This is a genomic window from Streptomyces sp. NPDC051243, assembly GCF_044455405.1.
Classification (GTDB): Bacteria; Actinomycetota; Actinomycetes; order Streptomycetales; family Streptomycetaceae; genus Streptomyces.
In genome coordinates, this window is sequence record NZ_JBITES010000018.1 from 1 (window position 1) to 228,300 (window position 228,300).

Below are 228,300 nucleotides of genomic sequence, written 5' to 3' on the forward strand. Positions count from 1 at the left end.
CGGGGGGGGGGGCACCCCCCCGGGGTGGGCGGGGCGCGCGCCGCGGGGGGGGGGGGGGGCGCCGCCCCGCGGGGGGGGGGGGGGGGCGGGGTGGGGGGGGCCCCCCCCCCCCCCGGCGGCGTTCTGCGGGCCTGACGGGCTTCCCCGGGACGTCGGTGACGCCAGGACGCCGGAGGGCCCGCAGCGGCGATGCTGCGGGCCCTCCGGCGTATGCGAGGACCCAACGCCCTGCGACGCACGCGAAGCCCCTTACGCCCTTCGGCGTATGCGGCCCTTACGCTTCCTCTCGGCGCAGCGAGGGCTTGAGGTCCTTGAGCCGACCGAGGAGGCCGTTGACGAACGAGGGCGACTCGTCCGTGGAGAACTCCTTCGCCAGCTGCACCATCTCGTCGAGCACGACCGCGTCCGGGGTCTCGTCGACCCAGATCAGCTCGTACGCGCCGAGGCGCAGGATGTTGCGGTCCACGACCGGCATCCGGTCGAGCGTCCAGCCGACCGAGTACTGCGCGATCAGCTCGTCGATCCGCTTCGCGTGCGCCGCGTAGCCCTCGACCAGCTGCATCGTGTACTCGCTCACCGGCGGCTGCCGGGTGTCGGTCCGGGAGAGCCGGATCCAGTCCGCGAGGACCGTCAGGACGTCGGCGCCGCGCTGGTCACCCTCGAAGAGGATCTGGAAGGCGCGCTTGCGGGCCGTGTTGCGGGCAGCCAATTTAGCTGTTCACCCGGCCGAGGTAGTCGCTCGTGCGGGTGTCGACCTTGATCTTCTCACCGGTGGTGATGAAGAGCGGGACCTGGATCTGGTGACCGGTCTCCAGGGTGGCGGGCTTGGTGCCGCCGGTGGAGCGGTCGCCCTGGACGCCCGGCTCGGTCTCCTGGATGGTCAGCTCGACGGCGGCCGGCAGCTCGACGAAGAGCACCTCGCCCTCGTGCTGGGCGACGGTGGCCTCGAAGCCCTCGATGAGGAAGTTGGCGGCGTCGCCGACGACCTTGCGCTCGATCATGAGCTGGTCGTACGTCTCCATGTCCATGAAGACGAAGTAGTCGCCGTCCATGTACGAGAACTGCATGTCGCGCTTGTCGACAGTGGCCGTCTCGACCTTGACGCCGGCGTTGAAGGTCTTGTCGACCACCTTGCCGGACAGCACGTTCTTGAGCTTGGTGCGCACGAAGGCCGGGCCCTTGCCGGGCTTGACGTGCTGGAACTCGACGACGGACCAGAGCTGGCCGCCTTCGAGCTTGAGCACCATGCCGTTCTTGAGGTCGTTCGTGGAAGCCACGGTTGCGGAATCTCCTGGACTGACGTGGACGACCCCGGCGCACGCTCCTGTCTAAAGGGCGAGCAGCTCCTTGGTCGTGATGGTGAGTAGCTCGGGTCCGCCGTCCGCCTCGGGGCGAACGACGAGCGTGTCATCGATCCGGACGCCGCCCCGGCCCGGGAGGTGGACCCCCGGTTCGACGGTGACCGGCACGCAAGCGTCCAGTTTACCCATGGCCGCGGGAGCCAACTGCGGGTCCTCGTCGATTTCGAGTCCCACGCCGTGACCGGTGAGGGGCTGCAGCCCCTCGTGGTACCCGGCGGAATCCAGCACCTGGCGTGCGGCGCGGTCCACGTCACGGTAGGCCGCGCCGGGCGCCAGCGTCTCCCGTCCGGCGCGCTGGGCGGCGAAGACGACGTCGTACAACTCGATCTGCCAGTCGGCGGGGGACGTACCGATGACGAAGGTGCGGCCGATCTCGCACCGGTAGCCGCGGTAGGTGGCACCGAGGCAGACGGAGAGGAAGTCGCCCTCCTCGACCCTGCGGTCGGTGGGCCGGTGGGCGCGCCGACCGGCGTTCGGGCCGGTGGCGACGGAGGTGGGGAAGGCCGGGCCGTCGGCGCCGTGATCGACCAGGCGCCGTTCGAGTTCCAGGGCGAGGTGGCGTTCGGTGCGGCCGACGAGGATGGATTCGAGGAGTTCGCCGAGGGCCTGGTCGGCGATCTCGGCCCCGATCCTGAGGCAGGAGATCTCCTCCTCGTCCTTGACCACCCTGAGCTGCTCGGCGGCTCCGCCGAGGTCGGCGAGACGCAGTCGCGGGACGACCGAGCGGATGGCTCTGTGGCGGGCCACGGTGAGGTGGTGTTCCTCCACGGCCAGGGAGTCCGCGCCCTGCGCAGCCGCGAGGTCGGCCGCGGCGACGGCGGGGTCGCCTTCGGCGCCCGGGAGGGTGTGGATCCGCAGTGCCTCGTCGGGGCGCCCCTCGATGGAACGGTCGTCGGGCGGGCCGACGCACACCAGCAGGTCTTCGGTCTTGCCGAGGAGCAGTACGGAGCCCTGCGGGGCGGCGCCCGCGAAGTAGCGGACGTTGGCGGGGCGGGAGACCACCGCTGCCGCGTTGCCGGCCGCGTTGCACTGCTCCCGTAGCCGTGATCGGCGAGCGGCGAATACCTCTGACATGACTCGAGCGTAGGAGCTCCGCCGGGTTGGCGCTGGTTGGGGGCGTCTGAGTGGGGGTGCCTGGATTGCTCTCTTTGTGAGGGTCCCGTTCCGGGGACGGGGTGCCGCGCCGGGTGGTGTGCCGTCTGCGGGTGAGTGGGGGTTGAGCGCGCAGTTCCCCGCGCCCCTCAGATGGGTCCGCTCAGGTCGGCTACCAGGTCGGGGGGCTGGCGATCGAGCGTGTCAGTACGTCGTTCAGGACCTGGGCCGTTTGCGGGACGTCGAGCTGGGAGTTGTCGATGATCGGCAGGCCCGAGCCGTACCAGCCCGCCATGCGGCCGTGGATGCGGGCCACCTCCTCGTCGGTGAGGCGGCGGTTGCCGGTGCGTTCGGCGTTGCGCTCCAGGACGATTTCGAGGCCCGGGAGCAGGACGACGGGCAGGAGGCCGGGGCCGACGTGGCGCTTCCAGCCGCCCAGGCCGACCACCGGGCGGTCCGGGAAGACCGCGTCGTCGAGGATGCACGAGATGCCGTTGGCCAGGAAGTTCCGCGCGGCGAAGCCGCAGGTGCGGCGGGCGAGGCGGTACTGGGCCTCGGAGTTGTCGTTCCAACCGGACTGGGGGTCGGCGAAGCCCGAGCGGACCCATTCGCGAACGTCGTCGAGGCTGATGTGGGCCGTGGGAACCCGCCGGTGGTCCGCCCAGTACTTGGCGACGCTCGTCTTACCGGCCCCCGCGGGCCCGATGAGCAGCACCGCGAGGGTCGTGGTTGTCGGGTCCGGGGACGCCGTGGCGGGCGGAGTGCTCGGCATGGCGACCGGGCCGCCCGGTGGGAGCTGCACATGGCCCGTGGTCTCGGTGGCCGGCGGGCCCGGCTGGGCCGGGGCGTGGAGCGGCGCGGGAGGGACCTGTCCGGGGGGTGCGAAGCCCGGTGCGGAGGGCGGCGGAGGCACGGGCGCGGATCCGAGGTGCGGGGCAGGTCCCTGGTGAGGAGCAGGCCCTTGATGAGGTGCATGCCCCTGAGGCGGTGGGGGTCCCTGGTGTGCGCCCAGGTGGTGCGGACCAGGGTGTTGTGCGGCCGGTGACCAGCCGTGCCCCGACTGGTGGGGCGGCGGCAGCGGAGAACCCACTGCGTGCTGCATCCGGTGCCACTCCGTCTCGTCTTCCATGGCCATTGACGCTGGCAGCGGGCGCTGACCCCGCTCTCCCCCACTGCCCGGAGGGCGTGGGGTACCCCTACCGAACGGTACCGCCCCCGGCCGCCGTTTGGTGAACGGCCGGAGGCGGTCTGAAGTGCCCATCGCCACAAGCTAATCGGACGCAAGGGTGGTTCGCCGGACTTACTGGCCGACTTCGCCGTATGCGGCGAGGAGGACGGCCGGGTCAGGGCCCTCCAGGACGGTCGGCTTGGCCAGGCCGTCCAGCACGATGAAGCGCAGCAGATCGCCGCGGGACTTCTTGTCGACCTTCATCGTCTGGAGCAGCTTGGGCCACTGGTCGTAGCGGTAGTGCAGCGGCAGACCGACCGATTCGAGGATCGTGCGGTGGCGGTCGGCCGTCGCGTCGTCCAACCGCCCGGCGAGTCGGCCGAGTTCGGCGGCGAAGTGCATGCCGACGGCCACGGCGGCACCGTGCCGCCACTTGTAGCGCTCGTTCTTCTCGATGGCGTGGCCGAGGGTGTGGCCGTAGTTGAGGATCTCCCGCAGACCCGATTCCTTCAGGTCCGAGGAGACGACCTCGGCCTTGACCCGGATCGACCGCTCGATCAGTTCGGCGGTGTGCGGGCCGGCCGGGGTACGGGCGGCCTCGGGGTCGGCCTCGATCAGCTCCAGGATCGCGGGGTCGGCGATGAAACCGGCCTTGATGATCTCCGCGAGACCGGACACGTAGTCGTTGACCGGGAGGGACTCCAGCGCGGCCAGGTCGCACAGCACGCCGGCGGGTGGGTGGAAGGCGCCGACGAGGTTCTTGCCCTCGGCGGTGTTGATGCCGGTCTTGCCGCCGACCGCCGCGTCCACCATGGCCAGCACGGTGGTCGGGATCGCGATCCAGCGCACCCCGCGCAGCCAGGTCGCGGCCACGAACCCGGCCAGGTCGGTGGTCGCGCCGCCGCCGACACCGACGATGACGTCGCTGCGAGTGAAGCCGGACTGGCCGAGCGCCTTCCAGCAGTAGGCGGCGACCTCGGCGGTCTTGGCCTCCTCGGCGTTCGGCACCTGGATGGCGACGGCCTCGAAGCCCTGCCCGGCCAGATCGGCACGCAGCGCCTCACCGGTCTCGGCCAGCGCCTCGGGGTGGATGACGGCGACCCGCTTGGCCTTGCCGCCGACCAACCCGCCGAGCTCGCCCAGGAGTTGGCGGCCCACCAGGACCTCGTACGGGTCGCTGCCCGCGGTGCCGCCGACCTGGATCCGCGTCACTGCCTCAGTCATGCGTCCTTCAACTCCAGTGCGTCCAGGGCGGCTTGGGTCACTTCTTCGGGGGTACGGCCGTCGGTGGCCACCACCGCCGTGGCGACCTCCTCGTACAGGTGCCGGCGGGCCTCCATCAGCTCGCGCCACTGCTTGCGCGGGTTGACCGCGAGCAGCGGGCGGGCGGCGTTCAGGCCGGTGCGCCTGACCGCCTCCTCGACGTCCATCGACAGGTACACGACCCGCTGTCCGGCGAGCAACGCGCGCGTGTCGGCGTCGAGGATCGCACCGCCGCCGAGCGCCAGGATCCCGTCGTGGTCGGCGAGCGCCCGGTGCACGGCCTGCTTCTCGATGGCGCGGAAGGCGGGCTCGCCCTCGTCGACGAAGATCTCCGCGATGGTGCGGCCCTGCTCGGCCACGATGTCGTCGTCGGTGTCCCGGTAGCCGACCCCGAGCCGCTCGGCCAGGAGCTGCCCGACCGTGGACTTGCCCACACCCATCGGCCCGACCAGCACAACCGCAGGCGCTGCGCTCATCGGATGGCCAGGTTGTCGAGGTACGACCGCACGTTGCGGCGCGTCTCGGTGACGCTGTCGCCGCCGAACTTCTCCGCCACCGCGTCCGCGAGGACGAGCGCCACCATGGCCTCGGCGACGATCCCGGCCGCCGGGACGGCGGAGACGTCGGAGCGCTGGTGGTGCGCCTGCGCCGCCTCGCCGGTCGTCACGTCGACCGTCTGCAGGGCGCGCGGCACGGTCGCGATCGGCTTCATCGCCGCCCGGACCCGCAGCAGCTCACCCGTGGTCAGCCCGCCCTCCGTGCCGCCGGAGCGGCCGGAGACACGGCGGATGCCTTCGGGGGTGTTGACGATCTCGTCGTGCGCCTTCGAGCCCGGCACCCGGGCCAGCTCGAAGCCGTCACCGATCTCCACGCCCTTGATCGCCTGGATACCCATCAGAGCTCCGGCGAGACGGGCGTCCAGCTTGCGGTCCCAGTGCACGTGCGAGCCCAGGCCGACGGGGACGCCGTAGGCCAGGATCTCCACCACGCCACCGAGGGTGTCACCGTCCTTGTGGGCCTGGTCGACCTCCGCGACCATCGCCTTCGACGCGTCCGCGTCGAGGCAGCGCAGCGGGTCCGCGTCCAGCTTCTCCACGTCGGCCGGCGTCGGGTATACACCGGCCGGCGCCTTTACGGAGCACAGCTCGACGACATGGCTGACGATCTCGATGCCGGCCGTCTCCTTCAGGTACGACCGGGCCACCGCGCCCAGCGCCACCCGGGCCGCGGTCTCACGCGCCGACGCCCGCTCCAGGATCGGCCGGGCCTCGTCGAAGCCGTACTTCTGCATCCCGGCCAGGTCGGCGTGACCGGGACGCGGCCGGGTCAGCGGCGCGTTGCGCGCGAGTCCCGCCAGGATCTCCGGGTCGATGGGGTCGGCCGCCATGACCTGCTCCCACTTCGGCCACTCGGTGTTCCCCACCATGATCGCGACCGGAGAGCCGAGGGTGAGGCCGTGCCGGACGCCGCCGAGGAAGGTGACCTCGTCCTGCTCGAACTTCATGCGCGCACCGCGGCCATAACCGAGCCGGCGCCGGGCCAGGTGGTCCGCCACCATCTGCGTGGTGATCGGCACGCCGGCGGGAAGGCCCTCCAGCGTCGCGACGAGTGCGGGGCCATGGGACTCCCCCGCGGTCAGCCAGCGCAACCTGCTCAACGATGCTCCTCGGTGCTCGCGCCCTGGTACTGCCCTGCGTACGCGCGTCCTCGCGTACGGCGACGGCTCGACCGGGTGCGCGGCCCCGGCCCGCCACCTCCGATCCTCCCACGTCCGGGCGCGGCGCCCGGTCGCCGGTCCACCAGGCGGACGGCGGATGGACAGCGCGGGGCGCCGGAACGGACTAGGCGGGGCCGTTGCCCGACTTCTGTCGCGGGGCGTACGCGCCGAGGTGGTCGGCGCCGCTGCCCTGCGCGCCCGGCTGGGCGGCCTGCGCCGGCTGAGGTGCGTAGGCGCCGAGGAAATCGGCGCCGCTCGGCTGCCGCGCCTGCTGCTGGGGGGCGTACGGCCCCAAATGGTCGGCGCCTGTCCCCTGGACGGTCCGGGCCACCGGGTGAGCGGACCGACCTGCCCGCGCCGCGCTCCGCCGGGCGATCCTGCGCTTCAGTTTGACGCCCCATGACGCGAGGACGGCCAGCACGACCAGGACGAGCACAGTGATCTGTACCCAGTCGGGCATGAACTGCAGGACGACCTCGAATATCTCGCCCTTGCCGGACGCCAGCGGCACACCAGTGGACACAGCTCGTCAAACCCCCCTCTGCCTGCTCCGCCCCCTGCGGAAACCAGCGGATACTAGCGGGCCGCGAGAGCGCGCTCTCCCGCTTTTCGCATGGCCTCCAGGGGCGCCGGAGCACGGCCGGTCATCTGCTCCACCTGCAGCACCGCCTGGTGCACCAGCAGGTCGAGCCCGCTCACCACGGCCCCGCCGTACATGGACCAGCGGGCGGCGAGAGCGGTCGGCCAGGGGTCGTACAGCACATCGAAGAGGGTGGCGGGGCGCTCCGGTACGGCGGCGGCGAGGGCGTCCGTCGTACCGGCCGGGGTGGTCGCGATCACCAGCGGTGCGCGCAGCGCCCGCTCCGCGTCCGCCCAGTCGGCCGTCCGCACCTCCACCTCGAGCCGCTCGCCCCACTGCCGCATCTCGGCGGCGCGCGCCTCGCTGCGTACGTACGCCACGACCTCGCCGGTACAGATCCGGGCGAGCGCGGCCAGCGCGGAGGACGCTGTGGCGCCCGCGCCGAGGACGGCCGCCGAGTCGACCTGTTCGATGCCGCGCTCCCGCAGGGCGGCGACCATCCCGGGGATGTCGGTGTTGTCGCCGACACGGCGGCCGCCCTCGGTGAAGACGACCGTGTTGACCGCCTCGACGGAGGCCGCCGTCTCACTGATCTCGTCGAGCAGCGGGATGACGGCCCGCTTGAGCGGCATGGTCAGCGACAAACCCGCCCACTCGGGCCCGAGTTCCGTGAAGAACCCGGGCAGAGCAGCCTCGTCGATCTCGAACCGGTCGTACGACCAGTCCACGAGCCCCAGTTCCTCATAGGCGGTGCGGTGCAGCACCGGGGAGAGGGAGTGGGCGATGGGCGAACCGAGGACGGCGGCCCGGCGGGCGTCAGCTGCCCCTGCTCTCATTGAACTTGTCCTTGAGGATGAGGAATTCGTCGTGGGTCTTGGCGAATTCGGTCTTGCTCACACCGTCGACCGCCACGAAGTAGTACCAACCCTGGTCAGTCGGGTTGAGTGCCCCCTTCATCGCACCGTCCCCCGGGTTTCCGATCGGGCCGGGCGGCAGACCCTTGTGGTAGTACGTGTTGTACGGGTCCGGGTTGCTCTTGATCTCCGACTCACTGATGTCGATATTGCTCTGACCCTTCAGGTAATTGAAGGTCGAGTCGAACTGCAGGGCACCGTAGGTCTCGGGATTCGCGAGGTCGAGACGGTTGTAGACCACTTCCGCCATCTTGCGGTAGTCGTCGTCGGTCTTGCCCTCGGCCTGGGCGAGGCTGGCGACCGTCACGACCTGCAGCGGGCTGTCCAGCTTGAGCGCCTTGGCCTTGGCCTCCAGGTCGAGCGCCTCGTACTTGTTCGCGGCCTGGGTCACCATTTCCTTCAGGACCGCCTCTGGCTTCATGCCCTTGGCGGCGGCATAGGTGCCCGGGTAGAGGAAGCCCTCCAGCGGGTCCTTGATCTCGCTGTTGTCGTTCGCCCAGCTCGGAAGTCCAAGGCTCTTGTATTTCTCCTTGGCGACCTTCTTGGTGGTGCCGGACGACAATTCGAGCTTTTCGTCGATCGCCTTGTAGACGGCCACATTCCGGTCGCCCGGCCTGACCATGACGTTGTTCTGGCTCTTGGGATCGAGCATCATCTCGACGGCGCTCGCGGCGGACATCTGCTTCTTCAGCAGGTAGGCACCCGCCTGGATGCGCTTCCCCTCGGGATTGTCCGACTGTGCGGCGACGAACGCGTCGACGCTCTTGACGACACCGGCATCCTTCAGGCGTTGGCCGATTTCGTATCCACCCGCACCCCTGGGAATCTCGACGGTCACCGTCGCGCTGGTGCCGTCGCCCGCGTAGTCCGGCGCCGGGCCGAAACGATCCTGGTAGAACTGGTACCCGAAGTATCCGACGCCGGCCACGCCTCCGCCGAAGATCAGCACGACCACCAGACAGGCGAGCCCGCTACGGCGTTTCTTGGGCTTACCGCCCCGGCCCCGTCGATCGCCGCGCCCTCGACCGTCCCCCGACTCGTCGTCGGAGTCGTCGTCATCGTCGCCGCCCCCTGCGAAGAAGGCGTGTTCGCCCTGGTCAGGGCCGGGGTCCCAGTCGGTCTGGGGAGGCTCCGGTTCGGCTTGCCGCCGGCTCGGCGGCTGCGGCGGCGGGTATGCGTCGGGCGTGCCGTAGTAGTCGGCATGCTCACCGCCGTATGCCGCGGCCTGCTGCCCATAGGGGTCCGCCGGGTCTTGGTACTGGGCCTGCGGGGACGTGCCGGTGGCCCATCCGTTGTTGTCGTACGGCTGCTGCCCCTGACCCGGGTACTGCTGCTGGTCGTACTGCTGCTGGTACTGCTGCGCCTGACCCTGCTGCTGGTACTGCTGCTGCGCCTGACCGTATGCGGCCTGCTGGCCGCTGCCCCAGTCGCCGTAGTGCTGTGGCTGCTGCGGCTGCTCCGGATAGTGCTGCGGCTGGCCGCCGTAGGAAGCCTGCTGGCCCGCATGGGCCTGCTGCTGCCCTTCCCATCCGCCGTCCCCGAACAACGGGTCCTCCGGATGCCACGGTTCGGAGCCTGGGCCCCGGCCATACTCAGTCATCGATCCCCTAGAGCCGCGAGGCGGCGGTCACGCGGCTGCTGAAGATCCGGCTTCCGTCCCGCCTCTCTTTGTGTGCCGGCTGTTCGAACACCGGTACATCGCGCGGAACGTTACCGTATCGCGATCAGATAACCACTTCGACGCTCTCTCCGGGAGCTTTACCTGACACCCGTTCGGATTCGAGCGCCTGCTGCAAGATGATCACAGCGGCTGCCTGGTCGATCACCGACCGGCCCTTCTTCGACTTCACGCCCGAGGCGCGCAGTCCCTGACTGGCCGTCACGGTCGTCATCCGCTCATCCACGAGCCTGACCGGTACGGGCGCGATCATGCGGGCCAGTTCCTGGGCGAAGCCGCGGACCTTGACGGCGGCCGGGCCCTCGCCCCCCTTGAGGGAGCGAGGGAGACCGACGACGACCTCGATCGGCTCGTACTCCTCGACGAGTTGCTTGAGGCGGCGGTGAGCTGCCGGGATGTCCCTGCCCGGGACCGTCTCCACCGGGGTGGCGAGGATCCCGTCGGGGTCGCACGAGGCGACGCCGATCCGGGCGTCGCCGACGTCGATCGCCAGGCGGCGGCCGCGGCGCATGCCCCGGCCGTCGCCACTCGCGGGTGTGTCTTCGCTCACTTGGCCGTTTCCGTCACGAGCCGCTCGACCGCGTCGACGGCGTCACCGATGGCGGCCGGGTTCTGACCGCCGCCCTGGGCGACGTCCGGCTTGCCGCCACCGCCGCCGCCGAGCGTCTTGGCGGCCGTACGGACCAGGTCACCGGCCTTGAGGCCGCGCTCACGGGCGGCGTCGTTGGTGGCGATGACCGTCAGCGGCTTGCCGTTGTTGACGGTGAACAGGGCGACCACGGCGGCGCGTCCGCCCTGGATGCGGCCGCGCACGTCGAGGACCAGCTTGCGCAGGTCGTCCGGCGTGGTGCCGTCGGGGACCTGGCCGGTGACGACGGCGATGCCGCGGACGTCCTTGGCGGACTCGGCGAGACCGGCGGCGGCCTGGAGCACCTTCTCGGCGCGGAACTTCTCGATCTCCTTCTCGGCGTCCTTCAGCTTGCCGAGCATGGCGGAGACCTTCTCCGGGAGCTCCTCCGGGCGACCCTTGATCAGCTCCTGGAGCTGGGCGACGACCGTGTGCTCACGGGCGAGGAAGTTGTAGGCGTCGACGCCGACCAGGGCCTCGATGCGGCGCACCCCGGAGCCGATGGACGACTCGCCGAGCAGCTTCACCAGGCCGAGCTGGGCGGTGTTGTGGACGTGCGTGCCGCCGCACAGCTCCTTGGAGAAGTCGCCGATGGTCACGACGCGCACCCGCTCGCCGTACTTCTCGCCGAACTCCGCGATGGCGCCCTGCTTCTTGGCCTCGTCGATGCCCATGATCTCGGCGTGCACGTCGAGGTCGCGGGCGAGCACCTCGTTGATCTTCTGCTCGACGTCGGTCATCACGGCCGTGGGCACGGCGGACGGCGAGCCGAAGTCGAAGCGGAAGCGGCCGGGCTGGTTCTCGGAACCGGCCTGGGCGGCCGTCGGGCCGAGCGCGTCGCGCAGCGCCTGGTGGGTGAGGTGAGTGGCCGAGTGGGCGCGGGCGATGGCCTTGCGGCGGCGGTTGTCGATGGAGGCGTGGGCCTTGGCACCGACCGTCACCTCGCCGACCTGGACGACGCCCTTGTGGACGTAGACGCCAGGGACGGGCTTCTGGCAGTCGCGGATCTCGATGACGGCACCGGAGTCGACCTTGATCTTGCCGGTGTCGCCGATCTGACCGCCGCCCTCGGCGTAGAACGGGGTGCGGTCGAGGACGATCTCGACCTCGTCGCCCTCGGTGGCGGCCGGGGAGGAGGCGCCGTCGACGAGGATGCCGACGACGGTGGACTCGCCCTCGGTGTCGCTGTAGCCGATGAAGTCGGTCTCGCCGACCTTGTCGGCGATCTCCCGGTAGGCGCCGGCGCCGGCGTGGCCGGTCTTCTTGGCCTGGGCGTCGGCCTTGGCGCGCTCCCGCTGCTCCTTCATCAGGCGGCGGAAGCCGTCCTCGTCCACGGAAAGGCCCTGCTCGGCGGCCATCTCCAGGGTGAGGTCGATCGGGAAGCCCCAGGTGTCGTGGAGCAGGAACGCCTTGTCGCCGGGCAGCACGGTCGAACCGGCGGCCTTGGTGTCGGTGACGGCGGTGTCGAGGATGTTGGTGCCGGCCTTCAGCGTCTTGAGGAAGGCGTTCTCCTCGGCGAGGGCGACCTTCTCGATGCGCTCGCGGTCGGTGATGAGCTCGGGGTACTGCTGGCCCATCATGCCGATGACGACGTCGATGAGGTCCTTGACGACCGGGCCGGTGGCGCCGAGCAGGCGCATGTTGCGGATGGCGCGGCGCATGATGCGGCGCAGGACGTAGCCGCGGCCCTCGTTGCCGGGGGTGACGCCGTCGCCGATGAGCATGGTGGCCGTGCGCATGTGGTCGGTGACCACGCGCAGGGAGACGTCGGAGGCGTGGGCGTCGCCGTAGGCGACACCGGTCAGCTCGGTGGCCTTCTTGATGACGGCCATGGAGGTGTCGATCTCGTACATGTTCTGCACGCCCTGCAGAATCATGGCGAGTCGCTCGAGGCCCAGGCCCGTGTCGATGTTCTTGCTGGGCAGTTCGCCGAGGATCTCGAAGTTGTCCTTGCCGGTGCCCTGGCCACGCTCGTACTGCATGAAGACGAGGTTCCAGATCTCCACGTACCGCTCGTCGTTGACGGCGGGGCCGCCCTCGACGCCGAACTCGGGGCCGCGGTCGTAGTTGATCTCGGAACAGGGGCCGCAGGGGCCGGGAACGCCCATGGACCAGTAGTTGTCCTTCATGCCGAGGCGCTGGATGCGCTCCTTCGGCACGCCCACGACCTCGTGCCAGATGCGCTCGGCCTCGTCGTCGTCCTTGTAGACGGTGATCCAGAGCTTCTCGGGCTCCAGGCCGTAACCACCCTTGTCCTGGGGCGTGGTGAGCAGCTCCCAGGCGTACTTGATGGCGCCTTCCTTGAAGTAGTCGCCGAAGGAGAAGTTGCCGCACATCTGGAAGAACGTGCCGTGCCGGGTGGTCTTGCCGACCTCTTCGATGTCCGGAGTACGCACGCACTTCTGGACGCTGGTGGCCCGGTCGAAGGGCGGCTTGACCTCACCCAGGAAGTAGGGCTTGAAGGGCACCATGCCGGCCGGGACGAGGAGCAGAGTCGGGTCGTCCGCGATGAGCGACGCCGAAGGGACGACGGTGTGCCCGCGCTCCTCGAAGAAGCTCAGCCAGCGGCGGCGAATCTCAGCCGACTCCATCAGTGGTCCTCATTCCGGTTGTACGAGTACGTCGGGTTGTCGACGTACGTCGGGTTGCTGCGGTTGTTCTCGATGGCGGAGTACCGCCGGGCCGGGGGGAGTTCGGGACTCTCCTGGATGCCGAGCGCGTCCTCCAGCTCGGCCTCCCGCTGGGCCATGTTGTCGCGGACGTCGAGAGCGAAGTCCACCGCGCGCTCCTTCAGCCGCTGCCCCGTCTCCAGGGCCTTGTTCGCCGCGGTGGCGGCAAGGCTCTCCGGGGTGAGCTGCTTGAGCTTGCGGTTGACCTTGGTGGTGGCCCACACACCGGCGGCGACACCCGTGGTGAACCAGAACGTACGGCGGAACATCGCTCGGTCTCAGTCCTTACTTCCGCTTGCGTCGTGCGGCAGGGACCGTCCGGCCCACGATCACGGTACGCCGGGTCGACTTGGCGGGCGCGTCCTCCTGCTTGCGGCCGCCGAGGGCCCGGCGCACGCCGTAGCCGAAGGCGGCGACCTTGACCAGGGGGCCGCCGAAGGTGGAGGCGACGGTGGTCGACAGGGCGGAGGCGTTCGAGGTGACCTCCTGGACGTCGGAGGCGATCGCATCGACCCGGTCGATCTGGGTCTGCGCGGAGCGCACCGCCGTGGAGGCCTCTGCGAGGAGGGGGACGGCCTGGTCGGTCACGTCCGCGACGAGTTTGGTGGTCGCCTTGAGCGTCTGGGCCAGCCTCGCCAGCGCGACGGCGAGGAAGGAGACCAGGATCGCCCAGAAGACGGCCACCAGGATCCCGGCAACCTCTCCACCGGACACTGCGCACCCGCTCCCTGAAGTGTGAACACGTATCTTCGAGGGCGAGCCTATCGCGCCGGGGGCGGCGTTCCGTACCGGATTGGGGGCGGTGCGCGATACCGGCGCAGGGGCTGTGTCCGATGAGCGTGCCCGTATGCGAAAGCCCGCCGCCCCGCCCGCCCCGAAGGGCAGGAGGAACGGCGGGCTCAGGCGCAGAAGTCCTACGGCCGCTGACGGATCAACGGGCGTAGTACTCGACGACGAGCTGCTCGTCGCAGATCACCGGGATCTCCTTGCGGTTCGGCTCACGGTCCAGGCGGAACGCCAGGGCCTTGAGGTTCACCTGGAGGTAGCGCGGGGTCTCACCCTCGGGGGCGAAGCCGCCCTCGCGGGCGATGGAGAAGAGGGTCTTCTCGCGGCTGCGCTCGCGGACCATCACGACGTCGTCGGGACGGACGCGGAACGAGGGCTTGTCGACCTTCTGGCCGTTGACCTCGATGTGGCCGTGCACGACCATCTGACGGGCCTGGTAGATGGTGCGGGCGATGCCCGAACGCAGGACCAGGGCGTCGAGACGGCGCTCGAGCTCGATGATCAGGGCCTCACCGGTCTTGCCCTGAACCTTGGAGGCACGCTCGTAGGCGCGGACGAGCTGACGCTCGGACACGTCGTACTGCGCACGCAGACGCTGCTTCTCCAGCAGACGGACCTTGTAGTCCGAGTTCTGCTTGCGGCCACGGCCGTGCTCACCCGGCGGGTAGGGACGGGCCTCGAAGTACTTGACGGCCTTCGGGGTCAGCGCGATGCCGAGGGCACGCGACTTCTTGACCTTGGGGCGGGACTGGTTCGCCACTTCTTTTCCTTTTCCTAATCGGCTGCCTCAGGGTTACGGGAGGTCGCAATCCGCAGCCGGGGAATCCCGACAGGTCCACGAGGGACTTGCCAGGCAGCCGCTCCCCTGGTCTGGGCACATACATGCAGCACACGAACGGCCCACCGACCGCTCCCGGGACTTACGGGTGGTGGTGGGCTGCCCGCGACACCTACGACGGTGCGCGACGCTCCTGGATCAAAAGATCCGGCTGGATGTCCCGCCTGAGGCGCCGACCGGGGCCGGACACGGGACGCAGCACTGTGGAGCAGTCTACAGGGGTTCAGGACCGCTTCCGACCCAGGTGCTTTCTCGTCCACTCCACGGCGTCCGCGTACCGCGCCTCGGCGCCGTGCCGGGTCGGGGTGTAGTACTCGCGGTCCTTGAGGGCGTCCGGCGCGTACTGCTGCTCGGCGATGCCCTCGGCCAGGTCGTGCGGATACACATACCCCTGCGCGTGGCCCAGCTTGGCGGCGCCCTTGTAGTGCCCGTCGCGCAGGTGGGGCGGGACAGGGCCCGCCAGTCCCTTGCGTACGTCGTCCAGGGCGGCGCCGATCGCGGTCGTCGCCGAGTTGGACTTGGGGGCGAGGGCGAGGGCGATGGTCGCGTGGCCGAGGGTCAGGGCGGCCTCGGGGAAACCGATCATGGCGACGGCCTGGGCTGCGGCGACGGCTATGGGCAGGGCGTTCGGGTCCGCGAGGCCGATGTCCTCGCTGGCGGAGATCATCAGGCGGCGGGCGATGAAGCGGGGGTCCTCGCCGGCCTCGATCATCCTGGCCAGGTAGTGCAGGGCGGCGTCGACGTCGGAGCCGCGGATGGATTTGATGAGGGCGCTGGCCACGTCGTAGTGCTGGTCGCCGTCGCGGTCGTACTTCACGGCGGCCCGGTCGACCGTCTCCTCCAGCGTGCCGAGGGCGATCTCCGTCTCGTCTTTGTCGAGGGCGGCCCCGGCGGCGGCCTCCAGGGCGGTCAGGGCCCGGCGGGCGTCGCCGCCGGCGATGCGCAGGAGGTGGGCCTCGGTGTCCTCGGGGAGGGTGACGGCTCCCTTGAGGCCGCGCTCGTCGCTGAGCGCCCGCTTCAGGAGCCCGCGGATGTCGTCGTCCGTGAGAGGTTCGAGGGTCAGCAGCAGGGAGCGGGACAGCAGCGGGGAGATGACCGAGAAGTACGGGTTCTCCGTCGTCGCCGCGATCAGGGTCACCCAGCGGTTCTCGACGGCCGGGAGGAGGGAGTCCTGCTGGGCCTTGCTGAAGCGGTGGATCTCGTCGAGGAAGAGGACGGTCTCCTTGCCGTAGCCGCCGGTGGCGCGGCGGGCGCCGTCGATGACCGCGCGGACCTCCTTCACCCCGGCGGTGATGGCGGACAGCTCGACGAAACGCTTGTTGGTGGCCTTGGAGACGACGTACGCCAGGGTGGTCTTGCCGGTGCCGGGCGGGCCCCAGAGGATCACCGACGACGGTCCCGCCGGGCCCTTGGCGCCTTCGCCGACCAGCCGGCGCAGGGGCGAGCCGGGTTTGAGCAGGTGCTGCTGGCCCACGACCTCGTCCAGGGTGCGCGGGCGCATGCGCACCGCCAGGGGACTGCCGGCGGGGTCCTTCTCCTGGCGTTCTTCTGCGGCGGCGGTGAACAGGTCGGGCTCCACGCTGGAAACCCTAAATCACCGCACTGACAATCCGGCCGGGCCCCGGGAGGCAGGGCCTCGGCCGGGCCGGAGGTCCGGGCTCAGCTGGTCCAGAAGTCCCACCAGCGGGTCAGGACCAGCATGCCGATGATGCCGATGTGCAGGACGGGCATGACCCAGGTGAACTCGCCGAAGAAGCTCTTGAGCCAGCTCGGCGCGGGCAGGAAGCCGCTGCGGATGTTGAACGACGTCACGTACCAGAACATGATGATCGTCGCGACCCAGGCCAGCGAGCACCACAGGCACAGCGCGTTGATGCGGTACAGCGACTGGTACATCAGCCAGGCGCAGAACACCACACCGAAGAGGGTGCCGGCGTTGAAGGTGAGCCAGTACCAGCGCGGGAAGCGGGCGCGGCCCAGCAGGCTCATGCCGACGCAGATGACGATGCCGTAGGCGACGAGCCCGAGCACCGGGTTGGGGAACCCGAAGACGGCCGCCTGCTTGCTCTCCATGACGCTGCCGCAGGAGACGACGGGGTTCAGGCTGCAGCCCGGCGTGAACGTCTTGCCCTCGACCTTGGCCTCGAGCAGCTTGAACTTGTCGATCGTGATGACCCACGCGGCAAGCAGGCCCGCCGCGCCGGTGATCACCAGCATCAGGGCGAACGCACGGCTGCCGCCCATCGACCGCGGCGCCGCCTCGGCACGCTCCGGCTCGGGCTCGGTGGAGACGTCTTTGACTGTCGTCTTGCTCATCACGCCGATTCCGTCACTTGAGAGTTGACCTTCTCCGGGCACGGCACATTGTGCCGTACACCGCCGCTCGCCCGCCGTTCACGGGACATAAGCAAAGGCGCGCGACGGGGTGAAGGCGTGGGGTTCAGGACAGCGGCGAAACACGAAGGAGGGCGGAAACCATGCGGTCTCCGCCCTCCGGAACAGCGCTACGGAAATCAGCCCAGTCGGGCTTCCAGTTCCGCCACGATCTCGTTGACGCCGACGGCCGTCTGCTCGCCGGACTCCATGTCCTTGAGCTGGACGACGCCTTCGGCGAGGTCGCGTTCGCCGGCCACGATCGTGTACCGGGCGCCGCTGCGGTTGGCGTTCTTCATGGCGCCCTTGAGGCCCTTGCCGCCGTAGGAGAAGTCCGCCGCGATGCCGACTTTGCGCAGCTCGGTGACCTTGGCGAACAGCACCCGGCGGGCCTCCTCGCCGAGCGGCACCGCGAACACGCTGGTGGACGCGGGGAGTTCGAGCTCCACGCCCTCCGCCTCCAGGGCGAGCACCGTGCGGTCGACGCCGAGGGCCCAGCCGACGGACGGCAGCGCGGGGCCGCCGATCATCTCGGACAGGCCGTCGTAGCGGCCGCCGCCGCCCACCGCGGACTGGGAGCCCAGACCGTCGTGGACGAACTCGAAGGTCGTGCGCGTGTAGTAGTCCAGGCCGCGCACCAGCTTCGGGTCGTCCTCGAAGGAGACGCCCGCCGCCGTGATCAGCTCGCGGACCTCCTCGTGGTACGCCTTGCAGGCGTCGCAGAGGTAGTCGCGCAGGAGCGGGGCGCCGGTGAGCTGCTTCTGGACCGACTCGCGCTTGTCGTCCAGGACGCGGAGCGGGTTGATCTCGGCGCGGCGGCGCGTGTCCTCGTCGATGTCCAGGCCGCGCAGGAAGTCCTGCAGCGCCGCTCGGTAGACGGGGCGGCACTCCTTGTCGCCCAGGCTGTTCAGCAGGATCCGGAAGTTGCTGAGGCCGAGCGAGCGGTAGGCCTGGTCGGCCAGGATGATCAGCTCGGCGTCCAGGGCCGGGTCCTCGGCGCCGATGGCCTCGGCGCCGACTTGGGAGAAGTGCCTGTAGCGGCCCTTCTGCGGGCGCTCGTAACGGTAGTAGGAGCCCGAGTACCAGAGCTTCACCGGGAGGTTGCCGGCCTTGTGCAGGTTGGCCTCCAGCGCCGCGCGCAGGACCGAGGCCGTGCCCTCGGGGCGCAGGGCGAGCTTGTCGCCGCCCTTGGTCTCGAAGGCGTACATCTCCTTGGTCACGATGTCGGTGGACTCGCCGACACCACGCGCGAAGAGTTCGACGCTCTCGAAGCCGGGCGTCTCGATGTAGCCGTAGCCGGAGTTGCGCAGGGGGGCCGCGATCGCCTCACGGACCGCCAGGTACTTGGCGGAGTCCGGCGGGATCAGGTCGTACGTGCCCTTGGGGGCCTGAAAGGTGCTCACGGAGGTCTCTCGTCACATTCCTCGTCGGGGAGCCGGCTGAGCTCCCTGGCCGGCGGCCACCTGCCGCAAGTACGGGTTGGTGGCGCGCTCCTGGCCGATGGTCGTCTGGGGGCCGTGGCCCGACAGAACCACGGTCGAGTCGTCGAGCGGCAGGCACACGCGGGCCAGCGAGTCGAGCATCTCGGCCATGTCACCGCCGGGCAGGTCGGTGCGTCCGATGGAGCCGGCGAACAGCAGGTCGCCCGAGAAGAGGATCGGCGGGATGTCCGCCGCCTCGGGCATGCCGAAGGTCACCGACCCCTTGGTATGGCCCGGCGCGTGCGCGACGGTCAGCTCCAGGCCGGCCAGTTCCAGCTTCGCGCCGTCGGTCAGCTCCTTGACGTCGTCCGGCTCCCCGATGGTCAGCTCGCCCATCAGCTGCATGCCGATCGAGCGGCCGAGCGCCTTCTCGGGGTCGCTCATCATGTACCGGTCCTCGGGGTGGATCCAGGCCGGTACGTCGTGCGCCCCGCACACGGGGACGACCGAGGCCACGTGGTCGAGGTGGCCGTGGGTGAGGACGACGGCGACGGGCTTGAGCCGATGCTTCTTCAGCGTTTCCTCGACTCCGGGGGCCGCTTCGTGGCCCGGGTCGATGATCACGCACTCCTCACCGGCGGCGGGGGCGACGAGATAACAGTTCGTCCCCCAGGCCCCGGCGGGGAACCCGGCAATGAGCACGATCGTCCTTCGTTTGTGTCGACACAGGTGGTTTGTCGGCGGGCGCCGCCTGTCGTCAGAGCCTACCGGCGCTGCCGATTCCTCAGCGAACCCATATACGGTACGGGGCACACGCGGGCGATCGGCTCAATGGACGCACGCGTACCGGTCGACACACACGACGCATGAGGAGAGAACCCGGTGGTCAGCCAGGAACAGCGGCGGCGTCAGCTCGCCCGGGAGAAGTTCTTGCGGCAGCAGCAGCGGCGTACGAACGCCCGGCGCAAGGCGCGCATGCGCAACGCGGTGATCGCGTCGGTGCTCGGCGTCACCGTCATCGGCAGCCTCGCGCTGTACACGACCGGGGTCCTGAAGGGCGACGACGACAGCAAGAGCAACGCCAACGCGGAGGTCACGCCGAGCCCGACCAGCGAGGCCCCGGACCCGTGCGAGAAGCCCGCAGCGGGCAAGGTCAAGACGGCGACCTGGAAGAAGGAGCCGGAGCTGACCATCGACAAGTCGGCGAAGTACACGATGAAGCTGGCGACGACGTGCGGTGACATAGACATCGCGCTCAAGGCGTCGGCCGCGCCGCACACGGTGAACTCGTTCGCCTTCCTCGCTGGCAAGGGCTACTTCGACCACACCAAGTGCCACCGGCTCACCGACGCCAACATCTACGTGCTGCAGTGCGGTGACCCACAGGGCACCGGAATGGGCGGCCCTGGGTACACGATCCCCGACGAGAACCTCAAGGACACGAGCCTCAAGGGCGGCATCTACCCGGCGGGCACGGTCGCGATGGCCAACCAGTACAACCCGCAGACGAAGGAGGGTCGCAATACCGGAGGCAGTCAGTTCTTCCTCGTCTACCAGGACAGTCAGCTCCCGGCCGACTACACACCGTTCGGCACTGTGTCCGAGGCCGGGATGAAGGTCCTGAAGAAGATCGCGGACGCCGGAGCCGAGCCCGCCGATCCCACGACGGGGAACACGGCACCCAACGCGACGGTCGTCATCAACAAGGCGACAGTCACCAAATCCTGACCGCCAACTGCGAAATTTCGGTCGCGCGGGATGCGGACAGGCAACCCGCCGGTCGCCTATGTTGGCCGTGACGAAACTGTGGACGATGCCCGGGGGAGCACAAGCCCCTCGCAGGCATCATGTGGAGGAGGCGCTGTGAGCAGCGACCCGTGGGGCCGCGTCGACGAGACGGGGACCGTGTACGTGCGTACGGCCGACGGCGAGCAGGTCGTCGGTTCCTGGCAGGCCGGCTCCCCTGAGGAGGCGTTGGCCTACTTCGAGCGCAAGTACGAGGGCCTGGTCGTCGAAATCGGCCTCCTCGAGAAGCGAGTGAAGACCACCGACCTGTCGGCGAAGGACGCCCAGACAGCGATCGACCACATCCGTGAGCAGGTCGACGCCCACCACGCGGTCGGTGACCTGGACGCCCTGCGGACCCGCCTGGACAAGCTGGTCGAGACCGTCGACAAGCGTCGCGAGGAGCGCAAGCAGCAGCGCGCGAAGCAGTCCGACGAAGCCCGCCACGCCAAGGAGGCGCTGGTCACCGAGGCGGAGGAGCTGGCCCGGTCCGACCAGTGGCGGGCCGCCGGTGAGCGGCTGCGGGCCCTGGTGGACACCTGGAAGGGTCTGCCGCGGCTGGACCGCAAGTCGGACGACGAGCTGTGGCACCGCTTCTCGCACGCCCGGTCGGCGTTCTCCAAGCGCCGCAAGGCGCACTTCGCGCAGCTGGACGCGCAGCGCGAGGAGGCCCGCAAGACCAAGGAGCGGCTGGTCGCCGAGGCCGAGTCGCTGTCCGGGTCGACGGACTGGGGTCCGACGGCGGCCCGCTACCGCGAGCTGATGTCGGAGTGGAAGGCCGCGGGCCGCGCCCAGCGCGAGCACGAGGACGACCTGTGGAACCGCTTCCGCGGCGCCCAGGACATCTTCTTCGCGGCTCGCAGCTCGGTCTTCGCCGAGCGCGACGCCGAGCAGGCCGAGAACCTGAAGCTGAAGGAGGAGCTGGCCGAGGAGGCCGAGAAGCTCCTGCCGATCGGCGACCTGAAGGGCGCGCGTGCCGCCTTCCGCTCGATCAACGAGCGGTGGGAGGCCATCGGTCATGTGCCGCGCGACGCCCGTCCGAAGGTCGAGGGCCGGATGCACGCCGTGGAGCGGGCCATCCAGGAGGCCGAGGAGTCGGAGTGGCGCCGGACCAACCCGGAGGCACGCGCGCGTGCCGAGGGTCTGACCGGTCAGCTGCAGGCCGCCGTGGACAAGCTGAAGGGCCAGATCGAGCAGGCCCGCGCCCAGGGCAACAACGCGAAGGCCGACAAGCTGGAGCGTGAGCTGGAGGGTCGGCAGGCCCTGCTGGACCAGGCGCTGAAGGGTCTGCAGGAGTTCGGCGGCTGACGGTCCGTCCGACAGCCTCGACGACGGCAAGGGCCCCGTACCTCGGGTACGGGGCCCTTCTCGTCGTATGCCTTGTGCGTTCTGCGACTGCCTTGTGGGTCCTACGACCGGCTGCGCGCCGAGGTCACGCGGTACACGTCGTACACGCCCTCGACGCCGCGTACCGCCTTCAGGACGTGCCCGAGGTGCTTCGGGTCGCCCATCTCGAAGGTGAAGCGGGAGGTGGCGACGCGGTCGCGGGAGGTCTGGACGGCCGCGGAGAGGATGTTGACGTGCTGGTCGGACAGGACGCGGGTGACGTCCGACAGCAGCCGGGAGCGGTCGAGGGCCTCGACCTGGATGGCGACCAGGAAGACCGAGGACTGGGTGGGCGCCCACTCGACTTCGAGGATGCGCTCGGGCTCGCGGGACAGTGACTCCACGTTCACGCAGTCACTGCGGTGAACCGATACGCCGCTACCGCGCGTGACGAAGCCGATGATCGGGTCGCCGGGCACCGGAGTACAGCAGCGGGCCAGTTTGACCCAGACGTCCTCGACACCCTTGACGATGACTCCCGGATCGGCGCTGGAGCGGCGCTTGCGGCCGCGGGTGCGGGTCGGCGGGACCGCCTCGTCGATCTCCTCGGTGGCGGCCTCCTCGCCGCCGAGCGCCTGGACGAGCTTCTGTACGACGCTCTGGGCGGAGACATGGCCCTCGCCGATCGCCGCGTACAGCGCGGAGATGTCCGGGTACCGCATCTCGTGCGCGAGCGTGACCAGTGAGTCGCCGGTCAGGATGCGCTGGATCGGCAGGTTCTGCTTGCGCATCGCGCGGACGATCGCGTCCTTGCCCTGCTCGATCGCCTCGTCGCGACGCTCCTTGGAGAACCACGCGCGAATCTTGTTGCGGGCGCGTGGCGACTTCACGAAGCCGAGCCAGTCGCGGGAGGGGCCCGCGCCGGCCGCCTTGGAGGTGAAGACCTCGACCAGGTCGCCGTTGTCCAGGGTGGATTCGAGCGGGACCAGGCGTCCGTTGACCCTCGCGCCTATCGTGCGGTGGCCGACCTCGGTGTGGACGGCGTAGGCGAAGTCGACCGGGGTGGCGCCCGCCGGGAGCGCTATGACGTCGCCCTTCGGGGTGAAGACGAAGACCTCGTTGCGGGAGAGGTCGAAGCGCAGCGACTCCAGGAACTCGCTGGGGTCCTCGGTCTCCTTCTGCCAGTCGAGGAGCTGCCGCAGCCACGCCATGTCGTTGATGGCGTCCTTGTCCTTGCCAGCCTTGGGCACGTCGGTTCGGACCTTGGAGGCGCCGGCGACGGCTTCCTGCTTGTACTTCCAGTGCGCGGCGATGCCGTACTCGGCACGGCGGTGCATGTCGAACGTGCGGATCTGGAGTTCGACCGGCTTGCCGTTGGGGCCGATGACCGTCGTGTGCAGCGACTGGTACATGTTGAACTTGGGCATCGCGATGTAGTCCTTGAACCGGCCGGGGACCGGGTTCCATCGCGCGTGCACGGTGCCGAGGGCGGCGTAGCAGTCGCGGACGGTGTCGACCAGGACGCGGATGCCGACGAGGTCGTAGATCTCAGCGAAGTCACGACCTCGCACGATCATCTTCTGGTAGACGCTGTAGTAGTGCTTCGGCCGGCCGGTGACGGTCGCCTTGATGCGGGCGGCGCGCAGGTCCTGCTGGACCTCGTCGGTCACTATGGCCAGGTACTCGTCACGCTTCGGTGCCCGCTCGGCCACCAGCCGTACGATCTCGTCGTACATCTTGGGGTAGAGGATCGCGAAGGCGAGGTCCTCCAGCTCCCACTTGATGGTGTTCATGCCGAGACGGTGGGCGAGGGGCGCGTAGATCTCGAGGGTCTCGCGCGCCTTCTTCTCCTGCTTCTCGCGCTTGAGGTAGCGCATGGTGCGCATGTTGTGCAGGCGGTCGGCGAGTTTGATGACCAGGACGCGGGGGTCCTTGGCCATGGCGACGACCATCTTGCGCACGGTCTCGGCCTGCGCGGCCTCGCCGAACTTGACCTTGTCCAGCTTGGTGACGCCGTCGACGAGCAGGGCCACGGAGTCGCCGAAGTCGCGGCGGAGCTGGTCGAGGCCGTACTCGGTGTCCTCGACGGTGTCGTGCAGCAGGCCCGCCATCAGCGTGGCCGGATCCATGCCGAGCTCGGCGAGGATCGTGGTGACGGCGAGGGGGTGCGTGATGTACGGGTCGCCGCTCTTGCGCTTCTGGCCGCGGTGCCAGCGCTCGGCGACCTGGTAGGCCTTCTCGATCTGGCGGAGCGTCGACGTCTCGATCTTCGGGTCGTTGCTGCGGACTATGCGCAGCAACGGCTCGAGGACCGGGTTGTACGGGTTGGAGCGCTGGACGCCGAGGCGGGCGAGGCGGGCGCGGACGCGGTTGGAGGAGCCGGTGCGGGCGGGCTGACCTGCGCTCGGACGGGGCGCGGGCGAGTTGACGGGCCGCTCGGGCGGGGCGGGCTTGGGTCGCGTCTGCTCGGCCGGCTTGTCGACGGGCGCGGACTGGGCATGCTCGACCGTCCCGCGCGGGTCGTTCTTCGCGTGCGACGCGTTCGGCGCGGGCTTCGCCGCGGGCGCCGAGGCGGACTCGGGCTTGGCGGCGGTCAGGTGCTGGGCCTCGTCTGGCAAGAGGGCTCCTCGTGCGCGATCCGGGTCCCCCGGTCAGGCTCCGGAGACCCCATGGTAGCGATCCTGCGCCCCAGGATCGCCTTCAGTCCGATGTGAGGGACGTCTACCGGTGGAACACGAGGGGCTGCCGCCGGATTCCGCGGCGTCTTCGGGGCAGTGGCCTGAGGGTGGCGGGAGTGTTTGCTGTGGCTGTCGTGGAGCCTGCTCACGGCCCTGGTTGACGACTGCGTGATGTGCCGGACGTGCGCGGTGCACCGTCTGTTTCGCGCCATCGGGATGCCGTCGGGTCGAGGGCGAGATCGCGATATGGAGAGGTGCCAGGTGGTGGGGGGTGGTGCCGGGGTCGCTGGGGCACTCCGGGGCGCGCAAGGCATGAGTGCTGGTGCGGGGCGCGCCTGGCGCATATGTACCGGGCGGGGCGCCCGCGTGGGCGCGATGGCGGGAGCTGCGGTGGGATGCCCCTGCGCGTGCGGGCGGCCGGGAGAACAGTGCGCGCCCGTCCTCGTGCTGCCCCTGACGCGCCGATGCCGCGCACCTGACGTACAGGCGCGCGGCATCGGGTGCTGCGGGGCAATGCCCTGCGCGGGAATCTGCGACGGGCGCGGAGCGCACCGGCTCAGACGGTGAGCAGCGACTCCAGCGGGGCTCCGTCCAGGGCCGGGGCCAGGCGGGTCCGGCCGCCGAGGAAGCCCAGTTCCATGAGGACGGCCAGGCCGGCCACCTCGGCGCCGGCCCGGCGGATCAGCTGGATCGAGGCCTCCGCGGTGCCGCCCGTCGCCAGGACGTCGTCGATGACCAGGACACGGTCGCCGCCGGTCAGGTCCTCGGCGTGCACCTCGATCTCGGCGGAGCCGTACTCCAGGTCGTACGCCTGGCTGAGCGTCGCCCCGGGGAGCTTGCCCGCCTTGCGTACGGGGATGAAGCCGATACCCGCGCGGACCGCGACCGGCGCGCCGAGGATGAAGCCCCGGGCCTCCAGGCCGACGATCTTCGTGGCGCCGGTGTTCCCGGCGATCTCGGCCAGCGAGTCGGTGAGCGCCGTGAACGCCGCCGGGTCCGCCAGGAGCGGCGTGATGTCCTTGAACATCACGCCCGGCTCCGGGTAGTCCGCGACGTCCCGGATACGGCTGAGCAGGAGTTCCTTGATGTCGGTCATCGGCGCTTCCCGGAGGGTCGGCCGCGACCGCGGCCCCTGGACGCGGGCTGGTTGCGCGGGCCGACGACCGCGGGAGCGGCGTCCTCCGGCTCGTCGGCGAGCGACTCGTCGGTGACCGGGGCGTCCTGGGACTCGCCCTGGGTGGCGGCCTGGGCGCGCTTGGCGAGCACGCGCTTCTTCAGGGCCTTCATCTGCGGCTCGCGCTCCTTGAGGTCGGCGACGAGCGGCGTGGCGATGAAGATCGAGGAGTACGCACCGGCCGCGAGGCCGACGAACAGCGACAGCGAGATGTCGTTGAGCATGCCGGCGCCGAGGAAGCCGCCACCGATGAACAGCAGGCCCGCCACCGGCAGCAGCGCGACCACCGTGGTGTTGATGGAGCGGACCAGGGTGCTGTTGATCGAGCGGTTGGCGATGTCGCTGTAGGTCCAGCGGGTCTGCTTGGTGATGTCCTTCGTCTGCTCCTTGAGGCTGTCGAAGACGACGACCGTGTCGTAGAGCGAGTAACCGAGGATCGTCAGCAGACCGATCACGGTGCCCGGCGTGACCTCGAAGCCGACGAGGGCGTAGATACCGACCGTGATGGTGATGTCGTGGATCAGGGCGACGAACGCGGCGAGCGCCATGCGCCACTCGAACGCGATCGCCAGATAGATCACCACGAGGACCAGGAAGATCCCGAGACCCTGCCAGGCCTTGTTGGCGATCTGCTCACCCCAGCTGGGGCCGACCAGCTCGCCGGTGACGTCCTTCTCCGCGACGCCCAGCTTCTCGGCCAGCTCCGCCGAGACCTTGTCGGCCTGCTTGGTGTCGATGCCCGCGACCTGAATGCGCAGCTTGGCGTCGTCGCCCTTGCCGAGCTGCTGGACGATCGCGTCGTGGCCGGACGCCTCTTCCGCGTACTCCTGCGCCTGGGACACCGAGACGCTGGTCTTCGGGGTGTTGAAGACCGCTCCGCCCTGGAACTCGATGCCCATGTTCAGGCCGCGTACCGCCAGGCCGACGATGGCCGTGATGGTGATCAGGATGGAGAGGCCGTACCAGATCTTGCGGTTGCCGACGAAGTCGTAGCCGACCTCGCCACGGTGCAGTCGGGCGCCGAGGTTGCCGAGCTTCGACATCTCACGCCTCCTTCGTCTCGATGGGGGCGGAGGGACGGCGGGTGCGGCGCAGCGGCGGCCTGGCACCCAGTCGCTTGGGATCGAGGCCGGACCAGGGGTGACCGTTTCCGAAGAACTTCGTGCGGCCCAGGATGGTCAGCAGCGGCTTGGTGAACAGGAACACGACGACCACGTCGAGCAGGGTGGTCAGGCCGAGCGTGAACGCGAAGCCCTGGACCTTGCCGACGGTGACGACGAACAGCACCGCGGCGGCGAGGAACGACACGAAGTCCGAGACGAGGATGGTGCGCCGGGCGCGCGGCCAGGCCCGCTCGATGGCGGGGCGCAGGGAGCGGCCCTCACGGACCTCGTCGCGGACGCGTTCGAAGTACACGATGAACGAGTCCGCGGTGATGCCGATGGCGACGATGGCCCCGCAGACGGCCGGCAGGTTCAGCGCGAAGCCGATGGTCGGGCCGAGCAGCGACATGATCGTGTAGGTCAGGGCCGCGGAGACCAGCAGCGACAGGATCGCGATGATCGACAGACCGCGGTAGTAGACCAGCAGGTAGATCACGACCAGGCCGAGACCGATGGCGCCGGCGATCAGACCGGCCTTGAGCTGCTCCTCGCCGAGTGCGGCGGTCACCGTGTTGACGCTGTCCTCGCTGAAGGACAGCGGCAGGGCGCCGTACGACAGCATGTTGGCGAGGCTCTGGGCCGACTCCTGGGTGAAGTTGCCGGAGATCTCGGCGCTGCCGCCGGTGAGGGCCTCGCGGACGGACGGGTCGGAGACGACGTCGTTGTCCAGGACGATGGCGAACTGGTTCTGCGGCTGGGTGTTCTGGGCCAGCTTGCCGGTGATGGCGCCGAACTTCTTGCTGCCCGCGTCCGTGAACTTCATGGTCACGACCCAGCCGGCGCCGGTCTGCGTCTGGAAGACGGCCTCGGCCTTGTCGACGTCCGTGCCGTCGACCTCGGCGGGGCCGAGGATGTACTTCTGCCACTGGCCCGACGAGTTCTGACCGCACGCGACGGTGGACTCCTCGGCCTTGGCGCCGTCCCCGGCCTTGGCGCGGGCCTCCTTGTTCGTGCAGTCCAGCGCGGCGTACTGCGCTTCGAGCTTGCCGCTGCCCGCGTCACCGGTGGGGCTGCCGCTCGCCGACGGGGAGGCGCTGGAGGAGGCGCTCGTGGACGGCGTGGGGTCCGCCTTCAGGGCGTCGGTGACGGCGCGGCCCTGCGTGGTGGAGGTGGCCGAGGGGCTGGTCGAGCCGGAGGGCGTCGCCTTGTCGGTCGCCTTCTCGGTGGAGTCGCCCGAGGCGCTGCCGGAGGCGCTCGGTGAGGGGGTGGCCGCGGCGGCGCCGGAGACCTCGGTGGCGATGACCGGGCGGAAGTAGAGCTTGGCGGTGGTGCCGACCTGGTCCCGGGCTTCCTTGGAGTTCGTGCCCTTGGGGATGTTGACGATGATGTTGCGATCGCCTTGGGTCTGTACCTCTGCCTCCGAGACGCCCAGACCGTTGACCCGGCGCTCCATGATCTGGACCGCGGTGTTCATGTTGGTCTGGTTGATCGCGGATTCCTGGCCGGGCTCGGCTTCCGCGCGGAGCGTGATGCTCGTGCCGCCGGCCAGGTCGATGCCAAGACGCGGAGTGGTGTGCCCCGAGGCGAACATCCCTCCGGTGAGCGCCGCGATGGCGATCAGGATGAGGGCCAGCGAGCGCCACGGCTTGCTCTGGGCGCTCGCGTTCCGGCCCTTCTTAGGTGCTGCCACCTTCTCGTACTCCCTCTCGGGCCACCTCGCGCCGGATCAGCGGGCGGGCGGCCATGACATGGTGTAGGGATCCCCGTGCGAGATCGGCATGCCCGGGGGCGCGCAGGCGTGGCCCGCGCGCCCCGGCACATGGCTACTTCGACTCGGAGTCGCCGTCGGTCTTCTTCGGCTCGTCGTCCGCCTTCGCCTCGGCGGCCACGGCGTCGGACGGCTCCTCGGCCTCGTCCTTTTCGTCCTTCTTACCGAAGTCGACGGGCTTCTCGTCGGAGGCGGCGGCAGCGGCGGGCTCGTCGTCCTCGGTGAGGGAGGAGGCGTCGTCCGGGACGACGTCGGACTTCAGGTCGTGCTCGATGCCGTGCACGATGCGGTTGTACTCGTCGTCGGAGAGGACGGCACCGATCGCGTTCTTGGCGAAGAGGAGCTCCACGCCCGGGCCGGCGTCAAGAAGGACGGTGTCCTCGCTGACCTCCTTGACGGTGGCGTACATGCCACCGATGGTGCGCACACCGGATCCGGGCTGCATCTGGTTCCGCATGTCGACGGCCTGCTGCTGCTTCTTCTTGGCCGACCGGGTCATCAGGAACATGGCCCCGATGAGCACGATGAACGGGAGGAGGGTCACGAGACTCACGGGTCGGAACTTCCTTCACACGACCGCGATGGTGAGCGGCCTTGATGGTTGGGGGATTGTGTGCCGCCGACAAAGGCGGCATCGGCGGAGTCTAAGCGAGTCTCCGCGCATGGAACAACGCTCAGCATGGCACCGGCGTTCCCCCCGCGGCCACAGAGCTCGCCGTCACGATGCCATCACGCCCCGAACAGGTCCTGTTGTCCGTTTCCCGCAGCTTGCGAGCGGGGCGGCGTGAGGCCGAGATGCGCCCATGCGGCGGGTGTGGCGACCCGGCCCCGTGGGGTGCGGGCGAGCAGGCCCTCCCGTACGAGGAAGGGTTCGGCGACCTCCTCCACGGTCTCGCGCTCCTCCCCCACCGCGACGGCGAGCGTGGACAGACCGACCGGGCCACCGCCGAACAGCTTCAGCAGGGCCTCGAGGACGGCGCGGTCGAGCCGGTCGAGGCCGCGGGCGTCGACCTCGTAGACGGCGAGGGCGGCCCCGGCGATGTCCCTGGTGATGATCCCGTCGGCCTTGACCTGGGCGTAGTCGCGGACGCGGCGCAGCAGGCGGTTGGCGATACGGGGTGTGCCGCGCGAGCGGCCGGCGATCTCGGCGGCGCCGTCGGCCTCGATCTCGACGTCGAGGAGGTTCGCCGAGCGGTGGATGACGCGTTCCAACTCGGCGGGCTCGTAGAACTCCATGTGCGCGGTGAAGCCGAAGCGGTCGCGCAGCGGGGGCGGAAGCAGGCCCGCGCGTGTGGTGGCGCCGACGAGGGTGAACGGGGGCAGTTCGAGCGGGATGGCGGTGGCGCCCGGGCCCTTGCCGACGATCACGTCGACACGGAAGTCCTCCATCGCCATGTACAGCATCTCCTCGGCGGGCCGGGACATGCGGTGGATCTCGTCCAGGAAGAGGACCTCGCCCTCCTGCAGGGAGGAGAGGATCGCGGCGAGATCGCCGGCGTGCTGGATGGCGGGGCCGGACGTGATGCGGATGGGGGCGCCCATTTCGGCCGCGATGATCATCGAGAGGGTGGTCTTGCCGAGGCCGGGGGCGCCGGAGAGCAGCACGTGGTCGGCGGTGGCGCCACGCGCGCGGGCGGCGCGCAGGACGAGGTCCAGCTGTTCGCGGACCTTCTCCTGGCCGATGAACTCGCCCAGGTCCTTCGGGCGCAGCGCGGCCTCGACGGCCTGGTCCTCACGGTCGGCGACAGAGTCCACCAGCCGCTCGGGGGCGGTGCTGTCGGTGGTGTCGTCCCAGTTCATGGAGTGTGCCTCGGGGGTCGCGGTGGGTGGCGTACGGGGGTGGCGTCAGGGGCCGTCGGTTCAGCGGGCTCTGTTGAGGGTCTGCAGGGCCGCCTTCAGCAACTGGCCCACCTGCGGCGTGCCCTCGGTGGCCTCGGCCTGCGGGGTCACGGCGGCGACCGCCTCGTCGGCCTCGCGGGTGGCGTAGCCGAGGCCGATCAGGGCGGCGTGCAGCTGGTCGCGCCAGCCCTGGGTGACCGGGGCGCCGACGGCGGGCGCGCCGATGGGCTCGCCCAGGCGGTCCTTCAGCTCCAGGAGCAGCTTCTGGGCGCCCTTCTTGCCGATGCCGGGGACGGCGGTGAGCGCCTTCTCGTCACCGGTCGCCACGGCTCTGCGCAGGGCGTCGGGCGAGTGCACCGCCAGCATGGCCTGGGCCAGGCGGGGCCCGACCCCGCTCGCGGTCTGCAGCAGCTCGAACGTCTGCCTCTCGTCGTCGTCCGCGAAGCCGTACAGCGTGAGAGAGTCCTCGCGGACCACCAGCGAGGTGTGCAGTTTGGCGGGCTGGCCCAGGCGCAGCGTCGACAGGGTGTTCGGCGTGCACTGGACGGCCATGCCGACCCCGCCCACCTCGACGACCGCGGCGTCCGGGGCGAGTGCGGCCACTGTGCCGCTGACGAAGGCGATCATGCCGTACGGCCTTTCGGTGCTTGGGCTTTGTGCGGTGCTTGGGCGTTGTGCAGGGCGACGGCCTGCTGGAGTCGGTTCTGCGCGGGGGCGCGCCAGATGTGGCAGATGGCGAGCGCTAGGGCGTCGGCGGCGTCGGCCGGTTTCGGCGGGGCGCTGAGCCGCAGCAGGCGGGTGACCATGGCGCCGACCTGGGCTTTGTCGGCGCGGCCGCTGCCGGTGACGGCGGCTTTGACCTCGCTGGGCGTGTGCAGGGCGACGGGGATGCCGCGGCGGGCGGCGCAGAGCATGGCGACGGCGCTGGCCTGGGCGGTGCCCATCACCGTACGGACGTTGTGCTGGCTGAACACCCGCTCCACGGCGACGAATTCGGGCCGGTGCTCGTCCAGCCACTGCTCGATGCCCTGCTCGATCGCGACGAGGCGCTGCCCCAACTCGGCGTCCACGGGCGTACGGACGACGCCGACGCCGAGCATGGTGAGCGGGCGTCCGGCGACGCCTTCGACCACGCCGACACCGCATCGGGTCAGCCCCGGGTCCACCCCCAGTACGCGCACGCGCCCTCCCTTTCGATCTCCCCCAGCTTCGCTGGGCGGTACCCCCAGTTTGTGCAGGCTATCGGGTGTCACCGACAACGCCGGTCACCAACGCCCGGCAAAGCGACGGGCCGACGGGGATGTCCCGTCGGCCCGCTGAGACCGTGAACTCCGCCGCGCCGCGGCAGCGTTACGCGTCGACCTTCTCCATGATCTCGTCGCTGACGTCGAAGTTGGCGAAGACGTTCTGCACGTCGTCGCTGTCCTCGAGCGCGTCGATCAGCTTGAAGATCTTCTTGGCGCCCTCCTCGTCCAGCTCGACCTGGACGGACGGCACGAAGCTGGAGTCGGCGGAGTCGTAGTCGATGCCGGCCTCCTGGAGGGCGGTGCGGACCGCGACCAGGTCGGTGGCCTCGCTGATGACCTCGAAGGACTCGCCGAGGTCGTTGACCTCCTCGGCACCCGCGTCCAGGACGGCGGTGAGGACGTCGTCCTCGGTCAGCTCGCCCTTGGGGACGATGACGACGCCCTTGCGGCTGAACATGTACGACACCGAGCCCGGGTCCGCCATGGAGCCGCCGTTGCGGGTCATGGCGACGCGGACGTCGGAGGCGGCGCGGTTGCGGTTGTCGGTGAGGCACTCGATGAGCACGGCGACGCCGTTCGGGCCGTAGCCCTCGTACATGATCGTCTCGTAGTCGGCGCCACCGGCCTCGAGACCGCCACCGCGCTTGATCGCGGAGTCGATGTTCTTGTTCGGAACCGACTGCTTCTTGGCCTTCTGGACGGCGTCATAGAGCGTCGGGTTGCCGTCGAGGTCGACGCCGCCCATGCGCGCCGCGACCTCGATGTTCTTGATCAGCTTCGCGAAGAGCTTGCCGCGCTTGGCGTCGATCACGGCCTTCTTGTGCTTCGTCGTGGCCCATTTAGAGTGGCCGGACATCTGCCTGTCTCCTTCGCGTAACCCATCTATGAACGAACGCCAGAGATCCTACAAGGACTCCGCTGTCCGGTTGGCGCGCACCATGTCGACGAACAGGCTGTGCACACGGTGGTCGCCGGTCAGTTCCGGATGGAACGACGTGGCCAGCGCGTTGCCCTGGCGGACCGCGACGATGTGGCCGTCGTGCTCGGCGAGGACCTCGGTCTCGGCGCCGACGGACTCGACCCAGGGGGCGCGGATGAAGACGCCCTCCACAGGATCGCCGTCCACGCCCTTGATGTCGACCGCTGCCTCGAAGGACTCGTTCTGCCGTCCGAAGGCGTTGCGGCGCACGATCATGTCGATGCCGCCGATCGTCTCCTGGCCCGAGCGCGGGTCGAGGATCTTGTCGGCGAGCATGATCATGCCGGCGCAGGTGCCGTAGACCGGCATGCCGGCCCGCACGCGCGCGCGGAGCGGCTCCATCACGCCGAAGAGGACGGCCAGCTTGGAGATGGTCGTGGACTCGCCGCCGGGGATGACCAGTCCGTCGACCTCGGCGAGCTCTTCGGGGCGCCGCACCGGCCTGGCCACGGCGTCGGCCGCGGCCAGGGCGATGAGGTGCTCCCGTACGTCGCCCTGGAGGGCCAGGACGCCTATGACAGGAGTGTTCATGGGTGAATTACCTGGGGATACCTGGGGTTACCGGGAATTACCTGAGTGCTCACCAGCCGCGGTTGGCGTAGCGCTCGGCCTCGGGGAGGGTGTCGCAGTTGATGCCGACCATGGCCTCGCCGAGGTTGCGGGACGCGTCCGCGATGATCTTCGGGTCGTCGTAGAAGGTGGTCGCCTTGACGATGGCGGCGGCGCGCTTGGCCGGGTCGCCCGACTTGAAGATGCCGGAGCCGACGAAGACGCCCTCGGCGCCGAGCTGGCGCATCAGCGCGGCGTCGGCCGGGGTGGCGACACCACCGGCGGAGAACAGCACCACCGGGAGCTTGCCCAGCTCGGAGACTTCCTTGACCAGCTCGTACGGGGCGCGCAGCTCCTTGGCGGCGGCGTACAGCTCGTTGTTGTCGAAGCCGCGCAGCTTGGCGATCTCGTTCTTGATCTGGCGCAGGTGGCGCACCGCCTCGACGACGTTGCCGGTGCCGGCCTCGCCCTTGGAGCGGATCATGGCCGCGCCCTCGGCGATACGGCGCAGGGCCTCGCCCAGGTTGGTGGCGCCACACACGAAGGGGGTCGTGAAGGCCCACTTGTCCGAGTGGTTGACCTCGTCGGCCGGGGTGAGGACCTCGGACTCGTCGATGTAGTCGACACCGAGGGACTGCAGGACCTGGGCCTCGACGAAGTGGCCGATACGGGACTTCGCCATGACCGGGATGGAGACGGCGTCGATGATGCCCTCGATCATGTCCGGGTCGGACATACGGGCCACGCCGCCGTCCTTGCGGATGTCGGCGGGGACCCGCTCCAGGGCCATGACGGCGACGGCGCCCGCGTCCTCGGCGATCTTCGCCTGCTCCGGCGTGACGACGTCCATGATCACGCCGCCCTTGAGCTGCTCGGCCATGCCGCGCTTCACGCGGGCGGTGCCGGTCTCGGGGGCCTGGTTTTCGGAGATGGACACGGGTGACCTCACACGGTGAAGAAGGGTTACTGCAAGCACCGAGGAAACGGGAGTGGACCAGTCCACAGCAAGGGCCAATAGGAAGCCGGTGGATCCTTTTCCGGGCTGCGGGCCCTGACCCGCTGGTCAGGCGGCTCTGTCGGCCAGTGCCGCGGGCGGCTCGTCGTCCATCTCGAACGCCATCGGGAACGGCGCGTGCCCGGCCAGCCGGAACAGGCGGACCTTGCGGTGCCGGCGCAGGGCGCGGGCCGCGCGTACGGCGTCGTTGTGGAAGCGGCGGGCCATCGGCACCCGGCGGACGGCCTCGGTCAGTTCACGGGCCGCCGCCTCTCCCCCGGGTGCCTCCCGTACCGCCTCCACCTGCTGGGCCTCGGCGAACACGGCCCGCAGCGCCTGGCTCAGCTCGCTCTCGGCGACCTCCCGCTGCTCCTCCTCGGCCTGCCGGGCGGCGTGGGCGGCCTCGTACAGGACGATCGACGCGGCCGGATCCAGTACGCCTGAGGTGGCCAGTTCCTGGGCCACGGAGGCGCGGCGCAGCAGTTGCGCGTCGAGCGCTGCGCGCGCCGCGTCGATCCTGGCGTGCAGCCGGTCGAGACGGCCGGCGGTCCAGCTCAGGTAGAGACCGATGGCGACGAGGGCTACGAGGATCCAGATCAGGGTTGCGGTCACGGGCGGAAAGCCTACGGGGGCGCCCGGTGAGGCGGACCACTTGCCCTGCCGGTGCCACGGTCCACCGGGTCAGCGGGGCCCGGGGCCTCCGTGTCACCGATGCCTCCGTGTCACCGATGCAGCCGTGTCACCGGTGCTGCCGTGTCACCGACGCTCCGGTGTCACCAACGCCGCGGTGGCCGTCAGTCCCGCGCCAACCCCAGCCGCGCCCGCAGCCCGCCGGCCCCGCCATCACCGGCCGCCCGCTCGTCCGCCGCCACCGCGGCCGCCCCCGCCGTCACCGTCTCGTACACCGACAGGATGTCCGCGCCGACCGTCGACCAGTCGAAGCGCCGTACATGCGTGCTGCCGCGCTCCCGCAGCTCCGCCCTCCGCGCCGGGTCCTCCAGGAGGCGCACCGCGGTCTCGGCCAGGGCGTCGGCGTCCTCGTTGGTGAAGAGTTCACCGGCCGCCCCCTGGTCGAGGACCTGGGCGAAGGCGTCGAGGTCCGAGGCGAGGACGGGGGCGCCGGCCGACATCGCCTCGACCAGGATGATGCCGAAGCTCTCGCCGCCGGTGTTGGGAGCGACGTACAGGTCGATGCTGCGCAGGAGGCGCGCCTTGTCCTCGTCACTGATCATGCCGAGGAACTCCACGCGGGAGCGCAGCTCGGCGGGCAGGGTCTCGACCGCCTCCTCCTCGTCGCCCCGCCCCGCCACCAGGAGCCGCGTCTGGGGGCGGGCGGCGAGGATCTTCGGCAGAGCCTTCATCAGCACCGGAAGGCCCTTGCGGGGCTCGTCGATGCGGCCGATGAAGCCGATGGTGTCGCCCTGCCACTCGGGGTTGGGCTCGGCCTTGGCGAAGAAGTCGACGTCGACGCCGTTGGGGATGACCACCGCGTCGCCGCCGAGGTGCTCGACCAGCGTGCGGCGGGCGTACTCGCTCACCGCGATCCGCGCGCTGATCTTCTCCAGGGCGGCCTGGAGGATCGAGTACGCGGCGATCATCGCCTTGGACCGGGGGTTGGAGGTGTGGAACGTGGCGACCATCGGGCCCTGCGCCGCCCAGCAGGTCAGCAGGCCGAGCGACGGCGAGGCCGGCTCGTGGATGTGCACCACGTCGAACCGGCCGTCGTGCAGCCAGCGGCGTACCCGGGCCGCCGACAGGAAGCCGAAGTTCAGCCGGGCGACCGAGCCGTTGTACGGGACGGGGACGGCGCGGCCCGCCGAGACCACGTACGGCGGCAGCGGGGTGTCGTCGTCGGCGGGGGCTAGGACGGACACCTCGTGGCCGAGCCGGATGAAGTACTCGGCGAGGTCGCGGATGTGGAACTGGACGCCTCCTGGGACGTCCCAGGAGTAGGGGCAGACGATGCCGATCCTCACGAGGGTCCCTTCGTGGGGTCCAGATCAGCGAGCCACAGGCGCTGAAGCATGTGCCAGTCCTCCGGATGTTCGGCGATTCCCGAGGCGAAGGCATCGGCCAGCGCCTGTGTCATGACAGACGTCTTCTCGGCCCGGGTACCTGTCTCCGGTACCTCGATCGGGGGATGAACTCGGCCTTGCATCACCGGGGAGTCGTCGTACCAGAGCGTGACGGGCAGCAGCAGCGCCCCGGTCTGCTGGGCCAGCAGCGCCGGGCCGGCGGGCATGCGGGCCGTATCACCGAAGAAGTCCACCTCGACGCCGGAGGCGGACAGGTCGCGGTCGGCGACCAGGCAGACCAGGCCGCCGTCGCGCAGCCTGCGGGCCAGCGTGCCGAAGGCGGTGCCGCCGCTGTGCGGCAGGACCTCCATGCCGAGGCCCTCACGGTAGGCGACGAAACGGTCGTACAGCGTCTCGGGCTTGAGGCGCTCGGCGACCGTCGTGAACGGCGTTTCGAGCTTGGTGGTGACCCAGGCGCCCGCGAGGTCCCAGTTGGCCAGGTGCGGCAGGGCGAGTATGACGCCGTTGCCCGCGGCCAGGCCGTCGGTCAGGTAGTGGACGTCCTTCGGGTCGAAGCCGCCCTTGACGCGCTCGGCGCTCCAGGCGGGGAGCCGGAAGGACTCCATCCAGTAGCGCAGGTACGAGCGCATGCCCGCGCGCGAGAGCTCGGCGAGACGCTCCGGGCTCGCGTCGGGCACCACGCGCGCGTAGTTGCTCTCCAGCCGCTGGACGCCCTTGCCGCGCTGCTTCCAGGCGAGGTCGGCGATGGTACGGCCGAGCCGTACGGCGACCGGTTCGGGAAGCTTCTTGACGGTGCCCCAGCCGAGGCCGTACAGCGCGTCCGTGAGGCGCTCCTGGGCACTCACTTCGCTGCCTCGCTCCCATGAGAGGCGTTCTGCTGAGAGGCGTTCTGCGGCTTCTCCTGGGCGGCCGCTGCCTCCGCCTCCGCCGACTCGCGGCGGACCGTGACGACGCGCTGGATCAGCGTCACCAGGCTACCGACCGCGACGATCCACAGGGCGACGGGCAGCAGGTACTGGATACCGGGTACCCCGAACTTGTGCAGGCCCGACAAACCGGCCGCGACCAACGAGATCACCAGGCGCTCTGCGCGCTCGACGAGGCCGTTGACCGCGACCGGCAGGCCGATCGATTCGCCACGGGCCTTGGTGTACGACACCACCTGGCCGCTGGCGAGGCAGAAGATCGAGACGGCGCACAGGACGAGGTCGTCGCCCCCACCGGCGTACCAGAGGATGAACCCGCCGAAGATCGCGCCGTCGGCGACCCGGTCGAGCGTGGAGTCCAGGAAGGCGCCCCAGCGGCTGGAGCGGCCGAGCTGGCGGGCCATGTTGCCGTCGACGAGGTCGGAGAACACGAAGAGCGTGATCACGACCGTGCCCCAGAAGAACTCGCCCATGGGGTAGAAGACCAGCGCGCCCGCGACCACACCGGCAGTGCCGATGAGCGTGACCGTGTCGGGGCTGACCCCCCGCCGGATCAGAAACGCGGCGAACGGCGTGAGAACACGCGTGAAGAAAGCACGCGCGTACTTGTTCAGCATGGCCTTCCCGAGGGTCGGTGTGGCGCCGTGCGGCCCCTGCTGGCCACCGGCTGGCCCATCGTAGCCACGCGCGCGTGAGCGCGACCGCCGGGCACTCGTCCACGGGTGGGGCGGCCCGGTTCACCACGGTCGGACGGCGCGATCACGTCCGCCGTATGGACGCACCGTGACGGGAGTGGAAAGCTCGAAGAACCGCGGGCGTCACCGGAGCCGCCATCGCACGCGGATCGGTATGTCCGCGCCCACAGTGACCTCACCGTGCACGGGAGGCAGGATCATGGGCGACAAGGCGAACGCACACCCCGGAGCCGCCGGCAGGGCTACGGCGGCCGACCACCCCGCGTCCGTACGGAATGTGGTGCTGGTCGGCCACTCCGGATCGGGCAAGACGACTCTGGTGGAAGCTCTCGCGCTCACCGCGGGGGCAGTGAACCGGGCGGGCCGTGTGGAGGACGGCGGCACCGTCTCCGACTACGACGAGATCGAGCACCGGCAGCAGCGCTCGGTGCAGCTCTCCCTCGTGCCGGTCGAATGGGACGGCATCAAGGTCAACCTTCTGGACACCCCCGGCTACGCCGATTTCGTCGGGGAGCTCAGGGCCGGTCTGCGAGCGGCGGACGCGGCCCTTTTCGTCGTCTCCGCCTCGGACGGCGTGGACGGCTCGACCCGCATGGTGTGGGAGGAGTGCGCGGCTGTCGGCATGCCGCGCGCGATCGTCGTCACGCACCTGGAGGCCGCGCGTGCCGACTACGAGGAGATGACGCGGATCTGCGCGGAGGCCTTCGGCGGGGACGATCCCGACGCCGTTCTCCCGCTGTATCTGCCGCTGCACGGCCCGCAGGGCCCGGACGGGCACGCGCCCGTGACCGGTCTGATCGGGCTGCTTTCGCAAAAGCTGTTCGACTACGCGTCCGGGGAGCGCAAGGAGTCCGAACCCGGCGAGGACCAGCTGCCGGAGATCGAGGAGGCCCGCAACCGGCTCATCGAGGGCATCATCGCGGAGAGCGAGGACGAGACCCTCATGGACCGGTATCTGGGCGGCGAGCAGGTCGACGTCAAGACGCTGATCGAGGACCTGGAGCGGGCCGTCGCGCGCGGCACGTTCTTCCCCGTCCTGGCCGCCGCTCCCGCCGCCGACGGTGCCCGGCAGGGCCTCGGCACGGTCGAGGTGCTGGAGCTGATCACGCGCGGCTTCCCGACGCCGCTGGAGCGTGAGGCGCCCCGGGTCACCACCGTGGACGGCAAGCCGCGCGAGCTGAAGCCGTGCGATCCGAACGGGCCGCTGGTCGCGGAGGTCGTGAAGACGGCGTCCGACCCGTACGTGGGCCGGGTGTCGATGGTGCGCGTCTTCTCCGGCACCCTGCGTCCCGACGAGACGGTGCACGTCTCCGGGCACGGGCTGGCCGACCGCGGGCACGAGGACCACGACGTCGACGAGCGGATCGGCGCCCTGTCCGCGCCCTTCGGCAAACAGCAGCGCACGCTCAGCCACGCCATCGCCGGTGACCTGGCGTGCGTGGCGAAGCTGAGCCGCGCGGAGACCGGCGACACGCTGTCGGCCAAGGACGACCCGCTGCTGATGGAGCCCTGGCAGATGCCCGACCCGCTGCTGCCGCTCGCCATCCAGGCGCACAGCAAGGCGGACGAGGACAAGCTGTCGCAGGGCCTGTCCCGGCTGGTCGCCGAGGACCCCACCATGCGACTCGAACAGAACCAGGCCACCCACCAGGTCGTGCTGTGGGCCCTGGGCGAGGCGCACGCGGACGTCGCCCTCGAACGGCTCCGCAGCCGCTACGGCGTGCAGGTCGACGTCGTGCCGCACAAGGTCTCCCTGCGGGAGACGTTCGCGAGCAAGGCGACGGGACGGGGGCGGCATGTGAAGCAGTCCGGTGGGCACGGGCAGTACGCCATCTGCGAGATCGAGGTGGAGCCGCTGCCGGGCGGCTCGGGCATCGAGTTCGTGGACAAGGTCGTCGGCGGTGCGGTGCCGCGGCAGTTCATCCCGTCGGTGGAGAAGGGCGTCCGGGCCCAGGCCGCCAAGGGAGTCGCGGCCGGCTACCCGCTCGTCGACATCCGGGTCACGCTGCTCGACGGCAAGGCGCACTCCGTGGACTCCTCCGACGCCGCGTTCCAGACGGCCGGCGCGCTCGCGCTGCGGGAGGCGGCGGCCGACGTGAAGATCCATCTGCTGGAGCCGGTCGCCGAGGTGTCCGTCCTCGTCGGCGACGAGTACGTCGGCGCCGTGATGAGCGATCTGTCCGGGCGGCGCGGCCGTGTCCTCGGCACCGAGCAGACCAGCGGTGGCCGTACGGTCATCAAGGCCGAGGTGCCCGAGATCGAGATCGGCCGGTACGCCGTCGATCTGCGGTCCCTGTCGCACGGCACCGCCCGGTTCAACCGTTCCTACGCGCGGCACGAACCGATGCCGCCGCAGGTCGCGGAAAGGATTCGTGAAGAGACACGCGACGCCTCATAGGTACGCGTGCGCGACACCTCATCGGTACGGGTGCGCGACACCTCGACAGGTGCAGGCGTACGACGCTCGGAGAAGCAGGCGCACGACGCTTCACGGAACAGGCGCGCGGCGCCCGGTGGTCGGCGCCGGCGCCACCAAGCGGCCCTTGCGGAACGCTCCCCTCCGCGTCGGCGGGCGGCTTCGGCCGTCCGCCGACGATTGTCGGTGGCGGGAGATACCCTGATCATTGATCAACAGGTGTGCGCAGTACGGAAGTCGGGAAAGGCCGCAGAAGCGACAGTGCGGCGATCGGGGGCGGGAATGACCGTTGAGAGCGGTTACGCGGACATCTTCGGTCCGCAGGTGCCTCGCACGGCCGGCGAGGGGCAGACGGCGACCTTCGCGCTGGCCTCGGCGGCCTACCGGGACAATCCGTACGAGGACATCAAGAAGGCCGACAACGAATGGCATCAGACCGATGTCAAGGCGGGCCGCAGCTGGGCGAAGATCTTCCGTCCCAATCTGGGTGAGGCCTTCTCACGGGCCGTGGTCGACCGGATGCTCGGCAGCGGCCGCAAGCCGCTGATCCAGTCCTTCGGCACCGAACCGCAGGTCGTCGTCGAGCACTGTCTGGCCGCCAACAACATCCGCAAGGCCCGCGACCGGATGCTCAGCGCCATCATGGTGATCTGCGGCGTGCTGTTCCTGCCGGGCCTGCTGGTGTGGCTGCTCGTGTTCCAGCTGCGCACCACCATCACCAAGCGGGACGCGAAGCGGGGCGGCGCGCTCGCCTCCGCACTGCTCGTCGCGGCGGGCGCGCTCGCCGTGATCTTCCTGATCCGCATGCCGTTCACCGGTTTCTGGGCCTGGTATGCGCGAGCCTCGGTCCTCATGCCCGTGGTCGGCTGGTTCTGGGCCAAGCAGGTCTGCGAGCGCACCGCGAAGGACCTGCGGGAGCGGTGGGACAGCCTGCTGGCCGGCAGCAGCGTCGGCGCGAAGGTGCCGGAGGCGGTGCCGACCAGCCCGACCGAGACCCAGGCCGAACAACTGCGCCAGTCCCTGGCCAAGTTGAGCGCCGAGCAGCAGTCCAACTCGGTGTTCTACGCCGGGCCCAAGGGAATACTCGGCATGGGCACCCGCTGGGGCAGCTGGCAGCTGGCCGAGGACTTGGTGCCGGCCGACCCGACGCGGGAGATCCACCCCTTCCGCAGCTGGGACGTCATCCGCTCGATCCATGACCAGCTGCGCATGCTGGAGCGCGGCCCGCTCAACACCGGTGGTTTTCCCAAGCCTTCGATACGGCACTGGGTCGTCACGCCGATCGCCGAGGGCGCGAAGGCGGTGTCCCGGCCGGAGGGCACGGACGTCGAGGCGTACCAGGTCAAGTCGCACGCGATACAGGACATCTGCAACAAGCAGCAGTTCGGCAGCGGTGACCGGCACTACCTGGGCGTCCAGTGGACGCTCTGGGACGGGCAGTTGATCATCACCATGCTGATCACGGTGACCGTGCTGCACGAGACGCTGCGCATCGAGGTCACCGGGCATGCCCTCGGCCCGGTGAACGGGCTCTTCCAGGAGAAGCCCGAGGCGCCCACCAAGGAGGTCAGCAAGTCGCTGAAGCCGTGGGAGACCCGCAAGGTGAAGCTTCCGCTGGTGAACAGCGACGAGGTGGTCCGGCTGGCGGTGCGCGCCCCGATCTCCTGGTATCCGCCGCTGCTGAACTGGCTCGGCGGGACGATAGGGCTGCCCGAGCCGTTCGGGCTGCGGCACGCGTGGGCGGATCAGCCGTGGCGGCACCGGTTCATGGCCGACGACGCGCTGCGGGCTGCTACGCCCGTGCTGCGGGTGGTGCATGCCTCGGCGATCAAGGTGCTGGAGGAGAACGGCGTGGACACCGAGAAGTTCGGTACGCGGTCGGCGTTCTTGAGTACGGCTGTGCAGGATCCGTCGCCCAGGAAGGCCGACGTCTACGACGCCTAGCCACAGCCGCGGGCAGTCGTGCCGCTGGGCCGGCTCCCGACCCAAAGAAGGGCCGCCCCCCGTAGCGCCGGGCTGCGCGACCCACCCCCGCCCCAGCCCGGCCGACGTCAGGGCATCAGCCCAGGCCAACTGTGCTTACGCCGGCCAAGCCTCCGCCAGCATCTTCCGCGTATCGGCAAGCAGCTGCGGCAGCACCCGCGTGTGCCCCACCACCGGCATGAAGTTCGTGTCGCCGCCCCAGCGCGGGACGATGTGCTGGTGGAGGTGGGCCGCGATGCCGGCGCCGGCGACCGTGCCCTGGTTCATGCCGATGTTGAAGCCGTGGGCGCCCGACGCGGTGCGCAGGGCGGTCATCGCCTGCTTGGTCAGGGCGGCGAGCTCGATGGTCTCCGGCTCGGTGAGGTCGGTGTAGTCGGCGACGTGGCGATAGGGCACGACCATGAGGTGGCCGCCGTTGTACGGGTACAGGTTGAGGACCGCGTACACCTGCTCCCCGCGCCTGACGATCAGCCCGTCCTCGTCGGACTTGGCCGGGATCGAGCAGAAGGGGCAGCCGTCATCGGCTCCGGGGCCGGTCGGCTTGTTCTCACCCTGGATGTAGGCCATCCGATGGGGCGTCCACAGACGCTGGAACGCGTCCTGGATCCCCACTCCCCACTGCTGCTCCGGCTCACTCGTCATGCGTGCAGCATATGGCTTCGTCCGTTCGCGGCGTGTCGCCGGGGCTCGCCTCCGCTCGGCCCGGGCCAAGCTGGGCCGGTGGACGATGACAGCCGTTTGGCCCGCTGGCAGCGGCACACCGAGGTGGCTCTCCTCGTGGCGTCGATGATCTTTCTCGCCTCGTACGCGGTCCGCGTCCTGGGCCATGGTCAGCTGCCGGAGCCCGTGCTCGACCTCTGCCTGGCGCTGACGTTCGCCGCGTGGGCCGCGTTCGGCGTGGACTACCTGGTGCGCTGGCGGCTCAGCGGGCAGCGGCTGGGCTTCGTGCACAGGCATCCGCTGGACACCGTGGTGCTGGTGCTGCCGCTGCTGCGGCCCCTGCGGATCGTGAAGACGTACGAAGCCGTCCAGCGTCGGCACGGGCGGCCGCGCCTCAGCCTGCACGCGCGCGTGATCTCTTACGCCGGGATGGCCACCGTGCTGCTCGGCTTCACGGGTGCCCTCGCCGTCTACCAGCACGAGCGCGGGGCGCCGGGCGCGACCGTGCGGACCTTCGGGGACGCCGTGTGGTGGACGTGCTCGACCCTCGCCACGGTCGGCTACGGCGACGTCACCCCCGTCACTCCGCGCGGGCGGCTGGTCGGCGTCGGGGTCATGGCCGTGGGGCTGGGCCTGCTCGGCACGGTGACCGGCACCTTCGCCTCGTGGCTGCTGCAGGCCTTCTCCCGCGAGGACGACGAAAGGCCCCCGGGAAGCTGATCTCCCCGGGGGCCCCGTCAGCTGCGATCAGACCTGCGCCCGCTCCTCGACGACCTGCGCGATCTTCGCGATGGCCTCGTCGAACGGGATGCCGTTCTCCTGCGAACCGTCGCGGTAGCGGAAGGAGACGGCGTTGTTGGCCATGTCCTCGTCGCCCGCGATGACCATGAAGGGCACCTTCTGCTTCTGGGCGTTGCGGATCTTCTTCTGCATACGGTCCGAGGACGAGTCGACCTCGACCCGCAGGCCCTTCTTCTTCGCGGCCGCGGCGAACTTCTCCAGGTAGTCCACGTGCCCGTCGCCGATCGGGATGCCGATCGCCTGGACGGGGGCCAGCCATGCCGGGAAGGCGCCCGCGTAGTGCTCCAGGAGCACGGCGAAGAACCGCTCGATCGAGCCGAAGAGGGCCCGGTGGATCATGACCGGACGCTGCTTTGAGCCGTCCGCGGAGGTGTACTCGAGGTCGAAGCGCTCCGGCAGGTTGAAGTCGAGCTGGATGGTCGACATCTGCCAGGTGCGGCCGATGGCGTCCTTGGCCTGGACGGAGATCTTCGGGCCGTAGAAGGCGGCGCCGCCCGGGTCCGGGACCAGCGGCAGGCCCTGCTTCTCGGCGACCTGGCGCAGGGTCTCGGTCGCCTCCTCCCAGACCGCGTCGGAGCCGACGAACTTCTCCGGGTCCTTGGTGGACAGCTCCAGGTAGAAGTCGGTCAGACCGTAGTCGCGCAGCAGGTCGAGGACGAAGGTGAGCAGCTTGTCGAGCTCGTCGGACATCTGCTCGCGGGTGCAGTAGATGTGCGCGTCGTCCTGGGTGAAGCCCCGCGCACGCGTGAGGCCGTGCACGACGCCCGACTTCTCGTACCGGTACACGGTCCCGAACTCGAAGAGACGCAGCGGCAGTTCACGGTACGAACGGCCGCGCGCGTCGAAGATCAGGTTGTGCATCGGGCAGTTCATGGGCTTGAGGTAGTAGTCCACGCCCTCGTCGAGCTGCATGGGCGGGTACATGCCCTCGGCGTACCAGTCCAGGTGGCCCGAGGTCTCGAAGAGCTTCCCCTTGGTGGCGTGCGGGGTGTAGACGAACTCGTAGCCCGCCTCCTCGTGGCGGCGGCGCGAGTAGTCCTCCATCACCCGGCGGATGATGCCGCCCTTGGGGTGGAAGACGGCGAGGCCGGAGCCGATCTGCTCGGGGATCGAGAAGAGGTCGAGTTCGCTGCCCAGCTTGCGGTGGTCGCGCTTCTCGGCCTCGGCGAGGAAGTCGAGGTGCGCCTTCAGCTCGTCCTTGGACGGCCAGGCGGTGCCGTAGATGCGCTGGAGCATCGGGTTCTTCTCGCTGCCCCGCCAGTAGGCGGCCGCGTTGCGCATCAGCTTGAACGCCGGGATCGCGCGGGTCGACGGCAGGTGGGGACCGCGGCAGAGGTCCTTCCAGCACAGGTCGCCGCTCTTGGCGTCCAGGTTGTCGTAGATCGTCAGCTCACCGGCGCCGACCTCGACGTCCGCGCCGTCCTCGGAGGAGGCGGAGCCCTTGAGGCCGATCAGCTCCAGCTTGTACGGCTCGGAAGCCAGCTCCTCACGAGCCGCCTCGTCGGTGACGACACGGCGGGAGAAGCGCTGCCCGCGCTTCTGGATCTCCTGCATCTTCTTCTCGATGGCCTTGAGATCCTCGGGCGTGAACGGCTTCTCGACGTCGAAGTCGTAGTAGAAGCCGTCCTTGACGGGCGGGCCGATGCCCAGCTTGGCCTCGGGGAAGAGCTCCTGCACGGCCTGCGCCATCACGTGCGCGGTGGAGTGGCGCAGGATGTTGAGGCCGTCCTCGGAGGAGATCTCGACGCCCTCGACCTCCTCACCGTCGGAGAGCACGTACGACAGGTCCTTGAGCTCGCCGGCCACGCGCGCGGCGATGATCGAGCGCTCGCCGGCGAAGAGGTCGGCGGCCGTAGTGCCCGTCGTCACCACGCGCTCTTCCCGCTCGGAATCGCGTTGGATGATCACACGGACGTCTGACACCGGTCTCTCCTGACTGAAGGTGGGGTGCGGCGCCATACCAGGAGCGCGCGCATTACGCGATCGTACCGACCCCGGACGGCCGACCGCGAAACGGTCACCTCGAGTCCCGGACGGCACCACGCGGTCCCGCCGGCCTCCCCCGTCCTCGGGAGACCGCCCTCAGTCGTCCCGCTCCTCCCCGCCGCACGCCTCCTCGAAGAAGTCCAGGTCCTCCTGGAGCGACTTCATCAGCCGGTCCCGCTCGGCGTCGTCCACCTGTACCGGTACGACGCCGGCGGCCCCCGTGAGCTTGCGGAAGCCGCCGCGGCTCTCCAGGCGGCCGTGCACCCGCACCGGCAGTCCGACGAGGTGCGCGTGGCCGGCGATGCGGTACGCCTCCTCGTCCAGGGTGAGCCGGACGTGCGGCACTTCGGCGCCCGCGAGCACGCGCATCCGTACGGTGCCCTCGCCGCGCGGCCCCGACCTGCGCATCCGTACGACCGCACCGGTGAGCCTGACCGGCACGGACGGCTCCTCGCGCAGATAGCGGGCCCCGGCCTCGCGCAGCACGGGCAGGTCGCCCGGCGAGAACTCGACGGGCTCGACACCGGCCGCGCAGTCCTCGGGCACCCCGGCCCCGGGCGCCCACTCGACGGCGATGCGCGCGCCCTCGGTGCCGCGCACCAGCGCCACCAGCGCTTCGGTGAGCTCGCGGCTGACGCCCGCCTCGACGGCGCCGTCGAAGGCGTCCATGCCGCCGGCGGCCCGCTGGTAGTCGATGGCCTCGCGGGCGGCGTACAGGGCCTGGTGGAGGCGTACGGCGAGCGGGCGCCCCGTGCTGACGGGCACGAAGGCGGTGAGGCCGTGCCCGTCCGCCGCGGCGCCGACGAGCACGCTCTCCAGCATCGCGGCGGCCGAGCGGCGGTGCCGGGCGCCGTAGTAGCCGGCCCGCGCGCGCGTGGCGAGCGCCGCGGCGAGGAGCATCTGGCGGGCGGCGCCGCGCTGCTCCTCCTCGACGGTCCACGGCGCGGCCCCGGCCGGCCCGCTGGGCGCGTCCCGCGACCAGCGGATCTCGTCGCTGGGCACGGCGAGCCCGACCAGCACCTCGCGCGCAGAGGGTGTGCCGCTGCGGGACAGCGCGACGAGCGCCTCGCCGAGCAGGTCGTCGCTGTCGGGGAAGGCGCGGGACTCGGGGACGAGCAGGCTCGTGCCGTTGCCGCCCGGCCCCGGCGGGGTCCAGCGCCCGTAGCGGCCCGCCGCTCCCCCGCGCCGCTGCCAGCCGTGCCGGTGCAGCAAGGCGCTGAGCACGGCGGGGTCGACCTCGCCGGGCTCGGGGGGACGGTCCCAGGACGCGTCGACCGGGTGCGGCCGTACTGGTCGTACCGGCTCCTCCAGGGGGCGATGCGTCACGGTTTGCCTCCCGTTCCGACCCGCGTCATGATCTCGCAGAGCGCCCGGTCGTCGAAGATGCGTGAGGTCGGTATCCGCACGGTGGTGCGGCGCCGCCCGGTGATCGGCTGTCCGGCCAGGTTGACCCAGTAGCAGCAGTGCCGCAGGTCGAGCCGGTCGTGGCCGGCCCGCAGCCACTGCTCCTGCGACCTCGGCACGATCATCACGACCAGGATCTTGTGCACCGAGACCGGGGTGCGGGCGAGCTTCGCCAGGTGGTCGTTGTCGAGCGTGAACGAGAAGAAGCGGCCGGGAGGGTTGGGCGCGAGCTGGTACGTCGCCTTGAGCTGGACCTTGATGGTGACCTCGTCGTCGACCGTGTGGCCGGGCGCGCTGTGGCTGACGTGCCAGTCGATGCCGTTGTCGGGAAACGGCTGGGACAGCGAGCATCCGGCCGCCGCCGCGACGGCGTGCAGATAGCCCACCTGCAGTGTCTCCATGCAGGCGGTAGTGGCGAGTGAACCGCGATGGGGGCCCGTACGTTCGGGCAGCAGCCCGCCCCGCTCGGGCTGCGCTATCGCCATGACCAACAGCCTTCCACGCCAGGTGAATACCCGTAGCGGGCCGCTGAACTGCAAAGACCCGCACTCCTGTTGTGTCCTCCCGGCGTACGCCGCAAACGGCCCGGGTATCACCAAACGGGCAGAAGACGGTACGTCAGCTGCCGTGGGTGAACGAGGGGTTGTGTAGGTATGGCGTGCTGGTATGAAGGCCCGCTGGCGGCATTCGACACGGAGACGACAGGCGTGGACGTCGAGACCGACCGGATCGTTTCGGCGGCCGTCGTCGTCCAGGACGCCCCGGGCACCCGGCCACGGGTGACCCGGTGGCTGGTGAACCCGGGCGTGCCGGTGCCGGAGGCGGCGACGGCGGTGCACGGACTGACGGAGGAACATCTCCAGCGCAACGGCCGCTGGCCGGCGCCGGTGATGCAGGAGATAGTCGAGGAACTGGCCGGTCAGGCGGCGGTGGGCCGGCCGATAGTGGTGATGAACGCGCCGTTCGATCTCACGCTGCTGGACCGGGAGTTGCGGCGCCATCGCGCGTCGTCCCTGGACCGGTGGTTCGAGACGTCGCCCATGCTGGTGCTCGATCCGCGCGTCCTCGACAAGCATCTGGACCGCTATCGCAAGGGCCGTCGCACCCTGACCGACCTGTGCGCGCACTACGGCGTCACACTGGACGGCGCGCACGACGCGGGGGCCGACGCACTGGCCTCGCTGGAGGTCGTACGGGCGGTGGGCCGCCGTTTCGCAGGCCGCCTGGAGCGCCTGTCCCCCGCCGAGCTGCACACGCTCCAGGCGGTGTGGCACGCGGCACAGGCACGCGGCCTGCAGGCGTGGTTCGCCCGCAGCGGCAGCGAGGAGGCGGTGGATCCGGCGTGGCCACTGCGGCCCGATCTGCCGGCGGCGGCGTAGACCTTCCGGCTCCGGCCGACGACAACGCCGTTTCCGGGGGCGTGGGTGGCGGAGCCCCCACACCGCGCGGCGAAGCCGCGCACAACACGAAGAGAGCGACGTGTGTCCGCGCTGTCTGCGGACACACGTCGCTCTCGCGATCGTGGGCGATACTGGGTTCGAACCAGTGACCTCTTCGGTGTGAACGAAGCGCTCTCCCGCTGAGCTAATCGCCCGGGAACGCACTGAACAATACAGGTCCCGGCGGGTCTCCATCAAACCGCTTGGTGACCACTGGCCAAGTAGGCCGCCAGGCCTCGCCGCCCGGACCGCATCATCAGCCGGTGATTGGCGCGGAAGACCGGCCGCCCGGGTACGGCGAGACGCCGCAGCAGCGGCTTGTGCACATCGACGACCTGCTCGTAGCGGGCCATGGTCCCGGCGCCGCGCGGCGCGAGGGTCCAGCGCGCCCAGCCGTCGATGTCGCCGGACATCGCGATCTCCAGCACTCCGGCCGCCCGGTCCCGCCGCACCTCACGGGCGGTGAAGACCATGTCGTACGGCAGGACGGAGCGGATCGTGATCACGCCGGTGGTGTCACTGAGTTTGTTCACCTGGCGCACCTGGGGCCACCAGCGGGGGTAGTCCTCGGCGCGCTCCAGCACGTCGTAGACGGCGGCCGGCGGCGCGTGCAGGGCCCACAGGCTGCGGAAGCGGTAGTGGCTCCAGTCCATGGGCCGAGTCTGCCCGCGTGCGGCGGGTTCCGCCGCATCTGAGTACGTTCTGAGTACGCGCACTCATGCCGTACGACGTGACGCGGGCCACACTCCAGACATGACGCACTTTCCGCCACCGGCCGAGGAGTTGCGGCTCCTCGACCTCGAGCTGCGCCAACTGGACGCCCGCCGCGCCCAGTTGCTGCACCGCCGGGCCTGGCTGGTCACCGCGCTGCACGCTGCGGCACGACCGAACCCTGCGCCCCTCGCACCGCCCCGCCCGGAGGCCTCGGCACCCCGGGTCCAGAACGTCCTGCTGGTCCTCGGCGGTGTCCTGCTCACCATCGCCGCGATGGCGTTCACGCTGGTCAGCTGGGGGCAGATGGGAATCGCGGGGCGGGCTCTGGTGCTCGGCGGGGTCACGGTGGCGGTCCTCGCCGTGCCGGTGCCGCTGCTGAAGCGCGGGCTGCGGTCGACGGCCGAGTCGGTGGCGGGGATCGGGCTCGCGCTGACCGTGCTCGACGCGTACGCGCTGCACCAGGTCGGGCTCGCCGACGTGGACGCCACGGGCTACGTCGCCGCCGCTTCGGCCGTACTGGCGGCCCTGTGGACGGCGTACGGCCTGCTGCCGCGCACCTCGGAGCTGCGTCTGCCCCTGCCCGCCGCACTGGTCGCGGCGCAACTGCCCCTCGTCCTCTGGGCGGTGGCGGCCGACGCGGGCCCGTACTGGATCACGGCCGCCATGCTCGTGACCGCCGGGCTCGACACGGGTGTGGCGCTCCGGGTGCCCGCCGGGTCGGCACGGATCACCGCCGTGATCGGTGCGTACGGCCTGGGCGCCTGGGGCGTGTGGGCCGCCGGCTGGCTGTCCTGGACCGCCACCGGCCCGAGCGCCGCCGCCCGTGCGGCGGCGCTCCTCCTCTTCGCGGCGGGCGTCGCGCTGACGGCGGCCTGGCAGCGGACGGCCGAGAAGCACGCGGGCGGCCTCGCGGTCACCGCCGGCCTCCTCACGGTCGCCGCGCTCGGCGGCACGGCCCGCCCCGCGCTGCCGGCCGCCTGGACGGTTCCGGCGTATCTGGCGTGCGGGATCGCGCTGCTCGCGGCGGTACGGCTGGACCGGCTGCCGGAGCCGGTACGGCGCGGGCTCGTCCGGGCCTCCGCCGCCGTACAGGGGCTTGCCCTGCTGTGGACGCTGCCTGTGGTGGGGGTCGTGCTGCTGGGTCCGGTCGCGTGGGCGGAGCGGGTGTGGTCCGGGGCGCCGGTAGACGTACGGGAGGCCGTGACGGTCGACGTGCCGTGGCCGCCGGGCACGGAGACGGTGCCCGTCGTCCTGGCGGTCGTCTCCGTCGCACTGTTCCTCACGGCGCGTGACACGGTCTGGCGGCCCCGGGCGCTGACCGGTGTGCTGGTGCTGGCGTGGGCGACGGCGCTGGTTCTTCCGGCGGTGCTCGAAGTCCCGTACGCCGTGGGCCTGGTGGCGCTCGGGATCACGGCGGCCGGAACCCTTGCGGCGGCAGCGTGGATACGGCCGTCCGAGCGCCCGGAGACGAAGACGGCGACGGAGGAGCCCTCAGCGGCCGCCACGGAGAACGGCACAACCGTCGCCTTCCCGACCCCCGGCCCCACCGCCACGGTCCTCGCCCTCCTCACCTCGCTCCCCCTGTCCTTCCTCTCCCTGACCACCGAGCCCGCCACCCTGGCCGTGCTCGCCACACTGACGGCACTGTTCGCGGCGGCCTCCTGGAAGCCGCACCTCGCCCCCATCACGGCCCCGGCCTCACTCACGTACGCCGCCGCGCTCGCCTGCGCGACAGGAGCCGCGGCCGGCTGGCAGCCGCAGTACACCGCCCTGCTGGTGCTGGCGGTCCCGGTGGCGGCGGCCCTGCTCGCGGCGCGGCTCGGTGACCCGAGGGTGAAGGCGCCGGTCGAGGTGGCGGGTGGGATCGCCGCACTGCTCGCCATCGGGCTGGCCGCGGTCCGGGCCGACCTGCCGATGCTCGCCCTGGTCCTGGCGCTCTGCGGTGTGATCACCGCCGGTACGGCGATCCGCCCCGACCGCCGCCCCGTCGGCCACGCCTCGGCCGCGCTCTTCGTCCTGGCCGCCTGGGTGCGCCTGGCGGCCTGGGACATCGCAACGCCCGAGGCGTACACGCTGCCGGTCACCGTGCCGGCCCTGCTCGTCGGCGCCCTGCGCAGGCGCCGCGATCCGCAGACCTCGTCCTGGACGGCGTACGCCCCCGGACTCGCCGCCACCCTCGTCCCGAGCCTCCTCACGGCCTGGGGCGACCCACACTGGACGCGCCCCCTGCTGCTGGGCCTCGCGGCCCTGGCGGTCACCTTGCTGGGCGCCCGCCACCACCTCCAGGCACCACTGCTGCTCGGCGGCTCGGTACTGGCCCTGGACGCCCTGCACGAACTCGCCCCGTACATCGCCCAGGTGACCGACGCCCTCCCCCGCTGGGTACCGCCGGCCCTCGCCGGCCTCCTGCTGCTGGCCGTCGGAGCAACGTACGAGCAGCGTCTGAGGGACGCCCGAAAGATGCGGAACTTCTTGGGGAACATGCACTGAAACGCCGCAAAGGGGCGCGGGGCCGTATCACTATGCGGCCCCGCCGCGTGGGCGCGACCAGCCACAACCGACCCGCAGTTCCCCACAACCCGCTACGGCATCCTGTCCCCCAGCAACGCCAGATTCTCGATAGCAGCCAGCCCGTACAACGCCGTGTCATTGGTGGACACCCAACTCGCCTCACTACCCGCGACCAGTGCCACCGGCCCCCTGACCTCCTCCGTCTTCCACGGCGCCGACTCCTTGTAGCCGTCGGAGTTGTAGAACTTCTCCCAGGCTCGCTTGGCCAGCTTCTCGTCCCCGGTCTGGACGGCGGCGTACGCGTCGAGCCGTGAGTGCCCCTGGAAGAGCAGCAGCGTGCCGAAGTTGGAGCCGTAACGCGCCGCCTGCTCCGCCTTCGTCGCGTTGAAGTAGCGGCAGTAGTCGAAGTACGCCTCGTTGAACTTCGGCATGTCGACGAGGTCGATGAGCTCGGCGCACACTTCGTTGAGGCCGAAGACGGCGGAGAGGTGCGACACCCCGACCACCGGCTTGTCGGCGACCGCGAACTTGCCGGTGTCGAGGTCGTAGAGCCCGCTGCCCTGCACGAAGCCGTTCGGCTGGGCGGCGATCGTCTCCATCGTGGAGAGCACGCGCGCGCGTGCCTTCTCCCACTTGGGTCCCTTGCGCTCCCATTCCGTCAGCCACGCCGAGACGAGCCCGCTCCAGTCCGTGCCGAAGCCGATCGACAGCGCGTGCCGGTCGGGCGTGTACGGCTCCGTGCGGATCTTGCGGATGGGGTCGAGGACCAGGAACGTCTCGTCGGAGTCGACGTTGGCGTGCATGAGATCGCCCACACGCTCGTCGGCGGTGAGGAAGTAGTAGTAGCGGCGGTAGGTCGTGTTGGCGATGCGCTGCTGCTTGGCGCTGTCGGCGTAGTGCTGGACGCCGTGCCGGGTGCCGAGGCCCGCCCACTCCCCGAGGTGGTAGACGTCGACCTCGCCGGTGTGCCGGGTCATCGCCTCGGCGAACCGGAAGATGTCCGCTCGGCCGGAGCGCAGATACGCGAACCACAGCCAGAGGTCCGGCGAGAGCTCGGAGTTGTCCCAGGCGTAGCCGCCGATGTCGTACCGCCACTGGTGTCTGACGGTGTCGTAGGTGTGCATGATGTCGCCGTAGTCCCAGAAGCCGTACCAACGACGCATCTCCACCTGGTCCTTGTAGTAGGTGAAGAGGAAGTCGAGGTGGTCCTCGATCTTCGCCTTGGCGGGCGTGGACCGGTCCGGCTCGGAGTACAGCCCCGGGCCGAAGACCTTGGCCTTGATGAGCTGCTTGGGCGGGGCCGCGAGCTGCGGGAGCACCCGTACGGCTTCGATCTGCTGGGCCAGGGCCTCCGCCGACGGGGTCGACTCGTTGGCCCAGAAGAGGAGTTCGGAGGTGCGGGCGATGCCGTACGGGGTGCCGAACTCCGGCTCGTAGTCCTCGTAGGTGATGTTGAGGCCTTCGAGCTGCTCGGGGTAGGTGTCCTGGCCCATGCCGTCGTGGTAGAAGCGCAGGTCCATGGGCTGTGCCTCGGGCGACCAGAGCCACATGGTCACGTCGGCCTCGTCGGTGTGGGCGTCGCGGATGTCGAGCTGGGCGGGGAACTTCTCCCAGAAGTCCCGTAGTCCGAAGGACAACCCGCCGCTGACTCCGCCGACGTACCCGAACCCGGAGGCCCTCCTGCCGCCGCCGGCACCGATCCAGCCGTGGCCCTTCTTGGTCCTCTTGCGCAGGGTGAAACCGTCGGCGGACAGCTGGGAGAGCGTGTAGTCGCCCCACTCGGGGATGTACTGCAGCCGCGTCGTCACCCGCTGGTCCCAGGTGGCCGGGTCGGGCAGCTTCTGCCCCGCGAACTGCGCCGCCTGCACGGCCGCCCCCGGGTCGCGGCGCAGTCCGGTGATGCCCTTGACCGCCTCGCGGAGCATGCCGGTGCCCTCGCCGCCGATGCGGATGTGGCGGTCGTAGGACTGGTCGCGCATCGGCACGGTGAAGCGCACGCCGATGCCCCGGATGAAGTCGCCGCTCGCCTTGCCCGGCTCCTGGGTGCCGTCGTAGGTGATGGTGTGCACCATGCGGAAGGAGTCGGCGCCCGCGTAGAAGTAGAGGCGGATGGAGAAGGGGAGCCAGCTGCGGCTGCCCTTGCGGTGTTTGCCGTCGATGCGGACGACGGCCCGGACCGGTCCCTCCTGCTCGACGGTGACCTCGGAGATCGCGCCGTCGAAGCGTTCGGTCCTGACCGCGCCCTGGTCCTCGTCCTCGATCTCCGGCTGGCGGATCAGCACGAGCCGACCATTGCGGGCGATCTCGGTGGACCCCCGGGTGACCGACTTGACCAGGGTGGCCCCGGATTTGCCGATCTTCGCGGTGATGACGCCCGTCGATATGTCGACGGTGCCGCCGCTCTTGTCGACGGTGACCTTCTTGTCGGGTACGGCGGCCTCACCGGCGGTGAGCGTGAGCTTGCCGGTGCCCGAACTCACCGCGTGAGCCGTCCACTTCAGCGACCCGTCGGGCCAGTAGGCGATCGGCCACGACTGCACGGGAACGGACTTGCCCTCCGCGTCGGTCAGCGCGAAGGTCTGGTCCTCCTGGTGGACGCCCTTCGGCCAGGGCACGCCGAGGGTGGAGCCGGGGGCGGCGCCGAGCCCGCCGTCCTCCAGCCAGTCCAGGGTCACGGGATCGGCGTCGGCGGCCGCTGCTCCGGGAGCGGCCTGGGCGTCCTTGGCTCCTAGGGCCCAGCTGAACTGCGCGGCGGCTCCGGCGACGGCCGCCGCCTTCAGGATGGACCTGCGGGGGATGGGAGACATGAGAGTTCAGCCTTTCCTTTCCGTGCGGGAAGCTTTTCCGTGCAGCTGGGCAGGGGCATGACAGAGAGAGGTACGGCGCCCGGGGCGCCGACCCTGACGAGGGCACCGCAGGTCAGCGGCGCCGGTACCGCTCCTCCACGGCGACGGCCGCCGCCACCGCGGCCCCCAGGACGGGAACCGCCAGCGGCGTGACGAACACCCCGGACAGGGCCACGACGGCCAGCCCGCAGACGACGAGGAAGGACCCGGCGGGATCGAGCAGGGTCCGCCGCCCGGCGTCCGCGAGCAGCGCCCGCCAGGAGACGCCGGGCGCCCAGCCGGCGGCCGCCCTCAGCAAGGCGACGACCAGCCCGATCAGCGCGAACAGTCCGACGGCCCCGACGAACGGTCCGCCGGGGATCCCGGCCCGCGCGGCCAGGACGTCCACCCACACCGCCCCGGCCACCGCCCAGCCCGCGAGCCCGACGACCCATCCCCCGCGCAGCGCCGCCCGGAAGTCCGCGACGAACTCCCGTGTCCCGCCGCCTTCGTGGGCCGTACGACGCCGCAGATGCCGGGCGCCTGCGGCGAGGGCGGCGGGGTAGGTGACGACTCCGAGGCAGGCCACGGCGATCCACACGCCGGTGAGCAGACACTCGGCGAAGACCGCGAAGCGCTCGCCGAACACCGGCTCCCTACGGGGTTTCACGCGTGCTTGCGCCATGCTGACCGCCTCAGCCCTTTCACTTCAGTCCGGAGGTCGCCATACCGTCGATCAGGTACCGCTGGAAGGCCATGAAGAAGGCGATGACCGGGACCAGAGCCACCAGCGACATCGCGATCATGCTGCCGTAGTTGGAGATGCCCTCCTGGTCGCGGAACATCATCAGGCCGAGCGAGACGGTGTACTTCTCGGGCGTGTTGAGGTAGATCAACGGCCCCATGAAGTCGTTCCACGCGTTGATGAAGGTGAAGATGGCGCTGGTGATGATGGCGGGACGGCTCAGGGGCAGCACGATGGACCAGTAGGTCCTGAAGTGCCCGCAGCCGTCGAGCCGGGCGGCCTCGTCCAGCTCGCGCGGCAGCCCGCGCATGAACTGCACCATCAGGAAGACGAAGAACGCCTCAGCGGCCAGGAACTTGCCCGCGACGAGCGGCACCAGCGTGTCGGTGAGCTCGAGGTTGCGGAAAAGCACGTACTGCGGGATGAGCAGCACGTGGTACGGCAGCAGCAGTGTGCCGATCATCAGCGTGAACAGCAGGTTCCGCCCGGCGAACCGGATCTTGGCGAAGGCGTACGCGGTCAGCGAGCTGGACAGCACGACACCGACCACGGCGAGGACCGCGTACATCAGCGAGTTCCAGAAGAAGCTGCTGATGGAGATGCCGGAGATACCGTCGGCGAGCCCGGAGAAGTTCGCCCAGACCGGCTCGGTGGGCAGCAGGTCGAGGCTGGCGATGATGTCCTTGCTCGGCTTGAACGAGGCACCGATCACCCAGACCACGGGGTACAGCACGACCGCGAGGACGACGAGCGCGCCCACATGCCAGGCTACGGAGCCGATACGCCGTCGCCCGCCCCCGGTGTGCACGGCAGGAGTACTGGTGGCGCTGGTCACTTGGCGGCCTCCTCGTAGTGCACCCACTTCTTCTGCGACCAGAACAGGACCGCCGTGACGAGCGCCACCGCGACCACCAGCGTCCAGGCCATCGCGGAGGCGAAGCCCATCTGGGCCTCCTTGAAGCCCTTCTGGTAGAGGTAACAGGTGTAGACGAGCGTGGCGTCGGCGGGCCCGCACCGGGTGTCGGAGACGACGTAGGCGGAGCCGAACACCTGGAAGGCGTGGATGGACTCCAGCAGCACGTTGAAGAACAGCACGGGGGAGATCATCGGCAGGGTGATGTTCCAGAACCGCCGGAGCGGACCGGCGCCATCCACCTCGGCCGCCTCGTACAGCTCCCGCGGGACCTGCTTGAGGCCGGCCAGGAAGATGACCATCGGCGCGCCGAACTGCCAGATGCTCAGCGCCACCAGGGCGTAGATGACGTAGTCCGGGTTGCCGATCCAGCCGCCGACGTCGAGACCGAAGATCTTCTGCCCACGGTCCACGATCGCGTCGTCCGAGAACAGCGCCCGCCACACGAAGCCGACGGAGACGCTGGCGCCGATGAGCGAGGGCATGTAGAACGCAGCCCGGTACAGGCCCTGTCCGCGCCGCTTCTGCGCGAGCAGCAGCGCGACACCGAGCGCGAGCAGCAGCTTCAGCGGGGTGGCCACGACGACGTACTTCAGCGTGACCTCGACCGACTTCTGCCAGCGCGGGTCCTGGAACATGGTCGTGAAGTTGTCCAGCCCCACCCACCGGGGCGGGGTGAACAGGTTGTAGCTGGTGAACGCGTAGTACAGCGAGGCGATCATCGGCCCCGCCGTGAGCAGCAGGAACCCCACGAGCCACGGCGACATGAAGAGATAGCCGGCGAGGTTCTCGCGGCGCCGCCCGCGCCGCCCGGCGGCGGGAGCGGCGGACCGCTTCCTGGCCGGGCGCGCGGGCGCTTCCTTGACGAGCGTCATGGTGGTACGTCCCCTCAGCCCGCGAACGCGGCCTTGGCCTCGCTGAACAGCGCCTTCGCGGCGTCGGCCGGCTTGGTCTTGCCCTGGGCGACCTCGCCGCCGATGCGCAGGAACGCCGCCTCGATGACGTCGGCGCCGGACGGGTGCGGGGTGATCTTCCCGAGGACGTCGGCCTTGGCGACCTCCTCCTCGTACGCCTTGACGCCCTTGTTGTTGTCGTCGGTGGGTGTGAACGCGTCGTACTGCTCGGTGGTGGCGAGGATGCCGCGGTCGTAGCCCATGATCTTGCCGACCTCCGGGTCGTGGACCATGAAGTCGATGAACTGGGCGACCTCCTTGGGGTGCTTGGTCCCGGAGAAGGCGCTGAGCATCAGCGAACCGAGGTACTGGCCGGTGTCCTTGCCGTCCAGGGTGGGGATCGGCGCGAGCCCGTAGTCCGACTCGCCCTCGCCCTCGTAGCGGATGGAGAAGTTGTCCCAGGTGAACTCGGACGCGGCGAGCCCGGCCGAGAGCGCGGACTTGGGCTTGACCTGCTCGACCTTCTTCGGGTCGGCGACGAGCCCGGACTTCACGCGCTTGTAGCCGTCCTCCCACCACTGCGTCAGATCGTCCTCGGTGAAGCCGAGATCGGAGTCGGTGAAGAAGGCCTTGCCGTTCTGACGCAGGTACAGGTCGTAGAGGTACATGATGCTGAAGTAGCCGGTGTCACCGGCGATCTTCAGCTTGTCCTGGATCGTCTGCAGCGCGTCGAAGTAGTCGTCCCAGGTCCAGCCGAACTTCGCCTCCACACCCGCCTTCTTGAAGGCCTTGAGGTCGATGACGAGCGCCATGGTGTTGGCGCCGACGGGGATGCCGATCTGCTTGCCGTCGACCTGACCGTTCGCCAGGACGCCGTTGCGGAAGTTGTCCAGGCTCAGATTCCCGGCGTCCGCCTGCGTCTTGAGATCCATCAGAACACCGCGCTTGTCGTACTTGCGCAGGAAACCGACCGCATTCTGGAAAACGTCCGGGGGATTACCGCCGGAGGCCTGGGTCTGGAACTTCTCCCAGAACGCCTCATAATCCGTGAATTCAGGCTTGATCTTGATCTTCGGGTACTTCTTCTCGAAGAGCGCGATCGTCTTCTTGATGGCGATGGTGCGCGGCTCGCCACCCCACCACGCGTAACGGATTGTCGCCGTCCCGTCGCTGGAACCGCTGCCCCCTCCGCACCCGGTCGTCGCGGCCAGCCCGAGCGTGGCTGCCGAGGCCCCGGCCACCTTCAGGATCGTACGCCTCTCAACATTCCTGCTGGTTCCCATGGTTGGGCCCCCTCCCCGCAGCGTCATTGCCGCCTGCATGAATCGTTTCAAGTAAGCGCTTGCTGGCACAAGCTACGAGGGGCCTCGGGGTGCGTCAATGATTCGGACAGGAATTTCTTGCGGGCCCGGTGGGCGAGTTGACGGCGCGTAAGGGCGGGCCGGCCGGACGAGCGGTGCGATGTCGCAGGTGAGAGGCGTGCGGTCGGTGGATCGAACGAAGAGTGGACTGCCGCACGAGCGTGCCGGTCGGCCGAAACTTGTCCGGCGACCGAGGAGTTGACGGGGCGTCGTCTACCGGGGATCGGCGCTGCGGGCCGACCTTACGAGGCGTCACCCAAGCGGCGGCGCGGAGCGACGGGACTGTCCGGCCGCGCGCCCCGCCCACCGGCCGGCGGAACTCCCGCGACAACACCTGCCCGCCCCACCGCGCGAGAGCCCGCATCGGCTCCCGACGCGAAAACGACGGCGGCCCGCCTGCACTGTCGCAGGCGGGCCGCCGATCCGGGTGGGCGATACTGGGTTCGAACCAGTGACCTCTTCGGTGTGAACGAAGCGCTCTCCCACTGAGCTAATCGCCCGGACGCAGGAAGAACATTACCCCATGTCAGGGGGTGCGTGTGACCAACGCGGAACCTGCCCGGCCGACACCCGCACCCCTGTCGCGGATCACTGGTTCTTGATGCTCCACGGCATGGCGATGCCGAACTTCCAGACATAGATGCCGACGAGCACGGCCATGATCAGGAGGCCGATCGTCGTCAGGATGATGTTGCGGCGGCGCACCTTCGGGTCGAGGGCCTTCTGGGCCGCCTCGGTGACCTTGCGCTTGGTCCAGCGCAACACCAGCTGGGCCCAGACGAACTCGGTCGCCCAGACCGCCATGCCGCCGAAGATCACGACCCAGCCGGGGCCGGGCAGCGGCAGCATGATGATGCCGGCGACCACTATCGCAAGACCGATGATGAAGACGCCGACCTGCCAGCTCAGGTGCAGCATCCTGCGCGCCTTGACGAACTCCGGCGCTCTCGATCCGAGCCCCTGCTCGCCATCGCCCTTCACATCATCCACTTCGACCCCGCCAGTCGCCACGGCAACCTCGCCAGGCTCGTTACTCCCCGTATTCATACGGCCAAACCCTACCGGACCGAAACCAGTCACCGGAATGGTCGTACCCGGCGAACGGGTTCTCGGCCGGAAGAGTTACGTAAAGACACGCAAAACACTCAGAGGGGTTTACAACGGCACCGTAGGTGGCATGTCGATTTCGCCGACGTGCGAATCCCCGAGCGCACACTGAGCGAAAGGCCCTGGCGCTTATGAACACCACGGTCAGCTGCGAGCTGCACCTGCGCCTCGTTGTGTCGAGCGAGTCCTCCCTGCCTGTCCCCGCAGGCCTGCGGTACGACACGGCCGACCCCTACGCCGTGCACGCCACCTTCCACACCGGAGCCGAGGAGACCGTCGAGTGGGTGTTCGCCCGCGACCTCCTCGCGGAGGGCCTGCACCGGCCCACCGGAACCGGCGACGTCCGTGTCTGGCCGTCGCGCAGCCACGGCCAGGGCGTCGTCTGCATCGCCCTGAGCTCTCCGGAGGGCGAGGCGCTGCTCGAGGCCCCGGCACGAGCTCTGGAGTCCTTCCTGAAGCGGACGGATGCCGCTGTGCCGCCCGGCACGGAGCATCGGCATTTCGATCTCGATCAGGAGCTCTCGCACATCCTGGCGGAAAGCTAGGGCGAGGCCCCCGCAAGCCGCCCGGCGCCGTCGACTCGGGGAGACGGCTCGGGCCAAGACAACCGCATACGGCACGCATCCACGCCGTCTCCGCACCGCCGGAGGCGGCGTTGGTGTGCGCGCGTGGTGGGGGCCGGCGCCCTGGTGGGGGCCGGCGCCCTGGTGGTGTGGCCCTGCGAGCCGGTGCCGCCGCGTGCGGTCGGCCAGGGCTCACACCTCCCGCCACTACCTCCCCGCCGCCAGGTCGCGCCGACGCCGGCCCTCGGCCGCTTGCGGGAACCGCTGGGGCTGTCGCGGCGTTGTAATGGACGTCACAGCAGAGGCAGGGCCGGTGCGGTGCCGGTGGATGCCACTACCATCGGCCAGCATCGGCGGGCGCCCGCCCGACCCCCCAGGCCAGGGAGCGAAACGTGCTGATCACCCATGACACCCGGTGTGCGCTCGATGCCGTGGTGGATCTGGTGAACACCGCCCCGGACGACGAGACACCGGACGGGCTGCCGGACGTCGCGGCTCTCGCGGACTTCGTACGAAAGCACGAAATCAGCGATGTCGGGGTCCTCTCGGAGTTCGATCTGTCGGCGGTGCGCAAGGTGCGTGGGCGGTTCGCCGCGATCTTCGCGGAGCCGGATGCCCGGCGTGCGGCCGCGCTGATCAACGAACTGGTCGCCGCCGCGGGCACCACCCCCCGCCTCACCGACCACGACGGCTACGACTGGCACGTGCACTACTTCGCCCCCGGCGCCTCCGTCGCCGACCACCTGGCGGCCGACTGCGGCATGGCGCTGGCGTTCTTCGTGGTGGCCGGGGAGCAGGAGCGGCTGCGGCGCTGTGAGGCGCCGGACTGCCGGCACGCCTTCGTGGATCTGTCCCGCAATCGTTCGCGGCGGTACTGCGACAGCCGCACCTGCGGAAACCGTCTGCATGTGGCCGCCTACCGGGCCCGCCGCAAGGAAGCGGCCGGCTGAGCGGCCACCGTTCGCGGGCCGGCACGACAGCTGCGTCTACGCGGACCCGGCGGGTGGCGCCGGGGACCGCGGGTACGGCTCAGAGCAGCAGCAGATCGTGCAGCGCAGCCATGAGCAGCAGACACCCGATCACCGCAAGGAAGATCATCAGCGGTGGCTGGGAAAGGGCGAAGAGGCACCCGCGAGGCTCGTCCTGAGGGGGCGCGGCCTCGCTTTGAGTCGTGTCCAGCATCTCGCGCCGATGATGGCGCAGTTCCCACCCTCGGCGCGATCAACACGCCCGGAATGAGCGGGAGTTCGCTGGATTCCGCGATGTCCGGTTCGAGTCGTGATCGCTTACGGACGGGCGGCGACCCACTGTGTCGTTTCAGTCCTGTGTGCGGGGGTCATATGCCGTGCTTCTTCAGGATGGCCTCGATGTCGCTGAAGTCGTCGCCGGCGTCGGCCTTGGGCGCGGTCGCGGGCCGGGTCGACTGACGGGAGCCTGGTCCCAGCGAGGGCGCCGAGGCCGTCGGTGCCACCGCCTCGCTGCGTGCCGAGGCGCGGGCCTCCTTGCGCTCCTTGCGGGTGCCGCCTCGGCGGCGCTCCACCGCGCGCGTGCTCGCGAACAGCAGCCAGGAGGCACCCAGCACTGCGAAGCCGGCCCAGGCGGTCGGGCTGAAGGCGGTGTCCGCCAGCCAGTCGACGACACCGGTCATCACCAGACCGAGGGGCACCAGCGAGTACGCGGCTATCCGCGCGGCCGCGAGGAACCGCTTGCGGTACGCCGTGACCGCAGCGATGCCCAGGCCGGCCGCGGCGACGGCGGAACAGACGGTCTCGGCAATCATCCGGTCCTCCAGGCATGCCTGCTCAGGGTGGGGCACTTCGTCCCTTCCATCCTGCACCGGGGCAACCCAGCCCGGCCATGCCTGGGGCGGACATCAGGGAGATCTCCGGGTCGCCTCCTCCACAGGTGCCGGTCGGAGTCGTACGACCGAGGCGGCGGTCGTCGCACGCCCCACCGTCGTAGGCCCAAGCGTCGTACGACCGGGCGGAGGACGGTGAAGCACAGGCCGACCGCACCGCAGCGGCGGCCGACGGACCCCCGAGCCACGGCCCGCGGACGCCGCTGCCCATGCCTCCGGGACGAAGCACCAGGTCGGATTGGGTCGTGCGCGCCGGGGCTGGGAGACTGGGCCCATGAGCGACTCCTCCCCCGACCGCCCCGCCGCCCCCGTCCTCGACGTCTGGTGCGAGCTGCAGTGCCCCGACTGCCGCAGCGCCCTGGACGACCTCCGTGCCCTGCGCGCCCGTTACGGCGACCGGCTGGAGCTGCGGCTGCGGCACTTCCCGCTGGAGAAGCACAAGCACTCCTTCGCCGCCGCGCAGGCCGCCGAGGAGGCGCTGGAGCAGGGGCAGGGCTGGGCGTACGTCGAGGCGGTGCTGGGCCGGGTCGAGGAACTGGACCGTAAGGGAGAACCCTTCCTGGTCGAGATGGCCCGGGAACTCGGCCTGGACGCCGAGGAGTTCGACACGGCCCTGATCGACGGCCGGCACATCCTGATCGTCGACGCCGACCAGGCCGAAGGCAAGGCGATCGGCGTGACCGGTACGCCGACGTATGTGATCGGCGGCGAGCGCCTCGACGGCGGCAAGAGCCAGGAGGGGCTGCGCGAGCGGATCGAGGAGATCGCCGACCGGCTGCTGGCCGACGGTGCCTGAGCCTCAGATCAGGGGTTTGTGCAGGTTGTAGTGGGTGGTCTCGTAGCCGAGTGACTCATAGAGCCGCTCGGCCGGGGCGTTGCCCGCGAAGACGTGCAGGGATATGCGGTCCCGCCCGCCCGCGACCGCTTGGGCCTCGGCGAGCAGCATGAGCGCCCGGCCGTGACCACGACCCCGATACCGGGCATCCGCCTCGACGTCGAGCACGTAAGCCGTGTCGGGCCACAGTCCCAGCCAGAGCACACCGACCCGCGTCTCCTCGTGCTCCAGCACGCTGATCAGGGTGTTCTCGGTGGCCAGGCCGTCCGGCAGGAACCTGGCGTGCCCCTGGTCCGCCCTGGCGTAGGCCGCGTCGGCCGGCACGCCGACGCCGATCAGACTGCGGGCGACCACCTCGCGCTCGTGCACCAGCCAGGGCCCGTACTCGGCCTCGGTCATCGGGCGGGCCGTGGTTCCGACGGGCAGCTCCGGCGGGGTCGGGCCCAGCGGCTTCGACATGTTCCGGCTGCGCAGGACGTATCCGAGCGCCGTGGCGAGCCTCAGCGCGACCCGGGCGTCGCCGGGTACCCGCGCGTCGATGCTCTTGCAGCCCCAGCTCCGTGCGATCTCCTCGGCGGCGAGCACCGCCACGGTGCCGCGCCCCCGCCCGCGGTCCGGCTCCGCGATGTGCAGGTCCGAGACGCAGGCCACGGACGGGCCGTCGGGGCCGGTGGAGAGGCGGATCCCGCCGACGGGACGGCTGTTCACGCATACCCGGTAGCGGCGCGACTGCGTCCCGTCGGCGTTGCGCTGAAGCGGCTCGGACGGCCGCAGGGTGGTGGTCATCACGGGTGTTCTACCCACCGCGCCGCCCAACGGCAGCCCATTTTCCCGCCCTACGGATCCAGGTCGTCCCCGGACCGCTCGGCGAAGATCCGCATGGCCTTGGCGGTCACCGGGCCCGGGGCGCCCGGCAGTTCGCGGTCGTCGACGCGGTGGACGGCCTGGACGTCCCGCAGGGTAGAGGTGAGGAAGACCTCCTCGGCCCGCTCGAGGACGTCCAGCGGCAGGTCGGTCTCCTTGGCGCCGGTCCACTCGACCGTCAACGCGCGTGTGATGCCCGCGAGACAGCCCGAGGCGACCGGCGGTGTGTGGATCTCGCCGTCCAGGACGACGAACACGTTCGACCCGGTGCCTTCACAGAGGTGCCCGACCGTGTTGCCGAACAGGGCCTCGGTGGCGCCGTGTTGGTGGGCGCGGGCGAGGGCGACGACGTTCTCGGCGTACGAAGTCGTCTTGAGGCCGGCGAGAGCACCGCGTTCGTTACGGGTCCACGGCACGGTGATCACGGCCGTGGAGTCGGCGCGCCGGGCGGTCTCACCGAGGGCGACGACGAGGGTCGGGCCGTGCTCGCCGCGGTCGGAGCCGAGGGGGCCGTGGCCGCCGGTGTAGGTGATGCGCAACCGGCCCAGCGGCATCGGGTTGGCCGCCAGGACGGCGGCGCAGGCCCGGCGGACCTCGTCGTGGTCGGGGTCGGGCAGACCGAGACCCCGCGCCGAACGCGTGAGCCGGTCGAGGTGCCGGGTCAGCGCGAACGGGCGGCCGTCCACCGCCTTCACGGTCTCGAAGACGCCGTCGCCCACGGTCAGCCCGTGATCGAAGACGGACACGCGGGCGGACTCGATGTCCTGCAGCCCGCCGTCGAGCCAAAGCTTCACTGGTCTCCTCGCAAGTCCACACCGGGGGCGTCGGGCCGACCGGAGCCCAGGAGGGTGTCCTCCGGCCCCGCACCGTCCGCTCGCGCTCCCTCTCCACTCACCGCGTACGCCCCCGACGCTACCGCGAGCAGCCGGGCCGCCTTCAGTTCGGTCTCCCGCCACTCCCCCTCGGGATCCGAGCCCCAGGTGATCCCCGCGCCGGTCCCGAAGCGCAGCACCCCCTCGGCCCGGTCGATCCAGAAGGTACGTATCCCCACGGCCAGCTCACCGACGCCCCGGTCGGCGTCGATCCAGCCGATGCCGCCGCAGTACGGCCCGCGGGGCGCCGTCTCCAGCGCGTCGATGATCCGCAGGGCACTCGACTTCGGGGCTCCGGTGACCGAGCCGGGCGGGAAGGCGGCATCGAGCAGTTCGGGCCAGCCGGCGCCGGGACGCAGCTCACCACGCACCGTGGAGACCAGATGGACGAGCCCCGGATGCTTCTCGACGACGCACAGATCGGGCACGGTCACGGTCCCGGTGGCGCACACCCGGCCGATGTCGTTGCGCACCAGGTCCACGATCATCACGTTCTCGGCATAGTCCTTCTCCAGCAGGTCCGCCTCGGTGCGCCCGGTGCCCTTGATCGGCCCGGACTCGACGACACGCCCGTCGCGCCGCAGGAAGAGCTCGGGAGACGCGGTGGCTATCTCGACCCCGTGCCCCGGCAGCCGGATCGTTCCTGCGTACGGCGCCGGATTGCCGCGGGCCAACAGGGCGGTGAGGGAGTCCACATCGGCGTCCGGGCCGATGGGCGCGCTCAGAACGCGGCAGAGATTCGCCTGGTAGACCTCGCCGGCCGCGATGTGCTCCCGGATGCGCCGTACGCCCGCCGTGTACGCGGCGCGATCGAGCGAGGACGACCAGTCACCGGCAGTCGGGCCCCGCCACTCCCCCGGCACCGGGGCGGGCACGGGCGCCTCTCGTACGTCACGGAAGCGAGCGCAGGTCAGACCGCCCTCGAAGTCGGCGCAGACGGCCCAGAAGCCGCGGGAGTCCAGGGCCGCGGGGTCGCTGGTGACGTCGAGGAGACCGGTGGCGACGCGGGCGCCGAAGCGGGCGAGAGGAGCGAGGTCGAGCACGCAGTCGAGTCTATGGCGGGTGTCCCGCGGGTGACCTGGCCATGTCCCTCCGGGGACCTTCATCAGGTCCCTGAGCAGGTGCAGCGCAGCACGCTGCACAAACGCGTTTTTGTACTGGCCCCGGAATCCGCTAGAGTTCAACACGTCGCCGGGCCGCGGGAGCGGAACGAAACGACAAGCGGACGTAGCTCAGTTGGTAGAGCGCAACCTTGCCAAGGTTGAGGTCGCGAGTTCGAGCCTCGTCGTCCGCTCGAAGGAACAAGGGGATCTTCCCGAACCCCTGCACTCCTGGTGGAGTGGCCGAGAGGCGAGGCAACGGCCTGCAAAGCCGTCTACACGGGTTCAAATCCCGTCTCCACCTCCAAGGACGATTAGCTCAGCGGGAGAGCGCTTCCCTGACACGGAAGAGGTCACTGGTTCAATCCCAGTATCGTCCACTGGATCTTCGGATCCCCCGCGCGATTAGCTCAGCGGGAGAGCGCTTCCCTGACACGGAAGAGGTCACTGGTTCAATCCCAGTATCGCGCACGCAGTACTCGTGATCTTCGACTCATGATCGTGATCACGGTCCCGAGGACGATTAGCTCAGCGGGAGAGCGCTTCCCTGACACGGAAGAGGTCACTGGTTCAATCCCAGTATCGTCCACATGTCGAAGCCCCCGGTCTTGTGACCGGGGGCTTCGTTGTGGCTTGCGGTGGCTCAGCTTCAGCTGGAGAACAGCATGTGCCCGAAGCTCTTGTGCCGCTTGTGGCCGTAGTGACCACCGTGGTGGCCGCCGTGCGGGGCGCCCCACGCCGGGGCCTGCGGCGGGGCCGGGTAGGCCTGGGGGGCGGCCGGGGGCGGTGGGGCCGGCTGGGACCACTGGGACTCCAGGCGGGTCAGCGCCTCCAGCTCGCCGTAGTCGAGAAAGATGCCGCGGCAGCCGCTGCACTGCTCGATCTGAACGCCGTTGCGGTTGTAGGTGTGCATCGGCGCATGGCACTTCGGACACTGCATGGTCGGCTCAACTCCTCGCCGGTCGGTCCTGCTTCGACTGTCGCCAGGACAGACTCTGTCCGGCTGCGGTCGGTTGCACCCTACTTTGCGTGCCCGTCGGTCAACTCAGGGGGGACGGACGCCATTCGGTCGCAGGCGGCGACGAAGGACTCCTCGACCTCGTCGAGGGGACGGCCCTCCGAGGCGGCCTTGGTGATCGCCCGGGCGGCGGTCTGCACGGTGAGGGCACGGGCCGGGACGTCCAGGGCGGGCCAGGGGTCTCCCTCGGCGGGGACGGCCGTGCCGCCGGCGGCGCGGTAGGCGGTCAGGAAGCGGTGCCACTCCTCGGGCGCGAGCAAGCCGCACGCGTACCAGGCGGCGGGCCGCCCGAGATCCCAGGCGGGCACGCCTACGCCGAGGTCGTCGATGTCGATGAGCAGCCAAGGGCCGTCCGGGGCCGGGTGACGGACGAGTTGGCCGAGGTGGAGGTCGCCGTGGCAGAGGGTGGTGCCGTCGGGTTGGGGGGCCTCGGCGCGGGCCCAGGCGGGGAGGGAGTTCCAGGCGCGGAGGACGGATGTGGTGCTGGTTGGTGGGGTGGTGACCGTCGGGGATGTGGCGCCGGCCGGTGCGTCGGTGCCGGTCGGCGGTGATGTGGCGCCGGTCCGCTGTGTGGTGTCGGCGGTCATCGGTTCTGGGTCGGTCACCGCACGGAGGCGGGATATCGCGAGGGCGGCTTTGACGGGGCCGCGCATGGGGGGCAGCGGTGCGGGGGCGGGGGTGCGATGGAGACGGGCGAGGAGGGTGGCGGCCGCTTCCCAGGGAGCGGCGTCGGGGTCTGCGCGGTCCACCGGGGTGCCGTACGGCCAGAAGGTGACCAGTCGGCCGTGCAGGTCGGCGGGCTTGGGGGTGAGCGGGGGGAGGAAGAGGTCGGGGAGGTGTGTGGCGGTGGCGAGGCGGGGGGTCAGCTCGGTGGCGGTGATGTCCGGGGCGTGGGCCTTGGCAACCGTGTCGGCGTGGCGGACGACGGTGGCGTCGGGGCGGTCGGCGAGCGTGACGGTTGCTCCGCAGGGACAGGCCGAGGTGCGGGAGTGGGCGGTGGCCTCGGCTTGTGCGGTTAGGTGGGGAAGGAGGGGGTTGGGGGTCACTGGTGTCACTGGGGTCACTGCGGTCCCTTGGCCTGCGGATGCGTTGGGGCGAGGGTACGTGGGAGGCGGCGTCGGTTTGGTCGTACGGCTTGCCGCAGCCCGCAGGCCAGGCAGGTCGCTACCGCCCGCAGGGTAAGGAGGCAGCTGCGGCCCGCAGGCGACGGAAGCGGCGATGCGCGTATGGAGTGCGGGTGCCTCCGCGGGGCCGCCGTCGCGGGCCGCGGGGAAGGGGAGGTGTCGGGGCTGTCGTACGCATGGCACGGCGTGCGGCCGCAAAAAGCAATGCCGGCGCAGCTCCCCAGCTGCGCCGGCATTTGTGCCGTCCGCCGCACCCCCGTCCCCACGGGGTTTCATGGGTGGATGTCCCCGCCCGGACCGCTCTTCCGGGCCTGGGGTCGCCGCTCAGCGCCCCAGCATCACGCCCACGGACGACGCCTGTGTGGCCACTGTCTCCCAGCCGTCGAAGACGAGGAGGAGAAGGGCCGCCAGGGGAAGGGCCATGAGCGTCGCCACCAGGGGGTGGCGACGGCCCTGACGGCGGGAGTGGAGCAGCATCCGCTCCTGTGTGCGGATCACTGTCCGCGGTGCCGTCTGGGCCATGGTCCCTCTCCTGACCTGTGTCAGTTGTCGTTGGCAGCGGCGGGTGTCTGACCTCGGGGGACGAGTGCTGCACCCGCCGCTTGACCTCAAATCTAGGCGGCCGGGCCGCTCCGGGCGTCATGCCCTCGTACCGATTGCCGGGCCTCCCGGAGGATGAGCCGTGACCTGCGAAGTACTCCCCTGGGTGGAGACGAGGTCCTAGGTCTCCGGGTCTTCCCGGAGGGGACGCCCGGTGTGCCCTGCTTTCTCCGGCCCTAGTCCGGGCTTGCCTCCGAGCCGTCCGCACGCGGCACGGGCTGCTCGACCAGCGCCAGGACCCGGTTCGCCATGAACCGGGCCGTACGCACGACAGAGCCGTTCCGGGTGACTTCGCTCACTTCCACTACGCCACGACGCACCGCTGTCTCCACCCGGCGGCCCGCCCTGCTCGCCACCACCTCGTATGTCCGTGTCGTGTCCCCGGCGTCCACGACTATCTCCACGCGATCACCCTTCACGGGCTCAATCCCCCTTCTGCGACGGCTGGTTGGGCGCCGGGCAGGGCGTAAGTCGCCCTGCTCACCCGCCCCCTGACCACCCTTCAAGTCTCCCACCCACCACTGACAATCCATCGCGCCGAGAGGGCGCGGCCTCTGCGCACGGCGGCCCGTGGAAACGTAAGCTGTGGCTCGTCAGACGGACCGGGCAGCGGGGATGAACATGGCGATGATGCGCCTGAGGCGCGAGGACCCGCGCGTCGTCGGCTCGTTCAGGCTTCACAGACGGCTTGGCGCGGGCGGCATGGGCGTCGTCTACCTGGGCTCCGACAAGAAAGGGCAGCGGGTCGCGCTCAAGGTGATCCGGCCCGACCTGGCGGAGGATCAGGAGTTCCGCTCGCGGTTCGCGCGTGAGGTCTCGGCGGCACGGCGGATTCGCGGCGGGTGTACGGCACGGCTCGTGGCCGCCGACCTCGAGGCGGAGCGCCCCTGGTTCGCCACCCAGTACGTACCCGGCCCCTCTCTGCACGACAAGGTCGCCGACGCGGGCCCGCTGGGCGCGGCGGAGGTCGCCGCCATCGGCGCCGCCCTGTCCGAGGGCCTGGTCGCGGTGCACGAGGCCGGGGTCGTGCACCGGGATCTGAAGCCGTCCAACATCCTGCTGTCCCCCAAGGGCCCGCGGATCATCGACTTCGGTATCGCCTGGGCGACAGGAGCCTCCACCCTCACCCACGTCGGCACCGCGGTCGGCTCCCCCGGCTTCCTCGCCCCGGAGCAGGTGCGCGGCGCCGCCGTCACCCCGGCCACGGACGTCTTCTCCCTCGGTGCCACGCTCGCGTACGCGTCCATGGCCGACTCACCCTTCGGCCATGGCAGTTCCGAGGTGATGCTGTACCGCGTCGTCCACGAGGAAGCACAGCTGCACGGCGTACCGGACGCGCTGGCTCCCCTCGTACGGGCGTGTCTGGCGAAGGACCCGGAGGAACGGCCCAGCACTCTCCAGCTGTCGCTGCGCCTGAAGGAGATCGCGGCCCGGGAGGCCCAGGGACTCGGCGACGTACGCCCGCCCGCGCCCCGTTCCCCCGAGACGGACCGCCCGACCGGGCGGCTCGCCGACACCTACCCCGACCAGCAGCGCGCCCAGCGACGCGGGCAGGGCACTCCCCCGCCACGCGGCGCCGGCCTGCCGCGCGGCAACGGCGTCCCGCGAGTGCCCGGCCCCGCTCGTGACGGAGCCGCGTCCAGGGGCGGCGGCGCCCCGCACAGCGGTACGGCGGCGCCCCGGTCCGGGGCTCGGCCGGTGCCCTCCGCACGGAAGTCCCCGCGCTCGGGCAACGGCACCCGGCCCGTCCAGCGCAGTGGCGGCCGTCCGGCGCCGCGGACCACGGGGACGGGGCGGCGGCCCGCCAACCCGCAGCTGCTGCGGCAGCGACTGTTCGTGTTCGTCGTGGTGACGCTGCTCGTGGCTCTCGGCATCGCTGCCGCACAGGGCTGCCAGGGTCCGCAGCGGGGGCTCGGCGACGACGGGGACAACGGACGGCAGCGGCAGGAGCGGGTGGAGCCGGGCTACAAGCCGGTGGACGGGGACGTGATGTCCGAGCGGTACGAGACGACGTTCGACATCTCCGAGTAGCCGCTCCGCCGAGCGGCCGGATCTCGTAGCCGGATCTCCGAGCAGCCGGCCTGAACCGCTGTCCTTGACCGGCCCATCGGTGTCACAGGCCCGGCAGGATCCGTTCGAAGAACTCCCGGTCGCCGTCGAAGACCGGGTCCAGGGACAGGAACTCCTGCGGCGTGACCCAACGGGCCTCGCCGACCTCGTCCGGGTCGGGGATCACCTCGCCGGTGTCGGCCCGTGCCGTCCACCAGTGGAGGCGGAAGCGGCCGTCGTCGGTCTCGGACTCCCAGACCTTCGCCAGGGGTACGACGGTGAGGCCGACCTCCTCGCGGACCTCCCGGACGACGGCCTCCCGCTGGGTCTCCCCCGGCTCGACCTTGCCGCTGAGGGGCTGCCAGTAGCCTGGGCGCGCGACGGCGGGGCCGCGGCGGATGGCGAGGACGCGGTCGCCGCGGAGCAGGACCGCGACGATCGCCTCGCGCCGCGCCATCGCCGCCGGCCCTAGGTCGTGTTCGCGGGGCAGGCGGGACTTTGCGGACACGGCCTAGCCCTGGGGGCGGCCCGTGGCCACCGCGTAGAAGGCGACCGCGGCCGCCGCACCGACGTTGAGGGAGTCGACGCCGTGGGCCATGGGGATACGGACCCATTCGTCGGCGGCGACGAGGGCCTGTGTGGAGAGGCCGTCGCCCTCCGCGCCGAGCATGAGGGCGACCCGTTCCATCCGGTGCGGGGCGGCCTCGTCGAGCGTCTTGGCCTTCTCGTCGGGGGTGAGGGCGAGCAGCGTGAAGCCGGCCTCGCGTACCGACTCCAGGCCCTTGGGCCAGGAGTCCAGGCGGGCGTACGGCACGGAGAAGACCGCGCCCATCGAGACCTTGACGCTGCGGCGGTAGAGGGGGTCGGCGCAGTCCGGGGAGAGCAGGACCGCGTCCATGCCGAGGGCGGCGGCCGAGCGGAAGATGGCGCCGATGTTGGTGTGGTCGTTGACCGACTCCATGACCACCACCCGGCGGGCTCTCTGGAGGAGCTCGGTGGCGGTCGGGAGCGGTTTGCGCTGCATGGAGGCGAGCGCGCCGCGGTGCACGTGATAGCCGGTGACCTGCTCGGCGAGCTCCGGGCTGACCGCGTAGACGGGCGCCGGGAGCTCGTCGATGACGTCGCGCATGACGTCGACCCACTTGGCCGACAGCAGCATCGACCGCATCTCGTAGCCGGCTTCCTTGGCCCGTCTGATGACCTTCTCGCCCTCGGCGATGAACAGGCCCTCGGCCGGTTCGCGCTTGCGGCGCAGTTCGACGTCGGTCAGGCCCGTGTAGTCACGCAGGCGCGGGTCGGTGGGGTCATCGACGGTGATGAGATCGGCCACAGGGTGATACTGCCTTGTCCTGGGTGTGGTGCCAACGGCTTGGCACGATTGGGTTACCGGCGGTTACGCGAGGGGGTCACGCGGAAGGGTTCGGTCCGACCTTCACTACCTCGCCGATGACGATGACCGCCGGTGGCTTCACCTCATGGGTGAGCACGGTCTCGCCGGCCGTGGCGAGGGTGGCGTCGACCCTGCGCTGGGCGGCGGTCGTGCCCTCCTGGACCAGGGCGACGGGCGTGTCCGGGGACTTGCCGTGCGCGATGAGCGTCTCGGCGACCTTCCCGATCGTGCCGACGCCCATGAGGATCACCAGCGTGCCGGTCAGCTTGGCGAGGGACGGCCAGTCGACCAGGGAGCGCTCGTCGTCAGGCGCGATGTGGCCGCTGACCACGGTGAACTCGTGGGCGACGCCCCGGTGGGTGACCGGGATGCCGGCGGCGCCGGGCACCGAGATCGAGCTGGAGATGCCGGGCACGACCGTGCACGGGATGCCGGCCTCGGCCAGCGCCTGGACCTCCTCCATGCCACGGCCGTAGACGAAGGGGTCGCCGCCCTTGAGCCGTACGACCGACTTGCCCTGCTTGGCGTGCTCGATCAGCGCGTTGTTGATGGCCTCCTGGGCCATGAAGCGGCCGTACGGCAGCTTCGCCGCGTCGATCACCTCGACGCTCGGCGGGAGCTCGGCGAGCAGGTCGCGCGGGCCCAGGTGGTCGGTGATGACGACGTCGGCCTCGGCGAGCAGGCGGCGGCCGCGCACGGTGATCAGATCGGGGTCGCCGGGGCCGCCGCCGACCAGGGCGACGCCGGGGGTGCGGGTGCGGTGGTGCGGGGCGACGAGCGTGCCGTCGCGGAGGCCCTCGACGACCGCGTCGCGGACGGCGGCGGTGTGGCGGGGGTCGCGGCCGCGCGCGTCGGTGGTGAGGACGGCGATGGTGACGCCCTCGCTGTGGCCCGTCGCGGGGGTCCAGGCGGTGGCGGCGTCGGCGTCGTCGGAGCGGACGCACCAGACGCGGTTGCGCTCCGCTTCGGCCGAGGCCCGCGTGTTCGCCTCCTTGTCGCCGGTCGCGATCAGGGCGTACCAGGCGTCCGCGAGGTCGCCTTCCTGGTACGGGCGCCTCTGCCAGGTGAGCTCGCCCGCGTCCGCCATTGCCTCCACGGAGGGGGTTGCCTCGGGGGACACGAGGAGGATGTCGGCGCCCGCTGCGATGAGGGCCGGGAGGCGGCGCTGGGCCACCTGGCCGCCGCCGAGGACGACGACCCGACGGCCGGTGAGGCGGAGGCCTACGGGGTAGGCGGGGTTTTCGGCCATGAGGGTGCGGCTCCTCTGTACGGCGGTGCAGTGGCCCTGACGTGCGGATTTTACGGGGCGGGTAGGTGTGGCGGCTCAGGTGTCCGGAGGCTGAGCGTCGTTGCCGGGTGCGGGTGCGTGGGGCCGTGCCCATCCGTTCCGCCCTGCGGAACGACTGCCCACGGCCGCACGGACGGCCACGCGGCACATCAAGCCAGGGGCCTGCGCTGTCGTGCCGGAGTCCCGCGCCCGCGCTACGGCAACCGCTACTTCTCGGTTACCCCCGCCGAATCGAACGTCGCCACCTCGTGCATCGCCCGCGCCGTGCTCTGCACCAACGGCAGGGCCAGCAGCGCCCCCGTGCCCTCGCCCAGCCTCAGGTCCAGGTCGACCAGAGGGCGCAGGCCCAGCTTGTTGAGGGCGGCCACGTGGCCGGGCTCTGCGCTGCGGTGGCCCGCGATGCAGGCGGCCAGGACCTCGGGAGCGATCGCGCGGGCCACCAGGGCGGCGGCGCCGGCGCTGACGCCGTCCAGGATCACCGGCGTGCGGAGGGACGCGCCGCCCAGCAGAAGGCCGACCAGCGCGGCGTGCTCGAAGCCGCCGATCGCCGCCAGAACGCCGATGGGGTCGGCGGGGTCGGGCTGGTGGAGCTCGATGGCCCGACGGACGACCTCGGTCTTGCGGGCGAGCGTCTCGTCGTTGATGCCGGTGCCACGGCCCGTCACCTCGGACGGGTCGGTGTCCGTGTAGACGGAGATCAGGGCCGCAGACGCCGTCGTGTTGGCGATGCCCATCTCACCCGTGAGCAGTGCCTTGTTGCCCGCCGCCACCAGATCACGGGCGGTTTCGATGCCGACCTCGATGGCCTGCTTGGCCTCCTCGCGGGTCATCGCCGGCCCGGTCGTCATGTCGGAGGTACCCGCGCGGACCTTGCGGGGCAGCAGGCCGGGGGTGGCCGGGAGGTCGGCCGCGACGCCGACGTCCACGACGCACACCTCCGCGCCCACCTGGCCGGCGAAGGCGTTGCAGACCGCGCCGCCGCCGAGGAAGTTGGCGACCATCTGGGCCGTGACCTCCTGCGGCCAGGGGGTGACGCCCTGGGCGTGCACGCCGTGGTCGCCGGCGAAGATCGCGACGGCCGCGGGCTCCGGGATCGGCGGCGGGCACTGCCGGGACAGGCCGGACAGCTGGGCGGAGATGATCTCCAGCATGCCGAGCGCACCGGCCGGCTTGGTCATGCGCTTCTGCCGCTCCCAGGCCTCGCCGAGCGCCTTGGCGTCCAGCGGGCGGATCTGGGCGACGGTCTCCGCGAGCAGGTCGTGCGGCTCCTCGCCGGGCAGCGCGCGACGGCCGTACGTCTCCTCGTGCACGACCCAGGACAGCGGGCGGCGCTTGGACCAGCCGGCCTGCATCAGCTCGGGCTCGTCCGGGAACTCGTCGACGTATCCGACGCACAGGTAGGCGATGACCTCCAGGTGCTCGGGCAGGCCGAGGGCGCGGACCATCTCGCGCTCGTCGAAGAAGCTGACCCAGCCGACGCCGAGGCCCTCGGCGCGGGCGGCGAGCCAGAGGTTCTCGACGGCCAGCGCGGCGGAGTACGGCGCCATCTGCGGCTGGGTGTGCCGGCCGAGGGTGTGGCGGCCGCCGCGGGTCGGGTCGGCGGTGACGACGATGTTCACCGGGGTGTCGAGGATGGCCTCGATCTTCAGTTCCTTGAACTGCTTGGCCCGGCCCTTGGGGAGGGACTTGGCGTACGCCTCGCGCTGGCGCTGGGCGAGTTCGTGCATAGTGCGCCGGGTGTCGGCGGAGCGGATGACGACGAAGTCCCAGGGCTGCGAGTGGCCGACGGAGGGCGCGGTGTGGGCGGCCTCCAGGACGCGCAGCAGGACCTCGTGCGGGATCGGGTCGCTGCGGAAGCCGTTGCGGATGTCGCGCCGCTCGCGCATGACCTTGAGTACGGCCTCACGCTCGGCGTCGTCGTAGGCGGGCGCGGCGGGGCCGGTGGACTGACGTGCTTCTTCCACTGCGGCCGTGCTCTCTTCTTGAGGGTCTTCCTGGTCGGCGGCCCGGGTGTCCAGGTCCTCCGCGTGCTGTACGAGTTCGGGATCGCCCTCACGGGGTGCGGGGACCGTGGCGACGGTGGCCGGTGCCTCCTCCGTGGGCAGCACGATCGGCTGCGGCGGGGTCGGCGCGAGGTGCGGGGTGGTCGGCACCGAGCCGTCGACGGGGACGAACTGGCCCAGGGGCTGGTCGGGCGTGGGCTCCAGGTGGCCGCCGACCGGGAGGACGGCGGTGGTGTCTCCGCCGCCGCCGAACTCGGCGGGTCCGACGGGCGGTTGGGTCGGGTCCTGGGCGTCCTGGGGCGCCGGCACGGAGTGGGCCGCGGGCTGGAGCTGCGGTCCGGCCGGTTCCGCGACGAACGGCTCGGGGGCCTCGGCCGGAGCAACGCCCGTGGAGGACGGCTGCGGCTCGGACGAGTCCAGGGTCTCCGGGGCGGGGGTGGCCGAGTCGGGGGTGGAGGCGTCCGAGGCGGCGGCCGCGGCGAGCGGCTGAGGGGCCTCGGCGGACTCGGTCGGCTCGGTGGGCATGTCGGGCGTCTGCTGGGCGGCCGGCGTCTGGGCTGCTGGTTCCGCGATGTGGGCCTGCGCTTCGGGGGCGGTCGCGCTCGCGGCCACGGCCTGTGCGGCGGCGGCCGCGTCGGCCTCCGCCGGTGTGCCGTCCTGGGCCGGCTGCTGGGTCCGCTGCTGGGCCTGCGCGAGGTTCGGCTCCACCATGGGTGCCGCGACCGGGGCGGACGGGGCCGTCTGCTGCAGGGAGGCCTGCTCGGCGTCCGCGGAGTGCGGGGTCGGGTCGGGGGTTACGACGGCGGCGGCGTGCGCGGGCTGTGGCGCCTGGCCCGCCTGCTCGACTTCCGCGGGCTGGGGAGCCGTCGCCGCTTCGAAGGCTGTCGGGTCGGGGGTGGCTTCGGGGGCCGGCTGCCCCTGAGCGGGGACGACACCTTCGGCCGGGACCTGGGCAGCGTCGACCGCCGGGACGGCCTCGGGGGCCGGCGTGCCCTCGGGCACGGGCTCCTCACCGACCTGGGCGAGAGCCTCGGGCGCCGCGGTGTCGACGACCTGGGCAGCCTCGGCGGGGGCAGCCCCGGGGATCTGCTCGGCGCCGACGACGGGCGTCTCGGGCTGCGCCGCCTGCGGGGCGGGCGCTGCGGGGGCGGGCTCGGCTTCGGGGGTGGACGCGGCGAGGGCCTGCTCGGCTTCAGGGGTGGGCGCCGCGAGGGCCTGCTCGCCTTGGACGGCGGCGGCCGCGGGCGCCTCCTCACCCTCGGCGGGCGCCGCATCGGCCTGCTCGCCCTCGACGGCGGGCGCCGCGACTGCCTGCACAGCCTCGGGCGCGGCTGTCTCGACGACGTCCCCGGGGTCAGCCGCAGCACCCCCGTCAGTCGGCGCGCCCTCCGGCACGGTCCCGCCGGAAACGTCGCCGGCCCCGGCCACGGGGGGCTCGTTGGTCGGGGTCGCGTCGGTCACGGGGACTTCGGCTGCCGGAACCTGCTCGGGCCCGTCCCCCCGACCCTCCTCGGCGCCGCCAACTCCCGGGCCCTGTACGGCGTCCGGGGCACCGGCCACGCCAGGCACCTGCCCGGCATCCGGGTGTGCCCCGCTCACCGGGGCCTCTCCGCCGTCGGCGTCGGACGGGGCCGCCTCGGCCGTACCGGCACCGGAGTCGGCCCCGACTGCCACGGCATCACCGGCTCCGGCCGCAACAGCGGCCCCGACGCTCGGATCATCCGCGGCCGCCGGCTGACCGGCGTCCTGGCCATGCGCCGCCTCGGCACCCGGCATCTCGCCGACGACAGGAACCTGCGCACCGCCCGGCATCTCGCCGGCGACCGGAACCTGCGCACCGCCGACCGGCTCCCCGGCGCTCTCGGCCGACTCCGTTCCCGGAGCGTGGCCGCCCTCCGCGCCCGGCTCGACACCGACGACCGGCGAGGGATCACCGGCCGACGGCGCCTGACCGTCGTACCCACCCTCCTGCGGAACCGCCACACCCACTGCGGCACTGTGCGGCGCGTCCGAAGCAGCGGTCCGCGCGATGTCCGTGGCGCCCTGCGGCTCAACGGAGGCCGCGACCTGCGCCGCACCCACCGCACCCTGCGAACCGTCCGAAGCCTCGACCCGTCCCGCATCCGCCGTACCCTGCGGAGCACCTCCCGCGGCCACGGCCTCCGTGGCGACCCGGGCCACCACCGCCTGCGCGGCGCCCACCGGGTGCCCGGTGGGGACAACCGTTTCGGCAGCTTGCGCCTCGGCGCTCGACGGCACGGGGGCCGGTGCGCCCCAGGGTGTCGCCGTCTGAGGGGCCGACGCCTCGCGGTGCTGTGGGACGTCGAGGTACTCGGGGCCGGTCGCGCCGGGGTGGCGTGCGGGGGCGCCGACGGCGCCGCGGTCGGCGAGGGAGCGGACCGGGCTCGCGGAGGCGTCGGGGATGGGCGGACCGAGGTGCAGGGGCCGTCGCGGAGTGATCGGGGGAATCGGCGTCGAAGGGGCCGTCGGGCCGGGCACGCGGACGGCGCTGAGGTCGACCGAGCCGCTGTCGCGGCCGGAGAGCTGGTGCGCGTCCGGCTCGTGCACGGCTTCGACCACCGGCTCGGGCGCGGGCGGGGCGACCTCGTTGCCCCAGGCACCCTGGGAGCCGGGCATCAGCAGGTCTTCGTCCTCGGCGGTGGTCTCGGAGAGGTAGGTGTACGCACCGTGCGCCGCGTGGACGCCCGGCTGCTCCATGCCTGCGCTCTCCGGCAGTCCCTCGCCCGGGACCTGGCCGGTGTCGGTCATGCGTACCCCTCGCCCATCGGTTAGTGCTTCTACGACCAGCTCACCCGGGAACGGCGCACCGACCGCCCCCGCAGTGAAGAACGAGCGTGCGTGCCCAGCGGCACGAACGACCCGCCCAAAAAAGGCGACAAAGCCATTGAGTGGCATTGTCGTGGCCATTCGGCCGTCGCGACAGGTTGATCCGCGACAGGCCGCTGTGGACTGCGCCACGTTGCGCGTACTCCGGTTCCGCCGTACCACACACACCCCAAACGGGGCGTGTTTTTCCGGACATTGACCGACGAAGCGCCGGGCGACCGAGTGCGGTACAACGATCGGCCAGCCTACCGCGCGCGGTACGACAACAGGATCACGGGGACAGGTACTCGGTCATACCGCGCGGTCGGGAAGAACCCCGCTGAGCAGGAACGCGACCGTGCGCTCCCGCTCCGTCCAGGCCCGCGTGTCGAGCTCCACGGACTGCAGGAGCGCGCACTCCACGTCGTAGCCGTGCTCGGTCAGGTCGCGGCCGAGGAGTTCGGCGTCGTAGCGGGTGGCGGCGTGCGTGACGATGCGCTGCGGGCGCCGGTCGGCGACGGCGGAGACGACGGCGGCTCCCCCGCCGCCGACGCGTACGACGTCCGGCTCGGGGAGGTTCTCCAGGACGTGTGGGGCGGTGCCCTGGACGATCTGCAGCTGGACCCCGAAGGCGCGCGCGTTGGCCTCGGTGCGCTCGCAGGCCCGTGGGTCGCGGTCGACGGCGATGACGGCGGCGCCGGCCCGTGCGGCCTCGGTGGCGAAGGCGCCGCTGCCGCAGCCGATGTCCCACACGAGGTCGCCGACGCGCGGGCCGAGCCGGGCGAGTTGGGCCGTGCGCAGCGGTTCCAGCTCGCCTTCGCCCATCAGGCCGCCGTAGGACTCGGCGGGCAGCGTCCAGCCTCGCGGGGCGGCGGACGGGTCGCGTCCGGCGATCCAGCCGCCGGACTCCCCCGCGCCGGCCGGGCCGCCGATGACGATGACGACATTCGGGTCCCGCCAGGCGTGGTCGGCGGCCTTGTCGGAGGTGACGACGGTGACCTGCTCGCGTTCGGTGCCGAGCGCCTCGCAGATGACGAAGGTGCGGTGGACGCCCTCCAGGAGCAGTCCGAGCTCGGCGGGTCCGGCGCCGGGTGAGGTGAGGACGGCGACCTTGGTGTGGGCGCGGCACACATTCACCGCGCGTCGCAGGGTGCGACGGTGTGCGACGACCACCTGTGCGTCGTCCCACGGCATGCCGGCCCGGGCGAAGGCGGCGGCGACGGAGGAGACGGCGGGGACGACCTCGACCTCCAGGCCGAACTCGGGCGCGCGCAGGGTTCGTACGACTCCGAAGAAGCCCGGGTCACCGTCGGCGATGACGACCGCGGTGCCCCGGTGGCCGGCGATGCGGCGGGCGGCGAGGGCCGTGCTGCCGAGACGGACGCGCTCTGCGGCGGGCGGCACCTCGGGGAGCGCCAGATGGTGTGCGGCACCGGCCACCAGCGTGGCGGCACCGAGGGCGGAGCGTGCCGCGGCGGTCAGCGGCGAGCCGTCCCAGCCGATCACCGTGACGCGGTCGGCCATCGTCGTCAGTCTCCCGGGTTTGTGCAGGTCGTTGCCAGAGCTGCCCGTGGGCGGGCTCCGTGAGGGTACCCGGTGTCAGTTCCAGTCGCCGAACGATGTGAAACCGCCGGCCGACTGGTCACCGACGCCCTCCAGGTCCTCGGGCAGCAGGCTCCACACGATGAAGTCGGTGCGTACGTCGGCCCAGGCACCGTCCTCCGCGCGGACGCGCGCTATGCACGCGTTGCGCAGGACGCCCTCACTGATGCAACCGATCTTCTGGGCGACCTGCTGGGAGGCGGTGTTGTCGGCGGCCGTGCGCAGCTCGACGCGCTCGAACTTCTGGTCGGTGAACAGCCATTGGGCGGTGGCCAGCGCGGCCTCGGAGGCGTAGCCCTCGCCACGCGCCCAGGGGGCGATGATGTACGAGAGCTCGGTGGCGCGCACATGCCAGTTCGTCTTGGTCAACTGGACGACGCCGACCAGGCGCTGGGTGAGGAACTCGGTGACGGCGAGGTCCAGTCCGCGGCCGGCCTCGCGCTCCGTCGGGGCGTACTCGGTGATCCAGCTGCGGGCGCCGTCCTCGGTGAACGGCTGCGGGACGTCGGTCCAGGCGCCGACCTGCTCGTCGTTCATCATCTCGGCCAGTGCGGGCACGTCGTCCTCGTCGAGGGGACGCAGCACCAACCGCTCCGTGCTGATGGAGATGTTGGGGAAGGTGCTAGTCATGCGCCGCTCCGTAACCTTCGGAAAACCTTCAGGGCCTGCTGAACTGCCCAGCATGCAGCATGAAAGCACTGAACCGCACCACGGGGTCCACACCAAGTGAAGGAGTGGACCCCGTGCGTGGCGATACGCCGTATACGCGCCGTCAGAAGGCGGCGACGACCGCTCCGTCGTACTCGTCCTCGATGAACTTCTTCACCTCGGGCGAGGTGAGCAGCTCGGCGAGCTTCCGTACGCGCGGGTCGTCCTCGTTGCCCTTCTTCACGGCGAGGAAGTTGCCGTACGGGTTGTTCTCGGGCGACTCGGCGGCGATGGCGTTCTCGGCCGGGCTGAGGTCGGCCTCCAGCGCGTAGTTGCCGTTGATGACGGCGGCGTCGACGTCACCGAGGGAGCGCGGCAGCTGGGCGGCCTCCAACTCCTTGAACTCGATGTTCTTCGGGTTGGCGGCGATGTCCTTGGGGGTCGCTTCGTAGCCGGCGCCCGCCTTGAGCTTGATGACGCCGTTGGCTTCCAGCAGCTTCAGGGCGCGGGCCTCGTTGGTGGTGTCGTTCGGCAGGGCGATCGTGGCGCCCTTCTTGAGGTCCGTGAGCTTCTTGACGCCCTGGGAGTACACGCCGAGCGGCTCCAGGTGCACCGTGGCGTTCGGCACGGCGACGATGTCGGTGCCGTTCTTCTTGTTGAAGTCGTCCAGGTACGGCTGGTGCTGGAAGTAGTTGGCGTCGACCTCACCCTGCTGGACGGCCGTGTTGGGCGTCACGTAGTCGGTGAACTCCTTGACCTCGAGTTCGAGGCCGGCCTTCTTCGCGAGGTTGTCCTTGATGTAGGTGAGGATCTCGCCCTGCGGGGTGGGCGTGGCGGCGACGGTCAGCGGGCCGCTCGCGTCGGAGGTACCGGAGTCCTTGTCCGAGCCGCAAGCGGTGAGCCCGAGGGTGAGGGCTCCGGCGGCGAGGACGGCAGTGGTGATCTTGGCGGTGTTACGCACGAAAAGTGCCTTTCCTTATGGGTGGTGCAGCCCCGTGGTGGTGTTACGGGGAGATCTGGGTGCCCGTCCGGGGGTCAGACGGTCTTGCTCGTCGCCGTGGCCGCCTTCAGCAGCCGCAGCTTCGGCGCCGGACCCGACTGGCCGCCGCGGCGGTGCAGGGAGCGGGCCGCGTAGTCGCCGGCGAACTGGATGAGGGAGATGACGACGGCGAGGATCGCGACGGTGAGCCACATCAACTCGGTCTCGAAGCGCTGGTAGCCGTAGCGGATGGCGATGTCGCCGAGGCCGCCCGCGCCGACCGTGCCGGCCATGGCGGAGTAGCCGATGAGGGCGACGATCGTGGTCGTGGTGCTGGCGATGACCGACGGCAGGGACTCGGGTACGAGGACCTTGCGCACGACGGTCCAGGTGTTGCCGCCCATCGACTGCACGGCCTCCACGAGCCCGCCGTCCACTTCGCGGACAGCCGTCTCGACGAGCCGGGCGAAGAACGGGATCGCGCCGATGGCGAGCGGCACGATGGCGGCCTCGCGGCCGATGGTCGTCCCGGTGACCCAGCGCGTGAAGCTCATCAGCGCGACCATCAGGATGATGAACGGCATCGACCGGGCGACGTTCACTATCTGCCCGATGACCTTGTTGGCCAGCACGTTCTGGAGCAGGCCGCCCCGGTCGGTGAGGACGAGGAGGATGCCGAGCGGGAGGCCGCCGACGACGGCGATGAGGGTGGACCAGCCGACCATGTAGAGGGTGTCCCAACAGGCCTGGGACAGCAGCGGCTGCATCTCGGACCAGGTCACGGCCGGGCACCTTCCTTCAGCAGAACGGGCTCCTGGCCCAGTACGTCGATGTGGAGGCCCTGTTCGCGCAGGAACCCGATCGGCACGACGTTGTCCTCGTAGCGGCCGGGCAGTTCGATGCGCATCCGGCCGACCTGGAGTCCGCCGACGGTGTCGATGGCGGCGCCGAGGATCGATATGTCGATGTTGTAGGTACGGGAGAGCTGGGAGATGACCGGCTGGGTCGCGGCCTCGCCCTGGAAGGTCACGTCGACGACCGTGCGGTCGTCGGCGGACGCCTCGCCGCCCAATGGGAAGAGCGCCGAGGCCAGTTCGGAGCCGGGGGTCGCGAGCAGCTCGCTGACCGTGCCCGACTCGACGATACGACCCCGCTCCATGAGCGCGGCGGAGTCGCAGATCGACTTCACGACGTCCATCTCGTGCGTGATGAGCAGCACGGTCAGGCCCAGTTGCCGGTTCAGGTCGCGCAGCAGCTGGAGGATGGAGCGGGTGGTCTCCGGGTCGAGGGCGCTGGTGGCCTCGTCGGAGAGCAGCACCTTGGGGTCGCCGGCCAGGGCGCGGGCGATGCCGACGCGCTGCTTCTGGCCGCCGGAGAGCTGGGCGGGGTAGGCCTTGGCCTTGTCCGCGAGGCCCACCAGGTCGAGCAGTTCGAGCGCCTTGCGGGAGCGTTCCCTGCCTGAGATGCCGAGGATCTCCAGCGGCAGCTCGACGTTGTCCTGGACCGTGCGCGAGGACAGCAGGTTGAAGTGCTGGAAGACCATGCCGATACGGCTGCGCGCGCGCCGGAGCTCCTTGCCGGCCCGGGGGCCGCGGCCGGCGAGGGCGGTGAGGTCCTGTCCGGCGACGGTCACCGTCCCGGAGGTGGGGCGCTCCAGCAGGTTGACGCAGCGGATGAGCGAGGACTTGCCGGCGCCGGACTGGCCGATGACGCCGTACACCTCGCCTTCGCGGACGTGCAGATCGACGCCGTCGAGGGCGGTGACCTCGCGGCCGCGCGAGCGGTAGACCTTGGTCAGGCCCGATGTGGTGATCACTGGGATTCCGTCACTGTCGAGTGCGCGGCGCGTCGTGGGCGCCGGGCACGGGGCATTTCATGGTCGAAGGCAGCCGGAAGCGCAGCACGGTTCTCGCGAGTGCGGGGGAACCGGGGAGAATCGTGTGCGCGGGGCGGGACTCAGTCACGCAAGCAGTGCGTGGACATGAGCGGGCTCTCGCTTCGGGGCGCGAGGCTCAGGTGGTGCGGGGGCCCTCTAGAAGGCGCACATTCGACACATACAACGAGCACCGGGCGTCATGGTCGCCTCGGTCGCAGCGGTGCGGCAGCTCGTCGTGGTCATGCGATCAGTAAACCAGACCTACGGTCCTTACCGGCCGCCGCTGTCCGCATGCTGGACAGCGGTGGACAGTCGGCGGACGGATTTCAGACGCGGACGGAGATCTCCACTCCCCCGCCCCTGACCAGCGCGGACAAGGCCGACAGGTCCGGCACGACGAGGTCGGCGTCGAGCTCGTGAGCCTGGTGGGTTGTGGTCAACGCCACGGTGGTCATGCCGGCGGCGCGACCGGCCGCGAGACCGGCGGGTGCGTCCTCGAAGACCACGCACCGGGCCGGGTCGACGCCCAGTTCGCGGGCGGCGAGCAGGTAGGGCTCGGGGTCGGGCTTGCCGCGCCTGATGTCGTCGGCGGTGACCATCGTCTTGGGGAGGATCCCGACCGCGTCGAGCCGGGCCTCGGCCAGGCGGCGGGTGGCCGAGGTGACGACGGCCCAGCGGTCGGCGGGCAGCGAGCCGAGCAACTCCTTGGTGCCGGGCAGCAGGTGCACGCCGCCGTTCGGCACGTCCTCGACCTCCAGGGTCTCGATCCGGGCGAGGGCCTGCGGCACGACGTCGGCGGGGAGCAGCTCGGCGACTATCTCGACGGCCGGACGTCCGTGCAGCTCGACCCTGCCGAACTCCTCCGTGATGCCGTACTCCTCGGCCCAGCCCGCCCAGCAGCGGTCCACGGAGTCGAGGGAGGAGACGAGGGTGCCGTCGTTGTCGAACAGGAGGGCCTGTGCACGGATCTTCATGTCCTCGACCCTACGGTGCCCGCCGGGGGCGGCCGCACCAGCCCTTTTGGGCCGTAATAGGCTCGCCGCATGTTTGATGCCCTGACGCTGGTGACCGGGGTCGCCGCGCTGCTGCTCGCCGCGTGGTGCGGCTGGGCGGCGTACCGTGACCAGCCGACGAAGGACTGGCACTTCATCGGGATGGCCGTGGTGACGGTGCTGGCCCTGGTGCAGTTGGTGGCCGGGATCGTGCTGCTGGCGCGGGGCGAGGACCCGGAGCAGGGCACGACGATCTTCGTGGCGTACCTGCTGGGCGCGTTCGCGTGTGTCCCCGCCGCGGGGTTCATGTCGCTGGCCGAGCGGACCAAGTGGGGCTCGGTGACGGTCGCCGCCGGCGGTGTGGTGCTGGCCGTCCTCGAGGTACGGCTCTTCGACATCTGGGGAGGCTGAGGTGGCCGTGACGGAGGACAAGCCGGCCCGGCTGATCAGCGGGCCGGGGATGCTGCTCGTCTGGTTGTACGGCGTGATGGTGGTCGGGGCCGTGTCGCGATCGGCGTACCAGATCGCGACGGAGTTCGACCGGGCGCCGCTGGCGTATTCGCTGTCGGCACTCGCCGGTCTCGTCTACGGCTTCATCACGTACACCCTGGTCAGGGGCGGCGAAACGGCCCGGAAGGCGGCGCTGGTGTGCTGCGCCGCCGAACTCGCGGGTGTTCTGGTCGTCGGTACCTGGACGCTGGTGGAGCCCTCGGCGTTCCCCGACGCGACCGTCTGGTCCGACTACGGCATGGGGTATCTGTTCATCCCCGTGCTGCTGCCCTTGTCGGCCATGTACTGGCTGCGCAAGGCACGAGCCGTCAGGCAGTAGTGGCGTACGCCTCCGCGGGCTTCTCCAGCACGATCATCGGTACGCCGTCCGCGCCCTTCGACGTACCCACCGCCTCGTAGCCCACCTTGCGGTACAGCCGGAGGTTGCCCTCGCTGCGGTGGCCCGCTTCCAGGCGGAACCTCTTGGCGCCGCGCTGCTCGGCCAGGGCCGCTTCCGCCGCGCGCAGCAGCCTCGCGCCGATGCCGTGGCCCTGGAGGCGGGGGTGGACGCAGAGCTTGCCGATGGCGGCGGCACCGTCCGCGGTGACACTGCCGCGGACCGAGCCGACGACCTCCTCGCCGAGCCGCGCCACGAAGACACAGTCCGCGGCGACCTCCGCGCGAACCGAGTCCAGGGTTTGGACGAGCGGGTCGATGCGGTAATTGCCGTAGAGCGCCGCCTCGCTCTGGAAGCACAGGTACTGCAGCCTGAAGATCTGCTCCGCGTCCTGCTCGGTCGCCGCCGAGATGGTCACGCTCATGCCCATGTGCGCACGCCTCCCGCTCACCTGATCGCCTGTCGTTCCTCACTCCTATCCCCGCGCTCCGCGGGCCGCAACCTCCGGTGTGAGCAAACGACGCAGACATCCCAGGCATCTGGAACGTTCCGGACCAAGACTGCCCTGTGAGATACCCAACTCCCCCGCGATCTCCCGGTATGTCGGGTCGTTCGGGGAGAGCAGCGCCTCCACGAGGCGGGGGCAGCGGCCGGGGAGGCGGCGGACCGCTTCACGCAGGGCTCGCCGGCGGGCGGCCGCGAGGGCGAGGTGTTCCGGATCGCCGGCGCTCTCGTCCGCGGGCTCGTTCTCATACGGCCGTTCGAGCCGCGTCGTACGGCGGCTTCGGCGCGCCTCGGAGCGAACGGCTCTGCGCAGCCAGCCCGGCGGGTCCGCGGGCGGGCCGTGCGAGTCGAGACGTTCGAGAAGGCGGAGCCAGACCGCCTGCTCCAGGTCGCCCGCCTCCGCTCCGGTGGCGTGTGCCTCGGCCGAGGCCTCGGCGGTGAGCAACGGGCGCAACGCGGCAACCAGGTCGTGCGTCATATGCGGCACGACGCTGCCGCCCGGGCACTGGGTTGCCCGGGCGGCCGACGGTCACCCCAACCGGGGCGTGGGGCTCAGCTGTTGACGAAGTCCTCGCGGGCCAGCAGGCCCGTGTCGGGCTGGTCGGTGAAGATGCCGTCGATGCCGGTCGCGAAGTACGCCTTGTAGGCGCCGAAGACGTCGCCGTAGGCGTCGGCGTCGGTGCCCTTGCGGAAGTTCGCGGGGAGGAAGGGGTTCTCGTTGCGCAGCGTCCAGGGGTGCAGGATCAGGCCGACCTTGTGCGCGTCTGCCACCAGCGTGGTGGGCGTGGTGAGGTTGCCGTCGGCGTCCTTCGGGATGATCAGGTCCAGGGTGCAGCCGATGCCCTGGGCGTAGGACGCGATCTCGCGCAGACCGGCCGGCTTGACCAGGTCGGCGACGGTACGCGGGTCGCCCGTCTCGACGAAGTCCCAGGGGCGGGTGGTGGCGCCGGAGAGCAGGACGACCAGCGGGTTGTCGACCAGCTTGTTCAGGCGCTGGATGCTGGTCGGCTCGAAGGACTGGATGATGACCGGCGAGTTCCGCCGGTCCCTGCCGTACTTGTGCAGCACCTTGGCGATCCGCTCCTCCAGGGCGAGGCCCTGCTTGCGGAAGTAGGTGGGGTGCTTGAGCTCGGGGTAGATCCAGACCTGCTTGCCGCGCTTACGGGTCTGCTCGTCCTGCCACTTCAGGACCTCTTCGAAGGTGGGGATCTCCCAGCGGCCGTTGTAGAGGGTGTTGTGCGGGCGGTTGGCCGGGATGCGCTCGATCGCGCGCAGGGTCTTCAGCTCGGCGAGCGTGAAGTCCTCGGTGAACCAGCCGGTGGTGGAGACGCCGTCGAGGACCTTCGTCTTCTTGCGGTCGGCGAACTCGGGGTGATTCGCAACATCGGTCGTGCCGCCGATCTCCGGCTCGTGCCGGCAGACGAGGTGGCCGTCCTTGGTGGGCACCAGGTCGCCGGCCTCGACGATGTCGGCGCCCATGTCGAGGGCCAGCTGGTAGGCGGCGAGGGTGTGCTCGGGACGGTAGCCGCTGGCGCCGCGGTGGCCGATGATCGTCGGCTTGGGCAGGCTCTTCACACCGCCACCGTGCCGGGCCTCGACGGCCTTCGCCGTACCGGACAGCCCGAGGACCGCTCCGCCCGCGCCGAGCACGGCCGCGCCGAGAAGCATCCGCCGTCCGGTTACGCCCGTCTGCTCGTTCTCCTGGGTTCCCATGAGCACCCTCTCTGCCCAGTTCCATCGTCAGTGCGGGCTGATCGTAGGTGGGTGCGCATGACGGACGGGAGACCTGCGGCGGAACTCGCGGGTGACGCTGGATGTCGTCCGTTGATGGAGTGGTGACGGTCCGTCGGATTCGGTCCGGGAGTGCGGGGAAGTCGTCCGGTATGCCCCGGGGCGCGATGTCCGTCACACCGCGGCGGGCGCGTTACGCGCCGCCATCGGCACGCCACCGCAGGTAAACCCGCGTCAACAGTGCGTAAGACCTCGGTGAAGTCGGCGCACCCGATGTGCGGGAGACCCGGGACCGCGAGTATCGTCCTCACCTGCACAGACTTATACGAATCCCTTGACACCGGAGGGCCCGTTGTCCCGCTTCGCGCTCATCAAGGCAGTGCTCGGACCGATCATGCGCCTGATGTTCCGCCCACAGGTGGAGGGCGCGGAGCACATCCCGGGCGACGGCCCGGTCATCCTGGCCGGCAACCACCTCACGTTCATCGACTCGATGATCCTGCCGCTGGTCTGCGACCGTCAGGTCTTCTTCATCGGCAAGGACGAGTACGTCACCGGCAAGGGCCTCAAGGGCCGCCTCATGGCCTGGTTCTTCACCGGCGTCGGCATGATCCCGGTGGACCGCGACGGCGGCCGGGGCGGCGTGGCGGCGCTGATGACCGGGCGCCGGGTCCTTGAGGAGGGCAGGGTCTTCGGCATCTACCCCGAGGGCACGCGGTCGCCCGACGGGCGGCTGTACCGGGGCCGTACCGGCATCGCGCGCCTGACGCTGATGACCGGGGCGCCGGTCGTCCCGTTCGCCATGATCGGCACGGACAAGATCCAGCCGGGTGGGGCGGGCATGCCGCGGCCGCGCAAGGTGACGGTGCGGTTCGGCGAGGCGATGGAGTTCTCGCGGTACGAGGGGATGGACCGCGACCGGTACGTGCTGCGGGCGGTGACCGACTCCGTGATGGCGGAGGTCATGCGGCTGTCGGGGCAGGAGTACGTGGACATGTACGCGAGCAAGGCGAAAGAGGCGGCTTAGCTCCGCTGGTTGGCCCGGGGGTTCAGGGAGCTGCCGGGGGTCTGGGGCCGCGGGTTCAGGCGGGCCGCTCATCTGGCGGCCCGCCATTTGTGTGTTCTGAACCTGGCTCCGGGGGCCGCAGTGGAGCCGTACACCGATACAGCCACGCGCATACGCCCCCGCGCACCTAGGCCGTGTCCGCAAAGTCCCGCCTGCCCCGCGACGCCTGGCACGCCCTCCGGGCGGACGACGGGACTTTGCGGACACGACCTAGGACCGGCTGTCCAGCCGTTGACCTCGGAGCATGAACCACGCTGCCACCGCCGCTGCCAGCAGGACCACCGCGCCCGCACCGGCCGCCAGCGCCAGGCCGTCCACGAAGGACTGTCCGGCCGCGTCCAGCAGCGCCTCGGATGTCTGCGCCGGCAGGTCCGCCGCCGCCTCCACCGCACCACCCAGCGACTCGTGCGCCTCCGCCGGTGTGCCCGCCGGGCCCGTGAAGTCCCGGTAGACGCCCGTGACGATCGAACCGAGTACGGCGATTCCCATGGCCGCACCCAGCTCGTACGCCGTCTCCGACACCGCTGACGCCGCTCCCGCCTGCTCCTTCGGCACGCTGGAGAGGATCACGTCCGACGTCACCGTGAAGGAGAAACCCGCGCCGATGCCGACGACCAGCAGGGCCGCGCCGAGCAGGGGGTAGCCCGTGGACCGGTCGATCACCGTGAGCGCGGCCAGGGCGAGGCCGATCGCCGCGAGGCCGCCGGACACCACGGCGCGGACCGAGAAGCGGCGGGCCGCACGGCCGGCGATCAGGCCGGCCACCACCGCGCCGATCGCGGCGGGCAGTTCGGCCAGACCTGCCTCGAACGGGCCGCGGCCCTGTACGAGTTGCAGGAACTGGGAGAGGAAGAACACCAGGCCGGACAGGCCGAGGATGGTCAGCAGGTCGGCGAGCACCGCGCCGCTGAAGCCCCGGCTGCGGAACAGCCGCATGTCCAGCAGCGGGGTCGGCAGCGTGAGCTGGCGACGGACGAAGCCGTACAGCGCGGCGCCGCCCAGCAGGCCGGCGGCGAGCGTGGTCCACGTGAAGCCGTGTGCGGCCGCCTCCTTGACGGCGTACACCACACCGATCATGCCGACGAGGGACAGGGCGACGCTGATCATGTCCCAGGGACCGGGGTTCGGATTGCGCGACTCGGGCAGCAGCTTGATCCCGACGACGACCAGGACCGCCATCACCGGCAGGTTGATCAGGAAGACCGAGCCCCACCAGAAGTGTTCGAGCAGGAGGCCACCGGCGATCGGGCCGACGGCGGTACCGGCGGAGGCGGTCGCGCCCCAGATGCCGATGGCGAGGCTGCGTTCGCGCGGGTCGTGGAAGAGGTTGCGGATCAGGGCGAGGGTCGCGGGCATCAGGGTGGCGCCCGCGACACCGAGCAGCGCCCGGGCGACGATCATCAACTCCGGGGTCGTCGCGTAGGCGTTGAGCACGGATATCGCGCCGAACGCCGTGGCGCCGACGAGCAGGATCCGCTTGCGGCCTATTCGGTCGCCGAGGCTGCCCATCGACACGAGCAGACCCGCGATCACGAAGGAGTAGACGTCGCCGATCCAGAGGAGCTGGGTGCCGGAGGGCTTCAGGTCCTCGCTGATGTAGGGGGTCGCGAGACCGAGGACGGTCGCGTCGACGGCCACCAGCAGCACGGCGAGCACCAGGACGGACAGCGCCAGCCAACGGCCGGGACGCTTGGTCACCGCCTCGGTCGTCTCCGCCGGCTGCAGGGTGCTGGTCATGATTCCTCTCTCGGTTGTCCGGTCTGGCGTAGTGCGCCGCCGAGCAGCAGCTCGACGATCATGTGGGTGAAGTCGTTGCGGGCGACCCTGCCCTCCGAGACCGCCCAGGCCCCGGAGGCCAGCAGGCCGTAGAGCGCCTCGGTGAGCCAGGCCGGGGTGAGGTCGATGCGGAACTCACCGCTTTGCTGACCGCGCCGGAACAGGGCGGCGATGCGCTCGTCGATGCGTGCCCAGCCCGCGTTCTGCTCCTCGCCCTCGAACAGCTGGTTCTCCGTGTAGAGGAAGGCGAGCAGACCGGCCGCGGGCTCGATCTCGCGGACCAGCCGGTGCACGGCGTCCCGCGCCGCCCCGTCGTCCAGGCGGGCCGCGTCCAGCGCGGCCTCGCACTCGGCGATACCGAGCGACTCCAGCGCCCGCACGAGGGCGTCGCGCCCGGCGAAGTGCCGGTGCAGGGTGGCACGGCTGATCCCGGCCGCCTTGGCGACCTCGTCCATGGTCGCGGTGGATTTGCGGGTCAGCAGGGCTGCGGCGGTGCGCAGCACGTGGTCACGATCGACGGCCATGAGACAAGAGTAGCGCATGTGAGACATTGATGTCTCATTATGGGCGTGCGTGACTCATAGCTGCTGATCAGCGGTGGTCAGCGAGGGTGTGCGTCAGTGCCAGGGCAGCTGCCCGCGCCGCTCCCAGTACGCACCCGGCTCCTCGACCAGTCCGGCCAGGCGCTCCAGCTGCTCCTCGTCGAGGTCCACGACGGCGGCGTGCAGATTGGACGCGAGCTGTACGGTCGTCGCGGCGCCGGAGAGGACGACTCCCGCCCAGGGTTGGCGCAGGATGAGCGCGAGGGCGACGGCGTCGCAGCCCAGAGACGTTTCTTCGGCTACGGCCTTCAGCGCGTCCGGCGCGTACGCGTCCGCGAGCCGCCCGTTGGCCATGCCCTCCTTCACGATCACCGTGAGTCCGGCGTCATGGGCCTCGGCGAGAGCGGGAGCGGCGGAGGTCTCCAGGGCGTTGTACGTCGACTGGACGGTACGGAAGACAGGCTCGCCCTCGACGGTCACGGCGAGGGCGGCGCGGATGGCGTCGGCCTGGCTGGGACCGCTGGTGGAGAAGCCGATGGTGACGCCCTGGGCGGCGGCTTCGGCGAGCCTGGCGTGGAGGTCCTTGTCGGTGAGGGCGGGGCTGTCGGGGGTCACCGAGTGGATCTGGTAGAGGTCGAGCCGGTCGCCGAGCAGGGCGTCGGTCTCGGCGCGCTGGCGCTCGTACGTCTGGAGGCTGTGGTCCTTGACCTCGTGCTTCTCGGCGTCGGTGGTCCAGGCGGCGGTGTAGGTGTAGCCCCATTTGCTGCCCACGACGATGTCGTCGATGTCGGGGCGGGCGTTCAGCCAGTCGGCGAGGAACTCCTCGGAGCGGCCGTAGGAACGGGCGGCGTCGAAGTAGCGGACGCCCTGGGCGTAGGCGGCGTCGAGGAGTTCGTGGGTGCGGGTGCGCAGGGCGTCGACGGTGCGCTCGGCCGGGAGGTCGTCCTCCCGGCCGAGATTGATGTAGCCCGGGCGGCCTACGGCGGCCAGGCCCAGACCGATGTGCGCGGTGGGAGTGGTCGCGGTGGCCAGGCGGCTGAACGGCATGGGGCGCTCCCTGCACGATCGACGGAGGGGATCCGGCACCAATCTACCCAGCCCCGGGAGGTTCAGGCCGAGCCGACGCAGCGCGGGCCGAAGGCCGGGTCGGCCGGTCCGTTCCGCTTGAGGGCGTCGAGCACCCACTGCTTGACCAGCAGCGACTTGGGCGCCTGGTCGTGTTCGGTGGTGTCGAGCGGGCAGCGGTCCTGGAGCAGCACGTTGGTCACGTAGGAGTCCGGGCCGTCGAGGAAGGAACTGGTGTAGGGCAGCACGACCTCGTCGTAGCGGGTGGCGATCGCCGTGTAGTCGGGGCCCACCGGGGTCTCGGGATCGGCATTGAGCTTTTGCAGGAAGTCCGAGCCGGCGGTCTGGTCGACGCAGGAGGGGCAGACGGTGGCGCCGGCCACGAGGGCTAGCGGATTGGTGGTGCCGTGGTTGGAGGGCACGATGCCGACGAGGTCGTCGACCTTGGTCGCGCCGCCCAGGAACTTGACGTAGTAGCGGGGCATCATGCCGCCCTGGCTGTGGCCGACGATGTCCGCCCTTTTCGCGCCGGTCGCGCCGAGCACGGCGTTGACGAAGTCGCGCAGCTCGGCCGCCGAGTCCGCGACCGGGGCGGTCTCCAGGCCGCCGTACTCGAAGGAGAAGACGCAGTATCCGGCGTCGGCGAGCGCGGGCGACAGGGTCAGCCAGTTCTCGTACGAGGTCTTGAAGGTGCCGTTCACGAGGACCACGGGCTGCGGGTGGGCGGAGTCCGGCTTGCAGGACCAGTCGTTGGCTCCGGGGGGCGGGGTGTCGGCGGCGCCCGCGGGGGCGGTGAGGCCGAACGCGCAGAGCGCGGCCATGACCGTGGTGGCGAGGAGGCGGACTGTTCGCCCTGTACGTCTTGCGCGCATGACGTCCCTTTCATGCTCGGCTGCGAACCGGTCGCCGTTCGACAATGCCGACCGGAACCGGAATCGTTACTTCCGAGTAAGGGCAAGTCAAGGTTTCGGTCAGTGGCCGATTTCCATCCGTTACCGAGCGGGCCGGGCAGCACGAAGGGCCCGGACGGAGGTCCGGGCCCTTCGGAACGGCGGAACGGGTCAGCCCTGCTTGGCCGTTGCCCACTCCCTCTGGGCGGCGAGGTCCGCCTTGACCTCGGCCAGTTGGACCGCGACCGCGCTGGGCGCCGTACCACCACGGCCGTTGCGCGACGCCAGCGCACCCGGCACGTTGAGCACCGACCGCACCTCCGGCGTCAGATGGGCGGAGATCTTCGCGAACTGCTCGTCCGTCAGGTCGTCCAGTTCCTTGCCCTCGGCCTCGGCGACCTTGACGCACTCGCCGGCGACCTCGTGCGCGACGCGGAACGGGACGCCCTGCTTGACCAGCCACTCGGCGATGTCGGTGGCGAGGGAGAAACCGGCCGGAGCCAGTTCCTCCATGCGCTCGCGGTTGACGGTGAGGGTCGCCATCATGCCGGTGAAGGCGGGGAGCAGGACCTCGAGCTGGTCGCAGGAGTCGAAGACCGGCTCCTTGTCCTCCTGGAGGTCGCGGTTGTAGGCGAGCGGGAGGGCCTTGAGGGTGGCCATGAGGCCCGTCAGGTTGCCGATCAGGCGGCCGCTCTTGCCGCGCGCCAGTTCCGCGATGTCCGGGTTCTTCTTCTGCGGCATGATCGACGAGCCCGTGGAGAACGCGTCGTGCAGGGTCACGAAGGAGAACTCCTTCGTGTTCCAGATGATGACCTCCTCGGCGATCCGGGAGAGGTTCACGCCGATCATCGCGGTGATGAAGGCGAACTCGGCGACGAAGTCACGCGACGCCGTGCCGTCGATCGAGTTGGCGGCCGACCCGTGCTCGAAGCCGAGGTCCTTCGCCACCGCCTCCGGGTCGAGACCGAGGGAGGAACCGGCCAGGGCGCCCGAGCCGTACGGCGACACGGCCGTCCGCTCGTCCCACTGGCGCAGCCGCTCGGCGTCTCGGGACAGGGACTGGACGTGGGCCAGGACGTGGTGGGCGAAGAGCACCGGCTGGGCGTGCTGGAGGTGGGTGCGGCCGGGCATCGCCACGTCCGGGTGGGCCTCGGCGAGGCCGATCAGCGCGTCCTGGAGGTCGGCGATCAGGCCGCCGATGATGCGGGCGTGGTCGCGCAGGTACATCCGGAAGAGGGTCGCGACCTGGTCGTTGCGGGAGCGGCCGGCGCGCAGCTTACCGCCGAGGTCGGGGCCGAGCCGCTCCAGCAGACCGCGTTCGAGGGCGGTGTGGACGTCCTCGTCGGCGATCGTGCCCACGAAGGAACCGTCGGCGACGTCCGCTTCGAGCTGGTCAAGACCGGTGATCATCCGCGTCAGCTCGTCCGCCGTGAGCAGTCCCGCCTTGTGCAGCACGCGCGCGTGGGCGCGCGAACCGGCGATGTCGTAGGGCGCCAGCCGCCAGTCGAAGTGGACGGACGCGGACAGCTTGGCCAGGGCCTCGGCGGGACCGTCGGCGAAACGGCCGCCCCAGAGCCGTACGTCACCGCTGTTGCTGCTCACTCGCTGTGCTCCTCGGGAGGGTCCGGTTGTGGCACCGCCTCCCCGTGGCGTGAACGGGGAGGCGGTCGTCAGGCTAGTGCGCAGTCACCACGCTCACCATGCATCGACCTGCATGAGTATGCAGAGTGCTGCATGATTCGTCAATCTGGGCCGACGGTCGGGGAAATTTGAGCTGCCTTTGAACGCGGGAAACCGCTTACCCGTATCTCTCGCCGAACGCAGGCGCCGCGTTTGTACACGACAACACCAACGAACCCGAGTGAGGCATCCGCATGTCCAGGGCTCTTCCGAAGTACAACAAGCGTCGCGTCGCGTTCATCGGCGGCGCCGCCGCGGTGGCGCTGTCCGGCACGGTGATCGCCGGTTTCGCGCTGGCCGGGGAGACGTCCCGGAGCAGCGGCACGAACGCCCGGACACTGGCCGGACCCGGCACCGTCTCCTGCCCGGACGTGCAGTCGAGGCTGCCCGCCGTCCCCGCCTCGGCCAAGGCCGAGGTCGATCGCAACCTGACGCTGCTCAACGCCCAGATCCAGGAGGCCAACAAGCGACTCGTCGACACCGTGGGCCAGGGTGGGCCCAACTTCGTCCAGAACGCGATCATCGGCCCCCTGAAGGACAAGCGGGTGGCGACGATCAACCGCATCGCGACGGCCATCGGCCGCACGGCCGCCAGACCGCAGGGCCTGGACGCGCTGGCGCCGTGCACCCTCAACACGAACGGGAACGCGGCCGCCGCGACCCCGAATGCGACGCCGACCAAGCAGGCCGGCGGCAACACGGGGAACACCGGCGGCAAGGGCAATGCCGGGAGTGCGGGCAACACGGGCAACACCAACGCCGTCGGCACCATCACCTGCCCGGACGTGAGGTCGAAGCTCCCCGCGGTCCCCGCCTCCGCGAAGGCCGAGGTCGACCGCAACCTCGCGCTGCTCAACACCCAGATCCAGGAGGCCAACAAGCGGCTCGCCTCCTCGGTCGGCCAGGGCGGGCCCAACTTCGTGCAGAACGCCATCCTCGGCCCGCTGAAGGACAAGCGGGTGGCGGCGATCGACCGCATCGCCATCTCCATCGGCCGCACCGCGGCCAAGCCGCAGGGGCTGAACGCGCTGGCCGCCTGCACGCTCAACAAGTGACGTGACAAGCAGCCATGGCCGCCCCGTTGGCACGCCGGCCGGGGCGGCCATGGCACTGCAAGCACCCCCCAATTCCTTAGACAAACGAACGACCCGCGCCCATACTCGGTGGACGTGGGAAAAACCTATGAACGCATAGACGGCAGGCTCCGCAAGTTCATCGAGGAGCAGCCCCTCTTCTTCACCGCGACCGCTCCCCTGTCCGCCGAAGGGACGGTCAACCTCTCCCCCAAGGGCCTCAAGGGCTCCTTCGCGATTCTCGACGAACTCACCCTGGCCTACCTCGACTTCGCCGGCTCCAACGCCGAGACCATCGCCCATCTGCGGGAGAACGGCCGGATCACCCTCATGTGGTGCGCCTTCCAGGGCCCGCCCAACATCGTCCGCGTGCACGGCCGCGGTGAGGCCGTCTTCCGTGACGACCCGCGGTTCGAGGAGCTGCTCGGCCACTTCCCCGACATCGACCCGTCGCTGCACGGCCTGCGCGCGATCATCGTCGTGCGGGCCGAGCGCATTCGGGACTCCTGCGGGTACGCGGTGCCTCTCATGACGTACGACGAGGACCGCGACCTGCACGGCAGGCGGTTCGCGCGGGAGGACGACGACTCGCTCAGCGCGTACTTCGCCAAGAGGGACATCGCGACCAGCCTGGATGGCCTACCCGGGCTGCCGTTGCCGCTGCCGCCGTCTAGCGTCTGAGCCATGCGCCCCGGTGCCGTAGCCCTCGCGTCCGCGTCCCTCCTCGTGCTCGGTGCCGCTCCCGGCGGCGCCCCGCCGCAGCCGCTGCCGCTGCCCGCGCGGATGGCCGACACCGGGGGCGGCAGCCAGCTGATCACCGCCGTCGCGCCGGAGGCCGGCTCGACGTCGGGAACGGTCATGTGGTGGGACCGGGTGGACGGACAGTGGGTGGAGGCCGGTTCGGCACCGGCCCGGTTCGGGGCGAAGGGGCTCGTCGAGGGGACCGAGCGGAAGCAGGGCACGAACACGACGCCGACGGGGCTCTACGGGCTGCCGTACGCCTTCGGCATCAAGACGGCGCCGCGCGGTACGACGTACGAGTACCGCCGGGTTCAGCGGGACTCCTGGTGGTGCCAGGACACCGATTCCCGCGCGTACAACCGCTGGACCGAGCCGCTGGCACGCGACTGCCGGGCCGCCGAGTCCGAGCACCTGGTCTCGTACGGGGCGCTGTACGCGTACGCACTCGTCGTCGACTTCAACTACGAGCGGCCGGTGAAGGGCCGAGGGGCCGGGATCTTCCTCCATGTGAAGGGGCGCGGGGCGACGGCCGGTTGTGTGTCGGTGCCGGAGGACGCGATGGAGCGGATCCTCGAGTGGGCCGACCCGCGGCGCGGGCCGCACATGGCGATCGGGACGGCGGACGGCCCCACGGCGATCACCCGGTACTGAGCGATCGGCTGAGCGAACACCACTGAACACACGGACCTCCCCGCACGTATCTCTGGACCAAGGGACCACGTCAACCACGCACTCCCCTTGCTCCCGTCCCCGGAGGAACCGTGACCACCACGCTCGCGGGCGGCCGTGCCGCCCGACGCCAGACGATGCGCCGCATCCGTCCGCGCCGCTCCCCGGCCGTACCGCTGGTGATCGCCCTATGGGCGGGCGCGGCGGCGGTGCTGTGGCTGTGGTGGGACAACACGCCGTCCCTCGCGGACAACACCGCCAAGATCCTCGCCGCGGGACGGATCACCGGTCTGCTCGCCGGATATCTGATGGCGCTCGTCGTGCTTCAGATGGCGCGGGTGCCCGCGCTGGAGCGGCGGGTGGGCTCGGACCGGGTGGCGCGCTGGCACGCGATGAGCGGCCGGTACACCGTGTGCCTGGTCATCGCGCACGTCTTCCTCACCATGTGGGCGTACGCGCTCCAGGCCGGCAAGACGCTCGGCGACATCGTGCAGCAGACGATCGACTCCATCAACACCCTGCCGGACATGGGCAAGGCGGCCATCGGCACCGGTCTGCTGTTCTTCATCGCGTTCATCTCGATCGGGGGCGTCCGCCGCCGGATCCCGTACGACACCTGGTACCACGTGCACCTGCTGACGTACGCGGCCGTGTACCTGACGTTCTGGCACCAGATCACCACCGGCAACGAGTTCGCCGTCGAGCCCGCCGCCAAGACCTTCTGGTACGGGTTGTACGGCGCCGTGACCGCGGCCGTGGTCTGGTACCGGATCCTCACCCCGATCCGCCTGAACCTGCGGCACCGGATGTACGTCGAGGCGGTCATCGAGGAGACGCCGGGCGTCGTGTCGGTGCTGATCGGCGGGCGCAAGCTGCACCGTATGGGCGCGGAGGCGGGGCACTTCTTCCGCTGGCGGTTCAAGGCGCCGGGCATGCGGTTCAGTTCGCACCCGTACTCGCTGTCGGCGGCGCCCCGCCCCGACATGCTGCGGATCACGGTCAAGGCGATCGGCGACCACACGTCCCGGCTGCGTGACCTGAAGCCCGGCACCAAGGTGTGGGCCGAGGGCCCGTACGGCGCCATGACCGCACAGCGCCGCAGCCGCGGCAAGGTGCTGCTGGTGGCGGGCGGCGTCGGTATCACGCCGATGCGGGCCCTGTTCGAGACGCTGCCGGGGGCGGCCGGCGACATCACCCTGCTGTACCGGGCCAACAGCACCCAGGACCTGGCGCTGTGGGACGAGCTCGCGGCCATCGCCGACGAGCGCGGAGCCCGGCTGATGTACGCGGTCAACAGCCCGGACGGGGAGCGGCCGGACATCTCGGCGGAGCGGCTGAAGCAGAAGCTGCCGGACATCGACAAGCACGACGTGTTCATGTGCGGGCCGGCCGGCTTCGCGCAATCCGTCTACGAAGCGCTGCGCGGCGCGGGTGTGCCTGCCCGCCGCATCCATCACGAGTCGTTCGAGATGTGAGCGACGGGACATCCCACTTCAGACTTCAGGAGCTGTAGGAGCGATGAGGAAGAGTCACCCCATCCGGCGTGTCGTACTGGCCGGCGCCGCCACCGTGTCCGGGATCGTGCTGCTGCTGTCGCTGAAGCCGGCGACGGACCCGGGTTCCGCCCAGGCGGCGGGCATCGGGGCACCGCCGGCGGCCTCGGCCCAGGGCGGCGCCCAGGCGGCCGGGTCCGGCACGGTCACCGGTGACGCGGCGCAGACCCAGTACGGGGCCGTGCAGGTGCGGCTGACCGTCAGCAACGGCAAGATCACCCAGGCGGAGGCCGTCCAGGCTCCCAAGGGCGGCCAGAGCGACCAGATCACCGCGAACGCCGTGCCCAAGCTCAATCAGGCGGCGGTCGCCGCGCAGAGCGCCGACATCGACTCGGTGTCGGGGGCGACGTACACGAGCAACGGCTACAAGAAGTCCCTCCAGTCGGCGATCGACAAGGCGAAGGCGAGCGCCGGTTCGCAGGGTTCGGGCGCGGCGCAGGCCGGTACGGTCACGGGCGACGCCGTCCAGACCCAGTACGGCCCCGTCCAGGTCCGCATCACCGTCAGCGGCGGCAAGATCACCAAGGCCGAGACCGTCCAGGCACCCAGCGGCGGCCAGAGCACCAACATCACCGCCAACGCCGTACCCAAACTCAACCAAGCCGCCGTAGCGGCAGGCAGCGCCGACATCGACGCCGTCTCCGGCGCCACGTACACGAGCAACGGCTACAAGGAATCCCTTCAGTCGGCGATCGACAAGGCCAAGGCGAGCGGCGGTTCTTCGCAGGGGTCCGGTTCGCAGGGCTCGGATTCGCAGGGATCCGGTTCGCAGGGTTCGGGCGCGGCGCAGGCCAGTACGGTCACGGGCGACGCCGTCCAGACCCAGTACGGCCCCGTCCAGGTCCGCATCACGGTCAGCGGCGGCAAGATCACCAAGGCCGAGACCGTCCAGGCACCCAGCGGCGGCCAGAGCACCAACATCACCGCCAACGCCGTACCCAAACTCAACCAAGCCGCCGTGGCGGCAGGCAGCGCCGACATCGACGCCGTCTCCGGCGCCACGTACACCAGCGCCGGCTACAAGGAATCCCTCCAGTCGGCACTGGACCAGGCCGGTGGCTGACACGGTGGCGGAACCTACACAAGCTCCCGCCGCGGTACGTCATGCGGAGGAGGTCATGGGGACGGTCTTCTCCTTCGACGTCCGCGGCGGGGATCCCCGTGCCGTTCAGTCGGCACTGCAAGAGGCGGTCGCCGGGCTGCACCGGGTCGACGAGGTCTTCAGCACCTACCGTGACGACAGCCAGGTCTCCCGGCTGGCGCGCGGTGAGGTGAGCGTCGGCGACTGTGATCCGGAGGTGGCCGAGGTGCTCGACCTCGCCGCCGAGGCGGAGCGGCTCAGCGAGGGCTGGTTCAGCACGAAGTACGAGGGCCGCCTCGATCCGACCGGCATCGTCAAGGGCTGGTCGGTGGAACGGGCGGCCCGCCGGCTCGCGGACGTCCCCGGCGTGACCGGCGTGAGCGTCAACGGCGGCGGCGATGTGCAGTTGCTGGGTGTGCCGGGTGCGCAGCGACCGTGGCGGGTCGGCGTGTCCGATCCGCTGCGCCCGGGCGGACTGGCCGCGGTGATCTCGGCGGCGGGGCTGGACGAACTGGCGGTGGCCACGTCCGGTACGGCGGAGCGGGGTGCGCATATCGTCGACCCGAGCACGGGGCGCTCGGCGGTGACCGATTTGGTGGCGGTGACCGTGGTGGCTCCTCGCCTGACCTGGGCGGACTGCTGGGCCACGGCCGCCTTCGCGATGGGGTCGCGGCAGGGGTTGCGGTGGCTGGAGTCGCTGCCCGGCGTGGAGGCGCTGCTCATTACGGCGGGCGACGAGGTGCGGTGCACGGGGGGACTGGCGGCGCGGCTCGGCTGAGGCAGGGGCGCGGCGGCACGACTGCAACGCCCCAGGGGCGCGGGGAACTGCGCGACCAGCCACAAGCCACCCGCCGTCGGCAACTCACCGCCACCACCCCGCTCAGTGGCCGTTCTGAGCCAACCGCAGCAGATGATCGGCCAGGGCCTGCCCACCCGTCGGATTCCGGCTGATCAACAGCAACGTGTCATCACCGGCGATGGTCCCCAGAATGTCGTGCAGCTCGGCCTGGTCAATGGCCGAGGCCAAGAACTGCGCAGCCCCCGGAGGGGTACGCAGGACCACGAGATTCGCCGAAGCCTCCGCGGAGATGAGCAGCTCCTGCGACAACCGCCGCATCCGCTCTTCCTTCGCCGACTCCCCCAGCGGCGCCCGAGGGGTCCGAAACCCCCCCTCGCTCGGCACCGCGTAAATCAGGTCGCCGTCGTTGTTGCGGATCTTCACCGCGTTCAGCTCGTCCAGATCCCGGGAGAGCGTCGCCTGCGTGACACTCAGCCCGTCGTCCGCGAGCAGCTTCGCCAGCTGACTCTGCGACCGCACCGGCTGCCGGTTGAGGATGTCCACGATCCGGCGGTGACGTGCGGTACGGGTCTGCGGTACGTGAGGCCCGCCGGCGCCGCTCGCGCCGTTCGCCTCGTTCGCCCCGGTCTGCCCGTGGTCCTGCGCCTGACTCATCGTCGTCTCATTCTCCGGATCATCCGTCCCCGTCGGCCACGCCGGCCTCGTCCAGGATGCCGGGAAGGGCCTGAAGAAGCGCCTCCACTTCGTCGTCACCGAGGTTCAGCGGCGGCATGAGCCGTACGACATCGGGGGCGGGCGCGTTCACCAGGAAACCGGCGTCCTGAGCCGCCTGCTGCACACGGGCGGCGAGCGGCTCGGTGAGCACGATACCCAGGAGCAGGCCCGCGCCCCGGACATAATCGATCAGCGAATGGTCGAGACCCTCGATCCCGTCGCGCAACTTCTCGCTCTGCCGCTTGACGTTCTCCAGCAACCCGTCGTTCGCGATGGTGTCCAGCACGGCCAGCCCCGCGGCACACGCGACCGGGTTCCCGCCGAAGGTCGTCCCGTGGTGACCGGGCTGCAGCAGCTCCGCGGCCCGCCCGAAGGCGACCGTCGCGCCCAGCGGCAGCCCGCCGCCGAGCTGCTTGGCGAGCGTGACGACGTCCGGGAGCACGCCCTCGTGGGCCTGGTACTCGAACCAGTGCCCGGTACGGCCGATGCCGGTCTGCACCTCGTCGAGGACGAGCAGCGCCCCCGTCGAGGCGGTGATCGCCCGCGCCGCCTTCAGATATCCGGCGGGCGGCACCACGACGCCGAGCTCGCCCTGGATCGGCTCGATGATCACCAGAGCCGTCTCCTCCGTCACCGCGGCGGCCAGCGCCTGCGCGTCGCCGTAGGGCACGTGGGTGACGTCACCGGGCAGCGGCAGGAACGGCTCCCGCTTGCCGGGCTGGCCGGTCATCGCGAGCGCGCCCATGGTGCGGCCGTGGAAGCCGCCCTCGGTGGCGACGACGTGGGTCCGCCCGGTCAGCCGGCCGATCTTGAACGCGGCCTCGTTGGCCTCGGCGCCGGAGTTGCAGAAGAAGACCCGGCCGTCCCGGCCGAAGAGCTGGAGCAGCCGTTCGGCGAGGGCGACGGTCGGCTCGGCCATGAAGAAGTTGGAGATGTGGCCAAGGGACGCGATCTGCGTGCTGACGGCCTCGACGATCGCGGGGTGTGCGTGACCGAGCGCGTTGGTCGCGATGCCGCCGACGAAGTCGAGGTACTGCTTGCCCTCGGCGTCCCAGACCTTGAGGCCCTCACCGCGCACGAGAGGCAGCCGCGGGGTGCCGTAGTTGTTCATGAGCGAGCCCTGCCACCGCTGGGCGTACTCGGCGTTTGCCACGGTCCCGGTCATTCGGCGTCCCCCTCTGGCGTGTCCGGCACGACCATCGTGCCGATTCCCTCGTCCGTGAAGATCTCCAGCAGGATCGAGTGCTGGACCCGGCCGTCGATGACCCGGGCGGTGTTCACGCCGTTGCGCACGGCGTGCAGACAGCCCTCCATCTTGGGCACCATGCCGGAGCTCAACTCCGGCAGGAGCTTCTCCAGTTGGGAAGCGGTGAGGCGGCTGATCACCTCGTCGGAGTTGGGCCAGTCCTCGTAGAGACCCTCGACGTCCGTGAGGACCATGAGGGTTTCGGCGCCCAGCGCAGCAGCGAGTGCCGCAGCCGCCGTATCAGCATTGACGTTGTAGACATGTCCGTCGTCCTGGGAGCGGGCGATCGACGAGACGACCGGGATCCGGCCGTCGGCGAGCAATGCCTCGATCGCGCCCGTGTCGATGTCGGTGATCTCGCCCACCCGCCCGATGTCGACCAACTCGCCGTCGATCTCGGGCTGGTGCTTGGTGGCGGTGATGGTGTGCGCGTCCTCGCCGGTCAGGCCGACGGCGAGCGGACCGTGCTCGTTGAGCAGGTTGACCAGCTCCCGCTGCACCTGCCCGGCGAGCACCATCCGTACGACGTCCATGGCGTCCTCGGTGGTGACCCGGAGCCCCGCCTTGAACTCGCTGACGATGCCGTGCTTGTCGAGGGCGGCGCTGATCTGCGGGCCGCCGCCGTGCACGACGACCGGCTTGAGGCCGGCGTGGTGCAGGAACACGACGTCCTGGGCGAACGCGGCCTTCAGCTCCTCGTCGACCATGGCGTTGCCGCCGAACTTGATGACGACGGTCTTGCCGTTGTGCCGGACCAGCCAGGGCAGCGCCTCGATGAGGATCTGGGCCTTGGGGAGCGCGGTGTGCTTCCGCGCGGGTGTGTTGCTCATGAGGAGTACGCGCTGTTCTCGTGGACGTAGTCGGCGGTCAGGTCGTTGGTCCAGATGGTGGCGGTCTCGTTGCCGGCCGCGAGGTCGGCGACGATGTGCACCTCGCGGTAGCGCATGTCGACCTTCTCGCGGTCCTCGCCGACGCCCCCGTTCTTGCACACCCAGACGCCGTTGATGGCGACGTTGAGCCGGTCCGGCTCGAAGACGGCGGACGTGGTGCCGATCGCGGAGAGCACGCGGCCCCAGTTGGGGTCCTCGCCGTGGATGGCGCACTTCAGGAGGTTGTTGCGCGCGATGGAGCGGCCCACCTCCACCGCGTCGTCCTCGGTCGCGGCGTTGATCACCTCGACCCGGATGTCCTTGCTGGCGCCCTCGGCGTCCCGGATCAGCTGCTGCCCGAGGTCGTCGCACACCGCCCGTACGGCCTCCGCGAACTCCTCGTATTCCGGGGTGATGCCGGAGGAGCCGGAGGCGAGCAGCAGCACGGTGTCGTTGGTGGACATGCAGCCGTCGGAGTCGACGCGGTCGAAGGTGACCTTGGTGGCGGCGCGCAGGGCCTTGTCGAGTACGTCGTCGTCGAGCTCGGCGTCGGTGGTGAGGACGACCAGCATGGTGGCGAGGCCGGGGGCGAGCATGCCGGCGCCCTTCGCCATCCCGCCGACGGTCCAGCCGTCCTTCGTCACGACGGACGTCTTGTGGACGGTGTCGGTGGTCTTGATGGCGATGGCGGCCTTCTCACCGCCGTGCTCGGAGAGCTGCGCGGCGGCGGTCTCGACGCCGGGGAGCAGCTTGTCCATGGGCAGCAGCACGCCGATCAGGCCCGTGGAGCAGACGGCGACCTCGACGGCGCCCCGGCCGAGCACCTCGGCCACCTTCTCGGCGGTGGCGTGGGTGTCCTGGAAGCCCTTGGGACCCGTGCAGGCGTTGGCGCCACCGGAGTTGAGGACGACGGCGGACACCTGACCGCTCTTCAGGACCTGCTCGGACCACAGGACGGGCGCGGCCTTCACACGGTTGGAGGTGAAGACACCGGCGGCGGCGCGGCGCGGACCGTCGTTGACCACGAGGGCCAGGTCCGGGTTGCCGTTGTCCTTGATCCCGGCGGCGATGCCCGCCGCCCGGAACCCCTTTGCTGCCGTGACACTCACGGTGCGACTCCGATCGTCGAAAGCCCGGTGTTCTCGTGAAACCCGAGGGCGATGTTCATGCTCTGGACGGCGCCGCCGGCCGTGCCCTTGGTCAGGTTGTCGATGGCGCTGATCGCGATGATGCGGTTCGCGGCGGCGTCGAAAGCGACCTGGACCTGAACGGCGTTCGAACCGTAGACGGACGCCGTGGCGGGCCACTGCCCCTCAGGCAGGAGGCGGACGAAGGGCTCGTCGGCGAAGGCCTTCTCGTACGCGGCCCGGACGGACTCGGCGGTGACGCCGTCCTGTGCGGAGGCGGTGCACGTGGCGAGGATGCCGCGGGACATCGGTGCGAGGGTCGGGGTGAAGGAGACGGAGACCCGCTCCCCCGCGACAGCGCTGAGGTTCTGGATGATCTCGGGCGTGTGGCGGTGGCCGCCGCCGACGCCGTACGGCGACATGGAGCTCATGACCTCGCTGCCCAGCAGATGGGGCTTGAGGGCCTTGCCCGCGCCGGAGGTGCCGGAGGCGGCGACGATCACGGCCTCGGGCCGGGCGAGGCCGGCGTCGTAGGCCGGGTAGAGGGCGAGGGAGACGGCGGTGGGGTAGCAGCCGGGTACCGCGATGCGCTTGGACCCCTCCAGCGCGGCGCGGCCACCCGGCAGTTCGGGAAGGCCGTACGGCCAGGTGCCGGCGTGCGGGGAGCCGTAGAACTTCTCCCAGTCGCCCGCGTCCCTGAGCCGGAAGTCGGCGCCCATGTCGACGACCAGCACATCCGGGCCGAGCTGCTCGGCGACGGCGGCGGACTGCCCGTGCGGCAGGGCGAGGAAGACGACGTCGTGGCCGGCCAGCACCTCGGCCGTGGTCTCCTGGAGCACACGGTCGGCGAGGGGCGGCAGATGGGGCTGCAGTGATCCGAGCCTCTGTCCCGCGTTCGAGTGACCGGTCAGGGCCCCCAGCTCGACCTCGGGGTGCGTCAGGAGCAGACGCAGCAGTTCCCCGCCCGCGTATCCGCTCGCTCCGGCCACTGCCGCACGTACCGCCATGGAATCCTCCTCCTAGACGGCATGACTATACGTTTCGCTGCACGTTTATGCAATCTCTGCTGGTATCCCGGGTAGCGTCGGTGTCGGTCGGGGCGGCCAAGGCGTTCGCTGGCTGACGCTCCTTCCTTGAGGAATGCCTCTTGCTGAGGGTCAGCGCAGCCGGTCCTTTGCCTTGTAGTACGCCCCGGCGAAGGGCAGGAACCAGGCGGTGCCGTTGTAGAACGGCACCGGGACCTTGGGGAAGCCGAAGCCGCGCATGGGGTTGGCCTCCGGGTGGCCGTCCATGACCTCGGCCATGGCGCGGCCCATGTAGGTGGCCATCTGGACGCCGTGGCCGCAGTAGCCCATGGAGTAGTAGAGGCCGTTGTCCTCGCCCGCGTGCGGAACACGGTCGTAGGAGAAGCCGACCATGCCGCCCCATACGTAGTCGATCTTCACCCCGGCCATCTGCGGGAAGATCTCGGTCATCTCCCGCTTCAGGACGTCACCGCTCTTGACGTCCGAGGCGGGGTCCGAGGGGGCGAACCGGGCCCGGCCGCCGAAGGCCAGGCGGTTGTCCGGGGTGATGCGAATGTAGTGGCCGATGTTCTTGGAGGACACGACCACGCGGTTGTTGGGGATGAGCTGCCGGGCCCGCTCCTCGCCCAGTGGCTCGGTGACGATGACGAAGCTGCCGACGTTGATCAGCCGCTTGCGGAACCAGGGCAGGGCCTTGTCGGTGTAGGCGTCGGTGGCCGCCATGACCTGCGTGGCGCGGATGGTGCCGTGCAGGGTCTCGACGAGGAAACCGCCCTCCGGGAGGCGGTGCAGCGCGGTGGCGGCGTTGCGTTCATGGATCTGAGCCCCGGCGCGTTCGGCGGCCTCGGCCAGGCCATGGACGTATTTGCCGACGTGAAGGTGCGCGCTGAGCGGGTCGAGCAGGGCTCCGTGGTAGTAGTCGGAGCCCAGCTCGGCACGTAGATCGCTCTTGCTCAGCAGCGTGGTGTCGTGGCCGAAGTTGTCGGCCAGGTCGCGTTGCTTGGCCCGCATGCTCTCGAAGTGCTGCGGCTTGAACGCGACGCCCAGACGGCCTACGCGGTGGAAGTCGCAGTCGATCTGCTCCTTGCCCGTCAGCTCCTCCACCAGGTCCACCGCCTCGCGGAAGGCGTCGTACAGTTCCCGGGCCCGCGGCTGCCCGTAGCGCTTGCGCGCCTCGGCCGGGTCGATGGTGATGCCCTGGGTGCACATGCTGCCGTTGCGCCCGGAGGCGCCGGAGCCGACCTTGTCCTTCTCCACGAGGACGACGTGGGCGCCCTTGAGTGCCGCGTGGTAGGCGGTGGACAGGCCGGTGAGGCCGCCGCCGATGACCACCAGGTCCGCCTGCTCGGGCAGGGGCTCGCCGGTCCGGTCGGGGAAGGCAGGAGCGGTGTCGAGCCAGTAGGGGATCTGCTTCATGACGTAGGTCCTCGGGTCTTCCTGGTAGTCCAGGGGGGTGTCGTCCGGGTCCCGGCTTCAGCAGCCGAGCAGGGCCGGCAGGCCGGACAGGTCGGGCAGCTCGTCGAAGGGCTGGTAGTCGGCGCTGCCGCGGGCGCCGATGGAGCCGTTGTGGCCGTAGCGGTTGATCCACACGCGGCGAGCGAGGCCGAGGTCGCGGCTGGGGATGAGGTCGTACTCCCAGCCCTGGGCGACGTGGATGACCTGGGCGGGGTCGATGTCCATGGTCTGGAAGGCGTACTCGAAGGTCCGCAGGGACGGCTTGTACGCCTTGGCCTGCTGGGCGGTGATGACATGGTCGAACTCGACACCCATGTTGGCCAGGTTCTGGGCGATGAGGTCGTCGTCCGTGTTGGAGATGATGGCGATCTCGTACCGGGACTTCAGCGCCCGCAGGGCGGCCGGGACCTCGGGGTGGGGGCCGAAGGTGGGCACGGCCGCGACCAGGGCCTCGCCGTCGGACTGCCGGTACTCGAGGCCGTGCAGACGCATCGCTGTCTCCAGGCTGGCGGGCAGCAGCTCGCGGAAGGGGCGGTATGCCTCCAGGACGGCGTGGAACCGCATGATGCGGAAGTCGTCGAGGAACTCGTCGACGTTCAGACGGTCCAGGTCCAGCCGGTCGGCCAGGACCTTCAGGGTGGTGGGGCCGAGCTGGAAGTCGACCAGGGTGCCGTAGGCATCGAAGGTGACGATCTGGCGCATGGTGTTCAACCTCTTTCCGGGCATATGGGACACCGGGTTCAGGAGACTGCCGAGGCGTTGGGGCAGCGACCCGTTCAGGGGGATGGGGGCTGAGGGGTGCCCGTGGCGGGGTCGCCGCTGGAGGACGATCCCCCGGGCAGGGCCGGGGACGACGAATGCTGATCAGGCAGTCGGCGGCAGCATCGTTACTGCGCCGATGCGATGAGCCTCTCTCCGGCTCGAGGTGATGCGTCAGTGAAGCACCGTGGAGAATCCGGCAACAAGGGACGTGAGGCCGCGAGATCGACCGCGTATTTTGTGCCTGTGCACAATTTCTGAGAAGCACCGCGAGCGGCTCCGGCGCGAACTGCGGCCGCTCGGCGCTGCTGCCCGGCGGCGCGACCGGGCTGTCGGCGGCCAAGGCTGCCGTCCACATACAGGGCATGCGGCCTCTGACCGACACGCTTCGGCTCCAGCTCTCCCGGTCGCGGCCCCGGCCGGTTGCCTCGACCCGTCCAGCGATCGGTGGATCAGGACATCGTCGCCCGGAAGCGGGCGCCCGCGTCCGTCTCCAGCCAAGCCAGGGCGAGGACCAGCCGGGCGGCGTCGTTCGGTCGGGACAGCTTCAGCCCGGTCGCCTCTTCCGCGGCCTGCAGGCGATTGCCCACCGTGTTCCGGTGCCGGTAGGTGCGTGCGGCCACCTCGGCGACCGAGCCCAGGTCGAAGTACCAGCGCAGGGTCTCGACGATGCTGTCGCTGTCGCGCAGCTCGAGCAGTGGGCGCAGCACGCCGGTGGCCATCGCACCGGTGAGCTCTTCCTGCGCCGACATGATCGCCCCGATCCAGTGGCCCTCCACGTGCCGCACTCCGGGCTGCGCGGAGCTGCGGATCGCGGCACGTGCGAACCGGATGCCCCGCGCCGTCAGCGCCAGGCCGGGGACTTCCGCGACGCCGCAGCGCCACGGGGCGAACGGCCGGAGCATGGCAAGCATGGCCTCTTCATCGCACCGTCCGTGACCGATGATGCCGAGGAGCTCGTCACCCATCCATCCGAAGTGACGTACCAGGCCCCCCCGACGCAGCGCATCGTCGACCTGGGACACAGCCGGGTCCCCGGTAGGAACGGATTCGACCACGACCACGGTCAGAGCGACGTTCTCGGAGAAGCCCAGCAACGTCGAGGCCTCGGCGACGGTGGACGGATTCTGCTCCCCTTCCAGGACCAGGCGGCCGAAGGCGCGGTTGCGCACCTCCGTACGACGACTCGCCAGGTCGCGCTCGGTGCGGCGGTAGGCGTCGACGACCTCGACGCTGTTGGCGTCCGTCGCCTCCCAGACGCGGATCAGCCCGTCGAGGAAGTCGGGATCGGCGCTGATGCCACGTGCTCGCCCCTCTGCGAGCACGGCCTCCCACAGGGTCCTGAGGTCGAGCTGGAAGGAGTGCATCAGAGCGGTCAGGGGAAACGCCTGCTCCGCTCGCTCGCGTCCCACGTCCTCGGTGGCGCGCGAGACCGTCCGGGGCACGGGACCGCCGGCCAGCCGGGTCAGGGCGAGTTCGAGGGTTCGTCGCATCCCCTCCCGTTTCTGAACCGGGTCCCAGTCCGCCGACGCGTAGGCGGGCTCCTCGGCTTCCAGCCGTTCGAGCGCACGAGAGGTCAGTTCGTCGAGCCGTTCCTCGAGGAGCCGGCGCGCGATCGCCTGCACGGCGTCGTGGCGGGTCCCGCCCTGACGGCGTCCCGGGCCGCTCACGAGGACCGCCTTTGCCGCCGACATGCCGCTGGGGCTCCCTGGCAGTGATTGTGCACAGGCACAAAATACGGGGTCGATGTCGCGGCCTCGCGTCCCTTGTTGCCGGATTCTCCGCGGGGTTTCATCTGACGCATCACCTCGGGCTGGAAGGGCTCGTGGCATGACCACGCACTTGGAGCAGCTATGGCACTTCCCGTGGGCACCTGATCCCCGGTCCGTCACCTTGAGTAGGCGCTGTTGAGGGTCAGGAAGCGATGGCGGCCGAGCCAACCGGTTCGCCAGGCAGAGCGGGATCGAGATCACCCAGGCCCCCGGAGACTACGCCGAGCTCAAGGCGAAGGTCGAGGATCAGTACGTCACCTGTGACGTCGTTGACGTCCCACCTCGGACCTGATCGCCGACCAGGTGCTGGAGCGCGTGGAAGCACCAAACGGGGGAGTTCGCCCTGGACCTGTCGCTCGTCGACTTGGTCGAGGTCTGCGCAGCCCGAGAAGCGATCGAGACACAACCGCGGCAGCCCTGCCCGCCGCCCCCGGGAACCGCAATCGATCGGACCGTGGCGGTGGGGGAACGGCCACGCCCTGAGCGTCGTGACACAGGCCCACGGTGAGTGACGAGCGACCTGACGACAAGAGAGAGAACGCACCGATGACCTTCGCGACCACCACCGGCCAGGACGGAACGACCATCCCCGGTCACACCGGCCAACTGCCGGGCCCGCTCCTCGATCACGTGCTGCGGCAGTCCTTCGGACTAGAGGGATATGTCCAGCACCCCCTGGGAGGGGAGGTCGACCAGAACGTCCGGATCACCGGCGACGACGGCATGCGCTACTTCGTACGGGTCACCCGCGCGGAGCCGGACTCGGCCGACGTTCTCTGGCAGAACTCGCTCCTTCAGCATCTGGCCTCCACCGTTCCCGGCCTTCCGGTGCCACGGCTGATCCCGACACGCGAGGGGACGTTCCTTGCCGCCGTCGTCCACGAGGGCCGAACGCACGTGGTCCGCGTGATGAGCTGGATCGAGGGCCGTGTCCTGGCGGAACTCGACGACCACCCCGCGGCGCTTCTGCGTCAGCTGGGAGAAGCCGCCGGGCGGCTGAGCCTCGGACTCTCCGGCGTGGAGCCACCGGTGGGATTGGAACCGCACGACTGGGACATGCGCCGGGCCGCTGAGATCGTCGAGGCGTCGCTGCACGCTGTACAGGACGCGGACCGGCGGGAGTCGGTGCGCACGATCATGGGCTGGTACGACGATCTCCTGCCCGCATGGGACCGACTGCCGCGGAGCGTCGTGCACCAGGATCTCAATGACGCCAACGTCCTCACCGACGCCGACGAGGACGGGGTGCTGCGGATCTCGGGCATCGTCGACCTGGGCGACTCGCTCTACAGCGTGCGCGCGGCGGAGGTGGCGATCGCGGCGGGCTACGCCATGGTCCGCAAGGCCGACCCGCTCGCCGCGGCGGCCGAAGTCGTGGCCGGCTTCCACTCGGTGCTCCCCCTCACGGCTGAGGAACTGGCGGCTGTCTATCCGTTGGCGGCCGCCCGGCTGTGCATGAACGCCGTGACGTGGACGCGCCGGGTCGCCGAGTGCGACACGCCGTACGGGCGGACCCGCATGCGACACACCTGGCCCGCGATCGCGCAGGTGGCCGAGGTCTGCCCCGACGTTGCCGAGGCGACGTTCCGGGTCGCGTGTGGGCTCCCCCCGACGCGGGAGCAGCGGGGTTTGGCAGAGGTCCTAGCAGAGGCGGCCCGAGACGGTGCCCCGTACGCACCGGCCCCGCAGCTGCTCGACCTGCGACCCGCAAGTGATCTCTACGACGAAGTCGACTGGCACGACACGAGGGCGGTGCGCGCGAGCATCGACGACGTCCTCGACGGACGACGGCGACGGGGCTACGTGCCCCACCTCAGCGCATCGCTGCTCCTGGGGGGACGGCGCCGTCCGGGAGCCGACGAGCCCGCGACGGTTCAGGTCGGCGGCTCGCTGATCGTGGCCGCCGCCGAGGAGGTTGCCAGCCCGCTGTCCGGCGTCGTCGAAGCCCGCGGAGGCGGCGGGATGCCGTTGGTACTGCGACATGCGGTCGAGGGGCTGCAGTTCTGGACGTGCTGGTGGGGACTCGACGACACGCCGCCCGTCGCGGCGACGGTCCCGGCCGGGGCGCTGTTGGGACGCGCCGGCGCGAGCGAGGAGAAGGACCCGCTCGGGTCCTGCGTCCAGGTACAGGTCCACCGCACCGCGCGGATGGCCACGTGGCCGCCCCCTCGTGTCGTGCCGCCTTCCGCACGGCAGGTGTGGAGCCACCTGTCACCCGACCCCGCCCGGCTCCTCGGGTTCACCGAGTCCTCCGCCGCGGCCCCCACCATCGACGACGTCGTCTCGGTGCGCCGTCGCCACATCGCTCGCTCCCAGCGCAACTACTACCGCACCCCGATGAACCTCGTGCGTGGGCGGGACGTGTGGTTCCACGACGAGGACGGCCTGGCCTATCTGGACTCGCTGAACAACGTCACCCACGTCGGCCATGCCGAGCCACGCGTGACGGCCGCCGCCACCCGACAGCTGCGCAAGCTCAACACCAACAGCCGTTTCGTCTACCCGCAGATCGCCAGTTACGTGCAGAAGCTGGTAGCCACCCTGCCCGACCCGCTCGAGGTCGTCTTCCTCGTGTGCACGGGCAGCGAGGCGAACGACCTGGCGCTGCGGATCGCCCGCCAGGTGACAGGTCGTCAGCACATCGTCAACATCGACGGCGCCTACCACGGAAACACCGGCGTGGTGACCGGGATCAGCCCGAACCGTTACAAGGGCCCCGGCGGCGCCGGTGCGCCCGCGACCACCCACGAGGTCGTCATTCCGGACCGCTACCGCAGCACCTACGGGTACGACGACGCGGACGCCGGAGTCAAGTACGCGCGCGACGCCGCGGCTGTCATCGAGCGGATCACGGCCGACGGCCGCCCTCCGGCCGCCTTCATCGCCGAGTCCCTGATGGGATCGGGTGGGAACATCGTGTTCCCCGACGGCTACCTCGACGGCGTGTTCACCGCTGCCAGGCGAGTCGGCGCCCTGTGCATCTCCGACGAGGTCCAGGTCGGCGTCGGACGACTCGGGCCCTGGTGGGGGTTCGATCTCCAGGGGGTGGTCCCGGACATCGTCACGATGGGCAAGCCGCTCGGGAACGGGCATCCCCTCGCGGCGGTGGTCACGACTCGGGAGATCGCCGACGCGTTCGACACGGGCATGAAGTACTTCAACACCTTCGGCGGCAACCCGGTCTCCTGCGCGATCGGCGAGGCCGTGCTCGACATCGTCGAGCAGGATGGGCTGAGGGAGAACGCCGTGAGCGTGGGCGGGTACTTCGCCCAGTCGCTGCGCGAGCTCCAGGAGCGCCAACCGCTCATCGGTGACGTACGGGCCGCAGGGCTCTACCTCGGCGTCGAACTGGTCCGCAACCGCACCACCAAAATGCCGGCCACTGAGCAGGCCTTCACGGTCACCGAACTCATGAAGGAGCGAGGCGTCATCGTCTTCCCCAATGGCGTGCACGACAACGTACTGAAGATCAAACCGCCCATGACCTTCCGCCGCGAGCACGTGGATCTCTACGTAGACGTGCTGGACGAGGTCCTGTCCCTGCCCGAGCTGCGCTCGGCCGTTCAGTCCTGAGACGGGCAACCGTCTACCGAGGCAGGGAACGAGAGTGGCCCGCGAAAGCGAGAAGTGCCGCGCGGGCCGGCTACTTCGGCCAGGACTTCAAGGTCTCGCCCGCCATGGGCGGCATCGCCGCGGACCTCGCCCCGGAGCGCCGCGCCTCCCAGTCGATCGACTTCATCTCCACAAACGGCCGCTCCTCGGCCTGAGTCGGAAAGAGAAAGCACATGACCCTGACCATCGGCGCGCTGAGGGCCGAGCCCGGCCGGAAGACCCGCGGGACCCTGCCCGCCGACCTGGGCACCACGACGGTGGACGTCCCCCTGATCCTCGTCAACGGCTCCCGTCCCGGCCCGAGGGTCGTGATCACCGGTGGCGTCCACGGCGGCGAGTTCATCGGCGTCGACGCCACCACCCGCCTGGCAGGGCTGCTGGAACCGGACGAGATCGCCGGCCAGGTGGTGATCTGCCCCGTGGCCAACCCCCCGGCCGTCTACGGCGGACGGCTCAACATCTCCCCGCTGGACGGCGTGAACATCAACCGCGTCTTCCCCGGCGACAAGGACGGCGGCCCCACCGACCGCATGGCGGCCTGGCTCTTCGAGCACCTGATCGACGGCGCCGACGCCTACGTGGACCTGCACAGCGGCGGCATCGACCAGCACCTGCTCGACTTCGTCGGCTACCGCCTGACCGGCGACGCCGAGCTCGACGCGAAGAACATGGCGATGGCCCACGCGGTCGGATACGAGCTGGTCATCTTCGGCACCAGCGCCGACGGCGGCAACAGCCACGCTGCGGCGAACCGGCAGGGCATCCCCGCGATCCTCGTCGAGACCGGCCAACTCGGCGACCGCGCCCCCGCCACCGTGCGCAGGCTGCTCGACGCCCTCTACCGGATCCTGCACCACCTCGGCGTCATCGAGGCGCCGCAGTACCTCGCACCGGTGACCGTGCAGCCGCGCGACTGGATCTGGACGGGCGACGTCGAATCTCCGGCCGCAGGCCTGTGGTACCCGGACGCGGTCACCGGCGACGAGGTCACCGAGGGGCAGACCATCGGCCGCATCATCGACCCGGTCGACGGCACCGAGCACAAGATCACCGCCATCGCCACCGGAAAGATCATCTACAACATGAACGGACTCTCCGTCCGCCCCGGCACGCATCTCGCCGCCATCGCCGCCCCGCACCAGTGACGGGCCGCATGCCCGCTCACTGATCCCATCCCCCTACCCCTACATCGCGCCAAGGGGCGGCCGGTCAAGCGGGCAGCGGTCATGTATGTCTCCCAGGGCTGGCGGACGATTCTTCTCGCCCCGCTACTCACGCACGGTGAGCATCCAAGCCCATGATTCGCCAACTAAAGTTCTCGGTCACATCGGTGATACCGAGTTCTCAAGAAGCGGAAGCGCGCGACCCGGTTGGACGACCGACGTCATGAGCGAGGCCCGCGGCTGCCCAATCCCACCCTGGAGACACCAACGCATGAACGCTCCGGCACCGCCACCTGAAGCAGGGCGGCCCGACGGGCCGTCCATCCGCATCGGCGCTCTCGCTCCGCTGACTCGGCCTGGCTGGGTCGAGGCCGGCCGGCATCTGCTCGCCGGACTCGAGCTGGCCGTCCGCGACGTCAATGACGCCGGCGGGATCGGTGGAAGACCGCTCGAGCTGGTGGTCCGGGACACCGCTGCCGATCCGCAGAGGGCCGCGGCGGCCGTGGACGAACTGGCTCGCCTGGGCGTGGCCGCGCTGGCGGGGGAATATCACAGCGTCGTCGCTCGCGCCGCTGCCGCGAGGGCGGACGCCCTCGGTCTGCCGTTCCTCTGCTCGTCGGCGGTGCTCGACGCGCTCACCGAACAGCCGACGGAATGGGTCGCGCGCCTGTGCCCGGCACAGTCGCACAGCTGGCAGACCTACGCGGACTTCCTCCTCGACGCGGGGCACGGTCGCATCGCCGTGGCAGCCCAGCCGAGTGTCTACTGGGCGTCCGGGGTCCGCATTCTGCGGGACTGCCTGGCTCCTCGCGGCGGCACCGTCATCGAACTGGACGCGAGCGCGCTCACCCCTACGGCCGTGTGCGACGAACTCGTCGGCAGCGGCGCGACAGCCCTCCTCCTTCTGGTCGGCCACCCGGACCCGGCGGTGCCGATCGTCAGGTCCGTCCGCCGCGACCCGCGCCTCGCCGAGATCATGATCGGTGCGCCGGCCGGGCAACCGGAGTTCGCCGAGTGGGCGACGGCGCTGGGCGGCGACGGAGCCGGGATCCCGTTCCTGCGCTATCTGCCCGAGCGCCTCAGCCCCCTCGGTGCACGCGTCGAGACGGCCCTGCGCGAGCGGCTGGCGGAAGCGCCCTCCTTCGTCGCCTTCGAGGGCTACGACTCGGTCGTCGTCCTGGCCGACGTGCTGCGTTCTCACGGCCCCGACCGGGCGCGCATAGCCGAAGCCTGGGCGAGCGTGGCGGTCGAAGGCACCCGCGGGAAGATCCGGTTCTCCCGCGCGCCAGGTGTCAGTGCTTGGCAATGGGTCTGGCCGCCGGTCCAGGTCGTTGATCGAGATCCGGCGGAACCCGATCGCTTTCGGATCCTGCACGCCGGCTGAGAATGCGCGGTCTCGCCCGCCGACAGGCCCCCTGAACGGCGGTGGGCCGCTGCCACCAGGGCAACGGCCCACCGCCGGAACCGGCTCCGCGAACCGCGAACCCGAACCGCCTGCGGACTACCTCTGCTTGATCCGCAGGAAGGTGACCGAGTTCGCCGGGAAGGTGTACGTGAACTTCTCGGCGACCGCCGAGAAGGTGGACGTCGCCGGAGCGACCGGCGCGTCCGTCTCGGTGTTCACCGCGTCCTGGTCGGCGGCGAGGGTGGTCACCCGGGCCGTGGCGGCGACGCGGGCGGTGCCCAGGTCGATGGCCGTACGGGCTCGGGCGGACTGGGCGTTGACGACCTTGACGATCAGGTCACCCGTCGCGGCGTCGCGCGTGACGACCTGGCGGAACGGCTCGGCGGGCTTGTCGTCGGTGAAGCTGCCCCACTCCTGGCCGTCCAGGTACAGGGTGACCTGGCGGCCGCGCACCTTGATGTCGATGTCGTAGGCGCGGCCCGTCTCGATGGACCCGGCCTTGGTCATCAGCGTGCCCTTGCCGCCGTCCACGGCCTGCTCGACGGCGGACTGGGTGTTGTTCCAGCCGCCGAGGTTCCACCAGTAGTAGTTGCCGGTGTCCTTGACGCCGAAGGCGACGAGGAAGCCCTCCTTGCCGGACTTCTTGGTGGCCTTCACATGCAGGTCGTAGTCGTGCCAGGACGGGTCGCCGGCCTGGACCATGGTGTTCTCGGCGGCGGCGTCCGTCTGGACGTACTGGCCGTCCTGGACGCTCCAGCTGCCGCCGCCCGTGTGCGTCCACTTCGAGGCGTCACCGGAGAAGTCGTCGCTCAGCAGCGTCGAGCCGTCCGCCGCGGTGACCTTCACGTCGTCGTACGCGGCGCTGGTCGCCCAGGTCGAGAGGCCGACCGCACCGGTGATCGGACCGCTGACGTTCGGGGTCGTGGTCGCCTTCGACGGGACGACCCGGTCGCCGACGTTGTTCATGAACAGCTTCTGGACCTCGTAGTTGGTCGAGTTCCAGGAGGCGCGGTTGTTGAACCAGATCAGGTCCGGGCGCCACTGGACGTAGTCCTCGTTGGCGAGCAGCGGGGCGTACGAGGCGAGCTTGACGACGTCCGCGTTGCGCTCCAGGCCGGTCATGAAGGCGGCTTCGGCGAGGCCGTTCTTCCAGGCGTTGCCCTGGGAGGCGTACTCGCCGAGGAAGACCTTCGGGCCGTTGCGGTCGTAGGAGTCGTAGCGGTCGTTGTTCTGCAGGAACCAGTTGGGGTTGTTGTAGTAGTGCTCGTCGACCATGTCGACGTTCGCCTCGCGGTTCAGCTTCCAGGCGGTGTCGAAGGTCGTGCCGCTGTCGTCCGGCCCGGAGTTGGAGATGACCGTGATGTCCGGGTACTTGGCCTCGATCGCGGCGCGGAACCGCTGGAAGCGGGCGAAGAACTCGTTGGGGAGGTTCTCCTCGTTGCCGACCCCGATGTGGGTGAGGTGGAAGGGCTTGGGGTGGCCCATCTCGGCGCGGACCTTGCCCCACTTGGAGGTCGCCGGGCCGTTGGCGAACTCGATGAGGTCGAGGGTGTCCTGGATGTGCCGCTTGAGCAGCGCCTCGTCGTCGACGGCCTTGTTCTGGCCGCAGCCGGTCACCAGGGCCGGGACGACGGGCAGCGGCATGGCGCCGATGTCCTCGGAGAAGCGGAAGTACTCGTAGTAGCCGAGGCCGTAGCTCTGGTTGTAACCCCAGAAGTTGGCGTTGGTGGCGCGCTGCTCGACCGGGCCGATGGTGTCCTTCCACTGGTAGCTGCGCTTGCGCTGCCAGCCGCTGGCCTCGCTGTAGTCCTCCATGGAGCCGGTGTTGACCAGGCAGCCGCCGGGAAAGCGCACGAAGCCCGGCTTCAGGGCGGCGATCTTCTCGGCGAGGTCCTTGCGCAGGCCGTTGGGCTGGTTCTTGTACGTCTCACGCGGGAACAGCGACACCATGTCGAGGGCCGCGGCGTTCGTGGCGGCGACGGCGAGGCGGCCGCGGTTGCTGGGGCGGGTGGCGGTGAACGTGGCCCTGTACTTGGCCCAGCCGCCCTTGACGGCCACCTGGCGGGCGGTCGCCAGCGCTCCGGCGGCGTCCTTGAGGGTGACGGTCAACGTGGTGCCGCTCTCGGCCCGGGCCCACACGGAGAAGTCGTACCGTTTGCCCTGCTCGACCCGGATCCCGGTGTTGTAGCCGGCGTTCGTGACGGTCGAACCGGCGCCCAGGGAGAGGTAGTTGCGGTTGCGCTCGCCCAGCCGGCCGGCGTCGTTCACGACCTGGCCGGTGCCGTCGACCACCCAGGACGTGAGGGGCGTGTACGACCGGTTGTCGTCCGTGGAGTACTCGAAGGACCGGTTCTGCACGAGCTCGGCGTACAGACCGCCGTCCGCGGCCCGGTTGATGTCCTCGAAGAAGACGCCGTACATCGTTTCGTCGATCTTCGCGCCCTGAGCGGCGGGCTCGACGGTGATGGCGTAGTCGGTGACGTCCTCGGCGTGGGCGGGGGCGGGGATGAGGCCGGCCGCCACCAGGAGGGCGGTGATGGCGATGCCGTATCTCCAGCGCGTGCGTGACATGGACACTCCGCGGCTCGATGTTCGAAATATCAGACGTCGATCAGGACTTCGAACGGCAAGATAGGGAGGGGGATTTGAGAGCGTCAACAGGTCGGGCGGTACCGAAAGTGTCGCAAGCGGCGGGAGGTGAGGGACGGATGGGCGAGTTCTGGCCGGTTCCGGATGTGCTGACGTATCTGGCCGGGAGCTGGCGGGTCGAGCGATCGGTGCGGGAGCTCGCGAGCGGAGAAGAGGGGGAGTTCTCCGGTACGACGGTTTTCGGCCGACTGGAGGACGGAGGGCTGCTGCACGAGGAGTCCGGCACTTTCCGCTGGCGGGGCGCCGGGCGTCCCGCCGAGCGGACATTGCGCTTCCTGCCGGGTGCGACGCCGGGCACCGCGCAGGTGCGGTTCGCCGACGGACGACCCTTCCACGACCTGGACCTGACGTCCGGGCGGCACATCGCCGACCACCCCTGCTCGGCCGACCTCTACCGGGGCGAGTTCACCGTCCGGGACGAGGACCACTGGCGGACGGTGTGGCGGGTGCGCGGACCGGCCAAGGACCTCGTCCTCACGACCGACTACGCGCGCGAGGGCTGAGCCTGCACCCCGTCGAAGCGGAGGTTCCAGCGGCCCGCCCGGCCGGTCACCGTGGTCGTCGACAGGGGGCGCACGTCGAGGTTCCAGTAGGTGGCGGGCGGCGCCTTCAGCGCGTACACCAGGGCGGCACGGATCACGGACGGTTCGGCCACGGCGACGATCCGGCCGCCGTCCTCCACGGGCCGGGTGTCGAGCCAGCCGCCGACCCGGGCGATGAACGCCAGCAGCGACTCTCCGCCGTGCGGCGTGCCACGCGGGTCGGCCAGCCAGGCGTCCACCGCCTCCGGCTCCCGGGCCATCGCCTCGCCGAGCGTCAGCCCGCGCCAGCGGCCCATGTCGCAGTCGCGCAGGGCGAGTTGCACCAGCGGGGCGTAGCCGAGGGCGTCGCCGGTGGCGCGGCTGCGCGGGGTCGGCGAGCAGTAGCGCAGCTCAGCGGCCGCCAGGGGCAGCAGGTCGCGCGCGACGCGCTGCACCTCGTCCCAGCCGGCCTGGTCCAGCGGCCGGTCGTCCTCGAAGCGCTCGGCGAGCAGTGGTGAGCTGCGCGCGGCGGCGACGAACGTGACCCGAAGTGGCATGCGGCGATGGTGTGTCGCGAGAGTGCGCAGGTCAAGAGGCGTTGTGGAGACGTCACCGAGGGTTGGTGAAACCTTACTACGGGGTCAGGATCAGGCGGACAAGTCACCGGAAATCGAGCTGTTGGAAGTTCAAGTACAGCGACGGGAGTTGTCAGAAGCAGAGGTTCATCCACTGGTCCGGCCTCTCCAGCGGCGCGAACCCGAGCTTCTCGTAGACCCCGTGCGCGTCGTGGGTGGCGAGCAGCATCCGCTTCAGCCCGTACGGCCGCAGGTGCTCACGCACATCCGCGACGAGCGCCGTGCCGATCCCCTTGCCGCGCACCGACGGGTCGACGTACACATCGCACAGCCAGGCGAAGGTCGCCCGATCGGTGATGACCCGGGCATACGCCACCTGCTCCCCCGAAACCGTCTCGTACACCCCGAAGTTCAGCGAGCCCTCGATCGCCCGGTCCTGCTTCTCCCGCGCCCGCCCGATCGCCCAGTACGCGTCGGTGGACAGCCACCGGTGCACGCGCTCGGCGTCGATGCGGTCGGGGTCGGTCGAGATCTCATAGCCCTCGGCGAGGGGCGGGGTGTCGGTCATGCGGCGAGATTCGCAGGACGCGGGCACGGGAGTCGAGCGGTTTTGCCCGGCGGGAGGGGCGTTGTCAGTGGCGGGTGCGATGCTGCGGGCATGACTGGGACGACGACTGCCGCGGACTACGCGTGGCTTCAAGAGCGCTACCCGCACCTGACGGAGGCCTACTGCGTCACGCTGGTGCGCGCAATCGCCCCCGAGGCGCTCCTGACGGAGTTGAAGGCCGAACCGCAGTCCGGCCTCACCGGCGTGGACGCCCTGGTCGGGCCGTGCTACGACGCGTGGGAGGACCACGGCGGCGACCGACAGTTCGTCGGTGTCACCGCCGTCGGCGACTGGTCGCTGATGGTCGAGTTCAACGGCTATCTGGGTGTCACGGAAGAGGCCATGCTCCCCGTCTCACGCGGCCGCCGGGTGGTCTCCCACTTCCGCAACGTCAACGCGGTCGACCACTTCTACTGGTTCGAGGACGGCGACACGCGCCTGCACTTCGAGCCGCTCTTCGCCTGCACCCGCGACGGCAGCCACCCCGACGAACTCCTCACCCAGATGCGGGAGTCGGGCTTCGACCTGCGCGACACGGACGACCGGGACTACGGCGACCACACCGAGGCGGCGTTCGCCCTGGCCCACCGCCTCACGGGCATACGCCTGACTCCGGAACTCCTGGACAAGGCGGAGTTCGTGTGCGGCCTCGCACCGCTCCCCCGCGCCTAGAGCACCTCGTCGCAGGCCGTACGGAGTCGCCGTACCCCCTCGGCGATCTCGCCCACCCCCGCCACCGCCGCGAAGCTCAACCGCAGGTGACCGGCCGGAGGTTCCGCGCTGAAGTACGGGCGGCCCGGGGTGATCGCGACGCCCGCGCGCAGGGCGGCGGAGGTCAGGGTCGCCTCTCCCCCAGGGCCGAAAGCCTGGGAGGTGCCCCCAGTGCCGTCGGGGAGGCGGAGCCACAGATGGTAGCCGCCGGACGGGATGTGCGGGAGGGCGAGCTCGGGGAGGTCGAGGCGCAGGGCGGCCGTCATCGCGTCGCGGCGGGACTTCAACTCGGCGGAGATCGCGCGCAGATGACGCGGCCAGGCGGGTGAGCCCACGAGTTCGAGCGCGGCCTCCTGCAGGGGCCGGGGCACGAAGAAGGTGTCGACGACCTGGATGGCGCGCAGCCGCTCCAGCACCGGGCCCCGGGCGGCGAGCGCGCTCAGCCGGAAGCTCGGCGAGGTCGCCTTGGTCAGTGAGCAGACGTGGACGACGACGCCGTCGGGATCGTCGGCGGCCAGCGGACGCGGCAGCGGACCGGCGTCCTCGTGCACCAGCCGTCGTACGAAGTCGTCCTCGACGACGAAGGCGCCGGCCTCCCGTGCGATGCGCAGGACCTCGCCGCGCCGCTCGGGGGCGAGCATCGCGCCGGTCGGGTTCTGGAACAGCGGCTGGCAGACGAACACGCGGGCGCCGGTCGCCCGGAAGGCGTCGGCGAGCAGCGACGGCCGCACCCCGTCCGGGTCGACGGGGACCGGGACCGGGCGCAGGCCGGCCGCGCGGGCGATCGCCAGCATGCCGGGATATGTCGGTGACTCGACCAGCACCGGCGCGCCCGGCGGTGCGAGCGCCCGCAGCGCGGTCGTCAGGGCCGACTGGCCGCCCGCGGTGATCAGCACCTCGGCCGCCGTGACGGCGCCCCCCGGCCCGCCGATGCCGCGCGCGAACCACTCCCGCAGCTCCGGCAGTCCCTCCATGGGCGGCCTGCCCCAGGCCCCGGGCCGGCGGCCGGCTCGCGACAGCGCGGCGGCCATCGCCCGCTCCGGCTGCAACGACTGGTGCAGATAGCCGCCGTTGAACTCGATCACGCCCGGCGGCGGGGCGGAGAGCGTGGCCAGCACCCCGGAGGCGTCAACCGAGCGCGGTACGAGCTCCGCCGCGGCGTCCGCGCTGAGGGTCACCTCTTGCCAGGAGGTGTCGCCGGCCGGGGCCGTCCGCGCACGAGTTTCGGCACGGAACGCTCCCGCGCCGGGCCGGGTGACCACCAGCCCTTCGGCGACCAGCTGCGCCAGGGCGCGGGAGACGGTCACCGGACTCACCCGGAACCGCTCGACAAGGGCTCGACTCGACGGCAGCTTTCCACCAGGAGAGTAGCGGTCCAATTCTTGCCGCAGCTGACCAGCCAGTTCACCGACACTGCTACGCTCGTGCATGAGAACAGAGAGTAGCGCTATCGCCCCGACCTCGATAGCGGTCACCGCCCCGGCCCGGAAGACCGTCCGCGGCACCCTCCAAGCCGCCCTCGGTGTCGCCGCCTTCTCCCTCACCTTCCCCGCCACCGCCTGGGGTCTGGAGGGTTTCGGCCCCTGGTCCCTGGTGGCCGTGCGAACCGTGCTGGCCGCGCTGATCGCGGGCGGCTGTCTGCTCGCGCTGCGCGTACCGCTCCCCGCCCGCCGGCACTGGTCGGGCCTCGCGGTGGTGGCCGCCGGAGTGGTCGTCGGCTTCCCCCTCTTCAGCACCCTCGCGCTGCGGACGTCCACCACCGCGCACGCCGCCGTCGTGGTCGGCCTGCTCCCGCTGACCACCGCTCTGCTCTCCGCGCTGCGCGTCGGCGCCCGGCCCTCGCGCACCTTCTGGACGGCGGCGCTCGTGGGCGCGGGCGCCGTGGTCGCCTTCACCGTGCAGCAGAGCGGCGGCGCGCTGACCACGGCCGACCTGTATCTGTTCGCGGCGCTGCTGGTGTGCGCGGCCGGCTACACCGAGGGTGGCCGGCTGGCCCGGGTGATGCCGGGCTGGCAGGTGATCGGCTGGGCGCTGGTGCTGTGCCTGCCGCTCACCGTCCCGGCCGCCGCGGTGGCACTGTCGTACGAGCCCGTGCACCTGAACTGGCACGGCGTGACCGGACTGCTGTGGGTCGCCGCGGGTTCGCAGTTCCTCGGCCTGGTCGTCTGGTACCGGGGCATGGCGGCCATCGGCATCCCGAAGGCCAGCCAGTTGCAGTTGGCCCAGCCCCTGCTCACACTGGTGTGGTCGGTGCTGCTGCTGGGCGAGCACCTGACAGTGGCCGCCCCGCTCACGGCCGCGGCGGTACTCGTGTGCATCGCCGTGACCCAGCGGGCGCGTGGCTGAGCGGGCCGTACGACCCACTTCCAACCACCGCTCCGCGCCGTAGACTCAAGGCCACGGACCGCTGCTCCCGCTCCTGGTGAGGAGGACCGACAGATGCGTGCAACCGTGGGCGACCAGCTTGTCCAGCACGGCAGGGTGGTCGGGCAACACGACAAGGTCGGCGAGATCGTCGAAGTCCTGGGCCAGGAGGGCAACCCTCCGTTCCGCGTCCGCTTCGAGGACGGTCACGAGGGGATCTGCTCCCCCGGCCCCGACACCGAGATCCGTCACAAGGACATCCACAGGACCGGGCGGTAGGCCCGGCAGTCGATCAGCGCGGTGCCCTGGCCGGCTGCCCGTAGTGGTCGGCCACCACCCGCGCCATCGCCCCGATCCGGTCCGTCGCCACGTCCTTCGCGGCGAAGAAGACGTGCCCGTGCGCCTGCGCGTACTCCTTGGCCATGGTGAGGTGCCGGGACAGTTCGGCCGGGTCCTGCCAGGCCGCGGGCTGCGCCGGGTCACCCGCCTTGTACAGCGCCTCTCCGATGTACAGCTGGGTCCTGCTGCCCCGCGCGACCTCCGCCCACCAGGGCACGAGCTTGGCGTAGTCGGCGGCGGCGAAGCCGATGTTCCAGTACAGCTGCGGGCAGATGTAGTCGATCCAGCCCTCGCGGACCCACTTGCGGGTGTCCGCGTACAGGTCGTCGTACGTCTGCACGCCCGCGCGGGAGTCGGAGCCGAGCGGGTCGGTGGCGGCGTTGCGCCACACGCCGAACGGGCTGATGCCGAACTGCGTGGTGGGCCGGATCCGCCGGATGCCGGCCGCCATCTCGATGACCAGCTTGTCGATGTTGTCCCGCCGCCACGCGGCCCGGGTCGGGAAGCCGCCGCCGTAGCGGTCGTAGGCGTCGTTGTCGTCGAAGGTCTGGCCCGCCACCGGATAGGGGTAGAAGTAGTCGTCGAAGTGGACGCCGTCGACCTGGTACTTCTCCACGGCGTCGAGCATCGCCCGCTGCACGAACGTACGGACCTCGGGCAGTCCGGGGTTGTAGTAGAGCTTGCCGCCGTACGTCACCACCCATTGCGGGTAGCGACGGGCGGGGTGGTTTTCGGCCAGCCTGCCGGGGTCCGTGTGGTTGGCGATGCGGTACGGGTTGAACCAGGCGTGCAGTTGCAGACCACGGGCGTGGGCCTCCCGTACGGCGGTGCCGAGCGGGTCCCAGCCGGGGTCCATGCCCTGCGTACCGGTGAGGACCTGCGACCACGGCTCGTAGGGCGAGGGCCACAGGGCGTCGGCCGTGGGCCGCACCTGGAGGATCACCGTGTTCAGACCGCGGTCCACCGCCCGGTCCAGGTGAGCGAGCAGCTCGTCGCACTGCTCGTCGGCGGTCAGCCCCTGCTTCGAGGGCCAGTCCCGGTTCGTCACGGTCGCCACCCACACGCCGCGCATCTCCCGGACCGCCCGTCGCCGGCCCGGCTCCGACCTGCCCGCCGTGGCGGCACCCGCCGCCATCGCGCCGCCTGACGCCACGAGTGCCGACAGGGCGGTCACCGTGAAGGCCCGCCGTGACAGCCGTGACTTCCGGTGCAGCATCTCTTCCTACCTCCGTGTGCCGTGGTCAAGGGCCCACCCACCGCAGATCCGCACTTCCCGGATCGCGCCCGCGCCAGCTTTTCATGAGGCACCCGAACGATCGATCAAACTTCGCCGAAGGTAACGTGCAGGTTTGGAGCAGGCGCCGAACAACGGCGGACCTGCCGCAGTCGTGGATCAGCGAAGGGGACGATGTGACCGGCATCTCCGGAGATATTGCACGCGTCGGCGTGGTGGGCTGCGGCCAGATGGGAGCGGGCATCGCCGAGGTGTGCGCCCGCTCCGGCCTGGACGTGAGGGTCGCCGAGACCACCGGCGAGGCCCTGGAGATCGGCCGCACCCGGCTGTTCAACTCCCTGGCCAAGGCCGCCGAGCGCGGCAAGATCAGCGAGGAGGAGCGGGACGCCACGCAGGCGCGGCTGTCCTTCACCACCGACCTGGGCGAGTTCGCCGACCGCGATCTGGTGATCGAGGCGGTCGTCGAGAACGAGCAGGTGAAGACCGAGATCTTCCAGGTGCTCGACCAGGTCGTGACCCGCCCGGACGCCATCCTGGCCTCCAACACCTCCTCGATCCCGCTGGTGAAGCTGGCGGTCGCCACCTCGCGCCCCGACCAGGTCATCGGCGTCCACTTCTTCAACCCGGCCCCGGTGCAAAAGCTCGTCGAGCTGATCCCGGCCCTCACCACCTCCGAGGGCACGATCGCCCGCGCCCAGGCCTTCGCCGAGAAGCTCCTCGGCAAGCACGCCATCCGCGCCCAGGACCGCTCCGGCTTCGTGGTCAACGCGCTGCTGATCCCCTACCTCCTGTCGGCGATCCGGATGTTCGAGTCGGGCATCGCCAGCCGTGAGGACATCGACAACGGCATGGAGCTGGGCTGCGCCCACCCGATGGGCCCGCTGAAGCTCTCCGACCTGATCGGCCTGGACACCGTCGCCTCCGTGGCGCAGAGCATGTACGACGAGTTCAAGGAGCCGCTGTACGCCGCTCCCCCGCTGCTGCTGCGCATGGTGGACGCGGGCCGGCTGGGCCGCAAGACCGGCTCCGGTTTCTACACGTACTGATCCCCCCTGTACGGCTGATTACAGACGGTCAGATTCCGGCCAAGCACACGGGCCCGGCACCGCGAAGGTGCCGGGCCCGCGTCATTCACACACCGTGTGCACTGCGGGCTCGCATATGCCCCTCGCACACTCTCCCCATGCGCCCACCAGGCGAGTTCACTTTCCCTGCGCATGCAAGGGATGAGAGATGACTACGGAAAGGAGCGGGATAGTGTCCGCCGATCCCGAGCATCCAGTCGTGTCTGGAGAACTCGCAGAGTTACGACGCCGTCTCGACGTCGCCTACGCCCGCGTGGAGGGCGGGCTGGCTCTGCTCACGCACCGCACCGAGGAGACCGCCAAGGAGATCGACGAGTTGAACACCCGGATCCACACACTGGAACACGCGCGCTGGCCGCTGCCCGCGGTCGCCGCCCTCACCGCCGTGGGTGCTCTCGTCGTGGCGATCTGGCAGGCCGTCGGTCGTTAGCCCGGTGACGTCCCATCAGGGCAGGACGTCGTGACCGAGCCTGAGATGGTGCAGCATCAGTAACGCGGCCGCCATGTTGGCGGCCGGGACCTCCCCACGGGCGACCATGTCGGGGACGAGCTTGAGAGGGACCCATTCCCGGCGGTCCGACTCGAAGTCGTCCACGGGATGTCCGACGTACTCGCCCTCGTCGGCCCAGTAGATGTGGTGCCGGGCGTCGGTGAGCCCGTTGGAGGGCTCCACGCTCATGAGGTGGTGCAGGGGTCCCGGCCGCCAGCCGGTCTCCTCCTCCAGCTCCCTGGCGGCCGCGCGGGCGATGTCCTCGCCGTCCTCGACGACGCCCGCCGCGAGTTCCCACCCCCAGCTGTCGGTGATGAAACGGTGGCGCCACAGGAGGAGGACCTCATTGGCCTCATTGACCACCGTGGCCACGGCGACCGGCCGCAACCGTATGAGGAAGTGGTCCAGGTGCCGGCCGTCGGGCAGCTCCACATCTGCCAGGTTGACGGTGAACCAGCGGTTTTCATACACAGTTTGTTCGTTCTGTTTCGTCCACTGCACGGTTCTGCCACCTTCCGTCGAGTAAGTGGCAATATCGCAGCAGGGACTATGAGATGTCGGGGCTCCGGTACTCGCCTACAGCGGAACGCGCAGTGCCCCGTCGATGAGTTCGGCCGCTTCGGCGGTGCCCGCACTGCCGCTGCGCACCAGGTGTTCGCGCACCGCGCGGAGTCTGTCGCGCAGGCGCTGGGACTCCATTCCCCGCGCCTGCTCGGCCATCTGCACCGCCGTGGCCACCGCCTTGTCCGCGTTGCCCTGGCGCAGCTCGATCGTGCTGAGCATGGCAAGGCGGTGCACCCGGCCCCGGTCGTGGGCGGGATTGTCGACGGCGGCCGCGGCGTGCTCCGCCGCTGCCGTCAGCTCCCCGAGACTCAGCAGCGCCTCCGCCACCTGGACGTTGACGAGCCCGGGCTGGACATAGCCCGTTTCGTCCGGTTCGTATCCGCGGTGGATGCGTTCGGCGGCCTGCTCGGCACGCCGGATGCAGGACAGCGCGCTCGTACCGTCGCCGAGGTGGGCGTACGCCTTCGCCTGCATCGCGTACAGGTCGGAGGCGAGCGCCGGGGTGATGTGCTTGCCGGCGGCCCGCAGCGCCGCCTCCGCGAAGGCGACGGCCTGCCGGAACTCCCGCATGAACAGCGACTGGTTGACCAGCAACGCGATCACATACGCGCCGAGCCCCCGGTCGCCGCTGGCCTTCGCCAGCCGCAGCGCCTGGTGGAAGTAGCGCTGGGCGAGCCCGTGCGCGTCGGAGTCGTATGCGCAGATGCCCGCGACGGCCACCAGTCCGCCTGTCGCGCGGTGCAGTTGACGCCCCGTGGCGTCGGTGTAACTGCCGCGCAGCAGCGGGGCGGCCTCGGCGTTGAGGAACCCGACGATCCGGGTGCGGGTCGCTATGCCGCCCGCCTTCCGGTACATCTGCTCGTAGTGGGTGCGGGCGGCCCGCAGCATCTCGATGTCGGCGGGCGTGACCCGGTGCCGTCCCCCGCGTGAGACGTCGACGTCCTCGGGCGGGTTCTCCCACTCCCACACGGGCATCACGGCGGGCGTTCCCGTCACGGCGGGCGCCCCCAGGATGTGCGGCCGCTGCTGCTCGTCGGAGCGCCACAACGCGGTGGCCCGCTCCACGAAGCCGGACAGCGAGGTGGCGTGCGCGGTGGACGGTTCGCCGGGTACGCCCAGGCCGATGTCGTCGAGCGTGACCGTACGGTGCAGCCGGGCGGCGAGCACCTCGCAGATCAGGTCGGGCACCTGGCCGCGCGGCCGCTGGCCCTTCAACCACCGTGCGACGGCGGTGTGTTCGTATCTCAGCGCGAGCCCACGCGCCCGCCCCGCCTGGTTCACGTGCGCTGCCAGCCCCGCGTGCGAGATCCCGGCCTCGTCCAGAATCGCGTCGAGCAGAGTGTTGGGCTGCATGTATGCCCCCCGGGTGGCTCGGTGCCGTCAGAGTAGTGCGAACCGCTTCACACGGGGTGTGAACCGAGTGCCCGAATCCGCAGGGTACGCGCGCTGTTGCGGAGAGTTTCCATCCGCTTGACTGAAATGCCTCGCAAGAGGCCGGCCGGGCCGCCGGCTCCCCCTCGTACAATGCGGCGGCCCGCATCCGCGCCGTCCGCCCAGCTGCCTGCCCGACACTCCGCGGCTGGGCGGATGGCGACTAAACGCCGTTGCGTCAAAGGTGGTTCGTCGGCTGCGGGTTCGTTGTGGCTGGTCGCGCCCCGGCGGCGGAGCCGCCTATGTCACAGCCCCGCGCCCCTAGGGAATCGCAGTGCAGCCTCGTTCGGTCGTTCCGTAGGACCAGTAGCGCTATGTCGTCTGCTTGCCGTCCTCTTGTGTGGCGGATGAGGGCCGTGAAGAGGGTGCTCAGGATGGTCTGGGGGGTGATCGGGTCGTGTCGTACGGCGTCGATCAGCGCCGCCTGGAGGGAAAAGAACCGGCCTCTTGCATCCCTCGCGTCCTCGACACCGTCCGTATACAGGACCAGTGAGTCGCCGGGGAGCAGGGAACCGCAGGGCAGCGGGTCCAGTTCGGTCGGGAGGGGAAACGGGCCGAGGGGCGGGAGTGGGTCGGCTCGGGCCAAGGGGGCGACGCTGGTGCCGCTCAGCAGATACGGCCACGGATGGCCGCAGTTGAGGGCGGTGATCTCGCCATCCGGACCGATCTCCAGGAGCAGCAGGGTGACGAACTCCTCGGCGACCGGGGTGTCCGGTTCCAGGCCGGATGCGGGGTGTTCGTCGCGCGCCCGTTCGCGCAGGTGCCGGGCCAGGGCCCGCTCCAGTCTGCGCAGCACCTGGCCCAGGTCGGGTTCGTCGTGGACGGCCTCGCGGAAGCTGCCGAGGAGGGCGGCCACCGTGCCCATGGCCGCGATGCCGTGGCCGCGCACGTCGCCCATCACCGCCCGTACGCCGTGCTCGGTGGCGATGACCTCGTACAGGTCACCGCCGACACAGGCACTGCGATCCGCGGAGAGCTGGGCGGCGGCGACGTTCAGCCCGTCGATGCGCGCGGGCAGCGGCCGCAGCAGCGCGTTCTGCGCGGCCCCGGCGACCTTGCGGACCTGTCGAAGCTCACGCAACAGGGCGTGCCGGACGTGCAGGATCAGCCCGGTCCCCACGGCGAAGAAGACGGCGCTGGTGACGATCCGGGCACCGAAGCTGTCCTCCTGCGCGAGCGGGCAGGCCAGCTTGTACATGATCGCCATCCCACCCCAGGCGGTGGGCAGCCCCAGCGCCAGCACCTTGCGGGGAACCCGAGCCTTGATGCGGAACATGCCGATGGCCCCCCAATAGGCCCTGACAACGCAGAATCGGACCGACCTCGAAAGGCCGGTCCGATTCTGTCGAGGGATGACCCGGAAGTACCGGATCACCCAGAGAAGTCACCCTATTGAGTGAGGTGACCACAACGGGCCCCGAAAGGGGCGTACTAGCCCCGCAGCACCGCTCCCGTACGCTCGCCCGCAAGGGCGACCGCCGCATCCCTGGCCGCCGAAGCCTCGTCGACGGTCAGCGTCCGGTCCCCCGCGCGGAAGCGCAGTGCGTAGGCCAGCGACTTCTTTCCGTCGCCGAGCTGCTCGTCATTGACGTACACATCGAACAGCCGGATGCCCTCAAGGAGTTCACCCGCCCCCTCACGCAGCGCGGCCTCGACCTCCGCGGCCGGTACCGGCTTGTCCACGACCAGGGCGACGTCCTGCGTGGCGACGGGGAACGTGGAGATGCTCGGCGCCTGCGGGGTGCCGTCACCGGCCTGCTCCAGGGCGTCCAGGTCCAGCTCCATCGCACAGGTACGCGCGGGCAGTCCGAGCGCCTTCAGCACCCTCGGGTGCAGCTCACCGGCGTGGCCGATGACCTGCTCGGCGCCGTCCACGGTGATGGCCAGCTCGGCGCACCGACCCGGGTGCCACGGCCCGTACTGGCCGGCCCGCACGATCAGCTCGGCCCCCGCTTCCCGCGCGACGACCCGTGCCGCCTCCACCGCGTCGGCCCAGTCGCCCGCACGGCCCTTGCCCCACCAGCCGGCCTGCTCGCGGGCGCCCGCGAGGACGACGGCCACGTGCCGCGGCTGCTCGGGGAGCACGGCGTTCAGCGCCGCGATCTCCTCATCGGTGGGACGCCGGTCGACCGGCAGATGCCCGGCGGCACCCCGCTCGTCGCGCGGGTGGAAGACCAGCCCGGTCTCGAACAGTGCCAGGTCGTGCGAACCCCGGCCGTCGTTGCGCCGCAGCGCGCCGAGCAGGCCCGGCAGCAGCGACGTGCGCAGCGCGGGCTCCTCGTCGTTGAGCGGGTTGACCAGCTTGACGACGCGGCGGGCCGGGTCGTCGGCCGCCAGGCCCAGCTGGTCGAAGACCTGCTCGCTGACGAAGGGGTAGTTCGGCGCCTCGACATAGCCGGCCCCGGCCAGCGCGCGGCCGACGCGGCGGTGCAGCCGCTGGCGGTGGGTCAGGCCACGGCCGGACGGCAGCTTCGGCAGGGTCGAGGGCAGTTCCTCGTAGCCCTCCAGGCGGATGACCTCTTCGGCCAGGTCGTTCGGCTCCAGGAGGTCGGGCCGCCAGGACGGCACGGTGACGATCAGCTCGTCCTGCCCGTACACGTCACAGCCGATCTCCTGCAGCCGCCGTACGACGGTCTCGCGGCCGTACGTGACGCCCGCGACCTTGTCCGGGTGGTCGGCCGGAGTGGTGATGGTGTGCGGACCGGACGGCGTGACGACCTCCGTCACGCCCGCCTCCGCCGTACCACCCGCGAGCAGCACCAGCAGGTCGACCGTGCGCTGGGCGGCCGCGGCTGCCGCCGCCGGGTCGACACCGCGCTCGAAGCGGCGGGACGCCTCCGAGGACAGCTTGTGGCGGCGGGCCGTACGGGCGATGGAGACCTGGTCGAAGTGGGCGGCCTCGATGACGACCTCGGTCGTCGCGTTCTCCAGGTCGTCGTGGTCGGCGATCTCCGTGTTGGCGCCGCCCATGACGCCCGCGAGGCCGATCGGGCCGCGCTCGTCGGTGATCACCAGGTCCTCGGCGTGCAGCTTGCGCTCGACGCCGTCGAGGGTGACGAGCTTCTCGCCCTCCTCGGCCCGGCGCACGCCGATGGTGCCCTGGACCAGGTTGCGGTCGTAGGCGTGCAGCGGCTGGCCGAGCTCCATCATCACGTAGTTGGTGATGTCGACGGCGAGCGAGATCGGGCGCATGCCGACCTTCTGCAGACGGCGCTGCAGCCAGATCGGGGAGCGGGCCTCGGGGCTCAGGCCGGTCACCGTGCGGGCGGTGAAGCGGTCGCAGCCGATCGGGTCGGAGACCTGCACCGGGTAGCCGAAGGCGTTCGGGCCGGGGACGTCCAGCAGGGCGGGGTCGCGCAGCGGGATGCCGTAGGCGATGGCGGTCTCGCGGGCGACGCCGCGGATGGACAGGCAGTCGCCGCGGTTGGCGGTGACGGCGATGTCCAGGACCTCGTCGACCAGTTCGAGCAGCTCGATGGCGTCCTTGCCGACCTCGGTCTCCGGCGGCAGCACGATGATGCCGTGTGTGCCGTCGTCGCCCATGCCCAGCTCGGTGCTGGAGCAGATCATGCCGTGCGAGACACGGCCGTAGGTCTTGCGCGCGGCGATCGCGAAGCCGCCGGGCAGCACGGCGCCCGGGAGCACGACCACGACCTTGTCGCCGACCTGGAAGTTGCGGGCGCCGCAGATGAGTTCCTGGGGCTCGCCGGTGCCGTTGGCCATGCCGACATCGACGGTGCAGAAGCGGATCGGCTTCTTGAACTCCGTCAGCTCCTCGATGGTCAGCACCTGGCCGACCACCAGCGGGCCCTTGAGGTCGGCGCCGAGCTGTTCGACGGTCTCGACCTCCAGACCTGCCGAAATGAGCTTGGCCTGGACGTCGCGGCCGGTCTCCGTCGCCGGCAGGTCGACGTACTCCCGCAGCCAAGAAAGCGGGACCCGCATCAGATCTCCATCCCGAACGGCCGGGTGAACCGGACGTCACCCTCGACCATGTCTCGCATGTCTTCGACGTTGTGGCGGAACATCAGCATCCGCTCGATGCCGAACCCGAAGGCGAAGCCGCTGTACTTCTCCGGGTCGACGCCGCAGGCGGTGAGCACCCGCGGGTTGACCATGCCGCAGCCGCCGAGCTCGATCCAGCCTTCGGAGGAGCAGGTACGGCAGGGCCGGTCGGGGTTGCCGACGGATTCGCCGCGGCAGACGTAGCACACCATGTCCATCTCGGCGGACGGCTCGGTGAACGGGAAGAAGTTCGGCCGCAGCCGGGTCTTCATGCCCTCGCCGAACAGCGACTGGACCATGTGGTCCAGGGTGCCCTTGAGGTCGGCCATGGTCAGGCCCTCGTCGACGGCGAGCAGCTCGACCTGGTGGAAGACCGGGGTGTGCGTGGCGTCCAGCTCGTCGGTGCGGTACACGCGGCCGGGGCAGATCACGTAGACCGGCAGCTCGCGGTCGAGCAGGGAGCGGATCTGCACGGGCGAGGTGTGGGTGCGCAGTACGACGCCGGAGTCACCGGAGCCGTCCGGGCCCTCGACGAAGAAGGTGTCCGCCTCACCGCGGGCCGGGTGGTCCGGGCCGATGTTGAGGGCGTCGAAGTTGAACCACTCGGCCTCGACCTGCGGGCCCTCGGCCACCTCGTAGCCCATGGCCACGAAGATGTCCTCGATGCGCTCGGACAGGGTGGTGAGCGGGTGGCGGGCGCCGGCCGGTACGCGGTCGTACGGCAGGGTGACGTCCACGGACTCCTCGACCAGCACGCGCTGGTCGCGCTCGGCCTCCAGCTCGGCCTGGCGCGCGGCGAGGGCCTTGTTGACGGCGCCACGGGCCTGGCCGACCCGCTTGCCGGCCTCGGCCTTGGCGTGCGGGGGCAGGGCGCCGATCGCGCGGTTGGCGAGGGCCAGCGGGGAGGTGCCGCCGGTGTGGGCGACCTTGGCCTCCTGGAGCGCGTCGAGGGAGTCCGCGGCGGCGAAGGCGGCGAGCGCCTCGTCCCGCATGCGCTCGATCTCTTCCGGTTTCAGTGCCTCGACCTCGACAGGGTCGTACGACTTATTGGGTGCCGACATCTCTTCCCGTGCTTCCGATTGCTGGCGGATGGTCCCCGTCACCGGCTCATGGACCGTGCGTCACGGTTTTCGGGACACACCGTCTTGGTCTTTGGGACACAAAGGTGCCAATGGCCGAGTCTAACGGGGTTGAGGTACGCGAATGCGCCCGTGGTGCCTCAGGCCATGAAGGCCGGTGCCGCCACGGGCAACGTAAATCGGAACTGCGCGCCGCCGCCGGGGGCGCGGCCGACCTCGATGGCGCCGCCGTGGGCCTCGACGATGCCCTTGACGATGTAGAGCCCGAGGCCCGTGCCGCCGCGCTTGCTGCCCCGCCAGAAGCGGGTGAAGACGCGGTTCATGGACTCCTCCGGGATGCCGGGCCCCTCGTCGCTCACCGTGACCGACGTGCCGGTGTCCTCGTCCTCGCGCGGGGACGCCGTGGCCGTGATGTCAATGGTGACCGTTCCGTCGCCGTGCCGCACGGCATTTTCGATGAGGTTGCTGAGCACCTGGTCGATCTTGTCGGGATCGGCCCACAGGGCGGGCAGCGGCTGCTCGATACGGAGCAGGAAGCGGTCGGCGGGCTGACCGGCGGCGACGTACGCCTGGATGTGCCGTCCCACGGCCGCGCCGATGTCGACGGGCTGGCGCCGTACCTCCAGCCGCCCGCTGTCGATCCGCGAGATGTCGAGCAGCTCGGCGATGAGCCGGGTGACCCGGTCGGCGTCGGCGTCGACGGTCTCCAGCATGAGCCGCTTCTGGTCGTCGGTGAACCGTTCCCACTTGGCGAGGAGCGTGGCGGTGAAGCCCTTGACGGAGGTCAGCGGCGAACGCAGTTCGTGCGCGACGGTGGCGATCAGCTCGGCGTGACTTCGCTCGGTGCGGCGGCGGGCCTCGGTGTCGCGCAGCGAGACGACGACACGGCACACCGGCCCGGCCGGCTCGCTGCGGACGTACCGCACCGAGACGAGCACCTCGCGCCCGCCGGGAAGCAAGAGGTTCCGCTCGGGCTGCCTGCGCCGGATGGCCAGCCCGCCGTACGGGTCGGTCACCTGCCACCAGCGCCGCCCGTCGAGGTCCTCTAACGGCAGTGCCTTCTCCAGCCGCTGCCCGAGGGCGTCGGCGGCGGCAACGGAGGTGATGCGCTCGGCGGCGGCGTTGAAGCAGATGACGTGCCCGTGCTCGTCGGCGACGACGAGGCCGTCGGGCAGATCGTCGGGATCGATTCCGAGCTCGGCGAGATCACCGGCGTCACCGGGCCGCGACGCGGACGGGCGCCGCACCCCCCGTGCCCCCGGTGCGCTGCTCGTGCCGACACTCATCCCCGTACCCCACCTCTCACGACGGCTTTGGGGCCCCCGAGCTGGTCACCCTACTAGGCCTTGGTGACGGTGCGGCACCCTCCGGTGCCGCGCTGTGCACGGGCCGACGCGTAGAGACATACGGCGGCGGCGGTGGCGAGGTTCAGGCTCTCGGCCTTCCCGTGGATCGGTACGCGCACGACGGCGTCGGCCAGCGCACGGGTCTCCTCCGGAAGACCCCACGCCTCGTTCCCGAACACCCAGGCCGTCGGCCCGCCCATGGTCCCCTTGTCGAGCTCGTCGTCGAGGTCCCGGTCGCCCGCACCGTCGGCGGCGAGGATCCGCACCCCGGCGTCCTGGAGTCCGGCCACGGCCCGCTCGACGGGCACGCCCACGGCGACGGGAAGGTGGAACAGGGAGCCCACCGAGGCCCGTACGGCCTTGGGGTTGTACAGGTCCACGGAAGCGTCGGTGAGTACGACGGCCTCGGCTCCGGCGGCATCGGCGCACCGCAGGACGGTCCCGGCGTTCCCGGGGTCCCGAACGTGCGCGAGGACGGCGACGAGCTTGGGGCGGGCGGTGAGGATCTCCTCGAAGGGGGTGTCGACGAACCGGCAGATCCCGACGAGCCCCTGTGGGGTCACGGTGGTCGAGATGTCGGCGATCACCTGCTCGTCGGCGAGGTGCACCCGGGCGCCCGCCGCACGGGCCTCGCCGATGATGTCGGCGTAGCGCTCCGCGGCCTCGACGGTCGTGAACAGCTCCACCAGCGTGGAACCGTGCGCCGCCGCCTCCCGCACGGCCTGCGGCCCCTCCGCGAGAAACAGCCTCTCCTTGCCCCGGAAGTTCCGCTTGGCGAGCCGCCGGGCGGCGGAGACGCGGGGGGAACGGGGGGAGATCAGCTCGGGGCTGGCGGGGGGCATCGGGTTCACCTTGGAGTTCTGAGGTTCTCGGACACAACAGGACCCGCAAGCCTCCTCGGCCTGCGGGTCCCTTCAGTCACATCGGCCTGGGGCCGCGGAGCGTCACGCCGCCTTGGGAGCGTTGACGTCCGACGGCAGGGCCTTCTGGGCGACCTCGACGAGCGCGGCGAACGCGTTCGCGTCGTTGACGGCCAGCTCGGCGAGGATCTTGCGGTCGACCTCGACGTTGGCGGCCTTCAGGCCCTGGATGAAGCGGTTGTAGGTGATGCCGTTGGCGCGGGCAGCGGCGTTGATGCGCTGGATCCACAGCTGGCGGAAGTCACCCTTGCGCTTCTTGCGGTCGTTGTAGTTGTAGACCAGCGAGTGGGTGACCTGCTCCTTGGCCTTGCGGTACAGGCGCGAACGCTGACCGCGGTAGCCGGAGGCCTGCTCGAGGATCGCCCGGCGCTTCTTGTGGGCGTTCACTGCCCGCTTGACGCGTGCCACTTTTTACTCCTTGTAGCGGGGCCGCGGTTGGACTCACACGGCCCGGAATCGATTGGGTCCCGGTCCAGACGTACGGCGCTCAGGGAAAGCGCCGCGTGCGTCACTTGCCGAGAAGCTTCTTGATCTTCGCGGCGTCGCCCGGGGCCATCTCGGCGTTGCCGGTGAGGCGACGCGTCACGCGGGACGACTTGTGCTCGAGCAGGTGGCGCTTGCCGGCGCGCTCACGGAGCACCTTGCCGGAGCCGGTGACCTTGAAGCGCTTGCTGGCACCGCTGTGCGACTTGTTCTTCGGCATAGCGCCGTTCTCTCCTCGTAGGTGGCGCTCCGATGCCCGGTCGTGAAACCGGGCACGGTGGAGCGTCGCTCTTGTATCGGTTACGTCCTGGGGACCTGGGTCCCCCGGGATCACGCCTCGGCGGAAGCCTCGGCAGGGGCCTCGACGGCAGCGTCCGCGGCGTTCTGCGACTTGCCGGGGTTGGCCTTCGCTTCTGCCTTGCGGGCTTCCTGCGCCTGGCGGGCCTCGGCCATCGCCTCGGTCTTCTTCTTGTGCGGACCGAGAACCATGATCATGTTTCGGCCGTCCTGCTTCGGGTTCGACTCGACGAACCCGAGGTCCTGAACGTCCTCCGCGAGCTTCTGCAGCAGCCGGTAGCCCAGCTCGGGCCGGGACTGCTCGCGACCACGGAACATGATCGTGATCTTGACCTTGTCGCCCTGCTTGAGGAACCGGACGACGTGACCCTTCTTGGTGTCATAGTCGTGCGGGTCGATCTTCGGCCGGAGCTTCATCTCCTTGATGACCGTGTGCGCCTGGTTCTTGCGCGCCTCACGGGCCTTCATGGCCGACTCGTACTTGAACTTCCCGTAGTCCATGAGCTTGCACACGGGCGGACGGGCGTTCGCCGCTACCTCGACGAGGTCGAGGTCGTACTCCTGGGCAAGCTCCAGTGCCTTGGCCAGCGGGACGATGCCCACCTGCTCGCCACTGGGACCGACAAGTCGCACCTCGGGAACGCGAATCCGGTCGTTGATGCGGGGCTCGGCGCTGATGGATCCTCCTCGGTTAGCACCACACGGCGGTCTGGCGGACAGCCGCGTATGTCTCTCGTTCGTAAGACCTAACCGCGCCGAAGCACAAAAAATGCCCCGGACGATCACAGGCGGGGCTCCAAACACTTCCGGAGCACCGTCGCGATGATCGCGGGGCGCGATTTCGGGCGACTCCATCGTCCGTACGGAACGATGGTGGCCGCCTGACCGGGGTGACCCGCCGTCCCGGGGGACGGTCAGGTGGGAGATCGGAGCCTCCACTTGTGGGCTGAGCACATACATGTCCAGCCGGTCGTTACACAAGGTTAGCAGCATCCCGGGGGTGGCGCGAACCGGTGTGCACCGGGGCCTATCGTGTGAGGCATGAGTGACACCTCCCCCTCGGACACCCCCGAGACCTCCGGCCCGACCGACTTCGACGCCATGACCCGGGACATCGCCGAGGTCCCCGCGGTCGAGGTGATCGTGACGGTCGCCGTCAACCTGATGAGCGCCGCCGCCGTGAAGCTCGGTCTCACCGAGGAGGGCGACAAGTACAAGGACCTGGACGAGGCCCGCAAGCTGGTGCACGCCCTCGCCGGGCTGCTGGACGCGAGCACGACCGAGATCAGCTCCTTCCACGCGGCCCCGCTGCGCGACGGTCTGAAGTCGCTGCAGCTGGCGTTCCGCGAGGCGTCGATCGTCCCGGACGAGCCGGGTCAGGGGCCGGGCGAGAAGTACACGGGCCCGGTCTACGGCTAGTTCCTCACCCTCGTACGTACAGGGGCTCGCCCGGAGGCGTCGTCCCGGCCGGCAGCAGTGCCAGGTCGAGACCGCGCACCAGGCGGGCCCTCAGCGTTTCGTCGGCGGCGAGCCGCTCGGCGACGGCGCGGGCGGCCCGGGCGGGAACGGCGGAGGCGTCCAGCACGAGGGCGAGGGTGCCGTCGGCCTGTCCGGGCCCGAGGTGGGCGCGGAGCACGGCGGGCTCGGCGGCCACGGCGGCGCGCACCGCCTCCCGCACGGCCGGGTCGGCCAGCGGATCCGTGGTCGTACGCCCCTCGGCGAGGGCGAGCAGCGCGCGTCCGGTCAGCTCGTAGGGCACCGGACCTGCCATGTCCAGCACGATCGTGTCCGCCTTCTCGTGCACGGCGGCCTGCAGGGCCTGGTGCAGCGGTACGGCGACGGGGCGGGCCGCCGGGTCCCAGCGGGCGAGGGAGTCGGTGGACGTGAAGGCGGGCAGGGCGGTGCGATCACCGGCCTTCAGGGTCGGTACGGCCATGTCGCTGGTCTTCTCGCGGCGCAGCCCGTTCTCGTCCTCCTCGACCTCGCCGAGCACGGCCACGACGGGGACGAGCAGCCGGGCGTCCCTGAGCGCCGCCAGGACGGGCCCCTCGGCGGTGCGGTCCTCGGCCCAGGCGGCGAGCGCGGCGCTCAGCCGGGGGTCGGCGGAGCCGTCGTCGTCGGAGAAGGGAGAGTCGGGAATGTTCTTGTTCGCCACGGTCACCGACCCTATCGGGGGGATGCTGCTGCGCTTGTGCGGCCCCGGAAACCGTGCCGTGACACACCTGCGCGCACTCTCCGTTTCTCTGACACAGATCTAACCTCCGTCTAACGGCACGCACAGACGCCGCCCCCACGATCGCGGGCATGGAGTCCTCCAGAGCCCGCCGAAGCCGCCGCGCTCGTCCGGGAAAGCGCCGCTCCCTGCTGTACGGCGCCCTCGCCGCCGTCACCGTCCTCGGCGGTACGTCCGCGGGAACCGTGTACGTGAAGGCGCAGGCGCACTCCGGGGGGAGGGCCGTATCGTCGGCGGCGTCGCCGTCGGCCTCGGTCTCGCCCTCGGCAGCGGTATCGGTGGGCGGGGAGGCAGCGGTGGAGCCTGTGGCGCGGCCGACGGTGGATCACGACGGGCTGCTGGCGACGGCCATGGAGTCGGTGGACGTCCCGGACGGGGTCGAGATGTCGGTGGCGGTGCTGGACACGGAGTCCGGTGAGGATGCCGGGTACGGCGACGGCGTCTTCGACACGGCGAGCATCGTCAAGGTCGACATCCTCGCGGCGCTCCTGCTGCGGGCGCAGGACGAGGGGCGGCAGCTGACGGCGGCGGAGAAGTCGTACGCGACCGCGATGATCGAGCACAGCGACAACGCCTCCGCGTCGGAGCTGTGGCGGGCGATCGGGCGGGCGGAGGGACTCGACGCCGCGAACGAGCGCTTCGGGCTGACGGAGACCGAGGGCGGCGACGGCATGCTGTGGGGGCTGACGCAGACCACGGCGGCAGATCAACTCCGGCTGCTGCGACAGGTGTTCGGGGGTGCGGAGTCCGAGCTGAGCGAGGCCTCGCGGGCGTATCTGAGCGGGCTGATGGGGCAGATCGCCGTGGGTCAGCGGTGGGGGGTGTCGGCGGCGGGCGACGGCGGCGCGTGGGCGCTGAAGAACGGGTGGCTGCCGCGTACGGCCACCGGGCTGTGGGTCGTCAACAGCGTCGGGCGGGTGACGGTCGACGGCCACGACTATCTGGTGGCCGCGCTGTCCCAGGGCAACGTGACGCAGGAGAAGGGGATTTCCCTGGTCGAGGCCGTGGCGGTGGCGGCGGTGTCGGTGTTCGCCGGGGAGGGGGGCGTCGGGGCGTCCGCCGCCGCCACCGCCTCGTCGGAGTCCGCCACGACGGCGTCGTAGCCGGTCGGGCGCCCTGGACCACCGCCCGATTTCCCGTCGCCGTTCGGTTCGAACGTCAGTAGCCTGACGCGGTGCCGTCGTCAGACCTCCTGTCCCGAGCCCTGTCCGCCCCCGTCGATCCGCCCCTGCGGCCGCTCCCGGCGCCGGTGGCGGACCTTCTTCGCGCCCTCGACGCCCCGCCGCGGCTGGCCGCCCATCTGCGTGCCGTGCACGACGTCGCGGTTCAGCTGGTCGACTGGGTGCGGGAGCGGTATCCCGGCGTGGACATCGACCGCGAGGCCGTGCTGTTCGGCGCGGCGACGCATGACATCGGCAAGACGGTGCACGTCGCCGAGTTGTCGGGGTCCGGGTCGTCACACGAAGAGGCGGGGCGGGAACTGCTGTTGGCGCACGGGTTCGGGCCGGAGCTGGCCCGGTTCGCCGGGACGCACGGTGCCTGGCGGGATCCCGGGGTGACGCTCGAGGATCTGCTGGTGAGCACGGCGGACAAGATCTGGAAGAACAAGCGCGTGCCGGATCTCGAGGACGCCGTCGTCTCGCGGCTGGTGTCGGCAACCGGCCTTCCGAGCTGGGAGGAGCGCCTGGCGGTCGATGAGTTGCTCGAGCGCATCGGTGACGGAGCCGACCGTCGACTGGCCTTCCAGGCCTCCTTCCCGGCACCTGGGACGGGTCTCGTCGACGGAGCGGAGCACCCGGTGATCCGGTTCCTGCGCGAGGTCGCCACAGAAGTGGGGATCGACGACCCTGAGGTGGAGTGCACGGTCTCCCCTGGAAATGTGGAGATCTACGGGCTCAGGTGCCCGGACGCCGACCTCGGGGACGCTCTGTGGCGGCGGCTGCGGGCGCTGCACGGGGACACCGGACTCTGGCCGGTTCTGAGTCATCGGTCGCCGGCCGAGTGGGAGGAGGGGCGGCATGCCCACGGGCCCGAGTCGCTCTGGGTCTGTCTGATCGAGGCGGACCGGCCGTCCGCGCTCCCGCAGCTCCTGCCTGGCATGCCGGGACACACCGGTTCTGCAGGTTGAACGCGCGGTCTGTCGGCGGCCTGAAGGCTGAGAAGTCTCAGAAGTCTCAGAAGTCGAAGCGTCCGCGGGGGCCGCGCAGTACCACGACCGCCGCGACCAACAGCAGGACGCCGGCTCCGCCCGCGAGCGCGGCGGTCCAACTCGTCGCGTCGTCGTCGGACTTGGCGGCCTCGGGGCCCGAGCCGAAGTAGCGCTCGCCGTAGGCCGCGGCCTGGAGGTTCTTCGGCTTGATGGTCGCGGCCTTCTTGATGGCGGCGGCCGGGTCGATGAAGCCGTAGCCGCGGGAGTCGTCGCGGCCGTCGCTGGGGGCGTCGCGGGCGGTGTCCTCGAGAAGCTTCTTGATCTGGGCCGGGGTCAGGCCCGGATGGGCGGCCTTGATCAGGGCCACCGCTCCGGAGACGAAGGCGGCCGCGGCGCTGGTGCCCCAGCCCTCGTAGTACTTGTGGTCGGGGTCGGCGATGACGACATCGACGCCGGGGGCGCTGACCGTGGCATACCAGCGGCGGGTGGAGAAGGAGGCGCGGGTGCCGTAGCGGTCGACGGCGGTGGCGGCGATGACGCCCGGGTAGGCGGCCGGGTAGGAGATATGGTCGCCCTTCTCGCCGCCGTTGCCGGCGGAGGCGACGACGACGGCACCCTTCTTCAGGGCGTACTGGACGGCCTCGTCCTCGCCGGCCTCGGGGTGGGCGGACTTGGAGTCGTCGCCGAGGGAGAGGTTGATGACGTCGGCGCCGTGGTCGGCGGCCCAGCGGATGCCTTCGGCGAGGGCGTTGCCGCGGGTGCTGCGGGCCTTGGCGCGGGCGGAGTCGCCGTCCTCCAGGATGACGCGGACAGGGAGGATCTTGGCCTCGGGGGCGATGCCCATGACGCCGTCGCCGCCCCCGGCGCCGTGTCCGTGACCGGCGATGATGCCGGCCATCGCGGTGCCGTGCCGGGCCCAGGCACGGTCGCCGCGCTCGGCGCCGAAGCCGACCATGTCCTTGCCCTCGAGAACGTTGCCGGCCAAGTCGGGGTGGTCGGCCTCGACTCCGGTGTCGAGGACGGCGACGGTGATGCCGGCGCCCTTGGTGGTCTGCCAGGCCTCCTGCGTGTGCATGGCGTCCAGGGCCCACTGGCGGGCGCGTATCGAGTCGGCGTGCGCGGCGGTGGGGGGCAGGAGGGCGAGGCCGGCGGCGAGGAGCACGGCGAGCGGGGCGGTACGGCGGCTCATGAGGGTCCTCCGGGGCGTGGTCGCCACGTTGCTCGTGCCGGGGTTCATGACGACTGCTCCGTGGCCGGGCCGACGTTCTTGCGCAGGGCGCGTTCGACGCGGTCGGCGAGGCCCTGTGCCTCGTGGCCGAGGCCGGCCTGGGCGACGGACGTGGTGGTGCCCGACCGCATGGCCTCCTCGGCGGGCTCGGGCTCGTCGACGGTGCGGTCGTCGGCCCAGCCGGAGACGGCGTAGACGACGACGGGGGCGTCGGTGAGGACGGACACCGTCCAGGAGGCGCGCTGCGCGTCGCCGAACCCGGCGGCCAGGGTGCCCTTGGCCGCGTAGGGGCGGGGCATGAGGTCGGTGCGGCGGTCCAGGCCCTCCTTGGCGATCCGGGTCTCGAGCGAGCGCATGGCGGCCGCGTCGGCCTCGGTGAAGAGCAGGCCGACGGTGGTGACGTAGCTCTGGGTGGCGTCGATGTACGTGGCACGCAGGAGACGCTCGCAGCCGACGGGCGCGAGGGCCTTGCGCAGCAGCGGGTCGAAGGCGTTCGCGCAGCCGCCGTCCGGGGCGACGGCGATCCGCGTCCAGGTCCGGTCGGCGCCGCCGGGTCCGGCGCCCTTGCCGATCACCGTGCGCGGGAACAACTGGTCGACGGGCGCGCTGTGCCACAGGGTCCCGGCCGCGGCGTAGGTGTCCTGCGCACCGCCGTCGCCGGGCTCCCCGACCAGCCAGCTTCCGGTCACGGCCCCGCCGATGAGACCGAGCCCGAGCACGACGCAGGCGGCGGCCATGGCGACCCGGGGCCGGATCCGCACCCCGAGGGGTCTCGGCCGCGCCCGCTCGTCGTACCCCTCGGGCTCCCCGAACGACACGACGGGCCGCCCGGCGCCCGGGGACGCGCCCGGTGTCAGTGGCGCGCTCCAGGAGAGGGCGGGGTCCGGGGCGAAGCCGGCGGAGGCGGGGTCGTGGCCGTTCGTCGGGTGTCCGGTGGAGTGGGCGGGCGCGGAGGGCGCCGTTGCGTGGCCGTTCGCCGGGTGCCCCGTGGCCGTGGGGTAGGCGGGCGCGGATGGCCCGGTCATGTGGGCATTCGTGGGGTGCGCCGAGCCGTGGGCCGGCGCGGAGGCCGCGTACCCGTTGCCCGCTGACGGGTGCCCGGTCGAAGGCTTCCGCTCGGGAGGGAGCGGGGCCGATACACCGGGTCGCGGGGGTGGCGGGGTGGCACCGGGACGGCGCGTGGGGTCGGCGGGTGCCGGGCCGGGACCAGTGGCCGAGGCCGGAGGCATGGCGGCGGCGCCCTGCGGCTGCCCGCTCCCGGGCCGCGAAGGCGCGCCGCCCGGGCCCTGGGCCCCGGAGGCACCCGCCTGAGACGGCACACCGGCGACACCGGCAGAGCCCGGCGCGGACCCGCTGCCACCCGGTCGGGAAGGCACACCGCTCAAGCCGCCCGCCTGGGGAGGCACGCCGCTGGAACCGGGCGCGGAGGGCCGCCGGCTGCCGGACTCGGGTGACGGGGCCCCGGGGATCGGCCGGAGCCGGAACGTGGTCTCCGCCGCCGTCTCGGCGGGGGCGCCCGTACGGCGCGGTGTCGCGGGCCGCTCGGCCGGGCGGGGCGGTATGCCGCCGGGAGCCGTCGGCCCGGCGGCCTCCTGGCGCAACGATCCGCCGCGGTCCGGACGCCCCGCTGTGGGCGGCGCGTCCGGGAAGCGCGCCGAGGCCCGGGGCGGGGGCGGGGAGGTGGGGTCGGCGTCCGCGGTGGCGGGGCCGCTCAGGTCGGGGATGCGGGGTGACGTACCTGACATACCGGTCGTACTCGATGGATCGGATGCACGGGAGGTGCCGGACGTGGGGCCGGCCGGGCTCACCGGGGATCCCGGCGTGCCGGCACCTTCACCATGGGACGCCGGTACGGCACCCGCGCCGCCGGTCACCGGTCCCGCCGTTCGCGAAGCCTCGCCGGGCGCCTGTGCCTGCCGTGCGCCCGGGCCGGTCGGCTGCTCGCCCCGCGTGGGGCCGGGCGTCGGCGGTTCCGTGGGTCTCGGGGGTGTCGTCGGGCGGGGCGGGACGGCAGGCGGCGGAGGTGTCGTGGGACGCGGGGGGACGGGGGCGCGGCGCGCTTCCGTGCTCATGCACCCCCCGTTTCCTCGATGTCCGGGCCCGATCTCGTACGCGGACCGTCGTTCCGTGTTCCGTCTGCCCTGCCCGGCGCGGACTCCTCCGACCAGGCACGCATACCCGCACGGGCGGAGCGTCATCCCGGCGCGACCGAGCGGCCGTGGGCGTTCCACTCATGCGTGCGCGTCACTCTACGGGTTGATGCCCGGCGAACGGGAACCAGTCCACGACCCTGCGTAAATCTGCCCGGAACGTCCCCCTACCCTGCGGTAATCCGGTCTGGCAGGCTGCGTTCATGACTGCGCGCGCCGCCGACCGGGCCCGTTACGACCGGGCCACCGCCCATCTCGACGCCCCTCTCGCGATCGTGGACCTGGACGCCTTCGACGCCAACGCCGACGATCTCGTCCGCCGCGCGGGCGGGAAGCCGATCCGGGTCGCCAGCAAGTCCGTACGCTGCCGGGCCCTGCTGGAGCGGGTGCTCGCGAAGGACGGGTTCGCGGGGATCATGTCCTTCACGCTCGCCGAGTCCCTGTGGCTGGCGCGCTCCGGCTTCGACGACGTCCTGCTCGCCTACCCGTCCGCCGACCGCGCCGGTTTCGCCGAGCTGACCAGTGATCCCAAGCTCGCCTCCGCCGTCACCGTGATGATCGACGATCCGGCACAGCTGCGGTTCATCGACGACGCCCGGGACGGGGGCCGCGAAGTGGTGCGGGTCTGCCTGGAGTTGGACACCTCGCTGAGGATGTTCGGCGGGCGCGTGCGGGTCGGCGCCCGGCGCTCGCCGCTGCACTCCCCCGCCCAGGTCGCCGACATGGCCCGGGCCGCCGCCCGGCGGCCCGGCTTCGAGGTGGTCGGGATCATGGCGTACGAGGGGCACATCGCCGGCGTCGGGGACGCGGTGGCGGGGCGGCCGCTGCGGTCGCGTGCGATACGGCTGATGCAGGCGACCGCGCGCCGGGAACTCGCCGAGCGGCGGGCCGAGGTGGTGCGGGCGGTACGGGCCGTGGTGCCGGGGCTGGAGTTCGTCAACGGCGGCGGGACCGGCAGCGTGCAGCACACCGCCGCCGAGGACTGCGTCACCGAGATCGGGGCCGGGTCGGGGCTGTATGTGCCGCGGCTGTTCGACAACTACACGTCCTTCAGCGGGCGTCCGGCGGCGCTGTTCGCCCAGCCCGTCGTGCGCCGGCCGGGGGTCGGGGTCGTGACCGTCCTGGGTGGCGGGTATCCGGCCTCGGGCGCCGCCGGGCCCGACCGGCTTCCGGTGCCGTATCTGCCTGAGGGGTTGCGCTACGACCCGCAGGAGGGGCCCGGCGAGGTGCAGACGCCGCTGCTCGGCTCCCCGGCCGACGATCTGCTGATCGGCGACAAGGTGTGGTTCCGGCACGCCAAGGCCGGTGAGCTGTGCGAGCGGTTCGACGCGCTGCACCTCGTCGAGGGCGACTCGGTGACGGCGGTCGTACCGACGTATCGCGGCGAGGGCCGGACTTACCTCTAGTCCGGCCCGCACCCTTCCGTCCCCTGGGGCGGCCTAGGCCGTGTCCGCAAAGTCCCGCCTGCCCCCCGCCCTCCGGGCGGACGACGGGACTTTGCGGACACGACCTAGAGCGGTGTGACGTACGCCCCGGAGATCCCGCCGTCGACCAGGAAGTCGGTGGCGTTCACGAACGAGGAGTCGTCGCTGGCCAGGAAGGCGACGGCGGCCGCGATCTCCTCCGCCTCGGCGAAACGGCCGACCGGGATGTGCACCAGGCGGCGCGCGGCGCGCTCCGGGTCCTTGGCGAACAGCTCCTGCAGCAGCGGGGTGTTGACCGGTCCCGGGCACAGGGCGTTGACCCGGATGCCGTCGCGGGCGAACTGCACGCCGAGTTCGCGGGACATGGCCAGCACGCCGCCCTTGGAGGCCGTGTAGGAGATCTGGGAGGTGGCGGCGCCCATCCTCGCCACGAAGGACGCCGTGTTGATGATGGAGCCCTTGCCCTGCTGCCGCATGTAGGGGATTGCGGCCTTGCAGCACAGGTAGACGGAGGTGAGGTTGACCTCCTGGACGCGCTTCCAGGCCTCCAGGCCGGTCTCCAGGATGGAGTCGTCGTCGGGCGGCGAGATACCCGCGTTGTTGAAGGCGATGTCGACGCTGCCGTACGTGTCGAACGCCGTCCGGAACAGCGCCTCGACCTGCTCGGAGTCCGTGACGTCGACCTTCACGAAGATCCCGCCGACCTCCTCGGCGGCCGCCTTGCCGCGCTGCTCGTCGACGTCGCCGCAGACGACATGGGCGCCCTCGGAGGCGAGGCGGCGGGCGGCGGCGAGGCCGATGCCGCTGCCGGCGCCGGTGATGACGGCGGTACGGCCGACCAGTCGGCGGCAGATGTTTTCCTCGGTCGCTGAGGTCGATGAGGTCACTGTGCGGGGCCTTCCGTGCTGATGAAGACGTTCTTGGTTTCGGTGAAGGCGGTCAGGGCGTCCGGGCCCAGCTCACGGCCGATGCCGGACTGCTTGAAGCCGCCGAAGGGGGTCCAGTAGCGGACGCTGGAGTGGGAGTTGACGGACAGGTTGCCGGCCCGGACCGCCTGGGAGACGCGCAGGGCGCGGCCGACGTCACGGGTCCAGATGGAGCCGGAGAGGCCGTAGTCGGTGGCGTTGGCCAGCTGGATGGCCTCCGCCTCGTCCTCGAAGGGGAGGACGACGGCGACGGGGCCGAAGACCTCCTCGACGGCCACGCGCGCGTGCGGGTCGACGCCGGTCAGGACGGTCGGCGGGAACCAGAAGCCGGGGCCCTCGGGGGCCTTGCCGCGGATGCCGTCGGCGCCGGGGTCGACGTACGAACGCACCCGTTCCAGCTGTGCCCTGGAGATCAGCGGGCCCATCTGCGTCTGCTCGTCCGCGGGGTCGCCGACCGTCACCGCCTCGATCGCGGGGCTCAGCAGCTCCAGGAAGCGGTCGTAGGCGGAACGCTGGACGAGGATGCGGGTGCGGGCGCAGCAGTCCTGGCCGGAGTTGTCGAGGAAGGACATGGGGGCGGCGGCCGCGGCGGCCTCGAGGTCGGCGTCGGCGAAGACGATGTTGGGACTCTTGCCGCCGAGTTCGAGGGTGACGCGCTTGAGGAGCGCCGAGCCCTTGGCCAGTACTTGTCTGCCGACGGTCGTCGACCCGGTGAAGACGATCTTCGCGACACCCGGGTGCTCGACGAGGGCGTTGCCCGCGACGGGGCCGTGGCCGGGCAGCACCTGGAACAGGCCCTCGGGCAGCCCCGACTCCAGCGCCAGCTCCGCCAGCCGCAGAGCCGTCAGCGGGGTCGTCTCGGCGGGCTTGAGGAGCACGGCGTTGCCGGCCGCGAGCGCGGGGGCCGTGCCCCAGGCCGCGATCGGCATCGGGAAGTTCCAGGGGGCGATGACGCCGACGACTCCGAGCGGTTCGAGGATCGTGACGTCCAGGCCGCCGGGGACCGGGATCTGGCGGCCGGTCAGCCGCTCCACTCCCCCGGCGGCGTAGTCCAGCAGGTCGCGGACGTTGCCGGCCTCCCAGCGGGCGTTGCCCACGGTGTGACCGGCCTCGCGGACCTCCAACCGGGCGAGTTCTTCGAGGTGTTCGTCCACCTGGACGGCGAAGCGGCGCAGCAGCCGGGCGCGTTCGCCGGGCGCGAGGGCGGCCCACCCGGACTGCGCCTTCGTAGCGCGTACGACGGCGGCGTCCACGTCGGCCGCGGTGGCGGCCGGGACGGTGGCGACGACCTCTTCGGTGGCCGGATTGAGTACCTGGAGCTGGTCGGACAAGGAGGGCCTCACATGCGTTCGAAGGAGCGGCGCAGCTCCCAGTCGGTGACCGCGGCGTCGAAGGCGTCCAGTTCGACGCGCGCCATGTTGCGGTAGTGCGCGACGACCTCGTCGCCGAAGGCGGCCTTGGCGATCGGGCTGTTCTCCCAGAGTTCGGCGGCCTCGCGCAGGGTCGTGGGGACGTGCTCGAAGCCGGCGGCGTAGGCGTTGCCGGGGCAGGGCTCGGGCAGTTCCAGCTTCTGCTCGATGCCGTAGAGGCCGGCCGCGACCAGTCCGGCGACGGCGAGGTGCGGGTTGACGTCGCCGCCGGGGAGCCGGTTCTCGAAGCGCATCGAGCGGCCGTGGCCGACGACGCGCAGGGCGCAGGTGCGGTTGTCGTAGCCCCAGGCGACGGCGGTCGGGGCGAAGGAGCCCGGCTGGAACCGCTTGTAGGAGTTGATGTTGGGGGCGTAGAGGAGGGAGAAGTCGCGCAGGGCGGCGAGCTGTCCGGCGAGGAAGTGCCGCATGACCTCCGACATGCCGCCTTCGCCGTCACCCGCCATCGCGTTGTTCCCGGCGGCGTCCGCGAGCGAGAGATGGATGTGGCAGGAGTTGCCCTCGCGCTCGTTGTACTTGGCCATGAAGGTGATCGAGACGCCCTCCTGGGCCGCGATCTCCTTGGTGCCGGTCTTGTAGACGGCGTGCTGGTCGCAGGTGACCAGGGCGTCGTCGTACTTGAAGGCGATCTCGTGCTGGCCGGGGTTGCACTCGCCCTTGGCCGACTCGACGGTGAGGCCGGCGCCCGCCATCTCGTTGCGGATACGGCGGAGCAGGGGCTCGATGCGCCCGGTCCCCAGCACGGAGTAGTCGATGTTGTACTGGTTGGCCGGGGTCAGCCCTCGGTAGTTCGCGTCCCAGGCCTGCTCGTAGGTGTCCTTGAAGACGATGAACTCCAGCTCGGTGCCGACGTTCGCCGTGTAGCCGTGCTCGGCGAGGCGCTCCAGCTGGCGGCGCAGGATCTGGCGGGGCGCGGCGACCACGGGTGAGCCGTCGTTCCAGGCGAGGTCGGCGATCAGCATGGCCGTGCCGGCGTTCCAGGGCACGCGGCGCAGCGTGGCGAGGTCGGGGTGCATGGCGAAGTCGCCGTAGCCGCGGTCCCAGGAGGACATGGCGTAGCCGTCGACGGTGCTCATCTCGGTGTCGACGGCGAGGAGATAGTTGCAGCCCTCGGTGCCGTGGTGCAGGACCTCGTCGAGGAAGAAGCGGGCGGCGAACCGCTTGCCCTGGAGCCGCCCTTGCATATCGGGGAAGGCCAGGACGACAGTGTCGATCTCACCGCTCGCGACGAGGGCGTGCAGCTCCTCGACGCTCAGCGGGGGTGTGCGGTCTGCCACGGGAGAGCCTCCATTCGGCTACTTCGGCCAGCCGGGAGCCATAAGGTATTGCGTAGGACCATTGATTGGGAAGGGGGTCCGGCCACATGTCGCAGGCGGACACGGAGCACGGGGCGCCCGGGACCGACGACCGGCTGACGCCGGTGCTGCGGCCGGTGCGGGCCGGCAACGGCTTCGAGGAGGCCCTGGAGCAGATCCTCCAGGTCGTCCGGCTCGGCCTGGTGCCGGGCGGCGAACGGCTGCCGGCGGAGCGGGAGCTGGCCGACCGGCTGGGGATCAGCCGGGTGACGCTGCGCGAGGTGCTGAAGGTGCTCCAGGACCAGGGCCTGGTCGAGTCGCGGCGCGGCCGCTACGGCGGCACGTTCGTGCTGCCGCGCGCCGAGACTCCCGGCGAGGAGGAGCTGCGACGCCGCCTGAAGGACGTCGACGTCGAGGACACCCTGCGCTTCCGCGAGGTGCTGGAGGTGGGCGCGGCCGGGCTGTGCGCGGCGCACGGGCTGGACGAGGAGCAGGCGAACCGGCTGCGCGAGGCCTTGGCCCGCACGCACGACGCCCCGCTCGCCGAGTACCGGCGCCTGGACACCCTGCTGCACCTCACCCTCGCCGAACTGTCCGGCTCCCCCACGCTCACCGCCCAGTACGCGGCCGTGCGCGCGACCGTCAACGACCTCCTCGACTGCATCCCGCTCCTCGTCCGCAACCTCGAGCACTCCCAGCGCCAGCACACCGCCCTGGTGGAGGCCGTGATCGAGGGCAACGCGGAGTGCGCGCGGGAGATCATGCGCGAGCACTGCGGGGGGACGGCGGCACTGCTGCGGGGCTTCCTGGGCTGAGCGCCGCCCGCCCATCGGCGGTCAGGGATTTACCGGCGATTAACGCACGGGTATTGCCTTCCCGCGGTTGACACCGCAAAGGTATGGATCCATTCCATTGAGCCGGAGCTCGGTCGACTCCACCGTGCCCGGAAGCCACCCGGAACACCTCTGTGTGTCCGCCGCCCGTGGGGAGTCTGCCCATGTCCCTGGAATCCACCAGCACACCCGCCGCCGCGGAGGCGGACGACTATCTGGAGCGCAGAACACTGCGCCGCGGCAGCGCCGGCTGGGTGCTGCTCACCGGTCTCGGCGTCGCCTACGTCGTCTCCGGCGACTACTCCGGCTGGAACTTCGGCCTGGCCGAGGGCGGCTTCGGAGGCCTCGCGATCGCCATGGTGCTCATGGGCGCGATGTACGCCTGCATGGTCTTCGCCCTCGCCGAGCTGTCCTCGATCCTGCCGACGGCGGGCGGCGGCTACGGCTTCGCCCGCCGGGCGCTCGGCCCGTGGGGCGGCTTCCTGACCGGTACGGCGATCCTCATCGAGTACGTCCTCGCGCCCGCCGCCATCGTCATCTTCATCGGCGACTACGTCGAGTCGCTGGGCCTGTTCGGTCTGGAGTCCGGCTGGCCGGTGTACCTGGTCTGCTTCGCGATCTTCCTCGGCATCCACCTGTGGGGCGTGGGTGAGGCGCTGCGCTTCAGCTTCGTGGTCACCGGCATCGCGGTGGTCGCCCTGGTCGTGTTCGCGCTGGCGGCGCTGCCCGACTTCTCCTTCGGCTCGCTGGACGACATCCCGGTGGACTCCTCGGCGGCGGGGTCGAGTTCCTGGCTGCCCTTCGGTCTGCTCGGCATCTGGGCGGCGTTCCCGTTCGGGATGTGGTTCTTCCTGGGCGTCGAGGGCGTCCCGCTGGCCGCCGAGGAGACCAAGGAGCCGGCCCGCACCCTGCCGAAGGCGATCCGCTGGTCGATGGCGATCCTGGTGGTGCTGGCCGTGGTGACCTTCTTCGCGGCGGCCGGCGCACGCGGCTCGGCGGCGATCCAGGAGGCGGGCAACCCGCTGGTGGAGGCACTCCAGCCGGACGGCGAGGCCACGGCCCTGAGCCGGATCGTGAACTACGCGGGCCTCGCCGGACTGGTGGCCTCGTTCTTCTCGCTCATCTACGCGGGCTCGCGCCAGCTGTTCGCCCTGTCCCGCGCGGGCTACCTGCCCCGCTTCCTGTCCCTCACCAGCAACCGCAAGGCGCCGTACCTGGGCCTGCTGGTGCCCGGCACGATCGGTTTCCTGCTGGCGGCGGCGTCGGGCGACGGCGCGCGGATGCTGAACATCGCGGTCTTCGGCGCGACCATCTCCTACGCGCTGATGTCCCTGTCGCACATCGTGCTGCGCCGCCGGGAGCCGGAACTGCCCAGGCCGTACCGCACGCCGGGCGGCGTCCTGACGTCCTCGGTCGCGCTGGTGCTGGCGTGTGCGGCGCTGGTGGCGACGTTCCTGGTGGACGTGACGGCGGCGTTGATCGCGCTCGCGGTGTACGTGGTCGCGATCGGGTACTTCGGCCTGTACAGCCGCAAGCGCCTGGTGGCGAAGGCGCCGGAGGAGGAGTTCGCGGCGCTGGCGGCGGCCGAGGCAGAGTTGGCACGGGACTGAAACGTCGAGGAACGTCTGCGGACGTCGAGGAACGACTGCGGACGTGGAGGACCGTCTAGGGACGTCGAGGGGACGTCCAGGGAGAGGGAGTCGCTGTGGCCAGGCCGCTGATCGGGGTCAGCACCTATCTGGAAGCCGGTGCGCGCTGGGGCGTGTGGGAGCTGGACGCGGCGCTGCTGCCGGTCGGGTATCCACGGCTGGTGCAGCGGGCGGGCGGCCTGGCCGCGATGCTCCCGCCGGACGACCCGGCGCTCGCGGCCTCGGCCGTGGCTCGGCTGGACGGGCTGGTCATCGCCGGCGGACCGGACGTCGAACCGGTCCGCTACGGAGCCGAGCGCGAGTCGCGCACCGGGCCGCCGGCGCGGGAGCGGGACGCGTGGGAGCTGGCGCTGATCGACGCGGCGCTGGCGGCGGGGCTGCCCCTGCTGGGCATCTGCCGGGGCATGCAGCTGCTGAACGTGGCCCTCGGCGGGACGCTCGTCCAGCACATCGACGGTCATGCGGAGGTCGTGGGCGTCTTCGGCAGCCACACGGTCAAGCCGGTGCCGGGGAGTCTTTACGCCGGTGTGGTGCCGGAGGAGACCTCGGTGCCGACGTATCACCACCAGGCCGTGGACCGGCTGGGGGCGGGGCTTGTCGCGTCGGCGTACGCGGTGGACGGGACGGTGGAGGCGGTGGAACTGCCGTCGGGCGGGGGGTGGGTGTTGGGGGTGCAGTGGCATCCGGAGATGGGGGAGGATCTGCGGGTGATGCGGGGGCTGGTGCGGGCCGCCGCCGGCTGACGCCGGGGTGTTTCTCGCCCCCGCCGCCCCTACCCGTCCCGTCCCTGGGGGCTACCGCCCCCCAGACCCCCGCTTCGGCCCTGAAGGGGCCTCGTCCTCAAACGCCCGACGGGCTGAGTTGGTCAGCCCTCCGGCGTTTGAGGAGCGGGGGTCCAGGGGGCAGAGCCCCCTGGCGGGGGCGAAAACTGTCTACCCCCGCGTCAGCGACAGCAGGTCCCGCGCCGGGCCCACAGGCCGGTGCCCCATCGGCCAGACCGCCCGCAGATCCCGGGCCAGGGAGACATCGGCCAGCGGGATGCTCACCAGGCGTCGCATCGACAGCTCCTCCCCCACGGCCAGCTCGCTCAAAACCGCCGGCCCCGCCCCGCCCACCGCAGCCGCCTTCACCGCAGTGGTCGAGGACAGCTCGATCAGAGGCCGGGCCAGACCCCCCAGCGCCGCGTCCAGCACCTGACGCGTACCCGACCCCTTCTCCCGCAGGATCAGCGGCGTCGCCGCCAGCTCCGTCGCCGCCAGCGGCCGACGCCGGCGCGACCACACATGACCCGGCGCCGTCACCACGATCAGGCTGTCGTGGGCGATGACCACGGAGTCCAGCCCGGTCGGGACCGACAGCCCCTCCACGAACCCCAGGTCCGCCTCGTCCGCCAGCAACCGCTCCGCCACGGCCGCCGAGTTCCCGGCGAGCAGCGACACCGCCGTGTCCGGACGCTGGGCGCGCAGCGCGAGCAGCCAGCCGGGCAGCAGGTACTCCGCGATCGTCATGCTCGCCGCCACCCGCAGCCGCGAATCACGCCGGTCCCGCAAGGCCTGCGCCCCCGCGTCGAACGCCTCCGCCGCCTCCACGATGCGCCGCGCCCAGTCCGTCACCAGCGCCCCGGCGTCCGTCAGCCGCGAGCCCCGCGGTGAGCGGTCCACCAACGCCACGCCCAGCTGGCGCTCCATCGACCGGATCCGGCTGCTCGCCGCCGGCTGAGTGATCCCCAGCTCACGCGCCGCCCCGCCGAGACTGCCGAGCCGCGCCACCGCCAGCAACAGCTCCAGCGCGCCGAGATCCGGAACGCGGTGCGCCAGGGATCCCGCGCGCGACTGCCCCTCCGCCACCTCTGTCATAAGCCCAGTTTATGCCGCCATAGAGGCAAACTCCCTGGTGGGAGGCGACAGACGCAACGACCCTTGGCCCATGGTCACCGCCGTCCGTCACCTCGGACCCAACTGGTACGCCTCCGTCATGGGCACCGCCGCCGTCGCCACCGCCGGAGCCGCGCTGCCCCTTCGGCTCCCCGGCCTGCGCACGACCTGCGCCGCCGTCTGGGGGCTCTCCCTCGTCCTGCTCGTCATCCTGCTCGCCGCCCGTGCCCTGCACTGGACCCACCACCGCGACCAGGCCCGCGCCCACCTGCTCGACCCGGCCACGGCGCCCTTCTACGGCTGCCTGGCCATGGCCCTGCTCGCGGTCGGCGGCGGTGCCGTCACCGTCGGGCGGGACTGGATCGGTACCGGGGCCGCGGTCGCGCTCGACGCCGTGCTGTTCGGCGCCGGTACGGTCGTCGGGCTGGCGGCCGCCGTCGCCGTCCCGTACCTCATGGCCGTACGCCATCGCATCGAGCCGTCACAGGCCACGCCGGTATGGCTGCTGCCGCTCGTGGCGCCCATGGTGTCGGCCGCGCTCGGGCCGCTCCTCGTGCCGTATCTGCCGCCCGGGCAGGCCCGGGAGACGCTGCTGCTCGCCTGCTTCGCGATGTTCGGGCTCAGTCTGCTCGCCACCCTGCTGATGCTGCCGCTGGTCTTCGCCCGGATCGTCGCCGGCGGGCCGCTGCCCCTCGCCCTCACCCCGACCCTCTTCCTGGTGCTGGGGCCGCTCGGGCAGTCCACCACCGCCGTCGGCAGCTTCGCGGACGTCGCCCCGGGGGTGGTCCCGGCCCCGTACAGCGGGGGGTTCGGCGTGCTCGCCGTCCTCTACGGCGTGCCCGTCATGGGCTTCGCGCTGCTGTGGTTCGGGCTCGCCACCGCCCACGTCCTGCGCGCCCGGCGCCGCGGGATGGGGTTCGCGCTGACGTGGTGGGCGTTCACCTTCCCGGTCGGCACCTGTGTCACCGGCGCCGCGGCACTGGCCCGGCACACCGGGCTCGTGGTCTACGAGGGGCTCGCGGTCGGGCTGTACGCCGTACTCGTGGGCGCCTGGGCCGTCGCCGCCGTGCGCACCGCGCGCGGGCTGCTCAGCGGTGCGCTGCTCGCAGCGCCTCGGACAGCACTCCCGGCGCCTCGGCCAACGACGGGCCGTACCAGGTCAGGTGCCGTCCGCTGACCAGCGCGCAGGACAGGCCGGGGAAGGCTTCGGGGCCGTCGTCGGCCGCGAAGCGGTACGGCTCGTCCGGGAGGACGACCACGTCGGGAGACGCGGCGCGCAGCTCGTCCAGAGGGACGCGTGGGTAGCGGTCCTCGTGCGACGCGTAGAGGTGGTCCACGCCGAGGCGGGCCAGCACGTCGCCCGCGAAGGTGTCGCGGCCCAGCGCCATCCAGGGGCGCCGCCAGATGGGTACCACCGCCGTCGTGCGGCGCTCCGGGGGCGGGAGTGACGCCCACGTCTCCTCCGCCTCCTCCAGCCACCGCGGGCGCCCCGTCGTCCCGCAGGCGTCCAGCACGCGGGCCAGCTCACGGAAGGCCTGCGGGACGTCCCGCACTTCGGTCACCAGGACCTCGACGCCGGCTGCGCGCAGGGCGGCGAGGTCGGGCTCGCGGTTCTCCTCCTCGTTGGCGATCACCAGGTCGGGGGCGAGGGCGAGGATCTTCTCGAGCTTCGGGTTCTTGGTGCCGCCGACGCGGGTGACGTCCAGGCCGGCGGGGTGGCTGCACCAGTCCGTGGCGCCGACGAGGACGCCGGGTGCCGAGACGGCCACGGCCTCCGTCAGGGACGGCACCAGGGTGACGACGCGCATCAGCGCCCCGGCCGGTCCCGGACCGCCTCGATGTGCTCCGCCACCGCGACGACGACCACACGCGTGTCCGGCACGGTCGCCCGCCAGCGGTGGCGCACCCCGCCGGTGAGGTAGAGGGTGTCGCCGCGGCCCAGGCGGTAGGCGCGGCCCTCCGCCTCGATCTCCACGGCGCCGTCGGCGACGTACATCAACTGGTCGTTGCGGTACTGGAATTCACGGCCCGCGTCATGGTCGCCGGTGAACTCCGAGGCGTGCATCTGATGGTGACCGCGCACCAGGGACCGGGTCCGTGGTTCCGGCGCCAGTTCGGTGGTGTCGGCCCGGACCACGTCGACGCTGCACGCCGGGTCGGCGGCGGCGAGAAGCTCGACCGCGGTCGTACGCAGTGCGTCGGCGACCTTCTCCAGGGAGCTTGTGCTGGGGCGTGCCCGGTCGTTCTCGACCTGGCTCAGGAAGGGCACGGACAGGCCGCTGCGCTCGGCCACGACGGCGAGCGTGAGGTCCAGCGCGCGGCGTCGCCGCCGTACGGCCGCGCCCACCCGAAGGGGCTGCTCTTTGTGGTCGCCCATCGCTCCGGCTCCCTCCTTCGCTCGTCGGTCCGCTGTCCGGGTGCCCGCCGTCCGGCGCACACCTTGTGTTGGGTTCCTTGCACCCTACGCATGTTCGGCAAACCGTTTCATGCGCCCGTCACATCGACGACACATCGGGGGGAGTACGACCCATCGGTTCGCGCCAGCGGATCGGCTCCCCCGACTCACCGGTCACCCCCATGCCACCCCTGACTCCCGCTCAGCGCAAGAGAGCCGCCCCTTTCTTCACTGCTCCCGCGGCCGTCCGTGTTCCCTGGTCTGCCCTGGTCCTCCTGGGATGGAGAGCCAGGTCAGCGGGGCCGCCGGGGGCCGCGCGCCGGGCCGTCAAGGCGGTGGCGGCGGTGGGGAGTTGGCTCGGCCGGGCTCGGGTGGTGGGGTAGCGCTGCGTGGTTGTCCGGATCCTTTTCGTGGCATGCCGCGTGACTATGCGGAAAGCCGGAAGGGGTGGGCCCGCCGTACGTGAGGGGAAAACGTACGGCGGCACCCACCCCTCGGGCGGCGGTCCGGGGCTGTCAGGTCACCCGGCCGCCTGGCTCTTCTCGTCCGATCCGGCGATCGGAGCCCACTTGTCCAGCAGACCCGGATGCTGCTTCAGCCAGGTGCGGACGGCGTCCTGCTCCTTGCCCTTGCCGGCCTTGGTGATCTGCGACTCCAGGCCGGTGAGCTGCTCCTCGGTCATGGAGAAGTCCTTCAGCCACCTGCCGACCTCGGGGTTGTCCTCGGCGAAGCCCTTGCGGGCGAGGGTGTGTACGCCGTCGCCCTTGCCCCAGGCGCCCTTGGGGTCATCGAGCTTCTTGAGGTCGTAGTCGCTGTACGCCCAGTGCGGCGACCAGAGCGTGACGACGACCGGCTCCTTCTTGGCGTACGCCCGCTTGAGCTCGGCCAGCATCGCGGGCGTCGAGCCGTCCACGACGTCGTACGTGCCCTGAAGGCCGTACTCCTTGAGGACCTTGTCCTTGAGCAGGCCCATCATTCCGGCGCTCGGCTCGATGCCGATGATCTTGCCCTTGAACTCGGCGGACTTGTTCCTGAGGTCCGCCAGGGAGTTCACGTCCTTCATGTACGAGGGGACGGTGAGCTCCAGGGAGGTGGGGCCGTACCAGGAGCCGAGGTCGTCGAGCTGCTTCCCGTACTTCGTCCAGTACTCGGCGTGCGTGGTGGGCAGCCAGGCGTCCGTCTGGAAGTCGAGCTGGCCGGTGGCGACGCCGGTGTAGAGGGGGCCGGCGGCGTACTGGGTGGTCGTCACCTTGAAGCCGCGTCGCTCCAGCAGCTCCTTCCAGAGAAACGTGGAGGCGATGCCCTCGTCCCACGGGATGTAGCCGATCTTGATCTCCCTGCCCTTGCCGATGTCCGTGGCGGAGGCCTCGGCGGTGCCGGCTGACGGGCCGAAGGTGCCCAGGCCGCCCGCCACGAGGGCCAGGATCGCCACGCCGGCGACCGCGACGACGGGACGGGGGCGGTAGCTCCAGATCTTGGTGTTGCCCGTGGCCCGTGCCTTGGCGGCGGCGCGGCGGCCGAGCGGGGAGATCTGGGCGCCGAGCGCGCCGGTGATGCGGTCCAGATAGATGGCGAGGACGACGATGCCGACGCCCGCCTCGAAGCCGAAGCCGATGTCGAGCTGGCCGATGGCCTCGTTGACCGCGCCGCCGAGGCCGCCGGTGCCGACCATGCCGGCGATGACGACCATCGACAGGCTCAGCATGATCACCTGGTTGACGCCCGCCATGATCGTCGGCAGGGCGAGCGGGAGCTGGACCCGCAGCAGGGTGTCGCGGGGTGGGGTGCCGAAGGCCTCGGCGGCCTCGACGAGCTCGGCGTCGACCTGCCGGATGCCCAGCTCGGTCATGCGGACGCCGGGGGCCAGCGCGAAGATCAGGGTGGCGATGACGCCGGCGGCGGTGCCGAGGCCGAAGAAGAGGATGGCCGGGATCAGCAGCACCATCGACGGCATCGTCTGGAGCAGGTCCAGCACGGGCCGCAGGGTTGCGCTGACCGCCTTGGAGCGGGCCGCCCAGATGCCCAGCGGGATCGAGATCACCAGCGCGATGACCGTCGCCACCAGCACCAGGGCCAGCGTCGACATGGCCCGGTCCCACAGGTCGAGCGAGTCGACCAGCGCGAACCCGGCGAAGCCGAGGACGCCCGCGACGAGGCCGCGCAGCCACCAGGCGAGCACGGCGAGGATGCCCGCGAGAAGCAGGGGCTCGGGGGCGGTCAGGACGGCGTTGACGCCGTCGTACATGCCCTCCACGAGCGCCTTGATCGCGTCGAAGAGCCAGCCCATGTGGGCGACGAGCCAGTCCACACCGGAGTCGACCCAGTCACCGAGAGGGAGCCTAGGCATGTGCGATCACCTTCCCCTCGGGGTTGTCGCAGGGCGCGGGATCGGCCGTCTCGTCGCCCAGGAAGGCGACCAGCCGCTGCCGCGGCACGACTCCGATGACCTTGTTCGCGTCGTCCACGACCGAGACGCGGTGCGACAGCCGGGCGCTGATCGCGCACAACTCCGCGAACGTCGTCTCGCCGGTCGCGGTCTCGCAGGCGCACAGGGGGGCGTCGGCGGTGACGGAGGTGTCCATGAGGGCGGCCGCGGTCAGCACGCGGGAGCGGTCGACGTCCTGGATGAAGGAGGCGACGTAGTCGTTCGCCGGTCGCAGCAGGATGTCCTCCGCCGAGCCGGTCTGGACGATACGGCCGTCGCGCATGACCGCGATGCGGTCGCCGAGGCGCATGGCCTCGTTCAGGTCGTGGGTGATGAAGACGATCGTCTTCTTCAGGGTGCGCTGCAGTTCCAGCAACTGGTCCTGCATGTCGCGGCGGATCAGCGGGTCGAGCGCGCTGAAGGACTCGTCCATGAGGAGCAGGTCGGCGTCGGTGGCGAGGGCGCGGGCGAGCCCCACGCGCTGCTGCATGCCGCCGGACAGCTCGTCGGGCCAGGACTTCTCCCAGCCGGCCAGGCCGCACAGCCGAAGGGCCTCGGCGGCGCGCTTCTCGCGCTCGGCGCGGGGCACGCCCTGGACGGCGAGACCGTAGGCGGCGTTCTCCAGGACGCTGCGGTGCGGGAAGAGCGCGAAGTGCTGGAACACCATGCTGATCTTCTTCGCGCGGACCTCGCGCAGTTCGCGGTCGCTCAGCGCGGTCAGGTCCTGGCCGTCGAAGCGGACGTGGCCCGCGGTCGGCTCCAGCAGCCCGTTGAGCATGCGCAGCAGGGTGGACTTGCCGGACCCGGACAGGCCCATGACGACGAAGATCTGGCCCGGTTCCACGGTGAAGGAGGCGTCGATCACGGCGGCGGTGATGCCGTCCGCGCGCAGCTCCTCGCGGTCGGCTCCCTGGCGGAGCCGCTCCACGGCCTCGTCCGGTCGTCTGCCGAACACCTTGTGGAGATGTTCGGCCTCAAGCCTGGCTGACACGGGTACCTCTCGTCTGGACGGCGGTGAAGGGGCGACGGACACGGCGGTTGAATGTGCAAGCGACGTCACTCCGAGGCCGCGCCTGCCCGGGTTCTCCGGGCACAAACGCACAAGTGGTCCAGGCCACAGAAATGGCACAGAGCGCAACCCGTTGCGCGGGCGGAGCACACGGCAGGGACGCCGTGCCGCACCGAAGGGCCGCTGTCAGTGCCGTACGGCATGATGCGTGGCGTGACCGGACGACTGATGCTCCTCGACACCGCCTCGCTCTACTTCCGCGCCTACTTCGGCGTCCCGGACTCCGTGAAGGCCCCGGACGGCACGCCGGTGAACGCCGTGCGCGGGCTCCTCGACTTCATCGACCGCCTGGTCAAGGACCACCGCCCGGACCAGCTGGTGGCCTGCATGGACGCCGACTGGCGGCCGCAGTGGCGGGTCGAGCTGATCCCCTCCTACAAGGCGCACCGCGTCGCCGAGGAGCACGAGGTGGGGCCGGACGACGAGGAGGTGCCGGACACCCTGTCGCCGCAGGTGCCGGTCATCGAGGCCGTTCTCGACGCGCTCGGGATCGCACGTGTGGGGGTCGAGGGGTACGAGGCGGACGACGTGATCGGCACGTTCACCGCGCGGGCGAAGGGCCCGGTCGACATCGTCACCGGCGACCGTGACCTGTACCAGCTGGTCGACGACGCGCGCGGCGTGCGGGTGCTGTACCCCCTCAAGGGTGTGGGCACGCTCCAGCTCACCGACGAGGCGTGGCTGCGCGAGAAGTACGGCGTCGACGGGCGTGGGTACGCAGATCTGGCGCTGCTGCGCGGCGACCCGAGCGACGGCCTGCCGGGCGTGCCCGGGATCGGCGAGAAGACGGCGGCGAAGCTGCTGGCCGAGTTCGGCGACCTGGCCGGGATCATGGCCGCGGTCGACGACCCGAAGGCGAAGCTCACGCCCTCGCAGCGCAAGCGGCTGGACGAGTCGCGGCCCTACGTCGCCGTGGCACCGACGGTGGTCCGGGTCGCGGCAGACGTTCCGCTGCCGGATGTCGACACCACGCTGCCGCGTGCGCCCCGCGATTCGGCGGGGCTGGACGAGCTGGCGGTGCGGTGGGGGCTGGGCGGGTCGCTGCAGCGACTGCTCGTGACGCTGGGGGCGTGAAGGGCGCGAGCAGGTGAATGGGTTTCCGGGGGCGGGGAATTCGGTCCTGCGTGTGCGACATGCACACCTTCCATGAACGTTCATAGCGGCATTCGCCGGGCGGAGGTGCTAACTTAGGTAAACCTAAGCTTGGAACGAGGGAGGCCAGTGATGGCGCTACGCCCTGCCCGCAAGCCGCGGAAGCCCCACTCCGCGCAGGTCATCCGTACCGAACGGCTGACCCCGCACATGCAGCGTGTGGTGCTCGGTGGTGACGGACTCGCCGATTTCACGGCGGACACCTGCACGGACCATTACGTCAAGATGCTGTTCTCCCCCGCCGGTGTGAGCTACCCCGAGCCCTTCGACCTGGAGCGCATCCGCGAGGAGCTGCCGCGCGAGCAGTGGCCGGTGACGCGGACGTACACCGTGCGGGCCTGGGACCCCGAGCACCGTGAGCTGACCCTGGACTTCGTGCTGCACGGCGACGAGGGCCTGGCCGGCCCCTGGGCGATGCGCGCCCAGCCGGGCGAGACCGTGCGGTTCATGGGCCCGGGCGGCGCCTACGCGCCCGACCCCGACGCCGACTGGCATCTGCTCGTCGGCGACGAGAGCGCGTTGCCCGCCATCGCCCGCTCCCTGGAGTCGCTGCCCGACGGCGCCACGGCGTACGCCTTCGTGGAGGTCGCCGGCCCGGAGGAGGTGCAGAAGATCGACTCCGATGTGGAGGTCGACTGGCTGCACCGCGGCTCCCGTCCCATCGGTGAGGCGCTGGTCGAGGCCGTGCGCGCGCTGGACTTCCCGGAGGGCCGGGTGCACGCGTTCGTGCACGGCGAGGCGCACTTCGTGAAGGAACTGCGCCACATGCTGCGGGTCGAGCGCGGCGTGCCCCGGGAGGACCTGTCGATCTCCGGCTACTGGCGGCTCGGCCACAACGAGGACGGCTGGCAGGCCTCCAAGCGGGACTGGAACGCGCGGATCGAGGCGGAGCAGGAGGGGGCGAAGCCGGCCGCGTAGTCCCGTACCGGCTTTGGGAGTAGTCCCGTACCGGATTTTCAAGGGGCGGCACCTTCACAGGTGCCGCCCCTTCACGGTTCCCCGGTCCTCACACCGACCGCTGGTACGACCGGAAGGTCCGTATGGACAGCCACACCGCGGCGACGGCAAGCGCCAGCAGCCCGCCGCCCCGGAGGAGGACGTCACCCCAGTCGGGCCGGCCGGACATGGCCGAACGGCCCGCGACCATCGCCCAGTCGAGCGGGTTGAAGTCGGCGACGTGCCGCATCCAGCCGGGCATCTGCGACGGCGCCATGAAGGCGGAGGACAGGAAGGTCAGCGGCAGCAGCAGGAAGGTGTTGATGCCGATGATCGACTCCCGCTCCCGCACCAGCATCCCCAGCGCGTTGGACAACGCCCCGAAGATCGTCCCGAGCAGGACCGAGGCGAGGACCAGGACGGCGACGCCCACGGCGCCGCCCGGGTAGTCGGCGCCGCCCAGCAGGCCGAGCAGCACGATGACGACCGACTGGAAGGCGGTGACCAGGCCGTTGTTGACGACGTTGCCGTTCATCAGCGCGGCCCGGCTGACGGGTGTCGTCAGGAACCGGTCGAGGGTGCCCCGCTGGATCTCGTCGAGCGTGCCCATGCCCGCCCACAAGTTGGAGCTGAGGGCGCTCATCACGACCACGCCCGGCACCAGGTAGTCCAGGTACGAGGTGGTGCCGAAGCCGCCGAGTTCGACGACCTTCTTGAAGAGGCTGCCGAACATGAACAGCCAGATCACCGGCTGGATCAGGGTGATGACGGCGTACGCGGGCTGCCGTACGAACACCATGAGTTGACGTTGCGTCATGTACCAGGTCTGGGCGACGGCGGTACTCATCGCGCACCTCCGGTCCCGGCGAGGACGAGATCCTCGGCGCTGTCGGCCTCGGCCTCCGCATAACGGCGGCCGGCGTAGCGGAGGTAGACGTCGTCGAGGGACGGGCGGGCGACGGTCGCGGTGGCGACACCGACCCCGGCGCGGTCGAGCGCGGCGAGGAGCGCGGGCACCACGGCGGCCCCTTCGTCGGCGCGGACGCTGACGCGGCGCCCGTCGACCAGCACCTCGTGCACACCCGGCAGTCCGCCGAGGGCGCCCTTGAGCAGCGTACGGCCTGCTTCGCCGACCGCTTGGGCCAGCTCCACATGGACGGCGTCACCGCGGAGTTCACCCTTGAGGGAGTCCGGGGTGCCCGCCACGACGACCCGGCCCCGGTCGACGATCGCGATGCGCTCCGCGAGCCGGTCGGCCTCCTCCAGGTAGTGCGTGGTGAGCAGGACGGTCAGGCCGTCCTCGCCGGCCAGCCGGCCGATCTCGTCCCACATCGCGGCTCGGGTCTCGGGGTCGAGGCCGGTGGTGGGCTCGTCGAGGAAGAGCACCTCGGGCCGGTGCACCAGGCCGAGGGCGACGTCGAGGCGGCGGCGCATCCCGCCGGAGTAGCCCTTGACGGGGCGGTCGGCGGCGTCCGTGAGCCGGAAACGGTCGAGCAGCTCGGCGACCCGGCGGCCGAGGCCGGCGCGGCTCAGACCGTGGAGCCGCCCCTGGAGTCGGAGGTTCTCCCGGCCGGTGGCGACCGGATCGGCACCGGAGTTCTGGGCGACCACGCCGATCGCGCGCCGCACCCGCTCCGGGTGGCGCAGCACGTCGTGGCCGGCGACGGTGGCCGAGCCCGAGTCGGGGCGGGCCAGGGTGGTGAGGATCTTGACGGTGGTGGACTTGCCGGCGCCGTTGGGCCCGAGGAGGCCGAAGACGGTGCCCGGCTCGACGGTGAGGTCCATGCCGTTCAGAGCGGTGACATCGCCGTAGGACTTGATCAGTTGACGCGCCTCGACTGCGGGCGCGCGGGTGGACCCGCTGCTGGTACTCATGACGACTGCTCTCCTGGTGAGCGGACTCGTGATCGATCCGCGTGAGGAGCGCCGGGCTATCCTGGGTGTGCCGCACCTCGATGACCCGGTTCTGCCCCACGGCGGATCCGTTTCGGGGTTCGCGACCCCGGCGGAGCTGCTGCAACAGCCCTGCCGGGGCCTTCTCATGATGTGAACTCGGCGGGGAACTCCCCCGTTTCATGGAATCGCCGCCACGCCTCGACGCCCGGCAGCGAGCCTTTCCTGATCTCCTCGAGGAATCCGCCGACCCATTGCGCCTGCGCCTCGACCATGTGCAGTTGGTACTCGACCTCGATGAGGAACAGCCTCGGGACCCTCTCGTAGAGCTTCTCGAGCGCGCCCCGGCCACTCGCCACCTGCACCTCCAGCGAGCTCAGCCGCATCTCCAGCAGCCGTGCCACGTCGTCGGGAGGCAGCACCGCCAGCAGGGAGAGGGCCGTCTCGAAGATCGGGTACTCCTTGGCGGGCACGGCGACCAGGTCGGACAGCCACTCGGTCATCTCCTCGCGCCCGGCCTCGGTGAGCCCGTAGACCGTGCGCTCGGGGCGGTTGCCCTGGCGTTCCACGCCGGTCACCTCGACGAAGCCGTGCTTCTCGAGGTTCTGCACGACCGTGTACAGCGAGCCGTAGTTGGTCTTCGTGCTGGCGTCCTTGCCCTGACTGCGCAGGGTCTGGGCGATCTCGTACGGATGCATCGGCTTCTGCCAGAGGGTCGTCATCACGGCGAGCGCCAGGGGATTGCTGAGTTTCCGGCGCTTCCTCGCCATGAGTGACCACCTCGCTTCCGAATATCCGTAGCCGAACATATCGCGAGTCACGCAGTCTCGTCAATGGACACGATGTATCGCGATCGCGGCTTGCCGCAAAGGGTCGGCTGCGTCCACCGTGAGGACCTGGGACCAACCCAGACATGGGCACGTCATGCGAACGAAACAGCCCCTCCCTAATTTCTGTCGCCCGACAGGAATTCTCGCGCCGCTGTGCGAAAGCAGGTTGCCGCCATGACGAGCACCGCCCCCGCCGCCCCTCGCCCCGACCCGCCGCTGGATCCTGACGAGCGCGTACTCGCCGGATTCGGGTACCCCCAGGAACTGCACCGCAGCCTCGGCCGGTACGCGTCCTTCGCGGCCGGCTTCTCCTTCATCTCCGTCCTGACGACCGTCTTCCAGTTCTTCGCCTTCGGGTACGCGTTCGGCGGCCCCGTCTTCTTCTGGGCCTGGCCCGCGGTCCTCGTCGGACAGTTGCTGGTCGGGGCGTGCTTCGCGGAACTGGCCGCGCGCTATCCGATCTCGGGCGCGATCTACCAGTGGTCGTCACGCCTGTCGAACGTCACCTTCGGCTGGTTCGCCGGCTGGATCATGGTGATCGGGCAGATCGTGGTGGTCGCGGCGGCCGCACTGGCGCTGCAGATGGTGCTGCCCGCCATCTGGTCCGGCTTCCAGCTCATCGGCACCGACCCCGCGCCGACCTCGGCGGACGGCGCGGCCAACGCGGCCCTGCTCGGCGTACTCCTGCTGGTCCTCACCACGCTCGTGAACCTCATGGACAACCGTGTGCTGTCGCTGGTGAACCGGGTCGGGGTGACCGCCGAGATCATCGGCGCCGTACTGATCATCGCGCTGCTGCTGACCCACTCCGAGCGCTCCCCCGGGATCACCTTCCACACCGAAGGTGCCGCCCAGTCAGGCCTGTTGGGCGCGCTGCTCGTCGGCTCGTTCACGGCGGCATACGTGATGATCGGCTTCGACAGCGCGGGCGAGATGAGCGAGGAGACCCACCACCCGCGCCGCACCGCGCCCCGCACGATCCTCACCGCGCTGGGCGCCGCCGGCCTGCTCGGCGGCCTGCTCGTCCTCGGCGGGCTGCTCGCCGCCCCCAGCCTCACCGACGGCCGGCTGGCGGTGGACGGCCTCAGCTACGTCCTGACGAGCAGCCTGGGCGACGGCGTGGGCCGGGTGCTGCTGGCCGACGTGGTGGTGGCCATCACGGTGGCGACCCTCGCCATCCAGACGGCCGCCTGCCGGATGCTGTTCTCGATGGCCCGCGACGGCCAACTGCCGTTCTCCCGCCGTCTGGCGAAGGTCGACCCGCGCACCGGCATGCCCGCCGCGCCCGCGGTGGTCGTCGGCGTCCTCGCGGCGGCCCTGCTGCTGCTCAACTTCGCCTCACCGGAGGCGTTCCTGGCCATCGGCACGACCTGCATCGTGATGCTGTACCTGGCGTACGCGATGGTCACCGGCCCCCTGCTGGTCGCCCGCCTGCGCGGCCGCTTCACCACCACCGGCACCGACGAGACGGGCGCCCGCCTGTTCTCCCTCGGCCGCTGGGGCATCCCGCTCAACGCCCTGGCCCTGCTGTACGGCCTCGTCATGAGCGTCAACCTCGCCTGGCCACGGGCGGCGGTGTACGACCCGGCGGGTGGGCACTGGTATTTCCAGTACTTCACCGTGCTGTTCCTCGGCGTGACGGTGCTCGCGGGTGTCGGTTTCCGGATGTACCGACGGCGGACGGCGCCCGTGACCGTCCCGGAGACGACGGCACCCGAAGCCGCCGGCTAGGTCGTGTCCGCAAAGTCCCGTCGTCCGCCCGCGGGGCAGGCGGGACTTTGCGGACACGGACTAGCGTCGGCCCCGGCGGGGCGTGGAGCGTGCGGCTGCGGGGCGGAGGAGCCGGTGTCGGTCGGTCCGCCCTGGCTCAGTCGCCCTGCACGCGCGCGTGCAGATGCATGTCGTGCCAGCCGTCCCTGTGCAGGGCCGAGCTGCGCTTGGTGCCTTCCAGGAGAAAGCCGGCCTTGGCGGCGACGCGGCAGGACGCCTCGTTGCGGACGGCGTGCAGGAGTTCGAGGCGGTGGAAGCCGATGTCGTCGAGCGCCCAGCGGGCCAGGGTCGTCGTGGCGCGGGACGCGACGCCCCGGCCGCGTGCCTCGGCGGTGGTCCAGTAGGCGAGCTCGGCCGTGCCGTCGTCGAGGTGGATCTCGCGCAGGGCGACGCGGCCCAGCAGGTGGTCGGTTTCCGCGTCGACGACGGCCCACTGGGGCGCCCGCTCCTGCGCCCAGGCCTGCTGCCACTCCTCGATCCAGCCGCCGACCTCCTCCACGGAGTCGGCGGCACGGATGTGCCACTGATGCATCACCGGGTCCTGGAAGGCCGCGTGCACGGCGGGCGCGTCCTCGGCCCGCCAGGGGCGCAGAAGGAAACCGTCGCCGGAGGGAAGCGTGGGCTGCGGATCGCGGGCGAGGGTTCCGGCGGGCAGGACAGGGCTGGTCAGAAAGGGCATGTGCGGGATCCTGCCAACGCGCCCGGGCGGGTCCAACGGAATTTTCCGGCGCCGTACGCTTGATCGTGATGAGACGCCGTACGCCACCCCCGCCCTCCCCCCTGCCGCAGCGCGACGGGATCGACGCGGTGCGGGTGCGGCTGCCCTTCGGCGGGTCGTGGGCCACCGTACGGGAGCATCTCGTGGAGCGGCTCTCGGGGGCGGGGCCCGGGGTCGTCGCCGGGATGTTCGACTCGGGGCTGGTCGTCGGGGCGGACGGGAATCCGGTGGCTGCGGACGCGGCGTATGTGCCGGGGATGTTCGTGTGGTTCCACCGGGAGCTGCCCGAGGAGGTGCGGGTGCCGTTCGCGGTGGACGTGGTGTACCGCGACGAGCACATCGTCGTCGCCGACAAGCCGCACTTCCTGGCCACGACGCCGCGCGGCGGTCATGTCACCGAGACCGCGCTGGCGCGGCTGCGCCGGGAGCTGGGACTGCCGACGCTGAGCGCCGCACACCGGCTCGACCGGCTCACCGCCGGGCTGGTGCTGTTCACTGTGCGGCCCGGGGAGCGCGGCGCGTATCAGACGCTGTTCCGCGACAAACGGGTGCGCAAGGAGTACGAGGCCGTGGCGCCGTACGACTCCGGGCTCGCCCTGCCGCGGACCGTGCGCAGCCGCATCGTGAAGGAGCGCGGGGTGCTCGCCGCGCGGGAGGTCGAGGGTGAACCGAACGCCGTCACGTACGTCGAGGTCGTAGAACACCGTGAGGGGATTGCCCGGTACCGGCTGACGCCCGCCACCGGGCAGACCCACCAGCTACGGGTTCATATGAACGCCTTGGGCGTACCGCTCCTCGGCGACCCGCTGTACCCGGAGGTGACCGCCCCCGCCCCGGCCGACGACTTCCGGCGTCCGCTCCAACTGCTGGCGCGGTCACTGGAGTTCACCGATCCGGTGACGGGGGTGGCACATCGGTTCCGGAGCGCGAGGACCCTTGAGGCATGGGCCTCGTACGCCGGATGGAGGGCGGAGCAGCCCGGCATCTGAGCACGAGTGCCCCCGTGCGGATGCCGGACACCGACCCTGATACGCCGCTCAGTTACCCCTGAACCACCGCAGGAACCGCCGCCAAGCCCCCTTCCGCCGGGCCGGTTCAGGCGCCGCCGGAGCCGGCGCCGGAGTCGGCGTGGGCGACTGTTCTGCTGTCGGCTGGGCGGTCGGGGCGGCTGCCGGCTGGGACTGGGGCGTGCCGACCTGCCAGGTGGCGCGCTGGGGCGGGACCGGGGCGTGGCCCGGCTTCTGCATCACGTCCTGCGGCGGTTTCGGCGCGAAGCGGACCGGCAGTTCCACCAGGTGGGCCGACATCATCGACTGCCGCCACTCCAACTCCTCCTCGGCGCAGTCGAGTTCCACGTCCGGCAGCCGCATCAGGAGCGCGTCGACGCCGACCTCGGCGATCGCACGGCCGATGTCCGCGCCGGGGCACTCGTGCGGTCCCCCGCCGAACGCGAGGTGGGACCGGTTGCCCATCATGTTGGCGGACAGGTCGGGACGTACCCGGGGGTCGACGTTGCCGGGGGCGGGGGCGAAGAGCAACCCGTCGCCCTTGCGGATGTGCTGACCGCCCAACTCCGTGTCCTGCTTGGCGAAGTAGCCCAGGACCGCGCTGAACGGCGGCTCGTCCCACAGGGACTGCTCGACCGCCTCCGGCACGGTCATCTGGCCGCCGCTGAGCTGGGCGCGGAAACGCGGGTCGGTGAGGACGACGCGCAGCACGTTGGCGAGGAGGTTGGCGGTGGCCTCGTAGGCCGCGATGAGGACGACCCGCAGGTGCTGGCCGACCTCCTCGTCGGTCAGCCGCGCCGGGTGGTTGATCAAGTGGGTCGTGAAATCCTCCTGCGGCTGGGCCCGGCGCTTGCCGGTGAGCCGCATGAGGGCCTCCATGATGTACGCGTTGCTGGCGATGGCGGTCTCGGTGCCCTTGAGCATGTCGCGGGCGGCCTCGACGATCCGGTCGTTGTACTCGTCGGGCATACCGAGGATCTCGCACATCACGGCCATGGGCAGATGCTCGGCGAACTGGGCGACCAGGTCGGCGCGGCCCTCCTCGCAGAACCGGTTGACGAGCCGCTGCGTGGAACGGTTGATGTGCCGGCGCAGACCCCGGTGGTCGATGGTGGACATGGCGCCGGTGACCGCGCCGCGCAACCGAAGGTGTTCGTCGCCCTCGGCGTGCGAGCAGATCGGCTGCCAGGTGATGAGCGGCATCAGCGGGTGGTCGGGCTTGACCATGCCCTCGAGGAGCGGGGTCCAGATACGGCTGTCCCGGCAGAACTGCGAGGGCGTGCGCACCATGTGCAGGTTCTCGGTGTGGCCGAGGACCACCCACATCGGCACGTCGTCGTGGAGCAGTACGGGCGCCACCTGCCCGTGCTGCTCGCGCAGTTGCTCGTACAGCTCGGCCAGGTCCTCCGCCTCGTGGAGCCGGTGCAGTCCTCCGGGTCCGAGTCCATGGGCCGGGCAGCCGGGCGGCGGGGCGGGAAAGGCGTCGTGCGTACCGGTCGTGGAAGGGGATTCAGGCGTCACAGTGGTCGCTCCGAAGTGGATCCGGTGTCAGGGGAGTCGTCTGGGGAGTTGCGTGGGGTTATGGGGAGTGGTCCGGCGAGTCAAGTGCCCTGCGGGTGCGGGCGATCGGGGAGCCCGGCCCGAACGCGAGCCAGGCCTGGGCGCACCCTCCCTGGGCGCACCCTCCCTGAGCGCGCCCTACCTCAGCGCGCCCGACATGGCGAGCGAGTGCAGGAAGTGCATCAGGGTCATCAGGACGTCACGGCTGGACGCCCGGCGGCGTGCGTCGCACTCCACGATCGGGATCTCCTCGTCGAGGTCGAGCGCCGCGCGCAGATCGGCGATGGCGTAACGGGGCGCGTCGGGGAAGGAGTTGACGGCGACGACGAACGGCACGCCGCGCTCCTCCAGTCGCCCTATCACGTCGAAGCTGACTTCGAGCCGACGCGTGTCGATCAGCACGACCGCGCCGAGCGCGCCCTCGAACAGCCCGTTCCACAGGAACCAGAAGCGCTCCTGGCCGGGCGTGCCGAAGAGGTACAGCACGAGCTGGTCGGTGATGCTGATCCGGCCGAAGTCCATGGCGACGGTGGTGGCCGTCTTGGAGTCCGAGCCGAAGTTGTCGTCGACGCCGATGCCGGCCTGCGTCATGGTCTCCTCGGTGGTCAGCGGCCTGATCTCGCTGACCGAACCGACCATGGTCGTCTTGCCGACCCCGAAGCCGCCCACGATCACGATCTTGACCGCGGCCTCTGCCGTGTGCGGCAGCTGATCCTCGGTCCGTGGACCGGGGATGGTGTCAGAGCCTTTGAAGTCCATGCATCACCGCTTCGAGAAGGGACCGGTCGGCGACGGCCTGGCGCACGATGGGGGCGCGCGCCGTCACCAGGTCGGCCGTCAGCATGTCGGTGAGCAGGACCGTCATCGCGCTGAACGGCAGACTGAGATAGGCCGAGAGCTCGGCCACGGACAGGGGGGTCGTGCAGAGCCGGAGCAGCGCCGCCTGCTCGGGCGCGGCGGAGGGCGGTGGGTCGGCGCTCGCCACGATTAAGGTGACCAGGTCGAGCTCGGCGCGCTCGGCGCCGTCCTTCCCGGCCACCACGAAGAGCCGTTCCGGATTCTTCTTCTGCCTCGGCTGGGACAGTCGTGGGGGCGGTTGTCCTTTGGGGTATCGCCGTTGGCGTTGCGGAGGAGTCATACGGTCTGCCCGTTGCGCCTCGACGGACTGGTGAGATGGGCGCCGATGCGGCCGACGAGGTCGGACATGCGGTTGCTCATCAGGCCCGGTTCGGCGAACGTGTCGGAGAGCACGGCGAGATAGGCGTTGGCGCCGGCGGCCATCAGATAGAAGTAGCCGCCGTTGATCTCGATGAGGACCATCTTCATCTTGCCGTCGCTGTTCGGGATCTCCGTGGCGACCGCGCTCGCCAGGCTCTGCAGGCCGGCGCAGGCCGCGGCGACGCGGTCGGCGGTGTCCGGGTCGCCGCCGTAGCGGGCGATGCGCAGGCCGTCGGCGGAGAGCACCACGATCATCTCGATGCCCGGTACGCCGTCGTGGAGCTCCTTGAGCATCCAGTCGAAGTTGGCGCGCTGCTGGATCACTTGTGGTCCCCCTCGTCGTCGGCCTCGCGGCGGGCCGGTTGGGTTCGCGGCTGGAGTGTGTAGGGGTCGGGCTTGTCCTTGAGGCCGTTCCAGAACGCCTCGACCCAGGCACCGGGAGCGGGTTCGTCCTTCTCCGGCTCGGGCACGGGCTCGGGTTCGGGCTTCGGCGTCGACCAGACGGTCGGCCTGCCCTCCCGTTCGGCCCGTTCGATGGCCGCCTGCTCGGCCAGGCGCTTGCTGAGCGGGGTCTTGACCCGGCTCCGGCGCTGCGGCAGGCCGCCCGCGGTCCACTCGGTGACCACGGGGACGTCGTCCTCCATGGAGACCGTGGCGGGGATCTTCGGGCTGGTGGGGCGTCGTTTCTTGGGCGTGCGCTTGGGGCCTTCGAGCGCACCGGGTCCGAGCTTGGGCGCCGACACGGCACCGATGCCGTGCGCGTATCCGGGCGCGGGGTCGGTGGTCAGCATCTCGCGCGGGATCACCAGGACGGCACGGACGCCGCCGTACGCGGAGGTGCGCAGGGAGACCTGCATGTTGAAGGCCGTGCACAGGCGGCCCACGACGGCGAGACCGAGTCGCGGGGACTCGCCGAGTTCCTGGAGGTCTCCGCCCATCTTGGCGCGCTCCAGCATGCCCTCGACCCGGGCCCGGGCCTCCTCGCTGAGGCTGACGCCGGCGTCCTCGATCTCGATCGCGATGCCGGTCTGGACCTCGGTGGCGGTGACGTGCACCTCGGTCTGCGGGGGCGAGTAGCGCGTGGCGTTGTCGAGGAGTTCGGCAGCGGCGTGGATGACCGGCTCGACGGAGATGCCGCGGACGTTGACCTGGGCGATCGAGTCCAGCTTGATGCGGCGGTACTCCAGGATGCGGGACATGGCGCCGCGCAGCACGCTGTACAGCTGGACGGGGTTGGGCCACTGCCGGCCCGGGCGGCCGCCGCCGAGCACGGAGATGGAGTCGGCGAGGCGGCCGATCAGCATGGTGCCGTGGTCGATGCGCAGCAGGTCGTCGAAGACCTCGGGGTTGCGGCCGTGGTCCTCCTCCATCTCCCGCAGTTCCACGGCCTGTTGGTGGACGATCGCCTGGACGCGGCGGGCGATGTTGACGAAGGAGCGCTGGGCGGAGTCGCGCAGCGACTCCTCGTAGTCGACGATGTCGAGCATCGACTTCACCAGCGCGATCTGCGCCGGGGGGAGTTGGGCGTAGGACGGGTCGATCTCGGCGAGATCGCGAATCACCTCATAGGGTGAATTGCCACAGCGCAACCGATAGATCGCGGCGGGCGTGATCTCCGTGGCGAGGCGGACCATCTCCTCGTCGTGGGCGGCGACACGCCGTTCCAGATAAGCGGTGTGACGGGCGTGCTCGGCCCGCTCGTCCCGCAGGGCACGGCCGCGGCGCAGCACTTCGGCAGCGGATGCCAGCACCAGCAGCAGGGCCACGGCACCGCACACGCCGACGGCCGTCCGGGCCGGTTCCGCCACTACGGCGACGGCGGCTCCGGTTGCCGCGGCCATGACTATGGCGGGCAGCAACAGGACGCGCACGTACGGGAGTTCACGGCGACGGGTCGGGGATTGAACGCTCACCATGTGGGCCCTCTGAAACGAATCGGGTGGGTGTAGGGGGAGCTTGCAGCGGGGTACGTCATGGGTATGCCGGAATCTTCTGCATGTTTGGGAACAAGCGCACGAATACGCCTCAACTCGGTGCGCTGCGGGCGAGCTTAGTCCGACCGGATCATCGCCATGTCATATTCAGCAAGCACCTGAAATGGGGCGCGCGAGAGGAGTACGCTCGGCTCCATTTATACGCTCGGCTTACATTCGTACACGGGCCGTCACGGCGTGCGGGTGTACGAAAGATACTCACCGTGACGGGTGAAGGGTGAGCTTGTGGCGGGGTCCGACGAGGCTCGGACGTCGTTCGGCCGGAGGTTCAGATTCCCGCGATGCGCAGGGCCGCGTCCGCCGTGGCCTCGGCGAACACCGACACCGGGCGCTCCGGGTCGGAGCGGTGGACGAGGATGACGCCCTCGATCAGGCCGAAGAGCAGATCCGTACGCAGGTCCAGCTCGCCCTTCGCGAGCGCGCCGCCGGCGGCCGTGGCGGCGAGCAACTGGCGGTAGGAGTCCTTGAGTTCGGCGCGCACGGCGTGGAAGCCGGCGAAGCGCTCGGCGCGCACCTCGGGCAGCAGGTACAGCCCGCCGAGGTTGTGCGGGCCGCCGCACAGCAGCTCCACGTCCGCGCGGCACAGTTCCCACAGCCGGTCCTCGGCCGGGGTGGCGTCGTCGGCGAGGAGCTCGCGGGCATACGTCAGGGAGGGTGTGACGGTGGACTCCAGGAGCTCGGCGAGGAGTTCCTCCTTGCCGGAGACGTAGTGGTACATCGACGCCTGCCGCATGCCGGCGCGCTCGGCGACGGCGCGGGTCGTGGTGGCGGCGTAGCCCCGGGTCGTGAACAACTCGGCGGCCGCAGCGAGGAGTTCGGCACGCGGCTCCAGCCCGCTGTCCGCCCGCCGAGCCACCCGCGGCCGACCGACCCGTCGGCTTCCCGGCCCACCTGACGTACCCATGGGTTCGATCCTCGCACATGGGGGCGTACGACGATCTCGGCGCGGCCGACGGCCACCGATCACCCAGCTGCGAGCAGGTCACGCTGCGGGGGTGGCAGGCACGGGCCAGACAACCGTTCCGCCCAGCCACGGGAAGCCAACGGTCACCGGGGGACGGCAGACACGGACCAGACCTCATTCCACCCAGCCACGACCAGGCCACCCCGAGGGCAGCAGGCACACGCGGCCGCCTCCTATCGCCAAACCGCGGGGAGGCAACGGTCACCGGAGGCGACAGGCACGCGCGGGCACCTCCTATCGCCCAGCCACGGCCAGGTCACCGAGGGGCGGCAGGCACGCGCAGGAACCTCCTATCGCCCAGCCACGGGGAGGCAACGGTCACCGGGGGCGACAGGCACGGTCGGGCACCTCCTATCGCCCAGGCACGGGAAGCCAACGGTCACGGGGGGCGGCAGACACGGGCCAGACCTCATTCCACCCAGCCACGACCAGGCCACCCCGAGGGCAGCAGGCACACGCGGGCACCTCCTATCGCCAAACCGCGAGGAGGCAACGGTCACCGGAGGCGACAGGCACGGTCGGGCACCTCGTACCGCCCAGCCACGGGAAGCCAACGGTCACGGGGGGCGGCAGACACGGGCCAGACCTCATTCCACCCAGCCACGACCAGGCCACCCCCGGGGGCAGCAGGCACACGCGGTCACCTCCTATCGCCCAGCCGGCGACAAGTCTCGCCGCTGGGGCGGCCCGGGTGGGCGGAACCCCGCCGACGCCAGGGCCGGGCGGCGCGTCCGGACGCCTGGGCGGGCGGTCCGCCGTCGGCGCGGGGAGCCCGGCGCAGGGGCCGACATGCCTTGCGAGCGGCTCCGAATTACGGGAGCGTGGCGGAGGTTGGCCGGGAGACGGGCGCCGGTGGGGTGGGGACCTTGGTGTGGTGCGCGGGGTCCGTGGAGGGGCATCGCCGGAGGATCCACGACGCGAGAGCGGCGCGCCGCGGCGAAGCGCGGCGCGGCAGAGCGCAGACCCTCGAAACGAAGCAGCCCGCCAGAGCCAGGGCCAGGGCCCGGGCCCTGGCCCGCGGAACAGGACGGCCCACGGGAGTCCGGCCCGCAGAACATGCCGACCACCGAGTCCAGCCCGACAGAGCAAACCGCGCTCCTCCCCGCAGAACGAGTCGGCCCGCCCAACGTCAGCCCCACAGAACAAGCCGGCCCACCGCACCCCAGCCCCACAGAACAAGTCGGCCCGCCCAAGTCCAGCCCCACGAATCGCTGCGGCCCACGAGAGGTCCCGCCCCCCTCACCCCCTCCCCCACGAGCCCTCGGTAACTACCCGGCAACGCCCGCGCAATCGCCCCGACCCACCCCGTACCTAATTTCTGTCGGGCGACAGAAATGAGCCCGCAGGCCGTCATCCGAACCGGAGGTCCCGCGTATGGCGACAGAGACCACTTACGGAGCCCGAGACCACGCCCGTGCCCAGGAAGGCTCCCGGACCGAGGCGATGCCCGTCGTGCCGGCGCGGGAGTGGCCGGCGCCGCCCTGTGCGGCGGGGCATCTGGTGTGGGCCGAGACGGTGACGGGCGGCAACTACACGCACCGGGTGCTGGCGCGCGGCACGGAGCTGCGGCTGACCGACCTGCGTGGCGACGCCTGCGCGCACCTGCTGCTGTACGTCGCCGACCGCCCCTGGGAGCGGCTCAACGTCGCCGACACGGTGAAGGTGCAGTGGAACGCCTACCTCGGCGAGGGCCGCCTGTTGCTGTCCGACCAGGGCCGCGTGCTCGCGAGCGTCGTCGCCGACACCTCCGGGCGCCACGACGCCCTGTGCGGCACGTCCACCCTCGCCCGCAACACCCAGCGCTACGGCGACGGCGCCCCTCAGTCCCCGTCCCCCGCCGGCCGCGAACTGTTCAAGCTGGCGGCCGCGAAGAACGGCCTGAAGCCCCGGGACCTGCCCCCGTCGCTGTCCTTCTTCCAGGGCGTCGGGGTGCGCGAGGACGGCACCCTCGACTTCACCGGCTCGGCCGGCCCCGGCGGCAGCGTGACGCTGCGCGCCGAGCAGGACGTGACCGTGCTGATCGCCAACGTGCCGCATCCGGCCGACCCGCGCCCCGAGTACGTCAGCACCCCGCTGGAGGTGCTCGCCTGGCGCGCGGCGCCGACCGCCCCCGACGACCCGCTCTGGAACGCCACACCCGAGGGCCGCCGCGCCTTCCTCAACACCGCCGAATTCCTCGCCGCGAGGGGGCACGCATGAGCGCAAACACGCGCACGGCCACAACCACCACCACGACCATCACCACGACCGCCGCCACCACCGTCGTACCGGCCCGTGCCCCCTGGTCGTCCGTCGTCCACGCCGGCGAGACGCTCACCATCACCGACCTGCACGGCAACCAGGCCGTCGACTTCCTCGTGTACGACGCCCACGACACGTCCATCCGCTACAGCGCGCCGGACACCGTCCACGCGCAGGGCACCATCTTCCTGACCACGGGCAGCGTGCTGATGTCGAACGAGTACACGCCGCTGATGACGGTCGTCGACGACGAGGTGGGCCGCCACGACACGGTCGGCGGCGCCTGTTCCAAGGAGTCCAACACCCTCCGCTACGGCCACCACACCTGGTCGCAGCACGCGTGCGTGGACAACTTCCTCGCCGAGGGCGCGAAGCACGGCCTCGGCAAGCGCGATCTGGTCTCCAACATCAACTGGTACATGAACGTGCCGGTCGAGAAGGACGGCACCCTCGGCATCGTGGACGGCATCTCGGCCCCTGGTCTGAAGCTGACGCTGCGCGCCGAGCGCGACGTCCTCGTCCTCGTCTCCAACTGCCCCCAGATCAACAACCCCTGCAACGGCTTCGAGCCGACGGCGGTGGAGATGACGATCGGGGCCGCCGGATGAGCTTCGACACGCTGCTCGTCGCCAACCGCGGCGAGATAGCCGTCCGCATCATCCGCACGGCCCGCGAACTGGGCCTGCGCACGGTGGCCGTGTTCTCCGACCCGGACCGCTCGGCGCCCCACGTCCGCCTCGCCGACCGGGCCGTACGGCTCGGCCCGGCGCCCGCGAAGGAGTCGTATCTCGACACCGACCTGGTGCTGAAGGCGGCGAAGGACAGCGGGGCCGGGGCGATCCACCCCGGCTACGGCTTCCTGTCCGAGGACGCGGCGTTCGCGCGGCGCTGCGAGGACGCCGGGATCGTGTTCGTGGGACCGACGCCCGAGCAGCTGGAGCTGTTCGGGGCCAAGCACACGGCGCGCGCGGCGGCGCAGGCGGCGGGCGTGCCGCTGGCGCCGGGGACGGGACTGCTGGGATCCCTCGCCGAGGCACTCGAAGAGGCCCAGGTCATCGGCTATCCCGTCATGCTCAAGGCGACCGGCGGCGGAGGCGGTATCGGCATGTCGGCATGTCGATCCGCCGATGAACTGACGCAGGCCTGGGAGCGGGTCCAGCGTGTCGCCGCCGCCTCCTTCTCCTCCGCCGGCGTCTTCCTGGAACGGCTCGTGGAGCACGCCCGCCATGTCGAGGTCCAGGTCTTCGGCGACGGCGAGGGCAAGGTGGTCACCTTCGGCGACCGGGACTGCACGCTGCAACGGCGCAACCAGAAGGTGGTGGAGGAGGCCCCGGCACCGGGCCTCCCACCGCGCATACGCGAACAACTGACCACCTCCGCCCGCGACTTGTGCGCGTCCGTCGGCTACCGCTCCGCCGGAACGGTCGAGTTCGTCTACGACGCCGACCGCGACGAGGCCTGCTTCCTCGAGGTCAACACGCGCCTCCAGGTCGAACACCCGGTCACCGAGGAGATCTACGGCGTCGACCTGGTCGCCTGGATGCTGCGCCTGGCACGCGGCGAGCGCGACGTCGTCCGCGACCCGGGCGCACCACGCGGCCACGCAGTCGAGGCCCGCCTCTACGCCGAGGACCCGTCGCGTGAACACCGGCCCAGTGCGGGCCTGTTGACGCGGGTCGAGTTCCCGAGCGGGGTGCGGGTCGACGGCTGGGTCGAGACGGGCACCGAGGTGACGACGTCGTACGACCCCCTCCTCGCGAAGATCATCGCGTACGGCCCCGACCGCGCCCACGCGCTGGAACGGCTGGACGAGGCGCTGGCCCGCACCCGCGTCGACGGCATCGAGACCAACCTCGGCCTGGTACGGGCGGCGCTCGCCGACCGGAGCTTCGGCGAGGCCACCCATTCGACGGCGACCCTCGCGTCCGTCACCGACCCGACGCCCCGCATCGAGGTCGTCTCCGGCGGCACCCTCACGACGGTGCAGGACTGGCCGGGCCGCACCGGCTACTGGCAGGTCGGCGTACCGCCGTCCGGCCCGATGGACGACCTGTCCTTCCGGCTCGGCAACCGGGCACTGGGCAACCATGAGGGCGCGCCCGGCCTCGAATGCACGCTCCAGGGCCCCGCATTGAGGTTCACGCACCCCACCACCGTGTGCGTGACCGGCGCCCCGGCTCCGGTGACCGTCGACGGCACGGCGGTGGCACAGTGGGAGCCGGTGACGGTTCCGGCGGGCGCCGTACTGGAGGTCGGAGCCCCGGCCGAGCACGGTCTGCGGACGTACGTCCTCGTCGCGGGCGGCCTCGACGTCCCGGCCTTCCTGGGCAGCGCGGGCACCTTCACGCTCGGCCGGTTCGGCGGGCACGGCGGACGTGCGCTGCGCGGCGGTGACGTGCTGCACGGCGGGACCGTCGTCCAGGGGTCGCCCGTGCCGTCGAAGGACCGGCCGGACTTCGGTGCCGTATGGCACATCGCGGCTGTCGAAGGACCGCACGCCGCACCGGAGTTCTTCACCGAGGACGACATCCGCGACTTCTACGCCGCCGACTGGAAGGTCCACTTCAACTCGGCCCGGACCGGCATACGGCTCGTCGGCCCCAGGCCGCGCTGGGCGCGCTCCGACGGCGGTGAGGCGGGCCTGCACCCGTCCAACATCCACGACACGCCGTACTCCGTCGGCGCCGTCGACTACACGGGCGACATGCCCGTGCTGCTCGGCCCGGACGGCCCGTCGCTGGGCGGATTCGTGTGCCCGGCGACGGTGATCAGCGGCGAGCGCTGGAAGCTGGGGCAGGCGCGCCCTGGCGACACGGTGCGCTTCCGGCCGGTGGACGTGACGGGCCGGGAACGTCCCGTGATCGTGGACGGCGGTGTGCTGGCGCGGGACGGCGATGTGACGTACCGGCGCTGCGGTGACGACAACCTGCTGGTCGAGTTCGGTCCGATGCAGCTGGACCTGGCTCTGCGCATGCGCGTCCACGCGCTGATGGAGGCGGTCGCCGACGCGGCCCGGAACGGGATCACCGACCTGACCCCGGGCATCCGCTCCCTCCAGATCCAGACGGATCCGAACCGGCTGCCGCAGCACGAACTCCTCGCCGAGGTGAGGGAGTTGGTCGCGTCGCTGCCGCCCACCGACGAACTCGTCGTCCCGTCCCGCACCGTCCACCTTCCCCTCTCCTGGGATGATCCGGCCACCCGCGAGGCCATCGCCCGCTACATGGCGGGCGTGCGCGACGACGCTCCCTGGTGCCCGTGGAACATCGAGTTCATCCGGCGCGTCAACGGCCTGGAGTCGGTCGAGGACGTGTACCGCACGGTCTTCGACGCGGAGTACCTGGTCCTGGGCCTTGGCGATGTGTACCTGGGCGCCCCGGTGGCGACCCCGCTGGATCCGCGGCACCGTCTGGTGACCACCAAGTACAACCCGGCGCGCACCTGGACCGCGGAGAACTCGGTCGGCATCGGCGGGGCTTACCTGTGCATCTACGGCATGGAGGGACCCGGCGGTTACCAGTTCGTGGGCCGTACGACCCAGGTGTGGTCGGGGTGGCAGCAGCGCGGGGCGTTCGAGCCGGGGTCGCCCTGGCTGCTGCGGTTCTTCGACCGGATCAGGTGGTACCCCGTGGATGCCGAGGAACTGCTGGAGCTGCGCGCGGACATCACCTCCGGGCGGTTCGTGCCGCGCATCGAGGAGGGCACCTTCTCGCTCGCCGGGTACCGGGCCTTCCTGGCGGAGAACGCCGAGTCGATCGCGGAGTTCCGGGGCCGGCAGCGGGCCGCCTTCGCGGCGGAGCGGGACGCGTGGGAGGCGGCCGGCGAGTTCGCCCGGGCCGAGCAGGAGGCCCCGTCGGCCACGCCCGCCGCCGAGGTGGCCGTACCGCCCGGCGGGCGGCTGGTGGAGGCCGAGTTCGCGGCGTCCGTGTGGCAGCTGAACGTGCGGCCGGGTGACGAGGTGACGGCCGGACAGCCGCTGCTCGCCCTGGAGGCGATGAAGATGGAGTCCAGGGTGGACGCGCCGATGGCCGGCGTGGTCGTGGAGGTCCTGGCCAGGCCCGGAGATCAGGTGGAGGCGGGGACGGCGCTGGTCGTTCTCGCGCCCGCCGCGAGCTGAATCCCAAGGAGACCAGCACATGGCGAGCGCTCTGTCCCGTGTCCGCGCCGCCTACGCCCGGATCGAGGCTGTGGACCGCCCCGAGATCTGGATCGACCTGCGGCCGCGGGGCGCGGTCGAGGCCGAGGCCCGGATCATCGACGAACGCGTGGCCGCGGGAGAACGACTCCCTCTCGCGGGCCGCCTGTTCGCCGCCAAGGGCAACATCGACGTCCAGGGCCTGCCCACCACCGCGGGCTGCCCTTCGTACGCCTACGAGCCGGCGGCCGACGCACCGGTGGTCGCCCGTCTGCGTGCCGCCGGCGCACTCGTCCTCGGTACCACGAACCTCGACCAGTTCGCGACGGGCCTGGTCGGCACCCGCTCCCCCCACGGCGCCGTCCGCAACGCACACGACCCTTCCAGGGTCAGCGGGGGTTCCAGCTCGGGCTCGGCCGTCGCCGTGGCGCTCGGCATCGTCGACTTCGCGCTCGGCACCGACACGGCGGGCTCGGGCCGGGTCCCGGCCGCCTTCAACGGCATCGTCGGTCTCAAGCCGACCCGGGGTCTGGTCCCCGTGGAGGGCGTGGTCCCGGCCTGCGCGTCGCTCGACTGCGTGACGGTGTTCGCGCGGACGCTGCCGGAGGCCGAGCAGGCGCTGTCGTTCATGGCGTCCCCGCCCGGCCGCGCCCTGCCCCCGCTCCCCCAGCGCACGCCGGGGCCCTGGCGGATCGCGGTCCCGGCCGTGCGTCAGCTCGGCGAGCTGGACGACGGCTGGGCCGAGGCCTACGAGGCGGCGGTACGGCAGTTCCTCGACGCCGGTGCCGAGATCCGCACCATCGACCTCGAGCCCTTCACCGCAGCCGCCGCGATGCTGTACGAGGGCGCCTTCGTCGCCGAGCGCTACACGGCCGTGGGGACCTTTGTCGACAAGGCGATGTCAGCGGGCGACGACACCCTCGACCCCACCGTCGCCGGCATCATCACCCGTGCCCGCGACATCCCGGCCCACCAGCTCTTCGCCGACCAGGACCGGCTCGCCGCCCTGCGTTCCCGCGCGGAGGCCGAACTCGCCGACGCGGACGCCCTGTTGCTCCCGACCGTGCCCGGTCATCCCACCCTCGCCGAGGTCGCCGCCGACCCGTTGGGGGCCAACGCCCGCCTGGGCCGCTTCACCAACTCCACGAACCTCTTCGACCTGGCCGCGGTCGCCGTCCCGGCCGGTGAGGTCGGCGGCCTGCCGTTCGGCGTGATGCTGATCGGCCCGGCGTTCACGGACGACCGGCTGGCCCGGATCGCTACGCTGCTCCGCCCCGAGGTCCGCCTCGCCGTGGTCGGCGCCCACCTCTCCGGCCAGCCCCTGAACCCCCAGCTCCTCGCCCTGGGCGCCCGCTTCGACGGGACGACCGCCACGGCGCCCGTGTACCGCCTGCACGCCCTGGCGACCACCCCGCCCAAGCCGGGCCTGGTCCACGTCGGCGCGGGGGGCGCCTCGATCGAGGCCGAGGTGTGGCGGCTCCCGGCGGAGGGGCTCGGCCGGCTCCTCGCCGAACTGCCCCGGCCGATGGCCCTGGGGCGGGTGGAGCTGGAAGACGGCAGCCACGTCCCCGGTTTCCTGTGCGAGCCGGGGGCGCTCGCGGACGCCGAGGACATCACGGCCTACGGGGGCTGGCGGGCGTATCTCAGGGGCGGCCGCTGCTGACATACGGGCCCGGAAAACAGCAACGGCAAGGAGTCATCCACTCCTTGCCACTCTCAACTTATAGCGCACTGGGGGGCTTGCGGCAAGGCCCCCGCCGTGCCGCAGAATCACCGGCCGAGGCCAGAATTCTGCGGAAATGGGGAGTCGCGAAGTGCGTGTGCTGTTGTCGACGTACGGATCGCGCGGGGACGTCCAGCCGATGGCGGGGCTCGCGGTGCGGTTGCGGGAGCTCGGCGCGGAGGTACGGGTGTGCGCGCCGGCGGACGAGGAGTTCGCGAAGTTGCTGGCCGGTGTCGGCGTGGAGCTGGTGCCCGTCGGCCCGTCGGCGCGCGCGCTGACGAAGGCGGGGCCGGTGCCGTCGTCCCTGCCCCAGCGTGCGGCCGCGGTGATCGCCAGTCAGCTGGACGTGATCACCCCGGCGGCCGAGGGATGCGACGTGCTGGTGGCGACCGGCATGATCTCGGCCGCGGCCGGCGCGCTCTCGGTGGCCGACAAGCTGGGCATCCCCTCTGTGTCCGTGACCTTCCAGCAGCTCACCCTGCCGTCTGCGGACCGCCCGCCGCTGGCGTATCCGGGACACCCGCTCCCGCCCGACGTGACCGACAACCGGGCCCTGTGGGACCTGGACGCCCAGAACGTCAACGCGCTGTTCGGCGAGACGCTCAACACCAACCGGGCATCGATCGGCCTGCCCCCGGTGGACAACGTCCGTGACTACGTCATCGGCGACCGGCCATGGCTGGCGACGGACCCGGCCCTGGACCCGTGGCAGGAGACGCCGGATCTCGACGTCGTACAGACCGGCGCGTGGTTGCTGCCGGACGAACGCCCGCTCCCGGACGGTCTCGTGGCGTTCCTGGAGGCGGGCGCACCACCGGTGTACGTCGGCTTCGGCAGCATGCCCCTGCACGGATCGGAGGACGCCGCCCAGGTGGCCATCGAGGCGGTCCGCGCGCAGGGCCGTCGCGTACTGGTCGGGCGCGGCTGGGCCGACCTGTCCCTGATCGACGACCAGAGCGACTGCTTCGCCGTCGGCGACGTGAATCACCAGGCCCTGTTCGGCCGGGTGGCCGCTGTCGTGCACCATGGCGGCGCGGGTACGACCACGACGGCGGCCCGGGCCGGCACACCCCAGGTGGTCGTACCCCAGCTGGCGGACCAGCCGTACTGGGCCGGCCGAGTCGCCGAACTGGGCATCGGCGCGGCCCACGACGGCCCGGCTGCGACCTTCGAGTCCCTCTCGGCCTCGCTCGCGACAGCCCTGGCCCCCGAGACCCGTACCCGAGCCACCGCCGTGGCCCGCACGATCCGCACGGACGGGGCGACGGTGGCCGCACGACTCCTCCTCGACGAGATCAGCCGGGACCGGCGGCCCGCATCCGCGTGAACCACGCGAAACAACGCGGAACAGCCGGGCCAGGACCCGGATACACCGCGGTCCACACGCCTTGCCGCACGCGACGGCCGTAAGCGACGTCAGATCGGAGCCCCCGCAGTGACCCCCCTGACCACCAGCGCGTTCGCCCTGCCCGACCGCCTCTCCGCCAAGTCCGACCCCGCCCTGATCACCGGCGACGAGCGGTATTTCGCGGCCCTCGCGGAGTGCCTGGAACAGTCGATCGCCGAGACCTCCGACCAACTCGACGCGGCGCGCAGGGCGCCCGGCGGCCTGGGTCGGCAGGCGATGGACCGGGACACGGAGATCCACCGGCTCACCGCGCGCCTGCGCACCCTGCGCCGCTTCGGCCTGGACCTGTGCCTCGGGCACATGGTCGGCGTGGACGACCCGGAGCCCGTGTACATCGGACGTCTCGGCCTCACGGACAGCTCCGGCCGCCGGCTGCTGGTCGACTGGCGCTCCCCGGCGGCCGAGCCGTTCTTCGGAGCCACCCACGCCAATCCGATGGGGCTGGCCAGCCGCCGCAGGTACCGCTGGACCGGCGGCCGGATCAGCGACTACTGGGACGAGGTGTTCACCCCGGACGGGCTCGAACGGCACGCCGCGCTCGACGACCAGTCCGCCTTCATCGCCAGTCTGGGCGGCAACCGTTCGCCCCGGATGCGCGACGTGCTCGGCACCATCCAGGCCGACCAGGACGCCGTCATCCGCGCGGGATCACGCGGCGCGCTCGTGGTCGACGGCGGCCCCGGCACGGGCAAGACGGTCGTCGCCCTGCACCGCTCCGCCTACCTGCTCCACTCCGACCCCCGTCTCGGTCACCGTCGCGGCGGCGTACTGTTCGTCGGCCCGCACCGGCCCTATCTGGCGTACGTCTCCGATGTCCTGCCCAGCCTCGGCGAGGAGGGCGTGCAGACCTGCATCCTGCGGGATCTCGTCACGGAGGGCGCCGAAGCGGGGGTCGAGCCCGACCCCGAGGTGGCCCGGCTGAAGTCGTCGGCGGAGCTGGTGAAGGCGATCGAGAAGGCCGTCCGGTTCTACGAGGAGCCGCCCGCCAAGGGCATGACGGTCAGCACCCACTGGTCCGACATCTGGCTGAGCGCCGACGACTGGGCCTCGGCGTTCGCGGCGGCGGAACCCGGCACCCCGCACAACGAGGCGCGCGAGCAGGTCTGGGAGGAACTGCTCGCGATCCTGGCGGACAAGCACGAGGGCGACGCCTCGGCGGGCGACGGCGAGGTTCCGGCCGACCTCCTCCGAAGGTCGCTGCGGCAGAACCGGGAGTTGCTGACGGCCTTCAACAGCGCCTGGCCGCTGCTCGAAGCGACGGACCTGGTGGGCGACCTGTGGTCGGTACCGGCGTATCTGCGGATGTGCGCGCCATGGCTCGACCGCGACGAGGTTCACCGGCTGCAACGCGCGAACCCGCAGGCCTGGACGGTGTCCGACCTGCCGCTCCTCGACGCGGCACGGCACCGGCTCGGCGACCCCGAGGCGGCCCGCCACAAGCGCCGGCAGGAGGCCGTCCTCGCCGCCCAGCGCGAGCGCATGACGCAGGTCGTCGACAACCTGATCGAGGCCGCGTCCCACTCCGGCGCCGACGGTGACGACGGCGAGGGCCTGGTGACGATGCTGCGCGGCCAGGACGCCCAGGTCAGCCTGGTCGACGAGTCCGAACTGACCACCACCGACCCGGACCTGCTCGCCGGCCCGTTCGCGCACATCGTCGTGGACGAGGCGCAGGAACTGACCGACGCCGAGTGGCAGATGCTGCTGCTCCGCTGCCCCTCCCGCAGCTTCACCATCGTCGGGGACCGTGCCCAGGCAAGGCACGGCTTCACGGAGTCATGGCAGGAACGGCTGGAACGGGTCGGGCTCGACCGGATCAGCCTGGCCTCCCTGACCATCAACTACCGCACACCGGAAGAGATCATGACGGAGGCGGAGCCGGTCATCCGGGCCGCGCTTCCCGACGCCAATGTGCCGACGTCGATCCGCAGCGGCGGGGTGCCCGTCGTGCGCGGGTCTGTGTCGGACCTCGACTCGATCCTGGCCACGTGGCTCGCCACGCACGCCGAGGGGACCGCCTGCGTCATCGGCGACCCAAAGTTCCAGCCGACGGACCGAGTCCAGTCGCTGACCCCGGAACTGTCGAAGGGTCTCGAATTCGACTTGGTCGTCCTCATCGACCCGGAGGAGTTCGGCGAGGGCATCGAGGGAGCGGTGGACCGCTATGTGGCGATGACAAGGGCGACGCAGCACCTCATCATCCTCCGGTGAGTGCGTGCCCAAAGGGGCGGCGGGGCTGCATCGATATGCGGCTCCGCCACGCGGGCGCGACCAGCCACAACGAACCCCGCACCGGCCCTGGATCCGTCACCCCACCGACGAGTAGGCAACAACTCCCCGGAGCAACCCGTCAACGGCCTTCCGCGCACTCTTCGCCACAGTCGACCCCTCCACAGGCGACGCCGCCGAGATCTGCCCCAGCACATCGATCACCTGCTTGCACCACCGCACAAAGTCCCCCGCCGGCATCTCCGCCTCACGCAGCACCTCATCGAGCCCCTTACCACTGGCCCACATATAGGCAGCCCAGGCAAACCCGAGATCCGGCTCACGCTGCCCGACCCCCTCGGTCTGCGTGATCCGGAACTCCTCCTCCAGGGCGTCCAGCCTGCCCCAGATCCGGACCATCTCCCCCAGCGCGGCCTTGGCCTTGCCCGACGGCAGCTTCGGCGCCATCGCATCGTCCCCGACGCGCGCCTCGTACACCAACGCCGAGACACAGGCGGCCAGTTCGGCAGGACCCAGCCCCTCCCAGACCCGCTCACGGAGGCATTCACTCGCCAGCAGATCCAGCTCACCGTACAACCGGGCGAGCCGCTTGCCGTGCTCGGTGACCTCGTCGCCGCGCAGATAGTCCAGCTCCGTCAGCAGCGCCACGATCCGGTCGAACGTACGGGCAATCGTGTTCGTGCGGCCTTCGATACGCCGCTCCAGCTGCGAGGTGTCCCGCAGCAGCCGGTGGTAGCGCTCGGCCCAGCGGGCGTGGTCCTCACGGTCGTTGCAGCCGTGGCAGGGGTGCGCGCGCAGCGCCTTGCGCAGCCGGTCGATCTCGCGGTCGTCCGCCGCCTGGGAACGCCGCTTGCGCTGCCGCTCCGGCGCAATGTGCCCGGCCTTGGTGCGCAGCGCGGAGGCGAGGTCCCGACGGGACTGCGGGGAACGGGGGTTGAAGGACTTCGGGATCCGCATCCGCTCGAGCGCCTCGACGGGCACCGGGAAGTCCATGGACGCCAGCCGCTTGACCTGCCGTTCGGCGGTCAGGACCAGCGGGCGCGGCCCGTCGTGGTGCTCGAAGCCGCGGTGGCCGTTGGACCGCCCGGCGGGCAGCCCGGGATCCAGCACCAGCGCGAGACCGGCGTACTTGCCCGTCGGCACATGGATGACGTCGCCCGGCTTGAGCTTCTCCAGCGCGACCGCTGCCTCGGCGCGCCGCTGCGCGGCGCCCTGCCGGGCCAACTCGTTCTCGCGGTCCTTGAGTTCGCGGCGCAGTCGCGCGTACTCCTCGAAGTCCCCGAGATGGCAGGTCATGGACTCCTTGTAACCGGCGAGCCCCTCCTCGTTGCGCTGCACCTGCCGGGAGATCCCGACGACCGACTTGTCCGCCTGGAACTGCGCGAACGATGTCTCCAGCAGCTCGCGCGAGCGGTGCCGGCCGAACTGCTCGACGAGGTTGACCGCCATGTTGTACGACGGCTTGAAGCTGGACCGCAGCGGATACGTGCGCGTCCCCGCGAGCCCGGCCAGGTGCTCGGGACTCATCCCGCGCTGCCACAGCACCACCGCGTGGCCCTCGACGTCGATGCCGCGCCGCCCCGCACGACCGGTCAGCTGGGTGTACTCGCCGGGCGTGATGTCGGCGTGCTGCTCGCCGTTCCACTTGACGAGCTTCTCCAACACCACCGAGCGGGCCGGCATGTTGATGCCCAGCGCGAGCGTCTCCGTGGCGAACACGGCCTTCACCAGGCCGCGTACGAACAGCTCCTCGACGACCTCCTTGAAGGTCGGCAGCATGCCCGCGTGGTGGGCGGCTATACCGCGCTCCAGGCCCTCCAGCCACTCGTAGTAGCCGAGGACATGAAGGTCCTCGGTCGGGATGGAGGCGGTGCGCTCCTCGACGAGGGCACGGACCTTTTCCCGCGCCTCCTCGTCGTTCAGCCGCAGTCCCGCGTACAGGCACTGCTGGACGGCGGCCTCGCAGGCGGCCCGGCTGAAGATGAAGGTGATGGCGGGCAGCAGGCCCTCGGCGTCGAGCCGTTCGATGACCTCGGGACGGCCCGGCGTCCACACCCGGGACCGCTGTCTGCGCTCCCGCTCCCGGTCGGCCTCGCGCATGGCGCGCCCACGTCTGCGGTCCTGGTACGACGGCCGCTGAGCCTCCATCCGGGCCAGCCGCGTCAGGTCGGGGTTGACGGCCTTCTTGTGGCCCTCGCCCTCCTCGAACAGGTCGTACACCCGCCGTCCGGCGAGCACGTGCTGGAACAGCGGCACCGGCCGGTGCTCGGAGACGATCACCTCGGTGTCACCGCGGACGGTGTCGAGCCAGTCGCCGAACTCCTCGGCGTTCGACACGGTCGCCGACAGCGAGACCAGGGTGACCGACTCGGGGAGGTGAATGATCACTTCCTCCCATACGGCGCCGCGGAAGCGGTCGGAGAGATAGTGCACCTCGTCCATGACCACATAGCCGAGGCCGAGGAGGGTCTGCGACCCGGCGTACAGCATGTTCCGCAGCACCTCGGTGGTCATCACGACCACGGCGGCGTCGGGGTTGACGCTGTTGTCGCCGGTGAGCAGACCGACCATGCCGTTGCCGTAACGGCGGCACAGGTCGGCGTACTTCTGGTTCGACAGCGCCTTGATGGGTGTCGTGTAGAAGCACTTCTTGCCCTGCATCAGGGCGAGGTGGACGGCGAACTCGCCCACGATCGTCTTGCCGGAGCCGGTGGGCGCGGCCACCAGCACGCCCTTGCCCGCCTCGAGCGCCTGGCAGGCCTCGATCTGGAAGGGGTCGAGGCCGAAGTCGTACATCTCGCGGAAGGAGGCGAGCGCGGTGGCCTGCTCGACAGCACGCCTGCGCGCTGCCGCGTACCGCTCAGCCGGAGAGAGGTCCTCTGTCATCGTGCTTTCGAGCGTACCGGGCGCCACTGACAACAGGACGATCATTATCCGGATCGGCCCTCCGCAAACCCGCCGATCCCCGCAGCTCACGGCCGCGCGACGGAAGCGGCCGGGCACGCCCCGTAGGCGCCCCGGCCGCACTGTCACGACAACCGCCGTGCTCAGGTCACGTCGTCGTACCCGTTGACCCGCTCGCCGCTGGCCTGCTCGGGCAGCGCCCGGGCGGCCGGGACGCTCTCGATCTCGCCGATGTCCTCGGGAGTGAGGTCCAGGTCGGAGGCCTCGTCATCGGCGGGTCCCTCCGCCTCGCGGCGGGCGCGGCGCTTGTCGTTGAGCAGAGCAATGCCCGTCGCGCCGAAGTACAGGATCCAGATGGGGCCCGCGAGCGCCAGCATGGAGATCGGGTCGGTGCTGGGCGTGGCGATCGCCGCGAAGAGCGTGATGCCCATGATCATGCCGCGCCACCAGCCGGCCATCTTCTTGCCGGAGAGCACGCCGCTGAAGTTGAGCATGACCAGCAGCAGCGGCAGCTCGAAGGAGAGGCCGAAGACGATGATCATCCGCATGATCAGCTGCAGCAGATCGTCGAGGGGGAGCTGGTTGTCGCTGCCGATGATCGCGAACTCGAGCATGACCGAGGCCATCTTGGGCAGCGACCAGTAAGCGAAGTAGGCCCCCGTGACGAAGAGCGGGAAGCCGGCGCCGACGAACGCGTAGGCGTACTTCCGCTCGTGCCGGTGCAGGCCCGGAGCGACGAACGCCCAGAGCTGGTACAGCCAGACCGGGGCGGCCAGCACCACACCGGACGACAGCGAAACCGTGAGGGCGAGCGTGAACGGGCTCAGCAGACCGTTCTGCACGATGCGTGCGCATTTGGTTTCACTGGTGTTCTTCGCCAGCTCCGCGAAGCTGTAGTCGCATCCCACCGCCTGGAGGATGGGATTCGTGAAGAACTCGATGATGTCCTTGTAGAAGAAGGCTGTGACGATCGTCGTGACGACGATCGCCAGCAGGCTCTTGACGAGCCGGTTGCGGAGTTCACGCAAGTGCTCCGCGAGGGGCATCCGCCCCTCGGGATCCCTCTCCTGTTTGCGGGCAGACTTCAGCAACCCACGTTCCCATCTCGTGCATCGGGCCGGAGGTCACCGGCCCTGCGTCAGCGCTTGGTGGTGTCCGTCGGCTCGTTGACCGGGCGCGAGCTGGTCACGTCACCGGGAGCGGCCTGGATGATGCGCTGAGCCGGGGGCTGCTGGTCGTCGCCGTTGGTGTTGTTCGGCGGGTCGGCGGGGGCGGCGGACTTGCCGTCCTCCTTCATCGCCTTCGCCTCGCTCTTGAGGATGCGGGCGGACTTGCCGAGCGAGCGCGCCATGTCCGGAAGCTTCTTCGCGCCGAACAGCAGGATGATGACGACGAGGATGAGAATGATCTCGGGGGCTCCGAGCCTTCCGAACATAAGTCTTTACCTTCTCACCGAGGCGGCTGGGGTGGGTGCTGTCCGACCGGTCGGACATGTGTCCGAACGATCGTGATGGCAGCGATCGTAACGCTCAGGGGTAAACGTGAGGCAATCCCCGTGCGTACTCCCTGTCCGCGGACCGGGCCTCGTTCTCCGGCCGCGACCAGCAGCGTACCTGCCCCGGCCGCCAAGTTGACAGGGCGAAGTGGCCCAAAACGCATGCGACGCAAGACTCACACCCACTACTTGAGGGCCCTACAGCGAGTCCACAGCCCTGGCCGCGCTCACCGTCGCCCGCTCCAGGTCCTCGGCCGCCCTGCTGATGCGCCGCGCCGACTCCGTGACCTGCCTGCCGAGGCGCTGCGCCTCCAGGAAGACCCGCACGGCGAGCACGCCGAGCACGGCGAGACCCAGAAAACCCACAGCTACCGCGAACATCGGCCAGAACATGACGCCGAGCCTAGACCGTCCTACAGCGTGGAGTGCAGCCGCAGGGTGCTGACCCCGCCGCCCGTCAACAGCTCGACGATCCGCTCACCGGCCGGCTTGCGCACGGAGACACCGCACTCGGGACAGGTGAAGGAGTAGAAGGTCGTACGGCTGGTCGCGCCGATGGCGAGGCGCAGCGCGCTCGCGGCGAGTTCGAAGCGGCCCCGGCAGTCCGGACAGCCCGCCTTGAACACCACCGGAGCCACGCTTCTCATCCCGGCGAAAGCGGACGCCACCGTCATCCCCGGCACTCCAGACGTCGCCGACTCACTCAAAGCCCCTGCTCCTGTCTGTCGAACTGCCTGTCCTACTGTCCGTCGCCGACCGGGTGCGCCTCGCGAGCATCCTGTGCTTCGATCCCGTCATAGGCCGCCAGCGCCTCGCGGGCCGCCTGCCGAGCGCTGTCGGCCAGCTCGGCCGGCGACACGATCCGTCCGTCCCGGCCGAGCCGGAGGGCCAGGCGCCGCAAGGACGCCGGGTCGGGCGTGCGCAACGTGATACGCAGCCCGCCGTCCGCCAGCTCATCGGCACTGTCGTGCGGGTAGTACTCGGCGACCCAGCGCCCGCCGGGCCCCACCTCGACCACGACCTCCGGGTCCTCCGCCGCGGGCTGCACCAGCCCCTCCGACAGATCCCGCAGCTCGATCTCGGGCGGCGCCGACGGCTCGTCCAGGATCTTGATCTCGGCGACCCGGTCGAGCCGGAAGGTGCGGCGCGCCTCGGAGCGGCGGCACCATGCCTCGACATAGGTGTGGCCGACGCTGACCAGGCGGATCGGGTCGATCTCCCGCTCGGTGACCTCGTCGCGGGCCGGGGAGTAGTAGCGGATCCACAGCCGCCGCCGCTCGGAGATCGCGCGGTCGACGTCCGCGAAGACGCCGCCCTCGGACTCGAACGTCACCGACAGCCGCGAGCTGGCGCCGGCCGCCTCCCCGGCCGCGGCCTCCACCTTGGCGGTCGCCCGCAGCAGCGCCTGCCGGTCGCTCTCGCGCAGCCCCGGCAGCGTGGCCACGGCCCGGGCGGCCACCAGCAGCGCGGTCGCCTCGTCCGCGGCGAGCCGCAGCGGCTCCGCCGTCTCCGCCCCGAGCGCGGCGGGGTTGTGCCACCAGATGCGCTCGCCGTCGGTGTCGATGTCGAGCAGGTCGCCACCGCGGAAGCTGGTGCCGCACATGGGCAGCACGTCGAGGTCGGAGACCAGTTCGTCCTCGGAGATGCCGAAGGCGCGCGCCACGTCCTCCAGGCGCGCACCGGGCCGCTCCCTGAGATACGTCACCAGCGAGAGCATCCGCCGGGTCTGGTCGATGGCGTTCGCGGGCCTGACCGGTTTGCCTGCCACTGTCTCGCTCCGCTCCCCCTCAGCCCTTGGCCACGGCACGCAGCCGGTCCACCACGTCGGCCCGCAGCTCCGCCGGCTCCAGGACCACCACATCCGGCCCGAACTCCACCAGCCAGGCATCCAGACCGTGGCCGTACGGAATCTCCAACTCGTCCCAGCCGTCGCCGAGTTCCCGCACCGAGGTGGCCTTCGCCCGAAGGGGGTACCCCGCGTCCGTGCGCAGCCGGATCAGCGCCGAGCGGTCGGCGGTCTCCCCCGCCCAGCTCGCGACCGTCTCCCGCACGGTGACGACATCGGGCACCTCGGCGGTGAAACGGCCGCTGCGGCTGCGCACCTTGCCGGTGATCCGGGACAGCCGGAAGACCCGCTCGGCGCCCCGGTCCCGGTCCCAGCCCGCCAGATACCAGTGACCGCGCCAGCACTCCAGCGCCCATGGCTCCACATGCCGGGGCTCGGGGCGGGCGGCGGTGGCCTTGCGGTAGTCGAAGACGACCGGACGGCGGTCGCGGCAGGCCAGCATCAGCGGCTCGAACGCGGCCTCGTGCACCGGGATACGGGGCTCAAGGGCGCCGTGCGCCTCGTACGGGTCGACGTCCTCGGGAAGTCCCGCCGCACGCAGCTTCTGCAGGGCGCCGCTGGCCGCGCCCGCCAGCCTGGCCTGCTGCCACACCTTCGCGGCCAGCCCCAGCGCGGCGGCCTCCTCGGCGTCGAGCGTGATGGCCGGCAGGCGGTTGCTGTCCCGGCGGGCGAGATAGCCGACCTCACCGTCGAGGTTCTCCACCGTCTCGATGACCAGGCCGAGCTCGCGCAGATCGTCCTTGTCGCGCTCGAACATCCGGTTGAAGGAGTCGTCGGAGCCCGCCTCGAGATAGGCCTCGATGGACTCACGCAGCTCGCGCTTGCTCAGCGGCCGCCGCGTCCCGAGCAGACACAGCGCCAGGTTCATGAGCCGCTCGGCCTTGGCAATGGCCATCGACGCCCTTCGCCTTCCCTATGGTGCTTACGATCGATGACCGTACCGCCCCGAAGTGGCGTCGCAAAAGCCGAGGGCCCATGCCCGGACAGGCATGGACCCCAGGTAGTCGGGTCCGGTCGTCCGCCGATCACAGGCGACGACCGGATACGACGGGTCGGGCGCGACGATCAGACGCCGAGCAGGTCGACCACGAAGATCAGCGTCTCACCGGGCTTGATCGCCGGGGTCGGGCTCTGGTTGCCGTAGGCGAGGTGCGCCGGAATGGTCAGCTGGCGGCGGCCGCCGACCTTCATGCCCTGCACGCCCTGGTCCCAGCCCTTGATGACACGGCCGCCACCCAGCGGGAAGCGGAACGGCGTACCGCGGTTCCAGCTGGCGTCGAACTCCTCACCCGTGCTGAAGGCGACACCCACGTAGTGGACGGTGACGGTCTGGCCCGCCTGCGCAACCGCGCCGTCGCCCTCCCAGATGTCCTTGATCTCGAGGTCCGCCGGCGGCTCGCCGCCCGGGAAGTCGATCTCGGGCTTGTCGATGCTCACGTCTAACGCTCCATGCTTGTTGTGGAAAGGCGACGGCCCCAGTCTTTCATCACCTCGGGCGGCGTCACATCTTCGCCAGGATGTCCACGCTGAAGACGAGAGTGGCGCCCTTGGCGATGCCGCTGCCCTGCGGCGGGTTGTCGCCGTAGCCCAGCTCCGGCGGGATCACGATCAGCACCCGGCTGCCGACCTTCTTCCCGGTCAGCCCCTGCGACCAGCCCTTGACGACCTGCTGCAGCGAGAACGACGTCAGCTGCTTGTTGGCATACGTCGAGTCGAACTCCTTGCCGGTGTCCCACTGCACGCCCTTGTACTGCACGAGCACCGTGTTCTGCGCGGTGAGCTCGTCGCCGTCGCCCTCGATGACGTAGTTCGCCACCAGCTTCTTGGGCGGGTCCGTCTTGGGGATCTCGATGGAGGGCGCCTTGCCGTCGGTGTTGGTGCCGACCTTGGGCAGGTCGACATTGTCCTGCGCGACCTCGGTGCCCTTGGCGGAGCTCTTCGTGCTGAACGTGTCCTGGACGTCGACCACGAACACCAGGGTGTCGGTGCCCTTGATCCCGGCCTGCGCGTTGCCCTCCTCGCCGTAGCCCCAGGTCGGGGGGACGGCCATCTCGACTCGGCTGCCGACCTTCTTGCCGACCAGCCCGTACCGCCAGCCCTCGTAGATCTGGCCCTGTGCGAGCGGGACGAGCGCCGTCGTCTTGGCGTCGTAGGAGTTGGCGAAGACCTTCGCGGTGTCCCAGACCTGGCCGAGGTAGTGGGCCTGGATGTAGTCGTTCTCGGCCACGACCTTGCCGCCGCCCGCGATCACCGTCTTCACCGCGAGGTCCTTCGACGGATCGCCGCTGCCCTTGGCGACCGTCGGCTTCTGCCCGAACTTCGTACCCGCCGTGATCGCCGGCACCGGACCGTCCACGATCTTCGGCGACGGCGCGGCCTGCGGGGCCGAGGGTGACGCGCTCTCGCTCGCCTTGCTCGAGTCGTCCTTGTCGTCGCCGCATGCGGCGAGCGTGACCATTCCTGCGGGTACGGCGATGAGAAGTGAGCGTCGGCGCACGGTGGGGGCCTCGTAATCGGTCGATCTTGTGGATGGCGTGCGCGCAACTCTACGGCGTGAGAAGGGCGCCGTACGGGAAACGTACGGCGCCCGTGTTGCGTTCCGGACGATCAGACCCGATCATCCGCAACACGTCACTCACATACCGGCGATCAGTTTCTCCACCCGGTCGTCCACCGAACGGAACGGGTCCTTGCACAACACCGTGCGCTGAGCCTGGTCGTTGAGCTTCAGATGGACCCAGTCGACGGTGAAGTCCCGGCGCTGCTCCTGAGCCCTGCGGATGAAGTCACCGCGCAGCCGCGCCCTGGTCGTCTGCGGCGGAACGGACTTGCCCTCGAAGATCTTCAAGTCGTTGCAGATACGCGCGGCTTGGCCCTTCTTCTCCAGCAGGTAGTACAGGCCGCGACGGCGGTGGATGTCGTGATACGCGAGGTCTATCTGCGCGACCCGCGGATGCGACATGGTCATGTTGTGCTTGGCCCGGTACCGCTCGATGAGCTTGTACTTCATCACCCAGTCGATCTCCGTGCCGATGCGGTCGAGGTCCTCGGACTCGATCGCCTCCAGCGTGCGGCCCCACAGCTCCAGGACCTGCTCGACGGTGCCGGTACGGATACCGCGGCGCTCACAGAAGTCCACGGCCTTCTCGTAGTACTCGCGCTGCACCTCCAGCGCCGACGCCTCCCGGCCACTGGCCAGGCGCACCTTGCGGCGGCCCGTGATGTCGTGGCTGACCTCGCGGATCGCCCGGATCGGGTTCTCCAGGGTCAGATCCCGCATCACCGTGCCCGCCTCGATCATGCGCAGCACCAGATCGGTCGCGCCGACCTTCAGCAGCATGGTCGTTTCGGACATGTTCGAGTCACCCACGATGACATGCAGCCGCCGATAGCGCTCGGCGTCCGCGTGCGGCTCGTCGCGGGTGTTGATGATCGGCCGGGAACGCGTCGTCGCCGAGGAGACGCCCTCCCAGATGTGCTCGGCCCGCTGACTGACGCAGTACACCGCGCCCCGCGGGGTCTGCAGCACCTTGCCGGCGCCGCACAGAAGCTGCCTGGTGACCAGGAACGGGATGAGGATGTCCGCGAGCCGGGAGAACTCCCCGTGCCGCGCCACGAGATAGTTCTCGTGACACCCGTAGGAGTTGCCCGCCGAGTCGGTGTTGTTCTTGAAGAGGTAGACGTCGCCCGCGATTCCCTCCTCGTGCAGGCGTCGTTCCGCGTCTACCAGGAGTCCTTCCAGAATGCGTTCGCCGGCCTTGTCGTGGGTGACCAGTTCGATCACGTTGTCGCATTCCGGTGTCGCGTATTCCGGATGCGAACCCACGTCGAGATAGAGGCGGGCGCCGTTTCGCAGAAAGACATTGCTGCTACGGCCCCATGACACGACACGGCGGAAGAGGTACCGCGCCACCTCGTCAGGCGACAGGCGGCGCTGTCCCCTGAACGTGCACGTGACGCCGTACTCGTTCTCCAGCCCGAAAATGCGGCGGTCCATGACTGAACATTACGCCCGATCCCCTGAGCTGAAACGGGGTTCGACAGCACGGTTTGGATCATTTTCCGATGAAGCCGCAACCACCGCACCCCGGGCGGGAGCTGCGAGGACCCGCCCCGTACCCAACAGGACCAGCAACGACACGGCCCCCGCGGCACCCGGCACGACGAACCCCCACAGCGCCCCGCCCGCCTCGACCACCGGCCCCGCCAGACCCGTTCCGACCGACGCACCCACCGTGAACGTCGTCACCAGCCACGAGAACGCCTCGGTGACCGTCCCACGCGGCGCGTGCCGGTCCACCAGCACGAACGCACAGGCGATGCACGGCGCCAGGAACACCCCCGCGAGCACGGCCAGCAGCGTCATCGCGAACGCCCCCGGCATCAGCATCAGCGGCAGATAACACACCGCCAGAAGCGCCACCAGCAGCCGCAGTCGCCGCGCCGGATCCCCGCCCCACTGCCGCGCCCCGTACACCGTGCCACCCACCAGCGCACCCAACCCCAGACCCGCCATCAGCCAGCCGTACACCGCGTCACCGCCGTTGTCGTCCGCATACGACACCGCCGCCACCGCGATCGACCCCATCGCCACCCCGACGAACAGGAACGAGGCCAGCAACGCCACCAGACCGGCCGAACGCAGCGCCCCCAGCCAGTGCGCCTCACGCGGCGCCGAACGCCACGCCCGCGAAGGCGGCGACACGACCACCGAGAGCGCGCCCAGCACCCCCACCACGTTCAGCACGAGCAGCGCCGCCTGCGCCGACCACAACGACGTGCACAGCGTCAGCAGCAACGGTCCGACCGTGAACATGACTTCCTGCGCCACCGCGTCCATCGCGTACGCCGCGTGCACCTGGCCCTCCTTGGGCAGGACCGACGACCACAGCGCCCGCAGGCCGCCCTCCAGCGGCGGCGCGAACAGCCCGGAGGCCGCCACGGCCGCATAGGCGAGCGGCAGCGGGCCGATGCCCACGAACGCGAACACGGCCATGGCCAGGCCCGAGGCAACCGCCGCGGGCAACTGCACCCGCGGCTGGCCGTACAGGTCCACCAGCCGACCCAGCAACGGCTGCCCCACGGCGTTGGTGACTCCGTACACCGCCGCCAGCCCTCCCGCCAGGCTGTACGAACCACCCTCCGCACGCACGAACAGCATGATCGCGAGCGAGGCGACGGCGTTCGGCAACCGGCCCACCAGCGTGCCCACGAGCAGCCGGGCCGCATGCCTCGCCCTGAGGATCTCCACGTATGCGCCGGTCATCGGCCGCGCCGCCCTCCGCTGAAGTTTTACGTATAACGTCCTTCGTCATACGTACCATGTGCGCTGTTCAGGAGTCCAGACGAAGAAGCAGGTGCACGGTGGCACACGGCAGCACCCGCCCCACCAGCCGGGACGTCGCCCAAGCGGCGGGAGTGTCCCAGGCCGCGGTCTCACTCGTCCTCGGCGACAAGTGGCGCGGCCGCGTCTCCGAGGCCACAGCCGAACGCGTACGCCAGGCAGCCCGCGAACTCGGCTACCGGCCCAACCTCGCCGCCCGTAACCTCCGCCTCGGCCACACCCGGACCGTACTCCTGGTGGTCCCCGCCCTCACCACCGAATTCTTCGCAGGCGTCTACACCGGCGCCGCCCGCGTCGCCGCCCAACACGGCTTCGGCGTCGTCCTCTACCCCTCCCCCGAAGGCATCGGCCCCGCCCGCGACCCCTTCGCCTCCGCCCAAGCCGCCCTCGACGGCGTCATCGCCTCCTCCATGGCCGCCGACGCCCTCACCGCCATCCGCGGCGACCAACTCCCCCTCGTCATGCTCGACAGCGACCCGGCCGGCAGCCTCGGCGCCGCCACCGTCAACCTCGACATCACCGACGGCGTCCGCCAGGTCGCCGAACACCTCCTGAACCTCGGCCACCGCCGCATCCTCCACCTCGCAGCCGACGTCGCCTCCTGGACCTTCGACGTACGCGCACGCGAGCTCGCCACCCGCATCGGCGAAGTACCCGGCACCTCACTGCTCACCGTCAGCGCCCCCATCTCCATCGACGGCGCCCTCACCGCCACAGCGACAGCCCTCTCCGCCAAAGGCCCCCGCCCCACCGCCATCGTCTGCGACGACGACAAACTCGCCGCCGGCGCCTACAAGGCCGTACGCCGCCTCGGCCTGCGCATCCCCGACGACATCTCCGTCACCGGCCTGGACGACCTCGCCCTCGCCACCGCCATCGACCCCGAACTCACCACCGTCCGCCTCGACGCCGAGCTCTTCGGCGAACGCGGCATGCAAGCCCTCCTGGCCGTCCTGGACGGCCGCGAACCCCAGGAGGGCGACATTCCGGTCGAGCTCGTCGTCCGAGGCTCCACAGCGCCGCCCAGGGCGCCATAACAGCCCCCTGAAACGCACTGTGCCCCGGCCGAACAGTCGGCCAGGGCACAGAAGGGGCGAGTGAAGCAACCAGGGACTACTCCTCGGAGGCGCCGGACTCCTCGGAACCCTCCGCGCCATCGGCGCTCTCGGCCTCCGTTGCCGCACCGTCCGCCTCCAGCAGCCGGGCCAGCTGACGGCCGACAATACGCTTGAACTTCCGCGACTGCGGACGCGTACGGTCCAGCACCGCGACCTCCAGGCGCTCGGCGGGAATCTCCCGCTGCGTGCCGTTCGACTCGCGAGACAGGGCCTGGACGGCCAGCTTGAGGGCCTCGGCGAGGCTCATGCCGTCCTGATGACGCTGATCCAGATAGTTACTGATCAACTCGGCATTACCACCGACCGCGACCGAGCCGTGCTCGTCCACGATCGAGCCGTCATGCGGCAGCCGGTAAATCTGGTCACCCTCGGGCGTCTCGCCCACCTCGGCGACGACCAGCTCCACCTCATACGGCTTCTCGGCCGCCGAAGAGAAGATCGTGCCCAGCGTCTGGGCGTAGACGTTCGCCAGACCACGAGCGGTCACGTCATCACGGTCATAGGTGTAACCACGAAGATCGGCGTAGCGGACGCCACCGATCCGCAGATTCTCGTACTCGTTGTACTTACCGGCCGCCGCGAAACCGATCCGGTCATAGATCTCGCTGAACTTGTGCAGCGCACGGGACGGGTTCTCGCCGACGAACACAATGCCGTCGGCATACTGCAGCACGACCAGGCTGCGACCACGAGCGATGCCCTTACGGGCGTACTCCGCCCGGTCGGCCATGGCCTGCTGAGGTGAGACATAGAACGGCGTCGACACCGGTTATCCGTCCCTTTCTGTCGAAGTCACAGGATCACCTTGATAAGACCCAGCCGCCGCTACAGCAGCGCGGCCCGCGGGCCGTCGGGCTGCTCCAGACGCCGCTCCAGAATGGAACGGGCGATCTCGGAGGACTCGTCATCGCTGAGCCGGCGGAAGCCGTCCTCGGTGATCACGGTGACGATCGGGTAGATCCGGCGGGCGACATCGGGACCACCGGTCGCCGAGTCGTCGTCAGCCGCGTCATACAGGGCCTGCACCACGAGCGTCGTGGCCTCGGCCTCGCTCAGGTCATCACGGAAGAGCTTCTTCATGGCGCCACGCGCGAAGATCGAACCCGAGCCAGTGGCGGCGAAGCCGGTCTCCTCGGAGCGGCCACCCGTCACGTCGTAGGAGAAGATCCGCCCCTTCTCCCGGTCGACGTCGTAACCAGCGAAGAGGGGCACCACGGCGAGCCCCTGCATGGCCATGCCGAGGTTGGAACGGATCATGGTCGACAAGCGGTTCGCCTTGCCTTCCAGCGACAGCTGCGCACCCTCGACCTTCTCGAAGTGCTCCAGCTCCAACTGGAAGAGCTTGACCATCTCGACGGCGAGACCGGCGGTGCCGGCGATACCGACGGCCGAGTACTCGTCGGCCGGGAACACCTTCTCGATGTCACGCTGGGCGATGACGTTGCCCATGGTCGCGCGACGGTCACCGGCGAGCACGACGCCACCGGGGAACGTCACGGCCACGATCGTGGTGCCGTGCGGCGCCTCGATCACGCCCTGCGTGGGCGGGAGTTGACGCTTGCCGGGCAGCAGCTCCGGCTGGTGCTCGGAGAGGAAGTCCATGAACGAGGACGACCCAGGCGTCAGGAAGGCAGCTGGTAGACGCCCGGTGCTACGAGTGTTGGCTTCCACGCGTTTCCTTCCAGGTAGTCGGCAGCTCGGTTGATCACGTCAGGGTCATCCCTCAACAGGCCGAGGCCGGAATTGCAGTTGAAGCACAGTACGCCACGGACCCTACCCGTCTTGTGGCAATGATCCACATGAACGGCAGGAGCCTTGAGACAGATCACGCAGAGCCCCATCTGGGCGGCCACCATTTCGTCGCGCTGAGCTTCAGTGAGGCCGTACTTCCGACGAAGGTGGCCTGCGGGATCAGTAGCCGCCTTGCAGGCCTTACAGCGGCTGGCAAGGCCATCGGGCGCACTGGTCTTGCGATGCCATTCACTGTGGGGCTTCACCTCGCCGCAGCCCCGGCAGTGCTTGTGGCCCGGCGGGACGGGAACCTTCTCGCGCACCGCCCGCCCCTTGGCCTCCTGGCGCTGCCGGTAGTACTCCGCAGAGCACTCCCGGCAGTACGCCTGGAGACCATCACGCATGGATTTGTTGCTCGCGAAAGCCGACCGCGGTTTGCTCTCCTGGCACCGCGAACACTTCTTGGCTTCTCGCTCGTCGGACACTTGCAGACTCCCCCGCCGCCCAACCTTCGATTCGAAGGTTAAATGGGCCTTACTGTCCACCCTTTTGAACGAAGCTACGCACGAAATCCTCTGCGTTCTCCTCCAAGACGTCGTCAATCTCGTCCAGGACGGAGTCCACGTCATCGCTCAGCTTCTCGTGCCGCTCCTTGAGGTCCTCAGAAGCCTGCGCCTCAGCCGCCTGCTCCTCGACCTCCTCAGAAGAGCGCGTGGCCTTCTGCTGTCCGCCGCCGGTGTCCTTGGTTGCCATATCCCTCACCCCGCTCAGTTCGCCCGACATGGTCGACAGGTCGGCTTTCCTGCCGATCGGTGATGATCAGACCCTACAAGCCGGGTCTGACATCGGCCCCGCAGTTTCTCCAACGTACGGGGGCCACCTCGATGATTCCCGGCGGCCGGGTTTTCCACCCTGTCCGGCCGATCTCCGGCCGGGACCGCCCGGGTACCCCTCAGCCTCCTGACAGGACCCTGACCAGGTCTTCCGCGGTGCGGCAGCGGTCCAGGAGTTCCTTGACGTGATTTCGCGTTCCGCGAAGTGGTTCGAGGGTTGGAACGCGCTGGAGGGAGTCGCGGCCGGGGAGGTCGAAGATGACCGAGTCCCAGGAGGCCGCGGCGACGTCGTCGGCGTACTGCTCCAGGCAGCGGCCGCGGAAGTAGGCGCGGGTGTCCTCCGGGGGCTTCGCCTTGGCCCGTTCCACGGTTTCCTCGTCCATGAGCCGCTTCATGCGGCCGCGGGCCGCGAGGCGGTTGTAGAGGCCCTTCTCGGGGCGTACGTCGGCGTACTGGAGGTCGAGGAGGTGGAGCTTCGCGGCATCCCAGTCCAGGTTGTCGCGGCGCCGGTAGCCCTCCATGAGCTCTCGCTTGGCGACCCAGTCCAGCTCGCCGGCGAGGCTCATGGGATCCCTCTCCAGGCGGTTGAGGGTGTCCTCCCAGCGGGACAGGATGTCCTTGGTCTGTTCGTCCGCGTCCGCGCCGAAGCGTTCCTCGACGTATTTGCGCGAGAGTTCGAAGTACTCCATCTGGAGTTGCACCGCGGTCAGCGTGCGGCCGCTACGGAGCGTGACCAGGCGCTTGAGGGACGGGTCGTGGGACACCTGGTGCAAGGTGCGCACGGGCTGGTCGACGGCCAGGTCCACCGCGATGAAGCTGTCCTCGATCATGGAGAGGACCAGGGCCGTGGTCCCCAGTTTCAGGTACGTCGAGATTTCGGACAGGTTCGCGTCGCCGATGATCACGTGGAGGCGGCGGTATTTCTCCGCGTCGGCGTGCGGCTCGTCGCGCGTATTGATGATCGGGCGCTTCAAGGTGGTCTCCAGCCCCACCTCGACCTCGAAGTAGTCGGCCCGCTGGCTGAGCTGGAAGCCGTGTTCGTGGCCGTCCTGGCCGATGCCGACGCGGCCGGCTCCGGCGAAGACCTGGCGGGAGACGAAGAAGGGGGTGAGGTGGCGCACGATGTCCGAGAAGGGGGTTTCCCGCTTCATCAGGTAGTTCTCGTGCGTGCCGTAGGAGGCGCCTTTGTTGTCGGTGTTGTTCTTGTAGAGGTGGATGGGCTGGGCGCCGGGGAGCTGGGCGGCGCGTTCGGCGGCTTCGGCCATGATCCGTTCGCCGGCTTTGTCCCACAGGACGGCGTCGCGGGGGTTGGTGACCTCGGGCGCGCTGTATTCGGGGTGTGCGTGGTCGACGTAGAGTCGCGCTCCGTTGGTGAGGATGACGTTGGCCAGGCCGATGTCCTCGTCGGTGAGCTGGCTGGCGTCGGCGGCCTCGCGGGCGAGGTCGAAGCCTCGCGCGTCGCGCAGCGGGTTCTCCTCCTCGAAGTCCCAGCGGGCCCGGCGGGCCCGGTGCATCGCCGCCGCGTAGGCGTTGACGATCTGGGATGAGGTGAGCATGGCATTGGCGTTGGGGTGGCCGGGGACGGAGATCCCGTACTCCGTCTCGATGCCCATTACTCGCCGTACGGTCATGCGGCCCTCCTTGCCCGGCGGCACCCTCGGTCGTGGGCGCCGCGCAGATACCGCTGGCGCTCGGTTGCGTGTGCGGTGCCCGTCCCCGCACTGCGCGACTCGGCGGTATGGAAGAGCCTAGAACGCCTTTGCGCTGGTGGGGAGATCATTTGCGTCATTGCCTTGCACGCCTTGTGGTCCGGTGGTGGCCGGAAAAACAGTGGGCTGCGGGTACCCGGTGAGGGCACCCGCAGCCGCCCTGTTTTTTACAGGTACTGACCGGTGTTGGCCACCGTGTCGATGGAGCGTCCGGTGTCCGCGCCCTGCTTTCCGGTGATGAGGGTGCGGATGTAGACGATCCGCTCGCCCTTCTTTCCGGAGATGCGGGCCCAGTCGTCCGGGTTGGTGGTGTTGGGCAGGTCTTCGTTCTCCTTGAACTCGTCCACGCATGCCTGGAGGAGGTGGGAGACGCGGAGGCCCTTCTGGTTGTGTTCGAGGAAGTCCTTGATCGCCATTTTCTTGGCGCGGCCCACGATGTTTTCGATCATGGCGCCGGAGTTGAAGTCCTTGAAGTAGAGGACTTCCTTGTCGCCGTTGGCGTAGGTGACTTCCAGGAAGCGGTTTTCCTCGGATTCGGCGTACATCTGCTCGACGGCGGTCTGGATCATGCTCTGGACCGTGGTCGCCTTGCTGCCTCCGTGCTCGCCGAGGTCTTCGGAGTGCAGGGGGAGGCGTTCGGTGAGGTACTTGCCGAAGATGTCCTTGGCGGCCTCGGCGTCGGGACGTTCGATTTTGATCTTCACGTCGAGTCGGCCGGGGCGCAGGATGGCCGGGTCGATCATGTCCTCGCGGTTGGAGGCGCCGATGACGACCACGTTCTGGAGGCCTTCGACGCCGTCGATCTCGGCGAGCAGCTGGGGGACGATGGTGTTTTCCACGTCGGAGCTGACGCCGGAGCCGCGGGTGCGGAAGAGGGATTCCATTTCGTCGAAGAAGACGATGACGGGTGTTCCCTCGCTGGCCTTCTCGCGTGCGCGCTGGAAGACGAGGCGGATCTGTCGTTCGGTTTCGCCGACGTATTTGTTGAGGAGCTCGGGGCCCTTGATGTTGAGGAAGAAGCTCTTGCCCTGGGCCTGGCCGGTGACTTCGGCGACCTTTTTGGCCAGTGAGTTGGCGACGGCCTTGGCGATGAGTGTCTTGCCGCATCCGGGGGGCCCGTACAGGAGGACGCCCTTGGGCGGCCGCAGTTCGTGCTCCTTGAACAGGTCGGGGTAGAGGTACGGGAGCTCGACGGCGTCGCGGATCATTTCGATCTGGTTGCCCAGGCCGCCGATCTGTTCGTAGCCGATGTCCGGTACTTCTTCGAGGACGAGTTCCTCGACTTCGCTCTTGGGGACGACCTCGTAGACGTAGCCGGAGCGGGGTTCGAGCAGGAGGGCGTCGCCGGGGCGGATGGTGACGTCCAGCAGCGGCTCGGCGAGCCGTACCACCCGTTCCTCGTCGGTGTGCCCCACCACGAGGGCGCGTTCGCCGTCCTCGAGGATCTCCTTGAGGGTGACGATGTCGCCGACGCTCTCGTACTCCATGGCTTCGACCACGTTGAGGGCTTCGTTGAGCATCAGTTCCTGGCCGCGCCGGAGGTCGTCGAGTTCGACGCTCGGGCTGACGTTCACGCGGAGTTTGCGGCCTCCGGTGAAGATGTCGGCGGTGCCGTCCTCGTTGGCTTGCAGGAAGACACCGAAGCCGGCCGGTGGCTGTGCGAGCCGGTCGACTTCTTCCTTGAGGGCCACGATCTGGTCGCGGGCCTCACGGAGCGTGTTCGCAAGTCGTTCGTTCTGTGCGGACACGCCGGCCAGGTTGGTCTGCAGCTCGACGATCCGCTCTTCGAGAATCCTCGTGTGTCGCGGAGAGTCGGCGAGCTTGCGTCGCAGGACGGCGATCTCCTGCTCAAGGTAGGCGATCTGCCCGGCCGGGTCGTCGGACCCTCGTCCCGGGCGGATGCCGCGGTTCATGTCGTCGTCGTGGGCTGCCACGGTCCTCACCTCCTCCAAGGGGAGCTGGACGCTTCCAGACCCTACCTGGGTGGGTGTCGATTGAAACCCCTAGATCACAAAGACGGTCGGGGTGTGTCCGATCTTCACCCTTGCGCTCTCCCTCACGCCAGGGGAATACCCACCGCACATGATTGGAACCCAGGCGGGGGTAGGGTCGAAGCGTTCAACACCCGTCAGAGCTGGCCGGATTCCCGTACGGCTCGGCGCAGGAAGCGGTAGGAGAGATGAACGTGGAGCAGGCGGCCGGGGTCGAGGGTGAGGCACTGGAGGTCTGGATCGACCAGGAGCTCTGTACCGGTGACGGGATCTGTGTCCAGTATGCGCCTGAGGTGTTTGAGCTGGACATCGACGGTCTGGCCTATGTGAAGGGCGCGGGGGACGAGCTTTTGCAGGCCGAGGGGGCCACAACGCCCGTACCGTTGCCGCTTCTCACGGATGTGGTGGACTCGGCGAGGGAGTGTCCGGGCGAGTGCATCCATGTGCGTCGGGTTTCGGACAAGGTCGAGGTGTTCGGTCCGGACGTCGAGTGACCTTGCGGATACGGGCTGTTACGACTGTCTGATTTCTCACAACGGCCGGTGGTGTGGGTCAGACGCTGTGGGCGCCGGCGGGTGTCGAGCGGACGAACGCGCCGTTCTTCCACTGCCATTTCGCGCTGTTCTTCACGTCGGGGCAGCAGCGGGGTACGTCGTCGGTGGAGTAGCCGAGCAGTTCGCCGACGACTGCTCCGTCACGTACGGCGATGTCACTGACGGTGATGCTGTCTTTCGGGTTGACGAGGGTGGCGACGACTCGTGGGGTGGCCGTCTCGGCGCTGTGGGTGAGGACGTAGACGCCGTCGGGCGGGGTGCCCATGGGGGCGTCGCAGTGGACGACGGCCACGGTTTCGGGGCTGCCGTCGCCGTCCAGGTCGCCTGTGGCTTTCTTGACCACGACCGCCTTCACGGGCCCGCATTGGAGGGGGAAGTCGGCGCTCGCGGGGTTGGGGGGCGTGGTGGCGGCCGGGGCTTTCCTCGCTTCCGGGCCGGCTGTCTGGGCCGCTGTCGCCGAGTTGGGCTGCAGGACCGAGGAGAGCGCCACGACTCCGGCTACCGCTGTGGCGGTGGCGAGCCAGTGGATCGGGCGGGTGTGGGTGTGTGCCAGTTCCGGGACGGCGGATTGCTGCACTAGGAGCGTCTCCTGTGAGGGCTGTGCCGGTGGGGTGCCCAGCATCGTGCCACACGTCACAGTGCGGTGGAACGGCGGGGGTGTGGAGTTCCGGTGCCGGATGCGGGCGCTCGGGGGTGCGGCGGGGTGTCGTATGACTGTCGGAGTTGTCGTTCGGTGGCCGCGCGTCAACGCGGAAGCGCTGTGGCCGAGTTCCTCAGTGGTTCGGGGAACTCGGCCACAGCGCTTGTGCGTTGAATGCGGCAGGGGGTCGGCTCAGCGGCCGGAGCCTCCGTCAGCGTTGGGGCCTTCGTAGTCCTCGCCGTAGGCGCCCTTGGCGGGGCGGCGGCGGCGCATGGGGGGTTCGACTCCGTCGGCGAGGCGGCGTGCGGTGAGGAGGAAGCCGGTGTGGCCGATCATGCGGTGGTCGGGGCGGACGGCGAGGCCTTCGATGTGCCAGTTGCGGATCATCGTCTCCCAGGCGGTCGGCTCGTTGAAGCAGCCGATCTCGCGGATGGACTCGACGGTCCGGGCGAGCTGGGTGGTGGTGGCGACGTAGCAGCAGAGGATGCCGCCGGGGACGAGTGCCTTGGAGACGGCTTCGAGGCATTCCCAGGGGGCGAGCATGTCGAGGATGACGCGGTCGACGTCGGTGTCGCTCAGGTTGTCCTGGAGGTCGCCGACGGTGAGCTGCCAGGCGGGGTGGGGGCCGCCGAAGTAGCGCTCCACGTTCTGCTTGGCGATGTCGGCGAAGTCCTCGCGGCGCTCGTAGGAGTGCAGCATGCCCTGGTCGCCGATGGCGCGCAGCAGGAAGCTGCTCAGCGAGCCGGAGCCGACGCCGGCCTCGACGACGCGTGCGCCGGGGAAGATGTCGGCGAAGGCGAGGATCTGCCCCGCGTCCTTGGGGTAGACGACGGCTGCCCCGCGGGGCATGGACAGGACGTAGTCGGGGAGCAGGGGGCGCAGCGCGAGGTAGGCGACGTTACCGGTGGTGCGGACAACGCTGCCCTCGGGTGCGCCGATCAGTTCATCGTGCGGGAAGGAACCCTTGTGGGTGTGGAAGTTCTTCCCGGCTTCGAGCGTGAACGTGTAGTGGCGGCCCTTGGGGTCGGTCAGCTGTACCTGGTCCCCGACCTTGAAGGGCCCGCGCCTGCGGGCGGCACCGGTCGGTTCGGACATGTGACCAGCCTACCGGCGTTTCAGCGGGTCGCCGACCACGCGTGCGTGCCGGTGGGGGTCAGCTGGGGCGGGCCATGGCCTTGACGAAGGCGCGCTCGACGTCGGCCGCGGACAGGACGCCGTAGATCTCGCCGGTTTCCTCGACGACGAGGTACTCGGTGGCGGGGGTGGCCCGGAGGGCGTCGAGGAGGTCTTCTCCCGAGAGTTCGGCGGAGACGCGCATGCCGTCGGTGAGTTCCTGGGCGAGGCCGCTGACGGCGACCCAGGGGCGGCGGTGTTCGGGTACGCCGACGATGGCGGCCTCGCGGACGAGGGAGAGGGGGTTTCCGTCGGGGTCGACGACGACGAGGGCGCGGGCGCCGGCGGCGTTGGCGCGGCGCAGGGCCTCGGAGAGGGGAGTGTCGGTCTCGACGGGGACGGCGCGGCGGGTGAGGGTGCGGGCGCGCAGTTCGGGGAGGTGTTCGCGCAGGCGGGCCATGCGCAGGCTGTTGCCGGCGCCGGTCCAGATGATCGCGGCGAGGATGGCGGCGAGCAGGGCGTCCATGACGGTGTCCATGCCGACGTTGTCGACGGCGTCGGAGCCGAGGGCGCCGGACTGGGTGAGCAGGGGCAGACCGACGAGGACGCAGACGGCGAGGGCGCGGCCGACCCAGGCGGCGGCGATGGTGCCGGTCATGGGCTTGCCGGTGATCTTCCAGACGACGGCACGGAGCATGCGGCCGCCGTCGAGGGGCAGGCCGGGGAGCAGGTTGAAGGCGGCCACGATGAGGTTGGAGACCATCAGGCCGCCCAGCAGGACGCCGGGTACGGTGCCGGGTTCGACGGTCTGCATGGCGGCGTAGAAGACGCCGGCGAGTGCGAGGGAGAGCAGGGGGCCGACGAAGGCGAGCCAGAACTCGCGGCCGGGTGTCTCGGCTTCTTTCTCGATCTCGGAGACGCCGCCGAAGAACTGCAGCTGGATGCGGCGGACGGGGAGTTTGAAGCGGAGGGCGGCGACGGTGTGGGCGAGCTCGTGGACGAGGACGGAGGCGTAGAAGGCGACCGCGAAGAACAGGGAGACCAGGTAGCGGGCGGCTCCGAGTTCGGGCAGGACGCGGTCGAGCTGTCCGCCGAAGACCCAGGTGATGAGCGCGGCGACGAGGAACCAGCTGGGGGCGACGTAGACGGGAACCCCGAAGGGGCGTCCCATGAGGAGCCCGCCTCGCGGCTCGGGCGCTCGGGGTGGCCGGCCCTTGGTTGTGGTGTGGGCGAGGGTGCGGTGGTCCTCAGCGGTGTGGCCGTAGGGGTGGTCGGCGGTGGGGCCGGAGGCGGGGGTGGCGGCCTGCCGGCCGGGGCTCTGCGGCTGCTGCCCGGTTTCGTTGCCGCTTGTGGTGCTGTGGTCCCGGGTGTCCGCCGGCCCGGCCTGGCGGCCGTGGGGATCCGGCCCTTGCCGCCCGCCCTTGGGCTCCTCGGCCTTCGGTTCTACCGCCTTCGGTTCTTCGGCCTTCGGTTCTTCGGCCTTCGGTTCTTCGGCCTTGGCTTCCTCGCCCGTCGCTGCCGTCGGCTTCGGCGCGTGGGCCTCTCCCCCGGGCTCGTGCGGCGCGTTCCCGGCGGTGTCGTTCTGGGGCGGGTCCAAGCGCCGTACCACCATGGTCGGTTCGTCGGCCGGTGGCGTGGGGGGCTGGTCGGGGCCCGCGGTGGGTCGGGGGGTGCCGGGGCGTGTGGGGCCCGTGGCCGGGGTCGCAGGTGTTGCGTGGCGCTCGGCCGATTCCTCGTTGCCGGACCGCGGCTGCCCGCTGCCGCTCTCGTCCACGGTTTCCCCTCGTTCGAAGCGTCATCCGCGCCTGGCGGGCGGAAGGGTCTCGGGTCGATGGTATGCGGCCGTGGTGGCGTGTTTCTCCCCGGCACCCCCTCTGTTTTCCCCGCCGTGGGGGGCGTGACGGCGGCGGCTGGGTCACTGTCAGTGGCGGGCCGTAAGGTCTGTGGTCATGGAGACGAGCACGGAGGGTGCCGCGGCGGGCTGCGGCGGTGACGTCGCGCCCGTGACGGGGCCGGCGGCGGACGGGGACCCGGCGGGGACGGACAGTACGGTGGCGACGGTCGAGGCGGGTGCCGTCGAGGCGGGTGCCGTCGAGGCGGGCGCGGGTGCGGTCGCGGTGGCCGGCGGCGGCCGGGCGGCCATACCGCCGGCTTCGCTGTCGCCCTCCCGTGCCAGTGACTTCATGCAGTGCCCGCTGCTCTACCGGTTCCGGGTGATCGACCGGCTGCCCGAGAAGCCGAGTGCGGCGGCGACCAAGGGCACGCTGGTGCATGCGGTGCTGGAGCGGCTCTTCGACGCCCCGGCGGCGGAGCGGACGGCTCCGCGGGCCAAGTCCCTGGTGCCCGGCCAGTGGGAGCGGCTGCGGGAGAGCAGGCCGGAGGTCGTGGAGCTGTTCGCGGACGATCCCGAGGGCGTGCGGCTGGCGACGTGGCTCGGGGAGGCGGAGCAACTGGTCGAGCGGTGGTTCGGCCTCGAGGATCCGACCCGTCTCGAACCCGCCGAGCGTGAGCTGTTCGTCGAGGCCGAGCTGGAGTCGGGGCTGCGGTTGCGCGGGATCATCGACCGGGTCGACGTGGCGCCGACGGGTGAGGTGCGGATCGTCGACTACAAGACGGGCAAGGCGCCGCGGCCGGAGTACGCCGAGGGCGCGCTGTTCCAGATGAAGTTCTACGCCCTGGTGGTCTGGCGGCTGAAGAAGGTCGTCCCGCGTCGGTTGCAGCTGGTCTATCTCGGCAGCGGTGACGTGCTGACGTACGACCCGGTTCTCGCGGATCTGCAGCGGGTCGAGCGCAAGCTGCTCGCGCTGTGGGAGGCGATCCGGCTGGCGACTCGGACGGGCGAGTGGCGTCCCCGGCCGACCAAGCTGTGCGGGTGGTGCGACCACCAGGCCCACTGCCCGGAATTCGGCGGCACTCCCCCGCCGTACCCCTTGCCGGTGAGGGTGGCCGAGTCCGGTGGCGCCCCGCAGGGCAGAATGGGGCCGGACTAGCGAAGGAGACTTACGTGGCCATCCGCGTCCTACTGGTCGACGACCAGCCGTTGCTGCGTACCGGCTTCCGGATGATCCTGGAGGCAGAGCAGGACATCGCGGTCGTGGGCGAGGCCGGCGACGGCCTGCAGGCACTCGACCAGGTACGGGCCCTGCAGCCCGACGTGGTCCTGATGGACATCCGTATGCCCCGCATGGACGGGGTCGAGGCCACGCGGCAGATCACCGGTCCCGGGCGGGACGGTCCGGCGAAGGTGCTGGTGCTGACCACGTTCGATCTCGACGAGTACGTGGTGGAGGCGCTGAAGGCGGGCGCCAGCGGCTTTCTGCTGAAGGACGCCCCGGCCAATGAGCTGGTGCAGGCGATCCGTGTGGTGGCGGCCGGTGAGGCGATGCTGGCGCCGAGCATCACGCGCCGGCTGCTCGACAAGTACGCCACGCATCTGCCGTCCGGTGACGAGCCCGTCCCGGACACCCTGCACACGCTCACCGAGCGCGAGGTGGAGGTGCTGAAGCTGGTCGCGCGGGGCCTGTCCAACGCGGAGATCGCCGCGGATCTGTTCGTCAGCGAGACCACCGTGAAGACGCACGTCGGCCATGTCCTCACCAAGCTGGGTCTGCGTGACCGGGTGCAGGCCGCGGTGTACGCGTACGAGAGCGGTCTGGTGCGCCCGGGCGCGCAGTAGGAGCAGCAGTTGGTGTGACGACGCGGAGGGCGCCCCTTCACGGGAAGGGGCGCCCTCTGTGTGTGTACGCCGTGTACGGCCGTCCGTCAGCTCTTGCTGAGCTCCCAGAAGCGGAACACGGTGGAGGCGTCGAGGCAGTACTCCAGGCCGTAGACGTTCTCGTGGGTGACGGCGTACTGCTTGGCCTGCCAGACCGGGAGGACGGGGAGTTCCTTGGCGACGATGTCCTGGAGCTGCCCGAACTCGTCGTCCGTGGCGGAGCGGTCGCTCTCGGCGGCGGTGCGCGGGATGAGCGTGGCGGTGATCGACTTGTTGTCGTAGTTGTTGCCCAGCACGTTGCCCTTGCCGAAGAAGGGGGCGGTGAAGTTGTCGGCGTCCGGGTAGTCCGGGATCCAGCCCTTCACGTACACGCCGTACTTGCCGGCGGCGATGTCCTTCTCGTACTGGTCGAAGGCGACGGACTGCACGTCGGCGTCGAACAGGCCGCTGTCGTTGAGCTGCTTGGCGATCGCCTTCAACTCGTCGTCGGTGGCGGGGCCGTAGCGCGACGGGGTGGACCACAGGGTCAGCTTGACCTTGCCGGTGATGCCCTCGTCCTGCAGGGCGGCGGCGGCCTTGGCCTTGGAGGGGCGGGCGCCGTAGGTGTCGAAGAAGGCCGTGTTGTGGCCGCCGATGCCGGCCGGGATGATCGAGTACAGCGGGGTCGCCGTGCCCTGGTAGACGTCCTTGATGAGGGCGTCGCGGTCGATGAGGTAGGCGATGGCCTTGCGGACGCCGAGCTTTCCGGTGACCGGGTCGTCCATGTTGAAGACCAGGTGCTGGACCTCGGCGCTGCCGCCTTCGACGACCTCGGCCACGGAGTCGTCGCCGGACTTCTCGACGTCGGCGATGTCGCCCGCGGTGAGGCCTCGGTAGGCGATGTCGACCTGCTTGTCGAGCAGCGCCTTCTTCAGGCCCTCCTGGTCGCCGTGGAAGAACTTCAGCGTCACGCCGTCGTTCTGGACGTCGGCGGTGCCCTTGTAGTTCTCGTTGACGGAGAAGACGGCCTCGTCGTCGTCGAACTTGTCCAGCTTGTACGGGCCGGAGCCGACGGCCTCGCCGTCCTTGCGCAGGCCGTCCGCGTCGTACTGGTCCTCGCTGACGATGGAGCCGGCGCCGGAGGCTATCTTGCTCGGGAAGGTGGCGTCGGGGGTGTTGAGCCGGAAGACGACCGTCTTGTCGTCCGGCGTCTGCACCTTCTGGAGTGTGGGGAACATGACCGCGGGGCCGTCAGGATCGTTGATCTTGAGCATGCGGTCGAAGGAGAACTTGACGTCCGCGGCGGTGAGTTCGTCACCGTTGCTGAACTTCAGGCCGTCCTTGAGGGTGCACTTGTAGACCGTGGCCCTGGTGTCGGAGAAGGCGCACTGCTCGGCGGCCTCGGGCTGCGGTTCGGTGGCGCCCTTGGGGAAGCTGAGCAGCGACTGGAAGACGTTGTTGAACAACAGCCAGGAGCCGGGGTCGTAGCCGGAGGCGGGGTCGGTGGCCAGGACGTCGTCGGACATCCCCATGACCACCGAAGTCCCGGTCCCCCCGGTGTCCCCCGTCTCCGTTCCGCAGCCGGTCAGCAGGCCGGAGGCCAGCCCTGCCACGACGGGCAGGACCGGCCACTGGTTGCGCATGTTCACGTACGAGTGCCTTGTCGTCGGTTGTGAGAAGCCCGGGCCGCATCCTGGATCCCGGGCCGGTGCCGGCGCCCTGGTCCAGGCGCCGGGCACGGAGAGACGTCAGCCGCTCACGCCACGGCCGAGCTCCCACAGCTGAAGGGTGGAGGACGAGTTGAGCGCGTACGCCGTACCGGTGACGTCGTCGCTCGCGGCGACGTACTGCTTGCCCTGCCACAGCGGGATCACGGGGACGTCGCCCGCGACGATGTTCTGGATGTCCTCCAGGCTGCCGACCGCGGCCAGCCGGTCGGCGGCGCGCCGGGACTCCGGGATGAGGGTGTTGCGGATGGCGCTGTTGGTGTACGGCGAGCCGAGGAAGTTGTCCTTGTCGAGGAACGGCGCGAGGTAGTTGTCGGCGTCGGGGAAGTCCGGGAACCAGCCCATGCCGTAGACCTCGTACTCGCCCTTCTGCTCGGCGGGGCGGAACGTCGCCCAGGGGGTGCCCTTGATGGTGACGTCGAACAGGCCGCTGTCGTTGAGCTGCTTCCGGAGCAGCTCGAACTCCTTCTTCGTGGCCGGGCCGTAGTGGTCGGTGGTGTAGTGCAGCGTCAGCTTCACCGGGGTGGTGATGCCGGCCTTCTCCAGCAGGGACTTGGCCTTGGCGGTGCTCGGGTCGCCGTACTTGTTGAAGAAGGCGTTGGAATGGCCGGTGATGCTGGCGGGGACGAGCGAGTACAGGGGTTCGGCCTGGGAGCCGTAGACCTTGGAGACGAGTTCGCCGCGGTCGATGACCTGGGCCATCGCCTGGCGGACGGCCTTGCTGCGTACGGACGGGTCGTCGGTGTTGAAGGCCAGGTAGCGGATTTCCAGGCCGGACATGTCGACGAGGTCGACGGTGTCGTCGGAGTCGGCGGACAGCTTCTGGATCTGCTCGGGCGACATGGTGCGGGTCATCAGGTCGATGTCGCCCTTGGACAGGGCGGTGCCCATCTCGTCGGCGTCGGCGAAGTTGCGCAGTTCGACCTTGTCGTTGTTCACCGTCAGACTCCCCTTGTAGTCGGGGTTCTTGGTGAACACGGCGGAGACCAACTGGTCGTTGTCGACCTCGGCCCGGAGGGTGTACGGCCCTGAGCCGTCGACCTCGAAGCCGTCGCGCAGCTTGTCCTTGGCGTAGGTGTCCGGGTCGACGATGCCGGCGACGGGGGTGGACAGCTTGAACGGGAAGGTGGCGTCGGCGGTCCTGAGGTGGAAGATGACCTCGCGGTCGCCCTTGGTCTCGACGGTGTCGATGGTGGACAGCAGGGCGAAGACGCCGCTGTCGGCCTTGAGGGAGCGGGCGCGGTCGATGGAGTACTTCACGTCCTCGGCGGTGACGGGGTCGCCGTTCGCGAACTTCAGGCCCTCGCGCAGGGTGCAGGCGTAGCGTTCGTTGCCGCTGTCGGTGAAGCCGCAGCTCTCGGCGGCCTCGGGGACGGGGGCGCCCTCGCCGCGCGGCTGGATCATCAGGGTCTGCACGGTCTGGCGCAGGATGTTCCAGGTGCCGACGTCGTAGGCGTAGGCGGGGTCGAGTGGCGCGGGAGCGTCCTTCGAGGCAGTGAACGAGTCCGTGGTGCCCACGACGATCGCGTCGCCGCTGCTGCCGCTGTCGGCTGCGCCGCAGGCGGCGACAACCGGGGCGAGCAGGCCGATGACGGCCGGCAGCACCAAAGTCTTGCGGTTCATGCTCGGGTTTCTCCAGCTGTCGACTCCGTGTACCCGGCATGCAGGGGTGGCGCGGCCGATCACGGGGTAAGTGCGATGTTCTCGCGACGAGATTAGTCCGCGCCTGCGGGACGGTTCGCAGCCACCGGAGTTAAGGGTCCGTCACGGAGCGGAACGGGGTGTGGACACACCGGCAGACTGGCCGTGGAAGGATTCGTGCACCGTTCCATCAATCGGGACACAAGGGCACACCCGAAGCCCCTCGTTGGGGGTGGGCGGCATGGCGCGGGGCGCCCGCCGACCCCGGACGAAGTGGCGAACGTCACAAACTGAACGGTCTTCGGGTGCGCCGGAATTCAGCCATCCGGCACGTTCGAATTTCCTTGCGGAATTCCCCCGCTATCGATGTTGCACGCTGCGTGAACCGGCGTGCGCATTTCCGTTGTCACGCCGCCATCAGACCGCGCAGAAATGCCAGATCGACCTCTTCCAGCGACGTCACCACGGTGCGCCGTGCGGCCGGGGTGATGGGTGCCACCGAGGGCACGGCCACCACATGGCAGCCGGCGGCCTCGGCGGCGGCGACGCCGGTGGCCGTGTCCTCGACGACGGCGCAGCGGGCCGGGTCGGCGCCGAGCCCGGCGGCGGCGAACAGGTACGGGTCCGGGTGCGGCTTGGTGCGGGGCACCTCGTCGCCGGCGACGGTCAGCGCGAAGTGCTGGGGGCCGAGCGAGGTGAGCACACGGTCGATGATGCGCCGGTGCGAGGCGGAGACGAGGGCCGTGGGGATCTCGTACTCGGCCAGTTCGGCCAGCAGCCGGGCGGCTCCGGGCATCAGCGGCAGGGCGCGGTCGATGCGGTCCTCGAAGCCCTCGTTGAGGAGCACCGTGAGTTCGGCGAGGGTGATGTCGGCGCCGGTGGCCTCGATCAGGAACCCGGCGCTGCGGCTCATGGGGCCGCCGACCACGACATGGCGCCAGGTCTCGTCGAGGGTGTGACCGAGGCCGGCGAAGATCTCGACCTCGACGTCCCACCAGAAGCCCTCCGTGTCCACCAGGGTTCCGTCCATGTCGAGCAGGACGGCCTGGAGGGCCGAACCGTCGGCCGTACGGGTTACTGGCGCAGGGACCGTGCTGGTCATCCACGTACCTCCTTGAAGGGACGATCAGGCCGGTTCCCAGCGAGGGAACCGGCCTGCGGTGGACCGACCAGTGTACGTCCGCCCGCACCGAAGCGCCTCGTTTATCCGGCGTGGCCCGGGGCACATCCTGAATACCGTCGGGGGGCGTTCCGACGTGCGCCGATACGCCTCCCGGGCGGCTCGTCAGCGGGCGTTGAAGTACTTCGCCTCCGGGTGGTGGATGACGATCGCGTCGGTGGACTGCTCGGGGTGCAGCTGGAACTCCTCGGACAGGTGGACGCCGATGCGCTCCGGCTGGAGCAGGTCGGCGATCTTGGACCTGTCCTCCAGGTTCGGGCAGGCGCCGTAGCCGAGGGAGAAGCGGGCACCGCGGTACTTCAGCGCGAACATGTCCTCGATGTCGGCCGGGTCCTCACCGGCGAAGCCGAGCTCGGAACGCACGCGCGCGTGCCAGTACTCGGCGAGCGCCTCGGCCAGCTGCACGGACAGGCCGTGCAGTTCGAGGTAGTCGCGGTAGGAGTTCGACTCGAACAGCCGGGCCGTCTCCTCCCCGATCCGGGAGCCGACGGTGACGACCTGGAGGCCCACGACGTCCGTCTCGCCCGACTCCTGCGGGCGGAAGAAGTCCGCGAGGCACAGCCGGCGGCCGCGGCGCTGGCGCGGGAAGGTGAAGCGGGTGCGTTCGTTGCCGTGCTCGTCCAGCAGGATCAGGTCGTCGTCCTTGGAGACGCACGGGAAGTAGCCGTAGACCACGGCCGCTTCCAGGAGGTTCTCCGTCTGGAGCCGGTCGAGCAGTCCGCGCAGCCGCGGCCGGCCCTCGGTCTCGACGAGTTCCTCGTACGACGGGCCGTCGCCGGTCCGCGTCTCCTTCAGGCCCCACTGGCCCTTGAAGAGGGCGCCCTCGTCGAGCCAGGAGGCGTACTCCTTGAGCTGGATGCCCTTGATGACGCGGGTGCCCCAGAACGGCGGTTCGGGGACCGGGTTGTCGGTGGCGACGTCGGAGCGGACGTGGCCTTCCTCGGGCCGCTCCTCGAGTACCGCGGCGGTGGCCGCGGTCCTGACGCGGCGCTGCTTGAGCTCGGGCAGCTGCGCGCCGGGCACGCCCCGCTTGACGCCGATCAGGGCGTCCATCAGGCGCAGGCCCTCGAACGCGTCGCGGGCGTAGCGGACTTCGCCCTCGTAGAGCTCGTACAGGTCCTGCTCGACATACGCGCGTGTGAGGGCGGCGCCGCCGAGGATGACGGGGTAGTTCGCCGCCAGGCCGCGGGAGTTGAGCTCCTCCAGGTTCTCCTTCATGATCACCGTGGACTTGACCAGCAGCCCGGACATGCCGATGACGTCGGCCCGGTGCTCCTCGGCGGCCTCCAGGATCGCGGAGACGGGCTGCTTGATGCCCAGGTTGACCACGTTGTAGCCGTTGTTGGACAGGATGATGTCCACGAGGTTCTTGCCGATGTCGTGCACGTCGCCGCGCACGGTGGCCAGCACGATGGTGCCCTTGCCGTCGGCGTCGGACTTCTCCATGTGCGGTTCGAGATAGGCGACGGCGGCCTTCATCACCTCGGCGGACTGCAGGACGAACGGCAGCTGCATCTGGCCGGAGCCGAAGAGTTCGCCGACGACCTTCATGCCGTCCAGGAGGGTGTTGTTGACGATGTCCAGCGCGGGCGTGGTCTGCAGAGCCTCGTCGAGGTCGGTCTCCAGGCCGTTGCGCTCGCCGTCGATGATGCGGCGCTTGAGGCGCTCCTCCAGCGGCAGGGCGGCCAGTTCCTCGGCCTTGCCCGCCTTCAGCGACTTGGCGGTGGCGCCCTCGAACAGGGCCATCAGCTTCTGCAGCGGGTCGTAGCCCTCGGCGCGACGGTCGTAGATCAGGTCGAGGGCGGTCCGCACCTCCTCCTCGCTGAACCGGGCGATCGGCAGGATCTTCGAGGCGTGCACGATCGCCGAGTCCAGGCCGGCCTTGACGCATTCGTCGAGGAAGACGGAGTTCAGCAGGATGCGCGCGGCCGGGTTCAGGCCGAAGGAGATGTTCGACAGGCCGAGGGTGGTCTGGACGTCCGGGTGGCGGCGCTTGAGTTCGCGGATCGCCTCGATGGTGGCGATGCCGTCCTTCCGGGACTCTTCCTGACCGGTGCAGATGGTGAAGGTCAGGGTGTCGATGAGGATGTCCGACTCGTGGATGCCCCAGTTGCCGGTGAGGTCCTCGATGAGCCGTTCGGCGATCTCGACCTTCTTCTCCGGGGTGCGGGCCTGGCCCTCCTCGTCGATGGTCAGCGCGATCAGCGCGGCGCCGTGCTCCTGGGCGAGCTTGGTGACCTTGGCGAATCGGGACTCGGGGCCGTCGCCGTCCTCGTAGTTGACGGAGTTGATGACCGCGCGGCCGCCGAGCTTCTCCAGGCCGGCCTGGATGACGTCGACCTCGGTGGAGTCCAGCACGATCGGCAGGGTGGAGGCGGTGGCGAAACGGCCGGCCAGTTCCTCCATGTCGGCGACGCCGTCGCGGCCGACGTAGTCCACGCACAGGTCGAGCATGTGCGCGCCCTCGCGGATCTGCTCGCGGGCCATCTCCACGCAGTCGTCCCAGCGGGCTTCCAGCATGGCCTCGCGGAACTTCTTCGAGCCGTTGGCGTTGGTGCGCTCGCCGATGGCGAGATAGGAGGTGTCCTGGCGGAACGGGACGGTCTGGTAGAGGGAGGCGGCGCCGGGCTCGGGGCGCGGGTCGCGCTCGGTCGGGGCGAGGTCGCGGACACGCTCGACCAGCTGGCGCAGGTGCTCGGGTGTGGTGCCGCAGCAGCCGCCGACCAGGGACAGGCCGTAGTCGCGTACGAAGGTCTCGTGGGCGTCGGCCAGCTCCGACGCGGTGAGCGGGTAGGTGGCGCCGTCCTTGCCGAGGACGGGCAGGCCCGCGTTCGGCATGCACGACAGGGGGATGCGCGAGTGCCGGGAGAGGTAGCGCAGGTGCTCGCTCATCTCCGCGGGACCGGTGGCGCAGTTCATGCCGATCATGTCGATGCCGAGCGGCTCGAGCGCGGTGAGTGCCGCGCCGATCTCGGAGCCGAGCAGCATGGTGCCGGTCGTCTCGACGGTGACGGAGACGATGATCGGCAGGTCGAGGCCGGAGATCTCCCGGGCGCGCTGGGCGCCGATGACGGCGGCCTTGGTCTGGAGCAGGTCCTGGGTGGTCTCCACGATCAGCGCGTCCGCGCCGCCCGCGATCAGGCCCTCGGCGTTCTGCTGGAAGGCGTCGCGGATCGTGGTGTAGCCGATGTGGCCGAGCGTGGGCAGCTTGGTGCCGGGGCCGATGGAGCCCAGGACCCAGCGCGGGCGTCCGTCACGGGCGGCGTAGCCGTCGGCGGTCTCGCGGGCGATGCGGGCGCCCGCCTCGGACAGCTCGAAGACACGCTCGGGAATGTCGTACTCGGCCATGGCCGCGTAGTTCGCGCCGAACGTGTTCGTCTCGACGCAGTCCACGCCCGCGTCGAAGTACGCCTCATGGACCGACCGGACGATGTCCGGCCGGGTCAGGTTCAGGATCTCGTTGCACCCTTCGAGGTTCTGGAAGTCCTCGAGGGTGGGGTCCTGGGCCTGGAGCATGGTGCCCATCGCTCCGTCGGCGACCACCACACGGGTGGCGAGCGCCTCGCGGAGGGCGGACACGCGGGTCCGGCTGTCGGCTGAAGGGGTCGTTGGCAACGAGGCCATGAAAGGGCTCCCTGGAGTGCGACGGCTGTCGGCTTTGCGCCCGGTGGTGGAACCTTCCACCGTGGGCGCACGTCGCCAGCGTAGCCGGGTCCGCCGCCGGATGGTCAGGGCGTCCACGGGGCGGGACGAGGATGACCGGGGGGTCGACTGCCGTATACGAGTGACGCAACACAAGCGGACGGATACGGACCGACCATTAGCGAGAGGTCGGCATCGACCGGTAGTGTTCGACATTGCCGAACGGCGGCAGCGACGTCGCGGGTCGACGGTCGAAGGGGACGGAGGCAGTACGGCGATGGCACGGAACATCCAGTCGCTCGAACGGGCGGCCGCGATGCTGCGGCTCCTCGCGGGCGGCGAGCGACGCCTCGGCCTGTCGGACATCGCCTCGTCGCTGGGCCTCGCCAAGGGCACCGCCCACGGCATTCTGCGCACCCTCCAGCAGGAGGGCTTCGTCGAGCAGGACGACGCCTCCGGGCGCTACCAGCTGGGCGCGGAGCTGCTGCGCCTGGGCACGACCTATCTGGACGTGCACGAGCTGCGGGCGCGAGCCCTGGTGTGGACTGACGACCTGGCCCGTTCCAGCGGGGAGAGTGTGTATCTAGGGGTTCTGCACCAGCAGGGCGTATTGATCGTCCACCACGTCTTCCGCCCCGACGACAGCCGGCAGGTGCTGGAGATAGGGGCCATGCAGCCGCTGCACTCCACGGCCCTGGGCAAGGTCCTGTCGGCGTACGACCCGGTCGCGCACAGCGAGGCGATCGAGGCCGACCGCAAGGCGTTCACGGACCGTACGGTGTGCGAGCTGGACGGCTTCGAGCACATCCTCGACATGACGCGCGCGCGTGGCTACGCCGCGGACGTGGAGGAGACCTGGGAGGGCGTCTCCTCGGTCGCCGCTCCCATTCACGACCGGCGCCGTATGCCGGTCGGCGCGGTCGGCATCACCGGCGCGGTGGAGCGGCTGTGCCGGGACGGCGAGCTGCGTCCCGAGCTGATCGCGGCGGTACGTGACTGTGCCCGCGCGGTGTCGCGGGATCTGGGCGCCGGGCGCTTCTGAGGAGCCGTACAGGGATAAAGCGATAGCCGGGACGTCGTAGGACGTTCCGGACGTCGCCATGTCCTGATAGGTCAGGACAAATCACCTGCTCGACACACAGCGTGTTTCCTACGCGGCAGTATGCAGCGACCTCTTCAGAGTCGATAAATCAACACAACCCATAACGATCGAGCATTCGATAACAGGACCCTTGACGGGCGCCTGACGCCGGGGCAAGACTCCCGTCCATCGGTCGGCATTGTCGAACACCTACCGGCAATACGCGCTAGAGTGTGGCAACGCCAAGGGCCGGCATCGCTCTCACCCCCGAGGGCACGCGAACCACCGGAGGGACCCGGGGTTCGGCTTCCCTGGACGAAGGACAAAGGAGTCGCGGGTGTCCAGCTCCGACATCTTCATCGGCGAGACCATCGGTACCGCCATACTCATCCTGCTCGGCGGCGGCGTCTGCGCGGCCGTCACGCTGAAGGCCTCCAAGGCCCGCAACGCCGGCTGGCTCGCCATCACCTTCGGGTGGGGCTTCGCAGTGCTCACGGCGGTCTACACCTCGGCGCCGCTGTCCGGCGCCCACCTGAACCCGGCCGTGACCGTCGCCCTCGCGATCAAGGACAACGACTGGAGCAACGTTCCGGCGTACCTCGCCGGACAGCTCCTCGGCGCCATGATCGGTGCGGCTCTGGTCTGGGTCGCCTACTACGGCCAGTTCCACGCCCACCTCACCGACAAGGAGATCGTCGGCGGTCCGGGCGCGCAGGCCACCGAGGCCAAGGCCGTCGAGGCTCAGGAGACGGGCGCCGGCCCGGTCCTGGGCATCTTCTCCACCGGTCCGGAGATCCGGAACGTGGTGCAGAACCTGCTCACGGAGATCATCGGCACCGTCGTGCTGGTGCTCGCCATCCTCACGCAGGGCCTCAACAACAACGGCGACGGCCTCGGGCCGATCGGCGCGCTGATCGTCGCGCTCGTCGTCGTCTCGATCGGTCTGTCCCTCGGCGGCCCGACCGGCTACGCGATCAACCCGGCCCGTGACCTCGGTCCGCGGATCGTGCACGCCCTTCTGCCCCTGCCCAACAAGGGCGGCTCCGACTGGGGCTACGCCTGGATCCCGGTCGTCGGTCCGCTGATCGGCGCGGCGATCGCTGCAGGCATCTACAACGTCGCTTTTGCCTAGGAGAACCGAGCTTCACCCGTTCGAGTGAGAAGCACCGAAACTCTCAGCACGCGCCGTACGTAAAGCCCCATAACCACGGAACTTCCAGGAGCACACAGTGACCGACGCGCACACCGCCGGCCCCTTCATCGCAGCCATCGACCAGGGCACGACCTCCTCCCGCTGCATCGTCTTCGACCGCGACGGACGCATCGTCTCCGTCGACCAGAAGGAGCACGAGCAGATCTTCCCGAAGCCGGGCTGGGTCGAGCACAACGCCACCGAGATCTGGACCAACGTCCAGGAGGTCGTCGCCGGAGCCATCGCCAAGGCCGGCATCACCCGCGACGACATCAAGGCCATCGGCATCACCAACCAGCGCGAGACCACCGTGCTGTGGGACAAGAACACCGGTGAGCCCGTCCACAACGCCATCGTCTGGCAGGACACCCGCACCGACGCGCTCTGCAAGGAGCTCGGCCGCAACGTCGGCCAGGACCGCTTCCGCCGTGAGACCGGCCTTCCCCTCGCCTCCTACTTCGCCGGTCCCAAGGCCCGCTGGCTGCTGGACAACGTCGAGGGCCTCAAGGAGCGCGCCGAGGCCGGCGACATCCTCTTCGGCACCATGGACACCTGGGTCATCTGGAACCTGACCGGCGGTGTCGACGGCGGCAAGCACGTCACCGACGTCACCAACGCCTCCCGCACCATGCTGATGAACCTGCACACCATGGAGTGGGACGAGAAGATCGCCGAGTCGATCGGCGTGCCGCTGCAGATCCTGCCCGAGATCCGCTCCTCCGCCGAGGTCTACGGCGAGATCACCGGCGGCAAGCTGGGCGACCTGCTCGGCGGCATCCCGGTCGCCTCCGCGCTCGGTGACCAGCAGGCGGCCCTGTTCGGCCAGACCTGCTTCGCCGAGGGCGAGACCAAGTCGACGTACGGCACCGGCACCTTCATGGTGATGAACACCGGTGACAAGATCATCAACTCGTACGCCGGCCTGCTGACCACCGTCGGCTACAAGATCGGCGACCAGGACACGGTCTACGCCCTGGAGGGCTCGATCGCCGTCACCGGCTCCCTGGTGCAGTGGATGCGCGACCAGATGGGCCTGATCTCCACCGCGGCCGAGATCGAGACGCTCGCGCTGTCGGTCGAGGACAACGGCGGCGCCTACTTCGTGCCGGCCTTCTCCGGCCTGTTCGCCCCGCACTGGCGCTCCGACGCCCGCGGTGTGATCGCCGGCCTGACCCGGTACGTCACCAAGGCGCACCTCGCGCGTGCCGTCCTGGAGGCCACGGCCTGGCAGACGCGGGAGATCGCCGACGCCATGACGAAGGACTCCGGTGTCGAGCTGTCCACCCTCAAGGTCGACGGCGGCATGACCGCGAACAACCTGCTGATGCAGACGCTCTCCGACGTCCTGGACGCCCCCGTGGTCCGTCCGATGGTCGCCGAGACGACCTGCCTCGGCGCCGCCTACGCCGCCGGTCTCGCCGTCGGCTTCTGGAACAGCACCGACGACCTGCGTGCCAACTGGCGCCGGGCCGCCGAGTGGACCCCCCGCATGGACGCGGAGACCCGCGACCGTGAGTACAAGAGCTGGCTCAAGGCCGTCGACCGGACCATGGGCTGGCTCGAGGACGACGAGAGCTGACGAGACGTCCACGACGCAGACGTCCCCGACGGCTCTGCCAGCTCCGACGCGAGCTCTGATGAGGAGTAACAACCCGACATGACCAGTCAGTCCACCCTGCAGTCCGTGCCTGCCCTCGGTACGCGCCCGGCCTCCGGCTCCAACCCGAGCCGCGCCGAGACCCGGGAGCAGCTCTCCAAGGCGTCGTACGACCTTCTCGTGATCGGCGGCGGCATCCTGGGCATCTCCACCGCCTGGCACGCCGCGCAGTCCGGCCTCAGGGTGGCTCTGGTCGACGCCGGCGACTTCGCCGGCGCCACCTCCTCCGCCTCCTCCAAGCTGCTCCACGGCGGTCTGCGCTATCTGCAGACCGGCGCGGTGAAGCTGGTGGCGGAGAACCACTTCGAGCGCCGTGCGGTCTCCCGCCAGGTGGCCCCCCACCTGGCGAACCCGCTCACGTTCTACCTCCCCGTGTACAAGGGCGGGCCGCACGGCGCCGCGAAGCTCGGAGCGGGCGTCTTCGCCTACTCCGCACTGTCCGCGTTCGGTGACGGTGTCGGTCACCTCCTGTCCCCCGCCAAGGCGGCGCAGGACGTGCCCGAGCTGCGCACCGAGAACCTCAAGGCCGTGGCCGTGTACGGCGACGACCAGATGAACGACGCGCGCATGGCGCTGATGACGGTCCGCGCGGCCGTCGAGGCGGGCGCGGTCGTGCTCAACCACGCCGAGGTCACCGGCCTGCGCTTCACCAAGGGCCGGGTGACCGGCGCCGACCTCAAGGACCGTCTGTCCGGTGACGAGTTCGGGGTGAACGCCCGTCTCGTGCTGAACGCGACCGGTCCGTGGGTCGACCACCTGCGCAAGATGGAGGACCCGAACGCCGCGCCGTCGATCCGGCTGTCGAAGGGCGCGCACCTGGTCCTGAAGCGGACCTCGCCGTGGAAGGCGGCGCTCGCGACCCCGATCGACAAGTACCGCATCACGTTCGCCCTGCCGTGGGAGGACATGCTGCTCCTTGGCACCACGGACGAGGAGTTCGAGGGCGACCCGGCCGATGTCGCGGTCAACGACAAGGACATAGCCCAGATCCTGGACGAGGCCGCGTTCTCCATCCGGGACCAGCAGCTCGACCGGGATCTGATCACCTACGCCTTCGCGGGCCTGCGGGTGCTGCCGGGCGGCCCCGGTGACACGGCGAAGGCCAAGCGCGAGACCGTCGTGACCGAGGGCAAGGGAGGCATGCTGTCCGTCGCGGGCGGCAAGTGGACCACCTTCCGCCACATCGGCCGCACCATCATGAAGAAGCTGGAGGCGCTGCCGGGCGCCCCGCTGGGCGACGACTTCGAGCCGATCGCCTCGCTGCCGAAGAAGCTGCCGCTGCCGGGCATCGCCAACCCGCGCGCGGTCGCCCACCGTCTGCTGACCGACCGCCCCGCGCCGGGTCCGCGCATGGCGGCCGACACGGCGAAGCACCTGGCGACCCACTACGGCTCCCTGGCCTTCGACATCGCCCGCCTCGCCAACGAGAACCCCGAGCTCGGCGAGCGTGTCCACCCGGACGCCCCGGAGATCTGGGCGCAGGTCGTCTACGCCCGCGACAACGAGTGGGCCGAGACGCAGGACGACGTGCTGCGCCGCCGGACGACGCTGACGATCCGGGGTCTGGCGACGGACGACGTCCGGGCGAAGGTGCAGGACCTGCTCGACAAGAAGTGACCGCGCAGAACAAGAAGTGACCTCGCACGCGCCGAGGGAGGTTTTCGCCGGATGAGCCTCCCACGGCGCGGGGTCCGGCCACTCCCCTGACCGGGCCGGACCGCACGAGGGCGGCCCCCTCCGCACCGGGGCCGGCCACCACCGGAAGGGGCGGCTCCACGCCGACGGAGCCGCCCCTTTCGCATGCGCGATCTCGGTGCGCGGGACGCACACCGTTGTCGCCCGACGCACACCGCTGTCGCCCGCCGCCGCGTGGTGCCCGGTCGCGCGCGGGGCGGCGCGCCGCCCCCTGAAATACGCCGGTGGTCAGGCCTGTTGCGGCAGCAGCGCCTCCGCCAGCCGCCGCCAGTGCGGCATCGCGGAACCGCCCGTTTCGGTGCCGATGACCTGTACGGCGACGTGGTCGGCGCCCGCCCGGACATGGGCGCGGAGTTTGTCCGCCACGGTGTCCACGTCGCCCCAGAACACGAGGTCGTCCACGAGACGGTCGCTGCCGCCGTGCGCGATCTCGCCGTCGGTGTAGCCCAGGCGGCGGAACTTGGCGAGGTTGTAAGGGGTGTTGAGGTACGGGTGCAGATGCTCGCGTGCCGTCGCGCGGGCCTTGCCGGGGTCCGGCTCGAAGAGCACCGCGTGTTCGACGCCGAGGAACGCGTCGGGACCGAGGATCTCCCGGGCCTGGGCGGTGTGGGCCGTGTTGACGTGGTAGGTGTGGGCGCCGGCGGAGCGGTCCCTGGCCAGGGCGACCATCTTGGGGCCGTAGGCGGCGAGGACGCGGCGGACGGGGGTCCGGGGTGCCGGGTAGGACGATTCCTTCGCGTGCGTGTCCAACTCGTCGAGGTATCCGGCCATGGCGGCGAGGGGTTTGACGCCCGGCCGCCGCGCACCGCCGAACCCCAGGCCCAGGACATGCCGTCCCGGGTAGGCGTCGGCCAGCAGGGCGCTCGCGGCCTGCGTCGCGCCCGCCTCACGGGACCAGATCTGCGCGATGCCGTTGACCACGTGCAGCCGTTCCGTGCAGGAGAGCAGATAGCCGGCCTGGGTGAGGGCCTCACGCCCACCCACCTCGGGGAACCACACGGCCCGCCAGCCGAGATGCTCCAGTTCCTGTACCGAGTCGCGCACCCGCGCGGCCGGCTGGTGCTCGAAGTCGAAGGTGTAGATGCCGAAGGTGCCCAGATTCCTCATGCATCGAAATATCGCAGATTCTCGATATGAAGTGCAACGGGCGGCGGCCCCGTACGACACACCCAACGCCTAGAGAGTCCGCCCGAGTTGGGCCACCAGCTCCGAGACGCGCTCCTCGTCCCGCTTGTAGTGGGTCCACTTGCCCACCCGCGTCGCCCGCACCAGCCCCGCCCGCTGCAGCTCCGCCATGTACGCCGACACCGTCGACTGCGCCAGCCCGGCCTTGGCCTGGATGTGGCTCACACACACGCCCACCTCGGCGGGATCCGCGATCGCCTCATACTGCGAGAAGTGCCGCTCCGGCTCGCGCAGCCACACCAGCAGCTGCAACCGCACGGGGTTGGCCAGCGCCTTCAGGGCGCCGACCAGGTCCGCATCCGGTGAGATCGCAGCGTCGGCCATGGGTCCGGAGTATAGGGCGGTGCCGAGATCGAGGACCTTCAGCGCAACCGCTGATCGCCGACCTGGAGGCGCTCCTGTGCGCAGGCCCCATAATGTGGCTGATACATCGGACGTCTTGGATCGGGTCCTTCAGGACATTTCACCCGACGTCCCGCACGGCATCCGAACGACAGGGAGGCGCGCCATGGCAGTCACCGACGAGGCGATCGAGAAGATCAAAGGCATGATCGTCTCCGGCGCGCTGCGCCCCGGCGACCGGCTTCCCAAGGAGAGCGAGCTGGCCGCCGAGCTGGGGCTGTCCCGGAACTCCCTGCGGGAGGCCGTACGGGCCCTTTCGCTGATCCGGATCCTGGACGTCCGGCAGGGAGACGGCACCTACGTCACGAGCCTCGATCCGCAGCTGCTGCTGGAGGCGCTGAGCTTCGTCGTCGACTTCCATCGCGACGACACGGTGCTGGAGTTCCTCGCCGTCCGCCGCATCCTGGAGCCGGCCGCCACGGCGATGGCCGCCACCCGGATCAGCGAGCAGCAGCTGGACGCGCTGGCGAAGCAGTTGGACAAGCTCGGCACCGACCCGTCGGTGGAGGAACTCGTCGCCTGCGACCTGGAGTTCCACCGGGGCATCGTGCAGAGCTCCGGGAACTCCGTCCTGTGCTCGCTCCTGGACGGTCTGTCGGGGCCGACGACGCGGGCGCGCATCTGGCGGGGGCTGACCCAGGAGGACGCGGTCAGCCGGACCCTGCACGAGCACCGGGCGATCCTGGCGGCGCTGCGGGACCGGGACGCGGAGGCGGCGCGGTCGTGGGCGACCGTGCACATCGCGAGCGTGGAGCAGTGGCTGCGGTCGACGCTGTGAGTCACCGCAGGTTGGACATCGGATCTCTAGCAGGGTGTTCCGGGGTGGCGAACGGGGCAGTGATCCGTTCACTCCCCCGTGCAGGGGGCTGCGGGCGCCCCCGCCGCACGCCGTAAGGTTGGTTCGTCAGGCGAGGGCACGTCGGAAGGAGGCACTGGGTGATCGAGCTCGAGGGGGTTCCCGAGCTGATCGACCCGGTCATGGTGGCCGCGTTCGAGGGCTGGAACGATGCCGGCGACGCCGCCTCCACCGCGGTCGCGCATCTGGACAGGGAGTGGAAGGGCGAGGTGTTCGCGGCGCTGGACGCCGAGGACTACTACGACTTCCAGGTGAACCGCCCCACGGTGTGGATGGACGACGGAGTAAGAAAGATCACTTGGCCGACGACAAGGTTGTCGGTCGTCCGGGTCGGCGGCGAGAAGCCGCGTGATCTCGTACTCGTCCGAGGTATCGAGCCGTCCATGCGGTGGCGCTCGTTCTGCAACGAGCTGCTCGGCTTCGCGCACGAACTGGGCGTGGAACTGGTGGTCATCCTGGGCGCCCTGCTCGGCGACACCCCGCACACGCGTCCGGTTCCGATCAGCGGGACCACGTCCGACGCGGATCTGGCCCGCAGGATGGATCTCGAGGAGACCAAGTACGAGGGGCCGACGGGCATCGTCGGCGTCCTTCAGGAGGCGTGCACGCACGCGGGCGTGCCGGCGGTCAGCCTCTGGGCCGCCGTACCGCACTACGTCTCGCAGCCGCCCAACCCGAAGGCGACGCTGGCCCTGCTCAACCGGCTGGAAGACCTGATCGAGGTGCGCATCCCGCTGGGCGAACTGCCCGAGGACGCGCGCGCCTGGCAGGTCGGCGTCGATCAGCTGGCCGCCGAGGACAGCGAGGTCGCGGAGTACGTGCAGACGCTGGAGGAGGCCCGGGACACCGCGGAGCTGCCGGAGGCGTCGGGCGAGGCGATCGCCCGCGAATTCGAGCGGTATCTGCGCAGGCGGGACGGTGGCGGTCCGTCGGCCGAGGACCGTACGCGCCCGCCGATGCCGCCGAAGCCCGGCGCCAAGGACGAGGACGAGGACTCGTCGGAGGACTGAGGCGCCCGGGAGCGGGAGCCAGGCAGAGGGCGGTGCACCTGTGAGGTGCGCCGCCCTCTGCCGTTGTACCAAGTCACCTTCGGCACATGGGCCACATGCGCGTCACATGGCCACGGAGATCACGTCGTACGTCGTCTGCGGCGTCGGTGTCGTCGTGAAGCGCGCGTTGGGCAGGTAGAGCCGGCCCCGGTAGGCGGCCACCGTCGTCGGCACGTCGAAGAGCGGGTCGGTGATGCGGCGCTGGAAGACGCCGCTGCGGCCGTCGGCGGCGAGCTTGAACACGTCGATCGCGTTCTGCCGGTTCTGCACGACGTACAGCGTCCGCCCGCTCAGCAGCAGGCCGTCGCCGTTGGTGAGCGGAGCCGCGTCGCCGAGGTCGACCCGCTGGGTGACGCCGGTCCGCGGGTTCACGCGGTGCAGGCCGCCGACGCCGGACTGCACGACGAGGAGGGCCGAGCCGTCGGGGGTGCGGGTGATGCCGTTGGCGTTGACGACCTCGCCGGCGACCTGGCTCCAGTCCCCGCTCAGGGGGACACGTACGACGTCCCGCGCGTCCGGCAGTTCGCCGTGCCGGCCGAGCGGCAGGGCGTACAGCACGGGCTGGTAGGAGTCGGTGAACCAGGCCGTGCGCGGGGTCAGGAACACGTCGTTGGCGAAGGTCGGGGTCGCCGTGGTGAGGACGTACGAGGCGAGGATCTCGCCCGTGCGGGCGTCCACGACGCGGGCGCCTTGGCCGCGTCCGGCGACGAACAGGCGTCCCCGGTGATCGAGTTTGAGGCCGACCGAGGGCGTGCCCGGGCCGGCCGAGATGACCGAGCCCTCGCCCGTGCGCAGGTCGGCGCGGTAGATCGAGCCGTCGCCGAGCGAGCCGAGGTAGGCGCACGGTCCGCCGCCGATGGTGATGCCCTCCGGGCGGAAGCCGTTCGGGAGGCGGATCACGTCGGGCAGGGTCTTCCCGGCCGCGGCGGCGGAGGTGCCGGCGGACCCGGCGAGTACGGCACCGGCGGTGGCGGCACCGGCCGCGAGGAGTCTGCGGCGGGTGAGACGAGGTGCGAAGGAGCGGTGTTCGGGGGCCACGGTGCGTCCTTCCGCGGACAGGACCGGCCGACGGCTGGTCCAACGGTCAACTGACTCGTCCACCCCACCACACGCCGGCCGCCTCTGCAGCAGGAGACAGCCACTCGACAGCGACCGGACAGCATCTGGCCCGATTATGGCGTGACATCTCATTCAGGCCGGATTGCACACGGTGCCCAATTCAACTTGATTCAAACCGAGTTGGCGAAATAAGTCTGGACGGACCGCGCCGGGCGTGCTTGGTTGTCCTGCGAAGGCGCGCCGCACCACCCGCACTTGGTACCCGCAGGACCGAAGGGAGCGGCACACGATGACCGACCAGGCACAGCCGGCGCAGGGCCCGGGAGCGTCCGGGCCGGGGCCTGACGGAGCGGGATTCACCTATCGAGGAGC

Annotated in this window: 198 protein-coding genes, 7 tRNA genes and 3 pseudogenes (1 of these 208 only partly in view); 63 read left to right on the forward strand and 145 right to left on the reverse strand. The window is 70.5% G+C overall.

Annotated features, from left to right (window positions below; all coding sequences use genetic code 11):
• Positions 1-274: 274 nt before the first annotated feature.
• The 19 genes from nusB to ACIBAG_RS36630 all read right to left on the reverse strand — a co-directional run bounded on the left by nusB (position 275) and on the right by ACIBAG_RS36630 (position 19,190).
• Positions 275-709 (reverse strand): transcription antitermination factor NusB, encoded by a 435-nt coding sequence (nusB, locus tag ACIBAG_RS36540; protein ID WP_399111276.1) that lies wholly within the window; start codon positions 707-709, stop codon positions 275-277.
• Position 710: 1 nt separating this feature from the next.
• Positions 711-1,277 (reverse strand): elongation factor P, encoded by a 567-nt coding sequence (gene efp, locus ACIBAG_RS36545; protein WP_399111277.1) that lies wholly within the window; start codon positions 1,275-1,277, stop codon positions 711-713.
• Positions 1,278-1,328: 51 nt separating this feature from the next.
• Positions 1,329-2,435 (reverse strand): M24 family metallopeptidase, encoded by a 1,107-nt coding sequence (locus ACIBAG_RS36550; protein WP_399111279.1) that lies wholly within the window; start codon positions 2,433-2,435, stop codon positions 1,329-1,331.
• Positions 2,436-2,625: 190 nt separating this feature from the next.
• Positions 2,626-3,555: a Pro-rich N-terminal domain-containing protein gene (locus tag ACIBAG_RS36555; RefSeq protein ID WP_399111605.1), complete on the reverse strand. Its 930-nt coding sequence runs from the start codon at positions 3,553-3,555 to the stop codon at positions 2,626-2,628.
• Between the two features lie 198 nt (positions 3,556-3,753).
• The gene (gene aroB, locus ACIBAG_RS36560) at positions 3,754-4,845 is read right to left on the reverse strand and encodes a 3-dehydroquinate synthase (protein WP_399111281.1); all 1,092 of its coding nucleotides are present in this window, start codon (positions 4,843-4,845) and stop codon (positions 3,754-3,756) included.
• A complete protein-coding gene (locus tag ACIBAG_RS36565) occupies positions 4,842-5,360 on the reverse strand; it encodes a shikimate kinase (RefSeq protein WP_399111282.1) in 519 nt (172 codons plus the stop codon). Before ACIBAG_RS36565 ends, aroB begins: the two co-directional genes overlap by 4 nt.
• Positions 5,357-6,541: a chorismate synthase gene (aroC, locus tag ACIBAG_RS36570; RefSeq protein ID WP_399111283.1), complete on the reverse strand. Its 1,185-nt coding sequence runs from the start codon at positions 6,539-6,541 to the stop codon at positions 5,357-5,359. Before aroC ends, ACIBAG_RS36565 begins: the two co-directional genes overlap by 4 nt.
• Positions 6,542-6,725: 184 nt before the next feature.
• Positions 6,726-7,124 carry a hypothetical protein gene (locus ACIBAG_RS36575; RefSeq protein WP_399111284.1) on the reverse strand — a complete coding sequence of 133 codons (399 nt, stop codon included), beginning with the start codon at positions 7,122-7,124 and terminating at the stop codon, positions 6,726-6,728.
• A 53-nt stretch (positions 7,125-7,177) separates the two neighbouring features.
• Positions 7,178-8,017, reverse strand: a complete 840-nt coding sequence (locus tag ACIBAG_RS36580) for a shikimate dehydrogenase (RefSeq protein WP_399111286.1) — start codon at positions 8,015-8,017, stop codon at positions 7,178-7,180.
• The gene (gene mltG / locus ACIBAG_RS36585; RefSeq protein WP_399111287.1) at positions 7,998-9,695 is read right to left on the reverse strand and encodes an endolytic transglycosylase MltG; all 1,698 of its coding nucleotides are present in this window, start codon (positions 9,693-9,695) and stop codon (positions 7,998-8,000) included. Before mltG ends, ACIBAG_RS36580 begins: the two co-directional genes overlap by 20 nt.
• A 124-nt stretch (positions 9,696-9,819) precedes the next feature.
• Entirely contained in the window at positions 9,820-10,284 is a 465-nt protein-coding gene (ruvX, locus tag ACIBAG_RS36590; RefSeq protein ID WP_126399301.1) for a Holliday junction resolvase RuvX, read from the reverse strand.
• 35 nt (positions 10,285-10,319) lie between these two features.
• Positions 10,320-12,992, reverse strand: a complete 2,673-nt coding sequence (alaS, locus tag ACIBAG_RS36595; RefSeq protein ID WP_399111288.1) for an alanine--tRNA ligase — start codon at positions 12,990-12,992, stop codon at positions 10,320-10,322.
• On the reverse strand, positions 12,992-13,339 hold the full coding sequence (locus ACIBAG_RS36600; RefSeq protein WP_399111290.1) for a hypothetical protein: 348 nt from the start codon (positions 13,337-13,339) through the stop codon (positions 12,992-12,994). The genes alaS and ACIBAG_RS36600 overlap by 1 nt, the downstream gene beginning before the upstream one ends.
• 16 nt (positions 13,340-13,355) lie before the next feature.
• A complete protein-coding gene (locus ACIBAG_RS36605) occupies positions 13,356-13,784 on the reverse strand; it encodes a DUF948 domain-containing protein (RefSeq protein WP_399111291.1) in 429 nt (142 codons plus the stop codon).
• 217 nt (positions 13,785-14,001) lie between these two features.
• Positions 14,002-14,616 carry a 30S ribosomal protein S4 gene (gene rpsD, locus ACIBAG_RS36610; RefSeq protein ID WP_015661793.1) on the reverse strand — a complete coding sequence of 205 codons (615 nt, stop codon included), beginning with the start codon at positions 14,614-14,616 and terminating at the stop codon, positions 14,002-14,004.
• Between the two features lie 301 nt (positions 14,617-14,917).
• Positions 14,918-16,273 carry a replication-associated recombination protein A gene (locus ACIBAG_RS36615; RefSeq protein WP_399111292.1) on the reverse strand — a complete coding sequence of 452 codons (1,356 nt, stop codon included), beginning with the start codon at positions 16,271-16,273 and terminating at the stop codon, positions 14,918-14,920.
• Between the two features lie 80 nt (positions 16,274-16,353).
• The gene (locus tag ACIBAG_RS36620; protein ID WP_399111294.1) at positions 16,354-17,010 is read right to left on the reverse strand and encodes a vitamin K epoxide reductase family protein; all 657 of its coding nucleotides are present in this window, start codon (positions 17,008-17,010) and stop codon (positions 16,354-16,356) included.
• 197 nt (positions 17,011-17,207) lie between these two features.
• Entirely contained in the window at positions 17,208-18,470 is a 1,263-nt protein-coding gene (gene hisS, locus ACIBAG_RS36625) for a histidine--tRNA ligase (RefSeq protein WP_399111296.1), read from the reverse strand.
• Between the two features lie 12 nt (positions 18,471-18,482).
• Positions 18,483-19,190 carry an MBL fold metallo-hydrolase gene (locus ACIBAG_RS36630; RefSeq protein WP_399111298.1) on the reverse strand — a complete coding sequence of 236 codons (708 nt, stop codon included), beginning with the start codon at positions 19,188-19,190 and terminating at the stop codon, positions 18,483-18,485.
• Positions 19,191-19,370: 180 nt separating this feature from the next.
• Between ACIBAG_RS36630 and ACIBAG_RS36635 the strand changes: the two genes are divergently transcribed.
• Complete coding sequence (locus tag ACIBAG_RS36635; protein WP_399111300.1) at positions 19,371-20,216, forward strand: peptidylprolyl isomerase; 846 nt, start codon at positions 19,371-19,373, stop codon at positions 20,214-20,216.
• Between the two features lie 135 nt (positions 20,217-20,351).
• Positions 20,352-21,581 carry a DUF349 domain-containing protein gene (locus ACIBAG_RS36640; RefSeq protein WP_399111302.1) on the forward strand — a complete coding sequence of 410 codons (1,230 nt, stop codon included), beginning with the start codon at positions 20,352-20,354 and terminating at the stop codon, positions 21,579-21,581.
• 101 nt (positions 21,582-21,682) lie between these two features.
• Here ACIBAG_RS36640 and ACIBAG_RS36645 read toward each other — a convergent pair whose 3' ends face one another.
• The 15 genes and pseudogenes from ACIBAG_RS36645 to pgsA all read right to left on the reverse strand — a co-directional run bounded on the left by ACIBAG_RS36645 (position 21,683) and on the right by pgsA (position 37,568).
• Positions 21,683-24,217 carry a RelA/SpoT family protein gene (locus tag ACIBAG_RS36645; protein ID WP_399111304.1) on the reverse strand — a complete coding sequence of 845 codons (2,535 nt, stop codon included), beginning with the start codon at positions 24,215-24,217 and terminating at the stop codon, positions 21,683-21,685.
• 616 nt (positions 24,218-24,833) lie between these two features.
• On the reverse strand, positions 24,834-25,373 hold the full coding sequence (locus ACIBAG_RS36650; protein ID WP_399111306.1) for an adenine phosphoribosyltransferase: 540 nt from the start codon (positions 25,371-25,373) through the stop codon (positions 24,834-24,836).
• Positions 25,370-26,494: a protein translocase subunit SecF gene (gene secF, locus ACIBAG_RS36655; RefSeq protein WP_399111308.1), complete on the reverse strand. Its 1,125-nt coding sequence runs from the start codon at positions 26,492-26,494 to the stop codon at positions 25,370-25,372. The genes ACIBAG_RS36650 and secF overlap by 4 nt, the downstream gene beginning before the upstream one ends.
• 1 nt (position 26,495) lies before the next feature.
• Entirely contained in the window at positions 26,496-28,244 is a 1,749-nt protein-coding gene (gene secD, locus ACIBAG_RS36660) for a protein translocase subunit SecD (protein ID WP_399111310.1), read from the reverse strand.
• Between the two features lie 133 nt (positions 28,245-28,377).
• Positions 28,378-28,875 carry a preprotein translocase subunit YajC gene (yajC, locus tag ACIBAG_RS36665; RefSeq protein WP_399111312.1) on the reverse strand — a complete coding sequence of 166 codons (498 nt, stop codon included), beginning with the start codon at positions 28,873-28,875 and terminating at the stop codon, positions 28,378-28,380.
• Positions 28,876-29,051: 176 nt separating this feature from the next.
• Entirely contained in the window at positions 29,052-30,122 is a 1,071-nt protein-coding gene (gene ruvB, locus ACIBAG_RS36670; RefSeq protein WP_399111314.1) for a Holliday junction branch migration DNA helicase RuvB, read from the reverse strand.
• A 60-nt stretch (positions 30,123-30,182) separates the two neighbouring features.
• Complete coding sequence (ruvA, locus tag ACIBAG_RS36675) at positions 30,183-30,788, reverse strand: Holliday junction branch migration protein RuvA (protein ID WP_399111316.1); 606 nt, start codon at positions 30,786-30,788, stop codon at positions 30,183-30,185.
• Positions 30,785-31,342: a crossover junction endodeoxyribonuclease RuvC gene (gene ruvC, locus ACIBAG_RS36680; protein WP_399111318.1), complete on the reverse strand. Its 558-nt coding sequence runs from the start codon at positions 31,340-31,342 to the stop codon at positions 30,785-30,787. Before ruvC ends, ruvA begins: the two co-directional genes overlap by 4 nt.
• A 169-nt stretch (positions 31,343-31,511) precedes the next feature.
• Positions 31,512-32,264, reverse strand: a complete 753-nt coding sequence (locus tag ACIBAG_RS36685; protein ID WP_188286953.1) for a YebC/PmpR family DNA-binding transcriptional regulator — start codon at positions 32,262-32,264, stop codon at positions 31,512-31,514.
• A gap of 48 nt (positions 32,265-32,312) precedes the next feature.
• Entirely contained in the window at positions 32,313-32,918 is a 606-nt protein-coding gene (gene pdxT, locus ACIBAG_RS36690; protein ID WP_399111321.1) for a pyridoxal 5'-phosphate synthase glutaminase subunit PdxT, read from the reverse strand.
• Positions 32,919-32,967: 49 nt separating this feature from the next.
• Complete coding sequence (pdxS, locus tag ACIBAG_RS36695) at positions 32,968-33,873, reverse strand: pyridoxal 5'-phosphate synthase lyase subunit PdxS (protein WP_062154397.1); 906 nt, start codon at positions 33,871-33,873, stop codon at positions 32,968-32,970.
• 126 nt (positions 33,874-33,999) lie between these two features.
• On the reverse strand, positions 34,000-34,542 hold the full coding sequence (locus ACIBAG_RS36700; protein WP_399111323.1) for a hypothetical protein: 543 nt from the start codon (positions 34,540-34,542) through the stop codon (positions 34,000-34,002).
• A 182-nt stretch (positions 34,543-34,724) separates the two neighbouring features.
• Positions 34,725-35,906: a glycosyltransferase family 4 protein gene (locus ACIBAG_RS36705; protein ID WP_399111325.1), complete on the reverse strand. Its 1,182-nt coding sequence runs from the start codon at positions 35,904-35,906 to the stop codon at positions 34,725-34,727.
• Complete coding sequence (locus tag ACIBAG_RS36710; RefSeq protein ID WP_399111327.1) at positions 35,903-36,811, reverse strand: phosphatidylinositol mannoside acyltransferase; 909 nt, start codon at positions 36,809-36,811, stop codon at positions 35,903-35,905. The genes ACIBAG_RS36705 and ACIBAG_RS36710 overlap by 4 nt, the downstream gene beginning before the upstream one ends.
• Positions 36,808-37,568: pseudogene (pgsA, locus tag ACIBAG_RS36715) on the reverse strand (phosphatidylinositol phosphate synthase). Before pgsA ends, ACIBAG_RS36710 begins: the two are co-directional and overlap by 4 nt.
• Before the next feature lie 218 nt (positions 37,569-37,786).
• On the opposite strand from pgsA, the gene ACIBAG_RS36720 reads away from it, so the two are divergent.
• Positions 37,787-39,985 (forward strand): elongation factor G-like protein EF-G2, encoded by a 2,199-nt coding sequence (locus tag ACIBAG_RS36720; protein ID WP_399111329.1) that lies wholly within the window; start codon positions 37,787-37,789, stop codon positions 39,983-39,985.
• Positions 39,986-40,285: 300 nt separating this feature from the next.
• A complete protein-coding gene (locus tag ACIBAG_RS36725) occupies positions 40,286-41,947 on the forward strand; it encodes a hypothetical protein (RefSeq protein WP_399111331.1) in 1,662 nt (553 codons plus the stop codon).
• Positions 41,948-42,082: 135 nt separating this feature from the next.
• Here ACIBAG_RS36725 and ACIBAG_RS36730 read toward each other — a convergent pair whose 3' ends face one another.
• Positions 42,083-42,628: an HIT family protein gene (locus ACIBAG_RS36730; RefSeq protein WP_399111333.1), complete on the reverse strand. Its 546-nt coding sequence runs from the start codon at positions 42,626-42,628 to the stop codon at positions 42,083-42,085.
• A 78-nt stretch (positions 42,629-42,706) separates the two neighbouring features.
• Between ACIBAG_RS36730 and ACIBAG_RS36735 the strand changes: the two genes are divergently transcribed.
• Positions 42,707-43,366, forward strand: coding sequence for a potassium channel family protein (locus tag ACIBAG_RS36735; RefSeq protein ID WP_399111335.1), 660 nt, complete (start codon positions 42,707-42,709; stop codon positions 43,364-43,366).
• A gap of 27 nt (positions 43,367-43,393) precedes the next feature.
• Here the strand turns inward: ACIBAG_RS36735 and thrS are convergent, their stop codons facing one another.
• The 3 genes from thrS to ACIBAG_RS36750 form a co-directional block, all read right to left on the reverse strand.
• The gene (thrS, locus tag ACIBAG_RS36740) at positions 43,394-45,370 is read right to left on the reverse strand and encodes a threonine--tRNA ligase (RefSeq protein WP_399111337.1); all 1,977 of its coding nucleotides are present in this window, start codon (positions 45,368-45,370) and stop codon (positions 43,394-43,396) included.
• 159 nt (positions 45,371-45,529) lie between these two features.
• Positions 45,530-46,759 carry a hypothetical protein gene (locus tag ACIBAG_RS36745; RefSeq protein ID WP_399111339.1) on the reverse strand — a complete coding sequence of 410 codons (1,230 nt, stop codon included), beginning with the start codon at positions 46,757-46,759 and terminating at the stop codon, positions 45,530-45,532.
• Positions 46,756-47,322 (reverse strand): DUF4365 domain-containing protein, encoded by a 567-nt coding sequence (locus tag ACIBAG_RS36750; protein ID WP_399111341.1) that lies wholly within the window; start codon positions 47,320-47,322, stop codon positions 46,756-46,758. The genes ACIBAG_RS36745 and ACIBAG_RS36750 overlap by 4 nt, the downstream gene beginning before the upstream one ends.
• 168 nt (positions 47,323-47,490) lie before the next feature.
• Between ACIBAG_RS36750 and ACIBAG_RS36755 the strand changes: the two genes are divergently transcribed.
• Positions 47,491-48,216 carry a 3'-5' exonuclease gene (locus tag ACIBAG_RS36755; RefSeq protein WP_031486790.1) on the forward strand — a complete coding sequence of 242 codons (726 nt, stop codon included), beginning with the start codon at positions 47,491-47,493 and terminating at the stop codon, positions 48,214-48,216.
• A 143-nt stretch (positions 48,217-48,359) separates the two neighbouring features.
• Here ACIBAG_RS36755 and ACIBAG_RS36760 read toward each other — a convergent pair.
• Positions 48,360-48,431: transfer RNA gene (locus ACIBAG_RS36760), tRNA-Val, on the reverse strand.
• 39 nt (positions 48,432-48,470) lie between these two features.
• A complete protein-coding gene (locus tag ACIBAG_RS36765) occupies positions 48,471-48,929 on the reverse strand; it encodes an SRPBCC family protein (RefSeq protein WP_399111344.1) in 459 nt (152 codons plus the stop codon).
• Positions 48,930-49,029: 100 nt separating this feature from the next.
• Here ACIBAG_RS36765 and ACIBAG_RS36770 point away from each other — a divergent pair, with 100 nt between their 5' ends.
• Complete coding sequence (locus ACIBAG_RS36770; RefSeq protein ID WP_399111346.1) at positions 49,030-51,480, forward strand: SCO7613 C-terminal domain-containing membrane protein; 2,451 nt, start codon at positions 49,030-49,032, stop codon at positions 51,478-51,480.
• 92 nt (positions 51,481-51,572) lie between these two features.
• On the opposite strand, the gene ACIBAG_RS36775 is transcribed toward ACIBAG_RS36770, so the two are convergent.
• From ACIBAG_RS36775 to ACIBAG_RS36805, 7 genes are all read right to left on the reverse strand, one after another.
• Positions 51,573-54,308: a Tat pathway signal sequence domain protein gene (locus tag ACIBAG_RS36775; protein ID WP_399111348.1), complete on the reverse strand. Its 2,736-nt coding sequence runs from the start codon at positions 54,306-54,308 to the stop codon at positions 51,573-51,575.
• 112 nt (positions 54,309-54,420) lie between these two features.
• The gene (locus tag ACIBAG_RS36780; protein ID WP_399111350.1) at positions 54,421-55,011 is read right to left on the reverse strand and encodes a hypothetical protein; all 591 of its coding nucleotides are present in this window, start codon (positions 55,009-55,011) and stop codon (positions 54,421-54,423) included.
• Positions 55,012-55,030: 19 nt separating this feature from the next.
• Entirely contained in the window at positions 55,031-55,906 is an 876-nt protein-coding gene (locus tag ACIBAG_RS36785; RefSeq protein ID WP_399111352.1) for a carbohydrate ABC transporter permease, read from the reverse strand.
• A complete protein-coding gene (locus tag ACIBAG_RS36790; protein WP_399111354.1) occupies positions 55,903-56,859 on the reverse strand; it encodes a carbohydrate ABC transporter permease in 957 nt (318 codons plus the stop codon). Before ACIBAG_RS36790 ends, ACIBAG_RS36785 begins: the two co-directional genes overlap by 4 nt.
• Before the next feature lie 14 nt (positions 56,860-56,873).
• The gene (locus ACIBAG_RS36795; protein WP_399111356.1) at positions 56,874-58,160 is read right to left on the reverse strand and encodes an ABC transporter substrate-binding protein; all 1,287 of its coding nucleotides are present in this window, start codon (positions 58,158-58,160) and stop codon (positions 56,874-56,876) included.
• A 506-nt stretch (positions 58,161-58,666) separates the two neighbouring features.
• Positions 58,667-58,738 (reverse strand) — tRNA-Val (locus ACIBAG_RS36800).
• Positions 58,739-58,826: 88 nt separating this feature from the next.
• On the reverse strand, positions 58,827-59,285 hold the full coding sequence (locus tag ACIBAG_RS36805; protein ID WP_399111607.1) for a TIGR02611 family protein: 459 nt from the start codon (positions 59,283-59,285) through the stop codon (positions 58,827-58,829).
• A gap of 191 nt (positions 59,286-59,476) precedes the next feature.
• On the opposite strand from ACIBAG_RS36805, the gene ACIBAG_RS36810 reads away from it, so the two are divergent.
• Together ACIBAG_RS36810 and ACIBAG_RS36815 are read left to right on the forward strand one after the other, a co-directional pair.
• A complete protein-coding gene (locus ACIBAG_RS36810; RefSeq protein WP_004002642.1) occupies positions 59,477-59,890 on the forward strand; it encodes an SsgA family sporulation/cell division regulator in 414 nt (137 codons plus the stop codon).
• A gap of 410 nt (positions 59,891-60,300) precedes the next feature.
• Positions 60,301-60,858, forward strand: coding sequence for a CGNR zinc finger domain-containing protein (locus tag ACIBAG_RS36815; protein WP_399111358.1), 558 nt, complete (start codon positions 60,301-60,303; stop codon positions 60,856-60,858).
• Between the two features lie 79 nt (positions 60,859-60,937).
• Here ACIBAG_RS36815 and ACIBAG_RS36820 read toward each other — a convergent pair whose 3' ends face one another.
• Both ACIBAG_RS36820 and ACIBAG_RS36825 read right to left on the reverse strand, forming a co-directional pair.
• Positions 60,938-61,090: a hypothetical protein gene (locus ACIBAG_RS36820; RefSeq protein ID WP_004002639.1), complete on the reverse strand. Its 153-nt coding sequence runs from the start codon at positions 61,088-61,090 to the stop codon at positions 60,938-60,940.
• Positions 61,091-61,244: 154 nt separating this feature from the next.
• On the reverse strand, positions 61,245-61,688 hold the full coding sequence (locus ACIBAG_RS36825; protein WP_399111360.1) for a hypothetical protein: 444 nt from the start codon (positions 61,686-61,688) through the stop codon (positions 61,245-61,247).
• 352 nt (positions 61,689-62,040) lie between these two features.
• On the opposite strand from ACIBAG_RS36825, the gene ACIBAG_RS36830 reads away from it, so the two are divergent.
• Complete coding sequence (locus ACIBAG_RS36830; RefSeq protein WP_399111362.1) at positions 62,041-62,562, forward strand: DsbA family protein; 522 nt, start codon at positions 62,041-62,043, stop codon at positions 62,560-62,562.
• Between the two features lie 3 nt (positions 62,563-62,565).
• Here ACIBAG_RS36830 and ACIBAG_RS36835 read toward each other — a convergent pair whose 3' ends face one another.
• The 3 genes from ACIBAG_RS36835 to ACIBAG_RS36845 are packed head-to-tail and all read right to left on the reverse strand — an operon-like array spanning position 62,566 to position 65,380.
• Positions 62,566-63,387, reverse strand: coding sequence for a GNAT family N-acetyltransferase (locus ACIBAG_RS36835; RefSeq protein ID WP_399111364.1), 822 nt, complete (start codon positions 63,385-63,387; stop codon positions 62,566-62,568).
• A gap of 50 nt (positions 63,388-63,437) precedes the next feature.
• On the reverse strand, positions 63,438-64,259 hold the full coding sequence (locus ACIBAG_RS36840) for an aminotransferase class IV (protein ID WP_399111366.1): 822 nt from the start codon (positions 64,257-64,259) through the stop codon (positions 63,438-63,440).
• Positions 64,256-65,380, reverse strand: a complete 1,125-nt coding sequence (locus tag ACIBAG_RS36845; protein ID WP_399111368.1) for a chorismate-binding protein — start codon at positions 65,378-65,380, stop codon at positions 64,256-64,258. The genes ACIBAG_RS36840 and ACIBAG_RS36845 overlap by 4 nt, the downstream gene beginning before the upstream one ends.
• Before the next feature lie 178 nt (positions 65,381-65,558).
• Between ACIBAG_RS36845 and ACIBAG_RS36850 the strand changes: the two genes are divergently transcribed.
• The 5 genes from ACIBAG_RS36850 to ACIBAG_RS36870 all read left to right on the forward strand — a co-directional run bounded on the left by ACIBAG_RS36850 (position 65,559) and on the right by ACIBAG_RS36870 (position 66,026).
• Positions 65,559-65,631 (forward strand) — tRNA-Gly (locus tag ACIBAG_RS36850).
• 39 nt (positions 65,632-65,670) lie between these two features.
• Positions 65,671-65,744, forward strand: a tRNA-Cys gene (locus tag ACIBAG_RS36855).
• A gap of 1 nt (position 65,745) precedes the next feature.
• Positions 65,746-65,817: transfer RNA gene (locus tag ACIBAG_RS36860), tRNA-Val, on the forward strand.
• A 19-nt stretch (positions 65,818-65,836) separates the two neighbouring features.
• Positions 65,837-65,908: transfer RNA gene (locus ACIBAG_RS36865), tRNA-Val, on the forward strand.
• A gap of 46 nt (positions 65,909-65,954) precedes the next feature.
• A tRNA-Val gene (locus ACIBAG_RS36870) sits at positions 65,955-66,026 on the forward strand.
• Positions 66,027-66,086: 60 nt separating this feature from the next.
• Here the strand turns inward: ACIBAG_RS36870 and ACIBAG_RS36875 are convergent.
• The 4 genes from ACIBAG_RS36875 to ACIBAG_RS36890 form a co-directional block, all read right to left on the reverse strand.
• Positions 66,087-66,377: a zf-TFIIB domain-containing protein gene (locus ACIBAG_RS36875; RefSeq protein WP_399111370.1), complete on the reverse strand. Its 291-nt coding sequence runs from the start codon at positions 66,375-66,377 to the stop codon at positions 66,087-66,089.
• 80 nt (positions 66,378-66,457) lie between these two features.
• The gene (locus ACIBAG_RS36880; protein ID WP_399111372.1) at positions 66,458-67,501 is read right to left on the reverse strand and encodes a phosphotransferase; all 1,044 of its coding nucleotides are present in this window, start codon (positions 67,499-67,501) and stop codon (positions 66,458-66,460) included.
• A 402-nt stretch (positions 67,502-67,903) separates the two neighbouring features.
• On the reverse strand, positions 67,904-68,101 hold the full coding sequence (locus ACIBAG_RS36885; RefSeq protein WP_399111374.1) for a hypothetical protein: 198 nt from the start codon (positions 68,099-68,101) through the stop codon (positions 67,904-67,906).
• Positions 68,102-68,355: 254 nt separating this feature from the next.
• Positions 68,356-68,598, reverse strand: a complete 243-nt coding sequence (locus tag ACIBAG_RS36890; protein ID WP_399111376.1) for a hypothetical protein — start codon at positions 68,596-68,598, stop codon at positions 68,356-68,358.
• Between the two features lie 196 nt (positions 68,599-68,794).
• Between ACIBAG_RS36890 and ACIBAG_RS36895 the strand changes: the two genes are divergently transcribed.
• On the forward strand, positions 68,795-70,210 hold the full coding sequence (locus ACIBAG_RS36895) for a protein kinase (protein ID WP_399111609.1): 1,416 nt from the start codon (positions 68,795-68,797) through the stop codon (positions 70,208-70,210).
• 82 nt (positions 70,211-70,292) lie between these two features.
• Here ACIBAG_RS36895 and ACIBAG_RS36900 read toward each other — a convergent pair whose 3' ends face one another.
• From ACIBAG_RS36900 to ACIBAG_RS36945, 10 genes are all read right to left on the reverse strand, one after another.
• Positions 70,293-70,736: an NUDIX domain-containing protein gene (locus ACIBAG_RS36900; protein ID WP_399111378.1), complete on the reverse strand. Its 444-nt coding sequence runs from the start codon at positions 70,734-70,736 to the stop codon at positions 70,293-70,295.
• Between the two features lie 3 nt (positions 70,737-70,739).
• On the reverse strand, positions 70,740-71,558 hold the full coding sequence (locus ACIBAG_RS36905) for a TrmH family RNA methyltransferase (protein ID WP_399111380.1): 819 nt from the start codon (positions 71,556-71,558) through the stop codon (positions 70,740-70,742).
• Positions 71,559-71,634: 76 nt separating this feature from the next.
• A complete protein-coding gene (cobA, locus tag ACIBAG_RS36910; protein ID WP_399111382.1) occupies positions 71,635-72,867 on the reverse strand; it encodes a uroporphyrinogen-III C-methyltransferase in 1,233 nt (410 codons plus the stop codon).
• Between the two features lie 245 nt (positions 72,868-73,112).
• Entirely contained in the window at positions 73,113-77,678 is a 4,566-nt protein-coding gene (cobT, locus tag ACIBAG_RS36915; protein WP_399111384.1) for a nicotinate-nucleotide--dimethylbenzimidazole phosphoribosyltransferase, read from the reverse strand.
• A 369-nt stretch (positions 77,679-78,047) separates the two neighbouring features.
• The gene (cbiE, locus tag ACIBAG_RS36920; protein ID WP_399111386.1) at positions 78,048-79,259 is read right to left on the reverse strand and encodes a precorrin-6y C5,15-methyltransferase (decarboxylating) subunit CbiE; all 1,212 of its coding nucleotides are present in this window, start codon (positions 79,257-79,259) and stop codon (positions 78,048-78,050) included.
• A gap of 75 nt (positions 79,260-79,334) precedes the next feature.
• Entirely contained in the window at positions 79,335-79,967 is a 633-nt protein-coding gene (locus ACIBAG_RS36925) for a GNAT family N-acetyltransferase (protein ID WP_399111388.1), read from the reverse strand.
• Positions 79,968-80,109: 142 nt separating this feature from the next.
• Complete coding sequence (locus ACIBAG_RS36930) at positions 80,110-80,946, reverse strand: MetQ/NlpA family ABC transporter substrate-binding protein (RefSeq protein ID WP_399111390.1); 837 nt, start codon at positions 80,944-80,946, stop codon at positions 80,110-80,112.
• 74 nt (positions 80,947-81,020) lie between these two features.
• Positions 81,021-81,746 carry a methionine ABC transporter permease gene (locus ACIBAG_RS36935; protein WP_399111392.1) on the reverse strand — a complete coding sequence of 242 codons (726 nt, stop codon included), beginning with the start codon at positions 81,744-81,746 and terminating at the stop codon, positions 81,021-81,023.
• Positions 81,743-82,780, reverse strand: coding sequence for a methionine ABC transporter ATP-binding protein (locus ACIBAG_RS36940; RefSeq protein WP_399111394.1), 1,038 nt, complete (start codon positions 82,778-82,780; stop codon positions 81,743-81,745). Before ACIBAG_RS36940 ends, ACIBAG_RS36935 begins: the two co-directional genes overlap by 4 nt.
• Before the next feature lie 386 nt (positions 82,781-83,166).
• A complete protein-coding gene (locus ACIBAG_RS36945) occupies positions 83,167-83,814 on the reverse strand; it encodes an HAD-IA family hydrolase (RefSeq protein ID WP_399111396.1) in 648 nt (215 codons plus the stop codon).
• Positions 83,815-83,883: 69 nt separating this feature from the next.
• On the opposite strand from ACIBAG_RS36945, the gene ACIBAG_RS36950 reads away from it, so the two are divergent.
• On the forward strand, positions 83,884-84,243 hold the full coding sequence (locus tag ACIBAG_RS36950; RefSeq protein WP_399111398.1) for a hypothetical protein: 360 nt from the start codon (positions 83,884-83,886) through the stop codon (positions 84,241-84,243).
• 49 nt (positions 84,244-84,292) lie between these two features.
• Complete coding sequence (locus ACIBAG_RS36955) at positions 84,293-84,661, forward strand: hypothetical protein (protein ID WP_399111610.1); 369 nt, start codon at positions 84,293-84,295, stop codon at positions 84,659-84,661.
• Here the strand turns inward: ACIBAG_RS36955 and ACIBAG_RS36960 are convergent.
• The 3 genes from ACIBAG_RS36960 to ACIBAG_RS36970 form a co-directional block, all read right to left on the reverse strand.
• Positions 84,651-85,148, reverse strand: a complete 498-nt coding sequence (locus ACIBAG_RS36960; RefSeq protein ID WP_399111400.1) for a GNAT family N-acetyltransferase — start codon at positions 85,146-85,148, stop codon at positions 84,651-84,653. The two genes, ACIBAG_RS36955 and ACIBAG_RS36960, sit on opposite strands and share 11 nt — an antisense overlap.
• Before the next feature lie 45 nt (positions 85,149-85,193).
• Positions 85,194-85,700, reverse strand: a complete 507-nt coding sequence (locus tag ACIBAG_RS36965) for an RNA polymerase sigma factor (RefSeq protein ID WP_399111402.1) — start codon at positions 85,698-85,700, stop codon at positions 85,194-85,196.
• Between the two features lie 74 nt (positions 85,701-85,774).
• Complete coding sequence (locus ACIBAG_RS36970; protein WP_399111404.1) at positions 85,775-86,935, reverse strand: glycerophosphodiester phosphodiesterase; 1,161 nt, start codon at positions 86,933-86,935, stop codon at positions 85,775-85,777.
• 370 nt (positions 86,936-87,305) lie between these two features.
• Between ACIBAG_RS36970 and ACIBAG_RS36975 the strand changes: the two genes are divergently transcribed.
• A complete protein-coding gene (locus ACIBAG_RS36975) occupies positions 87,306-87,980 on the forward strand; it encodes a lysophospholipid acyltransferase family protein (protein WP_399111406.1) in 675 nt (224 codons plus the stop codon).
• A 249-nt stretch (positions 87,981-88,229) separates the two neighbouring features.
• Here the strand turns inward: ACIBAG_RS36975 and ACIBAG_RS36980 are convergent, their stop codons facing one another.
• From ACIBAG_RS36980 to argH, 5 genes are all read right to left on the reverse strand, one after another.
• A complete protein-coding gene (locus ACIBAG_RS36980) occupies positions 88,230-89,756 on the reverse strand; it encodes an MFS transporter (protein ID WP_399111408.1) in 1,527 nt (508 codons plus the stop codon).
• The gene (locus tag ACIBAG_RS36985) at positions 89,753-90,319 is read right to left on the reverse strand and encodes a TetR/AcrR family transcriptional regulator (protein ID WP_399111410.1); all 567 of its coding nucleotides are present in this window, start codon (positions 90,317-90,319) and stop codon (positions 89,753-89,755) included. Before ACIBAG_RS36985 ends, ACIBAG_RS36980 begins: the two co-directional genes overlap by 4 nt.
• Before the next feature lie 93 nt (positions 90,320-90,412).
• Entirely contained in the window at positions 90,413-91,384 is a 972-nt protein-coding gene (locus ACIBAG_RS36990) for an aldo/keto reductase (RefSeq protein ID WP_399111412.1), read from the reverse strand.
• A 62-nt stretch (positions 91,385-91,446) separates the two neighbouring features.
• Positions 91,447-92,274, reverse strand: a complete 828-nt coding sequence (locus tag ACIBAG_RS36995; RefSeq protein WP_399111414.1) for an alpha/beta fold hydrolase — start codon at positions 92,272-92,274, stop codon at positions 91,447-91,449.
• A gap of 189 nt (positions 92,275-92,463) precedes the next feature.
• A complete protein-coding gene (argH, locus tag ACIBAG_RS37000) occupies positions 92,464-93,894 on the reverse strand; it encodes an argininosuccinate lyase (RefSeq protein WP_399111416.1) in 1,431 nt (476 codons plus the stop codon).
• A gap of 272 nt (positions 93,895-94,166) precedes the next feature.
• Between argH and ACIBAG_RS37005 the strand changes: the two genes are divergently transcribed.
• The 6 genes from ACIBAG_RS37005 (at position 94,167) to ACIBAG_RS37030 (ending at position 99,867) form a co-directional block, all read left to right on the forward strand.
• Positions 94,167-95,027, forward strand: coding sequence for a hypothetical protein (locus ACIBAG_RS37005; protein ID WP_399111418.1), 861 nt, complete (start codon positions 94,167-94,169; stop codon positions 95,025-95,027).
• A gap of 114 nt (positions 95,028-95,141) precedes the next feature.
• Complete coding sequence (locus ACIBAG_RS37010) at positions 95,142-95,726, forward strand: pyridoxamine 5'-phosphate oxidase family protein (RefSeq protein ID WP_399111420.1); 585 nt, start codon at positions 95,142-95,144, stop codon at positions 95,724-95,726.
• 3 nt (positions 95,727-95,729) lie between these two features.
• Positions 95,730-96,437, forward strand: coding sequence for a L,D-transpeptidase (locus ACIBAG_RS37015; protein ID WP_399111422.1), 708 nt, complete (start codon positions 95,730-95,732; stop codon positions 96,435-96,437).
• 110 nt (positions 96,438-96,547) lie between these two features.
• Positions 96,548-97,930, forward strand: coding sequence for a ferric reductase-like transmembrane domain-containing protein (locus ACIBAG_RS37020; protein WP_399111424.1), 1,383 nt, complete (start codon positions 96,548-96,550; stop codon positions 97,928-97,930).
• A gap of 43 nt (positions 97,931-97,973) precedes the next feature.
• On the forward strand, positions 97,974-99,071 hold the full coding sequence (locus tag ACIBAG_RS37025) for an FMN-binding protein (RefSeq protein WP_399111425.1): 1,098 nt from the start codon (positions 97,974-97,976) through the stop codon (positions 99,069-99,071).
• Positions 99,064-99,867, forward strand: coding sequence for an FAD:protein FMN transferase (locus ACIBAG_RS37030; protein ID WP_399111427.1), 804 nt, complete (start codon positions 99,064-99,066; stop codon positions 99,865-99,867). Before ACIBAG_RS37025 ends, ACIBAG_RS37030 begins: the two co-directional genes overlap by 8 nt.
• A gap of 102 nt (positions 99,868-99,969) precedes the next feature.
• Here the strand turns inward: ACIBAG_RS37030 and ACIBAG_RS37035 are convergent, their stop codons facing one another.
• From ACIBAG_RS37035 to ACIBAG_RS37070, 8 genes are all read right to left on the reverse strand, one after another.
• Positions 99,970-100,542, reverse strand: a complete 573-nt coding sequence (locus ACIBAG_RS37035; RefSeq protein WP_399111429.1) for an arginine repressor — start codon at positions 100,540-100,542, stop codon at positions 99,970-99,972.
• Positions 100,543-100,561: 19 nt separating this feature from the next.
• A complete protein-coding gene (locus ACIBAG_RS37040; protein ID WP_399111431.1) occupies positions 100,562-101,767 on the reverse strand; it encodes an acetylornithine transaminase in 1,206 nt (401 codons plus the stop codon).
• Entirely contained in the window at positions 101,764-102,678 is a 915-nt protein-coding gene (gene argB / locus ACIBAG_RS37045) for an acetylglutamate kinase (RefSeq protein WP_399111433.1), read from the reverse strand. Before argB ends, ACIBAG_RS37040 begins: the two co-directional genes overlap by 4 nt.
• On the reverse strand, positions 102,675-103,826 hold the full coding sequence (gene argJ / locus ACIBAG_RS37050) for a bifunctional glutamate N-acetyltransferase/amino-acid acetyltransferase ArgJ (protein WP_399111434.1): 1,152 nt from the start codon (positions 103,824-103,826) through the stop codon (positions 102,675-102,677). The genes argB and argJ overlap by 4 nt, the downstream gene beginning before the upstream one ends.
• Positions 103,823-104,851 carry an N-acetyl-gamma-glutamyl-phosphate reductase gene (gene argC / locus ACIBAG_RS37055; RefSeq protein ID WP_399111436.1) on the reverse strand — a complete coding sequence of 343 codons (1,029 nt, stop codon included), beginning with the start codon at positions 104,849-104,851 and terminating at the stop codon, positions 103,823-103,825. The genes argJ and argC overlap by 4 nt, the downstream gene beginning before the upstream one ends.
• A gap of 150 nt (positions 104,852-105,001) precedes the next feature.
• Entirely contained in the window at positions 105,002-106,285 is a 1,284-nt protein-coding gene (locus tag ACIBAG_RS37060; protein ID WP_399111437.1) for an NAD(P)/FAD-dependent oxidoreductase, read from the reverse strand.
• A 57-nt stretch (positions 106,286-106,342) separates the two neighbouring features.
• A complete protein-coding gene (locus tag ACIBAG_RS37065; RefSeq protein WP_399111439.1) occupies positions 106,343-107,026 on the reverse strand; it encodes a haloacid dehalogenase type II in 684 nt (227 codons plus the stop codon).
• Positions 107,027-107,535: 509 nt separating this feature from the next.
• A complete protein-coding gene (locus tag ACIBAG_RS37070; RefSeq protein ID WP_399111441.1) occupies positions 107,536-108,777 on the reverse strand; it encodes a PucR family transcriptional regulator in 1,242 nt (413 codons plus the stop codon).
• 624 nt (positions 108,778-109,401) lie between these two features.
• Between ACIBAG_RS37070 and ACIBAG_RS37075 the strand changes: the two genes are divergently transcribed.
• The 3 genes from ACIBAG_RS37075 (at position 109,402) to ACIBAG_RS37085 (ending at position 115,014) form a co-directional block, all read left to right on the forward strand.
• Positions 109,402-112,428, forward strand: coding sequence for an aminotransferase class III-fold pyridoxal phosphate-dependent enzyme (locus ACIBAG_RS37075; RefSeq protein ID WP_399111442.1), 3,027 nt, complete (start codon positions 109,402-109,404; stop codon positions 112,426-112,428).
• Positions 112,429-112,640: 212 nt separating this feature from the next.
• Positions 112,641-113,612 (forward strand): succinylglutamate desuccinylase/aspartoacylase family protein, encoded by a 972-nt coding sequence (locus ACIBAG_RS37080; protein WP_399111444.1) that lies wholly within the window; start codon positions 112,641-112,643, stop codon positions 113,610-113,612.
• Positions 113,613-113,901: 289 nt separating this feature from the next.
• A complete protein-coding gene (locus ACIBAG_RS37085) occupies positions 113,902-115,014 on the forward strand; it encodes an ABC transporter substrate-binding protein (RefSeq protein WP_399111446.1) in 1,113 nt (370 codons plus the stop codon).
• Between the two features lie 117 nt (positions 115,015-115,131).
• On the opposite strand, the gene ACIBAG_RS37090 is transcribed toward ACIBAG_RS37085, so the two are convergent.
• On the reverse strand, positions 115,132-117,606 hold the full coding sequence (locus tag ACIBAG_RS37090; protein WP_399111447.1) for an alpha-L-arabinofuranosidase C-terminal domain-containing protein: 2,475 nt from the start codon (positions 117,604-117,606) through the stop codon (positions 115,132-115,134).
• A 137-nt stretch (positions 117,607-117,743) separates the two neighbouring features.
• Here ACIBAG_RS37090 and ACIBAG_RS37095 point away from each other — a divergent pair, with 137 nt between their 5' ends.
• On the forward strand, positions 117,744-118,187 hold the full coding sequence (locus tag ACIBAG_RS37095) for a DUF6314 family protein (protein ID WP_399111449.1): 444 nt from the start codon (positions 117,744-117,746) through the stop codon (positions 118,185-118,187).
• Here the strand turns inward: ACIBAG_RS37095 and ACIBAG_RS37100 are convergent.
• Both ACIBAG_RS37100 and ACIBAG_RS37105 read right to left on the reverse strand, forming a co-directional pair.
• Positions 118,169-118,762, reverse strand: a complete 594-nt coding sequence (locus ACIBAG_RS37100; protein ID WP_399111451.1) for a histidine phosphatase family protein — start codon at positions 118,760-118,762, stop codon at positions 118,169-118,171. The genes ACIBAG_RS37095 and ACIBAG_RS37100 overlap by 19 nt on opposite strands.
• A 151-nt stretch (positions 118,763-118,913) precedes the next feature.
• Positions 118,914-119,348 carry a GNAT family N-acetyltransferase gene (locus ACIBAG_RS37105; protein WP_399111453.1) on the reverse strand — a complete coding sequence of 145 codons (435 nt, stop codon included), beginning with the start codon at positions 119,346-119,348 and terminating at the stop codon, positions 118,914-118,916.
• A 90-nt stretch (positions 119,349-119,438) separates the two neighbouring features.
• On the opposite strand from ACIBAG_RS37105, the gene ACIBAG_RS37110 reads away from it, so the two are divergent.
• Positions 119,439-120,059 carry a DUF6461 domain-containing protein gene (locus ACIBAG_RS37110; RefSeq protein WP_399111455.1) on the forward strand — a complete coding sequence of 207 codons (621 nt, stop codon included), beginning with the start codon at positions 119,439-119,441 and terminating at the stop codon, positions 120,057-120,059.
• On the opposite strand, the gene ACIBAG_RS37115 is transcribed toward ACIBAG_RS37110, so the two are convergent.
• Positions 120,056-121,528, reverse strand: coding sequence for a PLP-dependent aminotransferase family protein (locus ACIBAG_RS37115; RefSeq protein WP_399111457.1), 1,473 nt, complete (start codon positions 121,526-121,528; stop codon positions 120,056-120,058). The two genes, ACIBAG_RS37110 and ACIBAG_RS37115, sit on opposite strands and share 4 nt — an antisense overlap.
• Between ACIBAG_RS37115 and ACIBAG_RS37120 the strand changes: the two genes are divergently transcribed.
• Positions 121,527-122,444 carry a DMT family transporter gene (locus ACIBAG_RS37120; RefSeq protein ID WP_399111459.1) on the forward strand — a complete coding sequence of 306 codons (918 nt, stop codon included), beginning with the start codon at positions 121,527-121,529 and terminating at the stop codon, positions 122,442-122,444. The two genes, ACIBAG_RS37115 and ACIBAG_RS37120, sit on opposite strands and share 2 nt — an antisense overlap.
• A 93-nt stretch (positions 122,445-122,537) precedes the next feature.
• Positions 122,538-122,741, forward strand: a complete 204-nt coding sequence (locus ACIBAG_RS37125) for a DUF1918 domain-containing protein (RefSeq protein ID WP_031486729.1) — start codon at positions 122,538-122,540, stop codon at positions 122,739-122,741.
• A 13-nt stretch (positions 122,742-122,754) separates the two neighbouring features.
• On the opposite strand, the gene ACIBAG_RS37130 is transcribed toward ACIBAG_RS37125, so the two are convergent.
• A complete protein-coding gene (locus ACIBAG_RS37130) occupies positions 122,755-124,017 on the reverse strand; it encodes a glycoside hydrolase family 10 protein (RefSeq protein WP_399111461.1) in 1,263 nt (420 codons plus the stop codon).
• A 194-nt stretch (positions 124,018-124,211) separates the two neighbouring features.
• Here ACIBAG_RS37130 and ACIBAG_RS37135 point away from each other — a divergent pair, with 194 nt between their 5' ends.
• Both ACIBAG_RS37135 and ACIBAG_RS37140 read left to right on the forward strand, forming a co-directional pair.
• A complete protein-coding gene (locus ACIBAG_RS37135) occupies positions 124,212-125,081 on the forward strand; it encodes a 3-hydroxybutyryl-CoA dehydrogenase (RefSeq protein ID WP_399111463.1) in 870 nt (289 codons plus the stop codon).
• Between the two features lie 211 nt (positions 125,082-125,292).
• Positions 125,293-125,550: a hypothetical protein gene (locus ACIBAG_RS37140; protein WP_399111464.1), complete on the forward strand. Its 258-nt coding sequence runs from the start codon at positions 125,293-125,295 to the stop codon at positions 125,548-125,550.
• A gap of 15 nt (positions 125,551-125,565) precedes the next feature.
• Here ACIBAG_RS37140 and ACIBAG_RS37145 read toward each other — a convergent pair whose 3' ends face one another.
• From ACIBAG_RS37145 to infC, 10 genes and pseudogenes are all read right to left on the reverse strand, one after another.
• Positions 125,566-126,111 (reverse strand): NUDIX hydrolase, encoded by a 546-nt coding sequence (locus tag ACIBAG_RS37145; RefSeq protein ID WP_399111466.1) that lies wholly within the window; start codon positions 126,109-126,111, stop codon positions 125,566-125,568.
• A 75-nt stretch (positions 126,112-126,186) separates the two neighbouring features.
• Positions 126,187-127,527, reverse strand: a complete 1,341-nt coding sequence (locus ACIBAG_RS37150; protein ID WP_399111468.1) for a transcriptional regulator — start codon at positions 127,525-127,527, stop codon at positions 126,187-126,189.
• Between the two features lie 256 nt (positions 127,528-127,783).
• A complete protein-coding gene (locus tag ACIBAG_RS37155; RefSeq protein WP_399111469.1) occupies positions 127,784-128,881 on the reverse strand; it encodes a PP2C family protein-serine/threonine phosphatase in 1,098 nt (365 codons plus the stop codon).
• Positions 128,882-129,036: 155 nt separating this feature from the next.
• Complete coding sequence (gene pheT, locus ACIBAG_RS37160; protein ID WP_399111471.1) at positions 129,037-131,550, reverse strand: phenylalanine--tRNA ligase subunit beta; 2,514 nt, start codon at positions 131,548-131,550, stop codon at positions 129,037-129,039.
• Positions 131,550-132,671: a phenylalanine--tRNA ligase subunit alpha gene (gene pheS / locus ACIBAG_RS37165; protein ID WP_399111473.1), complete on the reverse strand. Its 1,122-nt coding sequence runs from the start codon at positions 132,669-132,671 to the stop codon at positions 131,550-131,552. The genes pheT and pheS overlap by 1 nt, the downstream gene beginning before the upstream one ends.
• A gap of 158 nt (positions 132,672-132,829) precedes the next feature.
• Positions 132,830-133,975: an ATP-binding protein gene (locus tag ACIBAG_RS37170; protein WP_399111474.1), complete on the reverse strand. Its 1,146-nt coding sequence runs from the start codon at positions 133,973-133,975 to the stop codon at positions 132,830-132,832.
• Positions 133,976-134,028: 53 nt separating this feature from the next.
• The gene (locus ACIBAG_RS37175; protein WP_399111476.1) at positions 134,029-134,877 is read right to left on the reverse strand and encodes a TrmH family RNA methyltransferase; all 849 of its coding nucleotides are present in this window, start codon (positions 134,875-134,877) and stop codon (positions 134,029-134,031) included.
• Positions 134,878-134,979: 102 nt separating this feature from the next.
• Positions 134,980-135,363, reverse strand: coding sequence for a 50S ribosomal protein L20 (gene rplT, locus ACIBAG_RS37180; protein WP_006141703.1), 384 nt, complete (start codon positions 135,361-135,363; stop codon positions 134,980-134,982).
• A gap of 100 nt (positions 135,364-135,463) precedes the next feature.
• Positions 135,464-135,658, reverse strand: a complete 195-nt coding sequence (rpmI, locus tag ACIBAG_RS37185; protein WP_004933563.1) for a 50S ribosomal protein L35 — start codon at positions 135,656-135,658, stop codon at positions 135,464-135,466.
• Between the two features lie 110 nt (positions 135,659-135,768).
• Positions 135,769-136,438: pseudogene (gene infC / locus ACIBAG_RS37190) on the reverse strand (translation initiation factor IF-3).
• A gap of 338 nt (positions 136,439-136,776) precedes the next feature.
• Here infC and ACIBAG_RS37195 point away from each other — a divergent pair.
• Positions 136,777-137,154 carry a DUF1844 domain-containing protein gene (locus ACIBAG_RS37195; RefSeq protein WP_399111478.1) on the forward strand — a complete coding sequence of 126 codons (378 nt, stop codon included), beginning with the start codon at positions 136,777-136,779 and terminating at the stop codon, positions 137,152-137,154.
• A gap of 4 nt (positions 137,155-137,158) precedes the next feature.
• Here ACIBAG_RS37195 and ACIBAG_RS37200 read toward each other — a convergent pair whose 3' ends face one another.
• Positions 137,159-137,890, reverse strand: a complete 732-nt coding sequence (locus ACIBAG_RS37200) for an SseB family protein (RefSeq protein ID WP_399111479.1) — start codon at positions 137,888-137,890, stop codon at positions 137,159-137,161.
• A gap of 149 nt (positions 137,891-138,039) precedes the next feature.
• On the opposite strand from ACIBAG_RS37200, the gene ACIBAG_RS37205 reads away from it, so the two are divergent.
• Together ACIBAG_RS37205 and ACIBAG_RS37210 are read left to right on the forward strand one after the other, a co-directional pair.
• On the forward strand, positions 138,040-139,071 hold the full coding sequence (locus ACIBAG_RS37205) for a serine hydrolase (RefSeq protein WP_399111481.1): 1,032 nt from the start codon (positions 138,040-138,042) through the stop codon (positions 139,069-139,071).
• Between the two features lie 89 nt (positions 139,072-139,160).
• Positions 139,161-139,727, forward strand: a pseudogene (locus ACIBAG_RS37210) (HD domain-containing protein); the annotation flags it as partial.
• Positions 139,728-140,142: 415 nt separating this feature from the next.
• Here ACIBAG_RS37210 and mycP read toward each other — a convergent pair.
• Together mycP and ACIBAG_RS37220 are read right to left on the reverse strand one after the other, a co-directional pair.
• Positions 140,143-141,306, reverse strand: coding sequence for a type VII secretion-associated serine protease mycosin (mycP, locus tag ACIBAG_RS37215; protein WP_399111612.1), 1,164 nt, complete (start codon positions 141,304-141,306; stop codon positions 140,143-140,145).
• A gap of 44 nt (positions 141,307-141,350) precedes the next feature.
• Entirely contained in the window at positions 141,351-142,370 is a 1,020-nt protein-coding gene (locus ACIBAG_RS37220) for a hypothetical protein (protein ID WP_399111482.1), read from the reverse strand.
• A 1,328-nt stretch (positions 142,371-143,698) separates the two neighbouring features.
• Here ACIBAG_RS37220 and ACIBAG_RS37225 point away from each other — a divergent pair.
• On the forward strand, positions 143,699-144,901 hold the full coding sequence (locus ACIBAG_RS37225; RefSeq protein ID WP_399111484.1) for an amino acid deaminase/aldolase: 1,203 nt from the start codon (positions 143,699-143,701) through the stop codon (positions 144,899-144,901).
• Positions 144,902-145,005: 104 nt separating this feature from the next.
• Here the strand turns inward: ACIBAG_RS37225 and ACIBAG_RS37230 are convergent, their stop codons facing one another.
• Genes ACIBAG_RS37230 through ACIBAG_RS37240 form a run of 3 tightly spaced genes read right to left on the reverse strand, consistent with a single transcriptional unit; the run spans position 145,006 to position 148,549 of the window.
• Entirely contained in the window at positions 145,006-145,806 is an 801-nt protein-coding gene (locus ACIBAG_RS37230; protein ID WP_399111485.1) for a 3-oxoacyl-ACP reductase, read from the reverse strand.
• Positions 145,803-147,176, reverse strand: coding sequence for an aldehyde dehydrogenase family protein (locus ACIBAG_RS37235; RefSeq protein WP_399111486.1), 1,374 nt, complete (start codon positions 147,174-147,176; stop codon positions 145,803-145,805). Before ACIBAG_RS37235 ends, ACIBAG_RS37230 begins: the two co-directional genes overlap by 4 nt.
• An 8-nt stretch (positions 147,177-147,184) precedes the next feature.
• Positions 147,185-148,549: a glutamine synthetase family protein gene (locus tag ACIBAG_RS37240; protein ID WP_399111487.1), complete on the reverse strand. Its 1,365-nt coding sequence runs from the start codon at positions 148,547-148,549 to the stop codon at positions 147,185-147,187.
• A gap of 86 nt (positions 148,550-148,635) precedes the next feature.
• Between ACIBAG_RS37240 and ACIBAG_RS37245 the strand changes: the two genes are divergently transcribed.
• The 3 genes from ACIBAG_RS37245 to ACIBAG_RS37255 all read left to right on the forward strand — a co-directional run bounded on the left by ACIBAG_RS37245 (position 148,636) and on the right by ACIBAG_RS37255 (position 151,792).
• Positions 148,636-149,382, forward strand: coding sequence for a FadR/GntR family transcriptional regulator (locus ACIBAG_RS37245; RefSeq protein ID WP_399111489.1), 747 nt, complete (start codon positions 148,636-148,638; stop codon positions 149,380-149,382).
• Positions 149,383-149,564: 182 nt separating this feature from the next.
• On the forward strand, positions 149,565-151,010 hold the full coding sequence (gene eat / locus ACIBAG_RS37250; protein ID WP_399111490.1) for an ethanolamine permease: 1,446 nt from the start codon (positions 149,565-149,567) through the stop codon (positions 151,008-151,010).
• Between the two features lie 107 nt (positions 151,011-151,117).
• Positions 151,118-151,792, forward strand: a complete 675-nt coding sequence (locus tag ACIBAG_RS37255) for a gamma-glutamyl-gamma-aminobutyrate hydrolase family protein (protein ID WP_399111614.1) — start codon at positions 151,118-151,120, stop codon at positions 151,790-151,792.
• Positions 151,793-151,981: 189 nt separating this feature from the next.
• On the opposite strand, the gene ACIBAG_RS37260 is transcribed toward ACIBAG_RS37255, so the two are convergent.
• Positions 151,982-152,905 (reverse strand): LysR family transcriptional regulator, encoded by a 924-nt coding sequence (locus ACIBAG_RS37260; protein ID WP_399111492.1) that lies wholly within the window; start codon positions 152,903-152,905, stop codon positions 151,982-151,984.
• Positions 152,906-152,975: 70 nt separating this feature from the next.
• Between ACIBAG_RS37260 and ACIBAG_RS37265 the strand changes: the two genes are divergently transcribed.
• On the forward strand, positions 152,976-154,100 hold the full coding sequence (locus ACIBAG_RS37265) for a TDT family transporter (protein WP_399111493.1): 1,125 nt from the start codon (positions 152,976-152,978) through the stop codon (positions 154,098-154,100).
• Here the strand turns inward: ACIBAG_RS37265 and ACIBAG_RS37270 are convergent.
• From ACIBAG_RS37270 to ACIBAG_RS37285, 4 genes are all read right to left on the reverse strand, one after another.
• A complete protein-coding gene (locus tag ACIBAG_RS37270) occupies positions 154,012-154,731 on the reverse strand; it encodes a helical backbone metal receptor (protein ID WP_399111495.1) in 720 nt (239 codons plus the stop codon). The genes ACIBAG_RS37265 and ACIBAG_RS37270 overlap by 89 nt on opposite strands.
• Positions 154,731-155,300: a helix-turn-helix domain-containing protein gene (locus tag ACIBAG_RS37275; protein ID WP_399111496.1), complete on the reverse strand. Its 570-nt coding sequence runs from the start codon at positions 155,298-155,300 to the stop codon at positions 154,731-154,733. Before ACIBAG_RS37275 ends, ACIBAG_RS37270 begins: the two co-directional genes overlap by 1 nt.
• Before the next feature lie 538 nt (positions 155,301-155,838).
• A complete protein-coding gene (locus ACIBAG_RS37280) occupies positions 155,839-157,665 on the reverse strand; it encodes an ABC transporter permease/substrate binding protein (protein WP_399111498.1) in 1,827 nt (608 codons plus the stop codon).
• Positions 157,658-158,734, reverse strand: coding sequence for a glycine betaine/L-proline ABC transporter ATP-binding protein (locus ACIBAG_RS37285; RefSeq protein WP_399111499.1), 1,077 nt, complete (start codon positions 158,732-158,734; stop codon positions 157,658-157,660). Before ACIBAG_RS37285 ends, ACIBAG_RS37280 begins: the two co-directional genes overlap by 8 nt.
• Before the next feature lie 222 nt (positions 158,735-158,956).
• Between ACIBAG_RS37285 and ACIBAG_RS37290 the strand changes: the two genes are divergently transcribed.
• Both ACIBAG_RS37290 and ACIBAG_RS37295 read left to right on the forward strand, forming a co-directional pair.
• Positions 158,957-159,886 carry a 5'-3' exonuclease H3TH domain-containing protein gene (locus ACIBAG_RS37290; protein WP_399111616.1) on the forward strand — a complete coding sequence of 310 codons (930 nt, stop codon included), beginning with the start codon at positions 158,957-158,959 and terminating at the stop codon, positions 159,884-159,886.
• A gap of 150 nt (positions 159,887-160,036) precedes the next feature.
• Positions 160,037-160,882: a siderophore-interacting protein gene (locus tag ACIBAG_RS37295; RefSeq protein WP_399111501.1), complete on the forward strand. Its 846-nt coding sequence runs from the start codon at positions 160,037-160,039 to the stop codon at positions 160,880-160,882.
• Between the two features lie 88 nt (positions 160,883-160,970).
• Here the strand turns inward: ACIBAG_RS37295 and ACIBAG_RS37300 are convergent, their stop codons facing one another.
• The 3 genes from ACIBAG_RS37300 to ACIBAG_RS37310 all read right to left on the reverse strand — a co-directional run bounded on the left by ACIBAG_RS37300 (position 160,971) and on the right by ACIBAG_RS37310 (position 163,563).
• Positions 160,971-161,747, reverse strand: a complete 777-nt coding sequence (locus ACIBAG_RS37300; RefSeq protein WP_399111503.1) for an ABC transporter permease — start codon at positions 161,745-161,747, stop codon at positions 160,971-160,973.
• On the reverse strand, positions 161,744-162,775 hold the full coding sequence (locus ACIBAG_RS37305; protein ID WP_399111505.1) for an ATP-binding cassette domain-containing protein: 1,032 nt from the start codon (positions 162,773-162,775) through the stop codon (positions 161,744-161,746). The genes ACIBAG_RS37300 and ACIBAG_RS37305 overlap by 4 nt, the downstream gene beginning before the upstream one ends.
• Positions 162,776-162,939: 164 nt before the next feature.
• On the reverse strand, positions 162,940-163,563 hold the full coding sequence (locus ACIBAG_RS37310) for a PadR family transcriptional regulator (protein WP_399111507.1): 624 nt from the start codon (positions 163,561-163,563) through the stop codon (positions 162,940-162,942).
• A gap of 234 nt (positions 163,564-163,797) precedes the next feature.
• Here ACIBAG_RS37310 and ACIBAG_RS37315 point away from each other — a divergent pair, with 234 nt between their 5' ends.
• Positions 163,798-165,354, forward strand: a complete 1,557-nt coding sequence (locus ACIBAG_RS37315; RefSeq protein WP_399111508.1) for an amino acid permease — start codon at positions 163,798-163,800, stop codon at positions 165,352-165,354.
• 136 nt (positions 165,355-165,490) lie between these two features.
• Here ACIBAG_RS37315 and ACIBAG_RS37320 read toward each other — a convergent pair whose 3' ends face one another.
• Complete coding sequence (locus tag ACIBAG_RS37320) at positions 165,491-166,072, reverse strand: GNAT family N-acetyltransferase (RefSeq protein ID WP_399111510.1); 582 nt, start codon at positions 166,070-166,072, stop codon at positions 165,491-165,493.
• Between the two features lie 68 nt (positions 166,073-166,140).
• On the opposite strand from ACIBAG_RS37320, the gene ACIBAG_RS37325 reads away from it, so the two are divergent.
• Positions 166,141-167,100 (forward strand): RluA family pseudouridine synthase, encoded by a 960-nt coding sequence (locus ACIBAG_RS37325; protein ID WP_399111512.1) that lies wholly within the window; start codon positions 166,141-166,143, stop codon positions 167,098-167,100.
• Between the two features lie 48 nt (positions 167,101-167,148).
• Here the strand turns inward: ACIBAG_RS37325 and ACIBAG_RS37330 are convergent, their stop codons facing one another.
• The 6 genes from ACIBAG_RS37330 to ACIBAG_RS37355 form a co-directional block, all read right to left on the reverse strand.
• A complete protein-coding gene (locus ACIBAG_RS37330; protein ID WP_399111513.1) occupies positions 167,149-168,639 on the reverse strand; it encodes a cytochrome P450 in 1,491 nt (496 codons plus the stop codon).
• A 177-nt stretch (positions 168,640-168,816) separates the two neighbouring features.
• Positions 168,817-169,437, reverse strand: a complete 621-nt coding sequence (locus tag ACIBAG_RS37335; RefSeq protein ID WP_399111515.1) for a GTP-binding protein — start codon at positions 169,435-169,437, stop codon at positions 168,817-168,819.
• On the reverse strand, positions 169,418-169,816 hold the full coding sequence (locus ACIBAG_RS37340) for a DUF742 domain-containing protein (protein WP_399111516.1): 399 nt from the start codon (positions 169,814-169,816) through the stop codon (positions 169,418-169,420). The genes ACIBAG_RS37335 and ACIBAG_RS37340 overlap by 20 nt, the downstream gene beginning before the upstream one ends.
• Complete coding sequence (locus tag ACIBAG_RS37345) at positions 169,813-170,220, reverse strand: roadblock/LC7 domain-containing protein (RefSeq protein WP_031486688.1); 408 nt, start codon at positions 170,218-170,220, stop codon at positions 169,813-169,815. The genes ACIBAG_RS37340 and ACIBAG_RS37345 overlap by 4 nt, the downstream gene beginning before the upstream one ends.
• The gene (locus tag ACIBAG_RS37350) at positions 170,217-171,812 is read right to left on the reverse strand and encodes a sensor histidine kinase (protein ID WP_399111518.1); all 1,596 of its coding nucleotides are present in this window, start codon (positions 171,810-171,812) and stop codon (positions 170,217-170,219) included. The genes ACIBAG_RS37345 and ACIBAG_RS37350 overlap by 4 nt, the downstream gene beginning before the upstream one ends.
• Positions 171,813-172,158: 346 nt before the next feature.
• The gene (locus ACIBAG_RS37355) at positions 172,159-172,794 is read right to left on the reverse strand and encodes a TetR/AcrR family transcriptional regulator (protein ID WP_399111520.1); all 636 of its coding nucleotides are present in this window, start codon (positions 172,792-172,794) and stop codon (positions 172,159-172,161) included.
• A gap of 1,434 nt (positions 172,795-174,228) precedes the next feature.
• On the opposite strand from ACIBAG_RS37355, the gene ACIBAG_RS37360 reads away from it, so the two are divergent.
• From ACIBAG_RS37360 to helR, 6 genes are all read left to right on the forward strand, one after another.
• Positions 174,229-175,053 (forward strand): urea amidolyase associated protein UAAP1, encoded by an 825-nt coding sequence (locus tag ACIBAG_RS37360; RefSeq protein ID WP_399111522.1) that lies wholly within the window; start codon positions 174,229-174,231, stop codon positions 175,051-175,053.
• A complete protein-coding gene (locus tag ACIBAG_RS37365) occupies positions 175,050-175,703 on the forward strand; it encodes an urea amidolyase associated protein UAAP2 (protein ID WP_399111524.1) in 654 nt (217 codons plus the stop codon). The genes ACIBAG_RS37360 and ACIBAG_RS37365 overlap by 4 nt, the downstream gene beginning before the upstream one ends.
• Complete coding sequence (locus ACIBAG_RS37370) at positions 175,700-179,212, forward strand: 5-oxoprolinase/urea amidolyase family protein (protein ID WP_399111525.1); 3,513 nt, start codon at positions 175,700-175,702, stop codon at positions 179,210-179,212. Before ACIBAG_RS37365 ends, ACIBAG_RS37370 begins: the two co-directional genes overlap by 4 nt.
• A gap of 19 nt (positions 179,213-179,231) precedes the next feature.
• Positions 179,232-180,893: an allophanate hydrolase gene (atzF, locus tag ACIBAG_RS37375; RefSeq protein ID WP_399111527.1), complete on the forward strand. Its 1,662-nt coding sequence runs from the start codon at positions 179,232-179,234 to the stop codon at positions 180,891-180,893.
• 199 nt (positions 180,894-181,092) lie between these two features.
• Complete coding sequence (locus tag ACIBAG_RS37380) at positions 181,093-182,280, forward strand: glycosyltransferase (protein WP_399111618.1); 1,188 nt, start codon at positions 181,093-181,095, stop codon at positions 182,278-182,280.
• Positions 182,281-182,388: 108 nt separating this feature from the next.
• A complete protein-coding gene (helR, locus tag ACIBAG_RS37385) occupies positions 182,389-184,572 on the forward strand; it encodes an RNA polymerase recycling motor ATPase HelR (protein WP_399111529.1) in 2,184 nt (727 codons plus the stop codon).
• Between the two features lie 96 nt (positions 184,573-184,668).
• Here the strand turns inward: helR and ACIBAG_RS37390 are convergent, their stop codons facing one another.
• The 11 genes from ACIBAG_RS37390 to ACIBAG_RS37440 form a co-directional block, all read right to left on the reverse strand.
• Positions 184,669-187,521 (reverse strand): DEAD/DEAH box helicase, encoded by a 2,853-nt coding sequence (locus ACIBAG_RS37390; protein WP_399111531.1) that lies wholly within the window; start codon positions 187,519-187,521, stop codon positions 184,669-184,671.
• Between the two features lie 116 nt (positions 187,522-187,637).
• Positions 187,638-188,585 carry a twin-arginine translocase subunit TatC gene (tatC, locus tag ACIBAG_RS37395; protein ID WP_399111533.1) on the reverse strand — a complete coding sequence of 316 codons (948 nt, stop codon included), beginning with the start codon at positions 188,583-188,585 and terminating at the stop codon, positions 187,638-187,640.
• A 47-nt stretch (positions 188,586-188,632) separates the two neighbouring features.
• Positions 188,633-188,929, reverse strand: coding sequence for a Sec-independent protein translocase subunit TatA (tatA, locus tag ACIBAG_RS37400; RefSeq protein WP_399111534.1), 297 nt, complete (start codon positions 188,927-188,929; stop codon positions 188,633-188,635).
• 258 nt (positions 188,930-189,187) lie between these two features.
• Positions 189,188-189,382, reverse strand: coding sequence for a hypothetical protein (locus ACIBAG_RS37405; RefSeq protein ID WP_031486675.1), 195 nt, complete (start codon positions 189,380-189,382; stop codon positions 189,188-189,190).
• Positions 189,383-189,402: 20 nt separating this feature from the next.
• Positions 189,403-189,696 carry a hypothetical protein gene (locus tag ACIBAG_RS37410; protein WP_031486674.1) on the reverse strand — a complete coding sequence of 98 codons (294 nt, stop codon included), beginning with the start codon at positions 189,694-189,696 and terminating at the stop codon, positions 189,403-189,405.
• Positions 189,697-189,728: 32 nt separating this feature from the next.
• A complete protein-coding gene (locus ACIBAG_RS37415; RefSeq protein ID WP_399111537.1) occupies positions 189,729-190,757 on the reverse strand; it encodes a helix-turn-helix transcriptional regulator in 1,029 nt (342 codons plus the stop codon).
• Between the two features lie 19 nt (positions 190,758-190,776).
• Positions 190,777-191,730, reverse strand: coding sequence for a helix-turn-helix transcriptional regulator (locus ACIBAG_RS37420; RefSeq protein ID WP_399111538.1), 954 nt, complete (start codon positions 191,728-191,730; stop codon positions 190,777-190,779).
• Between the two features lie 170 nt (positions 191,731-191,900).
• Positions 191,901-192,272 carry an FKBP-type peptidyl-prolyl cis-trans isomerase gene (locus tag ACIBAG_RS37425; RefSeq protein ID WP_030053355.1) on the reverse strand — a complete coding sequence of 124 codons (372 nt, stop codon included), beginning with the start codon at positions 192,270-192,272 and terminating at the stop codon, positions 191,901-191,903.
• Between the two features lie 64 nt (positions 192,273-192,336).
• On the reverse strand, positions 192,337-193,332 hold the full coding sequence (locus tag ACIBAG_RS37430; protein ID WP_399111540.1) for an FKBP-type peptidyl-prolyl cis-trans isomerase: 996 nt from the start codon (positions 193,330-193,332) through the stop codon (positions 192,337-192,339).
• A 138-nt stretch (positions 193,333-193,470) separates the two neighbouring features.
• The gene (gene pafA / locus ACIBAG_RS37435; protein ID WP_004002535.1) at positions 193,471-194,832 is read right to left on the reverse strand and encodes a Pup--protein ligase; all 1,362 of its coding nucleotides are present in this window, start codon (positions 194,830-194,832) and stop codon (positions 193,471-193,473) included.
• 9 nt (positions 194,833-194,841) lie between these two features.
• Positions 194,842-196,101: an MFS transporter gene (locus ACIBAG_RS37440; protein ID WP_399111542.1), complete on the reverse strand. Its 1,260-nt coding sequence runs from the start codon at positions 196,099-196,101 to the stop codon at positions 194,842-194,844.
• A gap of 98 nt (positions 196,102-196,199) precedes the next feature.
• Here ACIBAG_RS37440 and ACIBAG_RS37445 point away from each other — a divergent pair, with 98 nt between their 5' ends.
• Positions 196,200-197,216, forward strand: coding sequence for a LacI family DNA-binding transcriptional regulator (locus ACIBAG_RS37445; protein ID WP_399111544.1), 1,017 nt, complete (start codon positions 196,200-196,202; stop codon positions 197,214-197,216).
• Between the two features lie 76 nt (positions 197,217-197,292).
• On the opposite strand, the gene prcA is transcribed toward ACIBAG_RS37445, so the two are convergent.
• The 6 genes from prcA to arc all read right to left on the reverse strand — a co-directional run bounded on the left by prcA (position 197,293) and on the right by arc (position 203,504).
• Positions 197,293-198,063 (reverse strand): proteasome subunit alpha, encoded by a 771-nt coding sequence (gene prcA, locus ACIBAG_RS37450; protein WP_399111545.1) that lies wholly within the window; start codon positions 198,061-198,063, stop codon positions 197,293-197,295.
• A gap of 59 nt (positions 198,064-198,122) precedes the next feature.
• Positions 198,123-198,968, reverse strand: coding sequence for a proteasome subunit beta (prcB, locus tag ACIBAG_RS37455; RefSeq protein ID WP_399111547.1), 846 nt, complete (start codon positions 198,966-198,968; stop codon positions 198,123-198,125).
• Positions 198,920-199,513, reverse strand: coding sequence for an endonuclease VII domain-containing protein (locus ACIBAG_RS37460; RefSeq protein WP_399111549.1), 594 nt, complete (start codon positions 199,511-199,513; stop codon positions 198,920-198,922). Before ACIBAG_RS37460 ends, prcB begins: the two co-directional genes overlap by 49 nt.
• Before the next feature lie 49 nt (positions 199,514-199,562).
• Complete coding sequence (locus ACIBAG_RS37465) at positions 199,563-199,781, reverse strand: ubiquitin-like protein Pup (protein WP_399111551.1); 219 nt, start codon at positions 199,779-199,781, stop codon at positions 199,563-199,565.
• 199 nt (positions 199,782-199,980) lie between these two features.
• Positions 199,981-201,492, reverse strand: coding sequence for a depupylase/deamidase Dop (dop, locus tag ACIBAG_RS37470; protein ID WP_399111553.1), 1,512 nt, complete (start codon positions 201,490-201,492; stop codon positions 199,981-199,983).
• Between the two features lie 245 nt (positions 201,493-201,737).
• A complete protein-coding gene (arc, locus tag ACIBAG_RS37475) occupies positions 201,738-203,504 on the reverse strand; it encodes a proteasome ATPase (protein WP_399111555.1) in 1,767 nt (588 codons plus the stop codon).
• A 245-nt stretch (positions 203,505-203,749) separates the two neighbouring features.
• Between arc and ACIBAG_RS37480 the strand changes: the two genes are divergently transcribed.
• Entirely contained in the window at positions 203,750-204,055 is a 306-nt protein-coding gene (locus ACIBAG_RS37480) for a ferredoxin (protein WP_399111557.1), read from the forward strand.
• A 58-nt stretch (positions 204,056-204,113) separates the two neighbouring features.
• Here the strand turns inward: ACIBAG_RS37480 and ACIBAG_RS37485 are convergent, their stop codons facing one another.
• The 3 genes from ACIBAG_RS37485 to ACIBAG_RS37495 form a co-directional block, all read right to left on the reverse strand.
• On the reverse strand, positions 204,114-204,692 hold the full coding sequence (locus tag ACIBAG_RS37485; RefSeq protein WP_399111558.1) for a hypothetical protein: 579 nt from the start codon (positions 204,690-204,692) through the stop codon (positions 204,114-204,116).
• A 255-nt stretch (positions 204,693-204,947) separates the two neighbouring features.
• Positions 204,948-205,850, reverse strand: a complete 903-nt coding sequence (locus tag ACIBAG_RS37490) for a tRNA (adenine-N1)-methyltransferase (protein ID WP_399111560.1) — start codon at positions 205,848-205,850, stop codon at positions 204,948-204,950.
• Between the two features lie 58 nt (positions 205,851-205,908).
• Entirely contained in the window at positions 205,909-207,642 is a 1,734-nt protein-coding gene (locus tag ACIBAG_RS37495; protein WP_399111562.1) for a site-2 protease family protein, read from the reverse strand.
• 175 nt (positions 207,643-207,817) lie between these two features.
• On the opposite strand from ACIBAG_RS37495, the gene ACIBAG_RS37500 reads away from it, so the two are divergent.
• Both ACIBAG_RS37500 and ACIBAG_RS37505 read left to right on the forward strand, forming a co-directional pair.
• Positions 207,818-208,858, forward strand: a complete 1,041-nt coding sequence (locus ACIBAG_RS37500) for a RecB family exonuclease (protein ID WP_399111563.1) — start codon at positions 207,818-207,820, stop codon at positions 208,856-208,858.
• A gap of 14 nt (positions 208,859-208,872) precedes the next feature.
• Complete coding sequence (locus tag ACIBAG_RS37505) at positions 208,873-209,544, forward strand: response regulator transcription factor (RefSeq protein WP_030946450.1); 672 nt, start codon at positions 208,873-208,875, stop codon at positions 209,542-209,544.
• 86 nt (positions 209,545-209,630) lie between these two features.
• Here ACIBAG_RS37505 and ACIBAG_RS37510 read toward each other — a convergent pair whose 3' ends face one another.
• The 4 genes from ACIBAG_RS37510 to metH form a co-directional block, all read right to left on the reverse strand.
• The gene (locus ACIBAG_RS37510; RefSeq protein ID WP_399111565.1) at positions 209,631-211,211 is read right to left on the reverse strand and encodes an ABC transporter substrate-binding protein; all 1,581 of its coding nucleotides are present in this window, start codon (positions 211,209-211,211) and stop codon (positions 209,631-209,633) included.
• Positions 211,212-211,310: 99 nt separating this feature from the next.
• A complete protein-coding gene (locus ACIBAG_RS37515) occupies positions 211,311-212,912 on the reverse strand; it encodes an ABC transporter substrate-binding protein (protein ID WP_399111567.1) in 1,602 nt (533 codons plus the stop codon).
• Between the two features lie 424 nt (positions 212,913-213,336).
• Positions 213,337-214,032 (reverse strand): HAD family hydrolase, encoded by a 696-nt coding sequence (locus ACIBAG_RS37520; RefSeq protein WP_399111569.1) that lies wholly within the window; start codon positions 214,030-214,032, stop codon positions 213,337-213,339.
• 183 nt (positions 214,033-214,215) lie between these two features.
• Entirely contained in the window at positions 214,216-217,734 is a 3,519-nt protein-coding gene (metH, locus tag ACIBAG_RS37525; protein WP_399111571.1) for a methionine synthase, read from the reverse strand.
• Positions 217,735-218,029: 295 nt separating this feature from the next.
• Between metH and ACIBAG_RS37530 the strand changes: the two genes are divergently transcribed.
• The 4 genes from ACIBAG_RS37530 to ACIBAG_RS37545 all read left to right on the forward strand — a co-directional run bounded on the left by ACIBAG_RS37530 (position 218,030) and on the right by ACIBAG_RS37545 (position 223,299).
• Positions 218,030-218,794, forward strand: a complete 765-nt coding sequence (locus ACIBAG_RS37530) for an IclR family transcriptional regulator (RefSeq protein WP_031487831.1) — start codon at positions 218,030-218,032, stop codon at positions 218,792-218,794.
• A gap of 376 nt (positions 218,795-219,170) precedes the next feature.
• A complete protein-coding gene (locus ACIBAG_RS37535) occupies positions 219,171-219,965 on the forward strand; it encodes an MIP/aquaporin family protein (protein WP_399111573.1) in 795 nt (264 codons plus the stop codon).
• Between the two features lie 97 nt (positions 219,966-220,062).
• Positions 220,063-221,604, forward strand: coding sequence for a glycerol kinase GlpK (glpK, locus tag ACIBAG_RS37540; RefSeq protein ID WP_399111575.1), 1,542 nt, complete (start codon positions 220,063-220,065; stop codon positions 221,602-221,604).
• 78 nt (positions 221,605-221,682) lie between these two features.
• Positions 221,683-223,299 (forward strand): FAD-dependent oxidoreductase, encoded by a 1,617-nt coding sequence (locus tag ACIBAG_RS37545; protein ID WP_399111577.1) that lies wholly within the window; start codon positions 221,683-221,685, stop codon positions 223,297-223,299.
• 306 nt (positions 223,300-223,605) lie between these two features.
• Here ACIBAG_RS37545 and ACIBAG_RS37550 read toward each other — a convergent pair whose 3' ends face one another.
• Together ACIBAG_RS37550 and ACIBAG_RS37555 are read right to left on the reverse strand one after the other, a co-directional pair.
• Positions 223,606-224,484, reverse strand: coding sequence for a TIGR03620 family F420-dependent LLM class oxidoreductase (locus ACIBAG_RS37550; protein WP_399111579.1), 879 nt, complete (start codon positions 224,482-224,484; stop codon positions 223,606-223,608).
• A gap of 69 nt (positions 224,485-224,553) precedes the next feature.
• Positions 224,554-224,886, reverse strand: coding sequence for an ArsR/SmtB family transcription factor (locus ACIBAG_RS37555; RefSeq protein ID WP_399111580.1), 333 nt, complete (start codon positions 224,884-224,886; stop codon positions 224,554-224,556).
• Positions 224,887-225,070: 184 nt separating this feature from the next.
• Here ACIBAG_RS37555 and ACIBAG_RS37560 point away from each other — a divergent pair, with 184 nt between their 5' ends.
• Together ACIBAG_RS37560 and ACIBAG_RS37565 are read left to right on the forward strand one after the other, a co-directional pair.
• The gene (locus ACIBAG_RS37560) at positions 225,071-225,742 is read left to right on the forward strand and encodes a FadR/GntR family transcriptional regulator (RefSeq protein ID WP_399111582.1); all 672 of its coding nucleotides are present in this window, start codon (positions 225,071-225,073) and stop codon (positions 225,740-225,742) included.
• A gap of 158 nt (positions 225,743-225,900) precedes the next feature.
• Entirely contained in the window at positions 225,901-226,830 is a 930-nt protein-coding gene (locus tag ACIBAG_RS37565; protein WP_399111584.1) for a PAC2 family protein, read from the forward strand.
• 102 nt (positions 226,831-226,932) lie between these two features.
• On the opposite strand, the gene ACIBAG_RS37570 is transcribed toward ACIBAG_RS37565, so the two are convergent.
• Positions 226,933-227,907 (reverse strand): SMP-30/gluconolactonase/LRE family protein, encoded by a 975-nt coding sequence (locus ACIBAG_RS37570; RefSeq protein ID WP_399111585.1) that lies wholly within the window; start codon positions 227,905-227,907, stop codon positions 226,933-226,935.
• A gap of 310 nt (positions 227,908-228,217) precedes the next feature.
• On the opposite strand from ACIBAG_RS37570, the gene ACIBAG_RS37575 reads away from it, so the two are divergent.
• Positions 228,218-228,300 carry the 5' end (the start) of a S8 family peptidase gene (locus ACIBAG_RS37575; RefSeq protein WP_399111586.1) on the forward strand. 1,639 nt of this gene lie beyond the right edge of the window, so only the first 83 of its 1,722 coding nucleotides appear in the window; it begins with the start codon at positions 228,218-228,220; the stop codon falls past the right edge of the window.

Bases quoted from the DNA above. Each gene is read 5' to 3' on its own strand.
- ACIBAG_RS36550 (WP_399111279.1), bottom strand. From the start codon at position 2,435: ATGTCAGAGGTATTCGCCGCTCGCCGATCACGGCTACGGGAGCAGTGC.
- ACIBAG_RS36555 (WP_399111605.1), bottom strand. From the start codon at position 3,555: ATGCAGCACGCAGTGGGTTCTCCGCTGCCGCCGCCCCACCAGTCGGGG.
- aroB (WP_399111281.1), bottom strand. From the start codon at position 4,845: ATGACTGAGGCAGTGACGCGGATCCAGGTCGGCGGCACCGCGGGCAGC.
- ACIBAG_RS36565 (WP_399111282.1), bottom strand. From the start codon at position 5,360: ATGAGCGCAGCGCCTGCGGTTGTGCTGGTCGGGCCGATGGGTGTGGGC.
- ACIBAG_RS36580 (WP_399111286.1), bottom strand. From the start codon at position 8,017: ATGAGAGCAGGGGCAGCTGACGCCCGCCGGGCCGCCGTCCTCGGTTCG.
- mltG (WP_399111287.1), bottom strand. From the start codon at position 9,695: ATGACTGAGTATGGCCGGGGCCCAGGCTCCGAACCGTGGCATCCGGAG.
- ruvX (WP_126399301.1), bottom strand. From the start codon at position 10,284: ATGCGCCGCGGCCGCCGCCTGGCGATCGACGTCGGCGACGCCCGGATC.
- alaS (WP_399111288.1), bottom strand. From the start codon at position 12,992: ATGGAGTCGGCTGAGATTCGCCGCCGCTGGCTGAGCTTCTTCGAGGAG.
- ACIBAG_RS36600 (WP_399111290.1), bottom strand. From the start codon at position 13,339: ATGTTCCGCCGTACGTTCTGGTTCACCACGGGTGTCGCCGCCGGTGTG.
- ACIBAG_RS36620 (WP_399111294.1), bottom strand. From the start codon at position 17,010: ATGAGCAAGACGACAGTCAAAGACGTCTCCACCGAGCCCGAGCCGGAG.
- ACIBAG_RS36650 (WP_399111306.1), bottom strand. From the start codon at position 25,373: ATGACCGACATCAAGGAACTCCTGCTCAGCCGTATCCGGGACGTCGCG.
- secF (WP_399111308.1), bottom strand. From the start codon at position 26,494: ATGTCGAAGCTCGGCAACCTCGGCGCCCGACTGCACCGTGGCGAGGTC.
- ruvB (WP_399111314.1), bottom strand. From the start codon at position 30,122: ATGAACTGGGACGACACCACCGACAGCACCGCCCCCGAGCGGCTGGTG.
- ruvA (WP_399111316.1), bottom strand. From the start codon at position 30,788: ATGATCGCCTTCGTCAGCGGCACAGTGGCCGCACTCGCCCCGGACGCC.
- ACIBAG_RS36685 (WP_188286953.1), bottom strand. From the start codon at position 32,264: ATGTCCGGCCACTCTAAATGGGCCACGACGAAGCACAAGAAGGCCGTG.
- pdxT (WP_399111321.1), bottom strand. From the start codon at position 32,918: ATGAACACTCCTGTCATAGGCGTCCTGGCCCTCCAGGGCGACGTACGG.
- ACIBAG_RS36720 (WP_399111329.1), top strand. From the start codon at position 37,787: ATGGGCGACAAGGCGAACGCACACCCCGGAGCCGCCGGCAGGGCTACG.
- ACIBAG_RS36725 (WP_399111331.1), top strand. From the start codon at position 40,286: ATGACCGTTGAGAGCGGTTACGCGGACATCTTCGGTCCGCAGGTGCCT.
- ACIBAG_RS36730 (WP_399111333.1), bottom strand. From the start codon at position 42,628: ATGACGAGTGAGCCGGAGCAGCAGTGGGGAGTGGGGATCCAGGACGCG.
- ACIBAG_RS36750 (WP_399111341.1), bottom strand. From the start codon at position 47,322: ATGGCGATAGCGCAGCCCGAGCGGGGCGGGCTGCTGCCCGAACGTACG.
- ACIBAG_RS36755 (WP_031486790.1), top strand. From the start codon at position 47,491: ATGGCGTGCTGGTATGAAGGCCCGCTGGCGGCATTCGACACGGAGACG.
- ACIBAG_RS36765 (WP_399111344.1), bottom strand. From the start codon at position 48,929: ATGGACTGGAGCCACTACCGCTTCCGCAGCCTGTGGGCCCTGCACGCG.
- ACIBAG_RS36770 (WP_399111346.1), top strand. From the start codon at position 49,030: ATGACGCACTTTCCGCCACCGGCCGAGGAGTTGCGGCTCCTCGACCTC.
- ACIBAG_RS36775 (WP_399111348.1), bottom strand. From the start codon at position 54,308: ATGTCTCCCATCCCCCGCAGGTCCATCCTGAAGGCGGCGGCCGTCGCC.
- ACIBAG_RS36780 (WP_399111350.1), bottom strand. From the start codon at position 55,011: ATGGCGCAAGCACGCGTGAAACCCCGTAGGGAGCCGGTGTTCGGCGAG.
- ACIBAG_RS36790 (WP_399111354.1), bottom strand. From the start codon at position 56,859: ATGACGCTCGTCAAGGAAGCGCCCGCGCGCCCGGCCAGGAAGCGGTCC.
- ACIBAG_RS36795 (WP_399111356.1), bottom strand. From the start codon at position 58,160: ATGGGAACCAGCAGGAATGTTGAGAGGCGTACGATCCTGAAGGTGGCC.
- ACIBAG_RS36805 (WP_399111607.1), bottom strand. From the start codon at position 59,285: ATGAATACGGGGAGTAACGAGCCTGGCGAGGTTGCCGTGGCGACTGGC.
- ACIBAG_RS36810 (WP_004002642.1), top strand. From the start codon at position 59,477: ATGAACACCACGGTCAGCTGCGAGCTGCACCTGCGCCTCGTTGTGTCG.
- ACIBAG_RS36820 (WP_004002639.1), bottom strand. From the start codon at position 61,090: ATGCTGGACACGACTCAAAGCGAGGCCGCGCCCCCTCAGGACGAGCCT.
- ACIBAG_RS36825 (WP_399111360.1), bottom strand. From the start codon at position 61,688: ATGATTGCCGAGACCGTCTGTTCCGCCGTCGCCGCGGCCGGCCTGGGC.
- ACIBAG_RS36830 (WP_399111362.1), top strand. From the start codon at position 62,041: ATGAGCGACTCCTCCCCCGACCGCCCCGCCGCCCCCGTCCTCGACGTC.
- ACIBAG_RS36835 (WP_399111364.1), bottom strand. From the start codon at position 63,387: ATGACCACCACCCTGCGGCCGTCCGAGCCGCTTCAGCGCAACGCCGAC.
- ACIBAG_RS36875 (WP_399111370.1), bottom strand. From the start codon at position 66,377: ATGCAGTGTCCGAAGTGCCATGCGCCGATGCACACCTACAACCGCAAC.
- ACIBAG_RS36885 (WP_399111374.1), bottom strand. From the start codon at position 68,101: ATGGCCCAGACGGCACCGCGGACAGTGATCCGCACACAGGAGCGGATG.
- ACIBAG_RS36895 (WP_399111609.1), top strand. From the start codon at position 68,795: ATGAACATGGCGATGATGCGCCTGAGGCGCGAGGACCCGCGCGTCGTC.
- cobA (WP_399111382.1), bottom strand. From the start codon at position 72,867: ATGGCCGAAAACCCCGCCTACCCCGTAGGCCTCCGCCTCACCGGCCGT.
- cobT (WP_399111384.1), bottom strand. From the start codon at position 77,678: ATGACCGACACCGGCCAGGTCCCGGGCGAGGGACTGCCGGAGAGCGCA.
- cbiE (WP_399111386.1), bottom strand. From the start codon at position 79,259: ATGGCCGACCGCGTCACGGTGATCGGCTGGGACGGCTCGCCGCTGACC.
- ACIBAG_RS36925 (WP_399111388.1), bottom strand. From the start codon at position 79,967: ATGACTAGCACCTTCCCCAACATCTCCATCAGCACGGAGCGGTTGGTG.
- ACIBAG_RS36945 (WP_399111396.1), bottom strand. From the start codon at position 83,814: ATGAAGATCCGTGCACAGGCCCTCCTGTTCGACAACGACGGCACCCTC.
- ACIBAG_RS36950 (WP_399111398.1), top strand. From the start codon at position 83,884: ATGTTTGATGCCCTGACGCTGGTGACCGGGGTCGCCGCGCTGCTGCTC.
- ACIBAG_RS36955 (WP_399111610.1), top strand. From the start codon at position 84,293: ATGCTGCTCGTCTGGTTGTACGGCGTGATGGTGGTCGGGGCCGTGTCG.
- ACIBAG_RS36960 (WP_399111400.1), bottom strand. From the start codon at position 85,148: ATGGGCATGAGCGTGACCATCTCGGCGGCGACCGAGCAGGACGCGGAG.
- ACIBAG_RS36965 (WP_399111402.1), bottom strand. From the start codon at position 85,700: ATGACGCACGACCTGGTTGCCGCGTTGCGCCCGTTGCTCACCGCCGAG.
- ACIBAG_RS36970 (WP_399111404.1), bottom strand. From the start codon at position 86,935: ATGGGAACCCAGGAGAACGAGCAGACGGGCGTAACCGGACGGCGGATG.
- ACIBAG_RS36980 (WP_399111408.1), bottom strand. From the start codon at position 89,756: ATGACCAGCACCCTGCAGCCGGCGGAGACGACCGAGGCGGTGACCAAG.
- ACIBAG_RS36985 (WP_399111410.1), bottom strand. From the start codon at position 90,319: ATGGCCGTCGATCGTGACCACGTGCTGCGCACCGCCGCAGCCCTGCTG.
- ACIBAG_RS36990 (WP_399111412.1), bottom strand. From the start codon at position 91,384: ATGCCGTTCAGCCGCCTGGCCACCGCGACCACTCCCACCGCGCACATC.
- ACIBAG_RS36995 (WP_399111414.1), bottom strand. From the start codon at position 92,274: ATGCGCGCAAGACGTACAGGGCGAACAGTCCGCCTCCTCGCCACCACG.
- ACIBAG_RS37005 (WP_399111418.1), top strand. From the start codon at position 94,167: ATGTCCAGGGCTCTTCCGAAGTACAACAAGCGTCGCGTCGCGTTCATC.
- ACIBAG_RS37015 (WP_399111422.1), top strand. From the start codon at position 95,730: ATGCGCCCCGGTGCCGTAGCCCTCGCGTCCGCGTCCCTCCTCGTGCTC.
- ACIBAG_RS37025 (WP_399111425.1), top strand. From the start codon at position 97,974: ATGAGGAAGAGTCACCCCATCCGGCGTGTCGTACTGGCCGGCGCCGCC.
- ACIBAG_RS37035 (WP_399111429.1), bottom strand. From the start codon at position 100,542: ATGAGTCAGGCGCAGGACCACGGGCAGACCGGGGCGAACGAGGCGAAC.
- ACIBAG_RS37040 (WP_399111431.1), bottom strand. From the start codon at position 101,767: ATGACCGGGACCGTGGCAAACGCCGAGTACGCCCAGCGGTGGCAGGGC.
- argB (WP_399111433.1), bottom strand. From the start codon at position 102,678: ATGAGCAACACACCCGCGCGGAAGCACACCGCGCTCCCCAAGGCCCAG.
- argC (WP_399111436.1), bottom strand. From the start codon at position 104,851: ATGGCGGTACGTGCGGCAGTGGCCGGAGCGAGCGGATACGCGGGCGGG.
- ACIBAG_RS37060 (WP_399111437.1), bottom strand. From the start codon at position 106,285: ATGAAGCAGATCCCCTACTGGCTCGACACCGCTCCTGCCTTCCCCGAC.
- ACIBAG_RS37065 (WP_399111439.1), bottom strand. From the start codon at position 107,026: ATGCGCCAGATCGTCACCTTCGATGCCTACGGCACCCTGGTCGACTTC.
- ACIBAG_RS37070 (WP_399111441.1), bottom strand. From the start codon at position 108,777: ATGTCGGCGGCAAAGGCGGTCCTCGTGAGCGGCCCGGGACGCCGTCAG.
- ACIBAG_RS37075 (WP_399111442.1), top strand. From the start codon at position 109,402: ATGACCTTCGCGACCACCACCGGCCAGGACGGAACGACCATCCCCGGT.
- ACIBAG_RS37080 (WP_399111444.1), top strand. From the start codon at position 112,641: ATGACCCTGACCATCGGCGCGCTGAGGGCCGAGCCCGGCCGGAAGACC.
- ACIBAG_RS37085 (WP_399111446.1), top strand. From the start codon at position 113,902: ATGAACGCTCCGGCACCGCCACCTGAAGCAGGGCGGCCCGACGGGCCG.
- ACIBAG_RS37090 (WP_399111447.1), bottom strand. From the start codon at position 117,606: ATGTCACGCACGCGCTGGAGATACGGCATCGCCATCACCGCCCTCCTG.
- ACIBAG_RS37095 (WP_399111449.1), top strand. From the start codon at position 117,744: ATGGGCGAGTTCTGGCCGGTTCCGGATGTGCTGACGTATCTGGCCGGG.
- ACIBAG_RS37100 (WP_399111451.1), bottom strand. From the start codon at position 118,762: ATGCCACTTCGGGTCACGTTCGTCGCCGCCGCGCGCAGCTCACCACTG.
- ACIBAG_RS37105 (WP_399111453.1), bottom strand. From the start codon at position 119,348: ATGACCGACACCCCGCCCCTCGCCGAGGGCTATGAGATCTCGACCGAC.
- ACIBAG_RS37110 (WP_399111455.1), top strand. From the start codon at position 119,439: ATGACTGGGACGACGACTGCCGCGGACTACGCGTGGCTTCAAGAGCGC.
- ACIBAG_RS37120 (WP_399111459.1), top strand. From the start codon at position 121,527: ATGAGAACAGAGAGTAGCGCTATCGCCCCGACCTCGATAGCGGTCACC.
- ACIBAG_RS37115 (WP_399111457.1), bottom strand. From the start codon at position 121,528: ATGCACGAGCGTAGCAGTGTCGGTGAACTGGCTGGTCAGCTGCGGCAA.
- ACIBAG_RS37125 (WP_031486729.1), top strand. From the start codon at position 122,538: ATGCGTGCAACCGTGGGCGACCAGCTTGTCCAGCACGGCAGGGTGGTC.
- ACIBAG_RS37130 (WP_399111461.1), bottom strand. From the start codon at position 124,017: ATGCTGCACCGGAAGTCACGGCTGTCACGGCGGGCCTTCACGGTGACC.
- ACIBAG_RS37150 (WP_399111468.1), bottom strand. From the start codon at position 127,527: ATGCAGCCCAACACTCTGCTCGACGCGATTCTGGACGAGGCCGGGATC.
- ACIBAG_RS37155 (WP_399111469.1), bottom strand. From the start codon at position 128,881: ATGTTCCGCATCAAGGCTCGGGTTCCCCGCAAGGTGCTGGCGCTGGGG.
- pheT (WP_399111471.1), bottom strand. From the start codon at position 131,550: ATGCGGGTCCCGCTTTCTTGGCTGCGGGAGTACGTCGACCTGCCGGCG.
- pheS (WP_399111473.1), bottom strand. From the start codon at position 132,671: ATGTCGGCACCCAATAAGTCGTACGACCCTGTCGAGGTCGAGGCACTG.
- ACIBAG_RS37170 (WP_399111474.1), bottom strand. From the start codon at position 133,975: ATGAGTGTCGGCACGAGCAGCGCACCGGGGGCACGGGGGGTGCGGCGC.
- ACIBAG_RS37175 (WP_399111476.1), bottom strand. From the start codon at position 134,877: ATGCCCCCCGCCAGCCCCGAGCTGATCTCCCCCCGTTCCCCCCGCGTC.
- rpmI (WP_004933563.1), bottom strand. From the start codon at position 135,658: ATGCCGAAGAACAAGTCGCACAGCGGTGCCAGCAAGCGCTTCAAGGTC.
- ACIBAG_RS37195 (WP_399111478.1), top strand. From the start codon at position 136,777: ATGAGTGACACCTCCCCCTCGGACACCCCCGAGACCTCCGGCCCGACC.
- ACIBAG_RS37205 (WP_399111481.1), top strand. From the start codon at position 138,040: ATGGAGTCCTCCAGAGCCCGCCGAAGCCGCCGCGCTCGTCCGGGAAAG.
- mycP (WP_399111612.1), bottom strand. From the start codon at position 141,306: ATGAGCCGCCGTACCGCCCCGCTCGCCGTGCTCCTCGCCGCCGGCCTC.
- ACIBAG_RS37220 (WP_399111482.1), bottom strand. From the start codon at position 142,370: ATGACCGGGCCATCCGCGCCCGCCTACCCCACGGCCACGGGGCACCCG.
- ACIBAG_RS37225 (WP_399111484.1), top strand. From the start codon at position 143,699: ATGACTGCGCGCGCCGCCGACCGGGCCCGTTACGACCGGGCCACCGCC.
- ACIBAG_RS37245 (WP_399111489.1), top strand. From the start codon at position 148,636: ATGTCGCAGGCGGACACGGAGCACGGGGCGCCCGGGACCGACGACCGG.
- eat (WP_399111490.1), top strand. From the start codon at position 149,565: ATGTCCCTGGAATCCACCAGCACACCCGCCGCCGCGGAGGCGGACGAC.
- ACIBAG_RS37260 (WP_399111492.1), bottom strand. From the start codon at position 152,905: ATGACAGAGGTGGCGGAGGGGCAGTCGCGCGCGGGATCCCTGGCGCAC.
- ACIBAG_RS37265 (WP_399111493.1), top strand. From the start codon at position 152,976: ATGGTCACCGCCGTCCGTCACCTCGGACCCAACTGGTACGCCTCCGTC.
- ACIBAG_RS37270 (WP_399111495.1), bottom strand. From the start codon at position 154,731: ATGCGCGTCGTCACCCTGGTGCCGTCCCTGACGGAGGCCGTGGCCGTC.
- ACIBAG_RS37275 (WP_399111496.1), bottom strand. From the start codon at position 155,300: ATGGGCGACCACAAAGAGCAGCCCCTTCGGGTGGGCGCGGCCGTACGG.
- ACIBAG_RS37280 (WP_399111498.1), bottom strand. From the start codon at position 157,665: ATGCCTAGGCTCCCTCTCGGTGACTGGGTCGACTCCGGTGTGGACTGG.
- ACIBAG_RS37290 (WP_399111616.1), top strand. From the start codon at position 158,957: ATGCGTGGCGTGACCGGACGACTGATGCTCCTCGACACCGCCTCGCTC.
- ACIBAG_RS37295 (WP_399111501.1), top strand. From the start codon at position 160,037: ATGGCGCTACGCCCTGCCCGCAAGCCGCGGAAGCCCCACTCCGCGCAG.
- ACIBAG_RS37300 (WP_399111503.1), bottom strand. From the start codon at position 161,747: ATGAGTACCGCCGTCGCCCAGACCTGGTACATGACGCAACGTCAACTC.
- ACIBAG_RS37305 (WP_399111505.1), bottom strand. From the start codon at position 162,775: ATGAGTACCAGCAGCGGGTCCACCCGCGCGCCCGCAGTCGAGGCGCGT.
- ACIBAG_RS37310 (WP_399111507.1), bottom strand. From the start codon at position 163,563: ATGGCGAGGAAGCGCCGGAAACTCAGCAATCCCCTGGCGCTCGCCGTG.
- ACIBAG_RS37315 (WP_399111508.1), top strand. From the start codon at position 163,798: ATGACGAGCACCGCCCCCGCCGCCCCTCGCCCCGACCCGCCGCTGGAT.
- ACIBAG_RS37320 (WP_399111510.1), bottom strand. From the start codon at position 166,072: ATGCCCTTTCTGACCAGCCCTGTCCTGCCCGCCGGAACCCTCGCCCGC.
- ACIBAG_RS37325 (WP_399111512.1), top strand. From the start codon at position 166,141: ATGAGACGCCGTACGCCACCCCCGCCCTCCCCCCTGCCGCAGCGCGAC.
- ACIBAG_RS37335 (WP_399111515.1), bottom strand. From the start codon at position 169,437: ATGGACTTCAAAGGCTCTGACACCATCCCCGGTCCACGGACCGAGGAT.
- ACIBAG_RS37340 (WP_399111516.1), bottom strand. From the start codon at position 169,816: ATGACTCCTCCGCAACGCCAACGGCGATACCCCAAAGGACAACCGCCC.
- ACIBAG_RS37350 (WP_399111518.1), bottom strand. From the start codon at position 171,812: ATGGTGAGCGTTCAATCCCCGACCCGTCGCCGTGAACTCCCGTACGTG.
- ACIBAG_RS37355 (WP_399111520.1), bottom strand. From the start codon at position 172,794: ATGGGTACGTCAGGTGGGCCGGGAAGCCGACGGGTCGGTCGGCCGCGG.
- ACIBAG_RS37360 (WP_399111522.1), top strand. From the start codon at position 174,229: ATGGCGACAGAGACCACTTACGGAGCCCGAGACCACGCCCGTGCCCAG.
- ACIBAG_RS37365 (WP_399111524.1), top strand. From the start codon at position 175,050: ATGAGCGCAAACACGCGCACGGCCACAACCACCACCACGACCATCACC.
- ACIBAG_RS37370 (WP_399111525.1), top strand. From the start codon at position 175,700: ATGAGCTTCGACACGCTGCTCGTCGCCAACCGCGGCGAGATAGCCGTC.
- atzF (WP_399111527.1), top strand. From the start codon at position 179,232: ATGGCGAGCGCTCTGTCCCGTGTCCGCGCCGCCTACGCCCGGATCGAG.
- ACIBAG_RS37380 (WP_399111618.1), top strand. From the start codon at position 181,093: ATGGCGGGGCTCGCGGTGCGGTTGCGGGAGCTCGGCGCGGAGGTACGG.
- ACIBAG_RS37390 (WP_399111531.1), bottom strand. From the start codon at position 187,521: ATGATCGTCCTGTTGTCAGTGGCGCCCGGTACGCTCGAAAGCACGATG.
- tatA (WP_399111534.1), bottom strand. From the start codon at position 188,929: ATGTTCGGAAGGCTCGGAGCCCCCGAGATCATTCTCATCCTCGTCGTC.
- ACIBAG_RS37405 (WP_031486675.1), bottom strand. From the start codon at position 189,382: ATGTTCTGGCCGATGTTCGCGGTAGCTGTGGGTTTTCTGGGTCTCGCC.
- ACIBAG_RS37420 (WP_399111538.1), bottom strand. From the start codon at position 191,730: ATGGCCATTGCCAAGGCCGAGCGGCTCATGAACCTGGCGCTGTGTCTG.
- pafA (WP_004002535.1), bottom strand. From the start codon at position 194,832: ATGGACCGCCGCATTTTCGGGCTGGAGAACGAGTACGGCGTCACGTGC.
- ACIBAG_RS37440 (WP_399111542.1), bottom strand. From the start codon at position 196,101: ATGACCGGCGCATACGTGGAGATCCTCAGGGCGAGGCATGCGGCCCGG.
- ACIBAG_RS37465 (WP_399111551.1), bottom strand. From the start codon at position 199,781: ATGGCAACCAAGGACACCGGCGGCGGACAGCAGAAGGCCACGCGCTCT.
- dop (WP_399111553.1), bottom strand. From the start codon at position 201,492: ATGACCGTACGGCGAGTAATGGGCATCGAGACGGAGTACGGGATCTCC.
- ACIBAG_RS37480 (WP_399111557.1), top strand. From the start codon at position 203,750: ATGAACGTGGAGCAGGCGGCCGGGGTCGAGGGTGAGGCACTGGAGGTC.
- ACIBAG_RS37490 (WP_399111560.1), bottom strand. From the start codon at position 205,850: ATGTCCGAACCGACCGGTGCCGCCCGCAGGCGCGGGCCCTTCAAGGTC.
- ACIBAG_RS37500 (WP_399111563.1), top strand. From the start codon at position 207,818: ATGGAGACGAGCACGGAGGGTGCCGCGGCGGGCTGCGGCGGTGACGTC.
- ACIBAG_RS37515 (WP_399111567.1), bottom strand. From the start codon at position 212,912: ATGAACCGCAAGACTTTGGTGCTGCCGGCCGTCATCGGCCTGCTCGCC.
- ACIBAG_RS37520 (WP_399111569.1), bottom strand. From the start codon at position 214,032: ATGACCAGCACGGTCCCTGCGCCAGTAACCCGTACGGCCGACGGTTCG.
- metH (WP_399111571.1), bottom strand. From the start codon at position 217,734: ATGGCCTCGTTGCCAACGACCCCTTCAGCCGACAGCCGGACCCGCGTG.
- ACIBAG_RS37530 (WP_031487831.1), top strand. From the start codon at position 218,030: ATGGCACGGAACATCCAGTCGCTCGAACGGGCGGCCGCGATGCTGCGG.
- ACIBAG_RS37545 (WP_399111577.1), top strand. From the start codon at position 221,683: ATGACCAGTCAGTCCACCCTGCAGTCCGTGCCTGCCCTCGGTACGCGC.
- ACIBAG_RS37550 (WP_399111579.1), bottom strand. From the start codon at position 224,484: ATGAGGAATCTGGGCACCTTCGGCATCTACACCTTCGACTTCGAGCAC.
- ACIBAG_RS37555 (WP_399111580.1), bottom strand. From the start codon at position 224,886: ATGGCCGACGCTGCGATCTCACCGGATGCGGACCTGGTCGGCGCCCTG.
- ACIBAG_RS37560 (WP_399111582.1), top strand. From the start codon at position 225,071: ATGGCAGTCACCGACGAGGCGATCGAGAAGATCAAAGGCATGATCGTC.